The organism is Arthrobacter castelli DSM 16402 (assembly GCF_000430705.1).
Classification (GTDB): domain Bacteria; phylum Actinomycetota; class Actinomycetes; order Actinomycetales; family Micrococcaceae; genus Arthrobacter_C; species Arthrobacter_C castelli.
Genome location: NZ_AUMN01000001.1, coordinates 225,867 through 450,931, shown reverse-complemented (window position 1 = coordinate 450,931; position 225,065 = coordinate 225,867). Strand labels below are relative to the sequence as shown.

Sequence of the window (225,065 nt, the reverse complement as noted above, 5' to 3'; positions counted from 1 at the left end):
TTCGGCCACCAAGTGATCGGCCGTCAGCCCAAGTTCCTCTATCGCCTTGTTCTCCAGAGCTTCGATTCGGGCCCGCTGCTCAGCACGGACCAGCTCGTCCCGGTGCACGGAATCGGTCAGCTCGGCCAACTCGGTCACGTACTTCTCGTTCGCCGTCCGGATGGATGCCAGCTCGGAATCCCATGCCGCCCTGACGTCCTCCGCGCGGTCCCGTTCGACGCCGGCGGCGTGGACGGAGACGGACAAGTGCGACAGCACCGTATCGACACCTTTGGCCACGGCCTCAGCCTTACGTGCCTGCTCCCGGCGGATCCGCGCTCGCTCGGCGGCCTGTGCTTTCGCGCGCCGCTCGGTCTCGGCGGCCCGCTCCAGGGACATCGCCCGGTTGCCGACCGCGCTGAGTTGCTCCTCGGCCGAGCGCAATGCCAGCCGGGCTTCGGTCTCCGACTGTCGCGCCGCCGTGGCCGCCGTCGCCAGCTCGTCACGGTATTCGGTCGATGGTTCCTCGTCGGATGGAGCATCTTCAGCCGCGGCGAGCCGCTCGGTCGCGGCAGTCAGCGCCTCCTGCTCGACGACGATATTTGCCTCGGCAGCCTCCACCAGTTTGGCCAGCCGCTCGGATTCGCCAACAGCGGAGCGGAGCGTCGAGCCAAGATGTCCCAGCCGCTCGGCGACGGCGGAGAATTGCGCGTCAGACTCGTGCAGTCGCTCCAAGGCAGCGTCGGACCGGCTCTGGGCTTCCTGCCGTTTGGCTTCGGCGGCGGCGTGCCCAAACCTGGCACGTTCTGCCCGCGCGGTGGCTTCGTTCAGCTGCGCCGCCGTTTCTTCGACGGCTGCCTGGACTTCGAGCAGGCTCGGAGCGGTGGACGACCCGCCGCGCGCAGACATCGCGGTGAAGAGGTCGCCTTCGGTGGTCACGGCGGTCAGTGCAGGGTTCGCGGTGATGGCCTCGCTGGCGGTTGCCATGTCGTCGACGACGACGACGCCGGCCAGCAGCGTGCCGATGGCGCCGGAGATTTCCGGCTTAGCGGTGACGAGCCCGATGGCGGGTTTCGCACCGGCGGGGAGTCCGGCAACTCCGGCGGGATCTCCATCCGGATCTCCACCAGGATCTCCACGCGGATCTCCACCAGGATCTCCACGCAGTCGCTGGCGCTCCTTTGGTCGATCACCGGGTCGATCACCGGAGGCGACGAGCAGCTCAACCCGGCCGGCGTCGTCGTCCTTCACCTGGTTCAACGCCCGGATTGCCGCATCCGCGTCCGACACTGCCACTGCTTCGGCTGCCGGTCCAAGCGCTGCGGCAATGGCCGTCTCATACCCGGTTTCAATGGTCAGCAGGTCCGCCACCGGCCTGAGCACACCCTCCACCCCGGCATCGAGCAAAGCTTCGGAACCGTCCTTGCGCTGCAGCCCGACTTCCAGCGCCTCGCGGCGGGCGGACAGTGAATCACGGTCCCGATCGGCTTCGTGTTCCTCGGACTTGAGCGACTCGATTTCGGCCAGCACCGACTCAAGCTCTTCATTGGCCTGTTCGTATTCGGCGTCGAGCCCTTCTTCGCCTTCTTCCGCCCCGGCCACCTGGGTTTCGAGGGCGCTGAATTCCGATTGCGCCTTGGCGCGACGTTCGTCGGCGTCGGTGATCGACTGACGCAATCGGCCCAGCTCAGCCTCAGCCGATTCCACCCGCGAACGTGCGGTACCGACTTGCCCGGTGAGCTTGGCCAGCCCCTCCCGCCGGTCGGCTGCGGCCCGCATGATGTCAGTCAACCGCTTCTCTTCGGCTGCGGCAGCCTCTTCGGCTTCGGCGCGGAGCTCGACGGCGGATTCCAGGGACGCGCCCAACTCCTCGATTGTCTCTTCGAGTCCGGCCTGCTCCTGGCGCACCTCGGCGGCCTGCTGCTCCAGTTGGTCAGGGTCCCTGCCGGTGTCCGGGGCTTCCTCTGTCGAACCCAGCAGCCGCCGTCGTTCCCCGGCCAGATTGCCCAGGGACCGCAGCCGCTCCTGGGTGGATGAGAGGTGATACCAGGCGTCGCGGGCCGCGCGGAGCTTGGGCGTTGCCTCCGAGGCGAGCCGTTCCAGTTCGGTCTGCCGGTTTCGCCCGGCCTCGAGCGCCTTCTCCACCTCGGCGCGGCGTTCCTTCAACGCCGTTTCGTCGGCGACTTTCTTTTCCAGGGTGGTGGTGAGGCTGACCAAGTCGTCCGCCAGCAGACGGGCCCGGGCGTCGCGCACCTCGAACTGCACCGTCTGGGCACGCCTGGCCACCTCGGCCTGTTTGCCCAGCGGCTTGAGTTGGCGCCGGATCTCGCCGGTCAGATCGTTCAGCCGGTCCAGGTTGCCCTGCATCGCCTCCAGCTTGCGGACCGTTTTTTCCTTGCGGCGACGGTGTTTCAGGATGCCGGCGGCTTCTTCGATGAACCCGCGGCGGTCTTCGGAGGTGGCGTGCAGGACCTTGTCCAGCTGGCCCTGGCCGACGATCACGTGCATCTCCCGGCCCAGGCCGGAGTCGGAGAGCAGTTCCTGGATGTCGAGCAGGCGGCAGTTGGCGCCGTTGATCGCGTATTCGGAGCCGCCGGCGCGGAACAGAGTCCGGGAGATCGTCACTTCGGAGTATTCGATGGGCAACGCGCCGTCGGCGTTATCGATGGTCAGCGAAACCTGCGCCCTGCCCAGGGGTGCGCGGCCGGAGTTTCCGGTGGTGCCGGCGAAGATGACGTCTTCCATCTTGCCGCCGCGCAGCGTTTTGGCCCCCTGCTCGCCCATCACCCACGCGAGTGCGTCAACCACGTTGGACTTGCCGGAGCCGTTGGGCCCCACGACCGCGGTGACGCCGGGTTCGAAGTCGAACGTGGTCTTGGACGCGAACGACTTAAAGCCTCGGACGGTTAAACTCTTCAGGTGCAAGGGTGCTGGCTCTTTCGGGGGTGGCTGGTTGGCACCGATTTTACTGTGCCGGACCTGCTTTGGCCTTCATTTGGGCGGTTTGCGTTCCCATCAGGAGTAAAACTGCGGCTTCCAGGTACAAACACCGCATATTCACCCCGGTTTACTCCCCGCCCGAACATCCACGCACCGCCCCGATGCTGCCCGGCCGCGCCGGCAGGGCAGCCTGCCGCGCCGGCGTCGACGCCGTCCAGCGGAACCCCGCCATCGCGGGGACCTGAACGTTCGTTACGCCGTCAGCTCCGGCAACAGCTCCTGCAGCGGGTCCGCCTCAAAGAATGCATTCTCCATATCGACAATGAGCAGCGCCGTGGACATAGCAAGCATCCTTTCTATGATCCGGTTTCAGCATAGTTGCCACCGCTGCTAACGTGTGCATGCCAGCAGGAAATGTGAGGTATGTTCCTTCGGCGGCATATGCGGAACTCAGCTGATGGGTGCATAGTTAACTAATTGGCCTGTCTATTGCGCCCAGCAACGACAGGCTTCCCAGTCAGTAACACACTTAAGGCAACGATTTGATCGGCAACGCAACGTTTCGGCATACCAACACCGCCCTGCTGGCGGTGACAAGCGTCGAGGCGCCCGTCATAGTCCCTTCGTCGGATTTCGACCGGGACCTCGGATCAGCACTGAAACGGCTGGGCTTGTCCACCAGACTGCTGGAACGCGTCGCCGGTATCAAGGAGCGCCGATGGTGGGATCAGGGCACCACATTTGTCGACGCCGCCATGGAAGCCGGCGCCAAGGCGCTGGCCGCCGCCGGGATTGAGCCCGGCCAAATCGGAATGCTGATCAATACATCCGTCAGCCGGGAGAACCTTGAACCATCCGTGGCCGTGAAGATCCATCACGGGCTGGGATTGCCGTCGTCGGCGCTTAATTTCGATATCACTAATGCGTGCCTGGGATTCCTGAACGGAATCAATCTGGCGGCGAATATGATTGACGGCGGCCAGATTAAGTATGCGGTCATCGTCAATGGCGAAGACTCCCAGAGCACCCAGGAAGCCACGCTGCGCCGGCTGAACCACCCGGACACCACGCGCGAGGACTTCATGCGTGAGTTCGCCACGCTGACCCTCGGTTCCGGTGCCGCCGCGGCAGTGGTCGGTCCAGCTGACGCGCATACCGGTTCCCACCGCGTGGTCGGCGGCGTATCCCGCGCCGCGACCGAGCATCATGAGCTCTGCGTCGGCGGTGTCGACGGCATGTATACCGACGCCAAGGGCCTGATGGACGGCGGCCTTGAGCTCGTCGAATCCGCCTGGCATGAGGCACAGGACGACAACTGGGACTGGGCCAACATGGACCGCTACGTCACCCATCAGGTCTCCACCGCGCACACCAATGCGATTGTGGATGCGATCAATCTGGATCCGGCCAAGGTCCCGATGACCTTCCCGTTGTGGGGCAACGTGGGTCCGGCGTCGCTGCCGATGACGCTGGCGATGGAATCGCAGAACCTGAACAGCGGGGACCGGGTGCTGTGCATGGGTGTCGGTTCCGGGCTGAACACGACCATGATGGAACTCGTTTGGTAAGTGCAGTATGGCCCGGTGTTGAACTGGACTGGTCCCGCAGAATCAGTGTGCCCTCCACCGCGTCAGTGGACCCGTCCGGAACAGTCAACGACTGGCACGTCCTGGACAACGGCCCGGAACTTGCAGCCCGCGGACTCTCCCCTGTCGGCACCCTGCTGTGCGTGCACGGCAACCCCACCTGGTCGTACCTCTGGCGTGGACTCCTGCGCGCCGCAACGGACAGCCCCGAGCCGTGGCGCGTGGTGGCAGTCGACCAGCTCGACATGGGGTTCTCCGACCGCACCGGCACCTTCCGCCGCCTCGAAGACCGCATCACCGACCTGCACGACCTGACAGGCGCGCTGGAATTGAGCGGGCAGGTGATCACCGTCGGCCATGACTGGGGCGGCGTCATTTCCCTCGGCTGGGCGACCCGCCACCGCAGCCAGCTGGCCGGCGTCGTGCTGACCAATACCGCGATCCATCAGCCGCAGGGAGCCGCCATTCCCGCGCCGCTGCAGGTCGCGCTCAACCCGGCCGTACACGGATGGGGCACCAAGTCCAGCAGCGCCTTCCTGCGGGTCACCCACGCGCTCGCCCACCCCCCGCTGCCCGCGGATGTACGGTCGGCGTACATGGCCCCGTACCGCCGCGCTTCCCGCCGGGAGGGGGTGGCGAATTTCGTCGCCGACATTCCTGGCTCCCCATCGCACCCGAGTTATCCCACCCTGGAGGCTGTCGCCGAGGCAGTTCGCACCCTCGACGTGCCGGCGCTGCTGCTGTGGGGCCCGCGCGATCCGGTTTTCTCGGACCGCTACCTGCGCGATCTGATGGACCGCCTTCCGCAGGCCGATGTGCACCGTTTCGAAGGCGCCGGGCACTTGGTGATGGAAGACCGGGATACCGCCGGCACCATTCTGGATTGGCTGGCGGCAACCTACGACGACGGCGGCGACGACAGCGGAACCCGTGACGGCGGGATCCGCTCCGGTTTGGGACAAACGACCGGCGGCGCGCACGGCAAAATGTCCCAAAGCGGAGCAAAACGGTCCGCGTCGGGCACTGCCACCGATGCGACCAAAGAATTCCGCCCGCTGTGGGCCGAGCTCGACCGCCGAGCGGGAGACACCGCCACTTCCGTCGTCGACATGGTCGGAGGATCCGGCACCGCCTCGTCGCTGAGCTGGACCCAACTCGCCGAGCGTGTTCGCAACCTGTCCTCGGGTCTGGCAGCCTCGGGAGTCAAACCCGGAGACCGCGTCAGCCTGCTGGTGCCGCCCGGGTCCGACCTGACCGCCTTGATTTACGCCTGCGTCCGCATTGGCGCCATCATCGTCGTCGCCGACGCCGGGCTGGGCACCAAAGGCCTGAGCCGCGCGGTCAAGGGCGCCGGACCGAAATTCGTGATCGGCATCGAACGCGGCCTGACGGCGGCCCGGCTCTTCGGATGGCCCGGCGAACGCATCAGCGCCGCGTCCCTGGCCCCTGCCCGGCGCCGGTTGCTCGGTGTCACCCACAGCCTGGCCGAAATCGCTGCCCGCGGCGCTGCCGAACGACGGTCCGGAGGGCAGCACCCGGAGGAGCCGGGGCCCGACGACCAGGCCGCAATCCTGTTCACCTCAGGCTCGACGGGACCGGCCAAAGGCGTCGTCTACACCCACCGCCAACTGTCCGCCATGCGCGACGCCGTCGCCAACACCTACGGGCTCAGGGCGGGCACCTCACTGGTCGCGGGGTTCGCGCCATTCGCGCTGCTCGGACCGGCCCTCGGTGCCACCACCGTCACCCCGGACATGGACGTCACAGCGCCGAAAACCCTAACGGCAACTGCCCTGGCCGAGGCAGCCGCTGCGGTGAACGCCACAGCCGTCTTCGCCTCGCCGTCGGCGCTGCGCAACGTGCTGGACACAGCCGCAGCACTTGCGAACCGCGGCGCCCTCGAGCAGGTCCAGGTGCTGCTTTCTGCGGGAGCTCCCATCCCGGAGCCGCTACTCGATGAGCTGACCGGACTCTTGCCGCAGGCCTCGCTGCACACTCCCTATGGAATGACGGAGGCCCTGCCGATCACGGATATCGACCTCGAAGGCATCCGGCACGCGCGCCTGGACGCCGATTCGCAGGCCGGGGCGGGCTCAGGCGCGGGCTCGGAGGCCGGCGCGGGCTCAGGCGCGGGCTCGCAGGCCGGGGCGGGCTCAGGCGCGGGCTCGCAGGCCGGGGCGGGCTCAGGCGCGGGCTCGCAGGCCGGGGCGGGCTCAGGCGCGGGCTCGCACGCCGGCGCGGAGGGTGGCTTGCCGACCAACGCCGAAACCGACACCCGGGAACCTGGACCCGGCACCGGAGCCGGCAACGGTGTCTGTGTCGGCCGACCGGTCTCCGGCGCGCAGATTGCCATCAGCGGCCTGGACGAGGATGCCGCCGCAACCGGAGCATTGACGCGGGACCCTGCGGTGACAGGTGAAATCCTCGTCAGCGCCCCGCATGTGAAAAACCACTACGATCGCCTGTGGGCGACCGAACGCCGCAGTTCGCGCACCCGCTGCTGGCACCGCACCGGCGACGTCGGCCACCTGGACGACCAGGGCCGGTTGTGGGTCGAAGGCCGGCTGGGCCACATCATCCCCACTGCCTCTGGAGTGCTCACCCCGGTCGCCTTGGAGCAGGCGGTTGAAGCGGTCGACGACGTCGGCCGGGCTGCCGTCGTCGGCGTCGGCCCCGATGGAGCGCAAGTGCCGGTCGCCGTCGTCGAGACCCTGCCGCCTGCCGACCGTCCGTCTTTGGCGGCTCCTGCGCTGACCGCGGCTGTCCGTGCCGCGGCGGCAGCAGCGAATCCGGACGCGGGTATATCCGCCGTCCTTGTCGTCGCCGAACTGCCCACAGACATCCGCCACAACGCCAAGATCGACCGGGCCGGGCTCGCCGGCTGGGCGGCCGAGGTGCTGGCCGGCGGGAAGATGACCGCCCCATGACCGGCGCCGACCCCGACGCCACGAACCTGACCCGGGACGGCATGAACATCCTGGTGACCGGAGCGTCAGGCATGCTGGGACGCGCAGTCGCCGAAGCGCTGATCGCCCGCAGCGCGAAGCTTGGACGCCGCGACCGCGTCTACACCTTCCAGCGCGGCGCCTCATCCATCGAAGGCGCCCAGGACCGGCGTGGCTCCCTCGGCGATCCCGGCGCCGTTGAGCGCGCCGTGGACGGGATCGACGCCGTGATCCACCTGGCAGCCAAGGTGTCTTTTGCCGGCGAAGCCGAAGAATTCGACGACGTCAATATCGAGGGCACCCGCCGGCTGCTCACTGCGGCGCGGCAAGCGGGCGTGTCCGACGTCGTCTTCGTTTCCTCTCCCTCGGTTGCCCACCACGGTTGGTCAATAGTGGGTGACGGTGCCGGGCCGGCCAGTCCGGAGCACGCCCGGGGCAATTACGCCCGCACCAAGGCGGCCGCGGAACTTCTCGCGCTGGGCATGGACTCCCCCGGATTCCGGGTCGCGGCGGTCCGTCCGCACATCGTCTGGGGCCCCGGCGACACCCAGTTGGTCGAACGAGTGGTCGCACGGGCCAAGTCCGGCAGGCTGCCGCTGCTGGACAGTGGCGCCGCGCTGATCGACACCACATACGTGGACAATGCGGCCTCCGCCATTACCGCCGCGCTGAACCGGATGGACCATGCGCATGGCCGTGCCCTGGTGGTCACCAATGGCGAGCCGCGACCGGTGGGCGAGCTGATCGCGGGCATCTGCGCGGCCGGCGGGGCTCCAACGCCGACCCGGCACATTCCTGGGTGGCTGGCACGCGCAGCCGGGTCCGTCATCGAGCGTGTCTGGACTGTTGCACCGGGCGAGGATGAACCACCGATGACCCGTTTCCTGGCCGAGCAACTCTCCACCGCACACTGGTTCGACCAACGGCAGACGCGCCAGGTGCTGGACTGGACACCTGAGGTGAGTATCGACGAGGGGTTGTCGCGGCTCGCGGCGCACTACGGGGGCAGGGCGTCCGGCTGACCAGCGTGGAGCTGACCCAGCGTCCGGCTGGCCCAGACGCTCAGCTGATGAGCTCGGAGCTGTCGATGTTGAGGTGGACGACGCCGCCTTCCACCCTGTCGAGGCGGTCCGCCGCGGCGTAGCAGTCGGATCTGAACAGGCCCTTGCTGTCGATCTTAATGTAGCCGATCCGCAGCATACGTTCAGCAAATTGCTGAGGCACATCGGCACCCGTGCCCAGGGCCTCCGCAACGTCACCCACCAGGCTGTTCCCGCCGTCGGGGGCCTGGCCTTCGGACGTGACGGCCTCCGGATCGCCTTCCTTGAGATCCTCAATGGTTCCGACCTCCTGGCCGGAGCGGTCCACGACCATCATTCCTTCACGAACCTGGCTCATATCGTCCATGCTGCTCCCCTCCTGCTGACGATCCTGCGATGGCCATGCTTGTCGCGCTGCCTCCGGACTCCCGGGGCACCTTCGACGCTACTCCCGACGCTCATGGTCTGTGAAGAGTAATCAGCCACCTTATTATCCGCAAATTCCGGCGCAGGCACCGATCTCGCCTAGCATTGGAGTCATGCCCAGCCTCAAAGACAGCGTCGCCGTAATCGACGCATGGCCCGTTGACCACGCTTCCACCGCCGTCGTCGCCGACGACGGGCGCATCCTGGCCAGCCACGGCGAGACGCAACGCTCCTACCCCCTGGCATCGGTCACCAAATTGCTGTCCGCCTATGCGGCGCTGATGGCGATCGAGGAAGGCGCAGTCGACCTGGGTGACCCGGCGGGACCCGAGGGCTCCACGGTCCGCCATCTGCTCGCGCACACCTCCGGCCTGGAATTCGACCAGCACGTGCAGCGCCAGCGGCCGGGCAAACGTCGCGTCTATTCAAACGCCGGATTCGAGGTTCTCGGCGAAACCATCGCCGAAGCCACCGGGATGGAGTTCGCCGCGTACCTGCAGGAGGGTGTGCTGGCCCCGCTTGGCATGGAAGCGACGGTTCTGAAGGGATCTCCGGCCGCCGGGGCCGAGTCGACAGCCGCGGATATGGCCCGCTTCGCTGCTGAATTGCAGCGGCCCACCCTGCTGCATTCAGACACCGTGGCCGAGGCCACCGCCGTGGTCTTCGGCGGGCTCGACGGCGTGTTGCCGGGGTTCGGGCGCCAATCCCCCAATGACTGGGGGCTGGGGTTCGAGATCCGCGACGGCAAGAGCCCGCACTGGACCGGCAGCGCTAACTCCGCCCGCACCTTCGGCCACTTCGGACAATCCGGGACATTCCTCTGGGTCGACCCCGAGGCCGGGGCGGCGTGTGTGGTGTTGACGGACCGGGATTTCGCCCAATGGGCCGTCGACGCATGGCCGGCCTTCTCCGACGGGGTGCTTGAAGGACTGAAGACGCTCAGCCGGGCCTGAGAATCGCCGAAGGCGTCAGGGTCCTTACCAGCGGCCGTTGCGCGGCCGCGGCTGGCATACCGGGCAGGTGTAGGACGAACGCTTCATCAGCACGTCACGCCGGATCGTGGTGGCCAGGCCCAGGGCGGCACACCGCCGGCACGGCTCGCCCTCGCGCCCGTACACGTTCAGGGAGCGTTCGAAATACCCCGAGGCGCCGTTGACGTTCACATACAGCGCATCGAAGCTGGTGCCGCCGGCCTCCAGTGCCTGCAGCATCACCTGCTGGCAGGCTTCCACCAGCCTGGTGGTCTCATTGCGGCGGACGGTGTCGGTCGCCCGGGCGAAATGCAGCTTCGCTGCCCACAGCGCCTCGTCGACGTAGATATTGCCTACGCCGGAAATCAGGCCCTGGTCGAGCAAGGCGCGCTTGAGGCCGGTGCGGCGTTTCCTCAGCCGCCGGAAGAAGCCTTCAACGTCGAAGGCCGGGTCCAGCGGGTCACGGGCGATGTGCGCGGCTTCTTCGGGGATCAATGGCAATGGAGTTTCGGACAGTCCGCCCGGCAGGCCATCATCCGTGGGGACCAGTTCGGTCAGGAACATCCCACCGAACATCCGCTGGTCCACGAAACGCAGCTCGCCGGGCAGCGGTTCCGCAGCGGTCTCCGGGGACGAATGTGAGAGCTGGAACCTGAGGCGCAGGTGCTTCTCGTCGGGGGCATCCGAGTCCTCAATGAGCAGTTGGCCGCTCATCCCCAGGTGCGCCATCAACGCGAACCGCGGGACCGGTGGCGAGGGATCAGGTGAGGGACCTCCGACCGGGGAACCGCCGGCCGGGGAATAACCGGTCACGGAAGCGTGTCCGTCGTCGTCGACCAACGGCAGCCAGAGGAACTTCCCCCGCCGGACTGCATCGACGACGGTGGTCCCGATCAGATTGCCGCGCAAGTCTTCAGCGCCGAGCAGATGGCGGCGCACGGGGCGCTCGTGGAGGATTTCGACGTCGTCGATCCGCCGGCCGGCCACCCAGCCTGCCAGACCGCGGCGGACCACCTCGACTTCGGGCAGTTCGGGCACGTCAGTGCTGCACGGTGGTGCCGTCGGACCGGCTGCCACTGGTGGAGAGCTGCCTCCACGCCTGAGCTGCCGCTTCCTTCTCCGCTTCCTTCTTGGAGTGGCCGGTACCGGTGCCGTACTCCACGGATCCGATCAGCACCTTCGCCTGATACGTCCGGGCATGGTCCGGCCCGGAGCCTTCAACAACGTATTGCACCACTCCGAGGCCTTCGCCGGCCGCGGTTTCCTGCACGTTCGTCTTCCAGTCGGTGCCGGCACCGAGGGCGCCGGCGTCGGCGAGCAGCGGCGCAGTCAGGCGCATCACCAGCTCACTGGCGACGTCGATACCGCGGCTCACGTAGGTGGCCCCGAAGATCGCTTCCATCGTGTCGGCGAGGATGGACGATTTGTTCTTGCCGTCGGTGAGCTTCTCTCCCTGGCCCAGCAGGATATACTCGCCAAGATCCAGTTCGCGGGCAATACCGGCCAGCGCACGGGTACTGACGACGGCGGCACGCCGCTTGGCCAAGTCCCCTTCGGGCAGGTCGGGATGATCCCGGTAGAGGGAATCAGTTACTGCATAGCCGAGAATCGAGTCGCCAAGGAACTCGAGGCGTTCGTTGGTCGGCAGGCCACCGTTCTCGTACGCGTACGAACGGTGCGTGAGGGCAAGACGAAGCGTCTCGGCGTCGATATCGACGCCGAGACGCTTCAGTAATTCTTGTTCAGCAGCCAAAAGCCTGTTTAGACGTCGGCTACCTTGCGGCCCTTGTACTCAAGGAACAGCTCGGTACCCGCGGAGTCGGTGACGACCTTGGCCTGATGCGGCAGGCTGTAGGTGACGCGGCCGTTTTCAACGGTCTTCACCAGGTTCGGCACGGAGGCCTTCCACTGGGACCGGCGGGAACGGGTATTCGAGCGGGACATCTTCCGCTTGGGAACAGCCACGGCTATCTCTCTTCTCTCTCGTCCAACACATTGTCGTTGTCTGCAGTCTCTGCAGGTTCGCTGCTCAGGCCCTGCAGGGCAGCCCAGCGAGGGTCCAGAACCTCATGGTGGTGACCGGGATCATCCACGAGGTGGATTCCGCATTCGGAACACAGGCCCTCGCAGTCTTCCCGGCATACCGGCTGGAACGGCAGCGCGGTCACCACTGCGTCCCGCAACATCGGTTCCAGATCAATCGTATCGTTTTGAACCAAACGCTGCTCTTCCTCATCCTCAGCATCGACGTCTTCGTGACCTTCGTAGCTGAAGAGCTCCTGCACATCGACCTCAAGGTCGTACCCGATAGGATCCAGGCACCGGCCGCATTCGCCTGTCACATCGACGGCGACTGCCCCTGACACCAGGATTCCCTCATGTACGGCCTCGAGCCTCACCCGCATATCCATATCGGATCCGGACTGAACACCGATCAGAGGAGTACCAAGATCGCTTGGCGCGGGTACATGTTCCTCCAGCGTCCGCATACTGCCGGGACTGCGTCCCAGCTCCTTGACGCTGTGCATCAAAGGCGAATTCAGCTCACGCTGATTGGCAGTGCTAATGAGAACTCCTGTAAAACATATGACCGACGAACCAGTCTACAGTGCCGGCAGGTCCATGCCCAAACCAACACGGGCCTTTACGATACTGCGTTTTTGCGAAGGTCCCCGGAGCCTCGACGGGCTTACCTCCCATGTGCGCGCCAAGTACTGGACGTGGACTTGGATCAGCCATGCAGGTCAGGCCGGTAGATGAGCTCCTGAATGTTGCCATCGAGCGTTCGCCTGTCGATCAGCTCGAGGTCGAAGTCCGCCGCCCCCTTGAAGATTGGGTCCGCTCCACTTTGTCCGGTGATCACGGGGAATAGCGTCACCTGGACGCGGTCGACGAGTCCGGCGGCCATCAGCGCCCGGTTCATCGACAGGCTGCCGTGCGAGCGCAACGGCACCTCGGATTGCTTCTTGAGCCGGTCGACGACGTCGACGGCGTTGCCGCCCGCGACGGTCGCGTCAGGCCAATCGAGGGGCTCTTCCAAGGTGGATGAGACCACGGTTGCCGGCAGGTTTGCCCCAGTAGCCACCCCAATCGCCAGGCTCCGCGTAGGAACCGAAACCGTCGAGGCTTGAGAAGACGTCGAAGGTGTAGGTGGCAGTCATGATGCTCTCCTCGGTTGATCGAATGTGTGGATATAGACGGGACACCACGGCCAAACTCATCGCCCGGAGACAGTCACTGGGATTGTCCAACTGGAACGCCGCAATCCTTAACCACCTATTCCGATGCGGTTCCAGCGTCACAGGGCGCCGGCGGCATGTGCCGCCGGCGCCCTGATCCGGTTACTTCATTTCAGGCTCAACCGCGATCCGGGTTCTGATCCGGATTCACCTGCTGCTTTGCCTGCATCTTTGCCAGCTGCCGTGCAGCGGCATCGCGGCCGCCGAGGCCAAAGGCAAGTGCTGCGGCAATCGCGGCACCGACCACAATCGCGCCGAATGCGAGGTTGATGATCGAATCGGCGATGCCCATGTAGCTCAGGCCCATTGCAGCGAACAGTGCGATCACGGAGTACCTGACGATCTTTGAGACCGTGCCGGCACCCATGAACTTGAAGATGATCCGTGCAATCAGGAAGCCTGCGGCGATGATCACACCGCCGAACAGGACGTTGCCGGCCAGCACGAGGATCTCGTTGAGGATCTGCGTCACTTCAGCAAACTGCAGCAGTCGTGCGGCCATGATGCCGAAGAAGACCATGATCGCGGCCTTGACGATCGTGGTGATGATCGACGAAGCACTCTGTCCCTCGGGGACGATTCCCAACTTGCCGACCGCCTGGTCCGTTCCCACACCGCGAAGGGTCCCTTCCAGCAGGGTGCCAATGAACTTCGCGATGACGTAGCCAATGGCCAGCAGAATGATCGCAGCAATGATCTGCGGAATGGCGTTGAGGATCAGGTTCAACATGTGGGTGGCCGGCTGGGCAATAGCCGCGATGCCGAGCACCTGCAAAGCACTGATGCCAACGACGATGATGATGATGGCAAACACCAGGTTGCCGACCACTGAGGCAATCCTGGCGTTGGCTTGCCCGCGTTCGGCAGGATCGTCAGTCGAATCCTTGCTCTTAAACCGTTTGGTGATGGCGCTCAGATCCACCGCGTTGAGGGCGGCCTCTATCAGTTGGCGTGCGATCTTTGCGATCACATAACCAATGAAGAAGACAATTCCTGCCCCAATGATGTTGGGCAGGTAACCCATTACCGTCCCGAGCAGGTCCTGGACCGGCGCCAGAACTTCGGCCAACGCAAATACCTGCAGGATTGCCACCAAGCCAAACAGCCACACGATGAGCGCCGCTATTGTCCCGAACGACTCGCCTATTTGCTTTCCGTCCGCACCCTCGCGCTGGAGGAATTTCAACTTACCGACCAGCTTGCCGGCGGCCCACTTCACGACTTTGGCAATAAGCCAGGTGACGAGCAGGATGATCAGCGCGACGACGACCTTCTGAATCATCCCTGGCCAATCGAAACTTTCCAAGAAGTTCATTAGATATCCTTACTTGGTCATGATCTGAATCCGGCTGGCTTAGAGCCCAGTGTGAATCAGAACTTCGAACTTTTCGAATGCCCCCAGCATAAGCCAACTGTCAGTATCTTGGTATATATTCACCCGGATTTTTCCGACTCTTCGCGTTCGGAATAAACTGACGACTCCATACGGGCTTTGGCAGCCGGGGAATACAATTCGCAGAAACCGCGTGACCATGACGGTGTTTAACGCTTGTTACCGGCCGCTGGCGGGGGGCATTATGGCTAAATTACGCACCATTGATATGACGTATCCGAAGCCGACTTCGACGCCGGATGGGTCAGCGCGTGTCCTTCAGCCTCTTATAGACAGCCCGGGGAACATAGTCCGAGATGTCTCCACCCAGACCGGACACTTCTTTGAGCAGTGTCGATGACAGGTGCGTGTAGTGACTGTCGGCTGAGAGGAAAACGGTCTCCACTCCGGTCAACTGCCGGTTCATTGCGGCCATGGGAACTTCGTAGTTGTAATCGACGGCCGATCGCAGTCCCTTAACAATGACCCCGGCACCGTGGTCCCGGCAGAATTCCGCGAGCAGGCCTTCCCCCATCGGCTCCACGGTAATGCCCCGTAACAGCGTCATCGTTTCCCGGGCCATATCCATGCGCTCCTCGAGACTGAACCGCGGCTTCTTGGAAGGGTTCTTGGACACGGCCACAATAACCTCGTCGAACAGACTTGACGCACGGGCTATCACCTCGACATGGCCATTATGGAGGGGATCAAAGGAACCGGGGCAAACTGCGCGCAACATGTCTATGAATCTACACTTCTGACGCATTTGGTTTCCAGACGCACCGCTATAGATCTCAACCCGTAGACCCAGGGCGATAATGGGAATAGACTCAGAGCAAAATGTTCCGGCAGCGCAAAGAGGCCGCAATATCCTCCACGGGTATTTCCCAATTGCCGCCGCCTGCTGCAGCATTGCCGCCGCCTGCTCCGGAGGAGGAGTTTATTAACCCTCGGGTGAGCCGGCCGCGGGCCAACCTATTATGCTCGTTGCAGAGGACCAAGCACGAGCAGGACAGTAAAGAGGTTGCAATGCCCGACGAATCAGCACGCCCGTCGCCGGATACCGGCGGAGGATTGGCCCCATGGCAGCGCACGGCCGCCGGAGCGAACCTGTTGGGCGCCGACGGCCATCTTGGGGTGACGATCTTTGAGGAAATCACGGCCCTGGCGGTGAAGAACAATGCCATTAACCTCGGCCAGGGCTTCCCGGATGAAGGCGGACCTGAAGAAATCGCCCAGGCCGCGCGGCAAGCCATCACCGATGGCCACAACCAGTACGCCCCGGGCAAAGGCTTGCCACAACTGCGGGAGGCCATCGCCGAGCATCAGCAGCGCTTCTACTCATTGAACCCGGACCCGGAAACCGAAATCATCGTCTCCACCGGCGCCACCGAGGGGATCGCGGCGACGCTGCTGGCACTGACCCGCCCCGGGGACGAAGTACTGACCTTCGAGCCCTTCTACGACTCCTACGGGGCGGTCATCGGGCTCTCCGGCGCCACCCACACCACCGTGCCGCTGCACGCTCCGGACTTCGAACCGGATACCGAGGCATTGGAGGCCGCCTTCAACGCACGCACCCGAGTGGTGCTGGTCAATAATCCGCACAACCCCACGGGCACGGTATTCAGCCGCGCCACCCTGACGAAGATTGTCGAGCTGGCACGGAAGCACGACGCCGTCATCGTCACCGATGAGGTGTATGAACACCTCACCTACGGAGTGGCCCACACCCCGGTGACCACCTTGCCCGGAGCTGCGGACAGGACTATCACCATTTCATCGGCGGGCAAGACATTCTCCGTTACCGGCTGGAAAGTCGGCTGGGTCTCCGGCCCCGACGAGTTGATCGCGCAGATCCGCACCGTGAAGACCTTCATGAGCTACAGCTCCGGGACGCCCTTCCAAATGGCTGTCACCCAGGGTCTGGGCCTGGGTAACGAGTTCTACAACGGCATCGCGGACAAACTGGCACGAAAGAAGGACGTCCTCAGCGACGGGCTGCGCGAAGCCGGCTTCGAGGTCTACAGCCCCCGTGGCACCTACTTCGTCATCGCCGACGCCGCTCCCCTGCTCGGCGGCGGCCGCTTCACCGACGGAATCGATCTGGCGCGCCAGTTGCCTGAGCTGGTGGGCGTGGCAGCCATCCCGGTGCCAGCCTTCTGCCACGCCGAAGGCGCCGAGCGAACCAATTCGCTGCTCCGATTCGCATTCTGCAAAACCGACGACAAGTTGACTGAAGGCGCCCGCCGATTGGCCACGCTGCACGACATCGTCGAATAAGTAAGGGTGCTGTTGCCCTCCCCTTCGCGATCGCTATAGCGTTGATGTGATTTAGCCCACTGGCAGTGGTCGGGGCATCGAGGCGCTTCGCTCCAGCCAAGGACTGGAGAGGCAAGCATGGACATCTGGGAATACAAGGTCTGTGAGCCGCCCCCGCTTATTACGTGTGTGTAACGCTTTTCGAATCCTCGAAGTGAAACATTGACGAATCGATGGCCTCGCGATTCGCTGAATAAGCAAGTCTCAATAATTACTGAGCAGTAGCTTACTGTTCGCTGAAGAAGGGGAATGAATGAATATCTCGAAGCCTCCGGGTGCACTCTCCTTGGGTAAGAAGATCGCAGTCCTTGGGGTAACGGCGTTGATGGCTCTATCGACAGCCTCACCGGCTATGGCCGATGAGCCGGTTCCTAATTCAGGCAATCTCACCGAGGTTGCCCTCGGCACCACGACAAGCGTCACTGAGTACGATCCCAACTGCGTCGAGCAGGTTAAGGACATAGCTCAAAAACAGGGCATAGCCGACCCGAACCTGGACATATGTGAATTCACTATCACGACCACGGTTTCGGCCGGAAAGACTCCAACCCTAGCGGATATATGGTCAGACGAAGGTCTAAGCGCCACCGCCAAATCACAACTAGCGCAATCGGTGTTGGCCGGCAACAGAATCGTGACCAGGAACTGGATACAACAGGTGAACGGCGTGGCTTATCTACAGACCCACAGAGGCCGTGCCTACGCGGACGGTAATCGGGCCTGGTCCACGAACAGCTATCGCGGAGTGAGTGGCTATCACGCCTGCAACACCGATTACATTGTCGGTGGTGCCATAAATATGCAGTACTGCGGAGGCTGGTTCACCGGAAACAAGCTGGTCCAGCAACACCAGTTCACCGTCTCGGCATATTTTGAGGGATTCCCGGTCACCGTGTCACGCGCAATGACAACACACATTGGCGTTGGTGGCCGAGTCTGGAAGACTTGGAGGTACCTGTAAGTCGGCACACTCTATACGACTTCCGAGAGAGAAGGGAAAAATGAGTCAGCCCCTCATTGGTCACCCGCAACAGTACCTCAAGGATCCAAACGCGCCTATGGGAATCGTTGGTCTCATTCTGGCCTTTTTACTGCCACCGATTGGCCTTCCAGTCAGTATCGTGGCCAAACGACGGTCTACCGCAGATGGATTTGATAACCAATGGGCCACATACGGCCTTTACATCGGTATCCCGATGTTGGTCATGTGGTTCTTGGCCCCCGCTATCCCCGTAATTCCGATGAGCTGGTGAACATTAGATTAGGTAAGCGAAGGAAGTAGTGCCTGAAGGTCCTGCCGGTTCAATTCAACCGGCAGGACCTTCTCCTGACTCACGAGACTGGACCGCACAGCAAATCGCCAGACTTGTACAGCGTGCCTGGCACAACCGTCTATGGCTACCTCACCAGCAATAACCCCGGCTTAGCGCCATATCCTGTACGGCTGCTACTCAGACCCCCATTCGAGGCGAACCTCTTGCACATCGCTGTCTACGATGCACGCGAGGCAGGGATGTCGGTGCGAGAAGCGGCCACAGCTCTCCGCGTTCCCAAGTCCTCCGTCGCTCGCCATTGGCGCGAAGGGCATCGGTGCCCCGCCGTGCCGCCGGTGTGGGGCTCTCAAGCAGCCTGGCGCGAGGCTCACATGGCCGTGTGGGCTCACGATCCAGAGCAGCTGGCCGATGACTGGGTGCCTTACGAATGGGACGACGACGGTGAGTCCCGCACCGTTCGTAGACGGCCCCGTGTCAAGGCCCTCAAGACCGGGTGGCCAATCCAAGCGCCGGCGGAGTGTGCTGGCGGCATCTGTGGGCGCTGCCAGCGGTGCAGGCAGCGCAAGGAGCGAGAGCGCGACGGCGAGCAGTAACCGTGCACCAAAATGGGCCCATTGTGACCCGTTTTTCGACCAGTTCCAGTCGACGATGAGTGGACCATGAGCGATGCCGCGTCATGACAGGCGAAACCCCAATTTTCTGTGTCAGTTTCAGAAGGCGGCTGCACGGCCAACCGCATGAATTCGGGTCTTGTGCAGTCGCCTTTGGATATTTGGATGTCCAAACCCGCCTGCACAATGCTGCAATTTTTCCGGACCCGCCTGCGCAAACCTGCACCGTCAGGGGCAGGTTGCACCTGTCCGGCGCGTCTTTACAGTTGAATGTCGCCGGTGCGGGTGAGATGAGCGGCGACGTCGCGTAGTTTCATGTTGGGGTCTTGGCTGGGCTGGGATGAGGAAGGAAAACGCCTGCTCTGCGGTGATCTTGTAGCGTTCCATCAGGATACCTTTGGCCTGGCCGATGATATCGCGGCTGGCCAGGGCCTCTTCCAGTTCTTCGATCTTTCTGGCCTGGCCGCCAGTCACCTCGTCCACTTCGACCGTCCCGCAGTACTCAGCGGACATCTATGATCCATCGGCCATCACGGAGTCGGGCTGTCTTGGTGGCAGGTGGCGGTAGAGGCTGGACCGGGTGATTCCGGTCTTGTCCACGATCGCTGTGATCGAATAGCCGTTATTGCGCAGATGCTCGGCGTAAGCCAGCTTGGCCGGATCGATGACAGATGGTCTACCTACTTTCTTTCCCTGGCTGGTGGCCACCGCGCGGGCGTGGGCAGCACGCTCGATCGCGTAGGTGCGTTCCATCTGGCCGAACAGCGCCAGCATCACCAAAGCCAGTTGCGCCATCGGATCATCGGGTTTCGCGGAATCGACTTTGATGGGATCAGCGAGGTTGCGCAGACCGACGCCGCGCTCGGTCAAGTCATGGATCATGTTCAACGTATCGCGGACGGTCCGGCCGAGCCGGTCCAGGGTATGCACGACGATCACGTCACCGTCGCGGGCATAGTCCAAAGCGGCCGCCAACCCGGCCCGGTCAGTGGTGGACCCGGACTTCTTGTCCACATAAATGCGTTTCTCCGGGATGCCTTCGGCGCGCAGCGCATCAATCTGCCGCTCCAGGTCCTGCTTCGCCGTGGAAACTCTTGCGTACGCAATATCCATGACTGCACCGTACCGGAAGTTGGTTCTGTACGTGTCGGATGGCACGCCGTTGTCAATGTCCGAAGCTGTCTGCGCAAATGTCCACACCCGACTGCACACGCTTGTTTTGGGGCGTTACCGGCTCGATTTCGCCGGGTGCTTCGTGAGTACTTTCTGCCCGTCGGGGCGGAGCTCCCCGGTTGGAGAGACGTGGCGGTAGAGCGTTTGCCGCGTAACGCCGAGTTCTTTACACAGTTCGCCGATGTTGGTTTCGGATTGGCCCATGCCAGCCATGGCCAATCGAACTTTCGCGGCAGTCATTTTGAAGGGCCGCCCACCGCTTCTGCCTCGGGCGCGTGCGGCGGCGAGTCCAGCGGTGGTGCGTTCGGAAATGAGTGCTCGTTCAAACTCGGCCAGGGCGGCAAAGATACCGAACACGAGTTGGCCCGATGCCGTGGTGGTATCGATGGCGGAGCCCTCACCGGTGAGCACTTTGAGCCCGATGTTCCTGTCGGTGAGATCCTGGACGGTGTTCACCAGATGGCGCAGGTTCCGGCCCAGCCGGTCGAGTTTCCACACGACGAGTGTGTCCTCACCGGGCCGGAGTGCTTTGAGGCATGCGGTCAGGTGCGGGCGGTCGTCTTTCTTCCCGGAGGCGTGATCCTCGTACAGCCGCTCTGGATCGACGCCGGCGGCCAGCAGGGCGTCGCGTTGCAGATCGGTCGTCTGCGAACCATCGGCTTTCGAGACCCGCATGTAACCGATGAGCATGCCGCGACTCCTTGTCATTTATACGTTCGTTTACATGACAGCAGTCTCAAACGCACGGCCATCCGGTGTGAGTCGCAGCGGTAAGTGGCGACTCGCAATACAAGGTCATCAGGCACAATCCAAAAGGCCTGCTCACCAAAAACGTCACCACGACAGCAATCGATGAAGAATTGAATCGGCTCGGTCGTGAGGGCTGGGAATTGGTAAACGGCATCCCAGTGACGGGAGGCAGCTACATGACAAAGACGCTGGTGCTGCTCCTGAAGCGAAAGACCCGTGGAGAATGACGCGTGACGCGGTGGCGTAGCTCCCTCAGCCCGTAGCTGACCCACACTCAACAAACGCCGACGGTGCCGCCCGGGACGTAGGCTAAAGAAGATGCAGGATCTGGCTTCCTTCCTGGGCGTGTGCCTGGTGATCATTGTGGTTCCCGGCCCGGATTTCGCCCTGGTCGTGAGGAACACCGGACGGGGCGGCCGCCCCGCAGCCATCGCCACGGCGGCCGGTGTGATGACCGGCCTGACGATTCTGGCCTGCCTCGCGGTCGCCGGTTTGACGGCCGTGCTGCGCACATCCAGGACCGCCTACACGGTGCTCGCCGTCGCCGGCGGGATCTACCTGCTGTACCTGGGGCTCACGTCGCTGCTCGGGTGGTGGCAGATGCGTCGTGGCACGGTTCCCGCGGCGAAGCTGCAGACCCCACCGAGGCGCGGTGCCTTCTTCACCCAGGGGCTGATCTGCAACCTGTCCAATCCGAAGGTCGCCATCTTCTACGTGGCCTTGATCCCCCAGTTCCAGCTCGGACGGCTCGGCCCGTTGGAGAACAACATGGCCCTGGCCGCCATATTCGTGGCCCTCTCGGGAGCCTGGTATGTGGCACTGTGCTCGGCAGCGGGGCTGTGGGGTGCCTTCGTGCAGCGACCGCGGGTACGACAGTTCATTGCTTTGGCCAGCTCACTGGTGCTGTGTGCGCTGGGCGCCGCCGCCGTCGTCGGGCCGTTTCAGCAGTAGTCTGGAGGAATGGTTCCCAGCCGGCTGCTCCGATGGTCAGGTCTGCACGCGACAATCGATGAGGATGCACTGGTGCCCGGGGCCTACATTCTCAGCATCGGCGGGGCCCAGCAGTCGCATGTGAATCTGGCCGAACCTGCCGACGTGTTCTACGAGTATCTGCGCCGCATCGCCAATGTGGTCGACCTGGCGGCCCCGGCCGGTGCTCAAATCCGGGCGCTGCATCTGGGCGCGGGCGCGCTGACGCTGGCCCGGTATGTCGCCGCCACCCGTCCCGGCTCTGTGCAGCACGCTGTGGAGCAGGAACGGGAGCTGAGCGACTTTGTCCTCCAGCACCTGCCGCTGCCGACCGGCGCCGACGTGCACCATCACATTGGCGATGCCCGCGAGGAGCTGGAGCAGTTTGCCCCAGGGGCGTTCGACGTCGTGGTGCTGGATGTCTTTGCCGGACCTGAATCACCGCCTCATCTGACGGGCGCGGATTTCTATGCAGAGGCCGCCAAGGTGCTGGCAGCCGATGGCATTCTGGTGGTCAATGTTGGCGACGAGCCGCCGCTGTCCTTCACCCGCAGCCAGGTCCGCGCGTTGGAGCAGGTGGTGGACGACGTCGGCGCATTGGCTGACGAGCCCATGTTCAGTGGTCGCTACCCGGGCAACATCGTGCTGGTTGGTGTGAAACGCCCGTGGCCGGCCGAGTGGACGGCCCCGCTGCTGGCCGCCGGGCCGCATCCGGCCGCAGTGCGGACGGGAACGGATCTCGACCAGCTGCGCTGACCTGGCCTCCGGCGGCATGAACGGTGCCAAGCCTGGCCGGTGACGGGCCGGGTCTCGGCGGGGGTGGCAAGACGCGGGTCATTGTTCTTAGACTCAAGAATGACTGATTCCGTCTACGACTTGTACCCTCCACAGGTCCTGCGCGATTACGCGATGGTTGCCGACGGTGAACGAGGCGCGTTGATTGGTCCGCGCGGGGATGTGGCGTGGATGTGCGCTCCGCGCTGGCACGATGAGGGCGTGTTTTCCACCCTCATCGGTGGCACCGGGTTGTTCGCGGTCACTCCCACAGCGGAGCGATTCGTCTCCGGAGGCAGCTATAGCGAGGGCTCGCTGATCTGGAGCAACCGCTGGGTCACTACCGATGGCACCATCGAGTGCGACAATGCCTTGGTGCTGCCCGGCGACGAGGACAGGGCCGTGTTGGTGCGGCGCGTTCGTGCGCTGAAGAGAGACGCGCAGGTGCGGTTGCTGCTGGATGTGCGCGCCGGTTTCGGACGCCACGGGATGGCCGACCTGCACTCCGAGGACGGCGTGTGGTCAGGCAGCTCCGGCCCGCTCAATTTCCGCTTGACCGGCGCTCCGCACGCCCGACGGCAGGGCGAAGGGCATCTGGAGCAGCTGATCGAGGTCGCCGCCGACGGCTTCCACGATCTTGTGCTGGAGGTTTCCTCCCGGCAGTTACCGGCAGAGGCGCCCGGCGCTCAATATTGCTGGTCCGAGACCAAGGCGGCATGGCAGCAATCAGTGCCGAAGCTGGAGGACACGATCGCCGGACCCGATGCGCGGCAGTCCTATGCGGTGCTGCGAGGTTTGACGAGTTCGTCCGGTGCCATGGTCGCAGCCGCCACCACGTCGCTGCCGGAGCGGGCCGATGAGCGCCGCAACTACGATTACAGATACGCATGGATCCGGGACCAGTGCTATGCCGGTCAGGCGGTGGCGGCCTGTGGAAACTTTCCGCTCCTGGACGACGCTGTCCACTTCATCTCCGGACGGTTGCTGGAAGACGGGATAAACCTGCGGCCCGCCTATACGGTCACCGGCGGTGACGTCCCGGATGAAGCGAACCTGGATCTGCCCGGCTACCCGGGAGGTCGCGATGTGGTCGGCAACCGCGCCAACCGGCAATATCAGTTGGACGCGTTTGGTGAATCACTGTCGCTATTCGCCGCCGCGGCGGGGCATGACCGGATGGGACTGGAGCATTGGCAAGCAGCGGATATCTGTGTCGACGCCATCGCCAAACAATGGACGCAGCCCGATGCCGGGTTATGGGAACTCGACACCAGGCACTGGACACATTCCAAATTGATCTGCGCCGCCGGACTGCGCAGGCTTGCGGGCCACGCCTCGACGGCGACAGCCGCCCGGTGGTTGTCGCTGGCGGACCGGATCGTCGCCGAAACGTCCAGGACGTCGGTGCATCCCACCGGCTATTGGAAACGCGCGCCCGACGACGACCGTGTTGACGCGTCCCTGCTGCGTCCACCTCTGCGCGGTGCATTGGCGGCCACCGATCCACGCACCACAGCCACCATCGAGGCGGTCCGGGACTCATTGAGCAGCCAAGGCTATGTGTACCGGTTCCGCCAGGACGACCGGCCGCTTTATCAGGCAGAGGGCGCCTTCCTGCTGTGCGGGTTCGACATGGCCATGGCCGTCCACCAACAGGGCGATACCACCCAGGCGTTGCGCTGGTTTGAACGCAACAGGGCCGCCTGCGGCTCCCCCGGACTCTTCACCGAGGAATACGACATCGGGCAGCGTCAACTGCGCGGCAATTTCCCCCAGGCGTTCGTCCATGCGGCAATGCTCGAGTCGGCCGGATACCTGGCGGGCTCACCGGAGCCCGGGTGAGAAGCAGAGTCCCTATTTCACCCTATGTCGATCGACTTGTGAGAGGTTGCCGCCTCCTCGCTCACAGCCCGAGATACGTGGTGATCTGGCGACCGAGACGACCGATCTCATCTGTGGTAAGCAGTCCACGCCGTGTCAGCAGTCGACTTCTGGTCACTGGTTGGAGGGCGGTGACATCGGCGTAGGGCTCCTCGTATCGGGTTAGCCCGGCGTCAGCGGTGAGCGGCACGTGGGTCTGCTCCGGTCCTGAAGTGCCGGTCACTGGTACTACGGCGACGTGACCAAGCCGAACGTTCAGCGCGTTGACACTGAGCACGACCGCAGGGTGCATCCCGAAGTCATCGAAGTCAACGTCCCACACCTCGCCACGAAAGGGTTCAGGCAGTGGCATCGCGTCGTTCACTCGCCGACGCCGGCCGGACGCCGATGGGCAGGGGCGGCTCGCTATTGCCATAGAAATCATCGACGCTACGTGCCATACGCTCCTCGGCCGCACGCCGGTGCAGCAATTCCAGCGCTTCAAACGGAAGCATCTGGCCATTGCGCAGATGAAAGCGGATCCAGATGTGCCAGCGGTTGTGGTGTTCAAACACCCCCGAGATCTGGATACCTGGCTATCAAATGTACACCAGTCGAACACGACTGATGACGCCGATTGAGGCCCCTTTGCGGATTTCATCTAGTCTCGATGGCGACGCCGGCTTCGTCTTGCCAGGAATATGCCGCCGAAAGCGACCAGCATCACGACGGGCATTGTCCACGTTCCATCTTTCCAGGGCGAGAAACCTAATAGGCCTGACGATCTACACAGTGGCGGTTCAAGGGCCATGGACTGGACCAACGAGGGTGTTGTAGACAGGACCTATGGCTGTAAAGATCAAGCGGATATACGAGGCGTCTGCATCCTCGGATGGCCACCGGGTACTCGTGGACGGGGTGTGGCCCCGCGGGATGAAGAAGGAAGACGCCACCATTGATGACTGGCTCAAGGAGATTGCGCCCAGCAAGGAACTGCGGCAGTGGTTTGGCCATGATCCGGACAAATTCGGCGAGTTCAAGAAGGAGTACAAGAAAGAAATCCGCGGCAGCGAGCAACTGGACGAACTCCGCCGACTGGTCGAGCAGCACGGGACAGTGACGCTGCTCTACGCTGCCAAGGATGAAGAACACAACCAGGCCGTGGTGCTGCAACAGTATCTCTCCTGACCACAGCTGTCCTGACCTCCTGACCATCCGGGAGGTCTTCGACCGCAGGCACCCTTCGCATTCCCGGGGTGTTCCATGCTTTCCGGTCGGGGCTGTGACCGTATGCCCACCGGGCGTAGGGTCGATAGTAGACGAGACTTGGCCGCGCCGCGGCCGAGTGTCCTGAGCTTGAGTCGTTAGCTTCGCTCGATGAAGGAGGCCATCTGATGACTGCAGATTCCGTCAAGAACTCCGCTACCGCCACGTTGGACCCGCAACAGGCCGAAACTATAGCCGATCTGGCTGCCCAATTGCGCGTCGATTCGATTCGGTGCACCACCGCTGCCGGGTCGGGGCACGCGACGTCGTCGCTGTCGGCTGCGGATCTGATGTCGGTGCTGCTGACCAATCACCTGCGCTATGACTGGGAGCATCCCGACGCCGCCACCAATGATCACTTGGTCTTTTCCAAGGGCCACGCCTCGCCGCTGCTCTATGCCATGTACCGGGCCGTCGGGGTCATTGACGACACCGAACTGATGGACACCTACCGGCAGTTCGGCGGGCGGCTGCAGGGCCATCCCACCCCCGTGCTGCCGTGGGTCGATGTCGCCACCGGTTCGCTGGGGCAGGGTCTGCCCGACGCCGTCGGCATTGCCATGGCCGGCCGCCACCTGGACCGTCTCCCCTACCAGGTCTGGGCATTATGCGGCGATTCCGAACTGGCCGAGGGCTCCATGTGGGAGGCATTGGACAAGGCCGGCTACTATCAGCTCGGCAACCTCACCGCCATCGTCGACGTCAACCGCCTCGGCCAGGACGGCCCCACCGCGTTCGAATGGGACATGGAGCGATACGCCGCCCGGGTCGAAGCCTTCGGCGCCCGGGCCATCGTCATCGACGGCCACGACGGGGCCGCCATCGACGCGGCAATGAGCGAGGCGCGGGCGGCAACCGACACCCCCACCGTCATCCTGGCCAGGACCGTCAAGGGCAAGGGAGTGCCCGACGTCGAGGATAAGGACGGATGGCACGGCAAGCCCCTGCCCGCCCACATCGCCGACCCGGCCATTGAGAGCCTCGGCGGCCATACCGATCTCCGCGTCACCACGGCCCTGCCCGAAGCCGGCACTCCGGCGATCACCCCGGATCCGGACGCCGGCGTCAGCCTTCCAAGTTGGAAAATCGGCGAGTCAATCGCCACCCGGGCAGGTTTCGGTGCAGCATTGACCGCGCTCGCGTCACGGCCGGAAATCGTCGTGCTCGACGGCGAGGTTGGCAATTCGACCAAGGCGGCGGAATTCCAGGAGGTCTGCCCCGAACGATACTTCGAGATGTTCATCTCCGAACAGCAGATGGTCGCCTCCGCCGTCGGCATGTCGGTGCGCGGTTATATCCCCTACGCCGCGAGCTTCGCCGCGTTCCTGGTCTCGCGGGCCCATGACTTCATCCGGATGGCCGGCGTTTCGGAGGTCGACATCCGCCTGGTCGGCACCCACGCCGGCGTCGAAATCGGCCAGGACGGGCCTTCCCAGATGGCCCTCGAAGATATCGCAGCTATGCGCGCCATCCACACCTCCACCGTGCTGTACCCGGCCGACGCACCGTCGACGGCGCATCTGGTGCAGGCGATGGCCGATACCGACGGCATTTCCTATCTGCGGGCGACCCGCGGCCCCTACCCCGTGCTGTACGGGGTGGATGAACGGTTCCCCATCGGCGGTTCCAAGGTCCACGGCGCCACCGATGACGACGTCGTTGCACTGATCGGCGCCGGAGTGACTCTCCATGAGTGCCTGGACGCGGCCGCGCAGCTGGCCGACGAAGGCATCGCGGCACGAGTGATCGACCTGTATTCGGTCAAGCCGCTGGATGTGCCGACGCTGTTGGACGCCTGCCGGGCCACCGGCGGCCGACTGGTCACCGTTGAGGACCATTACCCGGCCGGAGGCCTCGGCTCGGCCGTGGCTGAAGCCCTGAGCGATCAGCAGGTGCCGCTGAAGCTGAAGCGGCTGGCAGTACAGTCGCTGCCCACCTCCGGCAGCCCCGCCGAACTGCTGGATGCAGCAGGCATTTCGGCCACTCACATCGTCGACGCCGCCAGGAGCCTCGCCGCCGACTGACCAGGGGTGCCGTCAACTGGTTTCGTGTTTTTGGCTGAGTTGTAGGGTGAGAATATGTAGTATTCGATCAGCGCTTCCATGACACGCACGCATGGAAGCCGACGGCGCGACCGAGCCTTGCCGGTCAGGGTTGCATCTTTTCGGCACTGACCATCCAGGCATATTGTTCAAGTTTCTCGATGAAGCCGTGCAGAATGTCCGCCGTCGTCGGGTCCTCGCCGTCCACCTGATCGTGAACATCGCGCATGGTGCTCACCGCCGTCTCCAGGCGCTCGGTGATCAGGTCAACCGTCGCCGACGTCGACACCTGGCCTGACGGATACAACGGCAGACGAGTGGTTTGGGCAACCGTCGCGGAGCGGCCGTCCGGCACGGCGTGCAGGGCACGCATGCGTTCGGCAATCTGGTCGACGAACTCCCTCACGTCGGCCACGATCTCGTCCAACTGCAGGTGAAGATCCCTGAAGTTGGTCCCCACGACGTTCCAGTGGGCCTGTTTGCCCTGCACATGCAGCTCCACCAGGTCCACCAGAATCATTTGCAGGTTTGAGCTCAACGTCGTCGATGCCTTCATAATTATTCTCCCTTGTCTTTCTTAGTCTTTCTTGGTCTTTCTTGATGGTTGATCTCGTCTGTTTCGTGGCAGGCGGCTGCGTGTCCGGAACCGCGGACTCAAGCCACCTGATACGGGGCCGCATCATCGGTTCGCAGCGTCAGCCCCAGCCCCGGGGCGTCAGGATCGGGGCGCACCGCTCCCCCTGTGGGCGGCAGCGTGCCGTCGAACAGCAGGTTCTCGATCCGCACGTGGTCATGGAACCACTCCAAGTGGCGCATGTTCGGGATCGCTGCCGCCGCATGGGCATGCAGATGAGGCGCGCAATGGCCGGATACCTGAAGTCCGTGGGCGGCGGCTACGGCGGCCGCCCGGAACCATTCGGTCATGCCCCCGCACCGGGTGGCGTCCACCTGGAGGCAGTCCACTGCCCCGGCCGCGCACATGGCCTCGAAATAGAACAGGTCGAATCCATACTCTCCGGCCGCGATATCGATATCCACGGCCGCGCGGACTTCGGCCAAGGCTTCCAAATGGTCGGACGAGACCGGTTCCTCGAGCCACACCACGCCCTCGCCGGCCGCCGCCCGGGCCACGCGGACGGCCTGTTTGCGGCTGTAGGCACCGTTGGCATCGACATAGAGTTCGGTCTCGTCGCCGACGATCTTCCGTGCCTGGGCGATCCGTTCCAGGTCGCGGCCCTGATCGCTGCCCCAGGACTGACCGATTTTGATCTTGACCCGTGGCATCCGCTCAGCCTCTACCCACCGGGTTAATTGGCGGCGAAGCTGGTCGTGGCTATAGCTGGTGAAGCCGCCGCTGCCATAGACAGGAACCTCTGCCCGCTGCGCACCGAACAATCGGTACAGCGGCTGGTCGAGGATCCGCGCCTTGAGATCCCACAAGGCCACGTCGACGGCGGATATCGCGTATCCGGCGATTCCCTGCCGGCCCTGATTCCGGACGGCCCTCACCATTGCCTCAAAGCTGCCGCCAACATCCATCGCGGTCCGCCCGCCGACGACGCCGGCGAGAGTGTCGCTGACGACGGCGGCGCACGCAGGCGGGCCATAGGTCCAGCCCAGACCGGTGTGCCCGGCAGCCTGGACCTGGACCAGAACCATCGTCGTTGACGACCAGGCAAGGGTCCCGTCCGCTTCCGGAGCGTCGGTCGGCACGGTGTATGCCGAGGCGTGAACACCATCGACCACCGGGTCCGATGCCGAGGAGGTCATTGCGAGTCCGAGTCCCTGTGCGGCAGGAATTCCTGGGCCTTGGTCTTCACACCTTCCTTGATGACTCCCCATCGATCCGGATCGCCCTTGATCAGCGACATGGCCGTGTCTTTGGCCTGCGCGTACGTCGCGTCCGGAGGAATCGGCGGCATATCCGGGTCGACGTAGACGTCCAGCAGGGTCGGCCGGTCCGCGTCCAACGCGTCCGCCCAGGCCTGCCCGAGGTCCTCGGGGTCATCAATGGTCTGCGCCCGCAGCCCGATACTCTCCGCGAAGGAGGCGTATGAGACCTCCGGCATGCGCTGCGACTCGATGAACTTCGGCGACCCCTCGGTGGCGCGGATTTCCCACGTGACCTGGTTGAGGTCGTTGTTGTGCAGCACGCAGATGATCAGCCGCGGGTCGGACCATTCCTCCCAGTACCGCCGGATGGTGATCAGTTCGGCCATGCCGTTCATCTGCATGGCGCCGTCTCCGACCATGGCGATCACCGGACGGTCGGGATGGGCGAATTTTCCTCCGATGGCATACGGTACGGCCGGGCCCATCGTGGCCAGGGTGCCGGAGAGGGATCCACGCATGTTTTCCGTAAACTTCAGCTGGCGCGCGTACCAGTTGGCCGACGACCCCGAATCCGCTGTCACGATGACGTCGTCGGGCATCCTCTTGGACAGTTCGGAGAAGAGCCGCAGCGGGTTGATCGGTTTGCCGCCGACGTTGGCTTCGGCTTCCATCACTTCCCACCAGCGGTCCACATTCGATTCGATCTGTTCGCGCCACTGACGGTCTTCCTTGCGCTGCAGATGCGGAATCAGCGCCTGCAGGGTGGCGGCCGCGTCACCGACCAGGTTCTCCTCGTAGGGATAGCGCATGCCGATGAACTTGCCGTCGATGTCGATGTCAATGGCGCGCGCCTGGTCGTATTCGGGCAGGAACTGCGAGTACGGGAAGCTGGAGCCGACCGTGAGCAGCGTGTCGCAGTCGCGCATCATCTCGAAGCTTGGCCGTGTGCCCAGCAGTCCGATAGCGCCTGTGACGTACGGCAGGTCATCCGACAACACGTCCTTGCCCAACAACGCCTTGGCGACGCCCGCCCCCAGCAGGTCGGCGACCTGGTCCAATTCACGGCGGGCGTCACGGGCCCCCGCACCGGCCATAATCGCCACCTTCTTGCCCTCGTTGAGGATCGCTGCAGCCCGTTCGACGGCGTCCGCATCCGGCACCGCGGTGGGCAGGTTGATCCCCAGGCTGGAAGGCACCATCTTGAATGCGTGGGTCGGCGGCGAATACTCGGCTTCCTGGATATCCAGCGGGATGATTATCGCCGTCGGCGCCCGTTCACTCAGCGCCACCCTGATGGCCCGGTCAAGGACGTTGGGCAACTGCTGCGGGCTGTTAACCATGTGGACGTACTCGCTGGCGACATCCTTGTACAGGCTGACCAGGTCGATTTCCTGCTGGTAGGAGCCGCCCATCGCGGTACGGTTGGTCTGGCCTACGATCGCCACTACCGGCTGATGATCGAGTTTCGCGTCATAGAGGCCGTTGAGCAGATGCACCGCACCCGGCCCGGAGGTGCCCATGCACACACTCACCTGGCCGGTGAATTTGGCATGTCCGACCGCTTGGAAGGCACTCATTTCCTCGTGCCTGGACTGGATGAACCGGGGAGCGTCCTCCTCTTCGGCTTCGGACCAGGTCGACACGATCCCGTTGATGCCGTCGCCGGGGTAGGCGAAGACCTTATCAATTTCCCATTCCCGCAGGCGCTTCAAAAGGTAAGCAGCGACTGTTTGATTAGCCATTTCTTGTTCCTCCTTTGAATGCTGTGTCCGCAGTGGCTACGTCTGAGCTGACTGAGCCTGAGCGGACTTGATCATCCCCTCAGCTGCGCGGGCCGCCACGGCCATGATGGTCAGGGCAGGATTGGCGCTTCCCTGGGTGGGCAGCACACTTCCGTCAGTGATGTACAGGTTCGGGACCGCAAAACTGCGGCAGTCGGCGTCGACCACACCGTGACGTTCGTCGTCGGCCATCCTGGCACCGCCGACCAGATGGGCGAACCGCTTGATCGTGATCGTCTCGGCGGCCCCCGCCGCACGGAGCATCTCTTCCATGGTGGTCTGGGCCGCGTCCAGCAGTTGACGGTCGTTGTCGCACATTGAGTAGGAGAAATTGGCGACCGGCAGGCCATGCTGGTCGGTCTGCGGATCCAGCGTGACCCGGTTGTCGGCCTGCGGCAGCAATTCGCATAAGGTTCCGAAGCTGGCCCAATGCACATAGTCGGTCATCCGGCGTCGCAGATCGGCGCCCCAGTGGCCCTGGGCCGTGAGATGTTCCGACCACGTCACCGGCAGCGGCGCGACCGTCTGCAGCGAGAAACCGCGCTTATAGGGCTTGGAAGGATCCGTTTCGTAGAAATCCTCGCAACTGACTTCCGGCGGTGGTGCCTTGTACTTCCTGATCTCCGACTCAAACCGCCCCGAGGTCTGCGCGGCTCCCTGGACCATCAGATACCGGCCCACCTGATCGAAGTTGTTGCACAGTCCATCGGGGAACAGGGCGGAGCGTGAATTGAGCAGCAGCCGGGGGGTCTCGATGGAGTATCCGGCCACCACCACCGTACCGGCCCGCTGGAAGTGTTCGACGCCGTCGCTGATGTAGTGGACGCCGGTGGCCTTTCCGGTCCTGTCATCCACCGCAATCCGGCTCACCATGGAGTCGGGGCGGATCTCAGCGCCGTGGGCCAACGCATCCGGAATATGGGTAATCAGCGGGGAGGCCTTGGCGTTGACCTTGCACCCTTGCAGACAGAAACCCCGGTAGATGCAATGCGGACGATTGCCGAACCGGCCATTCGTGGTCGCCACCGGGCCCACCTTCGCCGTCAGGCCCATCGCCTCGGCGCCGCGTTGGAAGACTTCTCCATTACCTCCCACCGGGTGCGGCCGGTGGGGGTAGGAATGCGGTTTGCCCCAGGTCCAGTGTTCGCCGGCTACGGGCAACTCCTCTTCCATGTCCTGGTAGTAAGGCTCCAGATCCTCGTAGTTGATGGGCCAGTCTGCGCCGACCCCGTCCAATGTGGCGGTCTGGAAATCGCTGGGGTGAAAGCGCGGCGCGTAACCGGCGAAATGAACCATCGACCCGCCAACGCCGCGTCCGGAATTGTTGGCGCCCAAGGGCACGGGGTCCGTCCCGGAGATCACCCGTGGGTCGGTCCAGAAGAGATCATGCGATCCCGCCTCGTCACTGACCCAATCGGTATCCGGATCCCAGAACGGCCCGGCGTCGAACCCGACGACCGAAAAACCAGCCCGGGCCAACCGCTGGATCACCGTGGCCCCGCCGGCACCGCAGCCGACGACCACGACGTCGACCTCGTCGGACTCCGCATAGCGGCGCATCTCGCGGCGCTGGCGGTGGTTGGTCCGCGTACCGTCTGTGGGCAGCAGCCAGGCCGAGTTGTTGCGGTCCCGTACCCGGCTCACTGGTGCGGCACCGGGCCTTGTTCCGGGTGCTCCTGACCGACTTCAAAGGACTCGCGCCGATTCATCCCGATGTTCTTGTACCCGCGAGGGTACGCCGGACCCGGGAAGCCGATTTCGTTCCAGGCCCACGGGTGTGAATAGAACGCGGCACACACATACCGCATCCACAAGTTCCAGACTTCGTCTGCCCGAAGACCATGCCACAGCCCGGAGGTCTTCTGGATACTGGTCAGCACCTGCGCCTGCTGGTCCAATGAGCACGTGGGAAAGTCGGTTCCGTGTGCTTCGTGCGCATCCGCATCGAGATTGCGCAGCGATTGCTGCCAGGTACGCCGGTCCGGAGGAAGATCTGCGTGGTGCCACCCGTCGGTCCTGTTGGCGGCCAATCGGGTCTCGATCATCTGCACCACCGGTATCCTGGGGTCCTCGTGCTGGCCGGTGAGCTGGTCGCACAGCGTGGCGGCGACAGCCCGCTCGCTCAAGCTGAAGAAAGAGTCCCCGTCCGGCGGCTGGAGCCGGGACTCGACAAGTTCCCGGGTGACCTGGTCCCAATGTTTGGCCTGTTCCATCACATCGAAACCGGGGAATCGAGGATACGGTATTGGACTCTTCGTCACTGTTCCCTCCGTAATATCGAGGCGAGCAGCCCCATGCCACCGACCATTGTCACCAACAACGGGGCGAACAGGGGCGGGCCCATTTCCATGTTGTAGCGAAAGTTCTTCCAACCGCCCGGCTTTCGCCGGATCCCCCTGCCGTGCAGATACAGCCCTTGCAGACCGTTTGCGACGATCAGGGTCGAAGCGATCGGCAACGCAGTCTTGGCCATCCGCTGGCTGCAATAGCCAGCGATTCCCGCCGCCGCGCCCACTGGCCCGGCGATCACCGGAAGCCACATGTTCTTGTTGCCGAAGCTGGCGCTGTCGTGTTCGAAAAAGATCTCGGCGGACGTGACCACAGCTCCGGCGGCGGTCAGCGCCGAGAGACTGCGTTCAAAGCGGCCGGCTTCAATGTTCCGGATCATACGGTCGATGCCATGCAACGGTTCCGCGGCCGGAGACGTGAACTGCGTGTGACTGGTCAGCATACTTACTAGACTAGGCACGGCCCTTGGCGAAGTGCAACGAATCCCGCCAACCCTGCACACCGGATGATGCCCGCCCGGCGTGGACGACATCCGCCCGGCCCGTGCGATGCCCGCGTGGAGATGACCTGCCGCCCCGATCATGCGTGTCGGGGCGATGATTGACCACCCGTGCAAGGCGGCGTAATCTCAGCATCAAGGACGTCAGCATGCTTATTTCCATCGGGGCGCCCCGGGAAGGAAGCACGCACGGCGGGTACTGGACCGGGCAGCTGATCGGAAGGACAGTGATTTCGGTGAAGGCGGCATGGCGGACATGGCAGAACTGGGTTGGCGTAGTCGTTGGTGTTTATACGGCACTGTGCCCGATTTGGACCCCCGCCGAATCCATCGCCAGTATGGCGTTGATCATCGGTGGATTGCTGATCGCGATCGCGGGGATTTTCGCGCTGGGAACCCCGGTGGTGCTCATGATGGACTGGTTGCAGGCCGCTATGGGCCTGGGACTGTTTATCTCCCCGTGGCTCATGGTCTTCAGCGATGAGCTGGCCGCAGCTGTCACGGCCTGGATCGTCGGCGCGATCACGCTCGTGGTTGGCCTGCATTCCACCATCACGGTGCAAAAGGACATGAACCGGCAAGCGAAAACCCGCCCACACAACTACCCGGTCACCTGATCACCGTCCCCCGCCCCGACGGCGTGGCCGAGACGCGTCGGGGCGTACTGCGGTCCCTCGGCGCGTTACGCTGGTTTCATGAGTCGCATCATCGCTGGGGCCGCGGGCGGAACAAGGTTGTATTCGGTCCCCGGTGACGGGACACGTCCGACGACGGACCGGGTCAAGGAAGCGCTCTTCTCCAAGCTGGAGTCGTACAACATCATCCACGACGCCCGGGTGCTGGATCTCTTTGCCGGTGCCGGGGCCCTGGGGATCGAAAGTGCGAGCCGGGGGGCCCACGTGGTCCATTTGGTGGAGATGAACGCCCGCGCTGCAGCGGTGTGCCGCCAGAACGCGGACCTGACGAACAAGACCTTGGACAAGACAGCAGTCAAGGTCCACCACGCCAAGGCCGAAAGCTTCCTGCAGCATGAAAGCGCCGGCAGATGGGACCTGGTCTTTATCGATCCGCCGTACGATCTCGCCCAGCGCAAACTCGCTGCAGTCCTCGAACTGCTGGTGCCGCACTTGGCCGAAGAATCGGTGGTTGTGGTGGAGCGATCCTCACGCACCGCCGAGCCGGAATGGCCCGACGGGCTGGAGTGGTTCTCCAGCAAGAAGTACGGCGAGACCCAACTTTGGTTCGCGGAGCCGTCCTACTGACCCGCTTTCCCACTGGCCCGGGTGGCCACGTCCAGGCTTCACCCCTGGCCGGGAACGCCCGGAGCATCAGCACTGCTGCCTTGGCTGGAATTACCCAGGTTGCCGGTGTCTCCAGTGCCGGAGGAGCCGTCGCCCCCGCCGGGAGGCGTTGGGCCCGGATTGGAACCGCCGGGACCGGATTCACCCCCGCCGGGCGCACTGCCGCCGCCGGAGTTGCCCGGATCACCCGAATCACCAGGACCACCGGAGTTGCCGGCATCGTCCGAATCACCGGGCGCTCCGGAGTTGCCGGTGTCATCGGAATTGCCGGGGGCGGGATTGCCAGTGTCACCCGAATTGCCGGGGGCGGGATTGCCAGGAGCACCGGAATTGCCAGGTGACTCACCGAAACCGTTGCCCTCATCGCCCGAACCGGCACCCGGGCTACCGCCGACGTCGGCGTCGTCAGTTTCTGTCTGTTGCTCGTCAGGCTCTTCCTGCTGCCGCTCCGGCGCCGAAGGGGACTCAGCGGGGCTGTCCTCGGCCTGATCGGGTCCTTCCGGCGAAGGTTCTTCGGTCTCGTCGGTGCTGGACCCTCCGTCGGCCGGGGTGCCATTGTCTTCCGGGACGGGATCGACAGGAACGGAAGTGGCCGGATCCCCCGGCTGGTCGTTGCCCTGCCGGCTGTCAATCTTGGCCTGAAGACCCGCTGCCACATCCTCGATGGAGGATTCGATCTGTTCCCGCCGCTGGTCAGGAACGGTTCCCTTGCTGTCGGCAGCTTCCAATTCCCCGCGCAATTCGCGCAGGGCCTCCAAGGCCTTGCCGTAGTCGCCGTCGGCGGCCAACTGGGTCACCGTTTGCACGCTCTGCTGAAGTTCGCCGGCGGCCGCATAATCGGAGGTGCCGCAGCTGGTGAGAAGAGCGAGGCCGACGGCGCCTGCCGCGGCGCCGCGCAACGCAGTCCGGGCGTTGTCCAACATCAAGGGTTAACACTCTCCTGCAAGTTCTCCAGATGCCTGCCGAGTTCGCCAGGCACCGGCGGGTAGTCGATCGGCGCCGGGGTGGCGCCGGAATCGAGCGACAGATACACAAGTATGCCTGCGGCGATGACCACTACGGCCAGCACCAGCACCACGATCGCCCATTGCCCGGCGCTCGGCCCCCGCCGCCGGGTGCCACGGCCACCGTCATGCCGCGCAGGAGCCTCTCGTTGCGCGCTTGTCCGCTCTCCGACTGCGGCAGCGCGGCCGGTGGGCGCTGCTTCTGCTGAAGCGTCCGCTCCGTCCCGCTGCCCCGTTGATTCACCGGCGGAGTTGCCGGAACCAGCAGCACCTACTGCCGGCATTTGCGACGTCGGCGGCCCTGATTCAGCCGAGTCGGCTGCCGCGGGATCAGCCGCAGCACCACCGGCGGCGGCAGCGGCGGACCTTTCGGAACCTCGCCGCGACGTTTCCGTCTGCCCCGTCGACGGAAGCGCCTCCGTCTCCGGGTTGAGGCTGTAAGCCGCCCCGAGGGCACCAGCGCGGGGGCCGGAGCGCAGCGCTGCGGCTATGGCGGACGCGTCCGCGCGGGCACCCGGATCACGCCGGGTCATTGCCGTGAGCACTTCGGCCCAGCCTTCGCCCAGCCAGGACGGAATCTGCGGGTCACGCTGCACCCGCGCGGCGGCCGACGCAATTGCCGGACCTGGGAATTCCACCTTCCCGGTGAGGCATTCAAGCAGCACCAGCCCGAGCGAGTAAATGTCGCTGGCCCTGGTGATGGACAGCCCCTGGGCCTGCTCCGGACTGAAATAGGTCGCTGTTCCCAAGGACTGTCCGGTGGCGGTCATCCGGGCGCTGTCCACCAACCGGGCGATGCCGAAATCAGTCAGCTTGGCGTGGCCCTTCCGCTGTGGCCCGGTCCCGTCGCCGAGGAGAATATTGGCCGGCTTCACATCGCGGTGCACGATGCCGCGTTCGTGGATATAGGCCAGGGCGTCGGCCAGCCCGGCACCCATATCGGCGGTTTCGTCCGGGCCGATGCCGTCGTCGTCGTTGCTCAGATCCGCCCGTTGCCGGGCGCGGTGCAGGTCGATCCCCTGTATCAATTCCATCACCAGGTAGGTGCGCGCTTCCAGGGAATCGGTGTCCGTCACGGCATCATAGACCATCACCAGATTGGGATGGTTCAGCCCCGCCAGCACCCGCACTTCACCGCGCTGCCGGTCCAGTTCCGTTTGGTCGGCAACGTCCGAACGGAAGAGCTTGACGGCCACAGCGCGGCCCAGCGCCTGGTCCTGTGCCTGGAAGACCGTCGACATCCCGCCCTGGCCCAGCCGCTCGCCGAGCCGGTATCGACCGCCGAGCACAACACCGCCCCCATTGGCGCCGCTTGTTCGCGGCGCTTGGTGCGCCGCGGTGCCGGTACGGGAATGGCCCGACTCGGTCCCATCGCTGTTCATGTGTCCAAGTCTAGCCAATGCCGGAGGCTGGAAAGTCACTGTCCCGCGCCCACTCCCGCGATGGTTGTCACATCAACCCCGGCGGATCGGTAGCGCTCGAGTGTTTCGGGGTCCGCGGCGTTGGTGATCAGGGACCACCCCGACGGCAGCGGAGCCCACGCCGGCATCGCACCACGGTCCAGTTTGGTCGCATCGGCGAGCACGACGACGCGCCGCGCCCGGCCTGCCACGGCCTCTTTGACCTGTGCCTCGGCCAACGTCGGCTCCCCCACGCCGTCGTGCGGGTCGAGGGCGTCCACGCCGAGGAAGGCCACGTCGACCATGTACCTGTTCAGCGACTGCTCGCTCAGCGGTCCGGTCGTCCCGTGGCTCTTCCGCGCCACCTGCCCGCCAATAACAACCACCTCCAGCTGCGGATCGGAGGCCAGCTGCACGGCGATTTCCAGCCCGCGGGTGAGCACGGTGAGGCCACTGCGGCCACCCAGGTGGCCGGCCATCTCGGCGCAGGTGGAGCCGGCGTCGATGAAAATCGTGCCATGCTCGGGCACCAGCTCTGCGGCTGCAAGTCCGATGGCCACCTTGGCCGAGGGCTCGACATGCATCCGCTCGCTGAGCTCCCGTTCGACGAACCCCAAGGCCGCGGCGCCGCCGTAGGTGCGGGTGATCTCGCCCGCTTCGTTCAGCCGGGCGAGATCCCGGCGCACGGTCGACGGCGAGACCCCCAGCCCGGCGGATAGCTCGTGCACTCCGTTCCGGCCCGACCGAACCAGGGCCAGCAGCTTGTCATGCCGTTGACGTGTCCGCCTGCGTGAATCTGCCGCCATGGTTCAGCCGGATGCCCCGGCGGCCCAGGCTGCCCGAAGACATTCCACCGATCAACCGACGATCAGGCTGGTGATGAACAGCAACGGGATGGAGCCGGCCCAGACCGCCGTCGTAATCCCGGACCAGCCCTTCAACGCTGCCGTGCCGTCCAGCCCGGTGAACCGAGTGACCACCCAGAAGTAGGAGTCATTGAAGTAGCTGAACACCATGGAACCGGCGGTGCAGGCCAGCGCCGCAATCAGCGGATCGACGCCGAGCGATGTCACCAGCGGCGCGGTCACCGACGCTGCGGTGATCATCGCGACGGTGCCGGAGCCTTGGGCAACACGCACCAAGGTGGCGATCAGGAACGGAACCAGGAACGCGGGAAGGTTGGTCGCCGCGATTGCCTCGGCCAGTGCATCGCCCACGCCCGAGTCGCGCAGCACCTGTCCCAGCGCCCCGCCGGCGCCGGTGATCAGCAGGATCAACCCGGCCGAGGCAGCGGCTTCGGCGAACCAGCCCTGCACCTTGGTGCGCGGAGTCCAGCGCGGCAGCAGCATGTAGACGGCCAGCAGAATGCCGATCACGAGGGCGATAACGGGGTTTCCGACGAACGCGAAGGGAACCGCCCAGGAGGCCGGCTCATACTCTTCGGCGCCGACAACACCTTGATTGGCCTGGTCGATGGCCGCTGTCACGGTGTTGAGGACGATCAGCAGCAGCGGAATCACCAGCGGCAGCGACCCCATCACGGCACCCACCCGGTGCGGCTTGGCACCGGCCGGAGGCGTGCCAAGCTCAGTGGACGGATCGGCAGGTTCCAGATGGCCGGCGTCGGAGTCAACCGCGCCGGGCTCAGCTGCGTCGGAGTCGACGTCGTCATCGGCAAACGTGGTGGCGGCACCACGGTGGCCGCCGCGACCCTGAGCGGTTACGGAACCATACACGTGCTCCCGGACTTCTTCGATGACCGAAGATTCCAATTTGGGACCTATCCACTTCGCATAGAAGACCACGACGGGCAGCAGTATCACGGTGAAGGCCAGCCCCACGAGGATCAGTGCCCCCAGGTCCGCCCCGAGGATGCCGGCTACGGCCAACGGTCCCGGCGTCGGCGGAACCAAGTGGTGTGTCAGCGTCATACCGCAGCCCAGCGCGAGCGCGAGCGTGACGTAACCTCCGCGCTTCACCCGGGCGATGGAGCGCGCCAGCGGGTTCATGATGACGTAGCCGGAGTCGCAGAAGACAGGAATGGACACCAGCGCCCCAACACTGCCCATGGCCCACGGCTCCCGGCCTTTGCCGAACGCCCGCAGGAACGCCAGCGCCAAGGCGTTAGCGGCGCCGGAGACTTCCAGGATCTTGCCGATGCCCACGCCCAGCCCGATCACAATGCCGATGGAGGCAAGCGTGTTGCCAAAACCAGTGGTGATGGAACTGACGATCTCCAATACCGGCTGGCCCGCGATGAGCCCGGTCACCAGGGCGGCAATAAGCAGCGAAACGAAGGCGTCCAGTCGAGTGCGCAACACGAGCACGATAATGGTGGCAATTCCCACCACCAGCGCCAATAAGAGTTGTATGTCCACAGCTGGTTCTCCTCATGCACAGGAACGAGGCCCGGATAACGCCCGGGCTGCCCCAAGCATGACCCACGTCACTGCGCGATGCAAGCATGTCGGGACGCCAAGTTGCGCAGTTGATGCAACTTACTCGCAGAACCGACCACGGGTGGCCCCGTTGCCAGGATCACAGCGTGTTGCATTAGCCGCGACACGCCGTACTGACTAGGATGGGCAGTGTTGAGCAGCGGCCAATCATCGCCTGTGTGGAGAGTTTGATGACCAACGACTTTAGTTCCTCTGATTCCCCCGCTTCGCCGACCGATCCGCCCTCAGCGCTTCCGGCAGTGCTCAGCAGCGAGGAATACGACCGGCTGGTCCGGAAACATCCGGGTCCGGAACCGCTGAGCCGCTACTACGAGTTGATCGGCCGGCAGGACGATAAGCCGCCGGGCACTTCCTTGATCGCGAAACTCCGCCGCATGGCGCCGAAACGCCGGCGATTCCGCATCAACTGACGTTCCCGTTTCGTGACTATGATAGCGATCGTGTAACGACGCGTGTCGGAACGGTTTATTGCAGTCTCATTAGCCACATAATTCTTGCATGGAGGACAGAATCGGGGGCAACAGGCCAGACTTCGGTGGCAAGGCGGAATTCGTGCCGGCCGCCGCAGTTCTCGTGGGTGTATGTGTTTTTTGGCTTGCCGGGCTTCTGGGCGGGCTAGCGGTGCTTCATTCGCCGGGCGCCAGTATGATCTCGGTGCTGGTCTGGCTGTATATCATGCTCGCCGCCGTGGCGCTGTCGGTGGTGGCGGCCGCACTGTCCATCTTCGATATCACGCGGCGCCTGAAGCGCCGCCGCCAAGGCCTGGAGTAGGAAGCGGCGCTACCGCAACCAGCAGTGGTGCCGCACGAGTTGCGGCGCCCGGTAGGTTGCACGCCCAGCAGGTTGCACCGGGTGGTTGCGCGCCGCGACGGCCATCCTCACTGGTCGACGTCGACCGGCTCCCCTGCCGGGCCGTCGGTGGCCGGGGTGTCCACGCCCGGCCCGCCGAGTGCCTCACCTTCCCAATCGAGTGCGTGCCAACCGGTCCCCGGGTCGCCTTCCAGAATCACGGCGCCGGTATTGTTCAACGGCCGCCATCCCGCATAATCGGTGGTGATGTTATCGACCCGGCCGGCGGCCCAGCTGCGGATCACCGCGCCATGGCTGACGACGACGGCGGTGCCCGCCCCTGAGCCCGCGGCCTCGGCAATGACTTCGTCATAGCGGTCGAAGACCTCGGTGCCAGTCTCGCCACCGGGCATCCTCACTTCAAGTTTGCCGGCGCCCCAAGCGAAAATGGTCTCCAGATAAGTCCGGATGGACGCCTCGTCCGAAAGCATTTCCAGCTCACCGGCACTGATTTCGCGGAGGCCGTCACGAACCTGGGTCTGCAGCCCGAACAGCTCGGCCAGCGGCGCTGCGGTCTGCTGGGTGCGCACCAAGGTCGACGCATAAATTGCCTCGATCGGCTCGCGCCCCAGCACGTCGATGAGCTTCGCCGCCTGTTCCCGCCCGAGCCCGGTCAAGTCCGCACCGGGCCTTTCGGTATCGAGGAAGCCGCCAACATTGGAACTGGTTTGTCCGTGCCGGACCAGAATCAGACGCATGCGTCCATTGTCCCGTACCGGCCGAGGTACAACCCAATCACCACTACCGCTGGTCAGTTGTCGCCGATGACCTCCACGTCCGTGGCCTTGAGGTATGGCTGGCCGGCCCAGTTCTCCAGCGCTGTCTCATTCAGGTCCTTGCCGCTCTGCTGCTCCAGCTCTTTCACGTCGAGGGAGCCCTCCACCGTTCCAGTTACTTCGACCTCCACCCCGTCCTGGGGGTCAAAACTGGTTCCTTCTTCGGCCGGATCGTTCTTATCCTCCAGGTGAATCACCAGCAGCGGCGGGATTTGGCTTTCATCCGTGCCGGCGATGGAAAACGCCTGCGGGCTGATGTCATCGTTGACATCGGCCGAGACCACGACAGTCTGGTCGACATACTGTTGCGGAGTCTGCAGGAGCTCGTCGATACTGACCTTCTGCTCCGAACCGGCGGTGTCCGCTTCCTCCTCGCCACAAGCGGTCAAACCCAGGCCGGCGGTGACGATTCCTGCGGCAACTGCGGCCCTCTTCAGCGTGCTGGTACAGCGGGAATTCTTCACGGCTCCTCCTCGGTCCGGCATCCTGCATCTATAAAGACAGTCTACTGACTAATAGTGTTAGAGTTCGAGGAGAATCACCGCCTACGGAAATTCAATCGCGGAGGTGACCACCGGCATGGGCCGACGGACGACGTCGTTATCCGCCCTGTGGGCGGCGCTGCTGCTCGCGCTGACCGGCTGCTCCGGCCTTTCCATCCCCACGGACCCGCTGGGCACCCTGGAGGAAATAACGGGCGGCACCCTGCAGGTCGGCGTTGCCGATAACGGCAAGTGGGTAAAGCTGCCTGCCAATGGCGAACCCCAAGGCATCGAACCGGACCTGGTGCGCGAATTCGCCGCCCGTCACAACGCCGAAATCGAGTGGAACCGCGGGGTCGAACATGAACTTGTCCTCGATCTCAAACATAAGGAACTGGACATGGTGATCGGCGGATTCGGCAAGAGCACACCCTGGACCAAGCACGCGGCCAAGACCCGCTCGTACGTGAAGTCCACCAACGAACACGGCCAGACGGTCAACCACGTCATGCTGACGCTCATGGGCGAAAACCGATTCCTGCTCGAGCTGGATCAGTTCCTGCTCAACCAGCGGGTAACGCCTTAACTGTCGCTGCCGCCGAACCGAAAGGATGGAACATGGCTTACTACGTCGAATACATCATTGGCCAGCCCGAGGATGACGACCACTACGAAATCCCGGTCAATGACAAAGAACCCGGATACACCATCCCCTTGAGCGAGACCGACGCAGAGGTGGTCGACGTCGAACAGCTTTCGGCCCGCAGCGGCGTCTTTGGCGCCAATCTCGCCGAGGCACAGCTTGCCGCCGAAGAGATCATCGGCCACAGCAAGTCCACCCAGGCCGCCCTGTACCAGGACGAACCGAATTCCACCGAACGGGGGGGCAGGAACGCTGCTGGCCACATACCGCCAGGGACGCGGCTGGGAGGATGCCCGAGCCTAAGGTTCATGGCCGCACGTTTCGCATGCCCTCCCCGAGGCACCAGGACGGCACGATTGTAAACGTCGCCTCAACCAGGACCACCGGGCAGGGCCCCGCACATAGCCGCCCGGGCTGGCAATGGAACGTTCCCCGATCCTGTGACCGCGGTCCAGCCAGTGACCGTGATGCGGCGCGAGCAAGAACCCCAGGATCGGCCATTGAGGTAATTCAACAGCACCCTTAGTGTTAAGGGATGAGAAGGTAACTGTCAGCAACGGAGCGAGGCAGCACAATGCGGATCGGGACGGCATCCGGAACGGCCGAACGTTTCCCTAAAACGCCCCTGCTCCATATACTTAAAGCAGGCGGTCAAACAGCCGCCCGGCAGTCTCTTAGCGGATGGAGCCAGTGATGTCTGAGTCTCTTTCTGACCACGAAAAGCGTCAGCTTGCCGAGTTGGAACAGCAACTGGAAGCGGATGACCCCCAGCTGGCTGTCTCCTTGTCGGAGGAAGGGCTGAAGCGCTCGTCCGGGCGCCACATCCTGCTCGGATTGCTCCTCGTCATTGCGGGAATTGCCGCCCTGGTGGTCTCGATTGCCACCAGTACGGCTTTCGTCGGCGTACTGGCGCTGATGGTGATCACCGGTGGGGTGAGCTGGGTCGTTTACCGGGGCTTCGGTGCCGGCGGGCGCTCGCGGGACTGGCTCAAAGCGCTACTCGGCCGGCGCGGTGGTTCCTGAATCAAGCCTCTGCCGGCAGGCGCAGACCTCAACCGGCCCGCCATCCTTTCAATTACCTCCTGCGCTTCGGCTTCGGTCTCTCCGTACTCTTCATCATTGGCCTGCCTTTCAGTCTCTTCGGCGTAAGGTCCGTCCTCAGATGCCGGGTCTTCGTCCTGCTCAGCCTGAACTTCCCCGGTCTCCGGCGTCTCGTCGCATTCGTCCGCGTCAGGCTCCACAGAGTCGTCCACGGCGTCCGGATTTTCCTTCTTATAGTCCTCATCGCACACCTCCGGCGGATTCGCAGCCGCCGTCGTCGTCATAGTCCTGCACCGCACTGATAGATGATACCTGCGTCACGTGTTATGCCGATCGTGCAAAGTGTGCGTTTTCGTCTGAGGTGTCACAATTCTGCAACGCAGCATACGGGAGTCAGACTGCCGATTTCCGGGGACAACCTTGACCAATTCCACACCGTGCGCATGGCCACGCGGGCGCCACAGTTGCCGCCGAAGGTGGCCGCTTAGGAGCCTCCGGGAACCAACTGCTGCACGCGTTTGCGTGAATGCAGTACCTTATGTACTCTATTGGCGGTCGAGCAGTGGCCCTGAAAATCTTCGCCGGGAGCTTTTTATGGTTTCGCCACTGTTTGCGGGGGCCTTTTCCGGACTCCAGACCACGATTTCCCATCGACTTTCTGTCATTGCTGTTGCCCTGCACAAGGCACCTGCACGGGGAATGACAATGCACATACGAAAACGGCGTTTCCGCGGCCCCGGGCCCGGAGGGTGCCGGAGAGCACGAAGAGGACAGACTTGCCCCAACAGCCGCGGACGCTGGCCGTTCCCCGCCGCGCCACAATGCCCGCAACCCGGCCCACCCCATAGGCACCACGGCAGTTTTCACCGTCCCACCACAGAGGCCACAAGGGGACAAAAATTGCCGGACGAAGGATCGAATAAACCGCGCCGCGCGTTTGTTCATATAAGTACCCAACGAAGAGAAATTGGAGAGTCCAGCTAAATGGCAACAGATTACGACGCCCCGCGTCAGACAGAGGAAGAGACTTCAAGCCAGTCGCTGGAGGAGCTGAAGGCCCACCGCAGCGACAAGCAGTCTTCCGCCGTCGACGTCGACGAAGCGAAGGAAGCCGAAGACTTTGAGCTTCCGGGGGCGGACCTGTCCGGCGAGGAACTGCTGGTCCGGGTTGTCCCGGCCCAGAAGGACGAATTCACCTGCATGTCCTGCTTCCTGGTCCGGCACCGCTCACAGATCGCCCGCGAGAAAAACGGCATGATGTACTGCAAGGACTGCGAAGGCTAAAAGCCCACACATACGTTGGAGGCGTCCCGCTTGGGACGCCTCCTGTCGGTTCCTGCGCTGCGCTCGTCGTTCCGACATTCAGGCGCCGGCTTCCGTTTTTCAGCGTCGGATTCCGATATGGAGAGGCGTGCAGAAGTCGCTCAGCCAATCGACATCGGAAGAGAGCGCAACGATCCGGGCGAACGAGGGGTCGACTGCTACATCTTCTTCTGCAACACGGTCGCCGAACAGTACGTATGCCCGGTCAGTGTTGCAGTGTCTGCTCACCCAGACCAGCCCGTCAAAACCCGCCATGTGGGCTACTTCCGCCCAGGCGACCGTCTCGCCGTACCTGTCCGCGCCCGTAGCTGTAAGACCCCTGGCTCTCACCCGCAAGGCCCGGAGTCCAGCTCCCATAAAAGAGGCAAGACGTAGATCGCGGCCGGCGGCCAGTCGGGCCATCACCTTGTTCTCGTAGTCGGCCCGCCGAAGTCTCCCGCCGGACTGGGGAACATCGTGGAGCAACGATTCACTCACCGCCGCCTCTTGGTTGGCGGCGGCATAGAGAACCGGAACGACGGGCCGTCCGAGAATACCAGGGTGAACCCCATCATGGCTTACGGGCCGTCGAAACGCCACGTCTATGCCGGTACCACCCCTGGAACCGCCTCGCACGTCAAAGGACTGAACCCCGGTGCCACCAGACCTGGCGCAAACCGCTACGGGGTGGGCGTTCCTGAACCGGCGCTTCCACCGGTCGAGGCGCTTTCCGACGGCGTGCCCGGGCTGCCACGGCCCGGCGACCCGGTCGGTAGGGACGTACCGGGAGCGGTTGACGACGGCGGGGCGCTTGGCACCGTTGCCGTCTCCTCCGGCGTGGGCGTCAGCGTCGGTGTTGGTTCCTCAATGGTGGGCGTAGGTGTCGGCGTCACAGTTGGCGTCGGAGTACTGGACTGTGACCCCTCCGGTTCGGGAATCGGCTCCGGGACAGGTGCCGGCGCTTCCGGAGACGAACCCGGATCCAACGGCATCTCCGGAACAGGCGGCGGAGCCTGCGATGTTTCCTCCTCCGGCGAGGGTGTTCGCTTCTTGTCCGCTTTCTTTTCGGCGCCGATTTTTGCTTTCAGATCCTGGGCCACTGCCGCAATAGCGGCTTCGATCTCCCTCACGCGGTCAGCGCCAACGGAGCCATCGTTCCTGGCGGCGGCCAGATCCCGCCGCAAGTGCTGCAGACCCGTCAGCGCCGCCTCATAGTCGCCGTCGGAGGCCAACTGGGTGACCAGCTGGACATTCGTCTGCAGCTTGGTGGCCAAAGCCATGGGATAGTCAGTGTCCGCGGCGCAGCCAGTCATCAAGCCGACTGACAGGACGCCGGTCAGTAGACCGCCGAAGAGTGTGGAACGCCGCCGGTGCACTTGCATTCCCCTGAATCCGTAGTTTGGCATGCCGTGCATCCTATTATGCAGCGCGACGGCTTCAGCTCCAAGCGCCAGGACTTGAGATAACAACGCCAGGCAACAACCTGGCGCGGAAAACCAAATCGATACGGGAGACCGAGTCGGCTCTGCGGCTCCGCACACCACGGAGTCCGTGTTTAGCCAAAATGGTCATTGTGCACAAAGGGCGCAAAGTGACCGAACTTCTTGCATGAGTGCCCCGAAAAGCACAACGGACGGGCCCCGCAATGCGGGCCCGTCCATTGACTCATCTGCGCGGGGCCAAGCCGGTCCAGCACTCGGCGGCTCCCCAATAGACGACTAGATGGTGTAGTAACCAACCACAGGCATGGCGCTCACGTTGTGCACCATTGTCCCCTGCGACGGGTTCAGCGCGCTGATCATCTTGCCGCCACCGAGATAAATCCCCACATGGCTGCCGCCGTTCTGCACGACGACGTCGCCGGGCTGCGGGTTGCTGGTGCGGTTCATGTCGTGCCACTGGTAAACACGCGGCAGATCGATGCCGTGCTGCGCGTAGACATACTGCACAAATCCGGAGCAGTCCCACCCGGAGAGCGATTCACCTCCCCAGACATAGGGAACGCCGGTGTAGGACTTGGCTGTGGCGGCGATTCCCGACGAAGAAATCCGCTGTACATCATTACCCACCGTGGTGACCCCGCGGTCGTTCGACGGCGCTTGGGCAGCGCTGCCTCCACCGCCGCCTCCGGAGACCTGGATGACGTCACCCGGGTAGATGATGGTGTTCATTCCCATGTTGTTGAGCTGGAAGATCTTCTGCAGGCTGACACCGTAGCGGCTGGCAATCCGGCCGAGGGTGTCGCCCGCCTGCACCGTGTGCGTGCTGGCCGAGCTGGAAGCCGCCGACGAGCCGGACGATGAAGAACCGGATGGCGACGAACTGCCGCTCGTGGAGTACTGAATTCGCTCACCTGGATAGATAACGCTGTCATTCCAACCCATATTGTTGAGCTGGAAGACTTTCTGCAGGCTTACGCCGTGCTGTGCAGCGATCTTGCTGAGCGTGTCACCCTGCTGCACCGTGTGGCTGGCTGCGTTGGCGCCAGCACCGGCCAGCAGCATGCCGGATGTTGCGGCGACGACGGCGGCCGGGCGTCCAACCGATCCGGCGTGTGTGGTCACAGCCTTGGACGCACTAGTCAGTGTGTAATTACCGGGGGTATCCGCGCGGTGGCGTGCGTATTTCGACACGAAAGATGCCTCTCCCAATGCCTGCGAAGTTAGCTGTCGGATTCGGATGGGAGCCACCCGGACGGCTGGCCGGGTCGTGCCCGGCTCTTGCGCGTCTTCACCCCTAGGGCTATCAAAAGCCCGCGTTCGGTTCCTCCGCCTCTGCCTTAGTAAAGTGCGAACGGACCTTGATCAGCGGCAGAGTTTGGCAATCTGTCAAGGACATCAGCGGTGTGTCGCTGATGCAGAATTGAGACTACATCACAAAATGGTTTCTTGTCACACATTTAACAGTATTCACATCGACAACTTTCAGCACATCGTTATGAGACCCGCTGCCTATCTAACCCCAAGTCCACCATGATCAGTGTATAGTGCAACATTTCTTCTGGCAGCGGGATAACGAACGAGGGGCGGTCCCGTCCCCTGCTCGGGGTTGCGGGCCGATGGCGGCTCATGCTGCCGAGCGGCGCTCCTCATACGAGGGGATAACAATTGCCTTCGCTGCGTTGTCTGCGCTTTTCAGTTGGTCGAAATAGCTGTTGCGAATCCAGCTTGGATGATCCCGGTGGGCGACACTACCGAGCGGGAAAGTGGTTCCGGTCGTTCTGGCCCCCTTCGCGGTGGCGCGGACATATGGAATGCCGTCAATCATGGTCGCTTCAAGCAATCCGGCGTGAAAGGCACGGTGGTGGGTACCGCACCCCAGTCCCAGATTTCCGGTGTCTGTGGGACCATCATGAGTGTGCCATATGATGTGGTGACATTCGCACCAATCCGGTGGACGGTTGCAGCCCGGGACTATGCAACCGCAATCCCTGACCGCCAGAGCGCGCTTCTGCGCAGGCGATGCCAGACGGACCGGAATTCCCAGATCGAGCAAAGCTCCCTTGGCATCGAGTACGACGCGTTCGAACAAGGCATCGCAGGACATCAGTGCCAAAGTGCCAGCGCTTATGGACTCGATTTGCGCGCAGTGTGAGTCGGTGGGGTCGACTGCAGTGCGTCGACCCGTTCTTCGGTCCTCTATGGTTCTGATCTGATCCATCGTAGTGACGATGCTGACCCGGTTCTGCCTTCGGGAGAGCCGCAGCTTCCCCGCCCTGCTCCCGGGCGGTTTTTCAGGCCTGGTGGGGGTTGTTTGACGCGCCAGCCGCTCCCACTCACCTGTCACGGGAGTTGCGGCCCCCTCGGCGATGGCGGGATCCCCGTCCGGGCTGCCGGCAGTCGAGCCGTCCAGGCCGAACAAGTCCGGGATCTGCGGCACGCCCTGCCCGGTATTCGTGGAGCTTCCAGCGCTGCCAGCGCCTCCCGAGCTTCCAGCGCTGCCAGCGCCTCCCGAGCTTCCAGCGCCGCCATCATTTGCTGGCATACTGCGCCTGCGTTCCGCACCACTCGCACCCTCATCCCCGCCATCGCAGCTGCCGACCGTCGGAGCGGCCTGCGGGGCGGCCGGTGCGGCGACCGGTGGTGACGCATGATTGACCGGTCCTAAGTAGGTCGCGCCGGCACGAATTAGTTCGGCGAAGGCGTCGGCCCGCCGCTGCTTCGGTAAGCGCGTGTCCCGGGCGATTGTGGAACCGTTCTCATCCTTTTGCTCCGGATAGGGCGCAGCCAACGGACTTAGAATCGCGATCAGCTCCGCACCGGCTGCTGGGTCCAACTGGTAGGTGCCATGCACCATGCCGGTAATGTCTGTCGTCATAGTGAACGACCGCCGGTTATACGCCTCGGCATCGTAGTGATCGCCGGTATCTGGTTCGAGGCGGCGAATCAGGCGGTTGGCCAGGATCTTTATCTGCTTGGGGGTCGTGATTGGTGCCTGTTCAGTCAGGAAGTCAGTGACGGTGGCGAGGTTTTCTTCGGTGGCCAGCCTGTCGGGCACCTGTTCCAGAGTCTTCACTCCGGTATCCACATGCGCGGCGCTGGTCTCACCCGCAGCCAACAGTTGCCCCATTGGTGCCAGCGGCCCACGGTCAGTTTCCGGAGTGCGGATGAGTTCACGGGTGGGTTCGCCATGAAGGGCCCGGGCTGCCGCGATGTCAGCTGTGGCACGTCCCGGGCTGGAACCGGTACCGGCCGTGAGGTGCTGTTGCAAGGTGGCCGGGATTCCTGCCACGGACGTGGCGTCGAGCTGGTCAGCCACGGCGACGGCGCGCAGCCACGCGGCTTCCAGCCGGCGACGCCCCCGTGCGAGCTGCTCCAGCATCTCCAGGGCGCCGACATCGGTTACAGCGGCCGGGTCAATATTCAGCACTTCGTCGATGGCGTCGTCCAGCGCGCCGAGAGGGGCTGCAGCGGATATCGGTGCGGGCGCAGCCTGGTCACCGAGCGCAACCTCTTCAGGCCACAGGAAGCTGTCGTCGTCGTTGCTGCTGTCCTGTACCGACATCGCCGCGCCTCCCTTCATCCTTCCAATGAGCGGTTTCCAAGGTGATGAAAACCACTTACCAAAAGAATAGGTTGCGGCACTGACAAAATAGGATTGGCCCGAAAAACCATGGGAATCCGCCCCGCCTGTTGCTGCGGTGATCGCGTGCATGCACCTTCCCTACCGCTCGCAGCGGTGCATCCGGGCCGCAGCTATGTCAGCCGCGATGTCATGAGTCCGTTTACCCCACCGTCTGTCCGGGTCAGGGGGTGGCCACGCCGCCGTTGGCGTTGAGCGTCTCCCCTGCCACGTAGCTGGATTCGGGTGAGGCGAGGAACACGTACGCTGGTGCCATTTCGGTCGGCTGCCCGGCGCGGCCCAGCGGCGTGGACTGGCCAAACTCCGGCAGGTCCTGCTGCGGTTGGCCGTCGGTGGGCTGGATCGGCGTCCAAACCGGCCCGGGAGCGACGGTGTTTACACGGATTCCCCGAGGGGCGAGTTGCTGGGCGAGGCCCTTGGAGAACGTATTGATGGCTGCCTTGGTGGTGGCGTAATCGATCCTGATGGGAGGCGGTTGATAGGCCTCGATCGATGTCGTATTGATGATCGTTGAGCCGGCCGGCAAGTGCGGCAGCGCGTCTTTGGTGATCCAGAACATGGCGTAAACGTTGGTCTTGAACATCTGATCGAATTGTTCATCACTGAGGTCTTCGAGTCGTTCGGACACGATCTGTTTGCCGGCATTGTTGACCAGAATGTCCAGCCCATCGAGCTGGTCAACTGCAGTTGCAACCAGGTCAGTGCAGTGCTGCCAATCGGTGATATCGCCCGGGACGGGCACCGCTTTGCGACCGGTTTCCTCGATCACGCTGACGACGTGCTGCACGTCGGCGTCTTCATCGGGATGGTAGGAAAGGACGACGTCGGCCCCCTCCCGTGCATAGGCGATGGCCACGGCAGCACCAATGCCCGAGTCTGCCCCGGTGACCAGGGCCCTGCGCCCCTCCAATCGACCAGTGCCACGATAGGTATGCTCGCCGCGGTCCGCCCCTGGTTCCAACTGTCGGTCCAGGCCAGGCTCGCGCTGATGCTGCTCCGGCGGGGCGATACGCGGGTAGCGTTGTGCGGGATTCTGGAAAGTGTGCTGATCGCTCATGCTCGCTCCTGCCAAAAGGATGCGGGACGGCTATTCCTCGGGCTATCAATCCATCCTCGATTCAGGATCACCGGGGAATATGTTCGATTGCACCGAGGTGCCCGCCTGCTGGTTCAGGAACGGTCGGTTACGCCGTCATGCCCCGATTGCCGGGCGCAGTGTGCGCAGCAATAGGTGTTGCCGCCGGCCTCCACCCCGTGTCCGAGTATCCTGCAGCCGCAGTGCCCGCAGGCAGGTGCCATCGCATGAATGGCGCACTCGAAACTGTCAAAAGTCCCGGACTCGGTTCCTTTGGTAACTGTGAAAGTCCGATCGTACTCATTGCCACATGTATCGCACGTTGCCATGATGTTCTCCCCTACTTTCCAATACCTTCTCCAATTACGGGGCTCACCGGTCATCGGTGCCCTCACCTTCACGGTATGACGGCACCCGAACTAATAGCAAGGGTACTTATTATTATCCCGGGGGATTCGGTCGCCTGCCGGATTGTTGTTGCCCACCAAATCGGAGACACCCTCGTCGGTGTGCTTGGTGGCCCGGAATACCCCGTGAGCGCCGGCGCCCCGGGCGTGCACCACCCGTCCGGGGATCCGTTCAGGGTCAAAGTGGGGAATTTTCTCCTCAACTAATGGTCTTGGGCGGCAATGGACCTTGTGGTTCGGTTGGATCGGAAACCTGTCGCGATTCGCTGGACGCCGGGAGCCAGGCCGTCGTGAGCAGCCTGGCTCCTGACGATGATTCCGGGAGCGCTGCGTTCAGCGCGCCGCCCCGCCGGAGGTGTCTTCGCCTTCCGGTTGCTGGGGCACTGCCTCGATCATGTCGTCCATGGTTTCAAACTGTCGTTCAGGGAGGGCGCGGAGCGCCTGAAGAGATTTCGCATCGACGTCGTGGCTCTCGGCGTAGCCGATCAGTTCTGCTTTTGAGGCAGGGAAGTCCGCCCCCTGGAGTGCTTTCTGCGCCCGAAGGTCATCACGTCTGGTCATTGGTTCTCCTCATTGGTCATTTCCCGGGGTGCTTCAAATCGCAACACTGCGGCGACGGCGTCTTCAACCTGCGTGCTGATCAGTCCGGCCTCAGCGTCAACGCCGGCGGCGGCTGCCAACAGCGAGGCTTCCTCACTGGAGGAACGGTCGTACTCCAACAACAAGGTCTCCACCGCTCCCATCCGGGCGGCCAGCGCAACAGCTTGAGCGCCTTCGGCGACTAGATTATGGGCTTTCGCCTGCTCGAAGCGTTGCCGGTGTTGTTCGGATCGTTCGGCGCTGACTTCGCCGGCTGCCTTGCGCAGCTCTCCGGCCAGCGCCTCTTCAGCGTCTTCGTCTTCGACCCCGCCGCTGTCTATCTCGACGTAGTGGTCCTGCAGGGCTTTGGGCAACTCGTCTCGCAATGCAGTGCGTCCCTGGACTTCACCAGCCAAGACCACCAGGTCTGGTTTCCAGCTCGTGGCCGCCTGGTCGAGATGCTCGGCGACTCCACGCACGTTCTGCTTAACCGCCTCATCCGCGCGGCGCTGAATCTGCTTGTGGGACAGCGCCCCTTCACGAGGTTTGTGGGCCGATTCGTCGCTCTCCGATCCCACCGATCGCTCTGAGCGCTGGTCAAGAGTGTGAGACTCTGCCACAACGAGCCGTCGCACCACGGCACCGTGCTGGTCAGCAATGGCAACCAGCAACCGCACGGATCGGGCCTGCTCACGCACATAGGCACCGAGTTCGGGCTGCGCTGACCAATGAGCAGCATCACCTGCACCCAATGCGGCGTCCCACGCGTCATTAAGCACCACACCTGTAGCATTGGCGACCAGGATCCGTCCATCAGTCTGGACCTCAGCGATGTCTTCGACCATCACGGCATCATCGAGGGACTCAAGGACAGCTTCCTCAGCACCAGCTTCAGCCAATCGTCCTCGAAGGTCGTCCCACCGAAGCCTGATCTGCTGCCCGGCGTCATCAGACGGAGACCGGCCCTCCAAATACACCGTGGCGAACGGTCCCTGTTGCTCATAGACGCCGCGGATAGCCTCTAATTTCATGGTTCTCCTTTCCACATGACGCGCTCAGCTGCCAGGTTAATTGCCGGCTCGCCGGCCCAGCTGTTCTTCCAGATCCTGAGGGTCCAGGCCGAACTTTGCCAATAGGACGGCGTCCTTATCCGTGTCCACCGTCTCCGGGAGCACGGAATCGGCAACGGCGCCTTGAGTGTCATCGGCCTTGGAGTTGAGCAAGTCGATGATCTGTGACTTCTCGATCTGCATGATCAATTCCCTTCCAACACGGTTCACGGTGAAGACACCGCCGATGCTCCTCACCCATCGCGGTTCCGTCCAGCCGCACCGGTCGAACTAGTAAGTGCGCTGACTACCTTCATCGTATAGTGAAATCTCGCGGGGAGTCCAGATTTCGACGATCGCCGGGCGATGACTGCCCAGACCCAGCGAAAGGTTTGCGTATTGGCGAAAGGAAGAAGGCATGCCTCCCACATCGGACCCGTCTGATCCAGCTTCGGGCGAGACCGAGACTGGGACGAGGTTACAAGCGGCCACGGGTGCGACTGTTGCCCTTATCGGCCGGCGTTTACTGCGGCATTTCGTGGATTCGCGATAAAGGAATCGCGATCGCCACCACCGCTATCTTCGTTCTCGGGGAGATCTTTCCAGTCAGCAGTCGCTGTTGCTCAACCGGCTGATCGAAGTTGGTACCGGCGTTGCCGTCGGGGTGGCCGTCAATATGCTGCTCGCGCCTCCGTTGCGGGACCGGCAGACATCCCGGTACATCGACAGCATCAACCGTCGGATGGGCGGCGTGCTGGCCAGTATGGCCGATGAGTTCTCGACCGCCTTGGAATACCGATCAGGCCGCAGTCTCGTTCAACGAGACCGAACCCATGAGCCGGGAGTTGGATTCAGCTTGGCAATCGGTGCGTTTCGCCCGTGAGAGCCGGCGCGCCACCCCTCGTTACCACGTGTCGACGCTGCGGAAGGCGCGACGGCAACCATCCCGGCACGAATACCAGGAGGTCTCCTATGAAACATCCTCCAACGAGTGGACGAAGGCATTTCGCATCTGCGTCACTTGACCCGAGCCCTGCACGACGTCTCCACCCCCGATACAGAGTGAGACAAACAATGCAGAGAGCGGTGGTCGACCATCGTGCACGACGCCGGGAAGGTCATCGCCATCGCCGATCCTGATGCGGAAGTCGAATCAATCTACGACGGGTTGACCACATTGGCATCGGACATGTCCGACCGGGGAGACCTGCGCCTGACCACGTGGCCGATCTATGGCCCTCTCATTGCCAGCATGCGCCATACCCACGACGGTTAGTTCCGGGAGACCATTGCGGCGAGGTTGTCCAGTGACGATTCGAGATCTTCCTGCGGAATAGCCGGGAAACCCACCTTGTGCAGGACGTCCTTATCGGTGACATGGCTCCAGTCATAGGTGACGGTCACTTCCGTGGTCGTCGATCCCTGTGACTGCAGAGACCAGATCCACTGCCAGCCCGGCGGTTCCTCGCCCGCCGGCGCGGTCATCCAGGCCAGCAACTTGTTCTCGTCGAAGCCCACCACATGGTTCTCTGTCTTGTAGGCACCGCCCATCTTCTCCCATTCCATGTTCATGGTGAAGGTCTGGCCAGTGTCGGTGATGCGGTTCGACGTTTCATCCGACTGAACCAGGCCCGATCCATCGATCCTGGCGTGCTGTTCGGGGTTGGACAACACGTTGAACACTTCATCGGAAGCGGCGTCCATCGTCCTGGTTGCACTGATCTGCTGCTCAGACATGATTGCTTCCTCCTTCTTCACATCGGCCGACTTCACGGCCATGAGACACGTACGGTCGCTTTCCACCATGTCAGCGCACGTATCACCCGGTGTATTCCTTCACCGGTACCGCCGGCTGTCCGTCATGGCGGCACGAACTCCAGACTGCTCACCGCCACGGCCGCCCCGTTTCCCCCGCCCAAACAGTCGGACGCAAGCTCTGACCCGCCGACCGGTGTGGCAAAAATACTGCTCTCCGGGACCCATCCGTGATGTTCCTCACTTCGAATCACCTGTGTGCGGAGTCAAAGTCTGGCCCCGCTTCTTTTCGTTCATGAGGAGGCTGTGATGCAGAAGATGAAGAAGGCGATGTTATTGGCACCGGCGGTGGCACTGGGGTTGACGGGGATGGGAGCCGCCCCGGCGATGGCCGACCACGCCGAAGGCACGTATTCGACAACACTGGGCGAGGTCAATAACAGTGGCGCCACCGGCCTGGCGTGGGTCGAAGTCACTGGCAGCCAGGCCACGGTCACGATCCAGACGAAGGGGCTGGCTGAGACGTTCAAGGGCGAACCGTATCCGCATGTACAGCACGTGCACATCGGGGCGCAGGGGACGTGTCCGACGATGGCAGACGATGCCAACGGTGACGGGATCGTCGACACGGTCGAGGGTCAGCCGGCCTACGGCAAGATCGGCACCACCTTGTCACTGACCGGTGACACCGGCCCGACTGCAGGTACCGACGTCGCCGTCGCCCCGTCCGGGGACGCCTACACGTATGAGCGCACCTTCGACCTGAATGGGGCCACTCAGGACGCGCTGGCGGGTGGCACCGGCGTGGTGGTCGTGCACGGGCTGGACCCGGCCAACCAGCCAGCAGCAGCGGCCGGGACCAAGAGCAACCTCGCACCCAAGCTGCCACTGGCCGCGACGGCCCCGGCGCTGTGCGGTTCGTTGGAGATGATGCCCGCCGGCGGTGCCGACACCGGCGTCACTAGCGCCGAGCAAGGCAGCGACAGCGGGACGGCCACGATCGCCCTCGGAGGCGGCCTGCTCGCCGCAGCCGGCGCGGGCTACGCCATCCGCCGCAACCGCACCAGCGCCCGGAACTAACCGGGTGCATCAAGCACCGGCGGGCGGGATCCCGCCACCCTGGACAAAAGGGTGCCCGGGCCCGCCGGTCGTTCATCAAGCCTTCTCATGCTGACCGGGACAGTGAAATGGTTCAACCGCCGCAGCGGATACGGGGCAATCAGGTCCGATCACGGCGGGGAGGACGTGTTTGCACACTACTCCGCGATCACCGGACACGGATACCGATTCCTCTACCCCGGCCAAAGAGTCCGGTTCGAGGCGATAGAAGCCGCCAAAGGCACACGTGCCATGCGGATCCAACGACTCCGCCCACAAGGAAAGGACGGATAAAACCCCTCCGCCGCACCGGAATAGCTTCATCGCTGGTCTGGACCCATCCGCAACAGGATTGGGAACGAATTACGTGTGAGTACAAGTCCGGGATGAGGTGAGCCGATGGCCGGTGTGGAGGTTTCTTAAGCGTGCCTGCCGTGGTGGTGGTCCAGTCGGCGGCGGCGGCACAGTTATGCTGAGGTGTTATGGACTTCTCTGGATACAGCCGGCCGGACCAGTCGGCTCCCGGCGGTGTGGAGGGTCGGGATCTGTCATCGACTGAACCGGGCGGTGACGAGGACCTGGCCCAACTGCTGTTCGACGTCGGGCAGGGCAACCAGGAGTCTTTTTCGCTGTTCTACGATCGCACGGTGCGCCGCGTTTTTGGGCTGGCCCACCGGATCCTGATCGATACCGAACTGAGTGAAGACGCCACTCAGGAGGTCTATCTACAGGTATGGAAGACGGCCGGCCAGTATCACCGCGCAGCCGGGTCCCCGATGGCGTGGCTGATGACCATCGCCCACCGCAGGGCCGTCGATAAGGTGCGTTCGCAGCAGCGCTCTTCCGATCGGGAAGCGCGCTATCTCGCCGCTTCAGGCGATGTCGAGCGTGACGATGTCGTGGACAGTGTGACCGGTCGGCTTGAAGCCGAGGCGGTGGTTCAGTGTCTGGACACGCTGACCGGCCGGCAGCAGGAGTCGGTGAAATTGGCCTATTACGGCGGCCTGACGTATCGCCAAGTGGCCGAAAAGCTCGGCGCCGCCGTACCGACCGTTAAATCCCGGATCCGGGATGGATTATTGCGTTTGAGGAATTGTTTGGAGGTGAGTTGAGATGAACGAAACGGGCCAGTTCGCCGAAGATGTCGGCCAGGACATTGCCGAGGGGCGGATCAATCGGTGGGCCGAACTGTATGCGCTCGATGCTGTCAGTGACGCCGAGCGTGACGTGATTGACGAGTACATCTCCACTGCCTCCGATGAGATCCGCCTCGACTTCCTGGATCGGGTGCGTCAGGCACGGGCGACGGTCACGGCTGTCTACGCCACCTATGAGGCGGAACCACCGGCCGGTTTACGCACACGCATCCTTGAGCAGGTCTCGACCGATCCGTCCGGCGGTGAGGGCTCCGGAGCTGCCGACGCTGCCTCCACCGGACCCGGCCAGGACGAGACAGACCACGGAACGGATGAACTGGCACGACGCCGGCACCGGAAGGGCAACCGGCCTTCGACCCTGCGGCGGTGGGTCATCGGTGCGGCCGCGGCCGCCGCCGTGGCGATCGGTTCAGTCACTGTCGCGCAGAATCTGGACGACCCATCGTTGCGCGAACAGGTCGTCCAGGCCGCTGACGTCCACAGCGCCACGGTCGAATTCCCGGCCGGCGGTGTCGCCCAGATCAAGCGGTCCGAGGACCTCGATGCAGCCGTGGTGACGCTGCGCGATGTGCCCGCCCCGCAGTCGGGCAAGGTGTATCAAATGTGGCGGCTGCCCGAGGACGGCTCAGCTCCCCAATCAGTCGGCACGATGACCGGCGAAAAGTCCTCCACGACGACAGTGGTGCAAGGCATAGACCCGTATTCGGCGCTGGCGATCACCGTCGAGCCTGAAGGCGGCTCGAAAACACCCACCATGCCAATCGTCGCCCAAATCCCGCTTCAGACATAGACAAACCCTCGATCTGCCGGTCCCATCAGGCAGCCGCGCCGACGAAGGACTGCCGTCGGGAAGCGGAAACTGCTCGCCGCGGCAGTGAGGATCTCGAAAGAGATAGAAGAGCATCTGCCACGGGCCCGCGCCCACCGGCTTCTGGCAGGGTCGTGACCGGTGCTGCGCAAAGTGCCGGAAGTTTTTTGGTTTTTTGACCCATCCGTGACGGGGGCCACGACGAAGCACTGGTGGCGTGCCCAAGATTTGGGTTCGTGAGTATCCCTTTATGAGGAGACTGACTATGAAACTGATGAAGAAGACAATGCTGCTGGCTCCGGCTGTTGCGCTGGGCCTGACCGCCATGGGAGCTGCCCCGGCGATGGCCGATCATGCCGAGGGCTCGTACTCGACCATGTTGAATCAGGTCAACAACAGCGGCGCCTCCGGTGAAGCCTGGGTCACTGTCGAAGGCAGCGAGGCCACGGTGACCATTGAGACGTCCGGGCTGGCCGAGACGTTCAAGGATGCCGCTTACCCGCACGTGCAGCACATCCACATCGGCGCGCAGGGCACCTGTCCGACGATGGCCGATGACGCCAACGGTGACGGTGTGATCAGCACGGTCGAGGGTAAGCCGGCCTACGGCGCGATCGGCACCACGCTGTCGGTCGGTAGCGCAGCCAAGGACGCTTCGACGGCCACGGACGTTACCGTTGCCCCCTCGGGCAGCTCCTACACCTATAAGGAGACGTTCGAGCTGAACGAGAAGACCCAGGATGCGCTGGCCAACGGCACCGCGGTGGCCGTGGTCCATGGTCTGAACCCGGCCAACCAGCCCGCCGCGGCCACGGAAACCATGAGTGGCCTGCCCGGTGCCGCGAAGCTGCCGTTGGCTGCCACGGCTCCGGCATTGTGCGGTCCGCTGCAGATGATGCCCGCCGGCGGCGCCGACACCGGCGTCACCCCAACCGAGCAGGGCGGCACCAACGAGATGGGCATGTACGCCCTCGGCGGCGGCTTGATCGCCGCAGCCGGCGCGGGCTACGCCATCCGCCGCTCCAAGGTCGCCGGCCGGTAAAGTCCGGACCCGGCAACAGATCATTGACCACAATGATCGAGCCTAAGAGCGACCGTCGCCTCCGCTTCCAAGCGGAGGCGACGGTCCTTTTATGCCTGCTGGCCGGCTGCGGACCCACCGGCCAATCAAACGGCGCCCCCGATGACGGCCCGGGCCCGGCGTCAACAGCCACGGCACCGGCCAACCAGGCGCTGGAAGCCCCAAGTGAGTCTGCCGGAGACCCGCGCGCTACGGCGATGGACGCCTCCCGACCGGTCAGCCTCACCATCGAGGCACTGGAGCGCACCTCCAAGATCATCGAAACCGGCCTGCGCGACGACCGGAGCCTTGAGGTTCCACCCGAGCACGAGGGAGCCCCGGCCAGCTGGTTCACCGGCTCCCCCACCCCAGGCCAGAGAGGCCCGGCGGTACTGCTCGGACACGTCAACTCCACCGCCGATGACAGCGGCGTCTTCTACAACCTCGACGCCCTCAACCAGGGCGATCAGATCAGCATCACCCGCACAGATGGCACCCGGGCCATTTTCGAGGTATACAAGAGCGAGCTCTACTCGAAGAAGGATTCTCCCACGAAGGCGGTGTATCAGCCCACCGATGGCGCCGAACTGCGACTGATCACCTGCGACGGATTCACCGCATCCTCCGGAGACTTCGTGAAGAATCTGGTCATCTACGCCAAGCTGGTCGACACCGCATAAACCCACCCACAAACGCCACACTGTCCAGTCCGTTGCCGGGCCGGCGTCACATACATAGCGCCAGCAACAGTGGCCCTCAACGGGTTCGTTCACCGACAGTTAGGAAACCATGAATACTTCAGCAGCCCATGCAACCGCGGGAACACCTCCCGTTCAGCAGTACAGACCGCCGCCCTGGTAATCGGCGTCGTCTTCCTCCTGGTCGGCATCGCCGGCTTCATCCCGGGATCACCAGCAACTACAGCTCCCTGCAATTCGCCGGCCACGAATCCGAAGCGTTCCTGCTGGGAATATTCCAAGTCTCAATCCTGCACAACATCGTGCACCTGCTGTTCGGCATCGCCGGTATCGCGATGGCCAAAACCGGGCCGGCATCGAGCAAATACCTGATCATCGGTGGAATCATCTACGCGATCCTGTGGATCTATGGGCTGATCGTTGCCCCGAGTCAGCCGCCAATCTGGTTCCGCTGAACACCGCCGACAACTGGCTGCACCTGGGCCTCTTCATCGCCATGGTGGCACTGGGGTTCCTGCCGGGCCGGAAGCACCCCATCTCCGCCTGACCGCTGCGCCCATACGCTGCTCCAGCAGGTCACCTGTGCAGCAGCACCGGCTGGTGTGAGGCGAATTCAATAATTCTTTGATTCATACCAATCCGGTAACGGGATCGCACCGAACCCCTGATGTCCTTCAAACACCGATAGGAAAAATTATGGAGGCAATAACAATGCGGAACTTTTTCACCAAGTCCCTGGCAGTCAGCGCGGTCACAGGCGTGGCATTGGTCGGCGGGGCCGGTATGGCCAGCGCCCATTCCGGCGACAGCGTCGAGTCCACCATGAACGAGACCACAAACCAGGTCAACGACAACCGCATCGCTGACAGCGGCAACATCTCACTGGACAACATCCTCAACGATGCAGTCGACGTCGGTGATGTCGCCAGCGGCAACAACGTGCTCAGCGGCATCGACACGTCCGTGACCGACAACCTGGACGGCATCCTCAGTGGCAACGACACTGACGTGAACGCCAACCCCGATGTCGATTCCACCGTCGACGCCGACAACTCCTCACAGAGCAGCACTGACCGCGTCGAAGACAACGAGTCCCTGCTGGGCGGACTGCTCTAAACCCCGCAAGCAGCAGCCCGGCAGGACTGCACGTGTGGCACCCGCTCCCCCAGTCTCCCGGGGCGGGTGCCACACCCATCTCCAGAGGCTATAACCAACCACCTCGAACCCACAACCACCAGGTCGGTTTCGTAGCCATGCTGGATGATGGCGATGTTGCTGGAACCTGGGTAGCTGACAGTGGCGATGCTGCTGTCTCCGGTGTGATAGAAGACCGTGTCGCCGGTGCCGGTGATCGCTTCGGCGTCGTCGAACGACTTCATCGCATCCAAGGACAGCAGCTCAATCTTCCAGGCCCCGTCGGCCATGATTTCCAGGGTCTCTGTCTCGGTCCCGTCGCCGCCGAACCCGTCATCGAACAGCAGGGTGCCCGAGTAGTTGCCGATGGTGTTCACCAGCAGGTCGGTCGCTTCGAGATTGGAGTTTGGCTTTGGCATGAGCGGCGGCTTCCTTCCGGTCTTCCTTCAACCGGGCGGCGTCAGCCTCAGACTGCTTCAGGAGCTTTGCCGAGCGCACCACAAGATCGACGACGTCGTCCTCGCTGACATCGCTGCGCCGACGGGCCGAGTGCTTGTGACAACCCAGTCACCCTGCGGGTTGGATTGCGGCCCCGGGTCAACGGTGAAATCGGCGACGCCGACGCTGCCGCCGTCTTCAGCGCAGACCGCTAACCGTCGTCCTCCGTGACCCGTGCATCGAGGATCTTCGAGACCAGCGGTGATGGCAGCGGTTTGTCGGCGGTGAAATGGATCGTGGCGCCGGAGACCTTATGCGTTTGTTTGATCTCTTCGGCCATGTCCTTGGCCAGCGTCGGGCTCATGGTGAAGAACGACAGGTGCTTCGGCTGGGCGGCGATACCCACCAAGTCCCTGTTTCGGGCGAAGATCATCGTCGTCCCGTAGGAAATGCGTTCGCGGACATCCGGGACGGTGGTCTTGACCAGCTCGCGCAACTGCTCAAGCGCATTCCGCTCCTCAGAGATCAGTCCGGCGAGATACTCGTCGACCGCGGCGGGGTCATGTGGCGTCTTTGCCATCGGCACTCCTCTGTCGTTTCAGCGCTGATCTCTGTAGCGTAGGCCCGCCCACCGTGACAGCACCAGACCACTGGCCGCTACCAGCATTACGAACCAAGCTTGTGTACGGTGGCCAAAGCGCCTTCGTGAACCGTGTCAGTGGTCACCGTTGTTCATAAGAACCTACTTTGTCTCGTTCGGATGATGCGTGTGCGCATCAATGAGGTGGACGGTCTTTCCCCCGATGTAGAACCAGATCCGGGCACCGCCTGGGAGCTCATATTGCCACCGATCGTGGGACCTGCCTTCTCGGCTCACAGTAGCCAATTCGCCTTTGAGCCGATGATTGGTTGACGACTCTTCCGAAGGATTCCTGGCAAGAAAATCCCAGGCGTCCACGATCGCATTGCGTTTGGTTGCCAAGAGATCCTGCCACCCACGCTTCGCCTGGTTGGTACCAAATCGGATGTCGAACTCTGCTTTCTTGAGCGGTCGCGGAACCCTGGCCTGTTTCGAACTCATGCAGTCCGTGGATCCAGAACCGGGTCAGCATCTTCCATCCACTCGAGCTCGTCGTCGGGCGTGTAGCCGGCACTTATTGCCTCAGCCGTTGAACGCCAGGCCCTCAAGGTGACCAGAAGCCGGTCGAAACGCGACACAGATGCGCAGGCCCGGGCAACGTCGACGATCTCTCGTGCGAAAGAGTCTCGGTCGGTCGAGCTCAGAAATTCCAACCAAGGGAACGGACCGCGCAAGCGGTCGACGAATGGCCCCGGCTCATCCGAGAGGGCAACCGCCATCAGCTGTGCTGCGAGTTCCAGCCCCTCCTGCTCGTATGCAATATCGCTCGACTTGGCCAGTGTGAGCGGTTCCCCGTCACGTCTGGTGATAGTGACAGGGCCCTCCTCGGCGGCCCTGAACACGGATGCGGAGTGGCGCGACAGTTCAGAAGAACGAACCGTCCGGGAAATTCCTGCAGTATCCATATCCCCAATTATTCTGAACATGTTCTGAATAGTCAAGGTGCCGCCCCAACAGTGCTGTGTTTGTATGGCGTCAGCACCTATGACCCTGAGTCTGTTCGGGTGAGCTCCAGCGCAGCGTATATATCTTCCTGCTCAAGATCCGGATAATCCGCCAGCACCTCGTCAATGGTCATGCCTGACGACAGGAGCTCCAATAGGGATTCAACCGTGTAGCGCATTCCCCGAACCGTAGGCTGACCGTGACAGGTGACCTGATTGGAGGTTCGAGACGTGACATGACTCTATGATGCTGGGCCAGCGTGTCTATTAAACGGGATAACGTGGGTACTACCGGAAAGACCCGACTCGTGATCAAGACCACCACGACGGGGCCCGTCAAGGGGACGCGCCCGCGGGAACGTGGACTACACTAACTAGTATACGCCGCCGCTTGGCGCGTGCAGCTGGGGTGCACGTGACGTGAACCTGCAGCTTTCTTATCTGGGGAAAGAGAGCCAACTTTATGAGTTCGACACGGAAATCCAGCGGCAAGATCCGCGCTATTCTTGCCGGCGGCCTGGTGCTGGGCGTCGGCGCAGCCATTACTCTGGCAGCTTGGAATGATTCTGAATTTGCCACCGGGGAATTCACCGCCGGTGAGTTCAATCTGCAAGGCAGCACCAACGGAACGGATTTCACGGAGCACAGCTCCGCCGGGGACGCCGCAACGCTGCCGTTCTCGGTCGACACCGCCAACCTGACGCCGGGCGACGTCGTCACTTCCCCGTTCGCGGTGCGCCTCGACAATACGACCGACTATGACGCGAACGTCGCCGTCTCGACGGCAACCACCACAGGTTCGGTCGCCGGGCTCACCTATCGGTTGGTCCAGACCTCGGAGTTCGGGTGCGCCAACCTCGACGCCGGCACAGTAATCGTGCCTGCGGGCACGCCACTGGGTACAACCCCGGCCAGTGCGTCATTCGCACTGGCTCAGTCTGCCGACGGGTCAAGCCCCGGGGCGCCTGCGAACCTTTGCTTCGAGGTAACGGCCGGTGATATCAGCCAGGGCCAGTCAGGGACGGCAACCTGGGAATTCGCGGCTGAATCAAACTGAGTGGCTCCAGTGGCCGGGTGGAATCGTGAGGGGCTGCCACTATGACGGAGACGGAAGTGCGCAGCCAGGAAACTAAGGTGCACCGGAGGACCCGCATCGGCAATCGAGCGACCGCCTTCGTCCGCAATTCGCTGCTTAATGTTGCGGCCGTGGGCGGCGCCGTCTGCATTATCGCGGTGGTGTGTGCCGTGCTGTTCAAGATCACGCTGATAATGTTCAGCACCGGTTCCATGTCCCCTGCGATCCCCGCTGGTTCACTCGCAGTGGTCCGCGAAATTCCCGCGTCGCAGATTGCAGTCGGTGACGTCGTCACTGTGGACCGTCCCAACGAGCTTCCCGTCACCCACCGGGTACAGACCATTCGCCCGGGCGAGGATGGCGCTCGAGTCATCACGATGAAGGGCGACGCGAACGAGCATCCCGACCCGCGGCCCTATGTTGTCGACACGGTACGGATCGTAATGTTCTCGGTCCCGGAACTGGGATACATCGTCGGAGCCATATCCACGCCGACGTCACTGGGGATCATCACCTTGGCCGTTGCGGCGCTCGTGACATGGGTCCTGTGGCCCCGCTCCGTGCGTCCAGGGGCCGTGGACGACGACGGCGGGGAGACCTTCGAGGACCAAGGCAACCGTGGATAGAAGATGGCGATTGCTTACTCCGGTCGCGCTGTTCTGCGCGACGCTGACGAGCCTGTCACTCGGGTCCATTCCTGCTGCTTCTGCTAACGACGATGCTCCTCAGTTGAAACTGGAGAATCATGGTGCCGGGAAAACTCATCTGCTGTCCCCGGGCCAGACGGCGGTATGGCGTGTTGATGCCCGCCTCACCGGCGGATCGGCAGCGCATCTCAGCGTACAGCTGCGCGATACCAGCTCCGGAGCGGCGGCAGGCCTGGGAAACAAACTGACCCTGCGGGTGGACGCTTGCAGCACGCAATGGTCCCGTGGCAGCTGTAGTAGCGGGAGCCACATGATCGTTCGGCCGACTCTGTTATCCCAACTGAGTGCTGAAGCCATACCCCTCGACCCGCACGCGATCACACGCCAGCCTGGCCTGCAGTTGCGGGTCCGGGCGACGTTGGATGCGCGGGCTGATCGCCAGCTTCAAGGGGAGACGGCGCACCTGGAACTGGAGCTTACCGCTTCGGGCGCTGATTCCGCCGATACCGATTCGACGTCGGGTGGTCCAAACGCTCCCGGAATACAGGCAGCACCGCCATCGAAGGACAACGAAGATTTCCTGGCCGACACCGGGGCCGGACTCGGATGGTCCTTGGCTCTGGGTATAGCCGCCGTGGGATCCGGAGCCGCGCTGGCGGCGTGGGCCTCCCGTCGCCGCTCCGACGCCGGGGTGACACATGCGGAATAAGGCCAGACGTCACACGGATGCAGCACGACGTACTATGCGCGGGACGAAGGTGCGGGCGGCATTGGCCGTGGGCCTGTTGGCGGTCGGCGGAGTCACGGCGACCAGTGCATCGTGGCAGGACCAGGAATTCGCCATGCAGCAGTTCCGCGCGGCTACGCTTCCCCCACCCGTTTTGACTCAGGAGTGTGAGTACAGTCCTGGGCTCCTCGGCATCGGATCGACCGTGGATATCTATTGGGACCTTCCCGCGGGTTACAGCCTTGACGAAGCGCAGCTGCAGGCCTCAACGGCTGGTCTCGGGTCGGTGCTGGCCCCCATCACAGGCTTCAACCTGAACGCAGCCACCGAACGCGATGGTTCCGGCTATGTGACATCAGTGCGCACGAACTTATTGGGCGGGCTGTTAGGCCTCGGCACCGAACTGAAAGTTGCCATTACGGTTAACCGGTACGGCTGGACATCCGACGCGGCTTCTATTGCCACAAACGCCGGGATCCTCGGGCTAGGGACCTGCCAAAATCTGACTTGAGACACGGCTACGGAGAGGCCGGAAAAGCCCCCTCTCGCGGAAAGGTGCACCTTTCCCCCGCACAAGGCCACCCAACCGTGCAGGTTTAGCCGGCCCAGCGGGATGAGTGTCTGTCCGGCGAAGAACAACTGGTCTTCCGGTTGCGCTCCCAAGCGGACGTTCCAATAACAACTCGCTACGGTCGGCTCCTGGAGTAATCCACGTTTGCCGTCCCTCTGGGCCTTGGCGATGGGCAAGGACCAGCAGGGCGGTAATAGTCCACACGATGACGCCGATACGGTTAGTGGTCAACGCTGGAAGCCCGAATGAGGCAGCGCAAAGCATCGCAGCCAGGAACAGGGTGAACCGCTTACGTTCGGGATTCAGAGTCAATTTCGCAAGCCGGAAGAACCCAACGAGCACTGCCGCAAGGCCGACGATGCCCAGCAGCCCGGACACCACGATGGTCTGCGCCCAACTGCTGTCATAGGCAACATCCCAGCCACCAGCACCAACACCAGTCAACGGGCTGACCCGCAACGCCTCCATGATTACGGTCATCATGGGCGAGTCCTCCACCCAACGTCCGGCCGTATAGAACCCAATGAGCGACTGGTCGTCAGGCGGGGACAGCAATCGTGTGAGGAAGTCGAGCCCCTTCCACCCTTGGAACAACCCCGTTTGCAATATCGCTCCGGTCGCAACGAGGAAGGCGAACAGTATCCCAGCCTTCCTGGAACCGGTACTGGACTTCAATAAGTACAGCAGCATGAGCGGTATGCCGATGAGTATGAACACTTTGCTGACCGTTAGCAGCCCACCGATGGTGACAAGGGTCAAGATCGGGTAGAGCTTTCTCGGTGTCCGCGTATAGAGATAGATGGCTAACAGTCCGGCGAGGGAATAAGCGAGGCCCGCCGATGAAGGCTGGTTAATGATGCCGCTCAACCGGCCCATAGCTTCGGCACGTGCCGCGACTGTTGTCATGTCCCCCTCGCGTGACCAGAAGGGGCGCAGGAACGTGGACAAGTCGTAACCGGTGTCGACGATCGCCAAGGTGGCGTTGGCCGTCATGCACCACACGTACAACTTTCCCCCGGTGCGCAGCAGCGACGCTGCGGATGAAGGGGCGATGCAGCACCAGATGGTGAGCATCACTGCCAACGGCAACAACAGGTTATCCAACCCGGCCAATAGACCGCCGCCGCCCCATCTGGCGTGCTTGGCGGGAGGGACAAGCTCACCCAGCATCGCGACGACAATAACGAGGCTCCACGGAATAAGGAACCTCATTCCACCGCCGGGGCGGATGAACGCGGCACGGAGCACCAAGGCGGCCACCGCCAACGCGTAGACCACGGCCTGTTCGGTTCAGATGCCTCCCACAATGTAAGGGCCGAACGCGGACAGCACAATAGCCACGACAACGAATCGTTCAGCAGGATGAATGCGAGTGTACAATGTCTCCCCCATTCGGGAGATTTTACAGTTCGCACTTTCCCAACGGTCCCGAACATCGATTGCGGACTCGAAACGTTATCGACTCGCAACCCAGCATGGAAGACCGCAGAGACCGGTGTAGTGCCACCGACGTCGGCTGTAAAAGCAGTTGTCCATCCGAGGCGCTATCCCCGCTCCAGGAACGCTTCCTCTTCCGGCTTGAGGTAATACTGGATGGCTCGGTCCAGAGCCTGATGCTGGTAGAGGTCCGGGTCCTCCTCAATAATGGACTGGGCCTCGGCGCGTGCCTTCTCGATGATTTCCTGGTCCTCGGCGTGCACCACGCGGAGTTTCTTTAGCGTGGAACGCCCGCCGGACTGGTTGGCGCCGAGCACATCGCCCTCCCGGCGCAGCTGCAGGTCCAACTGTGCCAGCTCGAATCCGTCGGTGGTTGAAGCGGCTGCTTCCAGCCGGGCGCGGCTGGGATGGTCTGCATCGAGGCTGCTGACCAGCAGGCAGGTTCCGGCATGCTCACCGCGCCCCACACGTCCGCGCAACTGGTGCAGCTGGGAGATGCCGAATCGGTCCGCGTCGACAATAATCATCAGGGTGGCGTTGGGAACGTCGACGCCCACCTCGATCACGGTGGTGGAGATCAGCATGTCCAGCCGTCCGTCGTTGAAGGCCGCCATAGTGTCGGCCTTCTCCTCGGGATCCAGCCGCCCGTGCAGCGTGCCAATCTTCGCCCCTTGCAGTGATGGCTCTTCAGCTGTGTAGCGGGCAAGCTGCGCAACGGAGGCAAGGGGCTTGGATGTATCGTCTTCGGCACCGCCGTTGGCGGCGCTGGCGCCGTCGCCACCGGCACTCCTCTGGCCACCCGCACCCCCGGCTCCTGCTTCGAGTGCGAGCATCTCGTCATCTTCGGGTTGATCGTCGCCGATCTTGGGGCAGACCACGTAGACCTGCCGACCGGCGTCAATCTCTTCGCGCGCCCGCGCCCAGATCCGGTCCCTCCACGCCGGTTTCTCGGCCAGCGGCACCACATGAGTCTGGATCGGTGCGCGTCCGGCGGGCAGTTCGGTCAAGCTGGAAGTGTCCAAGTCGCCGAACACCGTCATCGCGACTGTCCGCGGAATAGGTGTTGCGGTCATTACCAGCAGGTGCGGCGGCCTATGCGCCTTGGTGCGGAGCACGTCGCGTTGCTCCACGCCGAACCGGTGCTGTTCGTCGACGACGATGAGCCCAAGGTCGTAGAAGCTGACGTTTTCGGACAGCAGCGCGTGGGTGCCGATGATGATGCCGGCAGTCCCGTCAGCGGCATCCAGCAGTGCCTTTTTGCGTTCAGCTGTGGAGCGGGAGCCGGTCAGCAGCCGCACCTGGGTGCCTTCGGCATCCCCGCCGAGCATGCCGCCCTCGGCCAGGCTGCCCAGTGCCGCGGTGATGGAATAGTAGTGCTGGGCAGCGAGCACTTCAGTGGGAGCCAGCAGGACTGCCTGCCCACCGGCGTCGATCACCTGCAGCATGGCCCGCAGCGCCACGATGGTTTTGCCGGAGCCCACTTCACCCTGCAGCAGCCGGTTCATCGGGTAGTCCCGGGCCAGCTCCGAGGTCAGGTCCTGGCCGATCTGCTGCTGGCCCGTTGTCAGCGTGAAGGGAAGCTGGGCGTCGAAGCGGTCCAGCAGCCCCTCGGAACGCGGTAACCTTGCCGTGGCCTCCTGGCGGGTTATTTCGGCCCGGCGCTTGGCCAAGGTCGTCTGCAGCACCATGGCTTCCTGGAACCTGATCCGCCGCTCCGCCGGGGCGATTTCCTCCATCGTGGCCGGGCGGTGGATCTGTTCGTAGGTTCGCCGAAGCGACAGCAGCCCCTCCCGCCGCACGAAGTTGTAAGGCAAGGGATCTGGCATTTGCTCAAAGTCCACCGCGTTCAGCAGCACCTTGACCACAGTGGAGATGGCCCAGCTGGAGACCTTGTGGTTGGCCCGGTATACCGGTACGGGACGGGCCGCGAGTGTCTCGCTGTCCGTGCCGTCCTCCTCATCGAGCAGCATGTACACCGGGTTGTTCAGCGTCAGCCGGCCCCGGTAGGAGGTGACCTTGCCGGAGAACATGGCCTGTCGGCCCACCACCAACTCGGTGTGCGCCTTGTAGCCATGGAAGAACGCGATATGCATGACACCGAGGCGGCCGGAACCGTCGGTGATGGTGATCTCGGTGATCTTGCCCTTGCGACTGCGCATCGGACGCATGACGTTGCTGTTCACCCGGGCGATCAACGTCACGTTCTCATCATGCGGAACGTCGGCGATGGGCGTCAGTTCCCCGCGCTTCATGTAGGCGCGGGGGAAGTAGTCAAGCAACTGCCCGGCGGTGTGCAGGCCAAGGTTTTTGCTCAGCGGGTTGGCACTTTTGCGGCCGACCCGGCGCTCCAGCGGGTAGCTGTATTCGGACGGCACCTGTCCCGTGCCGCCTTTGGCCAGCTGATCGCCCACCATATGCTTCCTACGCCGGGGTGCCCGACAATGAGGTGACGCTGACGTTCGACGGTTCGGCCAGGGAACGAATCTGTTCCAGCACCGGCTCGGAGGCTTCGGTGTGTACGTGCAGCCGCCACCGGTAGCCCTCTTCCACCTCGGTCACGGCGCTCATAATCACCGAGTCGCCCATCTCGTCCAGCTTCGCCCGCAATCCGGCAGCATCGAGCGGTGACAGGTTCACGGTGCACATTACTTCCACCCCGTCCCCGTCGGGGAAATCGGCGTAGAGGTGGGGGTCCTGCACGTTGTAACCGGCCAGCCCATCGAGCAGGTCTTCTTGGAGGTCCTCGTGCAGTACTACGGCACGCAGGGTGTCCAGGATCAACAGCAGGCCGACCCCGCCGGCGTCGACCACCTCGGCCTCGGTCAGTGCCTGCAGCTGGGCTTCCGTGTCGACGACGGCCTTGCGTGCTGCTTCAACGACCCCGTTGAGGACATCGCTGAGGGTGGCGTTGCTTTCGTCGGCCGGACCGGCGGTGCCCGCGGCCGCCGCACTGGATTCCAGCACCGACAGCATGGTGCCGGGCACCGGATCGGACAGTGCGGACCAGGAGCGGATCTGAGCTCGGTGCAGCGCCGCGGCGAGCAGCGGTCCGGTCAGCCGCGTGGACCCGTGCAGCGGCTCAGCCATTGCGGACAGCATCACGGCGAAAAGGGTGCCGGAGTTGCCCCGGGCTTCTTCCATGGCCGCCTGGGCTGCGAGCTCGAGAACTTCGCCGACGTCCTCGGTTTCGGCCACGGCGGCGCCGTTGGAGGCCGCTCGTATGGTCAGGTAGAGGTTGGTGCCTGTGTCCCCGTCCGCGACGGGGAAGATATTGATGGCATTGAGGCGGTCGCTGTGGTTGCCCAAGCACTCTTCCGATTTGCTCAGCCACTTCCGCATGCCGGCAGCGTTGGCGGCAGTTTTAGTGTGCAAAATGATCCCATCCCGTGATCGTCAGAGGGTCGCCATTCATAGTGACTCCTGCTTCTCCAGCGTATATCGAGCCTATCCTAGTGAAGCCCTCCGACAGTTCTTTGTCCGCTCTAAACGTAACCAGCAATCCGTGGTCTTCTCCGCCTCCGAGTGCCCAGTCGCGGGCATTGGCGCCCAGCAGTTCCGCGGTTGATTGCAGCGGAGCGGCGAGGCGGTCGACGGCGGCAAGGTCGAGGTCGACGACGACGCCGCTGGCCGTGGCGACCCGGCCGGAATCGCGCACCAGCCCATCGGAGAGGTCGATCATGGAACTTGCTCCGGCCTCAGCCGCCGCCGGCCCTGCCCACAGCGGGGGCAGCGGTCGGCATTGGTTCTTCACCAGCGCCAGCTGATCCTCGTCGAGAGTGTCCATCCCGTGTCCGCTTTCCAACAGGGCGAAACCGGCAGCAGCCCGTCCGGCAGTGCCGGCAAGGGCGACGACGTCGCCCGGCATGGCTCCGGAGCGCAGCACTGGAGCACGGCCGGCGAGGTGGCCGAGCACCGTCACCGTCACCACGATCTCGCTGCCGCGGCTCAGGTCTCCCCCGGCAACGGAACACGCGCCCCCTCCCAGTTCTCTGATTGCAGTGTCCAGCCCACGGGCCATGCCTTCGACCCAGCCAACGGGCGTTTTTCCGGGCATGGTCAGACTGACCACCATGGCGGTGGCTTCGGCCCCCATGGCATTGATGTCGGACAGGTTCTGTGCCCCCGCCTTCCACCCGACGTCGAAGCCGGTGGTTTCATAGCCGTTGGCCCAGCGCAGCCGGAAATCCTGGTCCTGCACCTGGGTATCGATAGTGACAACTGTCCGGCCATCAGGGGCTGCGATCACAGCGGCGTCGTCGCCCGGGCCGAGCAACGCTGACCCCGAGGTGTCGAGGAGGGGAAAAATGCGTTGAAGGAGTTCGGTCTCGGAAATGTCTTCCACAACAGGGTCACTGTCATGAATCGCTGACTTTTCGATGATCTGCTCCCGCCTTCATTCGACTGGCCCAACCGCCGATTCTAGCGTGAACGCGTGCTATGGGCGCCAGCTGCGCCCCAGTCGTCACAAACATTAAGGGCGACGGATGCGCGCCGCGAAATGTTCAAAGGTTGTTCGGGATGACCGTGTAGGCTGAACGGCGGGCTTTTGACCTCAAGTTTCGTCGGCCCTTAAAGCGGACCGCTACGGTATCGCGGAAAGCAATCGGGCCCTTGGTATGGAAGGTGATTGAACTGCCGTTTCGGAGTTTTGCTGCCAAAGTCAGCGGCACATTGAAGGCCCGGTCACCGCAGGAAACACCCAGTCCGGAAACACCCAGGATTCTGGCGATCCACCGCTACTACTGGCCGGACACTCCCCCATACGCGTCGATACTTCGCACCATTGCATCACAGTGGACGGATGCCGGACGGCAAGTGGACGTACTGACATCGCAACCGTCATATAAGCCCGACGCAAACATCGGCAAGCGTGCCCGAAGTGAAGTCGTCGACGATGTCAAAGTTCATCGCCTTCCCTTGCCGTCGGATCGTCGTGGCAAGGTGCAGAAGCTGATCAATACGGGTCTCTTCCCGCTGCTGGTCTTCCTGCGGGTCGCGTTCGGCCGCAAATATGACGTCATCATGTGTTCGACTGCTCCGCCGGTGCTGTTGGGCTTCGCCGTCGCTGCGGCGGCCAGGATGCGGGGATCACAGTTCATTTACCACTGCATGGACCTGCATCCGGAGATCGGCGCACTGTCCGGAGAGTTCGCCAATCCCCTGATTTATCGGGCGCTGCTGCGATTGGATATCTGGACCTGCCGCCAGGCCTCGTCAGTGGTCGTACTTTCAGAAGACATGCTCAACGTTCTCGTGGAACGGGATCACGATATTGCCGACCGCGTGCAGATCATCAACAACTTCGATCTTCCTGATTATGCTGACTCGTCTGAGCTCTCCCTGGAACGTGCCGCCGGCGAAGCGGATGTCGATCGGATTCGCGTTGTATTCGCAGGCAACCTGGGGCGTTTTCAAGGTCTTCAAGACATAGTACGCGCAGCGGGGCGCCTCGACGACCGGCGGTCCGGATCGCTCGAAATCATTTTCATGGGAGATGGAATCGCGAAAGAAGAACTCATGGCATTGGCGGCGGAAGCCGAGGCCAGCCGCCCGTCCCTACGCATACGATTCCTGCCTCATGGCTCGCCCGCCCAGGCGCGAGCGCTGATGAGAACCGCTGATTATGGATTGGTGCCCCTCATTCCGGAAGTAATTCGCTACGCATATCCGAGCAAGGTTGCCACGTACCTCTCGGAGAACCTTCCAGTGATCGCAGTAGTGGAGCCAGACAGTGAACTTGCCCGGATGGTCTCCGGGGAACGGATAGGCTTTGTTGCGGCCCCCGGCGATACGGCCGGTCTGACTCAAGTACTGGACGACACCATCACCGCCAAGGATGAGCTACCGTCCATACGCGGGCAGGTGACCGCGGTCGCCAGTGGCCGGTTCAGCCGAACCGCTATTCTTGAACGTTGGGATGGTCTTTTGTCCCAAAGCCACCAGAGAACCTAGGAATTCATACATGACTCAGGATGTCATCATCATCGGAGCGCCACGTTCGGGGACCAATATGCTCCGGGATGTCCTTACATCGCTGCCGGGTTTCGCCACCTGGCCATGTGACGAGATCAATCTGGTGTGGCGTCACGGTAACAGGCGGGAAGAGTCCGATGATTTCACCGCGAGTATGGCGCGGCCGGAAGTGTGTCACTACCTGCATCGCCAATTCGCCAGGATCGGCGAAAAGTATAAAGCTGACACCGTTGTTGAGAAGACCTGCGCCAACTCTTTGCGGGTGGACTTCGTGGCACAAGCTTTCCCCAAGGCAAAGTATGTATTTATCCACCGAGATGGTGTTGACGCCGCTGCTTCCGCCGTGCGGCGCTGGAACGCCGAGTTCGACCTGAAATACACCCTGGCCAAGGCACGGTATGCGCCGCCTTCCGACCTGGCGTTCTATGCCGCCAAGATGGCACGGAAGCGGCTGGAGGTGCGCAACGATAAAGGGGCCCGGGCTCAGAACCAACAGGTCACTTCGTGGTGGGGACCGAGGCCGCACGACTTTAAGCGGCTGCAGGATGAACACACCCTGGAAGAGTTGGCCATGATCCAGTGGCAGCGCTGCGTGGACTCCTCCTTGCGCGGCCTGCAAAAACTCCCCGATGATCAGGTACTCAATGTTGAGTACGAACAGTTCGTCCAGGCTCCCACCGATGGCTTGGATCACATCCTTGACTTCCTCGACAAGCGCGACGCTTTCAGCTCAGAGGCCGTCAAGGGCGTCAACAGCAGGAGCATTGGGCAGGGGCAAAAGTCTCTCGGCGATAAAACGGCCGGGCACCTGAGGAACTTAGGCGGTAGCACGATGAAAAAGCTTGGATATGCCTGAACGAACGCCAAATGCTCGGAGTGAGTCAACCAAACGTGCATTCGACGTGACCGTCTCCTTCGTTCTCCTCGTTGTCACAGCGCCTGTTATCGCCGGTGCAGTGATCGTCGCAGCAGCGGAGACCAAACATTCCGGCCTGTTCAGCCAAAGCCGCGTGGGCCGTCACGGTGAGCTTTTCCAACTGCTCAAAATCCGTACGATGCGCAACACCCCCCTCATCACGACGACGGTCACGACGGGTGCGGACTCAAGAATCACCCGGTCCGGCGCCGTGATGCGCAAGTTGAAGATCGACGAGCTCCCTCAATTGATTAACGTCCTCCGGGGGGATATGAGTTTAGTCGGCCCCCGGCCGGATGTACCCGGCTTTGCAGATACTCTGGATGACGCGGACCGCCGGATACTGTCGGTCCGGCCTGGAATTACCGGACCGGCAACGATTGCTTTCCGCCACGAGGAACAGTTGCTCAATGTTGCTGACGACCCTGAACGCTACAACCGGGAAGTAATCTGGCCGGAGAAGGTCAGATTGAATTGCGAGTATGTGGACAATCACTCGCTGCTGTCTGATATCCGGTTCCTCAGCGAAACGTTGCGGAGCGTTTTGCACGCCGATTCCCAACCAGCCAACCACAAATAAGGACGCCTGATGCCGGCCATCGTCTATATCGCGGGCGCCGCGCGCAGCGGCTCGACTCTTCTGGGCGAAATTCTCGGTGCCCAACCGAGAGTCCTCGATGGCGGCGAGATGGCGCTCTTCTGGCGCGACGCAGCTCGCGGCAATCGCTGCGCCTGCGGTCAGCGTTTAATCGACTGCGAAGTTTGGGGCGCAGCCCTCGGACAGATTCAGGCTGAACACGGAATCACCCGTGATGAATACTCGACCTTGGCTACCACCCGTGCCCGACTATCGCGAACCACACGTCCACGACGTCTTGCGCAGATGCGCCGTGATCCTGCCAGCTGGACTGCCGACGAGCAGAGGCTGGTGTCTGCAACCTCGGCCCTGGTGAATTCGGCGCTGTCAATCACGGATTCAGAAGTCTTGATTGACACATCCAAGACATTGCCCGCACTCCTCTTTCATGATTTGGATGACAGCAATAATGTAACGACGGTCCAGCTCATTCGTGATCCCCGGGCGGTTGCAGCCTCTACCCTGCGGTCCCGGAATGTTCAACGAGGCAACGAAGAGTCGTTACCTCCAGGCGGTTCATTGTCGGCCGCAATACTCCGTTGGCTGTCAGCCAACTCGACGGCTGCCCTGGGTCGATGGCGTGCGCAGCATGGTCTGAAAATTCGATATGAGGAACTGATGCAGCGGCCAGCTACGGTCACACAGGCGCTCTGCTCAGTCTCCGGGATTGCATTCGACCCCTCCACATTCGTCGGTAATGAGCTGCGTCCCCGCGAGACCAGTCACGCTGCTGTCGGAAACCCTCGACGTGGCGGCAGCGGACCTACGAAGCTGATCGCAGATGAGCGCTGGCGCGACGAGCTGACTACGACCCAGCAGCGGCTTGTCGCGGCACCAACGTGGCTCATGAATCGGCTGCTGTCTGGCTAACTTGCGACGGGAAGTTCGCGGTCAGTTGGTGAGCTATTTCCTGCCGGCCCGGACCACTTTATCGGACGTGCGCGCCCGGGTTCTTCATCTCTCTGCTTCCGCCGGGGTCGCGCCTTGCCGCTTCCAGGAGACGGGCTATCGCGTAGACGCCCAGGATGAGTACCAAACGGGGCGCAACAGCTGAAGCAAAAGTAAACGTCCCGCCCCACGTCAGGTCTACGATACTGGCTGCCAGGGTCACGCCAGCGGTCGTCAATGCCAGGTCTGACAGTCCCTTGGTCGTGCGCGTTTGTGAGTTGACGATGAGTCTATCGACCAAAGACACCATCCAGGTAAACAGCGGGAACAAGAGTAGCAGTCCCAGGATTCCAAAACCGTATACAGCTTCCCCGTGCATCAGGGCAAGCGCTGAATATGAGTCCGAAAGATCAGGGCGAAACATCGCGCCCAATTCCGCGCCCAAACCAACCGGCTTGTCCGGCCAGATCGCCCTTGGAATCAGCACCACCGCGGACGCGTATATCGACTCTCCCCAAGTATGGTCGAGGACACCGGAAATAGACATATCGAGGAGTTGGGAAAATCTGGCCAGGGGGCTCAGCACCGATTCAAGTCCCGTCACCGAACTATCTACATTCGAGACCATAGTCGACTTAAAATCGACCCGTTTCGTGGCCATGTAAGCGATCACTGGAGCAGTCCCGATGATCAGCGCGGACTTTGCCAAGCGGCCAGACCAGCGATGCGTTGCCGCCATTGCCAAAGCCATCCCCAAGGAACCGATCGTCAACCGCCCGAATCCAGTGAAAATTATCTCTAGATAAATCAAGAAACCAGCAGCAATGACTAAATATGAGAATAGAGCATTACGATTGCAGTGCAGGGCCGATACTCCGTATAGAACAAGCCCGGAGTAAACTAATGCATCCACCATTGGGTTTTCTCCCACTGCTGTGAATGATGCCCCCACGCCAGCAGCCAGAAAAACCAGCCCCAGGACCATACCAGGCCGAGCGACACTTGGCGGTATCGTCTTGACGTCGGAGCTGTTCGAAACCCTGCGATACTGCCACACAAGATGATAAGCAAGTACCTGCATAACCAGGACGATCGTAATCGCTCGAGTCAGGTCAAGATGGTAAAACATCGCGGCTGGAGTGAGAGCTAAATAAGCTCCCGGAAAATACACGAAAAGAGCTGAGGCAAAGAACGAAATGCCCGGCGCACTAATGCGCTTCCCTCCATCTGACCAGAACCCCGAGACACTATGCGCCAGCCCGATGAGCGAGATGGCGAGCTGCGTCTGCTTGGATCCCAACACCGTTAATTCGCCGATATAGCACAGCACGAGAGCAATAAGCCAGGCGATGAGAGCGGGAGAGATCCGCCTCGGGCTTACTCGAGAACGCACTTCCGCCGCCGAGGAAGCATGTTTAACGGTCACGGATCAACTCCCAGGCTCTTCTCGGACTTCGGATGCAGCTACCTTGGGCATTTTACGAACTACATCGAAAAGAACAACGCCGACAACGATAATGCCGATACCAAAGCCGCCGGCCATCGCCACAGCTGCGCCTTCAAGACCCCAACGCTCAACGCAGTACCAAGACAAACCTGCAACGCCCGCAGTTGTTGCTATATCCACGAGGACGTATGTTTTGAACCGACGCGCGGCTTCCACTCCCTTACACAGCGCACGTTGAAAGGTCGTCACACCGGCACTGAGCATGAGCGCGATCAGCAGGCTCCTATCGGCATACTGTTCGCCGAGCACCAGTTGCAGGAAGGGCTCTCCCAGTAGGAAGGCACCAAGTATCGCCACTGCCATAACCGCCATCCCGAAGGCAGTAAGCTTGGTCAACAGACGCAGGAACGCTTTCTTCCTGCCTTCGTAATGATGAATAGAGAGCCGGTTTATTGCTGCAGTTGTCAGCGTCGACGTGATCAGCTGGACTGTCTGAGCGAGATACGCCAAGGTCGCGTAGATTCCCAAACTCGCGGGCCCGAGGACGCCTTGTACCGCATATCGCGGGATGTTTATTGCTAACGAACTCAGCCCTTGGTCCAATCCCAGTGGAACGCCCTTGCGCGCCAGCCTGACCATAGATCTCCAGTCCAGGCCACCCTCTCTACGTAGTGCCAGTCCGCCTTGTGCTGCAAGGCGCCGGGCGTTCGGGCGATCCAGGAGGAGTTGCGGTATCAGCCACCCCACCAGCAGGCCACTGGCGCCAAATACAAGATTCCCTCCGTAAGCCACCCCGATCAGGAACAATATGGGACCAGTTGCACTCCGCGCCACCAAATCACGAGCGACCAGATCCAGACGGTCGTGCTGCTGGAAGTACGCATAATACGTTTGGCTGACCGCCTCGACACACTTGGCCAGAGCTATGATGACGAGCGCGAAAAGTTCCTCACCATGAAGCCCCGCAATGGCTCCCGCAGCGACAGTGAGCAATACCGCCAACAGGTTCAGAATGTGACGCAGTGCCAAATATTCCGACAACCGCCAAAAGCGGCTTGCATCGGTAACTTGCAGGACTCGCAGGTTCAACCCGACTGTCAGGAAGACCGGGGCCGAAATAGCCAGCATGAGAGAGAACAGACCGACCTGCGCCGCACCAGCAACATGGGCAAGAATGACCAACAACAGCCACTGAGCAAGGTTATAGGTGACGGTGCCCGCAAAATTCCAGCTGAAGTTTCGCCTCAGGGAGAGGCGGCGAGGCTGGCCGGACTGGAGTTTAACCACGGTGGTTCTCCAAGACGGTGTTCAGATCCCACCATAGTTCGCCACCAGTCCATTCGGACAGGGCCACTACTTCCGGTTGCAAACGACGGACGAGCTCTGCCACTGTATCTTCACTGGGAGGATTAGGTCTTTTTGGCGGTTTGGGCAAGACCAGGCGCATGAGCCGGCGGCGGACGGCCTCCGGGAATAGCGGTCTGATCAGTCTCCGATACGGCGTGCTACGTGAAACCTTCCCCCTAAGACCGGTCGCAAGGAACTTATTATCGGCTGTGTTGAATGCCTCAGAGGCTGTTGGCAGTTTCCATTGGTCAAGACCCAATTTGCGGAACACGCCGTCGGCTCCCGCCTGGCGATCCGCCATATAATCTTCGAAACGAATGATGTGAACATTCGACCTGCCAAACGCGTCGATCCACGGCGCGACTTGGGTTGCGTAGCGGGAGTTGTCGACCAGTTCGGGGCGCTGTTCCACCTCCACGTCGATATCAGGCCCCATAGCCCCGGCCGAGAATTCATGGTGATGATGACTGATCACACGCGATATCGGCTCGCGCACTATGTACAAAATCTGTGCTGCCCCCAACAGCCGTCCCGCGGTCCGCGCCACGTCGTACATTGGCAGCATCGAGTATAAGGTGGAGACTTCACCGCTCAAGCGGCTTCCGCCCTGCTCGAACATGGAGCAATACTTCTCAACTGAGGACGCATCATCTAATTTGAGATCCACTAAACCGGAGGTCTCTTTGTCAGGGATGAAAACGCGGGGATGAGATCGCAGATCTTCGTAGAGCGTTGTCGTGCCACACTTCTGAGCACCAATTACGAGGAAATCCGGCAGTGAAGTCATGGCCTGACACTCCAACCGTGGGGCCATGCATTCGATTGTCCCGACGCCGTCTCGCTGGCCCTTCCAATAAAGTATTTGTCGTGCCGTAAAGGCCACGATGTCATAATGTGGTCACGTCTGACGCACAGCAACTGTGGATCACTATGGAGCGGTTGAACATGTGCCCCTCGCTCCGCTGAAGCACAACTGTCGTGCCCCGTTTCGAATACTGTGCGTGCCGCGATATCCGTCATGTGCTTGAACTGACCCCGCGGCCAGGCAAAGTGCCGGCATTCACCAAGGACTCCACGGATTCGATCAGCGCCCCGTGATATTTCGTCTGACGCTTGTTCCTCGGAAATGGACGACAAAGTCCTGTGGTTCAAGGTATGGTTTCCGATTTCATGGCCTCTGGATTTCATGTCCTCGAGATCGCTCCATGTCATGGGTTCCTCGCAGGTCCCTGGGGAAAAGCCAAACTCTCTCATCGCATCAGCGGTCGGTAGTTTGCTATCGATAAAACCCGGTGGCACAAAAAAGCAACCTGTTGCGCCATATTCCTCAAGGATTCTCGATGCAGCGATGTTACTCGCAAAACCATCATCGAAGCTGAACGCCACATAGGGCTTATCAATTGGCCCATTGAGGACTCTATCTATCGCATCGCTGTACGAGAGAAATGTATGGCTGTCCGATAACATCTCGACAAACGCCCGAAAAGCGTTTTCTTCGTCCTCTGGCACGTCGTGCAGGTATGGAAAGTAGACCCGGGGGCGTTCGAACGCTTCCCTGTCTCTTCCACTGACAGAGCGCCATGTGGATAAGGCATCGAGAGCCATGCTTCGAGCGCCTGCACGTACCTGGGTTTTGAGAGTCCTCACAGATTCAGATACCAATCTCTATCCGACGCATACCCAAACTCCACCAACTCTGCGCCGGCAAAGGAGTCAAAAACTTCTCCGGCTTCGCGGCTGAAGTAGTTACTCCAGTCGCCGGCGACTCCCTTGCGCATGAAACTGGATCGGTCCTCTTGCCCGGGTTTGCGCTGAGCCGCCGTGGCAAACGACCACCGTTCGGCAGCCAGGCGGGCGATATTATCGTCCGCAGATCCAGTCAGCTCGTTAGTCAGCCTCATGACGGCCGGCACTGGGTCAGCGAGCAGTTCCTCGTACGACACGTGTGCAACCCCGGGTCTCTGCCACCAATCCGAGACGTGTTGATGCCAGGCAAGCCCTTCGGACCCACGGGGAGAACGCATCTGGGTCTCGATGAATTTCGGCAGGTTCTCACGTACAGCTGTCGCATCGAAGCCCGGCCCATACATGTGTTCAAACATTTCGCGCAGATTCCGCGCGCGGCTTGGCTTACCTGGATGGTCCAAAGCGCGAACATAATAGAAATAGAGTGACAGCATGACATCGCGACCGTCGCGCCTAATGTACGCGGTGGCCGGATACTTCGCGTCATAGCGCCAGTGGGTATGTATCACCGAGGCCATCGCAATCGGAGACCGGTACTCACGCGGGTACGGAACGCCCAACGCAGTGCCGAGAAGCTGGCAGAGCCACACGGTGCCGGATTTGGGAAATCCACACCCCATGTACATACCCAAATCAGTTCCGCGACGCCGCATAATTTCTCTGGTGGAGCGCGCCGCCACGCGTCGCATCTGTTCGCTGATCTTTGCGCTTGCGTTCATGAATACCTCTAACTGAAATTCAGTGCCATAATGCGGATGCTGATGTTCCGGCCCTACCCCTCGGGAGGACCAGCCATCGTTGGCAAGTCAAGGGATTCGCCTAGTCTGTTCCATTCCCGCCAAAGTCCGTTGACATCGAGATCCGGCAGAGCCTGCTCCTGAAGCCGTTCAAGACCAACTTCATCACGGCCCCATACCGGCTCACGGCCCAACCGGCGGGCAAGCTCCCGATGCGCCGGAATATCACTCGCAATGACAATCGAAGCAGTCGCCAATGCTTCCGCCATCGAAAGGCTCAAGCTCTCGAGATGGCTTGGTATCACCACAGCCGCTGCCGAGGCACATGCAATGGACATCTCGTCCCGCGACAACCTCATTCGCGAGCAGGGAATACCGGCGGCGTTTGCGGCCGATTCAACTTCCTGCCAGCTACCGGAGCCATCGTCGGAGCCCGCAAAAACGACCTTGGCGATTGACGTCCCATTACGTTGAAGCGCTTGCACTATCCGGATGGCCTCGACCGGATTTTTGTGCCAGGTTACGGTCCCGGGAACGAGGACGGTATCAGACCAGTCGGCTTCTGCCTGCGGAGCTGACCGCGAGAGGAAGTCAACCGGGACTGTCACAGGCGACGTGACGACATTACTGGAGTACTTGGCACAAAGGGCGGACATCGACTCAGTAAGACAAACAACTTTTTTTGCCCGGCGGAGATTGATCCCTGCAATCACACGCCGAACGATATATCGAAGGCGGCGGGACATCGGGTAGTTACCCAGCAGGGTCCAGAATGTGGAAATGTCAACCACGTTCCACGCGTTCTGAGCCAGCACGATCCGGTATGGTGAGCGGTGTGGTCGCGCCGTTTCAACGAGCGCCACATCGTTATTGGCACTGGCATCGAAGCCAACGGCCGCCAAGCCAGCTTCCACGACATGCCCCCCGAGCGAACGCCGTTGCACCGTCGATTCACGATCAGTCCCATCGGTCATTTGCGAAGGCCCGCCCATTGCGCATGCCTGCGCCAAGTCGACACAATAAAGCGGACGACGCGGTTACTCGTGTCGTTGATCTCATATCCCGCCGGCATCGACAAGCCTCGGGAACCAACCTGCAATGCGAGATCGACGGCTTCAACAACATTGCCCGCCTCAAGGCCCGTCATGGTGATCGAGCCACTGTCCAGTGCTTCAGGCCGTTCTATGGAATCCCGCAAAGTGATCGCAGGAAAGCCGAGTATGGAGGACTCTTCAGAGATAGTTCCGCTGTCAGAGAGCGTGCATGCCGATTCAAGTTGCAGCTTGTTGTAATCGTGAAACCCGAAGGGTTCCAGCCACCGGATATCTGCCTCGCCAAGATCAGCGTCCAAGGCAGCAAGGCGCCGCCGTGTCCTGGGATGTGTCGAAACAATGACAGGAAAGTTCCACTGCTCGTACACAGCCTTCAGGCAGTCAACAAGCTGCCCCAATCGTTCAGGTGAGTCAACGTTCTCCTCGCGGTGGGCTGAAACGAGGAAATACTTCTGAGGTTCAAGAGCCAGCTTGCCCACCACATCCGAGGCGTCAATTTCGTTCCGGTATCGTTCCAGGACTTCCCGCATCGGAGAACCTGTCAGCAGAATCCTGCGTGGGTGGAGCCCTTCCGACAGCAGATTGCGCCGTGCATGTTCTGTATAGACCAAGTTGAAATCTGCGACGTGATCGACGAGGCGGCGGTTCGTTTCTTCTGGAACGTTCTCGTCGAAACACCGGTTTCCAGCTTCCATGTGGTAGACGGGAATACGCATCCGTTTGGCCATCACAGCTGCAATGCAGGAGTTGGTATCTCCAAGAACCAGCACGGCATCGGGTTTCTCCGAGAGAAGTACTTGTTCTGATTTGATCAGGATCTCGCCAAGGACCTGCCCCAGCGACGAGGTGTTCACGTCCAGGTAATGATCGGGGGCCCGAAGTCCAAGGTCATCGAAAAACACCTGGTTCAGTTGGCGGTCGTAGTTCTGGCCCGTATGAACCAGCACATGGTCCACCGTATCGTCGAGACGGTCTATCACCCGGGAGAGCCGGATGATCTCAGGCCTCGTACCCACGATCGTCATTACTTTAGTCACAGACCTCGGTTCCCTTCGGACTCGACGTGCTCCCGGTAGGTGTCGGGGGCAGCCGGGTCTAATAGCTGATCCGTCCAAAACATGGTGAGCAATTCATCTTCGCCCACATTGCTGATCTTGTGGGTCCACATCGTGGGCATGTCCACGAAGCCGTGTTCATCGCCAGTGATCCGAAAACGGAGAATCTCATCGTCCAGGACACGACGCAGAGCTATCTCCGCCGTGCCCTTCAGCACGAAGAACCGTTCGATCTTGTTTAGATGATAATGCTCGCCTCGAACTGCCCCTGGGACAGTTGAGGACACGAACGTTTGTCCTGTCCCACCGTGCATCCGGACCGTCTCGAACAGCTCTCCGCGTTCATCTGCGTTCACGTTGGGTCGGAACGGAAAATGCTGAGGAAACAGATATGACCGGAAAGTGTTGAATAGATCGATCGTAAAAGGGTCGGTCAAGGCTGGTATCTGACCCTGCCCGTATGCATCATCAAAGTCGATAAGGCGGATCAGGATTTCGCTGACTTGAAAAGAATCGCCCTCGGGGGTCCGCTGGTGATTCTCACGACGAAGGGACGATTCGATCAAAAGGTCAGCGGCCCGCTGTGCATGCAGTAGACGCACCTCTTTGTCCCCGGTCACTTCAGGTTTGCGTCCATGTGCAATCTCATGACAGAAGGTGGCGACGAAGGAGTTGTAGTACGGTTGGCCGTGCTCGCCGAAGAGATTCGGCAGCAGCACATTTGCTACAGAGCCGCCGGTAGTCATCAGTGCTGATTTCAGCGCCTCTCCCGCCCGTGCCTTGCCCCGGCCGTAAGGGTTATCAAGTTCGGACTGGATGGAGTTGCCATAAACAACGTGATGTCGTCCGCCGGCTTCTGTCAGCGCCTCCGCGAGGACTTCTGCAATCTGCATGTTCCCGGACTCGACCTCGTCGTCAGTTCCGGCTCTGTTGACCCCGGCCAAATGGATGACCGTATCCACTTGGCTCAGTGCAGTCGAAAGCCCGGATGGGTCGGCGAAGTCTTCGCGCCGTAGCAATACCGGCTCGATGTCGTAAAGTGCACGCAGCCTGACCGCAGTGTGCCAGCCCAGGAAGCCATGCCCGCCTGTGACCGCAACCTTCATGCTCCAGCCGCCATAAACTCGCGAATCGTCTCAGTGACTCCGTTGATGACTGCATCATCATGTGCCGATCCGCTGGGTAGTGTCAGGCCGCTTTCGAAGAGACCCTGGGCTGCTCCTGTCACATAGCGGAGGGAGTCTGCAAAAGTCGGCTGCAGGTGCATCGGCTTCCACAACGGACGACATTCGATATTGCGGCCGTTGAGGAATTCGCCGAGTTCACTCGCCGAGAAGCCGGCCACCTCACGGTCAACCACGACCGACGACAACCAGCAGTTGGCCGTCTGTTCCTGCTCAGCGCCGAAAAGACGTATCCCGGGCAGCGGGTCGAACAGAGAGTGATAGATCTCGCGGATTTCGCGGCGCCTGGCGATCATCGAGTCCAAGCGGCTCAGCTGCCCCCGGCCCAACGCCGCGAGGATATTGCTCATGCGATAGTTGTAGCCTATGTGTTTGTGTTCGTAGTGCAACACTGGCTCCCGTGCCTGAGTGCTCAGGAACCGTGCGTGATCGGCCAGCTCCTTGTCGTTACTGACAAGCATGCCGCCGCCGCTGGTGGTCATTATCTTATTGCCGTTGAATGACAGTGCTGCGACCCTGCCAAAGCTTCCCGCAGCTTGGCCCGTTTCATCTGTAGCTCCCAGAGCTTCGGCTGCGTCCTCGATCAAGGGCACGCCTGCGTCAGCGCACACCTTGGCGATAGCTGTGTTATTTGCGCATACGCCGAATATGTCGACACTCATTACGGCTGCTACATGGTGTCCCTCAGCCTGCACGTAGGAAATGGCATCCCGAAGCACCTGAGGATCCATATTTCCATCGTCAGGGCTGACATCAACGAAACAGGGCCGGGCGCCGGTATACGTCACTGCATTCGCGCTGGCCACAAAGGTCATCGTGGGTACGATCACCACGTCGCCGGGCCCAACTCCAAGGCCAAGCATGCCGAGATGCAACGCAGCGGTACCGGAGCTCAGCGCAACTGCGTGTCCAACTCCTACCCGGTCAGCAATTTCATTCTCGAATGCCGTGACGTCAGGTCCGGTGGGAGCCACCCAACCCGATCTCATTGCCTGGAGAACGTACTCCTCCTCAACCTGTCCGACGTCGGGCGGCGACATCAGCACGCGGTCGGCCATCGTGAACCTCCTTCTAGTTCAGCATGTCGCTGATCCCATTTGCCGGAAAGTGGGCTTGAGCGTGAGGACGGTGTGTCGCTTACAGCATGCACGGCCTCAGCTGTCGAGCTCATCGTCGAAGCCTGAAATTCCGCAGCAGCAATCCAGTTCGGTTTGCAGAGGAACGGCGGATTATCGCCGTTCCAGATTAGCAGAGCGCCTCGCTTTGTAGAGACTGTTTCACTATCCAGCAACGCTTATTCGCGGCTCGATACCGGCGATCTGCAGTTCGGACTGAATTTCGGGCAGAGTTAGAAGCAGGGCTTCAATCTCTGGTATATCCATACGTGAAACTGAATGGGAATCATAGTCGTCGTACATCACTTGATTGGGGTCTCCCTCGGAGAAGAAGACGTTGTAGTTCAGGTCACGAGTGTCCGCTTCGATACGGAAATAGTCGTCCATGTCCCGCGCCCGGGCAAGTTCTTCGCGGCTTGCCAACGACTCTGAAACCTTTTCAGCGTGGCGGGTGCCAATCACGTCAATTTCGGGCGATATTTGGAATAGGTTACCGACGGCCTTCGCCAGGTCGCCAATTGTGCAAGCAGGAGCCTTGCGGATAAACAGGTCTCCCTGGTTCGCGTTGCTGAACGCAAACTCGACCAGCTCCACAGAATCGGACAACGACATCATAAACCTGGTCATATCCGGGTCGGTAATAGTCAATCGCTTTCCGGACTTTATTTGATCGACAAACAGCGGAATCACCGATCCGCGGGAGTACATCACGTTCCCGTACCGGACGCAGGATACGATTGTCTCCGCTTCACGATTGTTCAAACCATGCGATTGAGCCACCTTCTCCATCATCGCCTTGCTCATGCCCATGGCGTTGACTGGGTACACGGCTTTATCGGTACTCAAGCAAACAACGGATGCAACCCCATGCGCCTCAGCGGCCCTGATCACGTTTTCGCTGCCATGGATATTGGTACGAATAGCCTCCATCGGAAAGAATTCGCAGGAGGGAACCTGCTTCAACGCCGCCGCGTGGAATACGTGATCCACGGACTTCACGGCCCGATCAACACTCTGGTATTCCCGGACGTCCCCCACGTAGAAGCGCAGTCTCGGGTCCGCAAGCTGACGGCGCATCGCATCCTGCTTAGCCTCATCCCTGCTCAGGATCCGTACTTCTTCCACATCACGGTCGAGGAGCTTCTTTGCCACGGTATGGCCAAAGGACCCTGTTCCTCCGGTGATCAGAATTTTCTTGCCTGCATAAGACGTGTTCATATTCATGACCTTCAATCTCTTGTGACAAATGGCCGACAGGTTGGAGCCATTATGATTGGCTTGGTTGCTGGAGGACCGATGGAGCGCCTTCATCCACGGCATATGCCGGAAGTTCGCCAGGTTCCAAACCTGGAACGGAAGCGTGTGAAATTTTGGGGTGCAGTGGACGTTCGTCGTGCTCGGACTGCCCAATGAGCACCTCGTGGAGCTTTTCCCCTGGCCGGAGCCCGGTGAACTCGATCGGAATGTCGCGGCCAGTCATGTTAATCATCCGCTTAGCCACGTCCAGAATCTTTATGGGCTCTCCCATATCCAAAATGAGTACTTCACCGTCCCGGCCAATACCTCCCGCCTGAACAACCAGTTGACAGGCCTCCGGGATCGTCATGAAATAGCGCGTTACGTCAGGGTGGGTGACGGTAACCGGCCCTCCTCTTTCAATTTGCCCGGCGAATAGTGGCAGCATAGAGCCGCGGCTGCCGATGACGTTCCCGAAGCGAACGGATAGAAAAGTCCCGTTTGTCCTTTCTGCGGCCCATGCTGTCAAACGCTCACCGAGCCGTTTGGTGCGACCCAATATGCTCGTCGCGTCCGCTGCCTTGTCAGTGGAAACGTTGACGAAAGTGTCCACCTGTATGTCCAACGCGGCTTCGATGACATTCAAAGTTCCCAGAACGTTCGTCTTCCAACCTTCTTCGGGATACTGCTCGAGCAATGGCAAGTGCTTCAATGCGGCCGCATGGAAAACCACTTGCGGCCGACGCTCGCAGAAAATGCCACCGACGACATCGCGATCACGGATATCTGCGAGCACAACGTCCCTGCTGTTCAATAAACCATGGCCCAGGATCGAAAGCTGCGTAGTTTGCAGCCCGGACTCATCCCTATCGAGCATAATCAGCTCTTCGGGGGAGAACTTTGCGATCTGGCGGCATAGCTCTGCACCAATCGAACCACCGGCTCCGGTAACCAGAACCCTCTTGCCCGCGAGATAGTCGGCGATCGAGGCGATGTCCGTGTCGACCGGGTGGCGGCCAATGATGTCTTCGATCCTGACATCGCGCACGTCGGTAAGCTGTCCGCCACCTTCAAGTATCTCTTCCAGGGGCGGCAGCACCAGCAATCGCAGTCCCGCACAATCCGCCCGGTCGGAAATTTCCCGGACGGTATCGGCTTCGGCCCGGGCAATACACATTATGAGTGCGCTGGCTCCGGTACGTTCGGCTATCTCCTCCAAGTCGGTCCCCTGACCGAGAACCGGCACTCCGGTCAATCGCAACTGCTGCCTGCGAAGGTCATCATCGATCAATCCAACCGGCACATACGGTGAGATCGGGTCCTTAAGCATGTTGCGGACGACATTTTCGCCCAGATGTCCGGCACCGTAGACCAAGGCACGCTGTGCATTATCGCCTGGCCGATGCTTGCGTTCGACAGCAATCCTGCGCCAGTAGCGTACGGCTCCCATCATGGCGAACGCTGCAGGGAGGGCTATGAGAATAGTGCTCCGTGGAACACCTGAGGCGGAGATGAGCAGGAGGCCGAGTACAAAAAGCACTCCCCCGACACCGACAACGACGCAGACAAGGGGCCGCGCTTCATCGAACGATCCGTACCTGTACCGTCCCCTGTACAGTGCAACGAATGAACCGCCGACACCCTGTAATACAGCCGCCATAGCGCAGTAGACAAACACCCACGACCAATTGGCCATTGCAGCGTTGAAGTCGAAACGCAGGAGCACGCCAAAGCATATTGCCAAGCCCCAGATAAGGGCGTCGATGACGAACTGACCAAATTGGCGGGGAACGGCACTCGGTTGTCCCATTTTCATCGTCCTTCACATTTAGCGTCCCGTTGGCCCCCAGTGACGTCTCGTTAGTCCCCCAATGAAATTTGTTCAGGCTTGCGCCTCTACTGAGCGGGTTTGAAACCCAGATAAGGCGGCAAGGGCCGGTTCGATCTGATGCAACATTTGATGATGTACGCTCATGTCTCTGCGGTACGGGTCCACGACGTCGTCGTCGGCAGCCGTCCCAATGACCTGGTGCCTCACGGATGTGACAGCGGGGATCAACTGCTTCCACCTGTCGTAAGCAGTTGCCGACCATTCGATGGCGGATCCTGATTCCTCGGTAATGAGTTGCACCATACGACCAAATTCCCTCAGCGTGAAGGTGCGGCGAAGATGTTTTGGAGAAATTTCCAAGACCTTCGCCCGGTGTTCCCTCGTTAGCGCCAGTACCAGGTCTTGCTCAGCAAGCACCTGTCCCGTCAGTTGCCTTGATTCGAACCCCGTATCGCTTCCACCTGCGTCTCGAACCAATTGCGCGATTTCCGCCGTCATGCTTTGGCCCACGAGCGCGTGCGTGCCGGCACTGCGCACGTCAAAACTACCGGGCGAACTTTGGTCGAGCATTGCTTGTAGGACTCGTTCCACCATGGCGGAACGGCAGACGTTCCCTGTGCATACCGTGAGAATACGAAAAGGACTCGGTGATTCCATGTCTAGAGGTGCCTCATGCCCGATAGCTCGCGTTTTCCCTTGCCTCGACGTGGTTTGGATGGTGCATCCGGCTTGTAGTCGTAGTAGCTGTAGTTGCCACGCGTGATGGGAAGCCGGTTAAGAACCAGCCCCAGCAGTCGAGCGTTCACAGCATCAATATTCTCAATTGATCGTGCAAGTTCGTCCCGATTAACCATGCCATCTGCGCTCACCACAAGAATAATTCCACTGGCGATGGATCCCAACACCGCGGGATCCGTCACTGGCAGGAGCGGCGGAGCGTCAATGATGACAACTTCATACTGCTCTTCCATTTGCTGAACGAGCTTCTCCATCACGGGCGATCCGAGAAGCTCGCTTGGGTTCGGAGCAAGCTGGCCGGCCGTCATGACGTTTAGTGCGCCACCCGGCCCCCAGCTTTGAACAGCGTCTTCAAAAGAGACCTGGTGTGACAGGACCGTCGACAGCCCGACGACATTTTCCAGCCCCAAATACTTCGCCACCCGGGGTCTGCGGAGGTCTGCATCGACCAGCAGCACTCTTGTTCCGCTTTCGGCTAGCATGATGGAAAGGTTAATGGCCGAGATGCTCTTACCTTCGCCCGGGACAGACGACGTAAAGACAACGCTCTGCGAACCGCCTTCAATGTTGGTGAAATGCAGATGGGTACGCAATTGACGGAAGCTTTCAGCCCGCGGACTGTATGGTTCCTGCTGTGTCACTAGCGGATGACGGTCCATATCGGACTCCGCAGCGAATGTCCCCAGCACGCCGGCATCGGTGACCCGCTTGATGTCCTCCTCTGACCGCAGCCGAGTATCGAGTATTTCCCGCAAAACCGCGACGCCCATGCCAATCAACAGCCCGAGAACGCCCCCCAACGCCAAATTAATGGTCGTGCGCGGCGTTACCGGTTCCGTCGGTACCGCGGCCTTCTCGAAGACGCTCAGCTGCACCAGGCCCACGTCCTCGACTCGTTCAACTGCCTGAACCAATTTCTGCGCAGTTGTCACCGATATATCGGCAGCAAGTTCGGGGTCTGGATCTGTGGCTGTGACGTTGATGAGCACGGTTTCCGACGGGGAACTGGCCGTCACGGACCCTGCCAGTTGATCTACGGATTTCTCCAAATCCAGTTCGTTCTTTACGGCCTCCAGAACAGACGGACTCGTCGCCAGCGTCACGTACGAGGAAATCCGGGAGTCCGCGAACGTGGAGCCCTGGACAGCATCTGTGGGCGACTCGGACCCGCCAACGGAGACGAAGAGCTGAGTTCTGGCCTCATATTGAGGAGTCTGCAGGAAGGTGTATACGGCTGCTATAGCCAACCCGGCAATCGCAAAGATAACGATGGAAAGCCACCGCTGGCGGAATACCTTCAGGTAGTCCTGCAACTCCATGTGATGTCACCAATTTCCTTGTAATAAACGCGTGTATGCGGGCGGGTGGCTGCTTGGCGGCCTTAGGTACTATACCTTGCCGAGTCAGCCTCCACTATTAACCAAACCTTGGCTCTGCAGGTACTGGCCCAGAGTGCCGTCATCGAGCGCCTGCGAAATGCGCTCGATGGCTTGCTCATCCTTCAGCACGATGGACTGGCCATCGTCAGAGGTGCCAGTTCCCTGAGTTGGAAGCGTGAACATCTTGACATCATCGCTCCGCACCCCACGCAGCGAGAAGGCAAGTTCTCCGACACGACCAGCGTCCAATTGTTCATCGACACTGATGTATGGCGCAAAGTTCTTTACGACGTCGCTAATACGCCCCGGATTCGTCAACGTCTTGGCGTTCAGGAACTCCGACAGTAATGCCTTGACGAAGATCTGTTGGTTGGCGACCCGCTGGTAATCACCGCTGGAGAACGCCTTACGTTCGCGAACGAACGCAAGCGCCTGTTCGCCCTCCAGTGTCATGGGGCCGGCTTCGAATGCGTACTCCCCCGTCGAGAAGCTGTAGGGGACGTTGACCGTCACGCCGCCAAGTGCCTCGGTCAGGGCCTTGAAGCCTTGGAAGTCGATGACGGCCACGTGATCGATGCGGTCGTCGAACATGCCCTCAATGGTCTGAACGGTTAACGGTATCCCGCCGAAGGACATGGCGGCATTGATCTTGTTCATACCGTGTCCGGGAATCTCGACCCAGAGGTCGCGCATGATGGACATCACATAGACGTTTTCGCGATCCGGCGGGATGTGCATCAGCATGATCGTGTCGGATCGTTCCCCGGTGGGGCTGCCGGAGGTCAGATTCCCCATGTCCGCCCGGGTGTCGCTGCCCATCAGCAGGATGTTCACCGCTTCAGGACCGGGGTTCTTATCTTCGGGTTCTTTGGTCGGCCGAGAGGACTCGTCGGGGAACGCCGTCTCGATTTTCTGGGTGCTGTTGTTGAACGTGTTGGCCAGGTTATAGATATAGGTGCCGGCCACCAGCGCTGCGATGAGAAATAGACCCAGAAAGACGAACAACACATTCCGGGTGGTATGCCGCTTACGGGGTTGTTCATCATATGAGTCTGGTTGATCGAAGACGTTGCTCACTAAGTTGACTCCCTAGAGTTCAAGGCAAGGCCCGATTCTATCGCACGATACGGTTGGAGGATGCGAAACGTTGCCCGATTCCGTCATGCCCTGATTGCCGCACTTTTGGGTGGCACGCTTGCGTTGACCGGGTGCACCCCCACCGTCCACGTCGAGCCAGCGGCCAATGCCGCCGATCCGAAGTGCGCTCAAATCATGATCGCACTGCCGGACAAGGTGGCTGGATTTGAGAAGCGGGAGACCGACAGCCAGGCGACGGCCGCGTGGGGCGATCCGTCGAAAGTGGTGCTGCGCTGTGGCGTGCCCGAACCTGGTCCGACCACCGACAGGTGTGTCGGGGTCAACGGCGTGGACTGGATAATTGAAGAGGGCAAGAAGAACTGGACTCTGACCACTTACGGCCGCAATCCGGCCACCGAGGTGCTGATCAATCCGGACAATGTCGCTTCCAGCACCGTGCTGGTGGATGTGAGCGGCGCTGTGGATCAGATTCCTCAGGATGAAAAGTGTCTCAACGCCAGGGACATCGAGCTTCCGAACGACTGAACCCCACCAGCATGTGCGTCGAGCCGGCGCGGCAACGCTGACCTACCCGCCAGCAGAGTGGCGGAACATCTCCAGGCGCAGGTTACGCGCCGTCGTCATGTGTTCTTTCGCGTGCAAACCGGCATTGTCTGTGTCCCGCGTGCGTACCGCCTCGACCAAGCCGGCGTGCTCGTCCAGCGATTCCGGCCACCTGTTCCCCACCGACAGCGTCGACGTCGGCGCGTGCACCAGGTGGGTGGAGAGGCGTTCCAGCAGGTCCTCCAGCACCGGGTTATGCGCCGCCGTCCAGATGGCAGCGTGGAACTCGAGGTTGGTGGCAATCCGGGTGGCGTCATCCGGGGCGCTTAGGGAGCGGTCCCGTTCCAGCAGGCTGTCGAGGCGGACCAGATCCATCTCGGTGCGCGCGGCCGCCGCCTGCCGGGCGGCTTCCTCTTCGAGCATGATGCGCATGTCGTACACCTGCAGGATCTGTTCCGGGTCGACGCGGCGCACCTGCAGTCCGCGCTGGCCGCGCTCGAGCAGGCCTTCGTGCTGCAGCCGGCCCAGCGCTTCCCGCACGGGGGTGCGGGAGACGCCGAACCGGCTCGCCAGCGAGGTTTCCCGCAGCGGTGTGCCCGGCGGGTGTTTGCCGTGCAGGATCTCGTCCTTGAGCCGCGTGTAGATACTCTGATGGTCCATGGCTACGCCAGCGTACCGGCGCGGCGTCCGAACACCGAACCGGCGGCGAGGCCGGAGCCGCCCGGGTAGTTGGCGCTGAACAGCCCGCCGAGCATCTCGCCGCAGACGTAGAGACCGCCGATGTGGCCGCCGTCGTCATTGAGTACCCTGCCATGAGTGTCCGACTTGATGCCGCCGAAGGTGAAGGTGATTCCGCAGGTGACGCCGTAGGCGTAGAACGGGCCGGTTTCCAGCGGTGCCGCCCAGTTGGACTTGACCGGCTCGACGTCGGCCTTGCGTCCGTCTTTGACCGTTGGGTCGAAGGTGATGGAGCGGTCGATGGAGCCGTTGTAATCGGCGACGGTCTTGGCCAGGTCTTCTGCCGGAACTTTGATCTTTGCGGCGAGCTCTTCGATAGTGTCGGCGGTTTCGACGGAGATGCCGGGCATTTCGTACTCCTCGGTGCGCAGCATCGGGCGCAGGGTGGCATCGAAGATCTGGTAGGCGGTGGATCCGGGCTGGGCGAGAATCTCCTTGCCGTATTTGGCGTAGGTGTAATTGCGGAAGTCCGCGCCTTCGTCCAGGAACCGCTTGCCCTCGTTATTGACGATGATGCCCAGCGGGTAGCTCTGCCGGGTCAGCCGGTTGGTCAGCTCGCGGTTGGACTCGTTCTGCGCGGTGAAGGCATCCCACTGCACGCTGTGGCAGGTGTTCCAGTCTCCGCCACGGCCCGCGCCGACCGCCAGGGCTGCAGAGATCAGGTCGCCGGTGTTATACGGGGTGCCGCGGACCTTGGCGTTCTCCCAGCCCTTCCCGAGGTGCTGGCGACGCCAGTCCGGGCTGGATTCGAAGCCGCCTGCGGCCAGCACCACAGATTCGCTGCGCAGTTCGGCCAGCGTTCCGTCCGGCTGCGCCACGCGCACACCGGTGACTTTGCCGCCGTCGTACACCAGCTCCTGCACCTGCTGCCCGTACCGCACCTCGTAGCCGAGCTCTGCGGCGACGCGGGTGTGATCCGCGATGAGGCCTTCTCCCCCGCCGACGTTGCCCACGTGCAGACCGCCCCAGAACAGGAAGGTTCCGTCGGGCCGTTCGTAGGCCTGGCGTTCATACATCAACCGGTACTTCAGTCCCAGGCTGTTCAGCCACCGCAGCGTCTGCTGGCTTTCGGAGACCAGCACCTCGGTCAGCGCGGAGTCGTTGCGGCCCTCGGTGACCTTCTCCAGGTCCGCGGTGTACTCGGCGGCCGGATAGGGAGGAACTTCGGTGACACTGTGACGCTTGTCCGGCTCGACGAAGTCGGCGATGTCATCCAAGCCCGCATGAGAGATCCGGGTGGCTCCGGCGGTGTAGTAGCTATTGCCGCCGGCCATATCGGCCGCACCCTTTTCCAGCAGCAACACCTTTCGTCCGCGCATCGCTGCGGCGTGTGCCGCCGTGAATCCTGCATTGCCCCCACCGACCACGATGACGTCCGCATCGAGCATATTCTGTTCCACTGGTTCTCCCTCTTCCGTTTGCTGGATACCAGTGTATACAGTCGTATGCGCATATGAAGAATGCACGTCGATCAGGAGTCCGAGATTCATTCGCCACTAGCAGCAATTCACTACCCAAGCATGGACTATCGGGGTCCTGAGCTTTCGAAATGTACCCAAATCGGAGCGAACCATGTAAACTGCATGCATGGTTGCTTTGCAGATTCGCGATGTCCCTGACGATGTACGGCAGGCACTGTCCGAGCGCGCACGCGCCCGAGGACAGTCGCTGCAAGCCTTCCTGCTGTCACTGGTGGAGGAAGAGGCACGACGCTCAGCCAACTTGCCCCTATTGGACCGCTTCGCCGGGCGTGACGACGGATCCCGGCTGTCATCCGGCGAGGCCACTGACGGACTGGACAGTGCGCGTGCCGAGCGAGATGTCCAGCTCAATGGACAACCAGCATCGCCAAGCGACGTCGCTTGATCATCGTAGATGCATCCACGCTTACCAACGCACTCACCGATGACGGTTCAGTCGGTCAGAGGGCGCGGGCCGAGCTCGCCCGCGACACACACTGGGCAGCCCCTGAGCACTTGGTGGTCGAGACGTTCTCTGCGATACGCGGCCGACACCTCGGAAACAGGATCAGCAGACAGCGCGCCTTGGATGCTCTCGACGCTCTGGCAGACTCGACAATCGACCTGCTGGCCACCACTGCCCTGCTACCCCGAATGTGGCAGCTCCGCGACAACGTTACTGGGTACGATTCCGCCTACATTGCGGCCGCCGAAACCTACGGTTGCCCTTTGGTCACAGCCGACGCCCGACTCGCCCGTTCAAGTGGCCTCCGTTGTGAAATCCGTCTGGCTGGGCCGTCCGCCTGAGCAACCGCCTCTTCGACCGGCTCACGGTGGCGGGCCAAGTGGAGCGTACTGCCCTGCGATCCATCGGCAGATCGCTTCAACGACGTAGCCTCGCTCGGCGTCGTCGAGCTCATGCCCGGCGGGAATGCCGTGCCAACGCTCCAAGCAGGTGCGGCAGCACGTTGCGGTGGCGTGCTGCGCGACGAACACGGGATGCCCCCGGTAGGGCGTCTGGCGGCCGTCGTTGCGCGGTTCAGCCGGGGCCAGCCGGCGCTCAATCAGCTCCTCGGCGTGTCGGCGCACAGTTGTGACGCCGCGCAGGTCGACGACGGCGCGGTCCCGGCCACGCAGCCGGAACTTTGCCCGGAAGCGGTGCTGCCCGATCCGTTGCAGCCTGGCATCCAACTCGTCCATCCCAGCATCGTAGTATTCCTCCCAGATGCTCGCCGACTCCTCGCTTAGCGGAGCCAGCGGTACCTGTGTTCGGGCCGGCCGGTGGAACCGTAACGGGGGCGCAGTTCCGCAAGACCGCGGGAGACCAGGTACTCCAGATAGCGCCGGGAGCTGACCCGGGATATTCCGCAGCTGGCCGAGACCTCGGAGGCGGCCATATCCGCACCGGCCTCCCTGAGGGTCTTCGACACCAGCTGGAAGGTGGGCCCGGACAAGCCCTTGGGCAACGACGACGGCGCGGGCGTCTCGACCGAGCGGCCCAGCAGGGAGTCGACTTCGGCCTGGCTGAGCGACTCCTGCTCCTGCCCCGCCGGCGACTGCGCCGCCAGCGAAGAGCGAAACCGGCGGAGCCGTTCGTATAGCTGGTCCTTGGAGAACGGCTTCACGAGGTAATCTGCGACGCCCTGCCCGAGCGCCCGTTTCACGGCCTCCTGCTCGCTGGCCGCGGTGATCATGATGACGCCGGTCTGATGGAAGCCTGCGGCCCGCAGCCGGCCCAGCACTTCGAGTCCGCTGGTGTCCGGCAGATACACGTCCAGCAGCACCAGATCGATCTCCCGCTCCCGCACGATCGGCACCACCTCTTCGCCGGTTGTGGCGGTGGCGACGGTTTCGAAGCCTTCCAGCCCGTCGACGAAGCGCCGGTGCATGGCCACGACGGCGAAGTCGTCGTCGACAATCAGGGTACGTACGCTTGTCTCTTCCATGGCCTCACCTTTCCGCTGGCAGGTTGACGATAAACTCGGCCCCGCCCAATGCGGACCTGCCCACGTGCGCAGAGCCGCCGCGGCGGGCAGCGATGCGCTGGATCAGTGCCAGCCCGATGCCGCGTTGGGGGTTGTCGGCCACGGACTTGGTGCTGAAGCCCCGGGTGAACACGCTGCCGCGCTGGTCGTCGGCGACGCCGGGGCCGGTGTCGCCGACCGTCATCGTCGAGCCGCCGCAGTCCAGCGCGAGCTTCACCAGCACCTCGCCTCCCGCTCCGGCGGCCTCGGTGGCGTTGGTGATCAGGTTTGCCAGCACCGTCAGTGTGTCATCGTCCACCGAGCTGTCTTCGACAGTGCTTTCCGGGTCAATCGTCAGCGTGACGCCCGCCTCCCGTGCCACAGCGGACTTGGCGTTGATCAGTGCGGCCAGCGAGGGGTCGGCGATGCCGGAGTCCGGGAATTGCTCCGGGTCCGACCCGGTCAGGGTGCCGATGTAGCGGCGCAATTCGTCCACTTCGCCCAGGTCCAGCAGTCCGGAGACGATATGCAGCCGGTTGGAGAATTCGTGGGTCTGCGAGCGGAGCATTTCGGCGGTGGAGCGCTGTCCGGCCAGGTCCCGCAGGGTGCTCTCCAGTTCGGTGCGATCCTGCAGGGCCAGGGTCCGTCCCACGTGCCGTCCATCCACCCAGGCGTCGCTGCGCGCCGCAAGCAGCACGCGTTCACCGGCGAGCACATACTGTTGCTCCTCCGCCGTCGGCTCAGAACTTTGCAGCAGCGCGACGACGTCGTCGTCGAGCACCTCGCTTGCCGGCCGGCCCACCACGTCCGGTCCGATACCCAGCAGGCGGGAGGCCTCGTCATTGATCAGCCCGAGCCTGCCCTGGGGGTCGACGGCGACCACCCCGTCGCGCACGCTGTGCAGCAGCGCCTCGTTGGACTGCATCAGCGAGGCGATTTCGGACGGCTCCAGCCCGAAGATCCGCCGCCGCACCATCCGGGTCACCCACGCTGCGGCCAGCACCCCGAGTACGACGGCGCCGATGGTCCACGGTGCCAGCGCGGCCACGGTGCCTTGCAGGTCGTCCTGCATCCGGCTCTCGAGGATCCCGACGGAGACCGTTCCAACGATTGTGTCGCCGTCGTACACCGGCACCTTGGCCCGCAGGGTGACCCCCACGGGCCCCTCCTGCACGCCGACGAAGGAGCCGCCCTGCCGGATGTCTTCATGATTGGAGGAAACGTGCTCGCCAATGCGGCCCGGATCCGGATGAGCGGCGCGGATACCATCCATGTCCACGACCACTACGTAATCCACCCCGGCGGCGTCGGCCACCAGCTTTGCCACCGGTGCGATGTCCCGGGGCGGATCCGCGCTCTGCAACCCGGAGACGACGACGGGAAGCGACGCCGTCTGGGTGGCGACGTCGCGCACCCTCTCAATGGTGGTTTCGCGGATCTGGTCCGCCTCGATCTTGACCACGAAGGCCAGCACCACGGAGACCAGGGCGAGCACAATGAACACCTGCAGCCCCAGCAGCTGCAGGCGCAGCGGAAACCGGTCCTTGTTCACCACACCTCCAGGTCTTCTCTTGATCATCCGAACCTTAACGTCGCGGCCGTGAACTTAAGTTTCAATACTGGGTTCTATTTTCAGAACCGGAATTTCGCCGTGTTGCGGCTCACATCTCTGTCACTGTGATTAACCAGTCAACGAGGAGATCCAACACAGAGGTTACGGAACTTGATGAGAAAACACCCAATACGGCGGACCGTCTACTCGGTGGCCGTCGTCGTGATAGCCGCGCTGGCCTTCGTCAATGCAGCTTCGGCCGGCGGTGGCGCAACTGCCAGAACAAAGCTCACCTTGATGGCGCCGGCCTCCCCCGGCGGCGGCTGGGACAGCTTTGCCCGCGAAAACCAGCAGGCGATGCGCGCCAACGGCGTTGTCAATAATGTCCAAGTGGTCAACGTCCCCGGTGCCGGCGGCACGATCGGGTTGAGCCAGTTCGTCCAGATGGAGGGCCGCAATGACATGTTGATGGTCACCGGCGGGGTGATGATCGGCGCCATCCAGCTCGCCGACTCACCCGAGACCATGGAAGACATCGTCCCGATTGCACGGGTTTCCGATGACTATGCGGCCCTGGTGGTCCCGGCGGACTCCCCCTACAAGACCCTTGAGGACTTCCTCACCGCGTGGAAAAAAGATCCCGGCGGAACCTCTATCGCCGGCGGGTCGCTGGGTTCGATCGACCACCTGATGACCGGTCTGGTGGCGAAGAAGGTGGGGATCGATCCCGAAAAGGTCAATTATGTGGCCTATTCCGGCGGCGGTGAAGCGCTGACGGCGATGATTTCGGGCACGACGACGGCCGGCATGTCCGGCTACAACGAGGTCGCCCCGCAGATTGAGGCCGGAAACCTGCGCCCGCTGGCCATCTCCGCCCCCAAGCCGCTGCCCGACATCGACGTTCCGACCTTCAAGGAACAGGGTGTCGACGCTTCGATGGCGAACTGGCGGGGCGTGGCCGCCGCACCGGGGATCACCGAGGAGGAAAAGGCGGAGTTCGTGGAGATCATGTCCGAGACCCGCAAGACCCCCGAGTGGCAGGACGCGCTGGAGCGCAACAACTGGACCGACAGCTTCATGACCGGAGATGAACTCGACAAATTCCTCGACAAGGAAATCCGGCGCACCAAATCAATTGTGGAAGATCTGGGACTATGAGCATCACTGACAAGACAGCAACCCGTCCGGACACGGGCACGGGCACGGACGGAGCAGACACCAATACTGAACCTGCCGCACCGGCACCGAAGCGGTCCTTTTGGACCGGGCGCAGCGAACTCGTTGTCGTGGCGCTGGTGTTGGCGGTGGCGATCTTCCTGACCGTGGGAACCGTCACGATGGACGTAGCCGGCGACACCGTGCCCGGCCCGAAGTTCTTCCCGACGATCATTTGCGTCATGCTCTACGCCGTCGCCGGTGTGCTGGGCTTCCAGATCCTGCGCAACCCGGCGCGGGGCAAAGAGGCAGCGGCTGACGAATCCGGGCCGGACGACACCGATGCGCTCGACCCCGATGCCGACGGCGCGACGCCCGATCCAAAGACACCGGAACCGAAGACCTACACGGACTGGAAGACCGTCGGCATCCTGGTCGGCTCCATCGTGGCCTTCATCCTGCTGCTCCCGATTGCCGGCTGGATCCTCAGCGCCGCCTTCCTGTTCTGGATGGTCTGTTTTGTGCTGGGAAGCAAGCGCCGGCTGTTCGACGCGAGCCTTGCGATCCTCTTTTCTTCGGCCATCCAGCTGGCGTTCAACGCGCTGCTCGGCCTGAACCTGCCGTCCGGCTTCCTGGAAGGTGTGCTCTAAATGGAATCCTTGAACCTGCTGTTCGACGGGTTTGCCGATGCGCTGACCCCGATCAACCTGCTGTGGGTGGTCGTCGGCGCGGTGCTGGGAACCGCCGTCGGCGTGCTGCCCGGGCTGGGTTCGGCGATGGCCGTGGCCCTGCTGCTGCCGGTGACCTTCTCGCTTGATCCGACCGCGGCCTTCATCATGTTCGCCGGGGTGTACTTCGGCGGGCTGTTCGGTGACTCCACGTCCGGCATTCTGCTCAACACCCCGGGCAATTCCTCGGCTATCGCCTCCAGCATCGAAGGCCACAAGCTGGCCAAGGACGGACGCGCTGCCAAGGCCTTGGCGACGGCGGCGATCGGCGCCTTCATCGGCGGCCTGCTCGCGACCACCGTGGTGGTGTTCTTCGCCCCGGTGCTGGCACAGATGGCCACCCTGTTCGGCCCTGCCGAATACTTCGCACTGGCCGCGTTCGCGTTCCTGGCGATCTCCGCCGTCGTCTCCGACTCCATGATCAAAGGCTTGGCGGCGCTGGGCATCGGTCTGGCACTGTCCGTTGTCGGCGTGGACGGACCGAGCGGGACTTCGCGGTTCACCCTGGGGCTGCCTCAGCTGTTCGACGGTATCTCCATCATCGTGATCACGGTGGGACTGCTGGCCCTGGGCGAAGTAATCAGCGTCGCCTCGCGCATCCACCGCGATCCGAACCACAGCCAGATCAGGCCCAGCGGCCGGCCGTGGCTGCGGCCGTCCGAGTTCAAGAAGGCGCTGCCGGCGTGGCTGCGCGGCGCCGGTTTCGGGCTGCCGTTCGGCGTCATCCCGGCCGGCGGATCCGAAGTTCCGACCTTCCTGGCCTATGGCACAGAGAAGAAGCTGGCCCAGCGCAACGGCGACACGGACTTCGGCACCACCGGCTCCATCAAGGGCCTGGCCGCTCCGGAAGCGGCGTCCAACGCGACGGCGGGAACGGCCATGGGCGCCCTGCTCGCCCTCGGACTGCCGACGTCGGCCACTGCCGCCATCATGCTCGCCGCCTTCCAGCAATACGGACTGCAGCCCGGGCCACTGTTGTTCGAGCGCGGCGCCGACCTGGTATGGCCGCTGCTGGCCTCCATGTTCATCGGCCTTGTGGTGCTGCTGGTGCTGAACCTGCAGTTCGCGGCGCTGTGGGCGAAGCTGCTGCTGATCCCACGGCATTACCTCTACGCATCCATCACGGTGCTGGCCATGCTCGGCGTCTATGCCATCAGCTCCTCGACGATCGATCTGTGGCTGCTGCTGGGCATTGGCCTGCTCGGGTTTGTGATGCGCCGGTACGCATTCCCCGTGGCGCCGGTGCTGATCGCAGTGATCCTCGGGCCGCTGGCCGAAACCGAACTGCGCCGGGCGCTGTCCGTGTCGGAAGGTGATCTGGGCGTGCTGGTAAGCAGCCCGTTCACAATCACCCTGTATATCGTGCTGGCCGCAGGTCTGATCTTCAGCGCCGTCCAGCATCTGCGGCGGCGTAAGGCAGAGGCACAGCAGCAAGATCGGGAACTGGTCGACGCGTAGTTGCATCGGCCGTAAACTGTAAACGAAGACAGGGACGGGTTCCCTGTTATGGATCACTGAGGGTCCCGCGGCCAGGAGCTGCGGGGCCCTCAGCCGCTTAAGGCCGACCCTCAATATTGAATCCGGTTCCCATACAGTGCTGGCAGTGTGTCGAGTTCATTTTCGGTCCGCTTGCCGAGAACCCGCCGCGGGTCGGAAAGCCACTCCGCGCGGAGTTGGCGGGCCTGCGGTCAGCCCGGCCCGGGGACTATCGAATCGTCTATGCAATCGTTGAGGACGAACACTGGCTGGAAGTAGTGCACATCGACCGCCGCAGTGACATTTACCGATGACGGCCGCTGCGAAGCATCTATCTGCGTATCGTCTCCGACGAAGAGCGGCCCATCGTCACGCCGAGGGTCACTGTGTCGGAAGTAACTCACGCTGATGCCTCAGAGACCAACAACCTTCATCGACACGTCCGGAAAGTCTTCGTCAAAGTGCGTCAGCTTGAACCGGTCCGCGAAGAGCGCCACCACTTCCCCGTCGCCGCGGTGAAGGGTTTCGCCGCCGCGAAAGGACAGCGGCGCAGTATTGGCGCCTTCGGCCAAGGTTCGGATCAAGGTGTAGTCAAGTGCCTCGAGTTTGACCGGAGCACCGAATTCTTCGCGCATCCGTTGTTCGGCAACTTCGAACTGAAGCGGGCCGACGGCGGCCAGCACCGGCGCTTGGTCACCGCGGCGCTCCGACCGGAACACCTGCACAACGCCTTCGTGCTCGAGCTGCCCGATGCCGCGCTGGAACTGCTTATAACGTCCGGGGTCAAGCGCACGCGCCACAGTGAAATGTTCCGGGGCGAAGTGCGGAATCCCGGCGAATTCCACCGGCTCCCCGCTGTACAAGGTGTCTCCAACTCGCAGACTTGCGGCATTGACCAGCCCCACGACGTCCCCGGGACAGGCGGTGTCCACCCCCTGGCGGGACCGGCCCACCATCCGGTGGGCGTACTTCGTGGCGAAAGGCTTCTTAGTGCGGGCGTTGGTCACCACCATGCCCCGCTCGAACATCCCTGAACAGATCCGCATGAATGCAATATGGTCCCGATGCGCAGAATTCTGGCCGGATTGGACCTTGAAAACAAACCCGGAAAAATCGCTGTCCACATCCCGTGGTTCACCGTGGACCGATGTCCGTGTCACGGCCGGAGGCGCGAGCTCGCCGATCACGTCCAACAGTTGCCGGACACCATAATTTCGTGCGGCCGCCGTGAATAGGACCGGGGTTTGTTCGGCAGCGCGGAACGCTTCCGGGCTGAATCCGCCGTTCGCCGATCCCACCAGCTCTGCCGATTCCTCGGCTGCTTCCCACAACGCGGCGGACTCATCCGGCAGCTCCGATACGCTGACGTCGCTCTCGCGGGCGGGCAGCGCTCCGCCCTCAACCGCTTCCAGTCCGATCGACTGATCATGGCGAAGATCGATCAGGCCCTCGAAGCTGTCGGCAGATCCGGCCGGCCAGGTCAGCGGCACCGGCAGCATGTCCGTGCGTCGGCCGACCTCATCGATGAGTTCCAACGCATCAAGTCCGGGCCGGTCCCACTTATTAATCACCGTCACAATGGGCAGGCCCCGCTGTTTGCACACCTGGAGGAGTTTGAGCGTCTGGGGCTCAAAACCCTTTGCGGCGTCGATGAGCATCACAGCACAGTCCACCGCGGCCAGGACGCGGTATGTGTCCTCGGAGAAATCGGCGTGGCCGGGTGTATCGACCAGGTTCAAGACGGTTCCGTGGTGTTCGAACTGCAGCGCGGCCGAACTGATGGATATCCCGCGGTCGCGCTCCACACCCATCCAGTCCGAGACAGTGCCGTGCCGGCTGGCCTTCCCATGGGTCACCCCTGCATCCTGGATCAGCCGTGCGTGTAATGCCAGGGCCTCCGTCAGCGTGGATTTGCCAGCGTCCGGGTGCGAAATCACGGCAAACGTGCGCCGGCGTCCCGCCTCGAACCGGATATCCGGGCCCGCGGCCTTCTCCGGGCTCGTCGTCGTGGCAGTCACAGGTATGCTCCATCCCTTCAAGGCAGGTCTAGCTGCCCTGACGTACGTGTAGATTTGAGTCCGGCGGCTCCATTCGGCGGATCACCAGCAGCATTCAATGCCCTTGGAAGGATAGACGCGGAAGTCTCCATCCCTCCGGAGCGGCGCCGGGCACCTATTCCACCTGATCATAGTGCCGGACAGTGCGCAACGACGCACCGGGTCAAGGCGCAGTGGAATCCAGCGTTTCGGCCGCAACGGTCTCCACCGGCAGATTCATGTCTAAACTCGAGGAAACGAACTATTCCAGGAGAGATCGATGTCAGGCATTGTCGCAATACACCACCCCTCCGATCCGGCCATGGGTCAGCGGATGCTTGCCCGGCTCGCCCATCGTGGCCCGGATGGCGAGGGACAGCGCCAGGTCGGTTCGGCGTGGCTGGGCAGCCGGAACCTGGAGATTGTCGCGCCCGGCGGCGAAGGCCAGCCGTTGTCCAACGGTTCACAGAGTGTGTGGCTGGTCGGTGATGGTGAGGTGTACAACCACGACCGGATCCGCAGTGTGCTGGGCGCCGAGCGGTTCTCCACCCGTTCCGATCTCGAAGCGGCACTGCAGCTGTTCGATGCCAGGGGCACTACCGCGTTCGAGAAGCTGTGGGGAACCTATGCGCTGATCATCGCCGCCGAGGATGGCCGGTTCGCGGTGTCCCGCGACCCGCTCGGCGTTACTCCCCTGTACTGGGCGCGGCGCGGGGAGACCGTAGTGTTCGCGTCGGAACTGAAGGCTTTCGACGCCGACTGGTCTGCCGACGTCAAGCCGTTCCCTCCCGGACAGATCTGGACGCCCGACGACGGGTTGGTTGCCCGCCCCGAGTTCCCGACCGGAGCGCCGGTGCTGCTGAAGAGCCGCGAGCCCGACGAGGAGCCGCCGCGGTGGGTGTTCGATGCCATCCGCGAAACGCTTGTGCGTGCCGTGGACAGCGCCATGGAGGCCGATGTACCGGCCGGGGTGCTGCTCTCGGGTGGGGTGGACTCCAGCGTGGTCACGGCCATCGCGGCCCGGAAGGCGGAGAAACAAGGAACCAAGCTGAAGACCTTCGCCGCCGGGCTGGAAGGCAGCGCCGACCTGGTGGCTGCCCGGTTGGTGGCCGAACACGTGGGCAGCGACCATCGCGAACTCGTCTACACCGCCGACGACGCCATCGACCTGGTTCCCGAGGTGATCGCCTCGCTGGAGTCGTTCGACCCGACGCTGGTGCACAGTGCCGTGCCCAACTACATGGTGGCCAAGCTGGCGGCGGCCGAGGTGAAGATTGTGCTGGCGGGCGAAGGGGCCGACGAACTCTTCGCGGGCTACACCCACTACGGTCAGCACGACAGCGGTGAAGCGCTGCACGAAGACCTGCTGGAGACCATCGAGGGACTGCACATCGGCGGGCTGCAGCGCGTGGACCGGGTCACAGCCGCGCACGGGCTTGAGCCGCGGCTGCCCTTCCTGGATCTGGACCTGGTCGAGCTGGCGCTGGCGCTGCCGCCGGCGTGGAAGCTCACCAGCGACGACCGCATCGCCAAGTGGCTGCTGCGCACTGCGTTCAATGGATGGCTGCCCGACGAGGTGTTGTGGCGGCCCAAGGAACAATTCGGACAGGGCACCGGCATGAACGATGTGCTCCGCGCTCACTTCGGCGGTACGGTCAGCGACGACGACTTGGCGCGGGAGCGCGATGTGCTCCAACCGCCGCTACGCACCGGCGAGGAACTGGCCTACTACCGGATGTTCGCCCGAGCGCTGCCCGGGGTGAATGCACAGGCCAACGTGGGGCGGTTCGTCGAGGCGTAATTCCGTCCCTCTTGTCCTCCACCGCCTTGCGTGACCATGGATTTGTCCACATGGCGGCAGTAGCCCGTAGAAGGTTGTTGCCGGCCCGGATAATCTCGAATGTATGTTCCACTCATCAGCCTCCGGAACCGGCGGTCATTCCACCGGAGTGACCAACGGGAGCCCTGCGACCCGGGACTCTTCCTGGGTTGACGATGTCGCGATGGTGCTGGGTGACCTGGAGCCGGCCGGCGGCGATGCGGAGTTGCTGGACCGGATCACCGCCCTGGAGAAGTTGAAGTCTGCGGCCGCGGCGGCACAGGCGCGGGCCACCGTTGTCTATGACGCGGCACGACGCCAGGCTCAAGCCGATGCCGGCGTCCGTACAGCCAAAATCGGCGAAGGCGTCGCCGGAGAGATCGGCAAGGCACGGCAGGACAGCCCCCACGCGGGCGGACAACACCTGGGCGCGGCCAAGGCATTGGTTGCAGAAATGCCGCATACCCTGGCCGCCCTCACGTCCGGAGTACTCAATGAGTGGCGGGCGACCCTCCTGGTCAAAGAGACCGCCTGCCTCGATGCCTCCGACCGAAGCCGGGTCGATGAAGCCCTTGCCGCCGATCCACGGGCGCTGGACGGCCTCGGCAACAAGAAGCTGGCCGCCATGGCGAAGAAGGAGGCCTACCGGTGTGACCCGCATTCGGTGGTGCGCCGTGCGGCCAAGGCCGCGTCGGAGCGGACAGTTACCTGCCGGCCGGCGCCGGACACGATGACCTACGTGACAGGACTCCTGCCGGTCGCCCAAGGCGTGGCCGTCCAGGCCGCACTGCAGCGGGTCGCCGACCAGTTGCGTGCAAGCGGTGACACACGTGGACGGGGCCAGATTATGGCCGACACACTGGTGGATCGTGTCACCCGTCCCGAACACCAGCAGGACGGCTTGCCCGGTGCAGCCGGCGGCGCCGGAATCGAGATCCAACTCGTCATGACTGACCGCACCCTGCTGGCCGGCGATCACGAACCGGCGCATCTGCAAGGTTATGGAACCGTTCCGGCCGGCTGGGCCCGCGACGTCCTCCTTGGACCCCGGAATGCCAACACAGACGACGCCGGAGGCACCGGTACTGACTCTGACTCTGGCACCGATACAGGCTCCGGCTCAGACCGCATCAGGCAAGGAAACGTTGCCGAAAGCGACGTATGGATCCGCCGCCTGTACACCGCTCCGGGCACAGGCCAACTGATCGGCATGGATTCAACCGCACGGACCTTCCCCAAGGGATTACGCCGAATGATCATCGCCCGCGACCAAACCTGCCGCACCCCCTACTGCGATGCGCCAATCCGCCACATTGACCACATCCTCGCCCACGGCGTCGGTGGACAATCCACCGAAAACAACGGCCAGGGATTGTGTGAACGGTGCAACCAGGCGAAAGAGGCCTCCGGATACGAATCCAGACCTATCCCCGGCACCAGACATACGGTCGAGACCGTCACGCCGACCGGCCGCATTTATCGCTCCACTGCACCACCTCTGCCTGGAACTGCCAAGCCGCGAACAGGATCCGCCGCGTCCCGAACCGGGACAGCGCGCCCACTACGGGACACGCCGCCCCGACCCGGTCCGGCCCCGCGTTCGGAGCGACGACCCGAATCGTCGACCCGAATCGTCGACCTCCGGCACCGAGGATCCGGACGACTTGGACCGGGCTTCGTAAATGCCCGTTAACTTCTACTCGATGAAGCCTTCGCTCTTCAGCCATTCCTCGGCGACGTCACGTTCGAGCTGGCCTTCGGTGTCCACCTTGCCGTTAAGCTCGGTGATGACTTCGTCGGTCAACGCTGCACTGATCGGGGCCATGATCTTCTCAATCGCCGGGTGCTGCTTCAGGACTTCCTGACGCATGGTCAGCGCACCCTGATACTCCACGAAGAAGCCCTTGTCATCCTCGAGCACCGTGAGGTTGTTGGAGACGATCCTGGCGTCGGTGGAGAAGACCTCACCGAAGTTGCAGGACTCGCCGATCTGTGTGTAAATCAGGTTCAGGTCCAGCTCGACCACCTCGGAGAATTCGAAGTTGTAGAACTTTTCCAGCCCGGGCAGCCCGTCGCTGCGGTTGATGAACTCGCTGGCGGCACAGACCGCGCCCTGGTCGGGATTGTTCCGGATGAACTCAGCCGCCTCGGTCATGTTGGTCAGGTTGTTTTCCTGGCCGAACTCTTCAGGCACGGCGATACGGTAGGTATTCTCGAACGGCGCCGGTTCCAGCCACACGACGTTGTTCTTCTTCTTGTCGGCCTTGTTCACCGCCTGATACAGGTCGTCGGGAACATTCTTGGTGGTGTTGCCGAGGATGTTGACCCAGCCGGTACCGGTGTAATCCCAATACATGTCGATCTCACCGCTCTCCAGCGCCTCACGGACGGTGGCGCTGCCGGAGATGCCCATCCGTTCGTTGACCTCCGCGCCGGCATCCTCCAATGCAAGGGCCGTGATCTGGCCGAGGATTTTGGATTCGGTGAATTCCTTCGAGCCCACGGCCAGCTCGGCGCCGGCCAGTTTCCCGCCGCCGTCTCCCCCGCCGGCGTTGCCGCCGTCGTCCGAACCGCCGCCGCAGGCGGTCAGCGTAAGTCCCAGGATGGCTGCAAAGGCGGCCATCATCTTTGTCTTTCGGTAAGTGGTGTTCACTGTTCCTCTTCTCGGTCCGGGCCCGCCGTCGTCGTCGGGCCGTTTGGTTGCCTCACAGTCCTTCAGGCCGCAGCATGTCTTCAGCCAGGCCGGCAATGTAGTCAATCAGCAATGCCAGCACCGCCGTCAGAGCAGCACCCACGATCTGCACGGTCACACGGTTGGTGGACAGCCCGGCCACAATAATTTCGCCCAGGCCGCCGGCGTTGATATACGCCGCCAGGGTCGCGGTGCCCACATTGATGATCAGCGCAGTGCGCACGCCGGCCAGGATGATCGGCACGGACAGCGGCAGCTCGATTTTGCGCAGGGCGCCCATCTTTGAATAGCCCATGCCGCGCGCCGCCTCGAGGATGGAGTCGTCGACCTGTTCCAGTCCGACCATGGTGTTCAACAGCACCGGCACGATCGCGTACAGCACCAACCCGACGATGGCGGCTTGGAACCCCAGGAATAGCCACGCCACTGCCAGCAGCACCAGGATCGCAATGGTGGGCACGGCCTGACCCAGGTTGAGCAGGGTCAACAGGTACGGACGCACCCGTCCGGTGAAGGGACGCGTCAGGATGATCCCGGCGGGAACCGCGATCAGCAGGGTGATCACGGTGGAGACGGCCGTGAGCTGGACGTGCTCCCACGTGGCGATGGCCAGCGACGAGGCGTTCAGTGAGCGCGCCTCGATGCTGTCCAGCTCCAGCGAGGAGATCCACAAGTACATCGCCAAACACACCGCCGCCAGGATCACCGGCAAGGCCAGATACCCGGTCAGGGTGCGGCGGGAGGTCCGCGCCGGCGTCGAGACGACCTGGTCCTTGTCATGCTTTCGAGCTTCAGCGGCTGAAGTCATGGCAGCCGCCCCTGTTCCGCCATTGAGTCGTCGGTCAGGCTCTCACGGGCTTTTGCGACGGCAGTGCTGCGCATGGTGCGGATGGCGTCGTTGATTTGGTCGATATCCACAACCCCCTGATATACGCCGCGGGAGTCGACCACGATAGTGATGCTGTATCGGGCTGTGATCAGTTCATTGAGCGCGTCGCTGAGGGTGGCTCGGGCCTCCACGGCGGCTTCGGGAGCCAGACCGAGTTCATCCAGCGGCCGGCCGCCGCCTCGTTGCAAATCTTCGGCGCCGACCCAGCGAAGGGGTCTGCCTTCGCCGTCGAGCACCAGCACGGCGCTCAGTTCCGTCTGCCGCAGCGCCGCCATGACTCCCTCGCGGTCGGTTCCCAACTGCACGGTGGGCAACTGCTTAAGGCCGATGTCGGCAACCCGGCTGAGGTTAAGCCGCTTCAGCGACGCTCCTTTGCCGATGAAGTCTGCGACGAAGTCATTCGCAGGGGCGGTGAGGATCTGTTCCGGGGTGTCATACTGCGCAATATGCGAGCCGTCCTGCAGAATCGCGATCCGGTCGCCCATCTTGATGGCTTCATCGATGTCGTGGGTGACGAACACGATCGTTTTGCGGACTTCGGACTGCAGGCGGAGGAATTCGTTTTGCAGCCGGTCGCGGGTGATCGGGTCAATGGCGCCGAAGGGCTCGTCCATCAGCATCACGTCCGGGTCGGCTCCCAGAGCGCGGGCGACGCCGACGCGCTGCTTCTGCCCGCCGGAGAGCTGTTTCGGGTACCGGTTGCGGAACTGCGACGGCTCCATGTTGACCATCTCGAGGAGTTCATCGACCCGCGTGGAGATGCGCTTGGAGTCCCAGCCGAGCAGCTTCGGAACCGTGCCGACGTTCTCGCCGATACTCTGGTGCGGAAACAAGCCGATCTGCTGGATGACGTAGCCGATCCGCCGTCTCAGCTGGTCCGGGTCGCTGGAGGTGACGTCTTCGCCATCGAGAATAATCCGCCCTGAGCTGGGCTCGATGATGCGGTTCATCATCTTCATCGTGGTGGTCTTGCCGCAACCAGAGGGGCCGACCAGCACGACGATGTCGCCTTCGGGAATGTCCAGGGTCAAGCTGTCGACCGCGTTCTGCTTCTGGCCGGGGAACTTCTTGGTCAGTTCCTCGAGCCGGATCATTACCCGGCCGTCATGGGACGTCGCATTGGTTGGACTGGTCATCGGATTCCTTGGGAGGTCGTGATCTTGCGCAGCAGATAGAAGGCAAGGTCGAAGAGGATGGCGAGGACGATCACGCCGAGGGTTCCAGCGAGCACCAGGTTGACGGCAACGGGGGTGCCCACTCGCGCCAGCCCCGTGAAGATGAATTCGCCGTAGCCGGGGCCGAGTACGATCGAGCCGATCGCGGCGATGCCGAGCAGCACGAGGGTGGTGACGCGCACGCCGGTGATGATGACCGGCCAGGCCAGCGGTAGCTCGATCCGCAACAGCCGTTGTCTGCGGCTCATGCCCATCCCGAGGGCCGATTCGACAATGGCCGGATCCACCTCACGCAGCCCGGTTATCGTGTTGCGCACGATGGGCAGCAGCCCGTACATCGTCAGCGCGACCAGCACGGGCTTCCAACCCAGGCCAAGTGGGCCGATCAGCAAGACGAACAGGGCGAACGAGGGAACGGTCAGGAAGGCACCACACACGGCGAGGATTGCCTCGCGGGGTTTCTCTTTGCGATAGGTTGCAATGCCCAGCAGCACGCCGATCACAGTTGCAATCAGCACTGCGGCACCGACGAGTGCGGCGTGTCCCAGCCCCAGCTCCAGCATGTCTTCGCTACGAGCCACCAGGAATTCGAAGAAATTCACGAGTCAATCCCCCTTCCCCTTCTACGTCACTATAGTTGGGCCAGCCTCCTACCCTGCCCGTTCCGGGCAGGGTAGGCCAAACTGTTATCTGCCGGCCGCTTCGGGTGTAGCGTTAACCCATAGAGAACACGCCGAACCGGGTGTTGCGTTCCGTAAGGTGCCACCTATGAAAAAGAACCTGCTGCGCTGGATGCCGGCCGTCATCGCGCCGGCCGCCGTCGTCGTCGCTGCAACCGTGCCCACGGTCGCCGGTGCCGCGCCGCAGTTGCCGGACAAGACGCCGCAGCAACTGCTCACCTTCATCGCCGAAAGTGATGACACCGCATACTCCGGCACCGTCAAACAAACCTCTGATCTCGGTCTGCCCCAACTGCCCTCCAGCGGCTCGCCGCACTCTTCGCCCGATGGCGGGACTGGCGGTGCTGCCAACACCCTCGAGATGCTCACCGGATCGCACCAGGCGCAGGTGCATGTGGGGGACGACGAGCAACTGCGCATCCAGATCATGGAACAGATGTCCCAGCGCGACATCATTGTCAACGACGACGAGGTCTGGACCTACAATTCCCGCACCAACGAGGCCACCCACCTCAAGCGGCCCGACCACGCCGCGAAGCAGAAGCAGGGGAATGCCAGCCCCCACGGCAACGCCAGTACGCCCGGCCACGCCCTGAAGCCAGGCGCCCCTGCGGACCTGGCGGAGCGGTTCCTTGCCAAGATCGGACCCTCCACCACCGTCACGGTCTCGGGGACAGCCACGATCGCCGGACGCAGTGCCTACGAACTCGAGTTGACGCCGAAGACATCCGACACGCTGATCGGCTCCGTCACCCTCGGCGTCGACTCGCAGACCGGCATGCCATTGAGCTTCGCCATCACTGCCCGGGGCGACACAGCGCCGGCCTACTCAGTCACCTTCACCGATATCGACTTCACGGCGCCGGCGGACAGCCTGTTCGAGTTCACGCCCCCGCAGAGCGCCTCCGTCACCGACGTGCCCTCCAAGGGGAAGCACCCGATGGCCAAGGAACACCAGCGTGGCCCGGGCAGCGAACCCGGCCCCGGTGGCTCTGCCGGCCAGACCGCAGAGCAGCCGACCGTGATCGGCGAAGGCTGGAACAGCATCCTCTCGCTGCCCGCCGACAGCGCCCTCGACGGAAGGCCCGACTCCAACCGGGGTGAACGGACGCTGCAGCAGTTGATGCGCCCGGTCGATGGCGGCAAGGTATTGCAAACCGAGCTGGTCTCGGTGATGCTCACCGACGACGGCCGGGTACTGATCGGTGCCGTCAGCGCCGAGTCGCTGATGGCCGCCGCGGCACGGTGACCGCGCCGGCAGCCATTGAGACCAGTGGGCTGACCAAGTCTTTCGCGCACCAGCAGGCGGTCGACGACGTCGGACTGTCAGTGCCGCGCGGTTCGGTGTTCGGCTTCCTCGGGCCCAACGGTTCGGGCAAGACGACGACCATCCGGATGCTGCTGGGACTGGCCTCGGCCACCAGCGGAACCATCCGTTTGCTCGATGGCGCGATGCCGGACGCGGCAGCGGAAGTGCTGCCCCGGGTGGGTGCCCTCGTGGAAGGCCCGGCATTCTATCCATTCCTGTCCGGGCGGGCGAACCTGCACCGCCTCGACACCGCCGACCGATATGCGCCGCGTTCCACCAGGCGGCGACGGGTCAATGAAGCGCTGGAGCGGGTGGGGCTCTCGCACGCCGCCGGGAAGCGCGCACACGCGTACTCGCTGGGCATGAAGCAGCGGCTGGGCATTGCCAATGCACTGCTGACGCCGCGGGATCTGCTGATCCTGGATGAGCCGAGCAACGGTCTGGATCCGCAAGGGACCCGGGAGGTGCGCAACCTCGTCCGTTCGTTGGCCGACGGCGGCAGCACAGTTTTCGTCTCCAGCCACCTGCTCGCCGAGGTGGAACAGATGTGCACCCACGTCGCGGTGATGAGCACCGGGCGACTGGTCGCCCAGGGCACCCTCGAGGAGCTGCGGGGCCATGACCACGTCCAGCTTCGGATCGAGACCCCGGATGTTGGCGACGCGCGCCAGGTATTGGCCTCGCTGGGGCTGCAGCCCGACCAGGGCGGCCCGATGGCTGCCGCCACGGTCACGGCGGACCTGACCGTACCCGGGCTGCACCCCGAGGCCGTCAACGCCGCGCTAGTCTCGGCCGGGGTGCGAGTGCGCGGTTTCGCCGCCGACGCCACCAGTCTGGAGGACCGCTTCGTGGCGCTGACCGGAGAGGGGTTCGACATTGACCACTGACTCCCCCGGACATGCCGGGCCAGAAAACTCCACCCGTAACGCCGGTTTCGCGCTGTTGGCGTCCGAAATCACGGTGCTGTTCCGCCGCCGTCGTACCTGGGCCATGCTGGCGGCCCTGGCGGCCGTGCCGATCCTGATCGCCGTGGCAGTCCGGATCACCGAAGGTCCATCGTCCGGCCGTGGACCGGCCTTTTTGGACAGCATCACCCAGAACGGACTCTTCGTTTCGCTCACCGCCCTGACCGTCGCCATCCCACTGTTCCTTCCGCTGACTGTGGGAGTGGTGGCCGGGGACACCATCGCCGGCGAAGCGAACCTGGGCACCCTGCGCTACCTGCTGGTCGCCCCCACCGGCCGGGTGCGGCTGCTGCTGGTCAAGTTCGCCGGAGCTGGACTGTTCTGCCTCGCCGCGACCGCCGTCGTGGTGCTCACCGGAGCGGCCATCGGGGCGATGCTGTTTCCCGTAGGGCCCGTGACGCTGCTGTCCGGCGACACCATCGGCGGCGCCGGATACGCCGTGCGACTGGTGCTGCTGGCCGGCTACGTGACGCTCTCGCTGCTGGGCCTGACCGCCATCGGACTGTTCATTTCCACCATGACCACCATGCCGGTCGGTGCGATGGCCGCCACGGTGGTCGCCGCGGTGGTGTCGCAAATCCTGGATAGCCTCCCGCAGCTCGAGTGGCTCCATCCCTGGCTGTTCAGCCACCACTGGATCGGCTTCGCCGACCTGCTGCGCCAACCCATCGCGTGGAACTCGTACGCCGATAATGCGCTGCTGCAGCTGGGCTACATCGCCGTTTTCGGAGCTCTGGCCTACGGGCGGTTCAGCACCAAGGACATTCTGAGCTGACTCGCCGGTGGAGTGTGGCCGGTCGCACCGCCGAATACCCCGCAAGGTCAAGTGTCATTGCTTGCCTATGAAATTGTCGTCGGCAGGTTGAATCACTTCGCCGGCAAACCGAGAAGGCCGGAAGTCCGCCAGCAGCTCGGATTCCGCTCCCTCAAGTTCGTCGGCTGTTAGACGTGCGAAAAGTGCTGCCAAGGTCATCCCGCTGTGCGTGATGGCGCAGTAGACTTTTCGCCACTCATCGACGTGCCCGACGATCGACATACCGTCCTCTGGAAAACTGCGGCCACTGAAGATCACTTTCTCCATCGGCACTTCTTTGCCAAAAAGCCTCTCAAGTTCTGCTTCCATCACCAAGCCCACTTCCGAGAGAAGCTTCCGTGATTCTCCCTCTTCAACCCGGACTTCGATTCCGGGCACCTGAACCCACATCCTGCCGTCGTGCCGCGGGCGGACATTGATGCGGTCGGAGATGATGACTCGGCGTAGTCCAATATTTTTCGGCTTCGTCAGGCCCAGCAGGCTGTGGGTCCGAGGCGATGGGGTCGAGAGGTCAGCGACCGGGATTTCCCAGCCGGAGGTCGCACCAAGCTCCCGTGATCCAGCTCCTGCGGCAATGACCACGCGATCAAACTGTGCCTCACGGCCGTCGGTGAATACAACAGTTGCTGATGATTCGCAACTGTCGATTCGCTCAGCTTCAGCCCGGTCTATCCCGACGCCACGCGTCTCAAGCGAGGCAATTATCTCTTCAGCGAGGATGTCGTTGTCCAGGTACCCTTCCTCAGGGAAGAATAGAGCGCCTTCGACATTATCCGGCCACTCGACCTCCGGCTCCAACGCCTTTAACTCGTCTCGACTGATCCGCTGAACTGGGTAATCGTTTTCGTCCGCCGTTTCGATGCGCTTTGCGTAGGTTTCCGCATATGAGGCCGAAAAGTCCGCAAGAATATTTCCGCTCATGTGGACCCACTCTCTGTCCGAAGGAAACCGATCCTGCAGTCGTTGATGCTCTTCGACGCCTAGTGCATTGATCCGATGGTAGGAGGCCGGTGATTTGTTGTTCGCATTGATCCACGCGAATGAGCGGTGACTTGCACCGGCGAAGGCATGCTCGCGATCCACGATCGTGACATCATGACCTCGACAGCACAATTCGTATACGGTCGTCAAGCCGAGTATGCCTGCTCCGATAACGCAGATCCTCATGAGATAGTCGCTTCCTCTTGCTGGGCAACGGTGGCGGGCCGGGCGATGAGCAGCGCAACGATGTATCCGACGAGACTCGCGACGATCCCGAATACTGCATAGGGAATTGTCGTCCCGAGCACATGGGCGATGGCGCACCCAATGAATCCGGCGGCCATCGAGGCATATGCCACAGCTACGTTGACGTTGTACCGCTTGCTCATGATGATTCCGAAAAGCAGCGGCACGGCCAGGATCGACGCCGAGTACGCATACGTTGCTACGAGCCACCCCAGGGCCTGCGGGTAGACGATAGAAAGGACGGCGGCGACGATTGTGACGCCGACCGTGCACCAGCGGGATAAGGAGATCCGGTTGCGGGTATCCGCCTCTCTATTCACAAAGGCGTTGCGGAGGTCGTTTATCAAGTTGGCGACCACCGATTGGAGGGCCGAGCCGGTCGTCGACACGATGGTTGCCATCAGGAACGCCCCATATATCGCAAGCAACCACACAGGAACTTGTGTGAGGAACCAACCTGCCGCATCTTCACGCCCTTCAACTCCGAACGACGGGTTCATCGCGTGAACGGCAACACCGATAATCAGCGCATACGTCCCGGCAATTAGAATCATGACGCAGCTGAGATAAATCCCGGTCCGGGCTTCCTTTCCGGATTTGGCAGCGAAGATTCGCTGGTAGTAGAGCTGGTTCGTCAGTGTCCCGGGCAGGATAGCGAACAGCCAGAGAAGAATGGTGGAGCCTCCGGCGAGCGTAAGCCCTTCAGGCAGGGCGAACATATCGTCCGGCACTTTGGCGACTACGTCTCCCCATCCCCCGGCGGCGTGGATCGCATATCCGGCGATGACGACAGACATACCGATCATGAATACGCCAAAGAAAAAGTCAGTCCATGCAACAGAGGTCAGGCCGCCTGGAAGGACGAAGAGCAACGTGATGATAGCCATCGCGATTATCAGCGGCGCAAACGGCACTCCTGTCACCTCGCTGAATAGGCTCGCGAATGCCACGAACTGAGTGGCCAGCCAGCCGAAAGGGACGATGATGACCGCGATCGCGACAATCGTCATCATTGTCTTGTGCTCGCCATAGAGACGGGTGAAGATCTCTGGAATAGTACTGAATTTGCGCTTCCGCAACCAGTTGGCGAAGAGAGCCAGGATGAGCATGCCGACAATGACGAATAGCTCGTACCAATACACCGAGAATCCCCATGCATAGGAGATGCCGACGTGCGCAACGAGGACACCGCCACCGACGGCCGTTGCGTACTGGGTAAATGCGATGACGTAGATCGGAAGACTGCGGCCGCCCACAATCCAATCTTCCTCGGTATTCTTCTTGCGACCGACGTAGAAGGCGATCCCCGCACCAATGCCGATCACAACGACCGATGCGATCGCAATGAGGGCAGTAAGACCGATGTTCATCGTACAGGCTCCTTTATATAGCGGTCCGGATCCATGATTCTTAGTGAGTCGCGGGAAGACCCGTTCTCCACGAAATCGGAGATGATCGATCCGATCATTGGGGAGAATTTGAAGCCTTGTCCTGACATGCCTACTGCGAGCATGATCCGGTCATCAAGCGGCGAGGGGCCTACGACGGGCGCTCCATCGGTCGTGAACCCCTCGGTCCAGGTCGAGACACGCACGGCAGTTGGGTCCAGTCCAGGCATCAGGCGCTGGACGGTCTGTTCAGTCGCGCGGACCGTTTCGGGTTCGATGAACCGTGGCAGGTCATTGACATCGCCCAGGTCCTGCCACGGCAAATGGTGCGGAAGGATCTTGACCCCTGCACCGTCAACTACGGGGAAGCAGGAGAAGCCGCCCACGTCGTTGCGTCGAATGGAGATCGGCATCGATCGCGGCTGGTGCAGGGAGACGTTCATAGCGGGGAACCACATCGCGACCAGACGTTTGGCTGCGACCATCGCCTGATCGAGTCCGCTCAGCTCGCTGGCCCATGGCCCGGTGGCGATGACGACGGAGTCGAACCCAATTGGACCATCCGCGGTATCGATCATGACGCATGAGGCGACGGAGCGAATGTTGAGGACTCTGGCGTACGACCTGTACTCGGCCCCATGACGGATGCTCTCATTGCGCGCAGCCAGCACCGCAAGTTCGGGCCGGAAAATCCCCGCGCCCGGATCGTAGACACCGACTTCGTCCTCATCGAGAGCGAACTGCGGGTACTCCTCCGCCATCTCTTTGGCGTTAATGACGCGGTGGTCCAAATCCGCCGCTTTGGCACAGTCAATGACTGCCGCGACATCAGGTTCGCTTGGAGGGCCTATCGTGACCCCGCCACACATGTCGAGCACATCCATGTGTTGACATGCTTGCAACTCATCCCATTTGTCCCTGGATTTTTTAAGCAATGGGACATATTCAGGACCCTCCTTGTAGATGGTTCGGAAGATCCGTGACTCACCGGCTGAGGCGCCCCTGTCGTTTGGCGTGTTCCACTGCTCGAACACTGTGACGTCGAGTCCCCGACTCGCGAGCTGCCATGCGGTCATAGTGCCGATAATGCCGCCGCCTACAACCGCAACGCGATTGGTTTTATGGGCTGTCAATTTGGCTTACCTCCAAGGTCATGTTGCTCGGGTGGAATATGAACTCTGCAACTTCAATGGGCTTGGCTTCGCCGATGTACACCGTTCGTACCTGCCTCACCACCGGCGTCTGGGTCGAGATCCCCAGTTCCGTGGCATCTGCTGCGTCGAGGTGCACAGCGTCAAGTACCGAAGTGACACGACGCACGTTGATATGCAACGAGTTGTAGTAGGCAACTGTTGTCAGTTCTCCAAGGTGCTCATTGAGAAGATTGGGCACCTTGGAGAGGTCAACGACGCAGCGCTCGAGGATGACCGGGGCCGAAGCGCCGTCCAACTTCATCCTGGTGAGCTCCACCACCGGAACCCCCGAAGGCAGTACCCCTTTACTGAGCGGAAAGTTTTCGGTCGAAGCCACGTGGTGTCTGACGACTCTGTGGCCGCCCTCGATCTCTGGCCCGGTAAGCGTCGGATTGAGCAGTCGAAGCGGGTTGCCGCGTAAGCCCGCTGATGCAACCAGCGACCCGTACCCTCGTCGACGGACGATGATGCCCGCCTCAACCAATCCGGACATCGCTTTCTGCACCGGATTGCGGCTCACGCCGAATCGCTGCATGAGCTCCATCTCCGTCGGTAACCTGTCGCCGACAGAGAAGCGCCCCGAATGGATTTCCGATTCGACCCACTCCCGGATTTCAGTGTGCTTTGCCCGAGCCATGGTGTGAGTCTAAACACAGCATAACGTAATGACAATAGGTATAAGGTAATTACTTTTAAAAGTAGAATGAGGCACTGTCACGGAGCTCTGGCCTACGGGCGGTTCAGCACCAAGGACATTCTGAGCTGACTCGCCGGTGTTTCCTCTGTGACAGGGGCGTTCTTCCGCGTATCATGTGTTACACACGACGACGGCTCCAGCCAGGAGAGTCCGAGCGTGTAAGCGCGGGGGGCGTGCATGAAAATGAGATCAGAAATTGTAGTACGGCGTGCCCGGAGCCGGAGCCGATGATGGCCGGGCACTTCGAGGGGATCGATTTACTCACCGCCGTTGAAGTGGCGGCTATTTTGCGGGTATCGAAGATGACCGTGTACCGGAAGATTCATTCCGGAGAACTGCCATCAGTTCATTTCGGTCGTTCGTTCCGGGTTCCGGTCACCGCTCTTGAGGCGTACTTTCCTGAAGGGCGGATTCCATCGCCGGCGGAGGGTCGGGACGCGACCAGGTCTTGACCTGTGCGCGTTCCGGCGCCGGCAGGCCGCGGACGAAATCAGTCCAGGTAGTCCCGCAGTGTTTGGGCCCGCGCTGGATGGCGGAGCTTTGCCATGGTTTGGCGCTCGATCTGGCGGATGCGTTCGCGGGAGACCCCGTATACGTCCCCGACCATGTCCAAAGTCGCCGGCTCGCCGTTGACCAGCCCGAACCGCATCGCCACTACCCCGGCTTCTCTCTCGGTCAAGGTATCCAGCAGGGCATGGAGTTGCTCCTGGAGGAATGTAAACTCGGCGGCGTCCGGAGGGGTGACAGCGTCGTTGTCTTCAATCAAGTCGCCAAAGCTGGAACTTTCGTCCTCCCCGAGCGGCGTGTCGAGTGAAACCGGCTCACGCCCGTAGCGCTGCAACTCGGCCACCTTCTCCGGAGTTACGTCCAATTCGCGGGCGAGTTCCTCAACCTCGGGTTCGCGCCCCAGGTCCTGCAGCAGTTGCCGCTGCGCGCGGACCAGCTTACTGAGGGTCTCCCCCACGTGCGCCGGGATGCGGATAGTGCGGGATTGATCGGCCAATCCACGGGTGATCGCCTGCCGGATCCACCACGTCGCATAGGTGGAGAATTTGAAGCCTTTGGCGTAGTCGAACTTCTCCACCGCCCGGATCAGGCCCATGTTGCCTTCCTGGATGATGTCCAGGAAGGGCATTCCCCGGCCGGTGTATCGTTTGGCCAACGACACCACTAAACGCAGGTTCGCCTCCAGCAGGTAGTTCTTGGCCCGCTTGCCGTCATGCACCACCCAGTCCAACTCGCGCTTGAGCTTGGGATCGATGCCACCGGCCGAAAGCTTATGAGCGGCGTAGAGGCCCGCTTCGATCCGCAGGGCAAGGTCTTTTTCTTCGGCTGCCTTGAGCAGCCCTGCCTTGCCGATCTGCCGCAGGTAGTCTTTTACGGGATCGTTGGATGCCCCGGGTGCAACCAGCTCGGCGGCCGGCAGATCGTCGTCGAGATCTGAATAAATGAACCCGGCGTGCTCTTCGTGCTGCGTTGAGTTCATTTTCCCCTGAATCCTCGCTCTTTCAAGCAATCCTCACGGGCCAGTTGACCCCTCGATTTTGACGCTACGCCCCTCGTCAATAGCTGGTCAACAAAGCCCGGTCCTGTACACCTTGGCCACTCCCGCTGATACCCCATCCGCAGCTAACTTGCAGCATGTCTGAGCCCCTCCACGCGGCTGGTCCGCAGGCTCAACACCTCTGAAGCGGTACTTCATACCGCTCGTTGCAACGAATGGGTAACCATCAAGGGTGGGCAAGACTTTCGTCAGCAGAGTTTAGCAACTAGGGCGCCCACTCGGAGCATCGGCGCGGCCGCCATTACGCAACCGACGGTGTGCGCAGATACGCTCCAGCATCCCCGGGACCTGCTGCGAGGCATCCACTTGCTGGCAGGGCTGACGGGCTTCGTGCTCATCCTGCTGTTCTGGACCAGCTCCGTCGTGGTCGAGATGTTCGGCTCAGCCGAGTCGCTTCGAGCCCGGCACCAGTGGGCTAACGAGCCGAACCTGGCCGGGCCAATACGATCCGATTCCTGCCTGAGGCTACGAAGTGGAGCCAGGCTTCGTGGATCGCGTAAGGGCCACGAGGAGCTCTTGGTAATCGGGCAGCAGGATGCTCCAACGATCATCCCAGGCCGGCCCACGTGCTGATTCTCCATTGAGATCGGCCCCCAACGCTTCAATGTATGCCTGCCATCCGGCCCCATACTCCGCAGCCGCTCTTTCTGACAATCTGAGATGTTTCAATTTCAGCAGCGCTCCACCGCTCTCCTGATGGATCGAAATTTCAACACCAGATTGCTCTTCACCGGGAAAATTCCAGGTCACCTGGAGTTCCTCCGGCGCCCTGCACTTGGTCACTTCTCCGCTCGCGATTTGTGAGGCATCTCCTTCCTCAAAATCCACGACAAAGTGACCGCCTTCGTGAAAATCACCGTCAACCGATGCGAACCAGCGGGCGAGGCGGTCCGGGTCAGTGACGGCGTTCCACAGATCCAAAGCGGTGGTGTCATAGTGCTGCTCGAGCATGAGGTGCACCCGCTTCTTCGCCGGTGTCTCACGTTGGAACCGGCCAAGGATGACATTGGCCATCTCTCCTTTGAGACTATTCACAGTTATGCTCCTTTGATATCAGGTCGATTGGACGTGGGCTGCGGTGCAGTGGAAGCAGGGCTGCGCTTGCCGCGCTGAATCTCCGTGGCCAGCGCATCCAGACGCTGCTCCCAGAACCTTCGATAGGGGTCCATCCACCGGTCCAGCTCCTTGAAGGTTTCCGGTTCAAGCCGGTAGACCCTGCTGCGGCCCTCTTGTTTCACAGACACCAGCCCGGCCGCCAGCAGTATGCGAAGGTGCTTCGAAACTCCTTCACGCGCAATGGAGAACTTCGAGGCAATGGCACCTGCGCTCATCTCCCCGCTCCGGAGGTACTCGATAATCATTCGCCGGTTGGTGTCGGCCAACGCCTCAAAGATCTCATCCACGAACAAAGCGTAACTAATTATTTACGTAACTGTCTAGCTACGGATTCCCTTTTGCCGCCGAGCCCGGCACGAAGGAGGAGCTGTGCGGCTAAGTCCCCCGTGGCTTGCGGAGTCAAACCGAGTAAAATTGCCCTGGTCAGGTGTCCTTGGACTCACAGCGATATGACGCTGGCGCCCTCCGGAGAATGGGCCTGGCATCGAAACGAGGACCACATGACGATGACCCGCCAAACAGTCGTGACGCTCGACTTTCCTTTCCAAGGCACATGGAAGGTGGAAAACAGTCCGGCCCGCCGCGTTCCGAGCCATGGCACCTATGCCTTCGGCACGTCGCACGCCATCGACTTCGTCGCCGTCGACGACGCCGGCCTGTCCGCCCCACGCAACTGGCGCACGCTGGTGGCCGCCGAACCGCCCGGGATTTTCGCCGGCTTCGGCCAACCGGTTCTGGCACCGTTATCGGGCCGGGTGGTTGCGGTCCACGATGGGGAGCCCGATCACGAGGGGCGCCGGTCGCCCGTGGCCCTCGGGCCGGAACACGCTCCAGGTGCGTCCGGGCCAGCGGGTGGACACCGGCGAGCGCGTCGGTCAATGCGGCAACTCGGGCAACAGCACCGAACCCCATGTACACGTCCAGGTCTCTGATTCAACAGACTGGAAGCGATCCCGCGGCGTCCCTCTCGCCTTCCGGGACCCTCGAGGGAAGGTCTGGGTGCCGAACGAGGGTGAGGTCGTCAACGTTTGAGGCCAATGCTCACCCCGCTCTCATGGAGGGGCCGCCGCGGGCGAGCCGGGACTATGCCGCTGTGATGAGTTCGGTGATCTCCGTGCCTGCCGTCAGCAGCGCGAGCATCCGCCGGGCGATTGCGTCCAGCCGGGTTCTCAAAGCCGCCCTTGAGGTGTCGAGGTCATCGATCCGCCGGATGGACTGGATGGCATGCTGGACGTCGGGGATCCTGTAGCCGGCGGCGCGCAGTGCGGCGGTGATCCGCGCTTCACGGATGGCCGCCGACGGATAGCGGCGGGCGTTGAGCGTGGTCACCCGCTCAGGATTCACCAACCCGGCCTGCTCCCAGAAGCGGAGGGTCGACGGGCGGACGCCGAGCGCCCCGGCGAGCTCCGTAATCGTCATCGGATCGGCCTCTACAGTGGCAGCCTGGCCGTGGGATTCCGCAGCAATCAGGTCGAGCGCGCGCAGGGCGGCAAGCGCGTCCTCGCGCTCCCGGGCCAGCGAAACATGCAGTGAATTGATCAGTGCCACCGCTTGGTCCAGCGGGAGAATACGCGCTTCAGCGAGCGTTTGCCGTGCTGGCACGGGCCCGACGGCGGCAGCCAGGTTCCGATATGCACGCAACGCGGGCAGATGCTTTGGCGAGAATTGGCGATAGCCATTCGCGGCCCGGGCTGCCGGCGGGATGACGCCGAGCCGCTCGAGGTCGCGGACCTGCTGCACGGAATAGCCCGAAGCTGCGGCCACCGTGGATGTGCTGAGCCACTGGCCCGGCACGGCCGGGCTGGCGTGAGGCATAAACCCTCCATACGCACTTGAAGCAGATACTTGAACTATGAGTATGGAACAGATTCTTGAAACAGTCAGATCTTTTAAAGAGGTCCTCGTCCTCGCACCGAGCGAGGGAAGCGGATTCCCCGAGGTCGCATGGGGCGATTTCTTCTTCAACTACGCCCCGGATGGGCAAATCCCGCGGAACATCCAGCCCTACGCCACCATCGTGACGAAGAACTATCCCGACGATGCCCAGTCCGACCTGGACCCGGACGGCCGGTGGCGGGCGAACATCCACGTCCCGAAGGCGACGTTCACGGAGCTCACCGGTGAAAGCCCCGGTACCTTCGGGCCTCGCGATTTCGCAGCGCCGGACACCTTCATGCCGCATCCTGTCTACGGAGCGCTGGGCTGGATCGCCGTCGTCGGCCCCGACGACAAGACCATGGCAACCGTCGTCGAACTGCTGCGTGGCGCTCATGACAATGCACGACGGCGCGCCATCCGCCGATCGCAGGTGGGCACGGTCGGCAACGCAACCGCATCCGACCAATGATTTCCAGGACACGAGCGGCCCCTCCCCTGAGCCATCCGTCTGGAGACATGTGAAGTGCTCATGAAGCTGCGGCCGCTCGCCGGAATGAGTCCGGGTCGCCCCATTCGTCTGGTTCGCTGAGCGGATGCTCGTCGTAAGCACTGTAGCTTGCATCTATCTCCGCGGATGCACCCATGCAACTATTGTGCGACGCTGCAACTCGCCAAGCCAGCCCCCCATAGTCGGACGGATTCTTATCCCGTCTGGCTCATTTCGCTTGCAGGTCGTCCAGCACCCGCTGCAGGCGCCGGCCCTCATGTTCCGTCAGCCGCACCCCCAGATCCCGGGCGAGGCGGACTGCTTCGGCAGCGGTGATCTCCCGATGCTCGGTCTCGCGGCCAGGCACGCGGGTGGTCACCCCGCCCTCGGTGACCGTCACATGCCCTTCGTCGGTGTGCCGCATGACCATCAGGTGCTGCGTGAAAACAGACTGGGGGCTGGTCGAAGTAATGAGATGGCCGGTGTACACGTCAATCGGATGAACAGGCAGCTCGTCCGTGAAGTGCTCGGCATTGCCCTGCCGGGTCAGGGCCCAGATGGGAGCACCCGAGTCCTGGCGCTTCTCGATCTTGAAATGTCGATCGCCCTCGCTGCGGACGGCGCCGTCTTCCAAAGGGATAGGGCCGGTGACGCTGAATCCGAAACCCGGGTCGCACATGTATCGACGTCCATCGAGGTCGACATGGACGGTCGTGTGGGTCCGGGCGCTACTTAAACCACGCACCCGTCCAAGATGGCGGCGGACGCTGAATCCAAGATATTCGAGGGCCGCCGCGAATATCTGGCCATGCTCAAAACAGTAACCGCCCCGCCCGCGATCGATCAGTTGAGCCTGGACGGTCTCCGGGCTGACTCCTGGATGGTCTCCCAGCAGCACGTCGACGTTTGCAAAAGTCAGCGTGTGGACATGGGCCCAATGGAGCCGCTCGAGGAGACCGAGACTCGGGGCGCCGGCTCAACATTGAGTGCTGCCAAATAGGCGGGGATGTCGAAGAGGTCCGTATGCCAGGAGTCACCTGTCAGCAGTTCGGATGCGCTCATGTGTTCCTTCCTGTGCCCAGCACACGTCCCAGTCAATCACTATGCAGTCGGCCGTAACCGGCCCAAGGACAAGCCCGGCGATTATGCTGCCATCAGCTTACTGAATGCGTTTCATCTGCCGCCTGTCGATAGGCTGTGCCTGAGCTGCTCGCTTCACCCGCTCGTCGGTATGGCGGTCCGGTTGAAGAGCGTTTGATGCCTGGGTCATTCCGAGGCAAGTGGGCCAGGGCGGCTGCGGAATCTCTCCCACGCCGACTGCCTCGTCATCCCAAGGGAACCGCCAATCCTGGCCCAGCTGATACCTCGGTCGCGGGCGATACTCACCCAGGCACTGAGCGCCGCTTCGACCTGCCCGCCGACGTCGGCCACCTGCGGTAAGTGGGACAGCAGCTGCTCATCGGTCATCGACTCCCGCCCGTTGCCACTTTCGAAATCCTCCGGCGCGCCCACCGAATCGTCCAGCACCCTTGCCGCACGTTCAACGCAACTGCCACAAATAGCGACGCCGGGACCCGCCACCAGCCGCGAGGTGCTGGATCGTGGCTTTGCGCAGAAGCTGCAGAACGAAGGATGCGGACCTGTCTCTTCAATCGCCATACACACTCATCTCCCTTGGTGGTCACCGATACGGAAACCAAAAGCCTTGTGTTGTAAGGCTACACCTGACAGTCTGTCAGGCATGTCCTTACATGCTGTTTCCGATGAAGGTGTCCCTGTTGAGCCGGGCCTTCTCCGCCGTCCCGCGTTCCGCCGGCTGTGGTTCTCTGGTGCCCTCGAAAGTGTTGGCGACGAGGCCAGCAGGACGTTGGTGCCGGTCATCGCGGTGTCGATGCTCGGGGCAGGGGCATTCGACGTCGGCGTAATTAATGCCTTGGGTCTCAGCGCATTCCTGATCATCGGGCTGCCGGTTGGCGTATGGGTCGACCGGATGCGTAAGCGGCGGGTGATGATAGCGGCTGACCTGTGTCGGGCGATTACGATCGCATCGCTGCCGGTGGCGTACCTTTGTGGGTTCTTGACCATGTGGCACGTATTCGCGGCTGTGACCCTCGTCAGCATCGCGGACGTCTTTTTCACCACGGCACACAGCACCTACCTCCCGTCGATCGTGACTGGAGACGAACTCGACGAGGCAAACGCCCGACTGCAATCAGCCCAGACCACGGTCACCGTTGGAACGCCCGCCCTGTCCGGGGCCCTGCTGCGCCTCGTCGCCGCACCCCTGGCACTGTTCACCGCTTCAGTGTCCTACCTCGTTTCGGCACTGCTCATCGGCCGGATCCCCCATCGTGAGCCGCCGCCGTCAAATGGAAGCCGCCAGGATTTTTGGGCGTCAGCCCGGCTGGGTATCTCATTCACAGTCCGGCATCCGCATTTGCGACCACTGTTTCTTTCGTCAATGATGACCAACACCGCGGCCATGTTCGGCAACACAGCCAGCGCAGTTTATGCCCTGTCGGTCCTCGAAATTGGCCCCGGACTGTACGCTGCCCTCGGCACCTTCTCCGCCCTGGGCGGCCTGGCCGGCTCACTGACAGCTGTGCCCGTACTGCGCCGGCTCGGTATCGGCCGAACGAAGATCTTTGCCTGCCTCATCTCACTGCCGGTCATTGGATTGCTTCCGTTGGCCCCGGTCCTGCCATTGCACCCGGCTGTATGGTTTGCCCTCTCCGGCTTCGGATGGGCCGGCTTGATCGTGATGTCCACTGTTGCCGGCTCGGGCATTACCCCACGAGTTGCCCCGTCAGCCATGCTGGGCAGCGTCACGGCCAGCAATCGCCTCTTCGTGCTCGGTATTATGCCTATCGCCAGCCTGGCCGGCGGCGCCCTGGCAGCGTGGGTCGGCGTCGTCCCCGTCCTATGGGCGTGGGCAGCCATCGCCGCCGCAGCATCGCTGCCGATCTGCTTCTCGCCGCTTCGCACCTGGAAACGCTTCCCCGATGAGCTCGACGTCAACCGGTAAGACACCCTGCTGCGCACTGCTGTTCTCCGCATAGTCAGCATGTCGTAGTGCTCGCCTGCACGCTCCGACACGACCACTATCCTGATCGTATGGCACCATTTCCGGAACACGGCTGCCCGGCAGCAGTGCCATGACCACCTCGCCCTCGGCCGGATTAGGGCGGCGGACGACGGCGATGCTGGTGCTGCTGGCATTGGCCTCGTTCGTGGTGATCCTCAATGCGGCCGCCCTGCCGATCCCGCTGCCCTCGATCATGGAGGACTTCGGCGCCACACTCGAGGAGATCACGTGGGTGCTGGGAGCATTCCTCACCGTCTTCGCCCTACTGCTGATCCCTTGTGCCCGGCTGGGAGATATTTGCGGCAGACGCCAGCTGTTCCTGACCGGCATTTCAATCATCGCGGTGGCTTCGGCCGCATCTGCGGCCGCACCGTCGATTGGGTTCCTGGTCACGGCACAAGCGGTGCTCGGTGCGGGAGCGGCGATGGTGGAGCCGGCCATCCACGCCACTATCCGCACAACCATCCCGGCTCAGTTGCAACGGCGGGCCTTCGGCATCCAGGCGGGCGGGTTCTTTGCCGGTGGAGCACTGGGGCCGCTGTTGAGCGGCGCACTGACTACAGCCTTATCGTGGGAGTTCATTTTCTGGATGGACACGCTGCTCGCTGTCGCCGTCCTCATCGGTGCCGTCCTGCTGCTTCCCGACTCCCGCGCCCTCTATCCACCACGCCGGATGGATTGGCCGGGGCTGTCATCCGGCGCCCTCGCTGTCGTCGCCTTAATGTTCGGGCTGATCGAGGGGGCAACGCGGGGATGGGGCGCACCGATGATCACGGGATCCTTCGTCGTGTCTGCTCTCGCGGCGGCCCTGTTCGCAGTCGTTGAAGCGCGTGCCGCCCAGCCGCTGGTGGATTTGGCCTTGTTCCGATATCGCCGGTTTGCCGCAGGCAATGTCGTACGCGCGGCCACCGAATTCGCAAGTATCGGCATCTTTTTCGCGCTGTCGCATTTCCTGCAGGTGCAACTCGGTTACTCGGCGCTGTCCGCCGGCGGACTGTTGATGACGGTGATCGCCGCCAGCATCATCACCGCCTCCATCGCCGAGAAACTCACCACCCGGGTCGATGTCCGGTGGCTGCTCCTGCCGGGCTTCGCTCTGGCCGCAGCCGGGACCTATTGGACGGCCCACGTCACCACGGACGTGGACTGGACGTTCTTCCTCGCGCCATTGGCACTCTTCGGCGCCGGCATCGGTCTTCTCGAATCGCCGGCAGATACGCTCACCCGGGCCGATCTTCCGGCTGCGAGTTCCGAGACAGGTTGGCGTGCCTCGTACGTCACCTACTTGCTGGGGATTGCGCTCGGTGTGGCGGTGGTGTCGGGTGTATGGCAGGACCGGATCGTCGCCAACGTTGCCGATACGCCCTTCTCCGATGGCATTCCGGGAACGCTCGGTCGTCCGGACGTGTTCGCCGACGCCGTCAATACTGCCCTGCTCAGCTGCGTCGTCGTGGCGCTCGTTGGCCTGGTAACGGCCGTTTTCGCTGGCAAACCAAAGGCTCGATCGCCCCAACCCGATACTGGCTGATAGGGGAAACCCATGAACACACTGCAAGTCGCCAATGGCACGCTGCACTATGCGGTATACGGAACCGGCCCGCCGGTGCTCCTGCTGCACGGCGGTGGACTCGATGGACGGATGTGGGATCCTCAGGTTCCGGAGCTGGCGCAAACGCATTGTGTCGTCGTACCCGACGCGCGTGGTCATGGCCATTCGTCCACGCCGTTTGCCCCGTTTCGTCACTGTGACGACGTGGCCGTACTCATCCGGCATCTCGACGCCGGCCCCGCCATCCTTATCGGCCTGTCAATGGGCGCCGGCACGGCCCTGGACACCGCCCTGGAGCACCCGGATCTGGTTCGCGGAGTGGTCGTTGTCGGTGCAGGCACGAGCGAACCCGACTTCGAAGACCCATGGGTCCTGGACCTCCTCGACACCTGGAGACGCACAGCGGCGGCCGGCGATGCCGAGGGCTGGATCGAGGCGTTCATGCTGTTCGCAGCCGGCCCGAAACGGCGGCTTGAAGACATGGACGACGACGTCGTGCGGCACCTTCGGCAGATGGTGACCCGCACCGTTGCAAACCATGTACGGCCCGACGCCGCTGCGCCTGAGGCGGTTCCGGATTCCTGGAGCCGACTGGCCGAAATTCAAGTACCCGTACTGGCACTTTCCGGCGCGCTGGACACCCCCGACAATATTCGCATGGCCGCCCGTGCCGCGGACTCGGTGACCGACGGACGCACCGCGCTCATCCGCGGCGCGGCCCACTACCCCAACCTGGAACAGCCCGCAGCGTTCAACGCTGAACTGCAAGCGTTCCTGGGTTCTATCCCCCTGAGGCCGGTTTGAGCGTCATCGGTGCTCCGAAGGAACCGCAGGTGGCGGCACATACAGGTCCGGCGGGACAGCAAATTTCCGACCGTCCTGAACAATTGCAGGAGCCGAAAAAATCCGGGTGTTGAGCTCGACCGGGAGCTGGAAATGTTCGGCATACACACCCGATTACGGCCCGGCTGTTTGCCGGGGCTTTGGCCGGTGAAAGAGCGCAATCAAACCGGCAATCAAGGCAGGAATGTAAAACCACCCCACTGAGGCTGACCCAATGACAACGAAGCCAGCGAGAAGAATGATGCAAATCAGCGAGACCGCCCTCCATGCTCGTGCCGGCCAGAGCAGCGGGATCACTGTCAATATGAGCGGTATTGCCAGTGGGACGAGTACTGTCGCCGATTGCGCCTGCAACAGGGTGCGTCCTTCCAGAGTCTGTCCAGCTTCGCTTCCGGTTGTCGCGGTCATGACGGTGGGCGACAGAAGCAGCGCCAACGTTGCAGCTGTGGCCAGAATGAACGCCACGCCCTGTGCCACGCGCGCCGGCTCCCGGCCGGAGCCATTACCCATGGACATCAGTCCACTCTGCGTTACCGGGAACGTCAAGGAATCCGGCCGAACATCTTGCGGGGAGAATGGCATGCCAGCCCGGGCGCCGTTTCATTGACGGCTGCTCGTCTGCCGGATTCGCTGCGACGACCGCGTTTTCGAACGGTCGTCTATCCGCATCAAGGGGCGCGGGGAAGGATCTAGAATACTGGCCCTGTAAGAATGGGTTATGGCCTTCGAACGTTTTCCGATTCGTCAGTTGTTTGAAGATCCAGCGAATGTGCTCGACCGGCGCAGTTGGCCGGCGACTCTGCCAGCAGTGGCTCATTTGCTTGATCACGGGCTGGACTTGTCTCCTGCGACCGTGTTCGTAGGCGAGAACGGTTCCGGAAAATCCACACTGGTAGAAGCTATCGCCCTTTCCTACGGTCTTTCGCCCGAGGGTGGGTCGACCGGGGCACAACATACGACCCGGTCTACGGAATCCGAGCTTGCGAACCACCTGCAGCTGGTTCGCAACGCCGGAACAACACGTCGAGGCTATTTTCTTCGAGCAGAAACGATGCATGGACTCTTTACCTACCTTGAACTGAATCCAAGAGCGCCTCAACACGAACAAGATCTGACATTTCACCAAATGTCCCATGGTGAATCATTTCTGGAACTGGTCATGGATCGTTTCCGTGGGCGCGGACTCTGGTTGCAAATCCTGGAAGTGGGAAGCTGGGGCATACGTCCAAAGCCGTGGGACGAGCTGGATCTTGTGGCCAACTGGCAAGCATTTCTCTCCTCACCACAACGCTACTTGAAGCACCTGTAGTCGGTTGGGCTGCCACGATAGCCCGTCGACCATTTAACATTAGTTTTCCGAATAGTTAGACTATCTAACTATGAGCGCTGAGTCCTTGGAGTTGTCCCGATTGCTCCGGCCCTTGCTGCCCCGGCTCTACCACCTGATCAGACGGCGCAGCCCCGGCTGGGATATGACGACAGCGCAATCGTCGGTGATCACCACGCTGACCGACAAAGGCGCGATGCGGATGGGCACGCTGGCCAATCTGGAAGGTGTGCGGCTGCCCACGGCCACCAGTGTGGTCAATGGGCTGATCAAGTTGGGACTGGTGGAACGCCGCGCCGATCCCGACGATCGCAGGGCCGTGGTCGTCGATCTGACTACCCAAGGCCGCGCCGAGGTCGGAGAACTCGCCGAAGACCGCAACCAGTATTTCGCCCGGCAACTGGACAGGCTCACCGGCGAGGAACGAGCCGCACTCGAGGCCGCCGTACCTGCCATGACCAGACTGCTCGACCTGACGACCGACCGAGACCGAAGAGAGGCAATAGCCAACGATGAGCGCACCTGGCACAGCGCCGCAGAAATCCGATCACCCGAAACTCACTGACGCGCTGCGCGGCCAGCCCAAGGCGGTCTGGGTGACGGCGTTCGCCGCCGTCATCGCGTTTATGGGCATCGGACTGGTGGACCCGATCCTGAACACCATCACCGAGGAACTCAACGCCACGCCGTCGCAAACCACGCTGCTCTTCGGGTCTTACCTCGGCGTGCAAGTGATCGCCATGCTGCTTACCGGAGTCGTCTCGTACCGGTTCGGGGCCAAACGGACGCTGATCACCGGGCTGGTGCTGATCGTGCTGGCGGCCGGTGCCTGCGCGCTGGTCAACAGCATTGAGGCGCTGGTGTGGCTGCGCGCGCTGTGGGGGCTGGGCAATGCGTTCTTCATCGCCACCGCCCTGTCCGTGATTGTCGGGGCGGCAGCCGGCGGCCAGCAGGGAGCCATCCTTCTCTACGAGGCAGCGCTCGGCGTCGGACTTGCCGTCGGGCCGCTGGTCGGCGCCGTACTGGGCAGCGTCTCCTGGCGCGGCCCGTTCGCCGGCACCGCGGTGCTGATGGCCCTCGGCGTGGTGCTGTGCACCACCATGCTGGCCCAGGACGGACCGAAGGCGGAACGGCAGCCGATCCGCTTGGTCGACCCATTGCTGGCCTTGCGCAACCGCGACCTGCTGCTGACCTCTCTTGGTTCCGCGTTCTACACTGCCGCCTTCTTCGCCATCATTGCCTGGGCGCCGTTTGTGCTCGGCGAGGGCGCATTCTTCATCGGCTTTGTGTTCTTCGGCTGGGGTATCTGCGTGGCGGTCTCCGGCGTCGTGCTGGCGCCCAAGGTCGCGGCGCTGCTGGGCGAGCGCGGTGGTGCGGTGGCCGCCGTCGTCATCTATGCGCTGATCCTCTTTGCCATGGCCTCGGGCAACAAGGCCGTGGTGATTGTTGGCGTCATTGTGTCCGGGGTTTTCTCCGGCATCCTCAACACCCTGTTCACCGGCAGTGCGATGAGTGCCGGGTCCGGTCCGCGGGCCGTGAACAGCGCCGGCTATAATTTCCTGCGCTGGCTGGGCGGTGCCGTCTCGGCGATTCTGGTCGGCCACGTTGCCGTCTGGTTAGGCGACGTCGCGGCCCCGTTCCGGGTGGCAGGTATCTGCTGCCTGGTGGCCGCGGCGCTGCTGCTGCTCCGCCGGCGCTCTCCGGACCCGCACACCGTGCCCGACGACGCCGCGATTGCAGGTGCCGAGTAGCAGTTACCGTTCCTAAGATTGCGGGGTGGCTGGCGGCCTACTCCACAGGGCCGACTCTGTTCGGTCCGGCGCGGCGCAGGCGGCCTTCGTTCATGGCTTGCCGCAGCGCGCCCCGGAAGCGGCCGGGTCCCCAATAGCGCGCCGCGACGATCCTTTCCAGTTCCTGTTCGCTGACCACACCGACTTCCTGCACCGCATTGACCAGCGATTCGACTTCACGTTCCAAGGTCTCAGTATCATCCGGGCGGCTGGAAACCGACTGCCACGGCGCAAACAGTCCCGCACTTCCGGGCCCGGGCCGGAACCGCGAACTGCCTTCGCCTCCAGCGCCCGCCCCGGCGCCGGCCGATGTGCCGCCGTCAGCCCGGGTTCCGTCGTCGGCCGTCCCTCCGGCGTGCCCGGCTGCTGCTGCTTCGTCAGCTTCGGCAACGGTCAACGGCTCAGCCACGTCCTCCAACTTCGCTTGCTCTGCCTTCACCCCGAAGAAGATCTCCGCCACGCCGCCAAGCGTCATCACCGCCGCGCCGATCAGGAATGCAAGGGCAACCAGCGACCGCTCCCCAGAGCCGATGAGGACGCCGAAGAGCACCGGCCCGGTGATGCCACCGGCGGCGGTACCGATGGCATAGAAGAAGGCGATCGCCAAGGCACGGGTTTCCATCGGGAAGATCTCACTGACCGTCAGGTACGCGGCGCTCGCGCCGGAGGAGGCGAGGAAGAAGACACACACCAGCACCGCCAGGAACAACCATTCGCCTCCGACGCCGGCGACAAACAGCCATGCCAGTAACACCGTGATCAGTGCCGAGCCGATATAGCAGCCGGCAATCATCGGCTTACGGCCCAAGGTGTCAAAGAGTCGGCCCAGCAGCACCGGACCGGCGAAATTGCTCAATGCCCAAATAATGAAGAACAGGGGTACGCTCGCTGACGCGACACCATAGAACCCGCTGAACAAGGTGCCAAGGTTGAACGTCACGCCGTTATAGATGAATGCCTGGCCCACGAAGAGGGCAAAACACAGCACCGACCGCTTGGGATAGCGCTTGAAGGCGACCATGGCGATCTCGCGGAACGAAATCGTCCTGCGCTGCCGTACCGTCAGGGAATCCTCCGGCTCTTCAAGCCGCTGTCCAGTGTCCTCCTGGACGTCCTGCTCGATATCGCCGACAATCCGCTCGGCCTCATCCTCATAGCCGTGGATGAACAACCAGCGGGGGCTCTCCGGAATGTTCTTGCGGACAAACAGCACCACAAACGCCAGCACCACGCCAAAACCGAAGGCAAGCCTCCAGCCCAGGTCCTTGGGGAAGATGTCTGTGTCCAGGAAGAACAACGCGCTGGCCGCGCCGCCCGCAGCGCCCAACCAGTACGAGCCATTAATGATCAGGTCGATGCGTCCGCGCAGTCGCGCCGGTATCAGCTCGTCGATGGCCGAGTTGATCGCCGCATATTCGCCGCCGATCCCCGCTCCCGTGACGAAGCGGGCGATGTAGAAGTACCACGGCGAAAAGGCAAAGGCGGTAGCCGCCGCGGCCACGACATAGACCAGCAGCGTGATCATGAACAGCTTCTTGCGGCCGAATCTGTCGGTCAGTTGACCGAAGAACAAGGCGCCCAGACACGCACCGAGCACATAGATACTTGCGGCGATGCCCACTTGGCCGGCAGTGAGGTTGATCCCGCTGCCATTCTCGGTCAACCGTGCGGCGACGGCGCCGACCATTGTCACTTCCAAGCCGTCCAGGATCCACACACTGCCCAGGCCAATGACTACCAGCCAGTGGAACCTGGACCAAGGAAGCCGGTCCAACCTGCTGGGAACCTGGGTGGTGATCTTGCCCAGTTCGACGGTGCCGCTCATGAGATGCCACTCCCCTCTTCGCTGTTCCGGGCCAACGGCCCCCTCGGCGGAACATGATCCGGTTCAGTCCTTCCGGCCCCGCAATCTGCGCCACAGCCGCAATGGAAGCAGCCCGATAAGCGGGGCCCGGCGCCCCAGGTCGTCGGAGTCTTTCCGATTGAGCCCGCGGGCGAAGCGCTCAGCTTCGGCGGCCGTGGGATACGTCTTCTGTCCCCCGCCTTGGCCGCATCCGCGTTCGCATTCCCACGACATGACGGTCCCCTGCGCCGTGAAGTGGAGTCGGTGGCCAAGGACGCGGCAGGCAAACATGCAGGCAGGCTAGCACGGTGCATCATGTGGAACTCTTCCGGTAGCCGGGCGCCTGCAGAACGAACCCGCTGTTCGGCACCGCGGGAATCCGGTCGAGGCTGAACGTCAGGTCTTGTGCCGGAACGGTGAAGTCCGTTGTCGAGAGCAGCTGCGTTGCTTTCTTGATGAGTTCGACGGTGATGCGTTCGCCGGGACAGCGGTGCGATTCATCGACAATCCCCGCCCCCTGCGGTACCAAGGTGTATGGATTGTTGTCCCAGTCGTGGAACCGTTCGGGGCTGAAGGTCTCCGGGTTCTCCCGGATTCCACTGTGGTGGTTGGTGCCGTACAGATCGAGCAATACCCAGGTTCCGGCCTCGAACCGGCTGCCGCCGAAGCTGAATCCTTCCGTGGCTGTGCCGCCGACAGCTGGAAAGTATGGGAAGTAGCGGCGCACCTCCTGGGCGAAGGGCTCAAGGTTGACCTGCTCTCCGGATGCGAATCGTTCCTTCCATCCGGCATGCTGTTCGAGCGCGACGGCGGCGAAGACAATAAAACGTGCCACGGCAACAATCGGGCGGAGCACATTGAGCAATTCCACGGTGGCAGCGTCAGCCGACAGCAGTCCGCCGTCCTCGTCCCGGTAATCGGCAATGGTTGCCAGCGCGCTGCCCTCGGGTGGCCGCACTGTTCCGTCCCGGACGCCGTCAACGACTGACCGGGCCCACTTTTCCGTGCCGCGGCGCTTCAGCAACGCGTACCAATTCGCAGGACCGAAGGAGCCGGCCTGGTCGATCATCATCGAGAACTCCCGGGCCCGTTCGGTGACCTCGGGCTCCTGCAGCGGAATGCCCGCCCATTCGCAAGCCGTTTTGGTCAGCACCTTCCGGATCTGGTGGTGCAGCACGATGCGGCCAAACTGCCGCCACAAGCCCTCGTAGCTGTGCCAGGTCTGCTCAAAAATCTCCACCAGCCAGTCCAGTGAATCAACGGTCATCAGCGACATGAACATGGCTTTTCGATGCCGGTGAGCCTCGCCGTCGAGCGTCTGCACACTGCCTCGATCCTGCAACAGCCGGACGGTATTAGGTGGAAGCGCGCCGGCCCGGGTGAAGCGGTTGCCGTCGTAGAAGAGTCGTGCCGCCTCAGCACCGCGCATGCAAATCACCGGCCGTCCGGCAATCCGGGTGCGGAAAGCATCAGTGCCCAGCCGGTCGCAGCGGGAACTGATAAACGCATACCCGTCACGCAGAAATCCCACAGTACTGTCTGGAATGCTTAACGCCGGCACGCTCATGACAGATGCTCCAATCAGTGCGACTGCATGCAGTAAGCCTACTGTCTAATATCCGCCGGCGACAACAGGTCGGGGCCCGAGGGAGCAGGGATCACCCGCGTTGGCCAATGGATCGTCAGACCTCAGTCGACGACCTCGAACTGGACGGAGGTGCCGGGCGCGTTGGTTATTCTGCGATCGCAGGTCAACACGGTTGCCCCTAAAGCTTCCGCCAGAGCCACGTAATGAGCGTCGTAGGCGCTGAGATTATGCCGCAATTGCCACATCCGGGCAATCAGCGGCTCAGCCGGGTAACGGGAGACCGGCAGGTAGACAATATCCCGTACAGCCTCCGCCGCGCGGGTTCACCACGCGCGCACAACGCCCGCAACGTTTGCACACCCTCGATCGAACTCAGATAGGGAGTCGCCAACTGATCGGCTTCGGTGACACGCTGCGCCACCAACCTTCCCCTTTCCGTCCCCAGCAAATATTCAACAATCACCGAGGCATCCAGCACTAGCACGCCCGGTCGCGCTCTTCCCGAATAATCTCACTGACCGAACTTTCGAGTTCGACGGGCTCACGGGAGTTAATGCGGGTGGTCAACTCTTCGATACTGGGTGTTGCGGTGAGCGTATTGAGTTGGGCGAGAAGGTACTCGGACAGGCTCTGCCCGGCGGCAGCGGCGCGCACCTTGAGGACTTCATGGGTTTGCTCGGGAACGTTGCGCACTTAAAGGTGGACCATGCGTCTATTATCTGCCCATGCAGACTGCATGTAAACACCGGGAGGTTGGCCGCCGGACACCTAGTAAGTATGCTTTTCAATTAGGGTATGCTTGCCCGAAACCCACGCTTGAGCGAGGAGGCGGGATATGGATTTGAACATCTCCGGACGGCGGGCTCTGGTGACAGGGGCCGACTCCGGCATCGGACTGGCAACGGCACGCCGGCTGCTGGCCGAGGGCGCCACTGTGGTGATGACCGACGTCGGGCAGGAACGCCTTGATACCGCAGCCATCCAACTGGACGCCCCCGAAGGGAAGCTGCACGCGTTCGCGGCAGACATCACCAGCACGGAATCAGTGCAGGCGCTGGCCGAACATGTCCTCGCGGCGGTGGGCGGCATCGACATCCTCGTGCAGTCGGCAGGCATCCACGGTCCGGCAGGCTTGTTCCATGACATCTCCGAGGCCGATTGGCAACACACCTTGGACGTGAACCTGATGGGCCAGGTCCGGGTGCTGCAGGCGTTCCTGCCACAGCTGCGCGATGGCGGCTGGGGCCGGATCGTGTTTGTCTCCTCCGAGGACGCCGTCCAGCCCTACGATGACGAACTCCCCTACTGCGCCGCAAAGGCAGGAGTACTTTCGCTGGCCAAGGGGCTCTCGCGGAGCTACGCCGCGGAGGGGCTGCTGGTCAACACCGTCTCCCCCGCCTTCATCGCCACCCCGATGACCGACGACATGATGGACCGGCGGGCTCAACAATTGGGAACGGACCGTGACGGCGCGATCGCGTCCTTCCTGCCCGAGGAGCGCCCGTTCATCGAGCTCGGACGCCGCGGAACGGCCGACGAGGCGGCGGCGGTGATCGCGTTCCTCTGCTCGGACCTGGCCAGCTACGTCAATGGCGCTAATTACCGGGTCGACGGCGGCTCAGTCGCCACGATTTAGGAAGGACACCCATGATTCCCGAATTCGACTACCTGATCATTGGCGGTGGAATGGCTGCCGATGCCTCCGCGAAGGGCATCCGGGAGGTGGACAGCATCGGCACTATTGGAATTGCCGGCGACGACGTCGACCCGCCGTACACCCGTCCGGCGCTGACCAAGAAGCTCTGGACCGACCCGGAGTTCACCGCCGAGGACAACTGGCTGCACACCGCCTCCGAAACCGACGCGGAGGTGATGACCGAAACGGTGATCAGCGCCGTTAATCCCCATGAGCACACCGCAACGATGGACGACGGCGGCAGCATCCGCTATGGCAAACTGCTGCTGGCCACCGGTGGTCACCCCAAGAGACTCGACGTGCCGGCCGGTCCACGGTCGATCTACTTCCGCAGCTTCGCTGATTACCGCGCTCTCCGCCGGCTCAGCGGCAAAGACCGGAACATCGCCGTCGTCGGCGGCAGCTACATCGGCACCGAACTGGCCGCCGCGCTGGTGCAGAACGGCACCCGGCCGAGCCTGATTTATCCCGACAAGGTGCTCACCGGCTCAATGTTCCCGGCCGATCTGGCCGCCCGATTCGAGCGAACGTACGCTGAACACGGGGTGGAACTCTTCCCCGGCACGACGGTGACCTCCGGCAGGACCACGAGTGACGGCGTCGTACTCTCCCTTGATGACGGCAGCGAGCGATCCTTCGACGCCATGGTCAGCGGACTCGGCATCAGCCCCTGCATGGAGGTGGCCGAACAGGCCGGGCTGCAGGTCGACGACGGGATTGTGGTGGACGAGGGGTTGCGCACCAGCGTCCCGGATATCTATGCCGCCGGCGATGTGGCGAACTATCCCGACCGGATTCTGGGACGGCGGCGGATCGAGCACGTGGACAATGCCACGCTGATGGGCAGCGCGGCCGGTCGGGCCATGGCTGGCAGCAACGAGATCTACGATCATACGCCGTACTACTACTCCAACGTTTTCGACATGGCCTACCAGGCCGTCGGCACGGTCGATGCCTCACTGGAGATGGTCGAGGACTGGGCCGAGCCGCAGCGCAAGGGCGTGGTCTACTACCTCGACGGAGGCAATGTTGTTGCCGGCGTGTTGCTGTGGAATGTACCGGACCGGCTGGCCGAGGCGCGGAAGGTACTGGCCGACAACCAGCCGAAGGATGCGTCGGCGCTGCGCGGGGCGATCGGGATGTAGCAGTTACTCCCCGGAGTCCGTCTGGTGCCCGTCGGGGCTGTTGTCCTGGTTGGCCTTGGCCCCCTCGGCCTCTTCGATCCTGCGATACTGACGATTCCGCGCCAACAAAATCACCGAGGCCAGCAGTGCAGCCAGCACGGAGGCGACAAGGATACCCACCTTGGCATGAGCCGTCTCGATGCTGGCGGGGCCAAAGCTCAGCTCGGCAACCAGCAGCGAGACGGTGAAACCGATCCCGGCCAGGAGCGACACGCCCAGCACGTCAATCCATTTGAACGACGAATCGAGTTCGGCCCGGGTGCCCTTGGTCACGAGCCATGTAGTACCCAGGATCCCGATTGCTTTGCCGACCACGAGTCCCAGAATCACCCCGGCGCCGACCGGATCGGATACGGCGGAGACGAACCCGTTCCACCCGCCAATGGCCACGCCGGCGGAGAAAAACGCAAACACAGGCACCGCGAATCCGGCCGAGAGCGGGCGGAACCGGTGCTCGAAGATCTCCGACAGGCCCGGCCCTGCCCCGGGTCCGCCGCTTGCCTGGCTGCGAATCACCGGCACGGCGAAGCCAAGCAGCACACCGGCAACCGTGGCGTGAATACCGGAGGCGTGGATCAGGGCCCAGACCAGCACCCCGATCGGGAGCAGAATAAACCATGCTGCGGAGGCCTTGAGGCCAAAGAATCGGCGGAACCGCTGGGCCAGGAAGGTGTACACAGCCAGGGGCAACAGCGCCAGCGCCAGCGGCAGCAGCTGGACATTGTCGGTGTAGAAGAACGCGATGATGGAGATAGCCAACAAGTCATCCACGACCGCCAGCGTCAGCAGGAAGATCCGCAGGGCGCTGGGCAGATGCGATCCGATCACAGCCAACACGGCAACGGCAAACGCAATATCCGTGGCCGTGGGAATCGCCCAGCCGGACAAGGTCTCGGGAGTGGACAGGTTGATCAGCACGTAGATCACCGCAGGCACCACCACCCCGCCGGCCGCAGCCGCCACCGGGACGACGGCCTTCTTCAAGTCCCGTAGGTCCCCGGCGACGAACTCCTTCTTCAGCTCGAGGCCGACCAGGAAAAAGAAGATGGCCAGCAATCCGTCAGCGGCCCAGGCACCGAGGCTCAACTCGAGATGCCACGGCTCATATCCAATGGTGAAATCCCGCAAGGCGAAGTAGCTGTCAGCGGCCGGCGAATTGGCCCACACCACCGCGACGACGGCGGCGACGACCAGCAGTAAGCCGCCGACGGTCTCCTTCCTCAGGATCCGGCCGATACGCAGCGACTCAGCGGAACTGCGGCGGGCAGGTACGGACGGCGGGCTGTGTTCGGGCGAATGTTCAGCCATATAAGAGTGCTCCCGGGAAGGCTCGACGTTTGTACTCGCCGACCAGACTTCCCGGCTCACCAGAACCCACCCTACATTGCCGGACTTTTTGTGACCTAAGAGGAGTCTCGACCGTCCCCGCGCCCTACGTGCTTGCGCAACGCTGCGCTATTGCTTCCGGGGTGTTCGAGCCCGTAGTACGCGTACAGCTCGGATTCCTGCTGCGCGCTCAGATGTCCTTCGGCTTCGATCCGCGGGGCGCCCAGGACCATGTCCTTGCCGTAGGCGACGGCCACTTCGCCACCGTGCACCACCGCGCCCTTCACGGGAACGAAGGACTCAGAGGAGCCGAACAGGCCGGTTGCGGCAGTGACCCACTCCGGTTCGTTCGTCTGGTCGTCCAGATAGATCTGCCCGACCTTTCCGATCCTGGCGCCCTCACGGTCGACGATGTTGCCATTCTTTTCCAGAATGTCTTGAAGTGCCTGCATATTCACCATGAGGTTCTCCTGTGGTTCTCGCCGGGGCGGTGCATGCCTCCTCCACCTTACGGGGCAGGCCGGCCGTGCAGTAAGCTCGTGATTGATGCCACATCGCGTTACGCTGTGCGTGTGGACCTTCCAGTAATGCCCCCGGTGAGGCCAATGCTCGCCAAGCCGGTGAAGACAATCCCGGCCGGTCAAATCTACGAGCCCAAGTGGGACGGCTTCCGCGCCATCATCTTCCGCGATGGCGAAGAGGTGGAGATCGGCAGTCGAAACGGCAAGCCAATGACCCGCTACTTTCCCGAAGTTGTCACCGCTTTGAAGGCGAACCTGCCCGACCGGTGCGTACTGGATGGCGAGATCGTCGTCGTCGACCCCACCGGCAGCGGGCTGAACTTCGAGGTGCTGCAGCAGCGCATCCATCCGGCCGACAGCAGAGTGAAACTGCTGAGCAGCCAAACCCCCGCCAGTTTTGTGGCCTTCGACCTGCTGGCCCTCGACGACGAGGACCTGACAGCGCAGCCCATGGACCGCCGTCGTGCCCGCCTCGAGGACGCCCTCGCCGATGCCAGACCCCCTGTCTACATCACACCCGCCACCGACGATGTCGACACCGCCGCAGACTGGTTCAACCGCTGGGAAGGCGCGGGCCTGGACGGGATCATTGCCAAACCGCGCGAGTTGACATACCAACAGGACAGGCGGGTGATGCACAAGGTCAAGCATGAGCGCACGGCCGACTGCGTGGTCGCCGGTTACCGGTTGCACAAGGGTAGCGACGACGCGATTGGCTCGCTGCTGCTGGGCCTGTATGACGACGACGGTGAACTCTCGTCCGTGGGTGTGATCGGGGCACTGTCCATGGCCAAGCGGCGGGAGCTCTATGACGACTTTCAACCGCTGGTCACCAGTATCGAAGACCATCCGTGGAATTGGACCGAAGACATCAGCGCCGAAACCACCGCTTCTGGAGCCCGTTCGCCCCGGAAATCCGAAGGCAGCCGCTGGAACGCAGGCAAGGACCTGAGTTTCGTGCCACTGCGCCCCGAACGAGTGGTTGAGGTGCGGTACGACTACATGGAGGGCGACAGGTTCCGGCACACCGCTCAACTGGTGCGCTGGCGGCCCGACCGGGAACCTGAATCATGCACCTACAAGCAGCTCGAACAGCCCGTCGCGTTCGACCTGAACGAAGTACTGCCGCGCCGCTAGCGCCGCTCAGGTCCACTCTTCATCCTCGCTCAGGGCACACGCCCCCACCGGGAGAAAGCTGACCTTGGCAGGGTGGCTCAACCATAACGGTAAGGTTACTGTTTAATCATGGCTATCCACGAAGGCAGATACAAGGCATCCGAATCGGCTTCGAGCAAACATCCGGGCGACTGGGGGCGCGCGATGGCGCGGGCAATGGCCGGACTGGCAAGCCAGGCTGCGAAAGTCGACGGCGGGGCCGGACATGAGGATCTCTATGGCGAAGACCTGCATTTGGTCATCGTTGAAACCGACGACGGCGTACAGATCACCCTGTCCTGGGATCCGGAAGAGGAGTAGATGGAGCGACGCGCTGTTGGAATCGTCACTGACCCCGACCTGCCAAACGAGATAGCCGAGAGCATCGCCGGGGACTTGAAACAGGTGCTGACCGATTCAGTCTCCGACCAGATCGACTGGGACATCCAGGTTCAATGCGTGCCGTTGCCGCTCGATGAATACGGCGGAATTATCGTGTGGCGCAACAGCGATCGGATCAAACGGAAGAACGGCTGGGACATGATGGTGGCGATCACGGAGCTGCCGCTGCGCCGCGATAAACACCTGGTCATTTCCGAAGCCAGCCTCAGTCATCAGGCAGCCGTCATATCGCTTCCGGCCCTGGGGGCCCTCCGGCCGCGCCGTCACGTCGCGAACGCGATCATCAGGGTGCTGCGGGAGATGGTCGACGACGACCTGCAGCCCGACCGCAAGGTCTCCCGGCGGGCCAGCCCACGGTGGACCAAGCCGCTGGTCCAGTCCCCGGTGCGGCAGGCGACGATCTCCGGCCCCGGTGGCAGGACCTCCCATTTGGCTCTCCGGGGGCTGCGCGGACGGCTGCGTCTACTCTCCGGAATGGTCCGCATCAACCGGCCCTGGCTGCTGGTGCCCAGCTTGTCCAGCGCCGTGGCGGCGGCTGCCGCAGTCGCCGCATTCGGCATCTTCTATTCGACCATTTGGATCATGGCAGATTCGCTCAGCCCACTGCGGCTTCTGCTGATCAGTGCCATCACCATCGGTGCAATGGTGCTCTGGCTGATTCACTACAACAATCTTTGGGAAAAGCCAAAGGTCCATCGCGTCTCCAAAGACGCTTTCTTATACAACTCGGCCACCGTGGCCACCTTGCTCGCCGGGGTGACCTGCATGTATGTCCTGCTGTTCGTGGGGGCTTTCCTGGGGTCCTTTATTGTCATTCCCGCCGAATTTATGCAGACCCAACTCGAGCACCCTGTAACGTGGGCGGCGTACGCTCAGTTGTCGTGGCTGGCCACCTCGATGGGAACTGTGGCCGGAGCCCTTGGATCCAGCTTCGAGACAGATCAGGCGATTCGGGCAGCGACCTACGGGAGGCGTGAGCAGGAACGGCACGCCAAGATTGCCGACGACGAAGCGGACGACGAGGCAGAAGCCGGCGACGCGGACGAGGCGGGCCGCTCCAACCATGGCGGGGAGCAGAACTAAACTCCCCCGACGCCCATGGGCGACCTGCAGCGCCCTCCTTTTCACCACACCGGTCTACGATCTGTAGTATGGACTCCACGGTCAAGACGCGGCCCAATCTATCGCTTTTAGTACAAGCGGTTGGTGCTTGGGACCGCACCTACGGCAACCCCGCCGGACCCTCTGCGTCGCCCTATGCGCACCGCATATTCATGACGTGGACTGAACGGGGCATCAATGAGCACCACAGGTACCGGCGTGGCCGGCACCTCCACTTTGGAGCGCTTGCAGACCATGCTCCTCGGCACCGATGACGTGGAGAATTTCCTGGAAGAACTGACGCATCTGGCGTCCAGGAAGCTCGCGGGTCCTGACGATGAAGTCCTCTGCGGCGTCACTCTATTCAGGCACAAACATGCCGCCACCGTGGCCAGCAGCAGCGAACGCGCCCGTGCCATGGACCAGTTGCAGTATGAATTCGCCGACGGCCCCTGCTTGAACGCCGCGCGGAACGTGGCGGCGGAAGTGGTCGCTTCTATCAATCACGGTGAAGAACCCAGGACGCACTTCGACCCCTGACCGGCTCTGTGCGTCCGCCCAAGGAGTAATTGCGCCCCTTCCAGGTGCAAACAGGCCATATCGGGGCGTGGTTACTCCTCGCCCGAACGCGTGAGGCAGGAACCCGGCATCAGCACGCGATGGCGGGTACCGGCCACTGTCACAGAACCCGGGATCAGCTGTCGATACCTAAAGGAACTTATCGGGTGTCAGCGGCAGATCCCGGACCCGGATTCCGGTGGCGTTGTAGGTGGCGTTGGCGACGGCGGCAGCCGCCCCGACAATGCCGATTTCGCCGATCCCCCGCGCCCCCAGCGGCCCGGCGAGCGGATCCACTTCGTCGAGCCAGACGGCGTCGACGTCGGCAATGTCGGCGTTGGCGGGTACGTGGTACTCGGCGAAATCATGGTTGACGAAGCTTCCGAAGCGGGCATCCATCACGCTCTGTTCGTGCAGTGCCATCCCGATACCCATGGACATCCCTCCGATGAACTGCGAGCGGGCCGTGCCGGCGTTGATGATCCGACCGGCGGAGAACACCCCGAGCATCCGAGGCACCCGGACCTCGCCGGTGTCCACGTTGACGCACACTTCGGCGAATTGGGCACCGAAGGAGTGCATCGCGTACTCCTTCTGCGCCGAATCCCGAGGCGCCGCCGTCTGCACCTCAGCGCCGGGATCCGGTTCGACGCCGAACTTGGCGAGGAATTCGTCGGCGGCGGCGATGATTGCCGCGCCCCAGCTGGCAGTTCCGGACGAGCCGCCGGCTACCGAGGCGACCGGCAGCGCGGTATCGCCGATTTCCAGCCGAATCCGATGCGCGGAAACGCCCAGGGCATCGGCTGCGATCTGCGTCAGCGCCGTCCAGGCGCCGGTGCCCAGGTCCGCGGCGCCGATGTGCACCGCGTAGGTCCCGTCCGCGCTGTAGCTGACTTTAGCCTCTGAGAACTGGCGAAGAAACGGGTAGGTGGAGGCGGCCACGCCGAGGCCAACCCGCCATCGTCCTTGAACCCGCTGGCCCGGCCGCGCATTCCTCCGATCCCAGCCAAACCGCTTGGCTCCTTCGGCCAGGCAGTCCAGCAACCGCCGGGATGAGTAGGGTTTGCCGGTCTCCGGGTCGGACTCCGGCTCGTTGCGCACTCGCAACTCGATCGGGTCCAGTGCGCAGGCTTCGGCGATTTCGTCCATCGCCACTTCGGGGCCGAACATGCCCGGACACTTTCCGGGCGCGCGCATCCAGGACGGCACCGGAATATCGAGCCGCGCCAGCCGCTGGGTCACCTGGCGGTTGGGCGTGGCATACATCATCCGGGCCGGCTGGCCGCTTTCTTCGGTGAACTCTTTGATCTTGGAGGTCTGCTCCACCGCGTCCATCGCTACGGCGGAAAGCCGGCCGTCGTCGTCGGCCCCCAGCCGCACCTGCTGGATGGTGGGCGTGCGGTAACCGGCAACCGTGAACATCTGCTGCCGGGTCAACGCCAGTTTCACAGGCCTGCCGCCGCTGCGCTGTGCGGCCAAAGCGGTGAGCACCACGTTGGCATGCGGCAATCCCTTGGAGCCGAATCCGCCCCCGATATGCGGTGCGATGACGTGCACCTGGTCCGGCTGAAGGCCGAACACCGGGGCAATGGTCTGACGCACGGGGTGAGGACCCTGGGTGGAGTCGTAGAGGGTCAGCCCGCGCTCGTCCCACAGCGCGATGGTGGTGTGCGGCTCCATGGGATTGTTGTGCTCCGCAGGAGTGGTGTACGTCGCCTCGACCGTGTGCGCCGCTGCCCTGAGCGCGGTGTCCACGTCGCCGTCGAACGTGTCAGCCGTCGCGGCGTTGGGTTCAGTCAGCTGCGGATGATCGGCACGGAAGTCGGCATCGTGTTCTTCGGCTTCATAGTCGACGACGACGGCCGCGGCCGCCTGCCTTGCAACCTCCGGCGATTCGGCCAGCACCGCGCCGATGAACTGGCCACGGAAGCCGACCTCGTGGCCCTGCAACACCGCGAGCTCGGCGTCATCCGTGTTCGCCAGCCGCGGGGCATTTTCATGAGTGAGGACGGCGACGACGCCGGGCAAGGCTTCGGCTGCGCTGGTGTCGATGGAGACGATGCAGCCCAGCGCGATGGTGGACTGCACCGGGTGCAGGTGGAGCGGGTCCTGCACCGGTTGTTCGTAGGCGTAGGGAGCCAGGCCGCGGACTTTCGCCGGGCCGTCCTGGCGCACCATGGGCCGGCCGATTTCGGTTGATTCCAGGATTTCACTCATGCCACAGCCTCCGGTTCCACACCGGTCAGGTCCGCCAGCACGGCGACCATGGTGTTGCGGACCATCGGTATCTTGAACCCGTTGTCGCCCAGCGGATCGGCCTGTTCCAATTCTGCCTCGGCGGCCCGCCGGAAACTCTCCACCGACGGCGCGGCTCCGCTCAGTGTCTCTTCGGCCCGCGAAGCGCGCCACGGTTTGTGGGCCACGCCCCCGAGGGCGATGCGCGCATCGGTGATGCACGGTTCACCCTCGGCGGCGTCGACCTTGACCACGGCGGCGACCGATACCAGCGCGAATGCGTACGAAGCCCGGTCCCGCACCTTGCGGTACGCCTGCCGCCGAGGCGTCGATGCCGGAAGGTCGACGGCGGTGATCAGCTCGCCGTGTTCGAGCACCGTGTCGCGCTGCGGCTCGGATCCGGGCAGCCGGTGGAACTCCGCCAGCGGGATGCGGCGCTCCCCGGCTGCGCCCAGCACCACCACGGTGGCGTCGAGGGCCGCCATGGCTACAGCCATATCCGACGGGTGCACCGCGACGCAGCCGTCCGAAGCACCGAGAATGGCGTGGTACCTGGTGTAACCTTCCAGCGCCGCGCACCCGGACCCCGGCTCGCGCTTGTTGCACGCCATCGTGACGTCCTGGAAATACACGCACCTGGTTCGCTGCAGCAGGTTCCCGCCGGTGGTGGCCATATTCCGCAACTGCCCGGACGCGCCGGCCAGTAAGGCTTCGGCCAGCACCGGGTAGCGACGGCGGATCAACGGATGCGCCGCCAGGTCGCTGTTGCGGACCGTGGCACCGATCCGCAGGCCGCCGTCGTCGAGCTCCGTCACCTCATCCAGCGGCAGCCGGCTGATGTCGACCAGCAGCTCGGGATCCGCTACACCGAGTTTCATATGGTCAACCAGGTTGGTGCCGCCGCCGAGGAACTGCGCCTGAGGGTGACCGGTCACGGTGGCGACCGCGCTGTCCGCGTCGTCGGCGCGCTGGTAATCGAACGGGATCATCGTCCCTCCTCTCCCGACACGGAGACCTGGTACGAGGTCGGGGCATCGTCCTCACGCAGCACCGGCTCGTTGCGTTGCCGTTCGGCGCGGGCCTGCCTGATCTGTTCAGCCTCGGGGTCGGCGGCCTGCCGGATGGCCGCGACGATGTTGACATAGGCTCCGCAGCGGCACAGGTTCCCGCTCATCCGCTCGCGGATTTCTTCGTCGGTCAGTTCCACCGGATCGTTCAGGTTCGCACTGACATGGCTGGGGCTGCCGCGCTCGGCTTCTTCCATCATTCCGACTGCCGAGCAGATCTGGCCCGGGGTGCAGTAGCCGCACTGGAAGCCGTCGCGGTCCAGGAATGCCTGCTGCACGGGATGAAGTTCGTCGTCGGAGCCCAGCCCGGCCGCCGTGGTGACGTCGGCGCCGTCGTACGCCACCGCCAGCACCAGGCACGAAGTGACCCGGCGCCCATTGAGCAGCACCGTGCACGCCCCGCATTGACCGTGATCGCAGCCCTTCTTCGGTGAGGTCACATCCAGCCGGTCACGGAGGGCATCGAGCAGCGTGGTGCGGGTATCGACGGTGACCGGCCGCCGGTTGCCGTCCACATACAAGGTAATGTTCTGGTCCATGGAGCTTGACCTCCAGCGGTTCCTGTTTGGCCGGACGCACCCGGGCGCGCATGCATCGCCCGGACCGCCCTCATGGCAAGGGGGCTTAGCACGTAATCTATCCCAGCACCGCGGGGCGTACAACCACCGCCCGGAATTGGGCCACCCGAGCGTTATCCTCGGTTGTACTGCCAACCAATCATAAGAGCCGCCGCAAACCTTGCTTCGTCACACCAGATCCGCCGCGCGTTCCCGTGCAGGATCAGCGGGTTGCGGCAGGATCAGCGGGTTCCGGAACCGGCGCGCACCTGCGAGTGTTCGGCTTCGATCGGGTCGCCCATGGTGCCTTCACTGTCATCGCTCGTCCCGTCGCCGATCCCGTCACCGGTCCGATCGCCGATCCTGCGGCCGTCGTCCAGCCCTGAGCGCTGCCCCGCCGGCTGCCTGCCGTCGTCGTCCGCCGACTCCCCCGGCGCGGTCTTTGCGTCCCGGTCAATGGTGGTTGCCAGCGGAACTTCCTTGATGAAGGACAGCAGCACAATCGCGACGAGGGCAAGCGGCGCCATGTAGAGGAACAGTGGCGTCAGCGCCTCGTTATAGGACTGAATGATTGGCTCTTGGACCGCCGCAGGGAGGTTGTGGACGGCAGCGGGTGTCAGATTGTCCGCCCCGCCGGCCGAGTTAGCGGCACCGCCCGGCAGCTTTTCGCTGATCAGCGTGGTCAGGCGGGATGTAAAGAGGCTGCCGACGACGGCGGAGCCCAGCGATGCGCCGATCTGCCGGAAGTAGTTGTTCGACGCGGTGGCCGTTCCCACCTGGGAGTTCGGGAAGGTGTTCTGCACGATCAGCACCAGCACCTGCATGCTCAGGCCCAGCCCGATGCCGAGTATTCCGATAAACGCACAGAGCACCCACAGCGGGGTCTCAACGTCCAGCGTGGAGAGCAGGGTCAGCGCGATGCCGATAATTGCCGCACCGGTGATGGGCATCCACTTGTAGCGTCCGGTCTTGCTGATCACGAAACCGGAGCTGACCGATGTGCCCAGCAGCATCGCCATCATCGGGACCATCACGAATCCGGCCTGGGTGGCGCTCAGCCCGGTCGCCATCTGGATATAGGTGGGCATGTAGCCGAGGACACCGAACATGGCGACGCCGATCAGCAGGCCGGCACCGGTGGTGAGGTTGAAGTTCAACTTCCGGAACAAGTGCAGGGAAATGATCGGTTCGGCGGCGCGGCGTTCGATCATCACGAACACGATCGCCCCCAGCACCGTCGTGGCGAAGAGACCCAGGATAATGGGCGACGTCCACGCGTATTCGACTCCGCCCCAGGACGCGGCGAGCACCAGCGACGCGGTGGTGATGGCCAACACGCCCATCCCGGCAAAATCGACGCGCGGCCTGCGGTTGCTGCCTTGGGGCAGGTGCAGGAAGAAGACGGCGGCCAGCAGGGCCAGCGCGCCAAGGGGCAGGTTGATCCAGAACGTCCAGCGCCAGCCAATGCTTTCGGTGAACCAGCCGCCCAGCAGCGGACCGGCCACGGAGGAAACGGCGAAGACGCCGCCCATGATGCCCATGTACTTGCCGCGCTCACGGGCGGGAACGACGTCGGCGATGATGGCCTGGGAGAGGATGATCAACCCGCCGCCACCGAGGCCCTGGATGAGCCTGGCGACGATCATCCACGTCATGTTCGCGGCGAGCCCGCCCACGATGGACCCGGACATGAACAGCAGGATGGCCATGATCAGCAGGCTCTTGCGGCCGATCAGGTCCCCCATCTTGCCGTAGACCGGCATCATGATGGTCGAGGCCAGGATGTAGGCGGTCATGATCCACAACATCTGGTCCACGCCGTTGAGCTCGCCCACCATCGTGGGCAAGGCGGTGCTCAGGACTGTCTGGCTGAGCGATGCCAGCAGCATGGACAGCATCAGCCCGATAAAGAGCAGTATCAGCGCCGGCTTCTCCCTGGCTGTCGATTCGGCCGCTTGCGGTGCGGGACTCCGGGTCATAGGGCCTTCCTTAGGATTCTGCGAAAGAGTGTGGTGGCACTGTCCAGTGCCTCGAATTGTTCGTCGCGCCCGACCGGCGGACTGCCGCGCTGCATCGCGAACCGCATGGCGGCGCTGGCCATCATCACCAGCACACGCGCCGCCTCACTGCACGGCACATCAGACAGTTCGGCCCGCCACTGCCCGGTCTCTTCCAGCCGCTCTTCGACCAATTCAGCGACCAGGTCTTCGACCTTGGAGATATAGGAGAGCCGGCGCTGGACCAGTTCGGGATACCGTTCCAGGACTTCGAAGCGCCGGCTGGTGGCATTGTCGCCGCCGAAGGTGGACTGGCCGACGGTCATTAGCAGGGTCGACACACGGCTCAGCAGATCCCCGGTCAAGGCGAATCCGTCGCGCACTTCCTCGTCGATCTTCGGTTCCTGTAGACCGAGGATCGCGTCTTCCTTGCCACTGAAGTAGTTGAAGAAGGTCCGGGACGAGATGTTGGCCTGTTCCGCGATCGCCTCGACGGTCACTGCCTGCAGTCCCCTATCGAGGGTCAGGTCCGCGGCCACCTGATGGATGGTCGTCCACGTCTCGGCGCGCTTACGCTCGCGTAAAGGGAGGGAGGCGGTGTCGGTAGTTAGTTCGGGCACGCAACTATTCTGCCAAATTTCTGCACGAGTGCAAAGTTGCAGGAGTGCAATGTCGGCAAAATCACGTGTGGGTTCGGGTGCCCGGCCGGGCCTGCGGGGCTGCGGGGCTGCCACCCGTCCGGGCCTCCGGAGCTCCGGGGCCGCCCCGTCCGGACCTGGGACCACGGGGCTGCCACCCGTCCGGGCCCGGTACCCACGCACGACGACGGCGTCGCCCCTGCCCGCCGAAGTAGCCCCTGCGCCTCGAGGTAGCCCGTTGCAACCCGCTGACTCGCGGGTAACTACCTACGTCGGCGGGGTGCGGCCGGTCCCGGATCGGTTCGGGACCGCCGGGGGACTCCGCTACCGCAGGCCGGTGCGGCGGGTCAGGGCGAGGTGGATCAACTCGTCGATCAGTTCCGTGTAGCCGACCCCGGATTTCGCCCACATCTGCGGGTACATCGAGTTCGGAGTGAACCCGGGCATGGTGTTGATCTCGTTAATCACCACGTTGCCGTCGCCGGTGTAGAAGAAGTCCACCCGGGAGAGGCCCTCCGCCTCGACTGCGTCGAACGCCTGCACGGCCTGGGAGCGGATCTGTTCGGTGATGTCGCCGGGCAAATCGGCAGGACACGACAGCTGCGCTGCGGTGTCGTCCACGTACTTCGCCTCGAAGTCGTAGAACTCGTGCTCACCGTCGCGGGCGACGACGATCTCGCCCGGCATGCTGGCCCTGGATTCGCCCCCGTCACGGCCGCCCAGCACGGCGCACTCGATTTCCCGGCCTGTGACGGCTCCTTCGATCAGCACTTTGGGGTCGTGTTCCCGGGCCGCCTCGACCGCGGCAGCCAGCCCGCCGGCGTCGGACACTTTGCTGATGCCTACCGATGATCCGGCGCGCGCGGGCTTGACGAACACCGGAAATCCCAGCGACGCGGCCCGTTCCAGCGAGGCGTCCCGGCTCCGGCTCCATTGCCTGTCCGTGATGACTTCGTACGGCCCGACGCTCAGGCCGGCGGACGCGAAAATCACCTTCATGAAGTGCTTGTCCATGGACACGGCCGAAGCCAGCACTCCGGCGCCGACGTACCGGATGTCGGCCAGTTCGAACAGCCCCTGGATAGTGCCATCCTCGCCGAAGGGCCCATGCAGCAGAGGAAGCACGACGTCGATCTCCCCCAGGTGCCGCGGCATCTGTTCCGGCGCGACGGCGACGAGGCTGCGGTCGTCGAGGCTGTGTCCGACGGTCAGCGATTCGACCGACGCGGTCACTTCGGGCAGCGTCTGCGAGGTCAGCGACCACTGGGCGGGGTCGTCGGCGACCAGCGACCATTGGCCGTTCTTGGCGATGCCGATCGGGACGACGTCGTACTTATCCCTGTCGATGTATTCCAGCACGCCGGCGGCGGTGACGCAGCTGACGGCGTGCTCGGAGGACCGGCCGCCGAAGAGGATCGCGACCCGCGGTTTATGCCCGTTTTCAGCGGCGCTCATCGCACGCTCTCATGCTTCAGCTCCCGGGCCAGCAACAGCGGGCCCAGCTCGTCGACGGAGATCTTGCGCTGCAGCACCGCACACAGGGCTTCAGTGATGGGCATTTCGATCCCGCGCTGCCGGGCGGCGTCAAGCACCGGCTGGGCGGATTTGATTCCCTCGGCAGTCTGCGTCATTTCCTCGGCGACTTCCTCCAGCGTCAGTCCCTTACCGAGCAGCCGTCCGGCGGTGTGGTTGCGCGACAGCGGCGACGAGCAGGTGGCCACCAGGTCGCCCAGTCCGGCCAGTCCGGACATGGTTTCGGCGTGCCCGCCCAGTGCGATGGCCAGCCGGGTGGTCTCGGCCAGGCCGCGGGTGATCACTGAGGCCTTGGTGTTGTCGCCCATCTGCTTGCCTTCGCAGACTCCGACAGCCAGCGCGATAATGTTCTTCACGATCCCGCCGATTTCGACGCCGACCACGTCGGTGTTCGTGTAGGGCCGGAAATACGTCGTGGTGCATAGTTCCGCGGCCCAGCTGGCGACGTCGTGGTCGACACAGGCCACCACCGAAGCGGTCGGTTCCTCGCGGGCGATTTCCTTGGCCAGGTTCGGGCCGGAAATGACAGCGATCCGTTCACTTTCGAGCCCGAGCACCGACTGGATCACCTGGCTCATCCGGGCATCGGTGCCGACTTCCAGCCCCTTCATCAGGGAGACGACGACGGCGGTGCTGCTCAGGTGCGGAGCCCAGTCGGGCAGCTGGCTGCGCAGCGATTGCGCCGGCACGGCCAGAACCACCAGATCAGCGCCGGTGAGCACGGCGCCAACGTCGGTGGACGCGGTGATGTTTGCCGGCAGGTCGATACCAGGCAGGTATTGGGAATTGGTCCGCTGCTCATTGATCTCGGCCACGATTTCTTCGCGCCGACCCCAGATGCGGATCTGCCGATCAACCGGTGCTCCGGAGTCGGCGACCACCTTGGCGAATGTGGTGCCCCACGAACCTGCGCCGATCACGGCAATCGTTGGTGGTGCAGCCTTCATGCAGTGCTCCCTGGTTCCTGTCCTTCGCGTTTCGTCGCCGGGTCCACGCTACCTTGACCGGCGTCTTCGGCGCTGGACGTTTCCGCTTCGCGGCTGATGACCCGCCCATAGGCCGTCTGGTTCTTCGCCTTAGGATCCCACCGTTCCGGCGGTGCGGATTCGCCGCGCAGGTCTTCAAGCAACGCGGTGACGGCGTCCAGGATGACGTCGGTGGCTTGGTCCAGCGTGGCCTTGTCCAAGGGCCTGTCCGCGAAAGCCGATAAGTCCACCGGCTTCCCGGCCACCACCCTGACGGTCTTGCGGGGAAATGGGTGGATCCGTTTGGCGTAGCGGGGGAACAACTCCTGCGCACCCCAGTGGACCACCGGAACCACTGGAGCACCGGTCTCCAAGGCCAGCCGGGCAGCTCCGGTGCGTCCCTTCATCGGCCAGTAATCCGGATCCCGGGTCAGCGAGCCTTCCGGGTAAATGATGATGCCGCCGCCGTCGTCGAGCACCTCGCGGGCGACCGCCAGCGATCCCTGCGCCGCGCTGCCGCCGCGTTCGACCGGAACCTGCCTGGATTCCCGCAGCGCGGCTCCGAACACCGGGACCTTAAACAACGAGGCCTTGGTCAGGAAGTGCGGCATCACGCCGTGGTTGTAGAGGAAGTGTCCGACGACGACCGGATCAATCTCGGTCACGTGGTTGGGACACACGATGAAACCCGAGTCGGGCAGGTTCTCAGCGCCGGACCACTTCTTCGCCAGCAGCAGGTTCATCAGCGGCCGCAGCACAAACGCCAGCACCCGGAAGGTATTGCGGATCTTGGGTGTCATTCAGGTCCGGCCCTCAGCGGCTGGTCATGTCGAAGTCCGCTCCCAAAGCCTCAAGCTTCTGGGTGAAGCGTTCATACCCCCGGTTGATGACGTCGATGCCTGTAACGGTTGAGGTGCCGGTAGCAGCCAGAGCCGCAATCAGATGGCTGAACCCCCCGCGCAGGTCCGGAATGTCAATGTCTGAGCCTGACAGTTGCGCCGGCCCGGAAATGACAGCCGAGTGCAGGAAATTCCGCTGCCCGAAGCGGCACTGGCCCGAGCCGAGGCATTCGCGGTGCACCTGGATGTTCGCGCCCATCCGCACCAGTGCGTCGGTAAAGCCGAATCGATTTTCGTATACCGTCTCGTGCACGATCGACACGCCCTGGGCCTGGGTCAGCGCCACCACCAACGGCTGCTGCCAGTCAGTCATGAAGCCGGGGTGGACGTCGGTCTCCAGCACCAGCGGGGAGAGCTTGCCGCCCGGGTGATAGAACCGGATACCGTCGTCGCTGATATCGAACGCGCCACCGACCTTCTTGTAGGTATTCAGGAAGGTCATCATGTCTGTCTGCTTGGCGCCCTGGACATAGATATCCCCGCGGGTGACCAGCGCGGCCGATGCCCAGGAGGCAGCCTCGATACGGTCCGGCAGCGCACGATGGGTGTAGCCGGACAGCTCGCTGACCCCCTCAATCCGGATGGTGCGGTCGGTCTGCACCGTGATCAGCGCACCCATCTTCTGCAGCACGGCGATCAGGTCGATGATTTCCGGCTCCGTCGCCGCCCCGCGCAATTCGGTATTGCCCTCGGCGCGGACGGCGGTGAGCAGCACCTGCTCGGTGGCGCCGACCGAAGGGTACGGCAGCGAGAGCTTGGCTCCCTTGAGGCCCTTGGGCGCGGAGATATGGATTCCGGTCTGCTTCTTTTCGACGACGGCGCCGAACTGGCGCAGCACATCCAGATGGTAGTCAATGGGCCGATCGCCGATTTTGCAACCGCCCAGGTCAGGGATAAACGCCTCGCCGATGCTGTGGATCAGCGGGCCGCAGAAGAGAATCGGGATCCGGGAATCGCCGGCGTGGGCATCAATGTCGACCGTACTGGCCGTCTTCGCGTTCACCGGGTCCAGCCGAAGGTCGCCGGTCTCCGGCTCCTTCGCCACGTCCACGCCGTGAAGCTTCAACAGGTTCGTGACGACGTCGACGTCTTTAATCTCAGGGACGCTGCGAAGGTATGACGGCTCGGACCCGAGCAACGCCGCGACCATGGCTTTTGGAACCAGATTCTTGGCTCCTCGAACTTCAATGCGGCCGGCCAGCGGTACTCCGCCTCGAACGGTCAATACACTACTCATGGATACCCTTAACTCTGACGAAAACACCTCTGGCAACTACAAAGGCTTTACTAAGTGTAAGAGTTGGGCACATCAGAGATGAAATATAGCCGCCCGTGTCCCCGGCCAATTTGGCCTGATCCGCTTTCGGCCGCTCCGCAAGGCAGCGGGCCCGTGCGATGAAATTGTGCCGGCGTTGTGACGGGCGGGGCGGATGTGATGGATGGTGCGGACCATCGTCGTAAAGTACTCGACAGTAACAAAACGGTGTGGGTAATGTCTCAGACAAGGGTGAAGCAGCCGCCTGCCCGTGTACTACCGCCCGGAGTGTTTCGTGGAACATAAGCTTCGCGTACTCGTACGTTTCAACACCGATCTCAATTGCGCTGCGATTGAAGTCCGTGGGTGCCTCACTCGTCCGGGTTGTTCGGCGCTGTTGCCGGTCATCCGCCGCGCCCGGTCACTCTCCGGTGGAATGCGCGTGGTGGTGAACCTGCGCAAGGCCCGGCATATTGACGATTCCGCCCTGGAGCGGCTGCGGTTCCTGTGCGCCGAAGAGCCGCACCGTCCCGAAGACGCCGCCCAGATCGAGACACCAGCCGTGTTGCCGGAATGTCCGGCGGTCCGGGTGCTGCATAATTCCGACGCCGCCCGCCTCGCGTTCTTCCAGCGGAGCCCGTCAGCCCTCGGCGGCGAACCGGCGCCCCATGGCGCACCGATCCCGGACGGAACCGCCGAACAGCCGCACCCGCTGGAAGCGGCCGGGGCAGCTCCCGTGAAGCTCCTTCCATGACCCGCCGCGACCATGGCCTCTGAAGACGACGTACGCCGCATCTGCCTCGCACTGCCGGGAGTGACGGAGCGCCCCAGCTGGGGCCAGCCGGCATGGTTTGCCCGAACGTTGATGGCGCGTATTTGGGAACCGGGGGTGCTCACCGTGAAGACCGACGAACGTGAGTCCCTCGCCGCCACGGCACCTGAAATCTACTATTGGACGCCGCACCACGAACGATCCGGACAACTCGTGCTGGTCCGGCTCGATTCGGTACCCGACGATGAGCTGGGCGAGCTGCTCGAAGAGTCGCACCGCATCGCCGGCGGGGTCTCCGAGCGGCGGGTCTCCGAGCGGCGCGGAGCGCCTTAGTCGACCACCGGGGTCGGCGATTCTCACGCGGCTCTCATGATCGTTTCACCGTCCACTCATGCAAACGGCCTAGCGTGGCACCATGATGCGGCCATTGGTGCCATGATCTTCCGGTCAACTCCTGCGGTCGGCGCGTGAACAGAAGGGTGTGGGACTATGCGTATTTCAGTGATCGGCTGCGGGTACTTGGGCGCAGTTCATTCGGCATGCATGGCAAGCCTCGGGCATGATGTTGTCGGCATCGATGTGGACCGCGACAAGGTGGAGGCGCTGAGCAACGCCTTGCCACCATTCTTTGAACCCCGGTTACCCGAGCTGCTGGAAACTCAGACAGCTGCGGGCCGGCTGACCTACTCCACCGACATCAGCGCAACTGCGGCAGCGAGGGTTCATTTCATCGCTGTCGGCACGCCGCAACAATTCAACCAGCACGCGGCCGACCTGAGCTATGTCCATCAGGCCGTTGATGCCCTGGTCCCCTATTTGGCCCCCGGTGATCTCGTGGTGGGAAAATCCACCGTTCCGGTGGGTACTGCCCGGCAGATCGCTGCAACGATATCCCGCCGCTGTCCGGAAGCGACACTCGTCTGGAACCCGGAATTCCTGCGCGAAGGCTTCGCGGTCCAGGACACTCTCATCCCGAACAGGCTGGTCTACGGCTTGCCCGACGACGACCGGGTCGGCTGGAGCGACCAGGCCGGCCACGCAGCCCGGGCCGGCCAAACAGCCCAGGCCGGCACATCGGCCAACGGCACACGCGAAAATGCCCAAAGCATGCTGGACGCGGTGTATCAGCATGCCCTCGCGAACGGCTGCCCCCGGCTGGTGATGGATTACGAGACTGCCGAGCTCGTCAAGGTCTCCGCGAACGCCTTCCTGGCCACCAAGATCTCCTTCATCAACGCGATGTCCGAAGTCTGCGAAGCGGCCGGTGCCGACGTCTCCATGCTCTCCGACGCCATCGGATACGACGACCGTATCGGGCGCAAATTCCTCAATGCCGGGCTGGGCTTCGGCGGCGGGTGCCTGCCAAAGGACATTCGTGCCTTCATGGCACGTGCCGACGAACTCGGCGCCGAACAAGCATTGACCTTCCTGCGTGAGGTCGATTCGATCAACATGCGCCGCCGCGCCCGCATGGTGGACCTGACCCGCCAGGCCTGCGGCGGATCTCTGCTGGGGAAGCGGGTTGCGGTACTCGGGCTGGCATTCAAGCCTGATTCCGACGACGTCCGGGATTCGCCCGCGCTCAACGTTGCCGCCCAATTGCAGCTGCAGGGAGCCGCGGTGACCGCTACCGATCCGGAAGCGACAGCCAACGCGGCACAGCGGTTCCCGGAACTGAACTACGCCGAAACCACTGCCGAGGCAGTCGAGGACGCCGACGTCGTGCTGGTGCTGACCGAGTGGCAGCAGTACCGTTCACTCGACCCTGCCTGGCTGTCCGGCCAGGTCGCCCGCACCGAGGTCGTCGATGGCCGCAATTGCCTCGACGGTGAAGCGTGGCGTGCGGCGGGTTGGACGTATCGCGCACTCGGCCGTCCCGAGCTGCCTGCCGCCGTACCGGCGCCGGCTTAAGACGGAAACCTGCCGCGGAACCAGTCTTCGGCAAGCCGACGATACGGAGGCCGGAACGAGTACACGCACGCCAGCCTCAGTGCCGTTGCCATCGAATAGGCTTGGGTTCGCTCCGGCTCCACGCCCAACTGATCAGCTGTGCGGCGCACCTCTGCTTTCGCCGCAGCAGCCGCGGCGGGATGGAGCAGGCCTTGGTAGCAGCGGAATTCCAGGTGCACGGCCAGATTCGCCAGGTCCAGCGCCGGCTCGGCCGGCGCGAGGGTGTCACAGTCGATCAGCCCCAGCGAGCGCTGCTTCGGGTCGAACAGGATCTGCTGGTCGTGCAGGTCCCGATGGGCCAGTACGGGCTTCTGGGCCTCGCCGGCGAGCAGCGCCTGTTGCACACGGTCGGCAGCGTCCCCCAGCTGCCGCTCCCCCACGGCCAGTGTCCCGAACCCGCGGGCATGTGCCGCCCACTTTTCCACGGTGCGGCATTCGTCGTCGGCGCTGTAGGAAGGGATTGCGCCAGCGACGGGACGGGCAAACCGAGGCCAGTGACGGCGGAAAAATCGCCAGGCCTGCATCCAGCGTGCGGCTGCCCCGCCGTCGTCATCCGGCCCTTGGCTTGCTGCCCCGACCTCTCGCCCCAGCAAATGCAGGCCCCTGCCGGGCACAGTGGACAGCGTAATGCTTCCGGCACCTTCGGCAAGAACTTGGGGAACGACGACGCCGGATCCGGCTGCGAGCGCCGAGGCATCCTTGTGTGCCCGGGCAGCGGCAGCGGATTTGCCGGTGCGCAGTACTTTTATGAAGGACTGTGGCGCCTCAGGATCCGTACTGCGGATCACTGCCCGGCGGCCGTACCTGTGCACCAGCAGGTCGCCGGCGCGGGCGGCCTCTGCCAGGGTTTCCAGTTTCGGGTCTTCGCAGTATGCGCCCGCCTGTACGGTCCCGTCTGCGTGCACTCGCCCTGCCCGGATGCGGCCGGTGTTGCGCTCCGTTGCTTCAAACGTGAGCTCACCGTCATTTGCCGGCCACGCCCTCTTCACCGCAACCGGCACACCGATGGCACCGGCGACAGCATCATCGAGGGATTCCAAGACCGCCGATCCCGTGGCCCGCGAAACCCCGGCCAGGGACAACCGGTTCACCGCAGCACCTCCTCCGCCAGCGTGAGCCGGGACGCCATCTCAGCTTCCCAGCCCTTCCTGCACTGGCGGAACGGTTCGTTCAGGCGTCCGAGCAGGTGAAAGGCGGTCCACGCGTCGATATCGGCGTCGTTCACGGTGCCGCCGCCGGAACGGTATCCCTCGAGCAGGCCGGGCAACAGCCGCGTTGCGCGTCCCTGCGTGGACGGAGCATCAGCAACAAGTTCGACGGCGGCGAAGCTGCCCAGGTCGGCCGCTGCCGGAGCCCGCGAGGCACGGTCGAAGTCGACCAGGCGCACCTGGCCGCCGTCGACCAGCACTTGGTCTGCGGAGAAGTCCCCGTGGGTCAGCACCTGTTGGCCGGTCCTGGCCAGCCGTATCGCGAGTTTGCTGCGCAAGCGGTCCAGCCTGGCGCCGAGCTCCGGGGCCAGCCGTGAAAGGTCCCTGATCATCAACGCGAGTCTCCCCGGGCCGTCGGGCTCATACCCATGGCGGCTGTCGGCGTCACCGGGCAGGGGTTCTTCGGGACGTGGGTGGGCGTGGAGTTTGGCGAGTGCCCTGCCCGCCGCCCGGCTCAGCTCGGCCGTCGAGGGCCCAGGCCGGTGCCTTGCTATTGATGCGAGGTCGGTCGACCCGAACCAGGGGTAGTAGCGCAGCCGCGGCCAGTCCGGAAGACCGTCCGGCAACGCTGCCGGGGTGTATTCCTCCACAACCGGCACTCCGGCAGCGGCGAGTCTGCCCAGCAACGGTGCGGTGGTGTCCACTGTCGCGGACCCGGCCTTGCACACCACAGTCCCGGCATCCGTCTGCAGGGAGAACACCACCCGCCTGAACGGGTTGTAATTGAGCACATTCCTCGCCAGGTCCGGTTCCCCGACGGCCGATCCGGCGAACGGAGCCAGGACCTTGTGCAGCTTCTTGTCCAGCCGAAGCGGCCCGCTGACCACCATCTGGCCGGTCGGGCCCGGCACGGGGATCAGTGCCGCCCCGGTGTTTGCCGAGGACCACTGCCTGCTTCGACGCAGCAGGTTTTCGGCCTTGATGGCAGCATCACGATGGTATGCCGCAATCCAGCCGGGCGTGCCGCCGTCGTCGGGTTGAAGACGTGCGACGGCGGAGACCCCGGGTTTGTGCCGCAGATGATCAGCCCTCACGTGCCGCCCCAAGGCGGTGCTGAGAGCGGAAGGGTCAAAAAGCAAGTCCAAGGCGGGCAAATCCGGATCTATTGGGCGAACCGGTGGCTCCCAGGTCCCCGAGGCGGCCGGGTCGTTCCTGTCGACAGTCATGCCCGCACCCCTGCCTGCGCTCCTGCCTGTACTCCTGCGCTTCCCCCGGCGGGCGCCCGTTCCGGACGCGGCGGCACCGCCGGCCGCCGCTGCGGTCCCGATAATGAGTGCCGGGCGTTGGCCGCCCGGTGCTGCTCCACCCACGAGGCGAACAACGGCTGCCGCATGAGTTCGGCGGGCGTGCCTTCCAGCAGCACCTTGCCCTCCTGCAGCCACACCACGCGGTCGCTGGCCATCGCCACCGAGGCTTCGTGGGTGATGAACACCGTGGTGCGTCCCGCACTCAACGCATCCAGCCCCGCAAGCACCTCCGACCGGGACGCATGATCCAGCCCGGTGGTTACTTCATCGGCAATCACCACCGGTGAGTTACGCAGCACGGCACGGGCAATGGTGATGCGCTGCCGTTGTCCGCCGGACAACGTGCCGCCTCGTTCTCCGATCACCGTCGAATATCCGTCGGCAAATGCGGAAATGAAGCCGTGGGCATTGGCCAGCCGGGCGGCCTGTTCGACTTCGGCGTCCGTTGCGTCCAGTTTCCCGTACCGGATGTTTTCCATGATAGTGCCGCTGAACAGTACCGCGTCCTGGAGCACCAGGCTCATGGCCGAACGAACCGATGCCACCGTTGCGTCCCGCACGTCCGTGCCATCAATGGTCACGGCTCCCGCCACCGGGTCCATCATGCGCACCAGCAGGGAGACCAGGGTGGATTTGCCGGATCCTGAGGGGCCGACGATGGCGGTTTTACTTCCCTGGCGGATGGTCAGGTCCAGATCCCGCAGCACCGGTGCAGCATCACCGTAGCCGGCGGTCACTGCCCGGAATCCGAGCTCTCCGGATACCTTGCCCAAGGGTTCGGCCCCGGGGGCATCGGTAATATCGATGCGCTCTTCGAGCAACTCCGCAACACGCTCTCCCGAAGCCGCGGCCCGGGCGATGCGCCCGGTGTATTTGGCCAGGTCCCGCAACGGCTTCATCGCCGTCTTCAAGTACGTCAGGAACAGCACCAGGTCCCCCGGCGTCATCGCCCCCTCGACGACGCGCCAGCCTCCACCGGCCAGCACCAGGGCGGTGGCCGCACCCACGATGACGTCAGTGCGCCGCTCCAGCGCGGCGGCGAGGCGTCGGGCCTGCACCCCCTCCTTAAGGGTTTGCGCATTGCTGCTGCCGAAACGTTCGGCCAGCGTGCTTTCGAGCCCGTAGGTCTGCACCACGCGGATGGCGCCGAGGCTTTCGGCGGCAGTGTTGGCCAGCGAGCCCTCCCCCTTGCGGGTGCGCCGGGCCGCCGTCGTGATTTTGCCGGTGCTCCCCCTCGAGAGCAACACAAAACCGGCGGCGCCAAGAACCACCACCAGTGCCAGCAACGGGTCCAGCCAGAACATCACCCCTCCCATCGCCACCAGCGTGATGCAGTTCGCGAGCAGGGGCAGCCCGGCGGTGACTGCCACTTCCTGCAGCCTGCCGACGTCGGAAACCAGCCGCTGGACCATGTCGCCGCTGCGTGACGAGGAGTGGTAGCCGGCCGACAGGGACTGCACGTGGTTGAATACGCGGGCCCGCAGAGCCGTGGCGACCCGGGAACCGGCCAGGGCGAACGCCACAGTGGCCAGGAAATTGCTCAGCGCACGCATGCCGGTGAACAGCACGACGGCGGCCCCGGCGGCCAGCAGCAGCGCCGGCGTCGCTGCCGGTCCGGTACCGGCCAGGTCCGCACCCAGGCTGCGGGTGATGGCGTCGACGACGAATTTCACCGGCCAGGGTTCCAGCACCCTGAACACCACTTCGAACAGCAATGCGGTCACCCCGCCGGCCATCAGCCATTTGTGGCCGCGCAGGTGGGGGCGGACCATGGCCAGCGTGCACCGCAGCGGCCGCTCCTTCAGCACGGTCACAGTGCCACCCCCTCGATGATGCCGGCCAGGACTTCGTCCCAGCCATAGCGGTCGACCGCCAGCTTCCGGGCGGCGTCGGACATGGCTGCCCGGCCCTGAGGCGCTGCCGCAAGTTCGTCGATGGCGGCCGCCAGCTCATCGGGCCGGGACGGTTCCACCAACAGACCGGTAATGCCGTGCTCGATGATGTCCGGCACCTGGCCGAGCCGTGACGCCACCACCGGCAGGCCGGCTGCCAGGTATTCGTACATCTTCAGGGGCGAAAAGTACTGCTCCGATGCCTGCCCGGTCGCGGGGTAAGGAGCTGCCGCCACCGCACACCCGGCCAACGCGGCGGGGATGTCCTCCGGTGGCACGGCGCCGGTGAAGTTCACGTCGACATCCAGGCTCGCCGCCAGCGCCCGGAGTTCCGGGCCTTGGGGACCATCGCCAACAATCTTCAGCGCCCAGTCACCGGAGGCAGCCGCTTTGGCTTCGATCAGCGTCCGCACCCCGTGCCAGGGCTTCAGGGTTCCAACAAATACGACGACGGGACGGCCCTCCGCTTCAGCGGTGGGCTGGATACGGGCGCAGTTGACCCCGTTCGGTGCCACCACCACCCGGTCGTGGGCCCCGGCGTCGATCCGTTCGGCGACCCAATCGGCCACGGGCGCGGAAACACAGGCGATCCGGACCGCGGCGGCACCCTGGCGGCGCAGGCACACCAGCGCGGCGTCCTCGTCCTGCAGTTCCCGGTGGGTGCGCTGCTCGTCAATTAAGGGAGCGTTGACCTCCAGGAGTCCTGGAACGTCCAGTGCGGTGGTGATGCGCTCCAGCGCGTCACTGAACAATGAGTACCGCTCATACACGGCATCGGCACCATCCTTGATGGCCTGCGCCGCAAGGGTGTCCGCGGCCTTCGCCTGCGCCCGCTCGCGGTCCGGTCCCGTGCTCTTGGGCAGGCGGTGCTCCACGACCCTCATATCCCCCATGTCCGGCGGGACGGTGGATCCGGCACGGGTGCAGTAGATCGCCACCTCGGCACCTAACGTGCGCCAGCTACGGATGATTTCCTGGATGTGGACCGAGGCACCTTTGGTGCCAAAAACCGGCACACCGGGGTCTATGCACACATAAGCAAGCCGGATCATGAAGCCACCCCGGCCAGCCCTGCCTTTTTGCCGGGCTCCGCCTCCGGCGTCATCCCATTCCCGGAAGCGAGGCTCCGCAGCCGGGATGCCTGGCTCCTTGAATCGAAGCATCGTTCTATCAGCTCCCGCGCCGCCGTCGTCGTTGCCTGGCGGTCAAAGGACTCGGAAGCACAGAAGGAAACAGCGTCCACGATATCGGCGCTCACGCCCGAGCGGATCAGCACGCCCGTCAGGCGCCCATATCGGTCTGCCATCACCTCCGGGATGCCGGTCACATCACTGGCAATGCACGGCACGCCAACGGCCATGGCTTCCAGCAGCACGGTGGGAAGCCCGTCAACATTGCCGTCCTGGCCGGTGACGCACGGAGCGACAAACACGTCGGCCCAACGCAACAGGTCACTGACTTCCTGCTGCGTCCGGGGCCCCGGCAAGGATACTGATTCCGTCAGTCCCAAGTCGTGGATCTGCTTCTCCAGCTGATCGTACTGCGGGCCGCCCCCGGCAATTCTCAGCTCCAGCGCCAACCCGCCACGGACCAGTGTGGCCGCGGCGTCGAGGAGCAGATCGAACCCCTTCTTCTCCACCAGCCGGCCCACGGCGGCAATCCGGAAAGGTGAATGCGGCGGGACGGGGGCCTCGTAGCGAAAGCGTTCGAGCTCCAGCCCGTTGTACACACGGTGAATGGTTGCCTCGCAGCCGGGACACAGCTTCCTGAGGTAATCCAGGTTGTAATCGCTCACGGTAATCACATGATCGGCTTCGGTCATCAGCGAGATCAGCGTTGCCTGGTCCACATCCTGATGAAAAATGTCCTTGGCATGAGCCGTAAATGAAAAGGGTATGCCGGTCAGCCCCGAAGCAATCCGCGCTGTGCGGGCAGCGATGGAACCGAAGTGCGCATGGATATGTGTAATGCCCTGCCGGACAAACCGGACCGCAAGCTCCACGCCTTGATGGACATCGGCCGGATCGGTGTCCACCAGCTCAGGCAGCAGTTGAGCGAACCGTTGCTCGAAGCCGGGAAGAGCCGCGCAGGCCGCCATGATGATCTCCCAGCCCTCGCTGAGCTTTGCGGGCTTCGCCACGTAGTTGACCGGCGCCTGCACGCGGGCAAGTTCCGGATGGAACCGCGGGTCGACCGTCGGCCGGAGGGAGAAGATTTCCAGCCGTTCCCCCGCAGCCTCCCGGGCCAGGATCTCAGTGACGATGAACGTCTCGGAAAAGCGCGGATAGATCTTCAACACGTACGCAACGCGGGAACCGGCAACCCCGCGATCGGCGGTGAAGGAATCATTAGACGGCTTCATTGCGCTCCCAATCTGCCGGTATACCAACTTCGGTGGAGCCGGCCCCACCAAGGCCGCGGCCAGATGGCCAACGGCGCTCAGCCCGGAAAGGTCGACGTCAGAACGAACAACAGGGGTGTCCAGGGCTGTACTGAGCCAGGCGCCCATTGCCGCAGGGGTGAATTCTTCCGGGTGGCAGACATCCGCCAGATGGCATCTGGCCAGGGACTCAGCCCGTATGATCTGTTCGCGCCGGGGGGGTGATCCGCGGAACCAGCAGTGCCGGAGTGCTGGTGCTCATGATCTCGCAGACTGAGTTATAGCCGCCCATCGAGACGATCGCCGAGGCGCCCCTGATTTCGGCCAAGGCATCCCTGACGCTGCCCAGCACCCGAGTGCCGGCCACAGCCGCCCGTTCCACCTGTGCCCGGTCGTCTTTGGGCATCTGGGGACCGGTGATGATCAGGTGCTCGTATCCGTCAGGCACCACGGTCCGCGCAGCGGTCAGCATGATGTCGAGTCCGTCGGACCCTCCACCGGCCGTGGTGAGCAGGTACGGACGGCTCGCTCCGCCGGTGCGGCGTGCAGCGTGGCGGCCGGCGGCCAGGTACCCGGTGTAGCGGACCATGTCGGCCATCTCCTGGGGGATTTCGCCCGACACCAATGGGTCGTGGATGCCCGGGTCGCCGTACACCCAGCACTCATCGAAGCACCGGCGCACGTTGTTGACACCCAGGTTCCGCCACTCCCGTTTCGCCACGGAGGGGCTGTCGAGGACTTCCCTCAGCCCAAGCACCACCCGGCAATGGGGATTGGTTTTCCTCAGTGCCATCAATGCCTGGTTCAACTCCCCATCGACGCCGAAGGGATGACGGTCAACGATCATCAGGTGCGGGCGGAATTCCTGCAGGACTGCGTCCATCATGTGCGAGCGAAGACCGGTCAGCTTCTCCTGACCAATGGCAAGATTGCGCGGCACATAACCATCGGCGCCCTTGCTGACCCCCGGCAGCACAACCCAGTCCCAACCGTCCGGGCGCTCAAAGCGGGTGGCATGGGATTCACCGGTGACTAGCAGGCCAGTCACGGCCCGGCCGGTAAGTTGCGGTATTGATGCGGCCATCGCGTGCGCAATGGCCAGATTCCGCCGTGAATGGCCGAGCCCTTGCGAGTCGTGGGAGTAGAGAACAACCCGAAGGTCCTCCTGCGTCGTCCAGCCCATAATCGCCCGCCTGTTCCTTCGTAGGGTCCCGCGTAACCATTCGTTCAACTACGATTCACTCAACCAGCCGCTCATGAGCCGGATGTGAGCGATCCATGAGAGGTCTCTCATCTGCCCGGCTCCCAAGGAGTTTCAGTTGCGGGATCCGCTGTCGGGGCAATCATGCGAGGTCGTTGTCCGGCCTGAGAAGAGGAGAATCATCTTCTGAGCACAGCTGCAACTGACGGTCTGCTGATTCGGGTGGGCGGGCAATCGCGAAACGAGGTCATCCAATCACTGCGCGATGTGGGGGTCCAACTCAATGGCTATGCAGAGACGCTGCTTGCCAACGGCCCGGGATACCGCGTGTATTTCTTGCACGAAGGTAACCGCCTGATCTTACTGCTGACAGGAGGAGACAAATCGACCCAAGAGGCAGACATCGGGGCCGGCCACACCATCGCCGACAACTGGCGCCGCACACAAGGAACACACGAATGAGTACCAACACCGAAACCTTCGCCCCATTCGATGCCGCGAACTACCTGAACACCGTCGAAGACGTCGCCGCCTATCTGGAGGCAGTCATCGACGAAAGCGACGATGATCCCACGGTCATCGCCCGAGCGCTTGGATCTATCGCACGGTCGCGCAACTTCAGCCAAATCGCCCGACAAGCAGGGATGAGCCGCGAAGGCCTTTACAAGGCACTGTCCGCGGAAGGCAATCCGAGCCTCGCCACCGTCATCAAGGTGTCCCACGCCCTCGGACTCCGACTGCACTTCGAGGCCATCGCCTGATATGACGACAGGTCTCGTAAGTCCAGGACCTGGATTAGTCGGCGTCCCGTAGGCGGATGGTCTTTTGGGACGGCCCTGGACCTTCTATGCGGGACACCCCTTGCGGACTTTGTCAGCGCGCAGAGGGTGGGGTCGGTATAGGCTACGACATATGGGGCCTACTTCAACGTGGCGGGCTCTCTTCGGTCACTTTCTTTTGGCCGCAATGCTGATGAGTATAACGGCGTGCGGGGGCGATAGCGCGCAGTCTGTTGATTGCAATGCGCGCATGCGCTTTCAGGGTGTGACGTACGAGATGCATGGCGCAGTGATGGCCACGCCCCCAGGGCCGACGTCGCCTGTTGGCGAAGCGGACATTCTGGGTTGCACCGACGATGGCTGGAAGGTCGTAGGTCAGACCACGGCCCTGAAAATCCAAGGCGTCGACGTCAAGACAGCAATCGCACTCACAGGTAACTATGCCGATGTCTACGTCGCCAAGGGTACAAGTCCAGATGATTGGCCTGACACTATTCGCCGTAAATAGTTCTTAGCCAGCAGGTGAAAATCAGTGAGAAACATATGCATCGCTGAAGAACCATCGGGATCCGCTACGGGACAAAGCTTCCTCCCGGGTGGTACGGACAAGTTGAAATCATGCGGATCATGAGCCGGTGTGGCGTAATGGATGTCGGTGCAAACCCTCGCGCAGCCGTGCCCGTTCAGGCGAAGCCCACCGGCTGTCGCTGGAACAGCCACGTGAGGTCTGCTGAGCCATCCTCAGTCCAGTGGTCGATGACCGCGTAGCGCATTTTGCCGCGCGGCACCTTGAACGACTTACGGAATGTCGCCCCGGAGTCGGATTCCGCCGTGATCTCGTGGATGCCGGGGTGCAGCGTCAGCGGGAAGCTCATCCAGTTGTGCTGGTCCTCGACATGGAAAACGCTGTCGACCACTGTCACACCATCGATCGTTATCGTTATGCGGACCTCCTCATCGTTGAACGACTGGTTGCTGACATAGAGGAGCAGGTCCGCCTCCGCCGCGCCGACGAGCCTTACTGACGAGTCGGGGGCGGTACCTTCTGGATGCGGAGAGGGGTCCACGCCCTGCCCGCCACCGCAACTAACGAGAGCCCACAAGGCGAGGATGAGGACGAGGGCGAATAAGCGACGCACAATCACACTGGATGAGCCTGGCATATGCTCATCTTTCCCTACTCGGTCCTAATACATAAGGGGGTAAACACAGCTCAGTGGAGGATCGTCCAGTGGTGTCAGGATTTCTCCTCGCTTGCCGGGTGTACGAGAAGTAGTCTTCGATTATGGGGAATACGGATGAAAGTGCTCATGGTGCACCGGCAACAGTGGACGACATAGCTCACCGGAGCCGGAGAGAAACACCTTATGCGTCGGCATTATTCAAAGGCGTCTTCATTGGGTCTCTCTTCGGTGCCGTCCTGATGCCGCTTTCGATGATTGGTCCTTCTCCGAGCCCAGCTTGGCAACCGGACTTCGGCACCTACATCGTGGCGGTGATATTCGGATCCTTCATCGGTGGGGTTGTTGCCGGTTTCTCTGCTGCATGTGCTTTGGGGCTCCATGTACTGATCGGGCGAATATCGCCCCTGCTGCGGGCACCGTCCGCAGCCCTTGGGGCTATCGTCGGTGTGTTCCTTCCAGCATGCTTGGTCTTAGGCCCCCGGACGGCCCTGACCCTGTTGGACGCCTGGCCCTGGTGGGTGAGCGCGTTAGCTGCAAGCATCCTGGCCGTGAGATTGACCAAACGATTCAGAACGTGACCAGCTATCGCCTTGGCCATGCGTCATTTGTGGATCCCCTAGCGGAAACTTTTCACGCGAAATGAGATTCTGCGCTTTGAGCGGTCTGGGTGGACGCTGGTTCCTGCTTACTGACTCCCGCTTCGGCGTAGCCAGCGGGATCCGCTGCCTTCGTTCGCCGCTTCGTCGTCGGGGTTGAGGATGGAGCAGGTCCGCATGGACAGGCATCCGATACATTCGTCGAGCGATTTACGCAGGTTCTGCACGGCGGCCGGCTGCTGCCAACATGGACTCGTCCATGTCCGCCAGCACAACGTCCAGACCAGAAGCCTCGAGGGCTGAGGCATAAATCCCGGTCCCTCCGACAGCATCCAGGACGACCCCTTGAAACTGCTCAGCGTAGAGCGTACGCAAGGATGACCAACCCGACTGGCCCATATCCCGCTGGTCGTCGTGCGCGGCGATCTCCTCATCTGTGATCGAGTGGCCACGACTTACGGGTTTGCTCATTTCAGCCGCTCCTTTCTTCAACGAGGACAACCGGCCGAAGGTAAAGATCAACTGCGCATCGTTCGTTACGAACTCTACAACCGCGCTTAGAAATGTCATCCGACGGATCAGGATGGCTTTACGGGTTGGTTTCGTTGCGGCTCTGGGCGGGTAATTCAGGCGTGGTTGATGCTCTGCCTTGTTTCCATGTGTTTACTGCCATCCATGCGCTGATAGCCGTTGCCACGACAACTCCTGAAATCAGGATCAGAGTCTGCGCATCTGAGATAGAAGCCAGTGCTATCGCTGCGATATTGAGTGCCACGGCGGTGGGGAGAATGGCAATACCCAGCCATTTCTGACCTGTCGACCATAACGGCGAGTTCGCCACCAAGATTATGGAAGCCAGCCATAGCGGCACCACGAATAGAAGCATAGCAAGGGCTACGGACAGTTGTTCCCAGAATGCTGGTACGACGGGATTAGCGGAGGAGGCGGCAGAGGCGGCTTCGCTCTTCGCTGCAGTGGAGAATAGCGCTCCGGCCAACAGTACGGCGAGATATAGTCCGATCCCCACCAGGCCCAGAAGCCCGACGGTACGAGGAACCCAAGTCCGACTTAGCAGCGGAGCAGGAGTTGGACCGGCCACAGACGGCTGTTCATCCGGAAGACTTTCAGGCTCTCTGTCGCCATTAGTGCCGGATAGTGACGCCGCTGCTACGTCTTCGGGAGGGCCGAGCTCGAAGAGTATTTCGTTGACGTCGGATTCGGTGTGCGGGACAGGTCGACCGTCCAGTGCTGATTGGATGTGTTCACGAACTCCTCCGAGCACTTCTGATCGCAGCTCCGGTTCGGCATTTTGCAGCATGCGGCCGAGGTCATTGAGGTACGTGTCGACCAACATGGTGGCAGCATCGGTGGTGTCCATTAGCTCTCTCCATTGCTGAGTGGATCCTGGGCGGGGGTAACACGGAATTCGTTCACTAAAGATTCGGCTCCGGGCTCCGCGCTGCGGCCGTGGGAAGCTGACAGGGCTGAGTCGACGGCATTGCGGAAAGCCGTCCATGTCTCGTTGAATGCCTCGAACGATTTGTCTCCTTCGGCCGTGAGGGAGTAATAGCGGCGAGGCGGTCCGGACGTTGATTCCTGCCACTTTGTTACTACGAGGCCGGCCTTACGCAATCGCGAAAGAAGTGGATAAAGAGTGCCCTCTCCGCTCATCAGAATCCCTCCGCTGGTAAGTGTTCGAGCAATGTCCAAGCCATAGTGCGGGCCCGAACGGAGCAGGGCCAGAACGCAGTATTCCAAGGTGCCGCGCCGGAGATGCGACAGAATGCGTTCATCTACAGGTACCATGCACCACAAGGTAGCATGTTAAACTCAGTAGCGGAATCCCTCTATGGCGGCCCAACATCCTGATTTGCCACTGACCGTTGCCCATAGCGATGGATTAGTAAGAACTATCCCTTCGTCCCGTGGGTCGCTGGTCCCGTGATCATGCGTAGGACGATGAGTAATGCTCCGAGGCAGCCAAATGCGTATCCGGCGTAGGAGAACGCGTGGAACTCCGGAAAGATACTTACAGATATACGCGGAGCAGTATCGCCAGCGTAATACTGGCACGTTACATCCAGCGGCAGGAGGGAAATGCGGCCTTCAGGCGGATGCCCTGCAGATATTATCGCCTCACCAGGCGCCCGATCCGTTACTTCAGTAATGCAGTAAATGTCCGGGCCGTGGTAGCGAGCGGGTGCGACTTTAGCCAGGGGAACGAGCATCAAGATAGCCGACAGCAAAAAGCATGCCAACGCTAGTCTCAACACCACCCGAACTTGCCATTCATCCTTGAATTTCAACCAGTTCTACGAACGAATGGGAATGTCGACGGACGAGACCGCAAAACCCTGTGTGGATGGCTCCACACTGACGGAAGTTCGCTACCGCTCCCCGTGAGCGATCAGTGACTCGGTGTCCCATAAGACCAACCGTCACCGGTCACACCTGCCGCTGACCTGCAACGATGGAATGACCGCAGGCTGCGTGTCCGGTTAGGGAGGCCGGTGAGCAGACCAATCACGGGCCCCTATGTGGCACGCACAACGCGACACACAGAGATGACCATGGCACCACATCGGTACACCACCGACCCGACAGACGACAGAATGCATCTGCATTAGCCGCGGGTACCGCCGGTCCCGGGATGAGTCAGGTACGAGCCGGAAGTGTCTTCGGCTTGAACGAGGCCCGTGTCGCCTCGAAGTTGCTGATCGCCTGCTCGTCGCGCAGGGTGAGGCTGATGTCGTCCAGTCCCTCCATCAGGCGCCACCGGGTGTAGTCGTCGATCTCGAACGGCGCCACGATGGATCCGCAGGTGACCAACCGGGATTCCAGGTCGACCGTCACATCGGTTCCCGGTGCTTCCTCCAGCACCTTCCAGATCAGTTCGATGTCGTCCTGCTGCACCTGCGCGGTGACCAGTCCCTGCTTCCCGGAGTTGCCGCGGAAGATGTCGCCGAAGCGGGAGGCCAGCACCGCCTTGAAGCCGAAGTCCTTCAGCGCCCAGACCGCGTGTTCACGTGAGGATCCGGTGCCGAAGTCAGGACCGGCCACCAGCACGGAGCCCTGATTGAACGGCTCCTTGTTCAGGATGAATTCGGGATCCTTGCGCCAGCTGGCGAACAGTGCATCCTCAAACCCGGTACGGGTGATCCGCTTGAGGTAGACGGCCGGAATGATCTGGTCGGTATCCACATTCGACTGGCGCAGCGGAACGCCGATACCGGTGTGGGTGTTGATTTTCTCGATCATGACTGGCTCACTTTCTCTGCTGCACCGGCTGCTGAGTCGTCGGTCACGGCGTCGGAAGCTCCACCGCTGCCGGGAACCGGCCCGCCGTCGTCGTCCATCAAGTCTGCGGGCGAGCTGAGGGTGCCGCGCACCGCCGTCGCCGCGGCCACCACGGGAGAGACCAGGTGGGTGCGTCCGCCCTTGCCCTGGCGGCCTTCAAAGTTGCGGTTCGACGTCGATGCGCACCGCTCCCCCGGCTGCAGCTGGTCCGGGTTCATGCCCAGGCACATCGAACAGCCGGCGAAACGCCATTCGGCGCCGAAGTCCTTGAACACCTGGTCCAGTCCCTCGGCCTCGGCATCCAGCCGGACGCGGGCGGAGCCGGGCACCACCATCATGCGCACGTCCGGATCCTTGGTGCGGCCGCGGATGACGTCGGCGGCCAGGCGGAGGTCCTCGACGCGGCTGTTGGTGCACGAGCCCAGGAAGACCGTGTCGACCCGGATGTCCTTCATGCGGGTGCCGGCCTCGAGGTCCATGTAGGTCAGGGCGCGTTCGCAGGAGGCCTTGTCGTTCTCGTCGCCGAAATCGTCCGGGGACGGGACCGAGCCGGACAGCGAGACGCCCTGCCCCGGGTTGGTGCCCCAGGTGACGAACGGTTCGAGCTCATTGGCGTCGAGGAAGATTTCGGCGTCGAACACGGCGTCGTCATCGGTGCCCAGCGACTTCCAATAGTCGACGGCGGCAGCCCAATCCTCACCTTCGGGGGCGTGCGGGCGGTCCTTCAGGTATTCGAAAGTGGTCTCGTCCGGGGCGATCATGCCGGCGCGGGCACCGGCTTCGATGGACATGTTGCAGATGGTCATCCGCGCTTCCATCGACAGCGACCGGATGGCCGAACCGCGGTACTCGAGCACGTACCCCTGTCCGCCGCCGGTGCCGATCTTGGCGATCACCGCCAGGATGATGTCCTTGCTGGACACGCCGGGCTTGAGATCACCCTCGACCGTGATCGCCATCGTCTTGAACGGCTTCAGCGGAAGCGTCTGGGTGGCCATCACGTGCTCCACCTCGGAGGTGCCGATACCGAACGCCAGGGCACCGAACGCGCCATGGGTGGAGGTGTGCGAGTCGCCGCAGACCACCGTCATGCCGGGCTGGGTCAGGCCGAGCTGCGGGCCGATAATGTGGACGATCCCCTGCTGGGCATCGCCCAGCGAGTGGATGCGGACGCCGAACTCCTCGGCGTTGTTGCGCAGCGTGTTAATCTGCGTCCGGCTGGTCTGATCGGCAATCGGCTTGTCGATGTCCAGCGTGGGGGTGTTGTGGTCTTCGGTGGCAATGGTCAGGTCCTTGCGCCGCAGGTCCCGCCCGGCCAGCCGCAGCCCCTCGAAGGCCTGCGGCGAGGTCACTTCGTGGAGCAGGTGAAGGTCGATGTAGAGCAGATCGGGCTTGCCATCTTCACCGCGGGTGACCAGATGGTCGGCCCACACCTTTTCCGGAAGCGTCTTGGCTTCAACTACCGGTTCCATGGTCTCTTTCCCTTCACCTTGAATGTGCTCAATGTAACTGAACAACAAAACCCCGGCCGTCCGCCACTGAGTGGACTTGCATCTCAAATATTGAGACGGCAGTATCATTCTATGGACAATTCTAGTGGAGTCGGCGTCATCGATAAAGCAACTATGGTGCTCGACGCTCTGGAGTCCGGCCCGGCGTCGTTAACCCAGTTGGTGACGAGCACCGGTCTTGCCCGCCCGACAGTGCACCGGCTCGCACTGGCGCTGGTGCACCACCGGATGGTCAGCCGCGACATCCAGGGCCGGTTCATCCTGGGCAACCGGCTGGGTGAGCTGGCGTCGGCGGCCGGAGAAGACCGCCTCACGGCGGCGTCGGGGCCGGTGCTGCTGCAGTTGCGCGATGCGACCGGCGAGAGCGCCCAGATCTTCCGCCGCCAGGGTGACTCGCGGATCTGTGTGGCCACCGCCGAACGTCCCTCCGGACTCCGCGACACGATTCCGGTGGGCACCCAACTGTCCATGAAGGGCGGGTCCGCCGCCCAGGTGCTGCTGGCCTGGGAGGATCACGACCGGCTGCTCGAAGGCCTCACCAATGCCCGTTTCACTCCCACAGTGCTGGCGGGAGTACGACGGCGGGGATGGGCACAGAGCCTCGGCGAACGGGAGCCGGGTGTCGCTTCCGTATCGGCCCCGGTGCGCGGCCCGTCGGGACGGGTGATCGCCGCGGTTTCAATTTCCGGTCCGATGGAACGGCTCACCCGGCAGCCCGGCCGGCTGTATGCCGACGTCGTCTGCAACTCCGCGCGGATCCTCAGCGAAGCGCTGCGGAAGGTGACAGATTAGGCCCGGGGGCGCCGCACAACCCACGAGCTGCATCGACAGGACACCACCCGGAGAAGCTAGGGTGCATTCATGAGCACTTATGCGGTCTTCCTGCGGGGAATCAACGTTGGCGGAGCCAAAATCAAGATGGTCGACCTGCGCGAGGCCGTCGAGACCCTGCCGCTGGAGAACGTCTCCACTGTGCTCGCCACCGGAAATATCGTCTGCGACTCCGACGCGGACATGGCCGAGGTGAAGACCCTGGTGGAAGGGTGCCTGCGGATGCACTTTGGCTACGAGGCCTGGGTCGTAGTGCTGACCTTGGAGCGGGTGAATGAGTTTATCGCCGCTTCCCCCTACCCTGCCGATTCGAAGGAGTTCCACTCTTACGTCACCCTTTCCTCTGATCCGGCGGTGCTCGACGAGCTGTACCGGCTGGCCGGCGGGGAGCAGAATCAGAACCAGACGCGGCTGGGGCCCGAAGCCATCGCCTGGCAGGTGCGTGTGGGGGAAACCCTGGATTCACCAATCAATAAACTATCCAACAAACCCAAATTCAAAAAAGCAACCACCACCCGGAATCTGAGGACGCTGCACAAGGTGGCCGACGCGGGATCAGCCTAAGGCGCCAGGATACGGCGAGCCGGACGCTGCTCATCGGCCGCAGCGGTCGACGCGCTCCCACGGCCACTCGGCGGCAAGCCAGGCCTCGAGCGCGTCGGCCAGCGGGATGTCGAGCTCGGCCCGATCGGCCCGCACCCACGACTGGACCTCCACGTCATGGTCTGCCGAGGCCGCCGGATACAAATAGACACAGCCGATGACGTCGCCGTCGGCCGGGTTCAGAACGGTGAAGGTGAACCCCGTACCGGCTGCGAAGTCCGCGGCATGGCGGCGCAGGTCGGCAAGGTTGGCCTCGAGCGTCATCCCGCCCAGCGGCGGCCAGTTGCCGTCCGGGTAGCCCGGAGTCGTCCGGATGTGCTCAATGCTCGAACTCCAGGCCGCGTGGTCGGCCTCGTTGTGCTGTGGCCCCAGCGGCTCAAGGCGGAACCGATCGGTGACCAACGACGTCGGCGGCTCAAACCCGGCCGGCACAAACGCTTCTGAAGTCATGTTGGGAGAGTAGCAGACGCCGCCCGCACATTCAGGACGCCGTGGCCCGCGCCAACGCGTCGTTGAAGCTCCTCAGTGCCTCCGCCTCCGCCTGGACAGGACCCATGACGTGCACCTCGGCCACCTTCCTCACGGCAGCGAGCAGCCGTCGTCGGGCCTGCTTGGCCCTGCGGCGGGCAGTGAGCCGGGCCAGCACCGCGGCGATCAGCGCCAGCAGGATACCCAGCACGATTCCGCCGAGCAGCAGCAGGGTCGGCAGCGGGAACCCTTCGACCGCGGGCGGCTCCGCCACCGTCAACTGGAGGTATCCCATCACCGCGAGACATCCGAGCCAGCCGGCCCCGACGACGGCGGCAGCCAGTCCGAGCCACTGGAGCAGCCCGACTAACGGCCACCACCAGGACCCCTTGCCGGCCCGGAGGTCGGTGCCGGCCACTGCCTGGTCCAGGGCGTCGGGAAGGTGCTCCCGCGATTCCGCCGCCGCCCGGCGGATGGAGGCACGCCACGGCTCTGCCGCGCCGCTGCCGACAGCGTCTGCATAGTCGCGGACCGCCGAATCAGCCTGCGCACGCTGCGCGGCTCCCTGCTCAGGCAAGGAACTGCGGTTCACCTCGGGGACGACGTCGTCGCGGCCCAGGTTGAGCCGGCGCAGTGGATCGGGGCGGAACCTGCCCAGCCAGCGAGTGACCGGCCATCCGGTTCTGGCACGGGCACGACGGCGATAGGAACCGGCGACGGCGTCGACCACCGATTCCACGCGGGCGGCCTTCGCGAGGCCGTCCACGAGCTGTTGCCGCTCGCGCTTGCCTGCTTCGGCCGTGCCGGTGGTGCCGTTGCCGGCAGCGGGATGCTCCGGGCCGGTGCTGTCGGTGGTGCTGCCAGCGGTGCTGTCGGCGGAAGCGGCGGAAAGAGTTCCGGCGGCACGTTCGACGTCGGCGGCGAGGCGTTGTGCGGCCGCCTCCCGACGTGCGGTGACCTGCTGGATCGTCTCCCGCAGTCCGTCGATGCCGGTGCCGGTGACCGCTGAGACCAGATGGACTTCCGCACCCGTGAGCCCGTCCTGTGCGAGCAGTCCGCGCAGCGAGCCGACCACCTGGTCCACCTCCTCGCCGTGCAGCCGGTCCACTTGATTGAGCACCACAAGCGTGACGGCGCCGTGCGACGCCAGCGGCCGGAGGAAGCCGTAATGCACGGCGGCGTCAGCGTACTTTTGCGGGTCCATCACCCAGACCAGCACATCCACCTGTCCGGCCATCTTCTCGACGATTTGGCGGTGTTCGGCCGCGGTCGAATCGAAATCGGGCAGGTCGAGCAGGATCAAGTGCCCGGGTGCGTTGGTGTCGGGCCGGCGTGGCCGTCCTCCGGTCGCGCCCGGCTTTGCACGCCGGTTTCGCGCCGGCTTTGGGGCTCGCTGCACGACCGCCGGCTTTGCACGCCGCTCCCCCGCCGTACCCGGCTCGCCCCGCTCTCCCGGCCCGCCGTCGTCGTCCATCCAGTGCCGTTGACTGACATTGAGCCAGTCCAGCAGCGGCTCACTCCCCTCACTGCCCCACACCGCCGCGAGCGGTTCAGCGGTGGTGGGCCGGCGGGCGGCGACTGTGGCGGCACCGGTGCCCGTGACGGCGTTGAACAGCGACGATTTCCCGCTGCCGGTCGCTCCGAAAAAGCCCACCACGGTGTGGTTGGCGGACAACGACCTCCGCGACGCGGCCCGGTCGAGCACATCACCAACCTCGGCCAATGCCGCGTCGGGCAGCCGTCCTTCGGCGAGTTCGCGGGCTTCGTTGAGCGCGGACAATCGCTCGTTCAGACTGGACTGTTCGGCCTTGCTGCGATGCCGGCTCATGCCTCCGCCCCCAGTTTCTGCAGCACCTTGGCCTGGCGGTCCAAGTCGCGGGCCGCGCCGTCCGGCAGCTCCGGCAACCGGTCCAGGAAGCGGCGGGACTCGGCGGCGAGCACATTCTCACAGCGCTCCTTGAGGTTCCGGCGCGCATTCTGAGCCAGCCTCCGCACTGCATCCTCGCCAAATATTGCTTCGAGCAGCTTCTGCCCGACGACGGCGGACCCACCAGCGATGCCGACCTCAAGGCCGGTCAGGCCGGCTGTGGAGGCAAAGACGACAACCATCAGCACCACGCCCAGCCCGTTCACCCCGAAGGACATCATCCGTGCCTTGAACCGCTTGTCCTGGCCCTCGTCACGGATCAGCTCCATCAGGTCCCCCTGCCAGGCGCGGATCTCCGCCGCGACCTTTTCCGACAAGCCTGCACCGGGCCGGGAGAGGTCCTCCGCTCCGATCAGGTGACGTCCCGCAGGGTCATTGCGCCACCGCTGGTGCGCATCTTCGGCCGCCTTGGCCGCCTCGTCGACGATTACCGCCTGCACGCCCGTTTCGATGGCCGTCTCCACGCGGACCGCCGGTGCCGGCCGGCCGGTGAGGAACGCCCCGACCCGGTCCCGGAACCGGCCGATATTGGTCTCCACGCTGCGGAAAAAATCGCCGGTGCCCACAAAGTCCTGCCAGCGGGCGAGCACCTCGCCGCGCAGCAGGGTGCCGTCCCTGGTGGCATCCAGCACCCTCGATGTGGCCGCGTCGTAGGCCTCCCGGACATCGGCGGCCAGCCGCTCGCCGGCGTCGTACTGTGCCCGCTGCGCCTCGGCAATGCCGGCGACCCGTCCGCCCAGGGAGCGCACCGCGCCGTGCAGCGTGCGGCGGGCGATCCCGGCGCGGGATGTGGCGTCGGCGGCCAGCCCCTGCAGCCATTCGCGCACCGGCAGGATGGCGGCATCCGGCAGCATCCCCCGTTCGTCCAGGCTCGACTCACCAACCAGGAACACGTCTGCACCACTCAGCCCCTGGGCATTCAACAGCGACCGAAGGTCGGTCTCCACCTCATCCTCCACCCCGGACGGCACCCGGTCCAGCACGACCGCGACGGTGATGTCCCGCCCGGCCGCGTCAAGCAGCAGCTTCCACGGCACGGCGTCGGCATAGCGGTTGGCAGTGGTGACGAACAGCCACAGGTCGGCGGCCGCCAGCAGCTGTCCGGCCAGCCGGCGATTTTCGTCGGCGATCGAGTCGATATCGGGGGCGTCGAGGATGGCCACGCCGGGCGGGACGGTATCTTCGCCCAGCATCACCAGAGAGGTGATGGCCCCGTCGTGGAGGCCACCGCCCGCCTCAGCTGCCTTGCCGCCGTCGTCGATGCCGCTGCTGCCGCCAGCCTCGGCTGCCCTGCCGCCGTCGCCGATGCCGCCGAGTGCCGGGGTGATGCGGCTGAGATTGGGCAGGATCCGCTGCCCTGAAAACCAGCCGCGGTCATCGGGATGGTGCACCAGGATCGGCTGCCGTGTGGTGGGTCGAATGGCGCCGGTGCGGGTTACGGGTCTGCCCACCAGCGCGTTGACCAGCGTGGATTTGCCGGCCCCTGTGGAACCGCCGACGACGGCGAGCAGCGGTGCGTCAAGGCTTCGGTAGCGGGGAAGCACATAGTCATCCAGCTGGGCGACGGCGTCCCGGACATCGTCACGGGATGCCTGTGCGCCGGGCAGCTCCAACGGCAGCTTCGTCTCCTCGAGCAGCTGCCGCGCAGCGCCCAGCGTGGCCAAGGGCCCGTCGTCGTCCGGTGGCACGGTCGCCGTTGAAGAATTCACCCTGCCCATGATGCCAGCCCGGACCGGACATATCCCCTATTCCACCCGGCCTGTTCCACACTGGACCCTTCATGCCTATGCTGGGCACATGATTGAGTTACCCAGAAAGTACACGGAATTTATGGACACTCTTGACCCGGCGGAGCGCGAAGCATTCTTCCCGGTCTTCGAGCAGTCGGCGGCGCAGGGCGACTTCGGGGTGCTGATCCGGGGAGTGCCGTCCGAGCATCAGGCGCTGGTCTCGGAGTCGGTTCCCTTCGGCGAGGTCCATGTAGAAGGGGCCTGAGGGGGGAAAGGAAAAACCTCCGACCCTGATGGACCGGAGGTTCTTGCTCGTGACCCCAGCGGGATTCGAACCCGCGTTACCGCCGTGAGAGGGCGGCGTACTAGGCCGCTATACGATGGGGCCGTACTGAGCTTTGCTCAACAAGCTAAACGAGTATTACACACAGCCTGTTGCCCACGCCAATCGAGTGGCGCATGCCATTTCCGACCGTTCCAGACCGAAAATGAAGCGCTGGGGTACCAGGACTCGAACCTAGAATGTTGGTACCAGAAACCAGTGTGTTGCCGATTACACCATACCCCAATGACACGTGGATCCGTCCCGGCAGGCAATTTCTGCCGCTCCGCACCCTCAAGCGCCGACACCCAACATTACCCGATGAGTTGCACGGGTTCAAAACGAGGGATCGCCGGTTCCCGGAACCGACGCGTAAGCCCGGCATGGGCGGGATCGGGGCCTTGCCGGCGTCGGGGCCCCAGCCAGGTTGCGGTTTGCTGGCCGGGGCTTTGCGTGTTCGGCCCGGGAGTACAAAACCGCCAAAACCGGGCATTAGTGCATCGAAACGCCGAGTTATACTCCCCGGCCGAACCGATCCACGGCCCGAAAGACGGACAGACCCCGGGGCACGGCACACTGGGCACCTCATCCGCAATCCGGGCGCCAGCCGGGCACGCAATCCGGGCGCCACCCGGCTCACCAGACCCCTACCCCAACCCGAGCAGCGGCAGCAATTCATCCAGCGACCCGACGGTCACGCCGTCGTACTCCCTATCCTTCGGCCCCGGCGTCCCATACGCTTCGGGCCGCTTCAGCCACACCCCCGCCAGCCCGGCGGCTTCGGCGCCTTCGGCATCGACCACCAGGTTGTCGCCCACGTACATGGTCCGTTCCGGGGCGGTGCCCAGCTGACGGGCACCTTCGTGGAAAATCCGCGGGTCCGGTTTGGGACACCCCACCGCGTCGGTCCCTACCAGCACCTCGACCCGCCTCAGCCCGGCCTTGTCCAGCTTGATCCGCTGGTACTCCTCCACGTTATTGCTCACGGCGCCGTAGCCAATGCCGGCGTCCTCCAGTGCGTCCAGTGCCCGTGCGACGTCATCGAACGGCGCGAAATGGACCGGCAACGTCCGCTCGTACGCCTTGTTCCACGCCATCATCGATTCGTAGTCGAGCAACGTGCCATGGACCCATTCCTGGGCGTGCTGGATGCGCTCCAGCCGCTGCTCCACGAAACTCAATTCACCGGAGAGGAATCGATCATAGTGGCCCAGCGGATCCTTGGAGTACAGCCGGGTGTACTCCGCCCATTCATGCTCGGCCAACCCCGGCGCGTGCTCGGCGCTGACATGGCGCAGTGTCTTGTCCATTGCCGTTTCCAGGTCGACCAGGGTGTCGTCGATGTCGAAGAGCACCCCGTCGACACGGCCGGCCGGCGAGGGATTTTCCGATGTGGACATTTAGGACGCCGACGCGTTGCGGAACGCCCGGATCCGGTTGAGCGAGGATTCCTTGCCCAGGATCACCATGGATTCGAACAACGGCGGCGAGATGCGCTGCCCGGATACTGCGGTGCGGACCGGTCCGAAGGCCTTGCGCGGCTTCAGCCCGAGCTCGTCGACCAGCGCCCGGCGGAGCGCCTCCTGCACGGTTTCGGCGGTCCACAGCTGTACCGGCTCCAGCACGGCGATGGCCGCGTCGAGCGCCTCGGTGAGATTCTCCGGCATACCCTTCAGCGCGTCGTCGGCAACCACAATGTCCTCGTCTTCGGCGAAGAGGAAACTGAGCATATGGGGCGCCTCCCCCAGCAGGGCAATCCGCTCCTGGATCAGCGGCGCCGCTTCGGTGAGGATCTCTTCCTGGCGCGGGCTGAGCGCTTCGCCCAGGATGCCGGCGTCCTGCAGGTACGGGATCAGACGGTGACGGAAGTCGGCACCGTCAAGCATCCGCACATGGGTTCCGTTGATCGCCTCAGCCTTCTTGATATCGAACCGGGCCGGATTGCCCAGCACATCGTGGACGTCGAACTTTTCGATCAGTTGCTCAACGGTGAAGATATCCTCGTCGGCCGAGAGGGACCAGCCCAGCAACGACAGGTAGTTCAGCAGCCCTTCAGGGATAAATCCGCGTTCGCGGTGCAGGAAGATGTTGGATTCGGGGTCCCGCTTGGACAGCTTCTTGTTGCCCGCCCCCATCACGTAGGGCAGGTGGCCGAACTGCGGAATGTATTGTGCGACGCCGACGTCGAGCAGGGCCCGGTAGAGCGCGATCTGGCGCGGCGTGGAGGAGAGCAGGTCTTCGCCCCGCAGCACGTGGGTGACCCGCATCAGGGCATCGTCGACCGGGTTGACCAGCGTGTAGAGCGGCTTGCCGTTGGCGCGGACGACGGCGAAGTCGGGCACCGTGCCGGCCTTGAAGGTGATGTCGCCACGGACGGCGTCGGTGAAGGAAACGTCGTCGTCGGGCATCCGCAGCCGCAGCACGGCCTCGCGGCCCTCGGCCCGGAAGCCGGCGATCTGTTCGTGAGTCAGGTCGCGGTCATAGTTGTCGTAGCCGAGCTTGACGTCGCGGCCGGCAGCCCGGTGACGCTCTTCGACCTCCTCCGGCGTGGAATACGACTCATAGATGTGCCCGGCGGCCTTGAGCTTGCCGATCACCTCCTGGTAGATGTCCGCGCGCTCGGACTGTCGATAGGGTTCGTCCGGACCGCCGACCTCAACGCCCTCGTCCCAGTCGATGCCCAGCCACTTCAGCCCGTCCAGCATCTGGTGGTAGCTTTCCTCGCTGTCGCGGGCAGCGTCGGTGTCCTCGACACGGAAGATGAAGGTGCCACCGGTGTGTCGGGCATAGGCCCAGTTGAACAGCGCCGTGCGGATCAGCCCGACGTGCGGAGTGCCCGTGGGAGAGGGGCAAAACCGCACCCGGACAGGGGTGTCGTCGGTGACGGTGGGCGTGACGGCGGAGGCGGAGTCAGATTCAGTCATGATCTTCCCAGTCTAATCCAGCGACACCAATCGAGCGGTCAGAAGCTCCACACCAATGGCACCAGCAGCACCACGGTGGCGCCCACCAGTACGGTGAGCGGCCCGCCGAGCCTGACGTAGTCAGTGAGCCGGTACCCACCGGGGCCCATCACCATCAAATTGGTCTGGTAGCCGATTGGTGTCATGAAGCTGGCGGACGCAGCGAACATAATGGCCATCACGAATGGCATGAAGGACACATCGAGCTGTGCGGCAACCGAAACGCTGATCGGGAACATCAGCACGGCCGCGGCATTGTTCGTGATCAGCTCCGTGAAGACCACGGTGAGGGCATAGACGAGCAGCAGGCCGATCCAAGGTGCCAGATCCTCGCTGAACAATAGCCATTGGGCGATCTGCTCGGCCGCCCCGGTCTTGGTCATCGCCGCGCCCAGCGAGAACGACGACGCGATGACAATCAGCACTGACAGGTCGATGGAACGGCGGGCCTTGGAGTACGGCATGCAACGAAGGATCAACATCGCCCCCGCGGCCAGGAAGGCTGCCTGCATGATGCTGAGCAGGCCGACGGCGCTGGTGACCACCATGGCGGCCAGGATGCCAAGCGCCCACGGCGCACGCTTGAAGTTTGGCGGAGTCGAATCCTGCAGGGCGCTGACCAGCAGGAAGTCGCGGCGGTAGCGGTATTGATCCACAAAATCCTGGCCCGTCTCCAACAGCAGCGTGTCCCCCACCTGCAATTCGATATCGCCAACCTTGCCCGGCAGCCGTTCGCCGTTCCGCGAAATCGACAGGATCACCGCTTGGTACCGGGAACGGAATCGCGACTCGCGGACGCTCTGGTTCAGACCGGCGAAGTCGGGCCCGATCACAGCTTCGACCAATTCACGTTTGTGGTGATCGATCTGCAGCTTATGGACATCCCCTTCAGCCGGGATCAACCCGCGAATCCGGCGGATCTCCCGGGCACATTCCGGGGCGCCGATGAACATCAACGTGTCCCCTGCCTGCAGTTGGGTCTCGGGAGGAACCGCCGCCATCAGCTGGCCGTCACGTTCGATGTCAGTCAGGTAGCCATGCTGCAGACTGCGCAGACCCGCCGACGAGATAGTCTGCCGTACGAGGGGGCCACGGGGGTCGACACCGACCTCCACCGAGTACTCCCGCGCGGAACCCAGCTGCTCCAGAACGCCTTCCCGGTCGGGCAGCAGCTTATCGGCGAAGAAGTACAGGTATGCCCCGCCTACCAGCACCAACGGCACGCCGATCCAGGCGAGCTCGAACATCTCAAGCGAGACATCCTTGCGGCTCTGCAGCAGCCCGTCCACCACCAGGTTGGTGCTGGTGCCGATCAATGTACAGGTACCACCAACGACCGCGGCGTAACTGAGCGGCAACAGCAATTTCGACGGCGGCAGTCCCAACTTGCCGGCCCATTCCTGGATAGCGGGAATGAACATGGCCACGACTGTCGTGTTGTTCATGAAAGCGCTCAGCCCGGACGTCGGAGCCAGCAACCTCAGCTGTGCCTGCTTGATGTTCTTCGGCTCCCCAAGCAGGCGATTGGCAATCCACTGCACGGCGCCGGTTTCCTTCAGACCGGTGGCGACGACGTACAGCACTGCGATCGTCATGACACCGGTGTTTGCGAAGCCGGCAAGCGCTTCCTGAGGTGTGAGGATGCCGGTGACCATCAAGGTCACCATCGCAGTGACAAGAATGACGTCAGCGGCGAGCCGGGTGAACGCCAGCCCGGCGAGGACGGCGAGGACGACGCCCATCGTAAAGTATGCAGAAATGTCCATCTGGTTCCGGCTACCTCATTGTCTCAATACGACCGGCCATGCACGAACAGTAGCGCCGGCGCCGTCGTCGTACTTCATCTGCATCACCGATCTGTCCGGCGGCGCTGCCGAGCTGCAGGGCCTTCAGCGGCGGATTACAGGGTTGGACAAGGCGCCGATGCCTTCAATCTCCACCTCGTAGCGCTGGCCATCGGTGATCAAACCTACACCCGATGGCGTGCCGGTGAGGATCACATCACCGGGCAGCAGCGTGAAGGCCTGCGATACCAGGGACACCAGGTCCTTGACATCCCAGATCATCTGGCTGGTGTTGCCGTCCTGTTTGAGTTCGTCGTCCAGGTAGCCCCTGACCGTCAGATCCTCGGTATCGAGTTCCGTTTCGATCCACGGGCCGAGCGGGCAGGACGTGTCGAAGCCCTTGGCGCGGGCCCACTGGTTGTCCGTGCGCTGCACGTCGCGGGCGGTGAGGTCGTTGGCGCAGGTGTAACCGAAAACCACCTCGTTGACGCGATCCGCGGGCACATCCTTGCAGATCCGGCCGATCACCACTGCAAGTTCGGCCTCGTAGGAGACTTCCTCGGTAAAGGTGGGCATGGTCACAGGATCGCCGGGGCCGACGACGGCCGTGTTTGGTTTGAAAAACATCAGCGGGGCCGGCGGCACCTCATTGCCCAGCTCCTTGGCGTGTTCCGCGTAGTTACGGCCTATTCCGACGACCTTGCTGCGGGGGATGATCGGGGCGAGAAGGCGGATGTCGTCGACCTTGTGGCGCTTCTCGGTCACTTCCACCTTGCCGAAGAACGGATCGCCATTGACCACGGCGACTTCCTCGCTGCCGGGCTCCCCTTCCACCACGCCGTACATCGGGGCGTCGTCAACTACAAATCGGGCTATACGCATGCACACCACCCTACCGGTTCCGTCGTTTTCGCCCGTGCACGTTTGGTTCAGGGATGTGATGTTCGCCCAGGCAGGGCAATCCCGGATCCGGGGCGACGAAAGCGCCGTTTTCGGCATTTCCTCCTGCCTGACCGCACACCTGCTTCTTCTCCACACGACAAAGATTCTCTCGTTCGGTCCACATAGCAGCCATCTCCGGTTCGTTTTCACGCCATCACGCAACAGACTCGCCGTATGTACCTCCCCGAAGACGTCCTCAGAGCCAAACACGGAACCACTACCCGCCAGGAAATCCTCATCTACAGCAGTGGGCGATTAATCACCGATAGTGTCCGCAACGGGGCCATCATTCGCTTGCGTCGGGGAATCTACGGTCTCCCCGACCTGCCTGAAGCCAACTCCGTCGCCCTGCAAACATCCGGCGTCTTGTCTCACGATGACGCGGCACGGTATTGGAAGTTTGAGGTGGCATCCCTCCCCGAGGCGGTTCACGTCACCGTACCGGCCAATTCCAATGCAAAGCCCAGGCCAGGTATTCGCCTTCACCGCCGGTCCTTACACGGTGAAGCCATGCTCAGCCTTGTCCCAGGGCTGCGCGTTACGACTCCATTGAGAACTGTCCTGGACTGCGCCAGCACGATGTCGTTCCCGGATGGTCTTGCCGTAGCGGACTCAGCGTTGCGCAGCGGATGGGTACGCCAGCGGGATCTGCAGACTGGAGCACATGCGTTTAGCGGCTACGGAGCAAGCAACGTCCGCCGAGTGGCAAAGCACGCCAACAGACATGCGGCCAACGCCCTCGAATCGGCGCTTCGCGCCATCTGCATTGAGAACCGGCTCGGCGATTTCGTCCCGCAGGTTCAGGTCAAGGACGGGCATGTGAATTATCGGCTTGATTTGGCCGATCAGGAGCGCATGATCGACCTCGAGTCGGATGGATACGCGTATCACAGTCATCGCAAGGCACTGCACGACGATCACACTCGGGATTGCGAGTTGATCCGCCGTGGCTGGGTCGTGCTCCGGTTCAGCTGGGAGCACGTCATGCTCCAGCCCCGCTGGGTGGCCGCAGTAATCCGCGAAACGCTGCAGCGGCGCCGCGTTCGGCCAGGCAGGAAGAAACGGTGAATTGAGCCCCTTCGGCCGTTGGACTCCAGTGTAGTCCTGCTTGGACGAACACCTGCCCCGCCCCGACAGGCTCAGTTCAGCTTTTCGGCCGAGACAATACTGCTGCCACCGATCACGAGGGTCCGTTCGTCCGACGTTTCGAATTCGGCGAATAATGCGTAAGCGCCTATGCCGGTGAACTGTTCCTGAATGAGTCCGGTGCAATGCACGGTTTCATGCTGGCCGTTGGCCAGCTCAAGATAGTACGTGTTTCGCCCCTTGCGGCCCATGCGATCCCTCCTCAACATCTTGATATGCGGTCACTCTCGAGATCAACTTCCGACGGCGCGCATGCTGCCATGGGCCCACCGGCCTCAGCTAACCCATTGTCGCGGCCGGACGCCAGCGTTTACCGGGCCGCCAAGCCTATCGGCTCAAACCTCGAACCACTCCAGGCCCGGACGCAGGCCCGCGGAACGCGCCACCCGGGGAACTACGCCCGCCAGGCTAAGCGAGCCGCGTCAGCCAGCCGTGCGGGTCCTCGGCCTTGCCGGTCTGAATCCCCAGCAGCTGCTCGCGCAGCGACATGGTGACTTCCCCGGGCTTTGCGTCGGGCGAACCGATATCGCCGTTTTCGGTCTTCAGCTCCCCGATCGGCGTGATCACCGCAGCGGTGCCGCAGGCAAAGACTTCGGTGATTTCGCCCGACTTCACGCCATCTTCCCACTCGTCGATGGTGATCTTGCGCTCCTGCACGTCCAGTCCCCGGTCCTTGCCGAGCTGGATCACCGAGGAGCGGGTGACGCCTTCGAGGATGGTGCCGCTCAGCGCGGGAGTCACCAGACGACCGTCCTTGAAGACGAAGAAGACGTTCATCCCGCCGAGTTCCTCCACGGCGTCGTCGTTGAACGGGTCCAGGAAGAGCACCTGCTTGCAGCCGTGCTCTTCGGCTTCCATCTGGGGCGCAAGCGAAGCTGCATAGTTGCCGCCGCATTTGGCGTTGCCCGTTCCGCCGCGTCCGGCGCGGGCGTAGTTTCGGGAGAGCCAGATGGAGACCGGCTTCAGCTCGCCGCCGAAGTAGTTGCCGGCCGGCGAAGCGATCACCCGGTAAGAGACTTCCCGCGACGGTCGGACGCCGAGGAAGGCTTCCGTGGCGAACATATAGGGACGCAGGTAGAGGCTGTCGCCCTCACCCGTGGGGATCCAGTCCTTGTCCACCTCAACCAGCTGGCGCAGCGACTCGAGGAAGGTCTCTTCCGGCAGCTGCGGCAGGGCCAGGCGGCGGGCGGAGCGGTTCATCCGGGTGGCGTTGGACTCTGCGCGGAAGGTCCACACCGACCCGTCGTCGTGCTTGTAGGCCTTCATACCCTCGAAGATTTCCTGCCCGTAGTGCAGCACACTGGCGGCAGGGTCCAACGGGATCGGCCCGTACGGTTCGATCCGCGCGTCGTGCCAGGAACCGTGTCCATCAGGTCCGGCGGTGTAATCCACGACGGCGGTGTGGTCCGTGAAGTGATTTCCGAAACCGGGATCTGCGAGCACCTCGGCGCGCTGTTCTTCGGTCTTGCGGTTGCTGGACAACTGCCGGCTGAACTCCAGGCCGGTAGCGGTTTCGGTCATTATTCCTCCACGTACTTCAACACGTCTTCGTGCAATGGTTTCGACTCTGCCACAAGACTAGTACCTCTTGGGCTGTCGCGCAGGTGCGCGACGGCGGCTACGGCGTCCGGGGCCAAGTCCCGGCTACCGGCAGCAGGCCCGCGGGGACCACAGCGGCTACAGGGCGTCGATGATCGCGTCCCCCACCACCGACGTCGGCCTCGGTCCGCTGCCCCGCGAGGCAATGTCCGCCTCGACAGCCTGCTGTACCCGCGAGGCGGCCTCACGGTGGCCCAGATGATCCAGCAGCAGGGCAGCCGACAGGATGGCCGCCGTCGGATCCGCCTGCTGCCGCCCGGCAATATCCGGGGCCGAGCCGTGTACGGGCTCAAACATCGACGGCGCCGTCCGGTCCATGTTGATGTTCCCGGATGCTGCCAGCCCGATTCCGCCGGTCACGGCCGCGGCGAGATCGGTAATGATGTCGCCGAACAGGTTGTCCGTGACGATGACGTCGAACCGCGCCGGGTCGGTGGCCAGGAAGATCATTGCCGCGTCGACGTGCTGGTAGTCGTGCTCCACCTGCGGGAATTCCGCGGCGACCTTCTCGACTGTCCGCTTCCACAAGTGGCCGGCATGGACCAGCACATTGTGCTTGTGCACGAGCGTTAGCTTCTGCCGGGGCCGTTCGCTGGCACGGCGGAAGGCGTCACGGACCACGCGCTCCACACCATGGGCGGTGTTGACGGACACCTCCGTGGCGATTTCATGCTCGGTTCCCACGCGCAGCGCACCGCCGTTGCCGACGTACGGCCCCTCGGTGCCCTCGCGCACCACAATGAAGTCGATCGCGCCGGGATCGGCCAGTGGGCCGGGCACGCCGGAGAAGAGCTTCGATGGGCGGAGATTGACGTAGTGGTCGAGGCTGAAGCGGAGCTTGAGCAGCATCTCGCGTTCGATCAACCCGGACGGGACTGCGGTGTCGCCCGGGGCCGCGCCGACCGCGCCAAACAGGATGGCGTCATGGGCGCGAATTTGCTCCAGCGTCTCGTCGGGCAGGCTCTTCCCCGTCGCTTTCCAATGCTCGGCGCCCAGCGGGTACTCGGTCAGCTTCAATTCCGCGCCCTCGTCCGATGCCACCTTCCGCAGCACCTTTACTGCTTCGGCGACCACCTCCGGTCCGATGCCGTCGCCGGGTATGACTGCCAGATTCATCGTCTCGCTCATGGTTCCACTGTATTCCGACAGATCACATGGCGGGCAACATGTCTCACCTTTTGGACGGGGCGGGCGGGAGCGGGGATGAAGACGACGACGGCGGGCAGCGGCAAACTCATCCCGCGGCATGACGCCCCGCGCCACCGATACAGTGCATAATCATGGGCGTGCATCAAAAGATCTACCGCTGGATTCAGCAGAACCCCCGCAAGGTCGACCTGCTGGTCATGCTGCTCTGGCTGGCCGTCTTCGCGCTGCCGACCGCGTCCCAACCGGTGCTGATGCTCGTTTCGGCCGCGATGATTATCCCCATCGCGTTCCGCCGCAGCCACCCTGTTCCGGCCACCGCCGTGCTCGTGATCGTCTACCTCGGCGTCTGGTTGTTCCAGATGGAGCCCGTGCCGGCGCTGCTGAGCGCGCCGTTCATGATTCACGCCCTGGCCGCCTACGGTCCCCGATGGTCGGGCTTTGCCGGACTTGGGGCCGGAACGCTCGGCGCGCTCCTCTATGCGGTCCGTCCCGGCTTCGTCGGCGCAGGCTCCACCTCACCGCAGAGGATGGTTCCTTCGGACATACCGCTCACGGTCACCATCACGATGTTCATCATGATCGAGTTGATAGTGGTACTCGCCTGGACCTTCGGGGACCTCGCCCGCACCCGCAGGCTGCGCGTGCAGGCCCTCGAGGACCGCGCATACCGGCTCGAGATCGAACAACAACAGGAGCGCGATCTGGCGGCCGCGGACGAACGCAGCCACATCGCCCGCGAGATGCACGACATCGTGGCCCACTCACTGTCGGTCATCATTACCCAGGCCGACGGCGGCCGGTATGCCTCGGCCGCGGATCCCGCCGTCGCCGCCCGGACGCTGGAGACGGTCGCGGACACCGGCCGCACGTCGCTGCGGGAAATGCGGCGGCTGCTCGGTGTGCTCCGCAGCGGGGAGGAAACCTCGACCCGCCCGCTGCCGGCCCTTGCCGACGTCGACGATCTCGTGGCGACCCTGCGGGGAACCGGGCTGCAGGTCGACTGCACCCAATCCGGGGAACCACAGCGTACGCTGCCCACGGGGGCCGAATTGACCGCCTACCGCGTCGTGCAGGAGTCGCTGACCAATGTGCTCAAACATGCAGGCCCGCAGGCCAAGGCTTCAGTGGAACTGCGTTGGAACGGCCGCGGCCTGTCCATTGACGTGTTCGACGACGGCAGAGGGGCAGCTGCCGATCGGAACCGGGACGGGCCCGGCCAAGGAATCCGCGGCATGACTGAACGCGTCAAGCTATACGATGGAACGTTGACGGCGCAGCCAAAGACCGGCGGCGGCTTCAGTGTTTCAGCGATGATCCCCTACACCGGGAACTGACCATAAGCACCGGACCTGACGATAAGGACTCTATGACCGAGGACAATTCCGCCCCGATCCGGGTGGCACTGGTTGACGACCAGCAGTTGGTGCGCGGCGGCTTCGGCATGCTCATCAACTCGCAACCCGACTTGGAAGTCGTGGTCGAAGCCGGCAGCGGTTCCGAGGCCGTGACACGGCTCGCCGCCACCCGTGCCGACGTCGTACTGATGGACGTGCGGATGCCCGGGATGGACGGGATCGAGACAACCCGGCAACTGCTGCGCCGTGCCGCCGGGGCCGGCAGCACGGCTGGGCCTGCCCCGGACGCGATGCGGATCGTGGTGTTGACCACCTTCGACCTGGATGAGTACGCGCTGTCGGCAATTCAGGCCGGTGCGAGCGGGTTCCTGCTCAAGGACGCGCCGCCCGAAGAACTGCTGGAGGCAATCCGCACCGTGCATCGTGGCGATGCCGTGATCGCACCGTCGACCACCAGGCGGCTGCTCAACCACGTGGCGCCGCTGCTGAACCAGCCAGGCCCCGAGCAAGACCAACATCAGGCGGCCGTGGACACTTTGACCACGCGCGAACGCGAGGTATTCGTGCTGATGGCCCAGGGACTGTCGAATCCGGAAATCGCCGGACAGCTGTACCTGTCGGAGGCGACGGTGAAGACGCATGTCGGGCACATTCTGGCAAAGCTGCAGGCACGGGATCGGGTGCAGGCGGTCGTGATGGCGTACGAGACCGGCCTGGTCCGGACCGGCTGAGGCGTGTCTCCTCCCCTGGTATGACCCCACGGCCCGCACCGGCCGGCGAAGGTCAGCCCCCAGCCTGATTCGCCGGCGGCGCGACGGCAATAGATTGGGAAGGTATCCCAACGATTCCAGGAGGAAATCCGACGTGCCCAACCCACCAGTCTCAGCCGACGCGGCGGCATCGAGCATGCACCCGTCAAACCCGCAGTCGCCCCCGCCGACACCGTCCGCCGACAAGCAGCAAACCAGTACGACGGCGAGCGCAGCCCGAGGCCTGTCCAAGACCTACGGCAAGGGCGACACCAAAGTTCACGCCCTGCACGACGTCGACGTCACTTTTGACCGCGGCAAGTTCACCGCCATCATGGGCCCATCCGGATCGGGTAAATCCACCCTGATGCACTGCCTCGCCGGCCTCGACAGTGCAACCTCCGGCCAGATCTGGCTGGGCGACACCGAGATCACCGGCCTGAACGACAAGCAGTTAACCAGGCTGCGCCGCGATCGTGTCGGATTCGTGTTCCAGGCCTTCAACCTGGTGCCCACGCTGACCGCCGAGCAGAACATGACCCTTCCAATCTCCCTGGCCAACGGAACCGTTGACACACAGTGGTTCAATCACGTCACGCAGACGCTCGGGCTCGAGGACCGGTTGGCCCACCGTCCGCACGAACTCTCCGGCGGGCAGCAGCAGCGTGTCGCCGTCGCCCGCGCCCTGCTGACCCGGCCGGACGTGATCTTCGGCGACGAACCCACCGGCAACCTGGACTCGAAGGTCGGCGCCGAAGTGCTGTCCATGCTCCGTCGCAGCTCGGCGGAGATGGGACAGTCCATCATCATGGTCACCCACGATCCGATCGCCGCTTCCTATGCCGACCGTGTGGTGCTGATGAACGACGGGGCGCTGGTCGGCGAACTCAACGAGCCCGGCAGCGAGGACATCCTGGCCGCCCTGGCAAAGTTGGGAGGCTGAACGTGCTGCAGGTAGCCCTGTCCCAGGTAAGAATGCACGCCCGCCGGTTCATCGCCGTCGGGCTTGCCGTGATGCTTGCCGTCGGATTCCTGACCGCCACCCTGACGGTCAATGCGACGACGACGGCGTCCTTGAAACAAAGCCTCGGTGAATCGTACGCCGCCGCGGATGTGGTCATTACCCCGGAGAACTTCGATGCCAGCATCACCGACCAGGACCTCAACGCCGTCTCAGAGTTGGACCAAGTGGATGCCAGCTACGGTCAACTGCGGGCCGTCACCGAATTCGAAACGGGATCGGAGACCGGCAATGCGGCACTGACCAGTGTCGCTCCGAAGGCCTTGGAGACGACAAATGTCGTCTCCGGCCAGCTGCCGGAGACGACCGGGCAAGTCAGTGTTGACCAGGCAACGGCCGACGAATTCAATCTCGCAGTCGGCGACCAGGTGACGCTGCAGCCGGCGGGAGCGCAGGCTGGCAAGGGCGACGGCGGCACCGAGGTGACGATCGCCGGGATCGTCGAATCAACCAACAACCCGCTCGCCGCCGCACAACCCCAATTCCAGGCCACCGGCGAGCAGCTCAAACAGCTTGGCGAGGCGGTCCAGCCAACGATGCAGGCCATCCAGCTCTCGCTGGCCCCCGGGGCAACTCCGGACGCGGCTGTGGCCGCCGTTGAGGACAAGTTGTCCGGCGAACCCGTCGTCGTGCGCACCGCCGAAGAACAGGTGGTTGCCGACGTCGCCGAACTGACCGGAGGCACCGACCAGTTCACCGTCGTGCTGCTGGCGTTTGCCATCATCGCGGTGTTGGTCTCCGGGCTGGTCATCGCCAACACCTTCTCGGTACTGCTGGCCCAACGTACGCGGGAGCTGGCGCTGATGAGATGTGTTGGCGCCGGGCGGGCCCAGATCCGCCGGTCGGTGCTCATCGAAGCGTTCGTCGTGGCGCTCGTTTCCTCCGCACTCGGCGTGCTGCTGGCCGTCGGCGTGATGTTCGGACTGGTCAGCTGGGCACAGACATTACCGGGCAGCGGGTTCGCCACCTTGGCGGTGCCGCCCTCGGCCGTGATCACCGGCATGGTGGTTGGAATCCTGATCACCCTGATCGCTGCGCTCGCCCCGGCAAGGTCGGCCACCGCCGTCGCGCCGCTGGCCGCGCTGCGACCGGTCGAGGACCTCTCCGTCGGCAGCAAACGCGGGAAGGTACGGCTGGGGATCGGACTGTTCCTGCTGGTCTCCGGCGCCGTGCTGCTGATTTCCGGGGCATATTTGTCCCAGTTACTCATTGCCGTGCCCGGCGGGGCACTGACCTTCCTCGGGTTCCTGCTGTGTTCATCATTCTTCGTGCCCAAGGTGGTGTCCGCCTTCGGCCGGCTCGCCGCCCCGTTGGGTGTGCCGGGCAAGCTGGCTGCAGTGAATTCGGTGCGCAATCCGGGAAGGACATCGACGACGTCGGCGGCTCTGTTGATCGGCGTGACGCTGGTGACAATGATGATGGCGGGCGCGGAAACGGCCAAGCACACCTTCGACGCCAAACTCGACGAACGCTTTCCGGTGGATATGAGCATCACCGGCCCCTCCGGCCAGGACCAGCCGCTCAATGCGGCTGCCGTAACAGCCGCCGAACGAGTCGACGGAGTGGAGCAGGCCGTTCTCCTGCCGGTGGCGGGAACCATCCAGGATGGGGCTGACGACGCAGCCGCCACTGAGAAGCAGGACACCGGGGTTTCGTCCGGAGGCTCGGTCGGCGGACCGGAACAGGCGCAGCTGCCGGGCAACCCGGTCTATGCCATCGATCCAGCCGATGCCCGCGCCGTGCTGAACGACGAGGACGTCGAAGTGGCGGATTCGACGATTATCATGCCGAACGGGACGAACGAGGAAACTGTCACCATCGTCGGCGAGGACGGCGAGGTCACCTTGGATGTCGTCACCAGCGACACCGAAAGAATGGTCCCGGTGGTCAGCACGACCGTCCTCGAAACCGTGGGCGGCCCCATGGCAACGCCGGGTTCGGGTGCCGGTTCGGGTACAGGCGCCGGTGCGGGTTCAGGCTCCGGTGCCGGTGCGGGTGCGGGCTCGAGCGCGGGTTCAGGCGCCGGCGCCGGTTCCGCCTGGATGCCCCAGGTCTGGCTCTCCGTGGAGTCGGGAATGACATCGGGCGAGCTGGTGGACCTGCGATCTGCCGTGGCCGACGCCGTGGGCGTTGACGATTTCCAGGTGTCCGGAGCCGTAGTCCAGCGTGCGATGTTCAACCAGATCATCGACGTCATGCTGCTCGTGGTCACCGCCCTGCTGGGGGTAGCGGTGCTGATTGCCCTGATCGGGGTGGCCAACACGCTGTCGTTGTCGGTACTGGAGCGGACCCGGGAGTCGTCGCTGCTGCGTGCGCTGGGGCTGACCCGGGGCCAACTGCGGATGATGCTCGCGGTCGAGGCAGTGCTGATTGCCGGAGTGGCGGCACTGATCGGTATCGGGCTTGGCACCGCGTTTGGGTGGCTCGGTGCGCAGTCCGCGCTCGGACTGTTCGCCACGGTCACGCCGCAGCTGCCGTGGCTTCAGGTCGCCGGTGTGCTGGCCGTCGCCATCGCCGCCGGCCTGCTGGCCTCCGTGGTTCCGGCACGCCGCGCCGCACGGCTCTCCCCGGTGGAAGGCCTGGCCATGGAATAGAGGGGCCGGCAAGACCCGATCGGAGCTTCCGGTGAGCGTTCCGCTCCGCTTTGGGACAAAGTGACACCGGCGCCGCCGGTCAAATGTCCCAAAGCGGAGCGAAGTCGGAAGATTCCGTAGAAATCCGGACTCCAGTCCCGGAAATGCTGCGGGTGGGACTCTCCATCCTGCGCGCCGTGGATGTAACGTCCCATTTCGGAGCGGGGCGATCCGTGACGCCGGTGTCCTATCGCCCGACCCGGGCTTCGTCAGGATCGGCCACGGGCTGTCTGCGCAGGCTGCAGCACCGAACCGCGCGGATTACGCCCCCGGCTCCTCGTAACGGGGGAACACCGGCGTTGGTTTCGGCAGGTCCGTCCCCGGCACGATCCGGGTTCCGAGCGCCGCGAAGTCACGGGCGCCGCCGTCGTCACCGCCATCAGCGTCGTCACCGGCACCGCCATCGTCCTGTCCCAACAGGGTGAGCAGCTTTGCCCCGGAGTCCGGCATCACCGGTTGCACCAAAATACTGGCCACGCGAAGCACTTCCAGCGTCGAGTAGAGCACCGCATTCATCCGCTCCGGATCGGTCTTCCGCAGCACCCACGGCTGCTGGGCGGAGAAGTACCGGTTGGTTTCGCCAATGACCGTCCAGATGGATTCGAGGGCCCGGTGGAAGTCCTGGACCTCAAAGTCGCTCCGGCATTTGGCCAGCAGTGCCTGGGATTTGGCCAGCAGTTCCTCGTCCGCGTCATCCAGCGAGGAGGGTTCGGGGACCTTGCCGTCGCAGTTCTTGGCCACCATTGACAAGGAGCGCTGGGCCAGGTTTCCCAGATCGTTGGCCAGGTCCGCGTTCATCCGGCCGACGATGCCGTCGTGGCTGTAGGAGCCATCCTGGCCAAAGGGCACCTCGCGGAGCAGGAAGAACCGGAATTGGTCCAGACCGTATGTGTTGACCAGCGCGACCGGATCCACCACGTTGCCCACGGACTTGGACATCTTCTCGCCTTTGTTGAACAGGAACCCGTGTGCGTACACCCGCTTGGGCAAGGGCAGCGACGCCGACATCAGGAACGCCGGCCAGTACACGGCGTGGAACCGGGCGATGTCCTTGCCGATCACGTGCAGGTCGGCGGGCCAATAGGTCTTGTACGACTCGGACTCCGTCTCCGGGAACCCGGCACCGGTGAGGTAGTTGGTCAGTGCGTCCACCCACACGTACATCACATGATCGGGATGGCCGGGAACCGGGACGCCCCAATCGAAGGTGGTGCGGCTAATGGATAGATCCCGCAGCTCTCCGCGGACGAAGCTGGCCACCTCGTTGCGGCGCTGCGCCGGGCCGATGAACTCCGGGTTCTCCTCGTAGTGGGCCAGCAGCCGGTCGCGGTAGGCCGACAGCCGGAAGAAGAACGTTTCCTCCTCGGTCCAGTCCACAGGTGTTCCGGTCTCCCTGGAATACCGGATACCATCGTCGGCGACTTCGGTTTCTTCTTCTGCGTAGTACGCCTCGTCGCGGACGGAGTACCAGCCCGTATAGGTGTCCAGGTAGATGTCTCCGGCTTCATCCATCCGTTTCCAGATGGCCTGGGCGGCCTCGATATGGTCCTCGTCCGTGGTGCGAATGAAGCGGTCCAGCGAAATGTTCAGCGCCGGCTGCAGGTCCTTGAAATACTCCGTGTTCCGATCGGTCAGAACCCGGACATCCATGTCTTCCTTGTCCGCGGTCTGCTGCATCTTCTGGCCGTGCTCATCGGTGCCGGTCAGGAACCTGACGTCGTAGCCGTCGAGCCGCTTGAAGCGGGCCATGGCGTCGGTGGCTATCACCTCGTAGGCGTGGCCGATATGCGGCAGCCCGTTGGGATAGGAGATGGCCGTGGTGATGTAGTACGGGGTTTTCTCGGAAGCGTTCACCCTTAGAAATTACCTGCTTTCGATCTCGATTGTCGCGTCCTGACGTGTGTGCTGTTCGCACCGGGAGTAACTTGGGCCGAAATCGGCCCCTTTGTACCTGAAAGGCCACCGTTTACTCCCCGGCCGAACGTGAACCCGTGGCCACATGGGAAGGACTCTGCGCGAAAGGCGGCCTTAAGATTCGTGAGGGACGAGCGAATTTCGTTGCCGCCGTGCGCAGAGGCCGGGTCTGTGCCCGGTCTCGGTGCGGCGCTTCGCGCCTTACTCGACCACCGGGGGGCGCGGTCTCGGTGCGGCGCTTCGCGCCTTACTCGACCACCGGCGCCTTACTCGACCACCGGGGCCCTACTCGGTGAGGTCGACTTCACGGACGGCGGTGGCACCGATTTCGGTCTTGATCCGTTCCAGCACGTCCTGGCTGACGGCGCTGTCGACGGTGAGCAGGCACATCACCTGGCCGCCGTCGTCGTTCCTGGAGACCTGCATGCTGGCAATGTTCGTGTTGTTCTCGCCCAGCAGCCGGCCAAGGATGCCGATGATGCCGGGACGGTCCTGGTAGGCAATCACCAGCACGTGCTCGCTGATCGGGATTTCCACGTCGTAGCCGTTGACGCCGACGATCTTTTCCACCTGCTTGGGCCCGGTCAGGGTGCCAGCCACGGAGATCTGCGATCCGTCGGACAACGCGCCGCGGATGGTCAGCACGTTGCGGTATTCAGGTGAGTCCGCCGTGGTGACCAGGTGGGTGGCGATGCCGCGCTGTTCGGCCAGCAGCGGGGCGTTGACGTAGGAAACCTGCTCGGAAACGACGTCAGTGAACACGCCCTTAAGCGCGGCCAGTTCCAGGGACTTGACGTCGTGCTCGACAATCTCGCCGGCGACCTGCACATCGATCTGGGTCACCGAGTCGTGGGTCAGCGCGGTGAAGATCCGGCCCAGCTTCTCGATCAGCGGAATGCCCGGGCGCACGTCGGAGGCGATCACTCCCCCGGCGACATTGACGGCGTCGGGCACCAGTTCGCCCGCCAGCGCCAGGCGCACGGATTTGGCCACCGAGACGCCTGCTTTCTCCTGCGCTTCCGCGGTGGACGCGCCCAGATGCGGCGTGACCACCACATTGTCGTGCTCGAAGAACGGCAAGTCGGTGCTGGGTTCATTGACGAACACGTCGATGGCGGCGCCGGCGATCTTCTGTTCTTTCAGCGCCTGGTGCAGCGCTTCCTCGTCCACCAGCCCGCCACGGGCAACATTGACGACGTAGGCGCTTTCCTTCATCTGTTCAAACGCTCCGGCGCCGATCATGCCCACCGTCTCCGGGGTCTTGGGCATATGAATGGAGATGAAGTCGCTCTGCTGAAGCAGCTCGTCGAGGGTGACAAGCTGGACGCCGAGCTGCGCGGCGCGGGCGGAGGTGACGTACGGGTCGTAGGCCAGGATGGTGGTCTCGAAGGCCTGCAGCCGGGCCGCGATCAGCGCGCCGATCCGTCCCAGGCCAATGATGCCGATCTTCTTCTCATACAGTTCGATGCCGGTGTACTTGGACCGCTTCCACTCGCCGTGCTTCAGCGCGGTGCTGGCCTGCGGAATGTTCCGGGCCAGCGACAGAATGTGTCCCACAGTCAGTTCGGCGGCGGAGGTGATGTTCGACGTCGGGGCGTTGACCACCATGACGCCGGCACGGGTCGCGGCCTTCAGGTCGACGTTGTCGAGGCCGACGCCGGCACGGGCGATCACCTTCAGGTTAGGCGCGGCGGCGATCGCCTCGGCATCGAGTTTGGTGGCCGAGCGGACCAACACCGCATCGGCTTCGGCGATGGAGCTGAGCAACGTGGAACGGTCCGAGCCGTCCGTCTGGCGTATCTCGAAGTCCGGGCCGAGCGCCTCGACGGTGGCCGGCGAGAGTTCTTCGGCGATCAGGACGACGGGACGGCTGGCGTTCGATGCTGGCACAGATTTTCCTTGCGTGGTCGGTCGGATGGGGCTATTGGAGCTGGTCGTGGCAGGGCAAACGGTCGTGGCCTCGCCGAACGGGCAGTACCTGCCGCAATCACGCTTTCAAGCGGGTACTTACTGCCCATTCGGCGAGCGCGGGCGGCCGCAGTCCACGAAAGACGCCGCCGGCCGCGCGCATCACGCCACTTTACCGCGCGACCGAGCCCTCGGTGTAGTCGTCTTCGGTCTGGATCCAGGAGAACAACTGACGCAGCTTCCGGCCGGTCGATTCGATCGGGTGGCCCTCGCCCCGCTGGCGCAGCCGGGCGAATTCCGGAGCCCCGGCGTCCTGGTCGTCGATGAAACGCTTGGCGAAGGAGCCGTCCTGGATGTCGGCCAGCACCGCAGCCATGTTCTGCTTCACCGATTCGTCGATCACCCGCGGCCCGGAGACGTAGTCGCCGTATTCGGCCGTGTCGGATACGCTCCAGCGCTGCTTGTTGATGCCGCCTTCGACCATCAGGTCGACGATCAGCTTCAGCTCGTGCAGCACCTCGAAGTAGGCGATCTCCGGCTGGTAGCCGGCCTCGGTCAACGTCTCGAACCCGTACTGCACCAGCTGGGAGGTGCCGCCGCACAGCACCGCCTGCTCGCCGAAGAGGTCCGTCTCGGTCTCCTCGGTGAAGGTGGTCTTGATGACGCCGGCACGGGATCCGCCGATGCCCTTGGCATAGGACAGCGCCAGGTCCCAGGCCTTGCCCGAAGGGTCCTGCTCGACCGCGATCAGGTCCGGAACACCACGTCCGGCTTCGAACTCGCGGCGCACAATGTGCCCGGGCCCCTTCGGCGCGACCAGTGCGACGTCGACGTCGGCCGGCGGCTGGATGAACCCGAACCGGATGTTGAAGCCGTGCGCGAAGAAGAGGGCGTCGCCGCCAGTGATGTTGGGTTCGATGTGCTCTGCGTAGACCGTGCGCTGATCCTGGTCCGGGGTGAGGATCATGATCAGGTCGGCTTCTTCGACCGCCTCGGAAACGGAGACGACGCGCAGCCCCTCTGCCTCGGCCTTCGCCCGCGAGTTGGAACCCTCGCGCAGACCGACGCGGACGTCCACACCTGAATCCCGCAGGCTGAGGGCGTGGGCGTGGCCCTGGCTGCCGTAGCCGATGACCGCGACGTGGCGGTCCTGGATGATCGAGAGGTCGGCGTCGTCGTCGTACAAAATGTCAGCCACTGATGTGTCTCCTCGTGTTCTGCTCCGGCGTTCTGCCGGTGCTCTTCAGGCTAGTAGGTTTTTAGTTGTTCCGATGCGCTGTTCAGGCCGGGTCATGCTCAGGTCATGCTGAGCGTAAGGCCCGGTCGCTCATCGACTTCGCGCCCCTGCTGATGGCAAGGGTTCCCGACTGCACGATCTCACGGATCCCGAAAGGTTCCAGCACGGCAAGCAGTGCGTTGAGTTTCTCGGGAACGCCAGTGGCTTCGACGATCAACGAGTCGGTGGACACATCGATCACCGAGGCACGGAACAATTCTGCAGCCTGGGTGACCTGCAGTCTGCTCGTGGCGTCGGCGCGCACCTTGACCATGATGTGGTCGCGCTGCACGGAGGCGTCGGAGGCAAGCTCAACAATTTTGATCACGTTGATGAGTTTGTTGAGTTGTTTGGTGACCTGCTCCAGCAGGTCACCTTCGGCGTCGACGACCACCGTGATGCGGGACATGCCCTCGATCTCGGTGGGGCCGACGGCCAGGGAGTGGATATTGAAGGCGCGCCGGGCGAACAACCCGGCCACCCGTGTGAGGACACCCGGTTTGTCTTCGACCAGCACGGACAAGGTGTGGCGGCTCATGTCTACTGCTCCTCTTCCCACTAGTCTTCCTCTTCCCATTGAGGGGTCATATTCCGGGCGATTTGGATCAGGTCGTTGCTGACGCCGGCCGGGACCATTGGCCACACCATGGCGTTGGGGCTGACCACGAAATCGACGACGACGGGACGGTCGTTGATCTCCAACGCCTGCTTGATGGTGTCCTCAATGTCCTCATCCCGCTCGCACCGCAGGCCGGCGCACCCGTAGGCTTCGGCCAGCTTCACGAAGTCCGGGATCCGCCGGGTGTTGTGGCCGGTGTCCAGGTCGGTGTTCGAGTAGCGGCCATCGTAAAAGAGGGTCTGCCACTGGCGCACCATGCCCAGTGAGGAGTTGTTGATCACGGCGACCTTGACCGGGATGTTGTTGATCGCGCAAGTGGCCAGTTCCTGGTTGGTCATCTGGAAGCAGCCGTCGCCGTCGATGGCCCACACGGTGCGATCGGGGCTTCCGACCTTCGCGCCCATCGCCGCCGGGACAGAGTAGCCCATGGTGCCCAGTCCGGCCGAGTTCAGCCACGCATGCGGGCGTTCGTACTTGATGAATTGAGCCGACCACATCTGGTGCTGGCCGACGCCGGCCACGTAGACACCTTCGGGACCGGTCTGCGCCCCGATCTGCTTGATCACATTCTGCGGGGCGGACAGGCCGTCGTCGGGCTCGGTCCAGCCCAGCGGGTACGTATCGCGCAGCCGATTCAGCTGTGACCACCATGGCTCCAGCGCGGGCCGTCCGGTCTTGCCGAACTCCTCTTCGGCGGCCTTGGACAGGTCCGGAAGGATTTCGGCCAATGAGCCGACGATCGGCACATCAGCGGTCCGGTTCTTGGAAATCTCGGCCGGGTCGATGTCGGCATGAATCACTGACGCGTGCGGGGCGAAGGACGAGAGCACACCGGTGACACGGTCGTCGAACCGGGCGCCGAGCACAATCAGCAGGTCTGCCTGCTGCAGGGATGTGACGGCGGAGACCGAGCCGTGCATTCCCGGCATCCCGACATGTTGTTCATGCGAGTCCGGGAAGGCCCCGCGGGCGGTCAGGGTGGTGACCACTGGCGCCCCGGTCGTTTCGGCCAATTCGGCCAGTTCGTCACAAGCGTGGGCCTTAATAACGCCGCCGCCGACGTAGAGCACCGGCCGCTGCGCCGACGCGATCAGCCGGGCCGCCTCCCGCACCTGCTTGGGGTGGCCCTTCACGGTGGGCCGGTAGCCGGGCAGGTCGATCTTCGGCGGCCAGGAGAACGTCATCGGCCCGGCCTGCGCGTCCTTGGCGACGTCGACCAGCACCGGGCCAGGCCGGCCGGTGGATGCCAGATGGAAGGCCTCGGCCATCACCCGCGGGATCTGTTCGGGATCGGTCACCAGGTAGGAGTGCTTGGTCACCGGCATGGTCACGCCCACAATGTCAGCTTCCTGGAAGGCGTCCGTGCCAATCACAGAGCTCGCCACCTGGCCGGTGATGGCCACCATCGGCACCGAGTCCATGTGCGCATCCGCAATAGCCGTCACCAGGTTGGTGGCGCCTGGTCCGGAGGTGACAATGGCGACACCGGTCCGGCCCGTGACCATCGCGTAGCCCTGCGCGGCGTGTCCTGCACCCTGTTCATGGCGGACCAGCACGTGGTTGATCCGCTCCGAGTCCATCAACGGGTCATACGTGGGCAGGATCGCCCCACCCGGCAGCCCGAAGACATCGTCGACACCGAGTTCCTCCAGTGAGCGGACGATGGCTTGTGAGCCAGTCATTTCCACCGGTCCAATGGTGTGGTTGGGCCCGGGTACAGGAGAGACGGAGTGAGCTGCGCTGGCAAGGCGGGTGCCTGCCCGCTTGGTTCCGGACGCGGACGGCACCGGGGATTTTGCGGCCATCAGCGCGGGGCTGGCTGGCGTTCCTTTACTCATCTGGCTCTTCCTTTGCGGAATCGATACCGGCCCTGCCGTCTCTTGTGAAGCCGGCGGACCATGTGCGGACTTGGATACAAAAAAACCCCTCGGCCAGCGGACGGCGTCGGGGTAAGCGCGTAACGTAGTTACCAAGTGTGTGAGGACTGGGCCTACATCACGCGCTTGGTAAGAAGTACTACGGAAACGAACTGCATACCAGTAGTTTTCCGCTCCCCGGCCCGGCTGTCAACCGTCGGACACCGTTGTCCGTAATGTTCGCGAAACCTGTTGTGACAATTATGCGTCAGGCGGCATCAGTGGCACCAGCGCCAACACTGCCGCCTAACGCACGACGGCGGCCGGTTCAGCCGCAGTAGGCACCCTCGGATGCCGAGTGCACCAGCTTGGAGTACTTGGCCAGCACACCCTTGTCGTAGGAGTGGGGCACCGGCTCCCATCCGACGCGGCGGGAAGCCAATTCACCCTCGTCGACCAGCAGGTCGATATCCCGGTTGGCGATATCGACCCGGATCCTGTCGCCGTCGCGGACGTACGCGACCGGGCCGCCGTCGACCGCTTCCGGCGCCACGTGCCCGATGCACAGGCCGGTGGTTCCGCCGGAGAAGCGCCCATCGGTGAGCAGCAGCACGTCCTTGCCCAGCCCGGCGCCCTTGATGGCTCCGGTGATGGCGAGCATCTCGCGCATGCCGGGACCGCCCTTGGGGCCTTCATAGCGGATCACGATGACGTCACCCGGGTTGATGTCGCCTGCTTCAAGCGCCTGCATGGCGGGCTGTTCACGTTCGAACACCCTCGCCGGCCCCTCAAAGACCTCGGCATCAAATCCGGCGGTCTTGACCACTGCCCCTTCCGGAGCCAGCGACCCGTGGAGCACGGCCACGCCGCCATTGTGGTGGATGGGGTTGTTCATCGACCGCAGGATCCTGCCGTCCAGGTCCGGCGGATGGATGGACTCCAGGTTTTCGGCCAGCGTCTTGCCGGTGACGGTCAGCACGTCGCCGTGCAGCAGCCCCGCGTCGAGCAGCGCGCGCATGATCACCGGCACTCCCCCGACCTGGTCGACGTCGGTCATCACATACTGCCCGAACGGCTTCAGGTCGCCCAGGTGGGGAACCTTGTCCCCGATCCGGTTGAAGTCTTCCAGCTTGAGGTCGACCTCGGCCTCGCGGGCGATGGCGAGCAGGTGCAGCACGGCGTTGGTGGAGCCGCCGAATGCCATCACTACGGCGATCGCGTTCTCGAACGCCTTGCGGGTCATGATGTCCCGGGCGGTGATGCCCTGGCGGAGCATTTCGACGACGGCCTCGCCGGACTTGCGGGCGAACATGTCGCGGCGGCGGTCGGCCGACGGCGGTGCCGCCGATCCGGGCAGCGACATTCCCAGCGCCTCGCCGACGCAGGCCATGGTGTTGGCGGTGTACATCCCGCCGCAGGCACCTTCGCCCGGGCAGATGGCTTTTTCGATGGAGTCCAGGTCGGTCCGGCTCATCTTGCCGCGGGCACAGGCACCGACGGCCTCGAAGGCGTCGATCAGCGTGACCTGCTTTTCGGAGCCGTCTTCAAGCTTGGCCCATCCGGGCATGATCGATCCGGCGTAGAGGAAGACGCTGGCCAGGTCGAGCCGGGCCGCGGCCATCAGCATGCCGGGCAGCGACTTGTCGCAGCCGGCCAGCAACACCGAACCATCGATCCGTTCGGCCTCCATCACCGTTTCCACCGAGTCTGTAATGACTTCGCGGGAGACCAGGGAGAAGTGCATCCCTTCATGGCCCATGGAAATGCCGTCGGAGACCGAGATGGTGCCGAATTGCATGGGGAATCCGCCGCCGGAGTGGACGCCTTCCTTGGCGCCCTGAGCCAGCCGGTCGAGGGACAGGTTGCAGGGGGTGATTTCGTTCCAGGAACTCGCCACCCCGATCTGCGGCTTGGCGAAGTCCTCATCCCCCATTCCCACAGCTCGCAGCATGCCGCGTGCGGGCGCGCGCTCCATACCGTCTGTTACTTGCCGGCTCCGAGGTTTGATGTCCACGCTCATGGCAACAGCCTACGCCGCCGCGCTCAGCGGCTTCGAATCAGCGCCTGAATGTTGCGCGCAGGTGACACTGCACCGCCGAATGTGGATCTCATCGATCTGTCATCCGGGGCATCGGCCTGGTTCGCAGGCTTAAACGTCGTTGAGCATCCACCGGTGACCGAAGGGGTCGCGGAAGACGGCGATCCGTCCGTGCGGCGTGTCCTCAGGGCCGCGGTCGAGGTTGGTGCCGGCTTCGGCAACGCGGGCGGCAACCCCGTCGACGTACCAGTCGATCGCGGCGCGGCAGTCGCCGACGCAGATATAAGGGGTTATGTGGCTCATCGTTCTTCCGTCTCCTCGGTCATTGCTAGCGGGGTCTGGAACGACCAGAGGTGCCCCTCGAGGTCGTGCGCGCTGTACTCGCGATAGCCGTAGGGCTGATCGACCGGCGGATAAACCACCTCGGCCCCGGCGTCGCGCGCCCGGGCGTGATGCCCGTCGACGTCGTCCACGTGCACGGCGAGCGAGGCTGTGACCAGTCCGTCGGTGGCCAGCGGCGACACCAGCCGGTGTTCCGGCGCTTCGCGGTGCAGCCAGATGACGCCGTCGCCAGCGTGAATCTCACCATGTATGGCATGGTCGCCCTCGAAAGCCAGCGGTCCGGGCGCCAGGCCGAACACGTCGATCAGCCAGGCGTGCGCGGCCGCGATGTCGCGATAGACCAGCAGGGTGATCCGGCGGGTGGGCATGCGCTCGTCGGAGTGCAGACCCGCGAGCAGGTCGAGCAGCGCCTCGTCGCCGGGCGGACTGCCGGCGAGCAGCCGGTCTTCCAGCGCCCGCACCCGTTCGCGAGTGCGGGCCAATTCGGCCAGACGATCATCGAGATCCGCCAAGTGCTGCCGTGTCAGGGTTGGCAGATCATCAGCGTCCGGGTCGATCCCGGCCAGAGGCGTGGCGAGCTCGCGCAGCAGCCGCACCCGATAGAGCCGGGCGAGCGTACCGGCGTCGTAGCGCCGGCGGCCCCCGTGGTCACGCTCCGGTGTCACCAGGCCGAGCTCTTCGTAGTAGCGCAGCGTCCGTTCCGTGAGGCCGCTGCGGCGGGCGACATCGCCGATTCCGAGGTCCATGACTAAGATGCTAGGACCTCACGTCACGTTAGGAGCAACAATATCCTGCGACGCCCGGAAGATGCGCAGGCACCCACCTCCCCGGCCGACCAGTCAGCTCTCAACCATTTCGACGTCGTCGGCCACGTTCTGCGCCACTCGCTTGAGCAACCCGAGCACCTGTTGGATGGTGGTCCGCTCGGCGATGTCGGGGCGGGCCAACGCGACGATACTGCGGCTGGCGCTGACGCCCTCGAGCGGGCGCAGCACATAGCCGCGGCCGCCGCTGCCGAGCGCGGTGTAGCGGGGCAGGAACGCCAGGCCGTGGCCGGCACTGACCAGCGCCTCCATCACCCTCAGGTCCGGGTAGCGCTGGGATCGGGTGACCCGGCGGCCGGTCCTGGCCTCAACCTGGGCCAGGATAGAGTCAAAGGGGAAACCTTCGGGCACCCCGATCCAGGTGTAGTCGACCACGTCCTCGGGGGTGAGCCCGGCCTTGCCGGCCAGCGGGTGGGTGGTCGGCATCGCGACATCCAGCGGTTCTTTCAATAAGGGCACCACGACGACGCCGGGCTGGGAGAAGACGTCGGCGCCGGGGCTGCCGTGCGCGACGACGAAGTCGTAGTCGGCCGTCAACGGAACGAATCCCGAAACCATCGGGTCCTCGTGGAAAGCGTCGAACTGCAACCCGGGGATTTCCTTGATCCGGTGCAACAGGCCGGGCAGGAACATCTCGGCGGAACTGGGAAAGAAGGCAGCCCGGATCTGCGTCTGCCAACCTTTTCGGTAGAAGTCCACCGTCGCCTGGGCCCGTTCCATCGCCGTGGATACCTCGGCGCCGGCAGCAGCCATCGCGAGCCCGGCCTCGGTGAGCTTCACCCCTCGACCCTCCCGGCGGACCAACACCACTGATACTTCGTCCTGCAGCACTTTAAGCTGTTGCGAGACGGCCGAGGGAGTGATATTCATCGCCTCTGCAGTGGCGCCCACAGATCCTCGGTCCGCCAGTTCCCTGAGAATACGCAGGCGACGGAGATCCATGAAGCAATTCTACACTGTCAGATAAGTTTTGTGAGCTTGTCCTAAATGAACGCTCCCGGGAGCATGAGACACATGACTGCTGCACTGTTGATTCCGTTGTTTGCCATTGTCCTGACCGCTGTCGCCGTGTATCGCATCTTCGCCTTCCTGCGTAAGGATGGCCGGCCGCAACCTGCCCCTGTATACAGCAACAGCCGCGAGGCAACGCCCGCGACCTCGATCTCCGCCGAGACCCTGGTGCCGCGCTTCTAGCACCATCGAGCCCGGTACCGCCGATATCGGCGGCCCCGGGCACCTGCCGGCCGGTCTTCGCGGGTAACACCGCGCGGGACCGGCTTTCGTTTTAATAGACTGGTGCGATGAGCCATGCAGAAGAAGCTGTCGACGCCGCCGGACACCCCAATGTGCGCAAGGTCGTGGCCGCTCTGGAAGCGGCCGGCCACCCCACCACTGTCACCGTGCTGCCGGAACGGGCCCACACCGCCGCATTGGCGGCCGAGGCACAAGGCGTCGAGGTCGGAGCCATTGCCAATTCCCTGGTCTTCACCCTCGATGGCGAACCGGTGTTGATCATGACCTCCGGCGTGCACCGTGTGGATACCGCACTGGTGGGCCGCGAACTGGGAGGTAGGCTTAAGCAGGCAAGCGCGGATGTGGTCCGCGCCTCAACCGGACAACCAATAGGAGGCGTCGCTCCGCTGGGACACCCTTCGCCGGTGCGTACCTTTGTCGACCGGGCCCTTGAGCAATACCCCCGGATATGGGCGGCCGCAGGTCATCCCAACACCGTCTTCGACACCAACTATCAGCAATTGCTTCGGCTCACCGGTGGCCGGGCGATCGAGGTTTGCTAACTCATGACATCCAGCGACGGCTTCAAGGATGCCCTGCGCGTGGTCTTTGACAGCCAGATCCTCAACTACGGGGACTACAACCTGGTCTATGCCGCCAACGAGAGGAACGGTGGGCATGGGAAGGAATCCCAGGGCGGCCATCCCCCGAAATACTACGTGGTGGGCTACCGGTGGCAACCGGCCGAGATCGTCGTCGCACCATTCAACGCCGGGACGCTGACCGCGGGCGGGAATCCCACCGAAATCAACATGACCAACCTGTCGCACGCCTTCGAGCTGCCCAACGGAGACTACGAAGTCGGTACAAGCACCGGCAAGACCTTCCGGTTCGGCGTGTCGCCTCTAGGTGAGATGCCCTGCGACGAGGAAGAACGCACCGTGGACCAACGCGACGACCACAAAGATTTCACCGCATTTATGTCAGCCTTCGTCGACATGTCCTAGCAGCCACCGCACTGGCGGCGCCGCTGTCCCATGGCAAGCCGGCCCATTGCCACGCACCGCGGCCGGTGATAGTAATCAAGGTACTGGCCAAAGTGGGAGTTTGTGCCGTGCCATCGTTACGGAGGGAGCCAGCGTGGAAGGCAGCCGAGCAGCAATGGGACTCGTGGTGATGGGACCCTCCGGAACCGGCAAGACCACTGTGGCCGAACTCCTGGGGGAACAACTGGGCTGGACCACGGCCGAGGCGGATGATTTCCACCCACCGGCCAACATTGAAAAGATGACAGGCGGCCAGCCCCTCACGGACGAGGACCGCTGGCCGTGGCTGGCGGCCATCCGGGATTGGCTGACACTGCAACAGGAGCAAGGCGCAGACGCTATTGTCACCTGCTCGGCACTGAAGCGGGCCTACCGGGACCTGCTGCGTCAAAGCACAGCTGACGTGGTCTTCATCCAGCTGACCGGGCCCATCGATCTGATCGCCGGCCGGATGGAGAGCCGCCGCGGTCACTTCATGCCCAAAACCCTGCTCCAATCCCAATTCGCCACCTTGGAGGAACTCGAATCCGACGAGGCCGGCGTCGAAGCGGACGTTACCAATACACCTGACGTGATTGTCGACCAGGTCCTCCACGACCTGAAGCTCAGCGGCGAATCGGCCCCCACCGGTCCATAGACCCTGCTGCGGGCCCCAATGGGGCGAACCAGTGGAACAGAACGGGCAAAGGAGCCTCGCATGGATGTAGAGAACTGGACCCAGCCGATGGGCACGGCGCCCCTGCTGTTGATCGCCGCCGGAGCCGTGGCGCTGCTGCTCTTTTTGATCATGAAGGTGCGAATGCACGCCTTCGTTGCCCTGGTCCTCGTCAGCCTGCTGACCGCCTTTGTCACCGGTATACCCGCCGGCAGCATCACCGACGTGCTGCTCGATGGCTTTGCCGGCACGATCGCCAGTGTGGCGCTGCTGGTCGGCCTCGGCGTGATGCTTGGCCGGCTGGTCGAAGTCAGCGGCGGTGCGCAGTCGCTGGCCGACAGCCTGATGCGGCTGTTCGGAGAGAGACGAGCGCCGCTGGCACTCGGCGTCGCCTCATTGATTTTCGGCTTCCCGGTGTTCTTCGATGCCGGCCTGGTGGTCATGCTGCCCATCGTCTTCGCGGTGGCCCGGAAGCTGGGTGGAGGCCTGCTGCGCTATGGCCTGCCCACTGCCGGCGCCTTCTCCGTGATGCACGTCTTCGTTCCACCTCACCCCGGCCCGGTTGCGGCCGCAGGGCTGCTGGACGCCAATGTGGGGCTGTTGCTGCTGGTCGGCCTCGTCGTCGCCATCCCCACGTGGATCCTTGCCGGCTACCTCTACGGGCTCTGGGCCGGCCGGCGGATCAACGTCGCCATTCCGGATTACATCAGCGGCGGCAGCGAGCAGCGGCTCGATAAGGAACCGCCGAAAGCAAGCACGGTGGTCCTGATGCTGCTGCTGCCGATCGTGCTGATCGCTATGAACACGGTGCTCGACACCCTGGACACGGCCGGCGTGGTCAACGGCGACGCCATCTGGGTCGGGGTCCTGCAGACGCTGGGCGCCACCCCCATCGCGCTGCTGATCGCAGTGCTCGTGGCCAGCCTTGTGCTCGGTATCCGCCGTGGCCGCAGCAAGGAATCGCTCGAGGACCTGCTGGATAAGTCGCTTGGTCCTATCTGCTCGATCATCCTGATCACCGGCGCCGGCGGAATGTTCGGCGGGGTGCTGGTCGCCAGCGGCGTCGGCGAGGCTCTGGCCGGCTCGCTGGAGAATATCGGACTTCCGGTGATTCTGGCCGGCTTTGTCGTCTCCACCCTGATCCGTGTCGCGCAGGGCTCTGCCACTGTGGCACTGACCATTTCAGCCACCCTCATGCAGCCGCTGCTCTCCGCGGGCGACTACTCCCAGCTGCAGGTCATCGCCGTCGTACTGGCGCTCAGCGCAGGCTCCGTGATGCTCAGCCACGTCAACGACTCGGGGTTCTGGCTGGTAGGCAAGTTCTTCGACATGGACGTGAAGACGACGCTGAAAACCTGGACCGTAATGGAGACGCTGATCGGCCTGATCGCCTTCGCCCTTGCCTGGATCGTCTATGGGCTGGCCTCGTTTGGCTAGCCGACGTCGGAGCCTGGCCGGCGATGCTTAACGGCCGGCTCTGGTCTAGCGGCCGTCAGCGGCGAAGGGACCCGAACGTACCAGGTTCTCCGGGCTGCCGCCGGAGGCGATAGCCGCCAGCTGCGACTGGAGCAGCCGGACGACGCGGGGAAAGAAGGCAGAGCTGTTGCCGGCATTATGCGGGGTGATCAGCGCCCCTTCGGCCTTCCACAGCGGGTGGTCCTCCGGAACCGGCTCCGGGTCGAAGACATCGATCGCGGCGCGGATCCGACCCGATACGACTTCGGCCGTGAGGGCATCCGAATCGACAACTGCGCCTCGGGCAACGTTAACCACCAGTGCCCCGTCCGGCATCGCGGCGAGCACACCGGCATTGACCAAGTGGTGCGTGGCCTCCGACAAGGGGGTGATTACCACGATCACGTCTGTGTGGCGCGCCAGCGCAACCAGTTCGTCGGTCCCGTGAACATGTCCGGCGGCGTCATCCCTGGCCGTGCTGCCGACCCGGGTGAGTTCCACTCCGAAGGGCTCCAGACGGGCGGCGATACCAGCGCCGATACCACCGACACCGACCAGCAGCACCTTGCGGTCTGCCAGCGACGTCCAGCGCTGCGGGTTCCAGCGCGCCGCCACCTGGTCCCGCGCCGCCACATCGATGCCGCGCAGCGAGGCAAGCATCAGTGCCACCGCCATTTCCGCCGTCGAATCCGCGTGCACCCCGGCGGCGCTGACCACGGCGACGTCCTCTCCAACGGCTTCGGGAATTCCGTCGTACCCGGTTGTCTGCGTTTGGACCATCTTCAGGTGTGGCACCCGGCTCAGCTGGTCTAAAAGCTTCGGGCCCATGTACGGCAGGATCACCGCGTCGACCTCCCCCAGCTCGACGCCGTCGGGCTCGCTCTGAAGGTCCCAGATTCCGCCGCGCATTCCTTCCGGAAGCGGCTGCACGGCGTCGAGCAAACGCTGGTCCGGGAACGTGATTGTCTGAATCGAAGAAGCATTGGAGGCCATAACAGCCACTCTAGCGGCTCAATACCTGCCACATTGGACGCAGGATGCACACAAACTCTGGACATGGGCGGTGCTTGGCCGTAGGTTCAAATTCAGGGCGTATGTGCCCGCACCCAAACGGAGGGCTGAGTCATGGAGTTGATTATCTGGGTACTCGTGATCATCGTGGTGATCGCGATCGTGGTGTGGATGCTGCGACGCAATTCCGGTCCCACAGCAGGTGGAGACACCGCCAGTGGAGATACCGCAAGTGGGGCCAGCGCAGATGAAAGCACGGCAGGCGGAGGCGCTGCCGGCGGAGGCACCGGCGGTGGAGAGACACCGGGTCGGCGTCACCCCGGTAACCAGCCAGGCTCCGGGGCCAACGACCCCGTGATGGAGGCCGGGCCCCCGGCGAGCAACACCCCTGCAGCCGGCAGCGCGGGAAGTGGCGCTACCGGATCGGTCACGGACCGCGACAGCTCCGGTGACACCAACGCCGCGGGTCCTGACGACGAACGGTGGCGGAGCGGCGGATCCGACATTACCGACCAGCCCACCGCGCCCGACCGCGGCAGCGAACACACCACCACCGCCGGATCCGTGAACGGCAGCGGCTCCGACGATTCCCGCCCGAAGGACTCCGCTGGCACCGGCATCTCCGGTGACACAACCGCCTCTGGGGATTCCGCTGGAACCGGCGACACGGACACCTCCAGTGACCAGCCGCCTCCCCACGGCCAGAGTGCCGAGCACCACGCATTGGGACGCCACAATGTCGGCGCGCCCGAGCCCGAGGACGGAGGTCACCACAGCCTGGGTTCGCATAATCTCGGCGAACCGCACAGTGAGGAAGGGCATCACAGCCTGGGTTCGCATAATCTCGGCGATCCGGACAGTACGCACAGCAATCACAGCCTCGGCTCCCATAACCTCGGTGACGGCGACCCCGGGGATGAATCCGCTGAAGACCACCCACCCAGCGGCCGGCACCGCGACGATAGTGACCCGGACGGCGGTCCGGACGGCGACGATAGTGACCCGGACGGCCACGCCGGACGCTGAGGGCGGACGCTGACGGAAGCGAGGCATACGGATGCGGCGACGACAGGCTTGGCTGGCAGCTGTCACGCTGTCCGCCGTCGTCGTCTCCGGCTGTTCCCCCGGGTCCGGCGAAAACGCAGCCCCGGGCACCGGCGAACCTGCCCCTGATGTGTCCGCGCCGGCCAGCGGATCGTCGTCGTCAGCGCAGCACCGCCACACTGAGTCGTCAGGTCCGCTGGGCGGCGAGCTGGCCGTCACCGGAACTGCCGCCGATTCGCTGACCTCGCCGTGGTCCATGGCGCTGCTGCCGGACGGGTCTGTGCTGGTCTCCGAACGTGACAGTGCGGCCATCAAGCGGATCGACGACGGCGAGGTCACGATGGTGGGCACCGTCGAGCACGTGGTGCCGGGCGGAGAAGGTGGCCTGCTGGGGATCGCCGTCGCGCCCACCTTCGCCCGGGACCGATATCTGTACGCGTACTACACCAGCGCCTCCGACAACCGGATAGTGCGGATGGAATACGACGGCGGCCAGGATCCCGGCCTCGGCACCCAGGAGGTGCTGCTGGAGGGCATTCCCAAGGCAACGATCCATAACGGCGGGCGGATCAAGTTCGGACCCGACGGGATGCTCTACGCATCGACTGGTGACGCGACGCAGGAAGATCAGGCGCAGAACCGGCAATCATTGTCCGGGAAGATTCTGCGGATCACGCCCGATGGCGATCCGGCCCCCGGGAACCCGTTCGGGGACAATCCGGTGTACAGCTTGGGGCACCGGAACGTGCAAGGGCTCGCCTGGGATTCCGAGGGGCGGTTGTGGGCGAGCGAGTTTGGCCCCACTGAGGACGATGAACTGAACCTGATCCGGCCCGGCGGAAACTACGGCTGGCCGGAGGTAACGGGCGCGCCAGGCGTCGACGGATTCATCGATGCCCAAGTGGTATGGCCTTCCACCGCTACGGCCTCCCCCAGCGGCATGGCCATCGTGAACGACGTCGCCTATATAGGAGCGCTGAGAGGCCAACGGCTGTGGGAAGTTCCGCTGCTCGATGGGCGGGCGGGCCAACCGGTCAGCCATTTCCAGGACGACTACGGCCGCCTTCGCGACGTCATTACCGGCCCGGACGGGGCGCTGTGGGTCGCCACCAATGGCGGCCCCGAAGAGCGAATCATCGTCGTTGAGGGACGTTGATCACACCTGACGGCACCGCGTCCGCACCGATTTTCCCCAGGCGGAAGAATCCTGCTAGTCTTACATGTCGTTGCCGCAATTCGCTCAGGTGCCCATCACCGGCGGAACGCGGAGTGGGAATGCGCCTCTAGCTCAATGGCAGAGCAATTGACTCTTAATCAATGGGTTCCGGGTTCGAGTCCCGGGGGGCGCACCAGGGAAGCCCGTCCGACCGGTAGGTTGGGCGGGTTTTTTCGTTTCGACCGGGCGTTCGGGGGTTAGCAGCACGAATGTGTGCGTGGGATCGGCATGTCATCGTCGTGGTTGCACTCCGCCCAAACACGGCCTTCGCCGTTCCGCCAGGGAGTAAAAAAGCGGCGAAACGCCCCATTAGTGCATCGGGAGGGGCACTTTTACTCCCGGCCGAACATCCCGATGGCCAAGGCTAAATGAGGCATTCGATCGCCACCGGGCAACGGCCGCCGGACGTTCAGCCTGCCTGGGTGCCGTCGGTTCCGTTTCGCTTCTCGCCAAAGGTGCCGTCGTCCTGTTCGGCAGGTTCATCCGGCTCCGCCGGCGGCAATTCCTCGGCCAGCTTCTGTTTCGCGCTGTCGTCCAGCTCGGGCGGAGTACCTGCGGCCGGTGCCGCAGGTTTGACGGCCTCCTCCACACCCTTGCCCGAGTCGACGTCCCAGCGCGCATCCGCCAGGGACTTGATCACTGACTGAAGCCGGTTTCGCAGGTCGTCGGAAGAGAGCTGCCCGCCCGGCACCAGTGACGTTTCAAGCTCCTGTGCGGAAGCGAGCACTGAGCGTCCATGATCGGTGATGGATACCTGGTGGCTTCGCCGGTCCTGGGAGCTTCGTGAGCGCTCAATGTGGCCATAGGTTTCCAGACGCGAGAGGGTTTTACCCATGGTTTGGGCCTGCACATGCACGATCTGGGCCAGTTGAGCCTGAGTCATCGTGCCGTGCCCGGCAAGCACTTCCAGAGCTATTACCCCCGCGTGGGTGACCCCAATGCTTGCCAGTTGCTCATTCCACGCGTGCTCGACCAGCCGCGCTGCTGTTGAGAGAAGGCGGCCGGTCGGCCACAATTCCATATCTGGCATACTTGCCACTATAACCTGACATATGGGCGAAATTGGCTAGAACTGCTAAGTAACCTTACATATTTTCCAATTTTTATTGTAGCAACACCCGCCCCACCGGTCACCAGGAAGGATCCATGAGCAACCGACTTTCAACAGGGGACACCGCCCCGGACTTCACGCTCGACGACGCCACGGGTGGGACGGTTTCACTCGCCGATTACCGCGGCGGCAATGTGGTGGTGTACTTCTACCCCGCCGCGGCCACACCGGGGTGCACCACAGAGGCCTGCGATTTCCGTGACAACCTCAATTCCCTCAAGTCGGCCGGATATACCGTTTTGGGCATCTCCCCGGACCCGGCCAAGAAGATCGCCAAGTTCACCGAAGATCAGTCGCTGAACTTCCCGCTGCTCTCGGATGAGGACCATTCCGTCGCGGAGGCATGGGGCGCCTGGGGGGAGAAGAACAACTATGGCAAGGTCACCCAGGGCCTGATCCGGTCCACCGTCGTGGTCGACGCCGAGGGCAAAGTGGCACTGGCACAATACAACGTCCGCGCCAAGGGCCATGTGAACAAGCTGCGGCGGGACCTGGGCCTCGACTGATCCCCTGTGCCGGCCGGGAACTGCCGCACCAGGGCGACGACGGCGGTCCGGGCCGGCCGCAGCAGGCCGACGACGGCAGCGGGTAGACTTATGCTCGTCCGCGGTGTGTGGCACGGTCCGCGCCGCAGGACTGCAGAGCGCGAGTGGTGAAATTGGTATACACGCCAGATTTAGGTTCTGGTGTCTTCGGACGTGCGGGTTCAAGTCCCGCCTCGCGCACTCCCCCTTTCACCTAAACTGAGCAAAATAGTTTCCAAGCCGAACGGGGTGGTGGCGCGGTGCGACGTACCGGATGCGGTCGCGCGCCGACAGCAGTGACTGCCATTGTGACGGCGGCCGCAACGGCGTTGACTCTCGCAGCGTGCACCCCCGATACTCCCCCACCGCAGGTCCAGGAGCAGACCTCCTCAGCGGCCGCCGTCGAGCCCGGCACCGAACCGAAGGTGGACACCACGTTTACTTTCGCCACCGCTGCGGATCCGGCCGGGCTGGATCCCGCCATCGAGGTCGATAACGCCTCCTACCGGGTCACCCGGCAGATTCTGGAAACGCTTGTCACCGTCGACCCGGTGACCGGTGAACCCGTGCCGCAGCTGGCTACGGACTGGTCCAGAAGTGATGGCGGACGCAGCTACACCTTCGAACTGCGCGACGGCGTCACTTTCCATGACGGCGCCGAGTTCGACGCCGAGGCCGTCTGCTTCAATTTCGAACGCTGGTTCACGCTGCCGGGCTCCGTCCGGGACGAACGGTCCAGCCTGCAGTTCCAGACAGTGTTCAAGGCGTTTGCCAATGCGCCCGACCTATCCGCATACCAGGACTGCGTGGTTCAGGGGGAGCACAAATTCACCCTGGAACTCAACGAGCGCTACACCGGACTGCTGCCGGCGCTGACCATGCCGGCGTTCGGAATTTCCTCTCCCGCCGCGTTGAAGGCCGGCCACGCAGACGTGTTGAACCACCAGCGCGACGGCCACCGGCTGTCAGCGTACGGGCTGCACCCGGTGGGCACCGGACCGTACACCTTCGAATCATGGTCCGGCGACGACGTCGTGCTGAAGTCCTACAAGGACTATTGGGGCGACCGGGGGCAGATCCGCAAGATCATCTTCACCACCATGTCCGACGCCGCGCTGCGGCAGGAGGCACTCAAGGACGGCCGGATCGACGGGTACGACCTGGTCACTGCCGATACCTTCGAGCCACTGGCCAAGGCCGGAATGAAGGTGCTGTTGAGGGACCCGTTCTCGGTGCTGTACATGGGCATCAACCAGGATTTCGGGGCCCTCGACGATCCGAAAGTACGCCAAGCGCTCGCCCATGCAATCGACAAGCAGCAGCTCGTGGATACCCTCTTCATCGACGGCACCGAACCGGCAGGCAGTTTCCTGCCGCAGCTGTTCGATATCACGGCGCCTCAGGCGGCCCAGTACGAGCACGATCCCGAAAAGGCCCGGAAGCTGTTGGAGGAGTCCAGCTACGACGGCGGCGAGATCCCCTTCTACTATCCGCTCGACGTCAGCCGCGCGTACCTGCCGCGGCCCGAACGGGTGTATGCCCTGCTCAGCCGCCAACTGACCGCCGCCGGATTCAATCTCAAGCCCGTCCCGATCGAGTGGTCTGACGGTTACCTGCAGAAGGTGCAGTCGAACAGCCCACACGGGCTGCATTTACTCGGCTGGAGCGGCAGTTACCAGGATCCTGACAATTTTGTCGGGCCGCTGTTCGGCAGCGAGTCCGAGGAGTTCGGCTTCACCAACGAGCACCTGTTCAGCATGATCGACAGGGCTCGTACTTTGCCGGCCGGCGAACAACGGACAAAGGTTTACCAGAACATCGAAACGGAGATCAGCGCGCAGGTCCCGGCGGTTCCGCTGGCCTTCCCGATTTCGGCGCTGGCCCTCTCGCCCAGGGTCGAGAGCTACCCCGTCAGCCCGGTGCTCGACGAGGTCTTCAATGAGATCGTCCTGACTGAGTAGAGTGCAGACCGGACCGGGGCGGGATTTAGGGTTCCGCCGCACCGCGCGGTACGCTCATAAGGGCCAGCCGCGTTGCTAATGGAGAAGAATTTGACTGCCAGAACCCATTCCGTAAACCCTGCCGGCACTGCCGACGTCGTCCTCATTGGCGGAGGCACCATGAGTGCCACGCTGGGTTCAATTATCCGCCAGCTCGAGCCGGAGTGGGACATCAGGCTCTTCGAACGACTGGACCGCGCCGGGATGGAAAGTTCCGATCCCTGGAACAACGCGGGAACCGGCCACTCCGCCTTGTGCGAGCTGAACTACACCCCCGCCGGCCCCGACGGTTCCGTGGACCCGGCCAAGGCGGTCGGCATCAATGAACAGTTCCAGGTCTCGCGCCAGTTCTGGTCTCATATGGTGGCCAATGGGCACATCGGGTCCCCCAAAAAGTTCATCAACCCGCTGCCCCACATGAGTTTCGTGTGGGGCGACGACGGCGCCGAGTACCTGCGCCGCCGCTACGAGGCGCTGAAGCCGCAGCCGCTGTTCGAGGGCATCGAACACACCGAGGATCCCGCCACGGTCTCCGACTGGGCACCGCTGCTGATGTCGGGCCGGGACAGCTCACAGCGCGTCGCGGCCTCCCGCGTGCCGGGCGGCACCGACATTGACTTCGGGGCACTGACCCGCGAGCTGATCGGCTATCTGGAGAAGAACGACGTCGGCCTGAACTTCGGCACTGATGTCACCGACGTGGAACGCGGCAGCGACGGCCGGTGGGAAGTCTCGGTCGAGGACCGCGCCACCGGGGAGAAATATACGGTGCGCGCCCGGTTCGTCTTCATCGGTGCCGGAGGCGGCGCATTGCACCTGCTGCAGCGCACCGGCATCGAAGAAGGCAAGGGCTTCGGGGGCTTCCCTGTCGCCGGTCAATTCATGCGCTGCACCAACAGCGACATCGTCGACCAGCACCTGGCAAAGGTCTACGGTCAGGCATCCGTCGGCGCCCCACCGATGTCGGTGCCGCACCTGGATACTCGCTACGTCAATGGAAAGCGTTCACTGCTCTTCGGCCCGTACGCCGGTTTCTCCACCAAGTTCCTCAAGCGGGGCTCGTTGATGGACCTGCCAATGTCGCTGCGCCCGTCCAACATGATCCCGATGCTGGCGGCCGGCAAGGACAACCTGGGACTGACCAAGTACCTGATCAGCGAGGTGCTCAAGAGCCGCGCGTCGAAGGACGAGAGCCTGCGCGATTTCTACCCGGAAGCCAAGTCCGGCGACTGGGAACTGATCACCGCCGGCCAGCGCGTCCAGGTGATCAAGAAGGACCCCAGGAAGGGCGGCGTGCTGCAATTCGGCACCGAGATGATCACCGCCGCCGATGGCTCTATCGGCGCGTTGCTGGGAGCCTCCCCCGGCGCTTCCACCGCAGCGCCGATCATGTTCGGCATGCTCAAGCGGTGCTTCCCGGCACAGTTCGAGTCCTGGGAACCGAAGCTGAAGGACATGATTCCCGGCTACGGCATCCGGCTGAATGAGAATCCGGAGTTGGCCCGGGAGATCATGGCCGAGACGGCCAAAACCCTGCAACTGTAGTGTTCCGCGCCGCCAAGCAGCTAATGGCGGCTTAAGATTACCTGGACTTCCTCGTTGCTGGTCTGGCCAAAGTCGCGGTAGGCGGATCCCACCGAACCCAGCGCGTCCGTGACGAAGATGCCAACGACGTCGTCCGCCAGTTCCTCCAGCTCGATACAGGTCTGCCGGGCCCCGACCGGAACCGCGGCGACCAGGCGGTGAGGCTTGAACCGGCGGGCAGCGGTCAAGGCCGCCTTCATGGTGGACCCGGTGGCCAGCCCGTCGTCGATGATGATCACGGTGCGTCCGTCCACCCGCACCGGCGGTCTGCCCTGCCGGTACAGTTCATTGCGGCGCTCCAGTTCGTCCCGTTCCCCGGCGGCAACTGTGTCGAACTCGCCGCCAGGATCACCGGCGCCGGGCAACTGCTGCAACACCGTCTCATTGCGCACCGTTTCAACGGAACCGGCCAGCATGGCCAGCGCGCCCATGGCCAATTCCGGATGCGCCGGCACGCCGACCTTGCGCACCACCAGGACATCGAGTTCGGCGTTCAGCAGCTCGGCCGCCTCGGCCGCCACCGGCAATCCGCCCCGAGGCAAGGCCAGGACCAGCGGGCGGTCGTTGGATTCGTCCGACGTGCCGGACAACACATTCTTCAGCTCCGCGGCCAGCTCAATGCCGGCCTGCTTCCGGTCGTGGAAACGCGGCATCACGCACCTCCTTGGTGCAGGTGGTCACATCTTCACCGTACCCGGTCGTAAGGGGACTTTGTATAGTGGACGAAGGATTGATTGCCCATGGAGGTCGGCTGGGAGCACGCATGTGGATCGGATGGATTGAGCTGGACGTGCTGCTGGGCGACGTCCACTCCCTGAAGGGCAAACGGTCGGTGATACGTCCGATCATCAGTGACGTGCGCCGGAAGTATTCGGTATCGGTGGCTGAAGTTGATGCCCAGGATCTGTACCGCCGGTCCGTGGTCGGTGCCGGTCTGGTGGCAGCGAGCCGTGCCCACGCCGTTGAGGTGCTCGACGCCGTCGAACAATTTGTTGCCTACCGGCCGGAGCTGGAGCTGCTCACGGCACGGAGACGAATTATCGCCAGCGATGACGCGTAGCGGGAACATTGCCGGACGATGGCGGGAACAAACAACGGCAGGGTACTGTTGGATTAGATGCAAACGCATACACTTTCCCGGTGGCACGGCCGGGCATTGAAAGGACTTCCATGCAGATCGGCGTATTTTCAGTTTCCGATATCACCCGGGATCCCACCACCGGGAAGACCCCTACCGAGCAGGAGCGGATTAAGTCCGCCGTCGCCATCGCCAGGAAGGTCGAAGAGATCGGCATGGACGTCTATGCCACCGGCGAGCACCACAATCCGCCGTTCTTCGCCAGCTCCCCGACCACCCTGCTGGGCTACATCGCGGCGCAGACCGAGCGGATCATCCTCTCCACCGCCACCACGCTGATCACCACCAACGACCCGGTGAAGATCGCCGAGGACTACGCCATGCTCCAGCACCTCGCCGACGGTCGGGTGGATCTGGTGATGGGCCGCGGCAACACTCCCCCGGTCTATCCCTGGTTCGGCAAGGACATCCAGAAGGGCATTGAGCTGGCCGTGGAGAACTACCACCTGCTGCGGCGGCTGTGGGACGAGGACGTGGTGAACTGGCAGGGCAAGCACCGCACACCACTGCAGGGCTTCATGTCCACGCCGCGGCCCCTCGACGATGTGCCGCCGTTCGTCTGGCACGGCTCCATCCGCAGCCCGCAGATCGCCGAGCAGGCCGCGTATTACGGCGACGGGTTCTTCGCCAACAACATTTTCTGGCCGAAGGAACACTACATGCAGCTCATCCGCCTCTACCGCGAGCGCTACGAACACTACGGCCACGGCGCGGCGGACCAGGCCATCGTGGGGCTGGGCGGTCAGTTCTTCATGCGGAAGAATTCCCAGGACGCCGTCCGGGAGTTCCGTCCGTACTTCGACAACGCACCGGTCTACGGCGGCGGACCTTCCATGGAGGACTTCACCGCGCAAACCCCGCTGACGGTCGGCAGCCCCCAGGAGGTCATCGAGAAGACGCTGACCTTCCGGGAGTACTTCGGCGATTATCAGCGCCAGCTCTTCCTGGTCGACCACGCCGGGTTGCCGTTGAAGACTGTGCTGGAGCAGCTGGACCTGTTCGGCGAAGAAGTGCTGCCGACGCTCCGGAAGGAATTCGCAGACCGGAAGCCGGCTCATGTGCCCGACGCACCCACCTTTGAAACCAGAAAGGCCGAACGTGCCAACCAGCAGCAAGTCACCAGCTAAAGCCAACGACGACGGAACGCGCCAGGATGCTCCGGCCGGGGATACTGCCCGGTCGGAGGCCCCATCAACCGACCATCTGCGCGCCGCCACCGACGCGTGGGAGTCGCTCTTCCGTGCCCAGGTGTCGGTGATGCGGCTGCTGCAGGCCGACTCCGCGTTCAAAAACCTGGCCATGCGGGAATATGACGTGCTGTTCAACCTTTCACGCTGCCCGACCGGATGGCTGCGCCTGAACGACTTGAACTCCAAGTTGCTGATGAGCCAGCCGAGCCTGAGCCGGATGGTCGAACGGCTCGAAGCCAAGGCCCTGGTGGAGCGCAAGCAGGCACCCGAGGATCATCGAGGCGTGCTCCTCGGGTTGACCGAAGCAGGCGCCGCGCTGCAGAAGAGCATCGGCCGCGAACATGTACGTGCCATCGGGCGGATCGTGGGCGGCGCCTTGAGCCAGGATGAACTGGCGCAACTCGAGGCGTTGACGATGAAACTTCGGGCCAGCATCGGCGACTAACCCCGGTCCCGACCCCGAGGTAACTGCCTTCCCGTGACGCCGAGGTAGCTGCTTTCCCGTGAGTCAGCGGGTTGCAACCCGCTACCTCACGGCTCAGGCGCTACCTCGGCGTTGGGGCGCCACCTCACGGCTCAGGCGCTACCTCGGTGTCGGGGTGTTACCTCGGCGACCCGGTTCCCCCCACCGTCGTGCCTAACGCAACCGGACCAGTTCCCCGCCGTCGTCGGATGGCAGCTGGTCCACGGTGGCGTTGACGCGCATCTGCTTCAAGGTCAGCCCGCCGCCGACGGTGGACAGGAACGCCGTGTCGGCGCCGTCGCGGCCGGTGCTGATCCGCACCATCGACTCGCGCGGAGCCATACCCGTCGCATCGATGGCCTGCCAGGTTCCATCCACGTACGCCTCCACCACGGCGTGGAAGTCCATCGGACTCAGTCCGGGCGCGTAGACCGCCGCCAGCCGTGCCGGGATGTCGCGGGCCCGCAGCACCGAAATCACCACATGCGCGTAGTCGCGGCAGACACCCCGGCGCTGCAGGTACGTTTCCACCGCCCCGTCCGTCGGCCGTGAGGAACCCGCCACATAGCTGAATTCCTCGTGCACCCACCGCCGCAAGGCGAGGACCAGGTCCGCCCCGGACAGTCCCTTGAACTGCGCGTAGGCGAACGGCAGCAGCTTGTCGGATTCGCAGTACCGGCTGGGCCGTACATAGCGGATCCGGTCCATCTCAGCGTCGGGGCCGGGCTCCGCGCTTCCGACCACCCGTGCGGTGTAATCGACGGTGACCGACGCCGGTTGGTCCAGCTTGAGGGTATGCATCCTGCCCCCATGCACATCCGCCAGCTCGCTCATTTCGGCCGGTTCGTCGTCGACCCTGACATCCATGGTCTCGTCAATTCGCTGGTAACCGCCCAGGCGCGCCACCGCGACGGCCATGGCGATCGACGTGTGCTTCGAAGTGGTGAAGGACAGGTGGGCGGAGACGTTGCGTTCCATCGGCAGGCTCCTTGATGCTGACTGACGCACACAGGAATCAGTATGCGGCGGACGTTAATGCGCCCTCCGTCCAGCGTATCGGCCTATGCTGGAGACGAGCTCATCAGGAGAATCGATGCACACGTTCACCCCCGAAGGCATTCCGGATCTGACCGGAAAGCGCGCCATTGTCACAGGCGCCAACAGCGGCCTGGGCCTGCAGACCTCGCTGGCGCTGGCTGCCAAAGGCGCATCGGTGATGCTGGCCTGCAGGAATCCCGAGCGCGGGCAGCGGGCGCTCGAGCACGTGGCCGAGGCGACAGGTTCGGCGGTGTGCACCACCGGCCAACTGGACTTGGCCAGCTTGCAGTCCGTGCGCAGCTTCGCCGGAGCCTGGCACGGGCCGCTCGACATCCTGGTTAATAACGCCGGGGTGATGGCCACCAACCTGAGACGCACCGAGGACGGATTTGAGCAACAGCTCGGCATCAACCATCTGGGACATTTCGCGCTCGGCGGCCTGCTGCTGGCACAGCTGCGCGAATCGGCGGACGCCAGGGTGGTGACCGTCTCCAGCCTCGCCCACCGACGCGGTTCGATCGACTTCGACGACATGAACAGCGCCCGGCGTTACCGGCGGTGGGGCGCCTACGGCCAGAGCAAGATCGCGAATCTCTATTACACCGTGGAGTTGAACCGGCGGCTCGCGGCCAACGGGGACACTGTCACCGTCGCGGCGGCCCACCCGGGTCTGTCCCGCACCGGCCTGTTCACCGGCGGCGGGAGGATCACTGCAGAGATGATGGCATCCCTGGTCCAGCTCATTGGCCAGCCGGTATCGGCCGGAGCGTTGCCTATCCTGTATGCGGCCGCGTCCCCTCACGTCCACGGCGGGGATTTTTACGGGCCCGACGGCGCAGGCGGGTTGCGCGGGCGTGTCACCTTGTCCGCACCGGTACAGCAGGTACTCGACGAAGAAACCGGCCGCCGGCTGTGGGAGCACAGCGAAGAGATGACGGGCGTGCAATACGACGGGCTATCCGCACTGTCCGACGGCGGGTGACCCGCGCGGTCGACTACATCGTCGGGGCCACCGCCGCTACCGCCGGTTTGCCGCGCTGCCGGGTGGCCACGTCGCTGTGAGAGCCGGACCCGCCGGTTTGGAACGCCCTTCGAACAGGGATTAACACTAACGTGGTCCTCCACCCCGCGACACGCCGCATTCCACACACGACACGCCGGACCAGCCCGTCCTTGGTGTTATCCCCTGTTCCGTCCGTTGGTCAGCCCGAACTCGCTATGGCGGGGCCCTCGCCGGGAAAAGGGACACCCTGCCGGGCAAAGTGGCCAGTCCCCGCAGGTGCGGCGGTCGGGCCGGTTCCTGCACGTGAAGCGGACGGCCGGCCCCGCCGGCGGGTCACCGCACGTGCGGCTAACCCAGCCGGTGCATGGTGGCGACCGAGGCGACGGCCGCTTCCGCCGCGGCGTCGAGTTCGGCGTCGGTGATGGACGCGGTGAAGCTGAAGCGCACGGCGGTTTGTGCCACCTCCGCGTCGATGCCCAGGGCCGTCAGCACAGGCGATGGCTCATCCGATCCCGCCGCACACGCTGACCCGCTGGAGGAAACGTAGCCGAGCCGTTCCAGTTCCAGCAGCACCGATTCGCCGCTGGTGCCGGGAAAGCAGAACGATGCGATGGATGACAGCCGCCGGGTGGGATGGCCGGTGAGGATGGCGCCGTCGACGCCGTCCAGCACCCTGGCAATGAACCGGTCCCGCAGCTCCGCCACCGGCTGTGCAACCTGTGGCCGCTGCTGCTCGGCCAGGGTCAACGCGCTCGCCATCGCCACCGCGCCGGCAACGTTTTCGGTACCGGAGCGCCGGCCGCGCTGCTGTCCGCCGCCGTGGACCAGCGGCTCGGTGCGCAGCCTCCCCCGCAGATACAACGCGCCGCAGCCCTTGGGAGCCCCAAGTTTGTGCCCGGCCAGGCTCAGGGCGTCCACCCCCAGCGCCTTCACGTTGACCGTTTCCCACCCGGCAGCCTGCACCGCATCGGTATGAAACGGAACGCCATGCTCTTTAGCCAACGCAGCCAGCTCGGCGATCGGCTGGACCGTCCCGACCTCGTTGTTCGCATACATCACCGTGCACAGCGCCGCCCCCTCGCCCAGAGCATCGGCGAACTTTCCAGTATCGACCAGCCCGCCGCCGTCGACCGGAACCCGGGTGATCCGGAAGCCGTGGTGGCGGGCCAGGTAGTCGCAGGATTCGTCCACGGCCGGATGTTCGATGGCGGTGGTGACGATGTGCTTCGGGCCGTCGCTGGCCAGGGCGATGCCCTTGATGGCCTGGTTGTCGGCCTCGGTGCCGCCGGAGGTGAAGACAACCTCGCCGGGCCGGCACCCGAGCACCTTGGCCACGTCCTTCCGGGCCGCGTCCAGTCCGGCGGCGGCGGCCTCCCCCACCGTGTGGTGGCTCGACGGGTTGCCGAATTGGCCGGTCAGGTACGGCCACATCGCCTCCAGCACCTCCCGGCGGACCGGTGTTGTGGCGGCAGCGTCAAGATACAGCATGATGTCCTACAGTTCGACGTCGATGTCCAGGCCAAGGTCCAGGGAGCGGACGCTGTGGGTCAGGGCGCCGACCGAGACGACATCGACGCCGGTGCGCGCTATGGCCCCGACGGTCTCCAGGTTGACGGATCCGCTGGCCTCCACGACCGCCCGGCCCGCCACCAGCTGCACGCCTTCGACGAGTTCATCGGTGGTGAAGTTGTCCAGCATGATGACGTCGACGCCGGCTGCGGCCACCGCTTCGATCTGGTCCAGCCGGTCGACCTCCACCTCGAAGCAGACGGTGTGCGGCAACTTGGCCTTGGCCTGGCGCAGCGCCGTGGTCAGGTCGCCGGATCCGTTCCGGGTCAGCACCGCAAGATGATTGTCTTTGGCCATCACCGCATCCGAGAGTCCGAAGCGGTGGTTGTGTCCGCCGCCGCAGCGCACCGCGTACCGTTCCACGGCCCGCAGCCCGGGCGTGGTTTTGCGGGTGTCGGCGATCCTCGCATTGGCGCCGGCGGCCGCCACATACCCGGCAGTGGTGGTGGCGATCCCGCTCATCCGCTGCAGCAGGTTCAACCCCACCCGCTCGGCGGTCAGCACGGAACGGGCGGGCCCGGAGACCGTGGCCAACTGCGTTCCGGCGCCGAAGCGCCCGCCGTCCGCCACGTGGAACCGGACGGTGATGGCCGGATCCGTCAGCCGCATGGCGGCGGCAAACACTGCGCTGCCGGCGAGCACACCGGCCTCCCTGGCGGACAGCCCGGCCGTAGCACGCACGCCGTCGGGGACCAGCGCCGTGGTGGTGATGTCACCCCAGGGCGCGTCTTCGGCGAGCGCCGCCTCCACCACGGTGTTCAGTGTCCGCTCGTCAAGGGGCAGGATGCCGGCCGGGTCCACCGGGTCCACCGCCAGGACGCTTCCTGCCCCTGCGCCATCAGCGGCCGGTTCCGCCAGCGGAGAGGCTGCGGTCGTTTGCTCTGCCAAAGTTCCTCCTGGAATATCTCCGGTCATGCTGCCGGACGGGGGTGCGTCATCGTGCCGCAAATGTGAGATGGCGGACGCGTCCCGGTTTCGGGTAGTCGGACCGATAGTGCGCACCCACCGAATCCGCCCGTTGCCGGGCGGCGGCGACCAGCAGCCGCGCCGCCAGCAGCAGGTTGGCGTCTTCCCTGTCCTGCGGGCCTGCCGGGGAACGGTGCCACTGCGCCAACTGTTTGGCCGCTACGGCGAGGGAACCGTCGTCGCGCG

At 63.4% G+C, this 225,065-nt stretch carries 224 protein-coding genes, 4 tRNA genes, 4 pseudogenes and 1 riboswitch (2 of these 233 cut by a window edge); of the genes and pseudogenes, 95 read left to right on the top strand and 137 right to left on the bottom strand.

Annotation, left to right across the window (positions count from 1 at the left end):
• On the bottom strand, positions 1 to 2,904 hold the 5' portion of the coding sequence (locus tag H535_RS0102340) for an AAA family ATPase (protein ID WP_026818265.1). Its footprint begins 912 nt before the window's first position; 2,904 of the gene's 3,816 nt are visible here — the first part of the coding sequence; the start codon lies at positions 2,902 to 2,904; the stop codon falls past the left edge of the window.
• Between the two features lie 557 nt (positions 2,905 to 3,461).
• Between H535_RS0102340 and H535_RS0102330 the strand changes: the two genes are divergently transcribed.
• From H535_RS0102330 to H535_RS0102320, 3 genes are read left to right on the top strand one after another with little or no spacing between them, the layout of a single operon-like run.
• Positions 3,462 to 4,487 (top strand): 3-oxoacyl-ACP synthase III, encoded by a 1,026-nt coding sequence (locus H535_RS0102330; protein WP_026818264.1) that lies wholly within the window; start codon positions 3,462 to 3,464, stop codon positions 4,485 to 4,487.
• Positions 4,481 to 7,432 (top strand): alpha/beta fold hydrolase, encoded by a 2,952-nt coding sequence (locus tag H535_RS0102325; protein ID WP_026818263.1) that lies wholly within the window; start codon positions 4,481 to 4,483, stop codon positions 7,430 to 7,432. Before H535_RS0102330 ends, H535_RS0102325 begins: the two co-directional genes overlap by 7 nt.
• A 41-nt stretch (positions 7,433 to 7,473) precedes the next feature.
• Positions 7,474 to 8,472, top strand: a complete 999-nt coding sequence (locus H535_RS0102320) for an NAD-dependent epimerase/dehydratase family protein (protein ID WP_026818262.1) — start codon at positions 7,474 to 7,476, stop codon at positions 8,470 to 8,472.
• A gap of 40 nt (positions 8,473 to 8,512) precedes the next feature.
• Here the strand turns inward: H535_RS0102320 and H535_RS0102315 are convergent, their stop codons facing one another.
• The gene (locus H535_RS0102315) at positions 8,513 to 8,857 is read right to left on the bottom strand and encodes a hypothetical protein (RefSeq protein WP_026818261.1); all 345 of its coding nucleotides are present in this window, start codon (positions 8,855 to 8,857) and stop codon (positions 8,513 to 8,515) included.
• A 172-nt stretch (positions 8,858 to 9,029) separates the two neighbouring features.
• On the opposite strand from H535_RS0102315, the gene H535_RS0102310 reads away from it, so the two are divergent.
• Entirely contained in the window at positions 9,030 to 9,869 is an 840-nt protein-coding gene (locus tag H535_RS0102310) for a serine hydrolase domain-containing protein (RefSeq protein WP_026818260.1), read from the top strand.
• Positions 9,870 to 9,893: 24 nt separating this feature from the next.
• On the opposite strand, the gene mutM is transcribed toward H535_RS0102310, so the two are convergent.
• The 7 genes from mutM to coaD all read right to left on the bottom strand — a co-directional run bounded on the left by mutM (position 9,894) and on the right by coaD (position 15,237).
• Complete coding sequence (gene mutM / locus H535_RS0102305; RefSeq protein ID WP_026818259.1) at positions 9,894 to 10,925, bottom strand: bifunctional DNA-formamidopyrimidine glycosylase/DNA-(apurinic or apyrimidinic site) lyase; 1,032 nt, start codon at positions 10,923 to 10,925, stop codon at positions 9,894 to 9,896.
• Between the two features lies 1 nt (position 10,926).
• The gene (rnc, locus tag H535_RS0102300; RefSeq protein WP_026818258.1) at positions 10,927 to 11,640 is read right to left on the bottom strand and encodes a ribonuclease III; all 714 of its coding nucleotides are present in this window, start codon (positions 11,638 to 11,640) and stop codon (positions 10,927 to 10,929) included.
• 8 nt (positions 11,641 to 11,648) lie between these two features.
• The gene (gene rpmF, locus H535_RS0102295) at positions 11,649 to 11,852 is read right to left on the bottom strand and encodes a 50S ribosomal protein L32 (RefSeq protein ID WP_026818257.1); all 204 of its coding nucleotides are present in this window, start codon (positions 11,850 to 11,852) and stop codon (positions 11,649 to 11,651) included.
• 2 nt (positions 11,853 to 11,854) lie between these two features.
• Entirely contained in the window at positions 11,855 to 12,418 is a 564-nt protein-coding gene (locus H535_RS0102290; RefSeq protein ID WP_026818256.1) for a YceD family protein, read from the bottom strand.
• Positions 12,419 to 12,618: 200 nt separating this feature from the next.
• On the bottom strand, positions 12,619 to 12,972 hold the full coding sequence (locus tag H535_RS23040; protein WP_245580121.1) for a dihydrofolate reductase family protein: 354 nt from the start codon (positions 12,970 to 12,972) through the stop codon (positions 12,619 to 12,621).
• 272 nt (positions 12,973 to 13,244) lie between these two features.
• Complete coding sequence (locus H535_RS23035) at positions 13,245 to 14,441, bottom strand: mechanosensitive ion channel (RefSeq protein WP_035767971.1); 1,197 nt, start codon at positions 14,439 to 14,441, stop codon at positions 13,245 to 13,247.
• 322 nt (positions 14,442 to 14,763) lie between these two features.
• A complete protein-coding gene (coaD, locus tag H535_RS0102275) occupies positions 14,764 to 15,237 on the bottom strand; it encodes a pantetheine-phosphate adenylyltransferase (RefSeq protein ID WP_026818255.1) in 474 nt (157 codons plus the stop codon).
• Between the two features lie 290 nt (positions 15,238 to 15,527).
• Here coaD and H535_RS0102270 point away from each other — a divergent pair, with 290 nt between their 5' ends.
• Positions 15,528 to 16,781, top strand: a complete 1,254-nt coding sequence (locus H535_RS0102270; RefSeq protein ID WP_051298362.1) for an aminotransferase class I/II-fold pyridoxal phosphate-dependent enzyme — start codon at positions 15,528 to 15,530, stop codon at positions 16,779 to 16,781.
• 292 nt (positions 16,782 to 17,073) lie between these two features.
• A complete protein-coding gene (locus H535_RS0102265) occupies positions 17,074 to 17,781 on the top strand; it encodes an MDR/zinc-dependent alcohol dehydrogenase-like family protein (protein ID WP_035767968.1) in 708 nt (235 codons plus the stop codon).
• 1,152 nt (positions 17,782 to 18,933) lie between these two features.
• On the opposite strand, the gene H535_RS28210 is transcribed toward H535_RS0102265, so the two are convergent.
• The 3 genes from H535_RS28210 to H535_RS0102240 form a co-directional block, all read right to left on the bottom strand.
• A complete protein-coding gene (locus tag H535_RS28210) occupies positions 18,934 to 19,218 on the bottom strand; it encodes an ANTAR domain-containing protein (RefSeq protein WP_245580119.1) in 285 nt (94 codons plus the stop codon).
• Positions 19,219 to 19,818, bottom strand: a complete 600-nt coding sequence (locus H535_RS0102245) for a recombinase family protein (protein WP_026818250.1) — start codon at positions 19,816 to 19,818, stop codon at positions 19,219 to 19,221.
• Positions 19,819 to 19,932: 114 nt separating this feature from the next.
• On the bottom strand, positions 19,933 to 20,568 hold the full coding sequence (locus tag H535_RS0102240; RefSeq protein WP_026818249.1) for a recombinase family protein: 636 nt from the start codon (positions 20,566 to 20,568) through the stop codon (positions 19,933 to 19,935).
• Positions 20,569 to 20,675: 107 nt separating this feature from the next.
• Between H535_RS0102240 and H535_RS30320 the strand changes: the two genes are divergently transcribed.
• The 4 genes from H535_RS30320 (at position 20,676) to H535_RS0102225 (ending at position 24,213) form a co-directional block, all read left to right on the top strand.
• On the top strand, positions 20,676 to 20,855 hold the full coding sequence (locus tag H535_RS30320) for a DUF4177 domain-containing protein (protein WP_081416383.1): 180 nt from the start codon (positions 20,676 to 20,678) through the stop codon (positions 20,853 to 20,855).
• A 91-nt stretch (positions 20,856 to 20,946) separates the two neighbouring features.
• Positions 20,947 to 21,579: a LysE family translocator gene (locus H535_RS0102235; protein ID WP_026818248.1), complete on the top strand. Its 633-nt coding sequence runs from the start codon at positions 20,947 to 20,949 to the stop codon at positions 21,577 to 21,579.
• Positions 21,580 to 21,588: 9 nt separating this feature from the next.
• On the top strand, positions 21,589 to 22,353 hold the full coding sequence (locus H535_RS0102230) for a spermidine synthase (protein ID WP_026818247.1): 765 nt from the start codon (positions 21,589 to 21,591) through the stop codon (positions 22,351 to 22,353).
• 99 nt (positions 22,354 to 22,452) lie between these two features.
• On the top strand, positions 22,453 to 24,213 hold the full coding sequence (locus tag H535_RS0102225) for a glycoside hydrolase family 15 protein (protein ID WP_026818246.1): 1,761 nt from the start codon (positions 22,453 to 22,455) through the stop codon (positions 24,211 to 24,213).
• Between the two features lie 61 nt (positions 24,214 to 24,274).
• On the opposite strand, the gene H535_RS0102220 is transcribed toward H535_RS0102225, so the two are convergent.
• Positions 24,275 to 24,604, bottom strand: coding sequence for a type II toxin-antitoxin system PemK/MazF family toxin (locus H535_RS0102220; RefSeq protein WP_026818245.1), 330 nt, complete (start codon positions 24,602 to 24,604; stop codon positions 24,275 to 24,277).
• On the bottom strand, positions 24,591 to 24,806 hold the full coding sequence (locus H535_RS0102215; RefSeq protein WP_026818244.1) for a hypothetical protein: 216 nt from the start codon (positions 24,804 to 24,806) through the stop codon (positions 24,591 to 24,593). Before H535_RS0102215 ends, H535_RS0102220 begins: the two co-directional genes overlap by 14 nt.
• A gap of 271 nt (positions 24,807 to 25,077) precedes the next feature.
• Here H535_RS0102215 and H535_RS0102210 point away from each other — a divergent pair, with 271 nt between their 5' ends.
• Complete coding sequence (locus tag H535_RS0102210; protein ID WP_026818243.1) at positions 25,078 to 25,419, top strand: DUF488 domain-containing protein; 342 nt, start codon at positions 25,078 to 25,080, stop codon at positions 25,417 to 25,419.
• A gap of 206 nt (positions 25,420 to 25,625) precedes the next feature.
• Positions 25,626 to 27,521, top strand: a complete 1,896-nt coding sequence (locus H535_RS0102205) for a transketolase (RefSeq protein WP_051298361.1) — start codon at positions 25,626 to 25,628, stop codon at positions 27,519 to 27,521.
• 124 nt (positions 27,522 to 27,645) lie between these two features.
• On the opposite strand, the gene H535_RS0102200 is transcribed toward H535_RS0102205, so the two are convergent.
• From H535_RS0102200 to H535_RS0102175, 6 genes are all read right to left on the bottom strand, one after another.
• The gene (locus H535_RS0102200) at positions 27,646 to 28,095 is read right to left on the bottom strand and encodes a Dps family protein (protein ID WP_026818241.1); all 450 of its coding nucleotides are present in this window, start codon (positions 28,093 to 28,095) and stop codon (positions 27,646 to 27,648) included.
• A 98-nt stretch (positions 28,096 to 28,193) separates the two neighbouring features.
• Positions 28,194 to 29,309: an enolase C-terminal domain-like protein gene (locus tag H535_RS0102195; RefSeq protein ID WP_026818240.1), complete on the bottom strand. Its 1,116-nt coding sequence runs from the start codon at positions 29,307 to 29,309 to the stop codon at positions 28,194 to 28,196.
• Positions 29,306 to 31,114, bottom strand: coding sequence for a thiamine pyrophosphate-requiring protein (locus H535_RS0102190; protein WP_026818239.1), 1,809 nt, complete (start codon positions 31,112 to 31,114; stop codon positions 29,306 to 29,308). Before H535_RS0102190 ends, H535_RS0102195 begins: the two co-directional genes overlap by 4 nt.
• 36 nt (positions 31,115 to 31,150) lie before the next feature.
• Positions 31,151 to 32,797: a GMC family oxidoreductase gene (locus tag H535_RS0102185; RefSeq protein ID WP_026818238.1), complete on the bottom strand. Its 1,647-nt coding sequence runs from the start codon at positions 32,795 to 32,797 to the stop codon at positions 31,151 to 31,153.
• Complete coding sequence (locus tag H535_RS23020; RefSeq protein WP_035767962.1) at positions 32,794 to 33,414, bottom strand: gluconate 2-dehydrogenase subunit 3 family protein; 621 nt, start codon at positions 33,412 to 33,414, stop codon at positions 32,794 to 32,796. The genes H535_RS0102185 and H535_RS23020 overlap by 4 nt, the downstream gene beginning before the upstream one ends.
• A complete protein-coding gene (locus tag H535_RS0102175) occupies positions 33,411 to 33,884 on the bottom strand; it encodes a hypothetical protein (RefSeq protein WP_211236500.1) in 474 nt (157 codons plus the stop codon). Before H535_RS0102175 ends, H535_RS23020 begins: the two co-directional genes overlap by 4 nt.
• Positions 33,885 to 34,090: 206 nt before the next feature.
• Between H535_RS0102175 and H535_RS23015 the strand changes: the two genes are divergently transcribed.
• Both H535_RS23015 and rsmD read left to right on the top strand, forming a co-directional pair.
• Complete coding sequence (locus tag H535_RS23015) at positions 34,091 to 34,558, top strand: SPW repeat protein (RefSeq protein ID WP_051298359.1); 468 nt, start codon at positions 34,091 to 34,093, stop codon at positions 34,556 to 34,558.
• 78 nt (positions 34,559 to 34,636) lie between these two features.
• Positions 34,637 to 35,203 carry a 16S rRNA (guanine(966)-N(2))-methyltransferase RsmD gene (rsmD, locus tag H535_RS0102165; protein ID WP_026818236.1) on the top strand — a complete coding sequence of 189 codons (567 nt, stop codon included), beginning with the start codon at positions 34,637 to 34,639 and terminating at the stop codon, positions 35,201 to 35,203.
• 38 nt (positions 35,204 to 35,241) lie between these two features.
• Here the strand turns inward: rsmD and H535_RS27540 are convergent, their stop codons facing one another.
• The 4 genes from H535_RS27540 to H535_RS0102145 are packed head-to-tail and all read right to left on the bottom strand — an operon-like array spanning position 35,242 to position 40,024.
• Positions 35,242 to 36,168, bottom strand: coding sequence for a hypothetical protein (locus tag H535_RS27540; protein WP_155838488.1), 927 nt, complete (start codon positions 36,166 to 36,168; stop codon positions 35,242 to 35,244).
• Positions 36,165 to 37,628 (bottom strand): serine/threonine-protein kinase, encoded by a 1,464-nt coding sequence (locus H535_RS0102155; protein WP_051298356.1) that lies wholly within the window; start codon positions 37,626 to 37,628, stop codon positions 36,165 to 36,167. Before H535_RS0102155 ends, H535_RS27540 begins: the two co-directional genes overlap by 4 nt.
• A 35-nt stretch (positions 37,629 to 37,663) precedes the next feature.
• A complete protein-coding gene (locus H535_RS0102150) occupies positions 37,664 to 38,452 on the bottom strand; it encodes a DeoR/GlpR family DNA-binding transcription regulator (protein ID WP_026818234.1) in 789 nt (262 codons plus the stop codon).
• 51 nt (positions 38,453 to 38,503) lie between these two features.
• On the bottom strand, positions 38,504 to 40,024 hold the full coding sequence (locus H535_RS0102145) for a GntP family permease (RefSeq protein ID WP_026818233.1): 1,521 nt from the start codon (positions 40,022 to 40,024) through the stop codon (positions 38,504 to 38,506).
• Positions 40,025 to 40,275: 251 nt separating this feature from the next.
• Here H535_RS0102145 and H535_RS0102140 point away from each other — a divergent pair, with 251 nt between their 5' ends.
• Both H535_RS0102140 and H535_RS23005 read left to right on the top strand, forming a co-directional pair.
• Positions 40,276 to 40,515, top strand: a complete 240-nt coding sequence (locus H535_RS0102140) for a hypothetical protein (protein ID WP_026818232.1) — start codon at positions 40,276 to 40,278, stop codon at positions 40,513 to 40,515.
• Between the two features lie 88 nt (positions 40,516 to 40,603).
• A complete protein-coding gene (locus tag H535_RS23005; RefSeq protein WP_051298354.1) occupies positions 40,604 to 40,876 on the top strand; it encodes a hypothetical protein in 273 nt (90 codons plus the stop codon).
• Between the two features lie 107 nt (positions 40,877 to 40,983).
• On the opposite strand, the gene H535_RS0102130 is transcribed toward H535_RS23005, so the two are convergent.
• Together H535_RS0102130 and H535_RS0102125 are read right to left on the bottom strand one after the other, a co-directional pair.
• Complete coding sequence (locus tag H535_RS0102130) at positions 40,984 to 41,652, bottom strand: histidine phosphatase family protein (protein ID WP_026818231.1); 669 nt, start codon at positions 41,650 to 41,652, stop codon at positions 40,984 to 40,986.
• A gap of 53 nt (positions 41,653 to 41,705) precedes the next feature.
• Positions 41,706 to 42,194: a hypothetical protein gene (locus tag H535_RS0102125; protein WP_026818230.1), complete on the bottom strand. Its 489-nt coding sequence runs from the start codon at positions 42,192 to 42,194 to the stop codon at positions 41,706 to 41,708.
• A gap of 103 nt (positions 42,195 to 42,297) precedes the next feature.
• On the opposite strand from H535_RS0102125, the gene H535_RS0102120 reads away from it, so the two are divergent.
• The 4 genes from H535_RS0102120 to H535_RS0102105 all read left to right on the top strand — a co-directional run bounded on the left by H535_RS0102120 (position 42,298) and on the right by H535_RS0102105 (position 45,180).
• Positions 42,298 to 42,798, top strand: a complete 501-nt coding sequence (locus tag H535_RS0102120) for a transporter substrate-binding domain-containing protein (protein ID WP_245580116.1) — start codon at positions 42,298 to 42,300, stop codon at positions 42,796 to 42,798.
• 32 nt (positions 42,799 to 42,830) lie between these two features.
• Positions 42,831 to 43,217, top strand: coding sequence for a hypothetical protein (locus H535_RS23000; RefSeq protein ID WP_051298352.1), 387 nt, complete (start codon positions 42,831 to 42,833; stop codon positions 43,215 to 43,217).
• A gap of 331 nt (positions 43,218 to 43,548) precedes the next feature.
• The gene (locus H535_RS22995; RefSeq protein ID WP_051298349.1) at positions 43,549 to 43,878 is read left to right on the top strand and encodes a DUF3040 domain-containing protein; all 330 of its coding nucleotides are present in this window, start codon (positions 43,549 to 43,551) and stop codon (positions 43,876 to 43,878) included.
• Between the two features lie 1,002 nt (positions 43,879 to 44,880).
• Positions 44,881 to 45,180 carry a DUF4193 domain-containing protein gene (locus tag H535_RS0102105; protein ID WP_026818228.1) on the top strand — a complete coding sequence of 100 codons (300 nt, stop codon included), beginning with the start codon at positions 44,881 to 44,883 and terminating at the stop codon, positions 45,178 to 45,180.
• Positions 45,181 to 45,279: 99 nt separating this feature from the next.
• Here the strand turns inward: H535_RS0102105 and H535_RS22990 are convergent, their stop codons facing one another.
• The 9 genes and pseudogenes from H535_RS22990 to H535_RS0102065 form a co-directional block, all read right to left on the bottom strand.
• Positions 45,280 to 45,798 (bottom strand): RES family NAD+ phosphorylase, encoded by a 519-nt coding sequence (locus H535_RS22990; RefSeq protein WP_245580133.1) that lies wholly within the window; start codon positions 45,796 to 45,798, stop codon positions 45,280 to 45,282.
• Between the two features lie 80 nt (positions 45,799 to 45,878).
• Entirely contained in the window at positions 45,879 to 46,604 is a 726-nt protein-coding gene (locus H535_RS0102095) for a hypothetical protein (RefSeq protein WP_026818227.1), read from the bottom strand.
• A gap of 312 nt (positions 46,605 to 46,916) precedes the next feature.
• Positions 46,917 to 47,762 carry a C40 family peptidase gene (locus tag H535_RS0102090; protein WP_051298345.1) on the bottom strand — a complete coding sequence of 282 codons (846 nt, stop codon included), beginning with the start codon at positions 47,760 to 47,762 and terminating at the stop codon, positions 46,917 to 46,919.
• A 77-nt stretch (positions 47,763 to 47,839) separates the two neighbouring features.
• Positions 47,840 to 48,021, bottom strand: a riboswitch (cyclic di-AMP (ydaO/yuaA leader).
• Positions 48,022 to 48,264: 243 nt separating this feature from the next.
• Entirely contained in the window at positions 48,265 to 50,202 is a 1,938-nt protein-coding gene (locus H535_RS0102085) for an HNH endonuclease signature motif containing protein (RefSeq protein WP_026818225.1), read from the bottom strand.
• A gap of 241 nt (positions 50,203 to 50,443) precedes the next feature.
• Entirely contained in the window at positions 50,444 to 51,337 is an 894-nt protein-coding gene (locus tag H535_RS0102080) for an SDR family oxidoreductase (protein ID WP_026818224.1), read from the bottom strand.
• Positions 51,338 to 51,878: 541 nt separating this feature from the next.
• Positions 51,879 to 51,960, bottom strand: a pseudogene (locus tag H535_RS29800) (catalase); the annotation flags it as partial.
• A 135-nt stretch (positions 51,961 to 52,095) separates the two neighbouring features.
• Positions 52,096 to 52,323, bottom strand: a complete 228-nt coding sequence (locus H535_RS22985) for a DUF2795 domain-containing protein (RefSeq protein WP_035767957.1) — start codon at positions 52,321 to 52,323, stop codon at positions 52,096 to 52,098.
• Positions 52,320 to 53,372, bottom strand: coding sequence for a baeRF2 domain-containing protein (locus tag H535_RS22980; protein WP_035767954.1), 1,053 nt, complete (start codon positions 53,370 to 53,372; stop codon positions 52,320 to 52,322). Before H535_RS22980 ends, H535_RS22985 begins: the two co-directional genes overlap by 4 nt.
• Positions 53,373 to 53,408: 36 nt before the next feature.
• Positions 53,409 to 53,594, bottom strand: a complete 186-nt coding sequence (locus H535_RS0102065; RefSeq protein WP_026818223.1) for a hypothetical protein — start codon at positions 53,592 to 53,594, stop codon at positions 53,409 to 53,411.
• Between the two features lie 415 nt (positions 53,595 to 54,009).
• Between H535_RS0102065 and H535_RS27535 the strand changes: the two genes are divergently transcribed.
• Both H535_RS27535 and H535_RS28845 read left to right on the top strand, forming a co-directional pair.
• Positions 54,010 to 54,273 (top strand): aromatic acid exporter family protein, encoded by a 264-nt coding sequence (locus H535_RS27535; RefSeq protein WP_026818222.1) that lies wholly within the window; start codon positions 54,010 to 54,012, stop codon positions 54,271 to 54,273.
• 216 nt (positions 54,274 to 54,489) lie between these two features.
• Positions 54,490 to 54,666, top strand: a complete 177-nt coding sequence (locus tag H535_RS28845) for a hypothetical protein (protein ID WP_155838484.1) — start codon at positions 54,490 to 54,492, stop codon at positions 54,664 to 54,666.
• Here the strand turns inward: H535_RS28845 and H535_RS0102050 are convergent.
• The gene (locus H535_RS0102050) at positions 54,663 to 55,127 is read right to left on the bottom strand and encodes an SRPBCC family protein (RefSeq protein WP_026818221.1); all 465 of its coding nucleotides are present in this window, start codon (positions 55,125 to 55,127) and stop codon (positions 54,663 to 54,665) included. The two genes, H535_RS28845 and H535_RS0102050, sit on opposite strands and share 4 nt — an antisense overlap.
• A gap of 327 nt (positions 55,128 to 55,454) precedes the next feature.
• Between H535_RS0102050 and H535_RS0102045 the strand changes: the two genes are divergently transcribed.
• The 8 genes and pseudogenes from H535_RS0102045 (at position 55,455) to H535_RS0102010 (ending at position 61,082) form a co-directional block, all read left to right on the top strand.
• The gene (locus H535_RS0102045; RefSeq protein ID WP_245580115.1) at positions 55,455 to 56,225 is read left to right on the top strand and encodes a hypothetical protein; all 771 of its coding nucleotides are present in this window, start codon (positions 55,455 to 55,457) and stop codon (positions 56,223 to 56,225) included.
• An 87-nt stretch (positions 56,226 to 56,312) separates the two neighbouring features.
• Positions 56,313 to 56,537, top strand: coding sequence for a cold-shock protein (locus tag H535_RS0102040; RefSeq protein ID WP_026818219.1), 225 nt, complete (start codon positions 56,313 to 56,315; stop codon positions 56,535 to 56,537).
• 188 nt (positions 56,538 to 56,725) lie between these two features.
• The gene (gene sigK / locus H535_RS0102035) at positions 56,726 to 57,355 is read left to right on the top strand and encodes an ECF RNA polymerase sigma factor SigK (protein WP_081416378.1); all 630 of its coding nucleotides are present in this window, start codon (positions 56,726 to 56,728) and stop codon (positions 57,353 to 57,355) included.
• Position 57,356: 1 nt separating this feature from the next.
• On the top strand, positions 57,357 to 58,190 hold the full coding sequence (locus tag H535_RS0102030; protein WP_026818217.1) for an anti-sigma factor: 834 nt from the start codon (positions 57,357 to 57,359) through the stop codon (positions 58,188 to 58,190).
• 283 nt (positions 58,191 to 58,473) lie between these two features.
• Positions 58,474 to 59,250, top strand: coding sequence for a hypothetical protein (locus tag H535_RS0102025; protein ID WP_245580113.1), 777 nt, complete (start codon positions 58,474 to 58,476; stop codon positions 59,248 to 59,250).
• 32 nt (positions 59,251 to 59,282) lie between these two features.
• Positions 59,283 to 59,948 carry a sortase domain-containing protein gene (locus tag H535_RS0102020; RefSeq protein ID WP_035767951.1) on the top strand — a complete coding sequence of 222 codons (666 nt, stop codon included), beginning with the start codon at positions 59,283 to 59,285 and terminating at the stop codon, positions 59,946 to 59,948.
• Positions 59,949 to 60,122: 174 nt separating this feature from the next.
• Positions 60,123 to 60,513: pseudogene (locus H535_RS22970) on the top strand (DUF4383 domain-containing protein).
• Between the two features lie 149 nt (positions 60,514 to 60,662).
• The gene (locus tag H535_RS0102010) at positions 60,663 to 61,082 is read left to right on the top strand and encodes a hypothetical protein (protein ID WP_155838482.1); all 420 of its coding nucleotides are present in this window, start codon (positions 60,663 to 60,665) and stop codon (positions 61,080 to 61,082) included.
• On the opposite strand, the gene H535_RS22965 is transcribed toward H535_RS0102010, so the two are convergent.
• The 5 genes and pseudogenes from H535_RS22965 to H535_RS28185 form a co-directional block, all read right to left on the bottom strand.
• Entirely contained in the window at positions 61,079 to 61,519 is a 441-nt protein-coding gene (locus H535_RS22965; protein WP_051298343.1) for a hypothetical protein, read from the bottom strand. The two genes, H535_RS0102010 and H535_RS22965, sit on opposite strands and share 4 nt — an antisense overlap.
• A gap of 230 nt (positions 61,520 to 61,749) precedes the next feature.
• Positions 61,750 to 62,118, bottom strand: a complete 369-nt coding sequence (locus H535_RS0102000) for an iron chaperone (RefSeq protein ID WP_026818213.1) — start codon at positions 62,116 to 62,118, stop codon at positions 61,750 to 61,752.
• A gap of 162 nt (positions 62,119 to 62,280) precedes the next feature.
• Positions 62,281 to 62,619 (bottom strand): hypothetical protein, encoded by a 339-nt coding sequence (locus tag H535_RS0101995; protein ID WP_026818212.1) that lies wholly within the window; start codon positions 62,617 to 62,619, stop codon positions 62,281 to 62,283.
• Positions 62,616 to 63,083 carry a hypothetical protein gene (locus H535_RS0101990; RefSeq protein ID WP_026818211.1) on the bottom strand — a complete coding sequence of 156 codons (468 nt, stop codon included), beginning with the start codon at positions 63,081 to 63,083 and terminating at the stop codon, positions 62,616 to 62,618. Before H535_RS0101990 ends, H535_RS0101995 begins: the two co-directional genes overlap by 4 nt.
• A gap of 77 nt (positions 63,084 to 63,160) precedes the next feature.
• Positions 63,161 to 63,331 (bottom strand): annotated as a pseudogene (locus H535_RS28185) (DUF433 domain-containing protein); the annotation flags it as partial.
• Positions 63,332 to 63,585: 254 nt separating this feature from the next.
• Between H535_RS28185 and H535_RS0101980 the strand changes: the two are divergent.
• The 4 genes from H535_RS0101980 (at position 63,586) to H535_RS0101965 (ending at position 66,082) form a co-directional block, all read left to right on the top strand.
• Complete coding sequence (locus tag H535_RS0101980; RefSeq protein ID WP_026818210.1) at positions 63,586 to 64,179, top strand: SipW-dependent-type signal peptide-containing protein; 594 nt, start codon at positions 63,586 to 63,588, stop codon at positions 64,177 to 64,179.
• A 41-nt stretch (positions 64,180 to 64,220) separates the two neighbouring features.
• A complete protein-coding gene (locus H535_RS0101975) occupies positions 64,221 to 64,823 on the top strand; it encodes a signal peptidase I (RefSeq protein WP_051298341.1) in 603 nt (200 codons plus the stop codon).
• Positions 64,824 to 64,926: 103 nt separating this feature from the next.
• Positions 64,927 to 65,553: a hypothetical protein gene (locus H535_RS22955; RefSeq protein WP_155838480.1), complete on the top strand. Its 627-nt coding sequence runs from the start codon at positions 64,927 to 64,929 to the stop codon at positions 65,551 to 65,553.
• A 34-nt stretch (positions 65,554 to 65,587) separates the two neighbouring features.
• Complete coding sequence (locus H535_RS0101965; protein ID WP_026818207.1) at positions 65,588 to 66,082, top strand: SipW-dependent-type signal peptide-containing protein; 495 nt, start codon at positions 65,588 to 65,590, stop codon at positions 66,080 to 66,082.
• Here H535_RS0101965 and H535_RS0101960 read toward each other — a convergent pair.
• The 4 genes from H535_RS0101960 to thiL form a co-directional block, all read right to left on the bottom strand.
• Positions 66,056 to 67,402: a hypothetical protein gene (locus H535_RS0101960; protein ID WP_162144845.1), complete on the bottom strand. Its 1,347-nt coding sequence runs from the start codon at positions 67,400 to 67,402 to the stop codon at positions 66,056 to 66,058. The two genes, H535_RS0101965 and H535_RS0101960, sit on opposite strands and share 27 nt — an antisense overlap.
• 284 nt (positions 67,403 to 67,686) lie before the next feature.
• The gene (locus H535_RS0101955; RefSeq protein WP_026818205.1) at positions 67,687 to 69,954 is read right to left on the bottom strand and encodes an ATP-dependent DNA helicase RecG; all 2,268 of its coding nucleotides are present in this window, start codon (positions 69,952 to 69,954) and stop codon (positions 67,687 to 67,689) included.
• 46 nt (positions 69,955 to 70,000) lie between these two features.
• On the bottom strand, positions 70,001 to 70,918 hold the full coding sequence (locus H535_RS22950; protein ID WP_035768110.1) for a DAK2 domain-containing protein: 918 nt from the start codon (positions 70,916 to 70,918) through the stop codon (positions 70,001 to 70,003).
• Between the two features lie 22 nt (positions 70,919 to 70,940).
• Positions 70,941 to 71,921 carry a thiamine-phosphate kinase gene (gene thiL, locus H535_RS0101945; protein ID WP_245580112.1) on the bottom strand — a complete coding sequence of 327 codons (981 nt, stop codon included), beginning with the start codon at positions 71,919 to 71,921 and terminating at the stop codon, positions 70,941 to 70,943.
• 281 nt (positions 71,922 to 72,202) lie between these two features.
• On the opposite strand from thiL, the gene H535_RS22945 reads away from it, so the two are divergent.
• The 4 genes from H535_RS22945 to H535_RS0101925 are packed head-to-tail and all read left to right on the top strand — an operon-like array spanning position 72,203 to position 75,975.
• Complete coding sequence (locus tag H535_RS22945) at positions 72,203 to 73,531, top strand: glycosyltransferase family 4 protein (protein WP_051298339.1); 1,329 nt, start codon at positions 72,203 to 72,205, stop codon at positions 73,529 to 73,531.
• Between the two features lie 10 nt (positions 73,532 to 73,541).
• On the top strand, positions 73,542 to 74,408 hold the full coding sequence (locus H535_RS0101935; RefSeq protein ID WP_035767945.1) for a sulfotransferase family protein: 867 nt from the start codon (positions 73,542 to 73,544) through the stop codon (positions 74,406 to 74,408).
• Positions 74,401 to 75,048 (top strand): sugar transferase, encoded by a 648-nt coding sequence (locus tag H535_RS22940; RefSeq protein ID WP_051298338.1) that lies wholly within the window; start codon positions 74,401 to 74,403, stop codon positions 75,046 to 75,048. The genes H535_RS0101935 and H535_RS22940 overlap by 8 nt, the downstream gene beginning before the upstream one ends.
• A 9-nt stretch (positions 75,049 to 75,057) precedes the next feature.
• Positions 75,058 to 75,975 carry a sulfotransferase domain-containing protein gene (locus H535_RS0101925; protein ID WP_026818202.1) on the top strand — a complete coding sequence of 306 codons (918 nt, stop codon included), beginning with the start codon at positions 75,058 to 75,060 and terminating at the stop codon, positions 75,973 to 75,975.
• A 58-nt stretch (positions 75,976 to 76,033) separates the two neighbouring features.
• Here the strand turns inward: H535_RS0101925 and H535_RS0101920 are convergent, their stop codons facing one another.
• From H535_RS0101920 to H535_RS0101860, 14 genes are all read right to left on the bottom strand, one after another.
• The gene (locus H535_RS0101920) at positions 76,034 to 77,419 is read right to left on the bottom strand and encodes a hypothetical protein (RefSeq protein WP_155838470.1); all 1,386 of its coding nucleotides are present in this window, start codon (positions 77,417 to 77,419) and stop codon (positions 76,034 to 76,036) included.
• A gap of 3 nt (positions 77,420 to 77,422) precedes the next feature.
• Positions 77,423 to 78,727: a lipopolysaccharide biosynthesis protein gene (locus H535_RS0101915; RefSeq protein ID WP_026818200.1), complete on the bottom strand. Its 1,305-nt coding sequence runs from the start codon at positions 78,725 to 78,727 to the stop codon at positions 77,423 to 77,425.
• Positions 78,720 to 79,574 carry a sulfotransferase gene (locus tag H535_RS0101910; RefSeq protein ID WP_026818199.1) on the bottom strand — a complete coding sequence of 285 codons (855 nt, stop codon included), beginning with the start codon at positions 79,572 to 79,574 and terminating at the stop codon, positions 78,720 to 78,722. Before H535_RS0101910 ends, H535_RS0101915 begins: the two co-directional genes overlap by 8 nt.
• Positions 79,571 to 80,254, bottom strand: coding sequence for a polysaccharide deacetylase family protein (locus tag H535_RS30315; protein WP_425387251.1), 684 nt, complete (start codon positions 80,252 to 80,254; stop codon positions 79,571 to 79,573). Before H535_RS30315 ends, H535_RS0101910 begins: the two co-directional genes overlap by 4 nt.
• 176 nt (positions 80,255 to 80,430) lie before the next feature.
• The gene (locus H535_RS0101905) at positions 80,431 to 81,252 is read right to left on the bottom strand and encodes a sulfotransferase domain-containing protein (protein ID WP_081416371.1); all 822 of its coding nucleotides are present in this window, start codon (positions 81,250 to 81,252) and stop codon (positions 80,431 to 80,433) included.
• Positions 81,253 to 81,305: 53 nt separating this feature from the next.
• The gene (locus tag H535_RS0101900; protein WP_162144844.1) at positions 81,306 to 82,184 is read right to left on the bottom strand and encodes a glycosyltransferase; all 879 of its coding nucleotides are present in this window, start codon (positions 82,182 to 82,184) and stop codon (positions 81,306 to 81,308) included.
• 56 nt (positions 82,185 to 82,240) lie between these two features.
• Entirely contained in the window at positions 82,241 to 83,359 is a 1,119-nt protein-coding gene (wecB, locus tag H535_RS0101895) for a non-hydrolyzing UDP-N-acetylglucosamine 2-epimerase (protein WP_026818196.1), read from the bottom strand.
• The gene (locus H535_RS0101890) at positions 83,356 to 84,483 is read right to left on the bottom strand and encodes a polysaccharide biosynthesis C-terminal domain-containing protein (protein WP_026818195.1); all 1,128 of its coding nucleotides are present in this window, start codon (positions 84,481 to 84,483) and stop codon (positions 83,356 to 83,358) included. The genes wecB and H535_RS0101890 overlap by 4 nt, the downstream gene beginning before the upstream one ends.
• The gene (locus tag H535_RS0101885) at positions 84,480 to 85,619 is read right to left on the bottom strand and encodes an aminotransferase class I/II-fold pyridoxal phosphate-dependent enzyme (protein ID WP_026818194.1); all 1,140 of its coding nucleotides are present in this window, start codon (positions 85,617 to 85,619) and stop codon (positions 84,480 to 84,482) included. The genes H535_RS0101890 and H535_RS0101885 overlap by 4 nt, the downstream gene beginning before the upstream one ends.
• Before the next feature lie 222 nt (positions 85,620 to 85,841).
• Positions 85,842 to 86,900 (bottom strand): SDR family NAD(P)-dependent oxidoreductase, encoded by a 1,059-nt coding sequence (locus H535_RS0101880; protein ID WP_281171207.1) that lies wholly within the window; start codon positions 86,898 to 86,900, stop codon positions 85,842 to 85,844.
• Positions 86,901 to 86,943: 43 nt separating this feature from the next.
• Positions 86,944 to 88,722: a polysaccharide biosynthesis protein gene (locus H535_RS22935; RefSeq protein WP_051298336.1), complete on the bottom strand. Its 1,779-nt coding sequence runs from the start codon at positions 88,720 to 88,722 to the stop codon at positions 86,944 to 86,946.
• Between the two features lie 72 nt (positions 88,723 to 88,794).
• The gene (locus H535_RS22930) at positions 88,795 to 89,400 is read right to left on the bottom strand and encodes an arsenate reductase/protein-tyrosine-phosphatase family protein (protein WP_081416368.1); all 606 of its coding nucleotides are present in this window, start codon (positions 89,398 to 89,400) and stop codon (positions 88,795 to 88,797) included.
• Positions 89,401 to 89,402: 2 nt separating this feature from the next.
• The gene (locus tag H535_RS22925) at positions 89,403 to 90,800 is read right to left on the bottom strand and encodes a tyrosine-protein kinase domain-containing protein (RefSeq protein WP_051298332.1); all 1,398 of its coding nucleotides are present in this window, start codon (positions 90,798 to 90,800) and stop codon (positions 89,403 to 89,405) included.
• 84 nt (positions 90,801 to 90,884) lie between these two features.
• Entirely contained in the window at positions 90,885 to 91,937 is a 1,053-nt protein-coding gene (locus tag H535_RS0101860; protein ID WP_026818192.1) for an LCP family protein, read from the bottom strand.
• Between the two features lie 60 nt (positions 91,938 to 91,997).
• On the opposite strand from H535_RS0101860, the gene H535_RS0101855 reads away from it, so the two are divergent.
• Complete coding sequence (locus tag H535_RS0101855) at positions 91,998 to 92,483, top strand: DUF3515 domain-containing protein (protein ID WP_026818191.1); 486 nt, start codon at positions 91,998 to 92,000, stop codon at positions 92,481 to 92,483.
• Between the two features lie 42 nt (positions 92,484 to 92,525).
• Here the strand turns inward: H535_RS0101855 and H535_RS0101850 are convergent, their stop codons facing one another.
• The gene (locus H535_RS0101850) at positions 92,526 to 93,161 is read right to left on the bottom strand and encodes a GntR family transcriptional regulator (RefSeq protein ID WP_026818190.1); all 636 of its coding nucleotides are present in this window, start codon (positions 93,159 to 93,161) and stop codon (positions 92,526 to 92,528) included.
• A gap of 2 nt (positions 93,162 to 93,163) precedes the next feature.
• Positions 93,164 to 94,639, bottom strand: coding sequence for an FAD-dependent tricarballylate dehydrogenase TcuA (gene tcuA, locus H535_RS0101845; RefSeq protein ID WP_026818189.1), 1,476 nt, complete (start codon positions 94,637 to 94,639; stop codon positions 93,164 to 93,166).
• Between the two features lie 187 nt (positions 94,640 to 94,826).
• On the opposite strand from tcuA, the gene H535_RS0101840 reads away from it, so the two are divergent.
• Positions 94,827 to 95,105, top strand: a complete 279-nt coding sequence (locus H535_RS0101840) for a FitA-like ribbon-helix-helix domain-containing protein (protein ID WP_026818188.1) — start codon at positions 94,827 to 94,829, stop codon at positions 95,103 to 95,105.
• On the top strand, positions 95,102 to 95,506 hold the full coding sequence (locus tag H535_RS30310) for a type II toxin-antitoxin system VapC family toxin (protein WP_026818187.1): 405 nt from the start codon (positions 95,102 to 95,104) through the stop codon (positions 95,504 to 95,506). Before H535_RS0101840 ends, H535_RS30310 begins: the two co-directional genes overlap by 4 nt.
• 21 nt (positions 95,507 to 95,527) lie before the next feature.
• Here the strand turns inward: H535_RS30310 and H535_RS0101830 are convergent, their stop codons facing one another.
• From H535_RS0101830 to H535_RS0101820, 3 genes are read right to left on the bottom strand one after another with little or no spacing between them, the layout of a single operon-like run.
• Positions 95,528 to 95,899: a DUF4186 domain-containing protein gene (locus H535_RS0101830; RefSeq protein ID WP_026818186.1), complete on the bottom strand. Its 372-nt coding sequence runs from the start codon at positions 95,897 to 95,899 to the stop codon at positions 95,528 to 95,530.
• A 44-nt stretch (positions 95,900 to 95,943) separates the two neighbouring features.
• Entirely contained in the window at positions 95,944 to 96,645 is a 702-nt protein-coding gene (locus H535_RS0101825; RefSeq protein ID WP_026818185.1) for a response regulator, read from the bottom strand.
• 4 nt (positions 96,646 to 96,649) lie between these two features.
• A complete protein-coding gene (locus H535_RS0101820) occupies positions 96,650 to 98,215 on the bottom strand; it encodes a sensor histidine kinase (protein WP_211236499.1) in 1,566 nt (521 codons plus the stop codon).
• 174 nt (positions 98,216 to 98,389) lie between these two features.
• Between H535_RS0101820 and H535_RS0101815 the strand changes: the two genes are divergently transcribed.
• From H535_RS0101815 to H535_RS0101800, 4 genes are all read left to right on the top strand, one after another.
• Entirely contained in the window at positions 98,390 to 99,373 is a 984-nt protein-coding gene (locus H535_RS0101815; protein ID WP_026818183.1) for a Bug family tripartite tricarboxylate transporter substrate binding protein, read from the top strand.
• A complete protein-coding gene (locus H535_RS22920) occupies positions 99,370 to 100,020 on the top strand; it encodes a tripartite tricarboxylate transporter TctB family protein (protein ID WP_051298329.1) in 651 nt (216 codons plus the stop codon). The genes H535_RS0101815 and H535_RS22920 overlap by 4 nt, the downstream gene beginning before the upstream one ends.
• Positions 100,021 to 101,556 (top strand): tripartite tricarboxylate transporter permease, encoded by a 1,536-nt coding sequence (locus H535_RS0101805; RefSeq protein WP_026818182.1) that lies wholly within the window; start codon positions 100,021 to 100,023, stop codon positions 101,554 to 101,556.
• Between the two features lie 116 nt (positions 101,557 to 101,672).
• Entirely contained in the window at positions 101,673 to 101,888 is a 216-nt protein-coding gene (locus H535_RS0101800; RefSeq protein ID WP_026818181.1) for a type II toxin-antitoxin system RelE family toxin, read from the top strand.
• Positions 101,889 to 101,987: 99 nt separating this feature from the next.
• Here H535_RS0101800 and H535_RS0101795 read toward each other — a convergent pair whose 3' ends face one another.
• Positions 101,988 to 103,592, bottom strand: coding sequence for a peptide chain release factor 3 (locus tag H535_RS0101795; protein WP_026818180.1), 1,605 nt, complete (start codon positions 103,590 to 103,592; stop codon positions 101,988 to 101,990).
• A 298-nt stretch (positions 103,593 to 103,890) separates the two neighbouring features.
• On the opposite strand from H535_RS0101795, the gene asnB reads away from it, so the two are divergent.
• Positions 103,891 to 105,411 carry an asparagine synthase (glutamine-hydrolyzing) gene (gene asnB, locus H535_RS0101790; protein ID WP_026818179.1) on the top strand — a complete coding sequence of 507 codons (1,521 nt, stop codon included), beginning with the start codon at positions 103,891 to 103,893 and terminating at the stop codon, positions 105,409 to 105,411.
• A 103-nt stretch (positions 105,412 to 105,514) separates the two neighbouring features.
• Entirely contained in the window at positions 105,515 to 107,122 is a 1,608-nt protein-coding gene (locus tag H535_RS22915; RefSeq protein ID WP_245580109.1) for an HNH endonuclease, read from the top strand.
• Positions 107,123 to 107,125: 3 nt separating this feature from the next.
• Here H535_RS22915 and H535_RS0101780 read toward each other — a convergent pair whose 3' ends face one another.
• Genes H535_RS0101780 through H535_RS0101765 form a run of 4 tightly spaced genes read right to left on the bottom strand, consistent with a single transcriptional unit; the run spans position 107,126 to position 110,787 of the window.
• The gene (locus H535_RS0101780; RefSeq protein ID WP_155838468.1) at positions 107,126 to 108,082 is read right to left on the bottom strand and encodes an ABC transporter substrate-binding protein; all 957 of its coding nucleotides are present in this window, start codon (positions 108,080 to 108,082) and stop codon (positions 107,126 to 107,128) included.
• A 52-nt stretch (positions 108,083 to 108,134) separates the two neighbouring features.
• Positions 108,135 to 108,929, bottom strand: a complete 795-nt coding sequence (locus tag H535_RS0101775) for an ABC transporter permease (RefSeq protein ID WP_026818177.1) — start codon at positions 108,927 to 108,929, stop codon at positions 108,135 to 108,137.
• Positions 108,926 to 110,146 (bottom strand): ABC transporter ATP-binding protein, encoded by a 1,221-nt coding sequence (locus H535_RS22910; protein WP_035767937.1) that lies wholly within the window; start codon positions 110,144 to 110,146, stop codon positions 108,926 to 108,928. Before H535_RS22910 ends, H535_RS0101775 begins: the two co-directional genes overlap by 4 nt.
• Positions 110,143 to 110,787, bottom strand: coding sequence for an ABC transporter permease (locus H535_RS0101765; RefSeq protein WP_026818176.1), 645 nt, complete (start codon positions 110,785 to 110,787; stop codon positions 110,143 to 110,145). Before H535_RS0101765 ends, H535_RS22910 begins: the two co-directional genes overlap by 4 nt.
• 166 nt (positions 110,788 to 110,953) lie before the next feature.
• Here H535_RS0101765 and H535_RS0101760 point away from each other — a divergent pair, with 166 nt between their 5' ends.
• Genes H535_RS0101760 through H535_RS0101750 form a run of 3 tightly spaced genes read left to right on the top strand, consistent with a single transcriptional unit; the run spans position 110,954 to position 113,914 of the window.
• The gene (locus H535_RS0101760; RefSeq protein ID WP_026818175.1) at positions 110,954 to 112,114 is read left to right on the top strand and encodes a LolA family protein; all 1,161 of its coding nucleotides are present in this window, start codon (positions 110,954 to 110,956) and stop codon (positions 112,112 to 112,114) included.
• A complete protein-coding gene (locus H535_RS0101755; RefSeq protein WP_026818174.1) occupies positions 112,111 to 113,061 on the top strand; it encodes an ABC transporter ATP-binding protein in 951 nt (316 codons plus the stop codon). The genes H535_RS0101760 and H535_RS0101755 overlap by 4 nt, the downstream gene beginning before the upstream one ends.
• Complete coding sequence (locus H535_RS0101750) at positions 113,051 to 113,914, top strand: ABC transporter permease (protein ID WP_026818173.1); 864 nt, start codon at positions 113,051 to 113,053, stop codon at positions 113,912 to 113,914. The genes H535_RS0101755 and H535_RS0101750 overlap by 11 nt, the downstream gene beginning before the upstream one ends.
• Before the next feature lie 54 nt (positions 113,915 to 113,968).
• On the opposite strand, the gene H535_RS0101745 is transcribed toward H535_RS0101750, so the two are convergent.
• Genes H535_RS0101745 through H535_RS27530 form a run of 4 tightly spaced genes read right to left on the bottom strand, consistent with a single transcriptional unit; the run spans position 113,969 to position 118,398 of the window.
• The gene (locus tag H535_RS0101745) at positions 113,969 to 115,120 is read right to left on the bottom strand and encodes an NAD(P)/FAD-dependent oxidoreductase (protein ID WP_026818172.1); all 1,152 of its coding nucleotides are present in this window, start codon (positions 115,118 to 115,120) and stop codon (positions 113,969 to 113,971) included.
• Complete coding sequence (locus H535_RS22905) at positions 115,117 to 116,550, bottom strand: sodium:solute symporter family protein (protein ID WP_035767934.1); 1,434 nt, start codon at positions 116,548 to 116,550, stop codon at positions 115,117 to 115,119. The genes H535_RS0101745 and H535_RS22905 overlap by 4 nt, the downstream gene beginning before the upstream one ends.
• Entirely contained in the window at positions 116,547 to 117,701 is a 1,155-nt protein-coding gene (gene solA, locus H535_RS0101735) for an N-methyl-L-tryptophan oxidase (RefSeq protein WP_026818171.1), read from the bottom strand. Before solA ends, H535_RS22905 begins: the two co-directional genes overlap by 4 nt.
• Positions 117,688 to 118,398 (bottom strand): GntR family transcriptional regulator, encoded by a 711-nt coding sequence (locus tag H535_RS27530; RefSeq protein ID WP_051298324.1) that lies wholly within the window; start codon positions 118,396 to 118,398, stop codon positions 117,688 to 117,690. Before H535_RS27530 ends, solA begins: the two co-directional genes overlap by 14 nt.
• Positions 118,399 to 118,688: 290 nt before the next feature.
• Between H535_RS27530 and H535_RS0101725 the strand changes: the two genes are divergently transcribed.
• Positions 118,689 to 118,910: a helix-turn-helix domain-containing protein gene (locus H535_RS0101725; RefSeq protein WP_155838500.1), complete on the top strand. Its 222-nt coding sequence runs from the start codon at positions 118,689 to 118,691 to the stop codon at positions 118,908 to 118,910.
• A 38-nt stretch (positions 118,911 to 118,948) separates the two neighbouring features.
• Here the strand turns inward: H535_RS0101725 and H535_RS22895 are convergent.
• The 3 genes and pseudogenes from H535_RS22895 to H535_RS22885 all read right to left on the bottom strand — a co-directional run.
• A pseudogene (locus H535_RS22895) lies at positions 118,949 to 119,974 on the bottom strand (RNA polymerase sigma factor); the annotation flags it as partial.
• Between the two features lie 513 nt (positions 119,975 to 120,487).
• Positions 120,488 to 121,036, bottom strand: coding sequence for an SRPBCC domain-containing protein (locus tag H535_RS27525; RefSeq protein ID WP_051298322.1), 549 nt, complete (start codon positions 121,034 to 121,036; stop codon positions 120,488 to 120,490).
• A 23-nt stretch (positions 121,037 to 121,059) separates the two neighbouring features.
• Positions 121,060 to 121,425, bottom strand: coding sequence for an ArsR/SmtB family transcription factor (locus tag H535_RS22885; protein ID WP_051298387.1), 366 nt, complete (start codon positions 121,423 to 121,425; stop codon positions 121,060 to 121,062).
• A 219-nt stretch (positions 121,426 to 121,644) separates the two neighbouring features.
• Here H535_RS22885 and H535_RS22880 point away from each other — a divergent pair, with 219 nt between their 5' ends.
• Together H535_RS22880 and H535_RS29790 are read left to right on the top strand one after the other, a co-directional pair.
• Entirely contained in the window at positions 121,645 to 122,070 is a 426-nt protein-coding gene (locus H535_RS22880; RefSeq protein WP_245580135.1) for a hypothetical protein, read from the top strand.
• Positions 121,991 to 122,170 carry a M23 family metallopeptidase gene (locus H535_RS29790; protein ID WP_245580131.1) on the top strand — a complete coding sequence of 60 codons (180 nt, stop codon included), beginning with the start codon at positions 121,991 to 121,993 and terminating at the stop codon, positions 122,168 to 122,170. Before H535_RS22880 ends, H535_RS29790 begins: the two co-directional genes overlap by 80 nt.
• Before the next feature lie 51 nt (positions 122,171 to 122,221).
• Here H535_RS29790 and H535_RS0101700 read toward each other — a convergent pair whose 3' ends face one another.
• The gene (locus H535_RS0101700; protein ID WP_051298319.1) at positions 122,222 to 122,953 is read right to left on the bottom strand and encodes a MerR family transcriptional regulator; all 732 of its coding nucleotides are present in this window, start codon (positions 122,951 to 122,953) and stop codon (positions 122,222 to 122,224) included.
• A 37-nt stretch (positions 122,954 to 122,990) separates the two neighbouring features.
• Here H535_RS0101700 and H535_RS0101695 point away from each other — a divergent pair, with 37 nt between their 5' ends.
• Positions 122,991 to 123,485 (top strand): DUF6194 family protein, encoded by a 495-nt coding sequence (locus H535_RS0101695; RefSeq protein WP_211236497.1) that lies wholly within the window; start codon positions 122,991 to 122,993, stop codon positions 123,483 to 123,485.
• 247 nt (positions 123,486 to 123,732) lie between these two features.
• Here the strand turns inward: H535_RS0101695 and H535_RS27520 are convergent, their stop codons facing one another.
• From H535_RS27520 to H535_RS0101685, 3 genes are all read right to left on the bottom strand, one after another.
• Positions 123,733 to 124,422 (bottom strand): arylamine N-acetyltransferase family protein, encoded by a 690-nt coding sequence (locus H535_RS27520; RefSeq protein ID WP_081416366.1) that lies wholly within the window; start codon positions 124,420 to 124,422, stop codon positions 123,733 to 123,735.
• Positions 124,419 to 124,565 carry a hypothetical protein gene (locus H535_RS28835; RefSeq protein WP_155838464.1) on the bottom strand — a complete coding sequence of 49 codons (147 nt, stop codon included), beginning with the start codon at positions 124,563 to 124,565 and terminating at the stop codon, positions 124,419 to 124,421. Before H535_RS28835 ends, H535_RS27520 begins: the two co-directional genes overlap by 4 nt.
• Positions 124,566 to 124,769: 204 nt before the next feature.
• Entirely contained in the window at positions 124,770 to 125,162 is a 393-nt protein-coding gene (locus H535_RS0101685; protein WP_035767932.1) for a ClpX C4-type zinc finger protein, read from the bottom strand.
• Positions 125,163 to 125,244: 82 nt separating this feature from the next.
• Between H535_RS0101685 and H535_RS0101680 the strand changes: the two genes are divergently transcribed.
• The 3 genes from H535_RS0101680 (at position 125,245) to H535_RS0101670 (ending at position 128,941) form a co-directional block, all read left to right on the top strand.
• On the top strand, positions 125,245 to 126,528 hold the full coding sequence (locus H535_RS0101680; protein WP_026818166.1) for an MFS transporter: 1,284 nt from the start codon (positions 125,245 to 125,247) through the stop codon (positions 126,526 to 126,528).
• A gap of 130 nt (positions 126,529 to 126,658) precedes the next feature.
• Positions 126,659 to 128,116, top strand: coding sequence for an MFS transporter (locus H535_RS0101675; protein ID WP_081416365.1), 1,458 nt, complete (start codon positions 126,659 to 126,661; stop codon positions 128,114 to 128,116).
• Positions 128,117 to 128,128: 12 nt separating this feature from the next.
• On the top strand, positions 128,129 to 128,941 hold the full coding sequence (locus H535_RS0101670; protein WP_026818164.1) for an alpha/beta fold hydrolase: 813 nt from the start codon (positions 128,129 to 128,131) through the stop codon (positions 128,939 to 128,941).
• Positions 128,942 to 129,094: 153 nt separating this feature from the next.
• On the opposite strand, the gene H535_RS0101665 is transcribed toward H535_RS0101670, so the two are convergent.
• Positions 129,095 to 129,496: a hypothetical protein gene (locus H535_RS0101665; protein ID WP_035767926.1), complete on the bottom strand. Its 402-nt coding sequence runs from the start codon at positions 129,494 to 129,496 to the stop codon at positions 129,095 to 129,097.
• 202 nt (positions 129,497 to 129,698) lie between these two features.
• On the opposite strand from H535_RS0101665, the gene H535_RS0101660 reads away from it, so the two are divergent.
• The 3 genes from H535_RS0101660 to H535_RS0101650 all read left to right on the top strand — a co-directional run bounded on the left by H535_RS0101660 (position 129,699) and on the right by H535_RS0101650 (position 132,058).
• Entirely contained in the window at positions 129,699 to 130,289 is a 591-nt protein-coding gene (locus H535_RS0101660) for an AAA family ATPase (protein ID WP_026818162.1), read from the top strand.
• Between the two features lie 70 nt (positions 130,290 to 130,359).
• Entirely contained in the window at positions 130,360 to 130,872 is a 513-nt protein-coding gene (locus H535_RS22870) for a MarR family winged helix-turn-helix transcriptional regulator (protein WP_081416364.1), read from the top strand.
• Positions 130,820 to 132,058, top strand: a complete 1,239-nt coding sequence (locus H535_RS0101650) for an MFS transporter (protein WP_026818161.1) — start codon at positions 130,820 to 130,822, stop codon at positions 132,056 to 132,058. The genes H535_RS22870 and H535_RS0101650 overlap by 53 nt, the downstream gene beginning before the upstream one ends.
• Before the next feature lie 37 nt (positions 132,059 to 132,095).
• Here H535_RS0101650 and H535_RS0101645 read toward each other — a convergent pair whose 3' ends face one another.
• From H535_RS0101645 to H535_RS22865, 5 genes are all read right to left on the bottom strand, one after another.
• Positions 132,096 to 133,922 carry an MFS transporter gene (locus tag H535_RS0101645; protein ID WP_026818160.1) on the bottom strand — a complete coding sequence of 609 codons (1,827 nt, stop codon included), beginning with the start codon at positions 133,920 to 133,922 and terminating at the stop codon, positions 132,096 to 132,098.
• Positions 133,923 to 133,985: 63 nt separating this feature from the next.
• On the bottom strand, positions 133,986 to 134,231 hold the full coding sequence (locus H535_RS0101640) for a hypothetical protein (protein WP_026818159.1): 246 nt from the start codon (positions 134,229 to 134,231) through the stop codon (positions 133,986 to 133,988).
• A gap of 22 nt (positions 134,232 to 134,253) precedes the next feature.
• On the bottom strand, positions 134,254 to 135,471 hold the full coding sequence (locus H535_RS0101635; RefSeq protein ID WP_245580108.1) for a cytochrome P450: 1,218 nt from the start codon (positions 135,469 to 135,471) through the stop codon (positions 134,254 to 134,256).
• A 158-nt stretch (positions 135,472 to 135,629) separates the two neighbouring features.
• Complete coding sequence (locus tag H535_RS28830) at positions 135,630 to 135,773, bottom strand: type II toxin-antitoxin system VapC family toxin (RefSeq protein WP_155838462.1); 144 nt, start codon at positions 135,771 to 135,773, stop codon at positions 135,630 to 135,632.
• A gap of 232 nt (positions 135,774 to 136,005) precedes the next feature.
• Positions 136,006 to 136,221: a FitA-like ribbon-helix-helix domain-containing protein gene (locus tag H535_RS22865; RefSeq protein ID WP_051298314.1), complete on the bottom strand. Its 216-nt coding sequence runs from the start codon at positions 136,219 to 136,221 to the stop codon at positions 136,006 to 136,008.
• A 142-nt stretch (positions 136,222 to 136,363) separates the two neighbouring features.
• On the opposite strand from H535_RS22865, the gene H535_RS0101620 reads away from it, so the two are divergent.
• Positions 136,364 to 137,164 (top strand): SDR family NAD(P)-dependent oxidoreductase, encoded by an 801-nt coding sequence (locus H535_RS0101620; RefSeq protein ID WP_026818157.1) that lies wholly within the window; start codon positions 136,364 to 136,366, stop codon positions 137,162 to 137,164.
• Between the two features lie 11 nt (positions 137,165 to 137,175).
• A complete protein-coding gene (locus tag H535_RS0101615; protein ID WP_035767924.1) occupies positions 137,176 to 138,369 on the top strand; it encodes an NAD(P)/FAD-dependent oxidoreductase in 1,194 nt (397 codons plus the stop codon).
• A 3-nt stretch (positions 138,370 to 138,372) separates the two neighbouring features.
• On the opposite strand, the gene nhaA is transcribed toward H535_RS0101615, so the two are convergent.
• A complete protein-coding gene (gene nhaA, locus H535_RS0101610) occupies positions 138,373 to 139,716 on the bottom strand; it encodes a Na+/H+ antiporter NhaA (RefSeq protein WP_026818155.1) in 1,344 nt (447 codons plus the stop codon).
• A 95-nt stretch (positions 139,717 to 139,811) separates the two neighbouring features.
• On the bottom strand, positions 139,812 to 140,195 hold the full coding sequence (locus H535_RS22860; RefSeq protein WP_051298312.1) for a PRC-barrel domain-containing protein: 384 nt from the start codon (positions 140,193 to 140,195) through the stop codon (positions 139,812 to 139,814).
• Between the two features lie 111 nt (positions 140,196 to 140,306).
• Here H535_RS22860 and H535_RS0101600 point away from each other — a divergent pair, with 111 nt between their 5' ends.
• The 4 genes from H535_RS0101600 (at position 140,307) to H535_RS0101585 (ending at position 143,453) form a co-directional block, all read left to right on the top strand.
• Positions 140,307 to 141,392 carry an ATP-dependent DNA ligase gene (locus tag H535_RS0101600; RefSeq protein WP_026818154.1) on the top strand — a complete coding sequence of 362 codons (1,086 nt, stop codon included), beginning with the start codon at positions 140,307 to 140,309 and terminating at the stop codon, positions 141,390 to 141,392.
• A 108-nt stretch (positions 141,393 to 141,500) separates the two neighbouring features.
• Positions 141,501 to 141,731 carry a hypothetical protein gene (locus tag H535_RS0101595; protein ID WP_026818153.1) on the top strand — a complete coding sequence of 77 codons (231 nt, stop codon included), beginning with the start codon at positions 141,501 to 141,503 and terminating at the stop codon, positions 141,729 to 141,731.
• Positions 141,732 to 142,895 carry a hypothetical protein gene (locus H535_RS0101590; protein ID WP_026818152.1) on the top strand — a complete coding sequence of 388 codons (1,164 nt, stop codon included), beginning with the start codon at positions 141,732 to 141,734 and terminating at the stop codon, positions 142,893 to 142,895.
• Between the two features lie 216 nt (positions 142,896 to 143,111).
• Entirely contained in the window at positions 143,112 to 143,453 is a 342-nt protein-coding gene (locus H535_RS0101585) for a hypothetical protein (RefSeq protein ID WP_026818151.1), read from the top strand.
• Between the two features lie 168 nt (positions 143,454 to 143,621).
• Here the strand turns inward: H535_RS0101585 and H535_RS0101580 are convergent, their stop codons facing one another.
• From H535_RS0101580 to murA, 9 genes are all read right to left on the bottom strand, one after another.
• A complete protein-coding gene (locus H535_RS0101580) occupies positions 143,622 to 145,688 on the bottom strand; it encodes a xanthine dehydrogenase family protein molybdopterin-binding subunit (RefSeq protein ID WP_026818150.1) in 2,067 nt (688 codons plus the stop codon).
• Positions 145,685 to 146,695 carry an FAD binding domain-containing protein gene (locus tag H535_RS0101575; RefSeq protein ID WP_026818149.1) on the bottom strand — a complete coding sequence of 337 codons (1,011 nt, stop codon included), beginning with the start codon at positions 146,693 to 146,695 and terminating at the stop codon, positions 145,685 to 145,687. Before H535_RS0101575 ends, H535_RS0101580 begins: the two co-directional genes overlap by 4 nt.
• Positions 146,692 to 147,312: a 2Fe-2S iron-sulfur cluster-binding protein gene (locus tag H535_RS22855; RefSeq protein ID WP_081416363.1), complete on the bottom strand. Its 621-nt coding sequence runs from the start codon at positions 147,310 to 147,312 to the stop codon at positions 146,692 to 146,694. The genes H535_RS0101575 and H535_RS22855 overlap by 4 nt, the downstream gene beginning before the upstream one ends.
• 260 nt (positions 147,313 to 147,572) lie before the next feature.
• Positions 147,573 to 149,309 (bottom strand): MDR family MFS transporter, encoded by a 1,737-nt coding sequence (locus H535_RS22850; RefSeq protein ID WP_081416362.1) that lies wholly within the window; start codon positions 149,307 to 149,309, stop codon positions 147,573 to 147,575.
• On the bottom strand, positions 149,306 to 149,947 hold the full coding sequence (locus H535_RS22845; RefSeq protein ID WP_162144843.1) for a TetR/AcrR family transcriptional regulator: 642 nt from the start codon (positions 149,945 to 149,947) through the stop codon (positions 149,306 to 149,308). The genes H535_RS22850 and H535_RS22845 overlap by 4 nt, the downstream gene beginning before the upstream one ends.
• A gap of 342 nt (positions 149,948 to 150,289) precedes the next feature.
• Positions 150,290 to 151,420: a D-alanine--D-alanine ligase family protein gene (locus H535_RS0101555; protein WP_026818148.1), complete on the bottom strand. Its 1,131-nt coding sequence runs from the start codon at positions 151,418 to 151,420 to the stop codon at positions 150,290 to 150,292.
• Positions 151,417 to 152,445, bottom strand: coding sequence for an NAD(P)H-dependent glycerol-3-phosphate dehydrogenase (locus H535_RS0101550; protein ID WP_026818147.1), 1,029 nt, complete (start codon positions 152,443 to 152,445; stop codon positions 151,417 to 151,419). Before H535_RS0101550 ends, H535_RS0101555 begins: the two co-directional genes overlap by 4 nt.
• The gene (locus tag H535_RS22840; protein WP_051298309.1) at positions 152,442 to 153,263 is read right to left on the bottom strand and encodes a lysophospholipid acyltransferase family protein; all 822 of its coding nucleotides are present in this window, start codon (positions 153,261 to 153,263) and stop codon (positions 152,442 to 152,444) included. Before H535_RS22840 ends, H535_RS0101550 begins: the two co-directional genes overlap by 4 nt.
• A gap of 13 nt (positions 153,264 to 153,276) precedes the next feature.
• Positions 153,277 to 154,599, bottom strand: coding sequence for a UDP-N-acetylglucosamine 1-carboxyvinyltransferase (gene murA / locus H535_RS0101540; RefSeq protein WP_026818146.1), 1,323 nt, complete (start codon positions 154,597 to 154,599; stop codon positions 153,277 to 153,279).
• Positions 154,600 to 154,912: 313 nt separating this feature from the next.
• Here murA and H535_RS0101535 point away from each other — a divergent pair, with 313 nt between their 5' ends.
• From H535_RS0101535 to H535_RS0101525, 3 genes are all read left to right on the top strand, one after another.
• Positions 154,913 to 155,371 carry a hypothetical protein gene (locus H535_RS0101535; RefSeq protein WP_155838461.1) on the top strand — a complete coding sequence of 153 codons (459 nt, stop codon included), beginning with the start codon at positions 154,913 to 154,915 and terminating at the stop codon, positions 155,369 to 155,371.
• Between the two features lie 12 nt (positions 155,372 to 155,383).
• Positions 155,384 to 155,722, top strand: coding sequence for an MmcQ/YjbR family DNA-binding protein (locus H535_RS0101530; RefSeq protein WP_026818144.1), 339 nt, complete (start codon positions 155,384 to 155,386; stop codon positions 155,720 to 155,722).
• A 156-nt stretch (positions 155,723 to 155,878) separates the two neighbouring features.
• Complete coding sequence (locus H535_RS0101525; RefSeq protein WP_026818143.1) at positions 155,879 to 157,300, top strand: UDP-glucose dehydrogenase family protein; 1,422 nt, start codon at positions 155,879 to 155,881, stop codon at positions 157,298 to 157,300.
• Here the strand turns inward: H535_RS0101525 and H535_RS0101520 are convergent.
• The 6 genes from H535_RS0101520 to H535_RS22825 all read right to left on the bottom strand — a co-directional run bounded on the left by H535_RS0101520 (position 157,297) and on the right by H535_RS22825 (position 165,249).
• Complete coding sequence (locus H535_RS0101520; RefSeq protein WP_026818142.1) at positions 157,297 to 158,430, bottom strand: phosphotransferase; 1,134 nt, start codon at positions 158,428 to 158,430, stop codon at positions 157,297 to 157,299. The two genes, H535_RS0101525 and H535_RS0101520, sit on opposite strands and share 4 nt — an antisense overlap.
• Positions 158,427 to 159,713 (bottom strand): aminoglycoside phosphotransferase family protein, encoded by a 1,287-nt coding sequence (locus H535_RS0101515; protein ID WP_026818141.1) that lies wholly within the window; start codon positions 159,711 to 159,713, stop codon positions 158,427 to 158,429. Before H535_RS0101515 ends, H535_RS0101520 begins: the two co-directional genes overlap by 4 nt.
• Positions 159,710 to 161,608: an ABC transporter ATP-binding protein gene (locus tag H535_RS22835; RefSeq protein ID WP_245580106.1), complete on the bottom strand. Its 1,899-nt coding sequence runs from the start codon at positions 161,606 to 161,608 to the stop codon at positions 159,710 to 159,712. The genes H535_RS0101515 and H535_RS22835 overlap by 4 nt, the downstream gene beginning before the upstream one ends.
• Positions 161,605 to 162,738: a glycosyltransferase family 4 protein gene (locus H535_RS0101505; RefSeq protein ID WP_245580104.1), complete on the bottom strand. Its 1,134-nt coding sequence runs from the start codon at positions 162,736 to 162,738 to the stop codon at positions 161,605 to 161,607. Before H535_RS0101505 ends, H535_RS22835 begins: the two co-directional genes overlap by 4 nt.
• Positions 162,735 to 164,048 (bottom strand): glycosyltransferase family 4 protein, encoded by a 1,314-nt coding sequence (locus tag H535_RS22830; protein WP_081416395.1) that lies wholly within the window; start codon positions 164,046 to 164,048, stop codon positions 162,735 to 162,737. Before H535_RS22830 ends, H535_RS0101505 begins: the two co-directional genes overlap by 4 nt.
• A gap of 208 nt (positions 164,049 to 164,256) precedes the next feature.
• The gene (locus H535_RS22825; protein ID WP_051298308.1) at positions 164,257 to 165,249 is read right to left on the bottom strand and encodes a glycosyltransferase family protein; all 993 of its coding nucleotides are present in this window, start codon (positions 165,247 to 165,249) and stop codon (positions 164,257 to 164,259) included.
• 240 nt (positions 165,250 to 165,489) lie between these two features.
• Here H535_RS22825 and H535_RS22820 point away from each other — a divergent pair, with 240 nt between their 5' ends.
• Together H535_RS22820 and H535_RS0101485 are read left to right on the top strand one after the other, a co-directional pair.
• Positions 165,490 to 165,729, top strand: a complete 240-nt coding sequence (locus H535_RS22820) for a type II toxin-antitoxin system RelE/ParE family toxin (protein WP_051298305.1) — start codon at positions 165,490 to 165,492, stop codon at positions 165,727 to 165,729.
• Positions 165,726 to 166,028, top strand: a complete 303-nt coding sequence (locus tag H535_RS0101485; protein WP_026818139.1) for an addiction module antidote protein — start codon at positions 165,726 to 165,728, stop codon at positions 166,026 to 166,028. The genes H535_RS22820 and H535_RS0101485 overlap by 4 nt, the downstream gene beginning before the upstream one ends.
• Before the next feature lie 701 nt (positions 166,029 to 166,729).
• Here the strand turns inward: H535_RS0101485 and H535_RS0101475 are convergent.
• The 6 genes from H535_RS0101475 to leuC form a co-directional block, all read right to left on the bottom strand.
• Entirely contained in the window at positions 166,730 to 167,209 is a 480-nt protein-coding gene (locus tag H535_RS0101475) for a hypothetical protein (protein ID WP_026818137.1), read from the bottom strand.
• 827 nt (positions 167,210 to 168,036) lie between these two features.
• Positions 168,037 to 168,297 (bottom strand): class I SAM-dependent methyltransferase, encoded by a 261-nt coding sequence (locus H535_RS0101470; protein ID WP_155838459.1) that lies wholly within the window; start codon positions 168,295 to 168,297, stop codon positions 168,037 to 168,039.
• 118 nt (positions 168,298 to 168,415) lie between these two features.
• Positions 168,416 to 169,204: a DUF1700 domain-containing protein gene (locus tag H535_RS0101465; protein WP_026818135.1), complete on the bottom strand. Its 789-nt coding sequence runs from the start codon at positions 169,202 to 169,204 to the stop codon at positions 168,416 to 168,418.
• The gene (locus tag H535_RS28170) at positions 169,204 to 169,632 is read right to left on the bottom strand and encodes a PadR family transcriptional regulator (RefSeq protein WP_081416360.1); all 429 of its coding nucleotides are present in this window, start codon (positions 169,630 to 169,632) and stop codon (positions 169,204 to 169,206) included. Before H535_RS28170 ends, H535_RS0101465 begins: the two co-directional genes overlap by 1 nt.
• A gap of 849 nt (positions 169,633 to 170,481) precedes the next feature.
• Positions 170,482 to 171,081, bottom strand: a complete 600-nt coding sequence (leuD, locus tag H535_RS0101460; RefSeq protein WP_026818134.1) for a 3-isopropylmalate dehydratase small subunit — start codon at positions 171,079 to 171,081, stop codon at positions 170,482 to 170,484.
• On the bottom strand, positions 171,081 to 172,595 hold the full coding sequence (gene leuC, locus H535_RS22815) for a 3-isopropylmalate dehydratase large subunit (protein ID WP_035768068.1): 1,515 nt from the start codon (positions 172,593 to 172,595) through the stop codon (positions 171,081 to 171,083). The genes leuD and leuC overlap by 1 nt, the downstream gene beginning before the upstream one ends.
• 111 nt (positions 172,596 to 172,706) lie before the next feature.
• On the opposite strand from leuC, the gene H535_RS0101450 reads away from it, so the two are divergent.
• Together H535_RS0101450 and H535_RS0101445 are read left to right on the top strand one after the other, a co-directional pair.
• Positions 172,707 to 173,426, top strand: coding sequence for an IclR family transcriptional regulator (locus H535_RS0101450; RefSeq protein WP_026818133.1), 720 nt, complete (start codon positions 172,707 to 172,709; stop codon positions 173,424 to 173,426).
• Between the two features lie 69 nt (positions 173,427 to 173,495).
• Positions 173,496 to 174,029 carry a DUF1697 domain-containing protein gene (locus H535_RS0101445; RefSeq protein ID WP_026818132.1) on the top strand — a complete coding sequence of 178 codons (534 nt, stop codon included), beginning with the start codon at positions 173,496 to 173,498 and terminating at the stop codon, positions 174,027 to 174,029.
• A 30-nt stretch (positions 174,030 to 174,059) separates the two neighbouring features.
• On the opposite strand, the gene H535_RS0101440 is transcribed toward H535_RS0101445, so the two are convergent.
• Genes H535_RS0101440 through H535_RS0101430 form a run of 3 tightly spaced genes read right to left on the bottom strand, consistent with a single transcriptional unit; the run spans position 174,060 to position 178,181 of the window.
• Positions 174,060 to 174,518 carry a GNAT family N-acetyltransferase gene (locus H535_RS0101440; RefSeq protein ID WP_026818131.1) on the bottom strand — a complete coding sequence of 153 codons (459 nt, stop codon included), beginning with the start codon at positions 174,516 to 174,518 and terminating at the stop codon, positions 174,060 to 174,062.
• 31 nt (positions 174,519 to 174,549) lie between these two features.
• Positions 174,550 to 176,364 (bottom strand): GTPase family protein, encoded by a 1,815-nt coding sequence (locus tag H535_RS0101435; RefSeq protein ID WP_026818130.1) that lies wholly within the window; start codon positions 176,362 to 176,364, stop codon positions 174,550 to 174,552.
• Positions 176,361 to 178,181, bottom strand: coding sequence for a dynamin family protein (locus H535_RS0101430; protein ID WP_051298303.1), 1,821 nt, complete (start codon positions 178,179 to 178,181; stop codon positions 176,361 to 176,363). The genes H535_RS0101435 and H535_RS0101430 overlap by 4 nt, the downstream gene beginning before the upstream one ends.
• A gap of 79 nt (positions 178,182 to 178,260) precedes the next feature.
• Here H535_RS0101430 and H535_RS22810 point away from each other — a divergent pair, with 79 nt between their 5' ends.
• Positions 178,261 to 178,458: a hypothetical protein gene (locus tag H535_RS22810; RefSeq protein ID WP_035767915.1), complete on the top strand. Its 198-nt coding sequence runs from the start codon at positions 178,261 to 178,263 to the stop codon at positions 178,456 to 178,458.
• Between the two features lie 50 nt (positions 178,459 to 178,508).
• On the opposite strand, the gene H535_RS0101420 is transcribed toward H535_RS22810, so the two are convergent.
• The 6 genes from H535_RS0101420 to H535_RS0101395 form a co-directional block, all read right to left on the bottom strand.
• Positions 178,509 to 178,581, bottom strand: a tRNA-Glu gene (locus H535_RS0101420).
• A gap of 108 nt (positions 178,582 to 178,689) precedes the next feature.
• Positions 178,690 to 178,761 (bottom strand) — tRNA-Gln (locus H535_RS0101415).
• 401 nt (positions 178,762 to 179,162) lie between these two features.
• On the bottom strand, positions 179,163 to 179,915 hold the full coding sequence (locus H535_RS22805; protein ID WP_035767913.1) for an HAD family hydrolase: 753 nt from the start codon (positions 179,913 to 179,915) through the stop codon (positions 179,163 to 179,165).
• On the bottom strand, positions 179,916 to 181,439 hold the full coding sequence (gene gltX / locus H535_RS0101405) for a glutamate--tRNA ligase (protein WP_026818128.1): 1,524 nt from the start codon (positions 181,437 to 181,439) through the stop codon (positions 179,916 to 179,918).
• Between the two features lie 38 nt (positions 181,440 to 181,477).
• Positions 181,478 to 183,244, bottom strand: a complete 1,767-nt coding sequence (locus H535_RS0101400) for an SLC13 family permease (RefSeq protein ID WP_026818127.1) — start codon at positions 183,242 to 183,244, stop codon at positions 181,478 to 181,480.
• 123 nt (positions 183,245 to 183,367) lie between these two features.
• The gene (locus tag H535_RS0101395; protein WP_026818126.1) at positions 183,368 to 184,144 is read right to left on the bottom strand and encodes a fumarylacetoacetate hydrolase family protein; all 777 of its coding nucleotides are present in this window, start codon (positions 184,142 to 184,144) and stop codon (positions 183,368 to 183,370) included.
• Positions 184,145 to 184,906: 762 nt separating this feature from the next.
• Here H535_RS0101395 and H535_RS29530 point away from each other — a divergent pair.
• On the top strand, positions 184,907 to 185,272 hold the full coding sequence (locus H535_RS29530) for an endonuclease domain-containing protein (protein ID WP_211236496.1): 366 nt from the start codon (positions 184,907 to 184,909) through the stop codon (positions 185,270 to 185,272).
• A 71-nt stretch (positions 185,273 to 185,343) separates the two neighbouring features.
• Here H535_RS29530 and H535_RS0101385 read toward each other — a convergent pair whose 3' ends face one another.
• From H535_RS0101385 to H535_RS0101375, 3 genes are all read right to left on the bottom strand, one after another.
• Positions 185,344 to 185,541, bottom strand: a complete 198-nt coding sequence (locus tag H535_RS0101385) for a hypothetical protein (protein ID WP_026818125.1) — start codon at positions 185,539 to 185,541, stop codon at positions 185,344 to 185,346.
• A gap of 217 nt (positions 185,542 to 185,758) precedes the next feature.
• Positions 185,759 to 186,871 carry a branched-chain amino acid aminotransferase gene (locus H535_RS0101380; RefSeq protein ID WP_026818124.1) on the bottom strand — a complete coding sequence of 371 codons (1,113 nt, stop codon included), beginning with the start codon at positions 186,869 to 186,871 and terminating at the stop codon, positions 185,759 to 185,761.
• A 156-nt stretch (positions 186,872 to 187,027) separates the two neighbouring features.
• Positions 187,028 to 188,077, bottom strand: coding sequence for a 3-isopropylmalate dehydrogenase (locus H535_RS0101375; RefSeq protein ID WP_026818123.1), 1,050 nt, complete (start codon positions 188,075 to 188,077; stop codon positions 187,028 to 187,030).
• Between the two features lie 152 nt (positions 188,078 to 188,229).
• Between H535_RS0101375 and H535_RS0101370 the strand changes: the two genes are divergently transcribed.
• The 4 genes from H535_RS0101370 to H535_RS0101355 all read left to right on the top strand — a co-directional run bounded on the left by H535_RS0101370 (position 188,230) and on the right by H535_RS0101355 (position 193,817).
• Positions 188,230 to 189,432, top strand: a complete 1,203-nt coding sequence (locus tag H535_RS0101370) for a sensor histidine kinase (protein WP_026818122.1) — start codon at positions 188,230 to 188,232, stop codon at positions 189,430 to 189,432.
• A 32-nt stretch (positions 189,433 to 189,464) separates the two neighbouring features.
• Positions 189,465 to 190,184: a response regulator gene (locus H535_RS0101365; protein ID WP_026818121.1), complete on the top strand. Its 720-nt coding sequence runs from the start codon at positions 189,465 to 189,467 to the stop codon at positions 190,182 to 190,184.
• Positions 190,185 to 190,359: 175 nt separating this feature from the next.
• Entirely contained in the window at positions 190,360 to 191,145 is a 786-nt protein-coding gene (locus H535_RS22795; RefSeq protein ID WP_051298385.1) for an ABC transporter ATP-binding protein, read from the top strand.
• 2 nt (positions 191,146 to 191,147) lie between these two features.
• A complete protein-coding gene (locus H535_RS0101355; RefSeq protein ID WP_026818120.1) occupies positions 191,148 to 193,817 on the top strand; it encodes an ABC transporter permease in 2,670 nt (889 codons plus the stop codon).
• Positions 193,818 to 194,117: 300 nt separating this feature from the next.
• On the opposite strand, the gene metG is transcribed toward H535_RS0101355, so the two are convergent.
• From metG to H535_RS0101310, 9 genes are all read right to left on the bottom strand, one after another.
• Positions 194,118 to 195,710 (bottom strand): methionine--tRNA ligase, encoded by a 1,593-nt coding sequence (gene metG / locus H535_RS0101350; RefSeq protein ID WP_026818119.1) that lies wholly within the window; start codon positions 195,708 to 195,710, stop codon positions 194,118 to 194,120.
• A 345-nt stretch (positions 195,711 to 196,055) separates the two neighbouring features.
• Positions 196,056 to 197,660 carry a phosphoglycerate dehydrogenase gene (gene serA, locus H535_RS0101345; RefSeq protein WP_026818118.1) on the bottom strand — a complete coding sequence of 535 codons (1,605 nt, stop codon included), beginning with the start codon at positions 197,658 to 197,660 and terminating at the stop codon, positions 196,056 to 196,058.
• A 190-nt stretch (positions 197,661 to 197,850) separates the two neighbouring features.
• Positions 197,851 to 198,876: a ketol-acid reductoisomerase gene (ilvC, locus tag H535_RS0101340; RefSeq protein WP_026818117.1), complete on the bottom strand. Its 1,026-nt coding sequence runs from the start codon at positions 198,874 to 198,876 to the stop codon at positions 197,851 to 197,853.
• A 103-nt stretch (positions 198,877 to 198,979) separates the two neighbouring features.
• Complete coding sequence (ilvN, locus tag H535_RS0101335) at positions 198,980 to 199,492, bottom strand: acetolactate synthase small subunit (RefSeq protein ID WP_026818116.1); 513 nt, start codon at positions 199,490 to 199,492, stop codon at positions 198,980 to 198,982.
• Between the two features lie 20 nt (positions 199,493 to 199,512).
• A complete protein-coding gene (locus tag H535_RS0101330) occupies positions 199,513 to 201,411 on the bottom strand; it encodes an acetolactate synthase large subunit (protein WP_026818115.1) in 1,899 nt (632 codons plus the stop codon).
• 346 nt (positions 201,412 to 201,757) lie between these two features.
• Positions 201,758 to 203,449: a dihydroxy-acid dehydratase gene (gene ilvD / locus H535_RS0101325; protein ID WP_026818114.1), complete on the bottom strand. Its 1,692-nt coding sequence runs from the start codon at positions 203,447 to 203,449 to the stop codon at positions 201,758 to 201,760.
• 129 nt (positions 203,450 to 203,578) lie between these two features.
• Positions 203,579 to 203,770: a VOC family protein gene (locus H535_RS0101320; RefSeq protein ID WP_026818113.1), complete on the bottom strand. Its 192-nt coding sequence runs from the start codon at positions 203,768 to 203,770 to the stop codon at positions 203,579 to 203,581.
• A complete protein-coding gene (locus H535_RS27510) occupies positions 203,767 to 204,555 on the bottom strand; it encodes a MerR family transcriptional regulator (RefSeq protein ID WP_051298300.1) in 789 nt (262 codons plus the stop codon). The genes H535_RS0101320 and H535_RS27510 overlap by 4 nt, the downstream gene beginning before the upstream one ends.
• 93 nt (positions 204,556 to 204,648) lie before the next feature.
• Positions 204,649 to 205,575: a LysR family transcriptional regulator gene (locus tag H535_RS0101310; RefSeq protein WP_026818112.1), complete on the bottom strand. Its 927-nt coding sequence runs from the start codon at positions 205,573 to 205,575 to the stop codon at positions 204,649 to 204,651.
• Between the two features lie 72 nt (positions 205,576 to 205,647).
• Here H535_RS0101310 and H535_RS0101305 point away from each other — a divergent pair, with 72 nt between their 5' ends.
• The 5 genes from H535_RS0101305 (at position 205,648) to H535_RS0101285 (ending at position 209,004) form a co-directional block, all read left to right on the top strand.
• The gene (locus tag H535_RS0101305; protein WP_026818111.1) at positions 205,648 to 205,827 is read left to right on the top strand and encodes a hypothetical protein; all 180 of its coding nucleotides are present in this window, start codon (positions 205,648 to 205,650) and stop codon (positions 205,825 to 205,827) included.
• A 107-nt stretch (positions 205,828 to 205,934) separates the two neighbouring features.
• A complete protein-coding gene (locus H535_RS0101300; RefSeq protein ID WP_051298298.1) occupies positions 205,935 to 206,429 on the top strand; it encodes a YbaK/EbsC family protein in 495 nt (164 codons plus the stop codon).
• Between the two features lie 3 nt (positions 206,430 to 206,432).
• Complete coding sequence (locus H535_RS22785; RefSeq protein WP_035767912.1) at positions 206,433 to 206,873, top strand: hypothetical protein; 441 nt, start codon at positions 206,433 to 206,435, stop codon at positions 206,871 to 206,873.
• A 133-nt stretch (positions 206,874 to 207,006) separates the two neighbouring features.
• The gene (locus H535_RS0101290) at positions 207,007 to 207,549 is read left to right on the top strand and encodes a gluconokinase (RefSeq protein WP_342667707.1); all 543 of its coding nucleotides are present in this window, start codon (positions 207,007 to 207,009) and stop codon (positions 207,547 to 207,549) included.
• Between the two features lie 60 nt (positions 207,550 to 207,609).
• A complete protein-coding gene (locus H535_RS0101285) occupies positions 207,610 to 209,004 on the top strand; it encodes a GntP family permease (RefSeq protein ID WP_026818108.1) in 1,395 nt (464 codons plus the stop codon).
• 45 nt (positions 209,005 to 209,049) lie between these two features.
• Here H535_RS0101285 and H535_RS0101280 read toward each other — a convergent pair whose 3' ends face one another.
• Complete coding sequence (locus H535_RS0101280) at positions 209,050 to 210,015, bottom strand: 2-hydroxyacid dehydrogenase (protein WP_026818107.1); 966 nt, start codon at positions 210,013 to 210,015, stop codon at positions 209,050 to 209,052.
• A 132-nt stretch (positions 210,016 to 210,147) separates the two neighbouring features.
• On the opposite strand from H535_RS0101280, the gene H535_RS0101275 reads away from it, so the two are divergent.
• The 3 genes from H535_RS0101275 (at position 210,148) to H535_RS0101265 (ending at position 212,429) form a co-directional block, all read left to right on the top strand.
• Entirely contained in the window at positions 210,148 to 211,059 is a 912-nt protein-coding gene (locus H535_RS0101275) for a hypothetical protein (RefSeq protein ID WP_026818106.1), read from the top strand.
• 31 nt (positions 211,060 to 211,090) lie between these two features.
• Positions 211,091 to 212,233 (top strand): PQQ-dependent sugar dehydrogenase, encoded by a 1,143-nt coding sequence (locus tag H535_RS0101270; protein ID WP_035767911.1) that lies wholly within the window; start codon positions 211,091 to 211,093, stop codon positions 212,231 to 212,233.
• Between the two features lie 121 nt (positions 212,234 to 212,354).
• Positions 212,355 to 212,429 (top strand) — tRNA-Lys (locus H535_RS0101265).
• 273 nt (positions 212,430 to 212,702) lie between these two features.
• On the opposite strand, the gene H535_RS30245 is transcribed toward H535_RS0101265, so the two are convergent.
• Positions 212,703 to 213,323 carry a MarR family transcriptional regulator gene (locus H535_RS30245; RefSeq protein ID WP_081416359.1) on the bottom strand — a complete coding sequence of 207 codons (621 nt, stop codon included), beginning with the start codon at positions 213,321 to 213,323 and terminating at the stop codon, positions 212,703 to 212,705.
• Between the two features lie 116 nt (positions 213,324 to 213,439).
• On the opposite strand from H535_RS30245, the gene bcp reads away from it, so the two are divergent.
• From bcp to H535_RS0101240, 4 genes are all read left to right on the top strand, one after another.
• Positions 213,440 to 213,910 (top strand): thioredoxin-dependent thiol peroxidase, encoded by a 471-nt coding sequence (gene bcp / locus H535_RS0101255; RefSeq protein WP_026818104.1) that lies wholly within the window; start codon positions 213,440 to 213,442, stop codon positions 213,908 to 213,910.
• A gap of 137 nt (positions 213,911 to 214,047) precedes the next feature.
• A tRNA-Leu gene (locus H535_RS0101250) sits at positions 214,048 to 214,129 on the top strand.
• 107 nt (positions 214,130 to 214,236) lie between these two features.
• Entirely contained in the window at positions 214,237 to 215,889 is a 1,653-nt protein-coding gene (locus tag H535_RS0101245) for an ABC transporter substrate-binding protein (protein WP_245580102.1), read from the top strand.
• A gap of 90 nt (positions 215,890 to 215,979) precedes the next feature.
• Positions 215,980 to 217,473 (top strand): malate:quinone oxidoreductase, encoded by a 1,494-nt coding sequence (locus H535_RS0101240; RefSeq protein ID WP_026818102.1) that lies wholly within the window; start codon positions 215,980 to 215,982, stop codon positions 217,471 to 217,473.
• 20 nt (positions 217,474 to 217,493) lie between these two features.
• Here H535_RS0101240 and H535_RS0101235 read toward each other — a convergent pair whose 3' ends face one another.
• Positions 217,494 to 218,165, bottom strand: a complete 672-nt coding sequence (locus H535_RS0101235; RefSeq protein WP_026818101.1) for a phosphoribosyltransferase — start codon at positions 218,163 to 218,165, stop codon at positions 217,494 to 217,496.
• 110 nt (positions 218,166 to 218,275) lie between these two features.
• On the opposite strand from H535_RS0101235, the gene H535_RS0101230 reads away from it, so the two are divergent.
• The 3 genes from H535_RS0101230 to H535_RS0101220 all read left to right on the top strand — a co-directional run bounded on the left by H535_RS0101230 (position 218,276) and on the right by H535_RS0101220 (position 220,285).
• Positions 218,276 to 218,572 carry a DUF503 domain-containing protein gene (locus H535_RS0101230; protein ID WP_026818100.1) on the top strand — a complete coding sequence of 99 codons (297 nt, stop codon included), beginning with the start codon at positions 218,276 to 218,278 and terminating at the stop codon, positions 218,570 to 218,572.
• Positions 218,573 to 218,682: 110 nt separating this feature from the next.
• On the top strand, positions 218,683 to 219,777 hold the full coding sequence (locus tag H535_RS0101225) for an LLM class flavin-dependent oxidoreductase (RefSeq protein ID WP_026818099.1): 1,095 nt from the start codon (positions 218,683 to 218,685) through the stop codon (positions 219,775 to 219,777).
• Between the two features lie 76 nt (positions 219,778 to 219,853).
• Positions 219,854 to 220,285, top strand: a complete 432-nt coding sequence (locus H535_RS0101220) for a MarR family winged helix-turn-helix transcriptional regulator (RefSeq protein ID WP_026818098.1) — start codon at positions 219,854 to 219,856, stop codon at positions 220,283 to 220,285.
• 192 nt (positions 220,286 to 220,477) lie between these two features.
• Here H535_RS0101220 and H535_RS0101215 read toward each other — a convergent pair whose 3' ends face one another.
• Positions 220,478 to 221,281 (bottom strand): transglutaminase-like domain-containing protein, encoded by an 804-nt coding sequence (locus tag H535_RS0101215; RefSeq protein ID WP_026818097.1) that lies wholly within the window; start codon positions 221,279 to 221,281, stop codon positions 220,478 to 220,480.
• A gap of 115 nt (positions 221,282 to 221,396) precedes the next feature.
• On the opposite strand from H535_RS0101215, the gene H535_RS0101210 reads away from it, so the two are divergent.
• Positions 221,397 to 222,323: an oxidoreductase gene (locus tag H535_RS0101210; RefSeq protein ID WP_026818096.1), complete on the top strand. Its 927-nt coding sequence runs from the start codon at positions 221,397 to 221,399 to the stop codon at positions 222,321 to 222,323.
• A 369-nt stretch (positions 222,324 to 222,692) separates the two neighbouring features.
• On the opposite strand, the gene H535_RS0101205 is transcribed toward H535_RS0101210, so the two are convergent.
• From H535_RS0101205 to nadB, 3 genes are all read right to left on the bottom strand, one after another.
• Positions 222,693 to 223,832, bottom strand: coding sequence for a cysteine desulfurase family protein (locus H535_RS0101205; RefSeq protein WP_026818095.1), 1,140 nt, complete (start codon positions 223,830 to 223,832; stop codon positions 222,693 to 222,695).
• A 6-nt stretch (positions 223,833 to 223,838) separates the two neighbouring features.
• Positions 223,839 to 224,723, bottom strand: coding sequence for a carboxylating nicotinate-nucleotide diphosphorylase (gene nadC / locus H535_RS0101200; protein WP_425387250.1), 885 nt, complete (start codon positions 224,721 to 224,723; stop codon positions 223,839 to 223,841).
• Positions 224,724 to 224,847: 124 nt separating this feature from the next.
• A protein-coding gene (gene nadB / locus H535_RS22775; protein WP_051298294.1) for an L-aspartate oxidase crosses the window boundary here: on the bottom strand, positions 224,848 to 225,065 show its end. It continues 1,330 nt past the right edge of the window; 218 of the gene's 1,548 nt are visible here — the last part of the coding sequence; the start codon falls outside the window, past its right edge; the stop codon is at positions 224,848 to 224,850.

What these genes read in the sequence shown, in the direction of transcription:
- H535_RS0102230 (WP_026818247.1), top strand. Translation starts at nt 21,589, where the DNA reads ATGGTTCCCAGCCGGCTGCTCCGATGGTCAGGTCTGCACGCGACAATC.
- H535_RS0102065 (WP_026818223.1), bottom strand. Translation starts at nt 53,594, where the DNA reads ATGCAGATCGAGAAGTCACAGATCATCGACTTGCTCAACTCCAAGGCC.
- H535_RS27525 (WP_051298322.1), bottom strand. Translation starts at nt 121,036, where the DNA reads ATGGCCAATGTCATCCTTGGCCGGTTCCAACGTGAGACACCGGCGAAG.
- H535_RS22870 (WP_081416364.1), top strand. Translation starts at nt 130,360, where the DNA reads ATGAGCGCTGAGTCCTTGGAGTTGTCCCGATTGCTCCGGCCCTTGCTG.
- H535_RS0101975 (WP_051298341.1), top strand. Translation starts at nt 64,221, where the DNA reads ATGACGGAGACGGAAGTGCGCAGCCAGGAAACTAAGGTGCACCGGAGG.
- H535_RS22810 (WP_035767915.1), top strand. Translation starts at nt 178,261, where the DNA reads ATGATTGAGTTACCCAGAAAGTACACGGAATTTATGGACACTCTTGAC.
- H535_RS0101680 (WP_026818166.1), top strand. Translation starts at nt 125,245, where the DNA reads ATGTCCTTACATGCTGTTTCCGATGAAGGTGTCCCTGTTGAGCCGGGC.
- H535_RS0101435 (WP_026818130.1), bottom strand. Translation starts at nt 176,364, where the DNA reads ATGAGCCGGCATCGCAGCAAGGCCGAACAGTCCAGTCTGAACGAGCGA.
- H535_RS22850 (WP_081416362.1), bottom strand. Translation starts at nt 149,309, where the DNA reads ATGACCCGGAGTCCCGCACCGCAAGCGGCCGAATCGACAGCCAGGGAG.
- H535_RS0102045 (WP_245580115.1), top strand. Translation starts at nt 55,455, where the DNA reads ATGCAGAAGATGAAGAAGGCGATGTTATTGGCACCGGCGGTGGCACTG.
- H535_RS0101305 (WP_026818111.1), top strand. Translation starts at nt 205,648, where the DNA reads ATGACTGCTGCACTGTTGATTCCGTTGTTTGCCATTGTCCTGACCGCT.
- H535_RS22785 (WP_035767912.1), top strand. Translation starts at nt 206,433, where the DNA reads ATGACATCCAGCGACGGCTTCAAGGATGCCCTGCGCGTGGTCTTTGAC.
- H535_RS22915 (WP_245580109.1), top strand. Translation starts at nt 105,515, where the DNA reads ATGTTCCACTCATCAGCCTCCGGAACCGGCGGTCATTCCACCGGAGTG.
- H535_RS0101840 (WP_026818188.1), top strand. Translation starts at nt 94,827, where the DNA reads ATGGTTGCTTTGCAGATTCGCGATGTCCCTGACGATGTACGGCAGGCA.
- H535_RS0101595 (WP_026818153.1), top strand. Translation starts at nt 141,501, where the DNA reads ATGGCTATCCACGAAGGCAGATACAAGGCATCCGAATCGGCTTCGAGC.
- H535_RS0102320 (WP_026818262.1), top strand. Translation starts at nt 7,474, where the DNA reads ATGAACATCCTGGTGACCGGAGCGTCAGGCATGCTGGGACGCGCAGTC.
- H535_RS0102175 (WP_211236500.1), bottom strand. Translation starts at nt 33,884, where the DNA reads ATGCTGACCAGTCACACGCAGTTCACGTCTCCGGCCGCGGAACCGTTG.
- H535_RS0101525 (WP_026818143.1), top strand. Translation starts at nt 155,879, where the DNA reads ATGCGTATTTCAGTGATCGGCTGCGGGTACTTGGGCGCAGTTCATTCG.
- H535_RS0101370 (WP_026818122.1), top strand. Translation starts at nt 188,230, where the DNA reads ATGGGCGTGCATCAAAAGATCTACCGCTGGATTCAGCAGAACCCCCGC.
- H535_RS0101235 (WP_026818101.1), bottom strand. Translation starts at nt 218,165, where the DNA reads ATGCCGCGTTTCCACGACCGGAAGCAGGCCGGCATTGAGCTGGCCGCG.
- H535_RS0102000 (WP_026818213.1), bottom strand. Translation starts at nt 62,118, where the DNA reads ATGGCAAAGACGCCACATGACCCCGCCGCGGTCGACGAGTATCTCGCC.
- H535_RS27530 (WP_051298324.1), bottom strand. Translation starts at nt 118,398, where the DNA reads ATGGCTCGGGCAAAGCACACTGAAATCCGGGAGTGGGTCGAATCGGAA.
- rsmD (WP_026818236.1), top strand. Translation starts at nt 34,637, where the DNA reads ATGAGTCGCATCATCGCTGGGGCCGCGGGCGGAACAAGGTTGTATTCG.
- H535_RS0101465 (WP_026818135.1), bottom strand. Translation starts at nt 169,204, where the DNA reads ATGGACACCACCGATGCTGCCACCATGTTGGTCGACACGTACCTCAAT.
- H535_RS0102080 (WP_026818224.1), bottom strand. Translation starts at nt 51,337, where the DNA reads ATGAGCGATCAGCACACTTTCCAGAATCCCGCACAACGCTACCCGCGT.
- H535_RS0101580 (WP_026818150.1), bottom strand. Translation starts at nt 145,688, where the DNA reads ATGAGTGAAATCCTGGAATCAACCGAAATCGGCCGGCCCATGGTGCGC.
- H535_RS0102225 (WP_026818246.1), top strand. Translation starts at nt 22,453, where the DNA reads ATGACTGATTCCGTCTACGACTTGTACCCTCCACAGGTCCTGCGCGAT.
- H535_RS0101365 (WP_026818121.1), top strand. Translation starts at nt 189,465, where the DNA reads ATGACCGAGGACAATTCCGCCCCGATCCGGGTGGCACTGGTTGACGAC.
- H535_RS0101585 (WP_026818151.1), top strand. Translation starts at nt 143,112, where the DNA reads ATGAGCACCACAGGTACCGGCGTGGCCGGCACCTCCACTTTGGAGCGC.
- H535_RS0101485 (WP_026818139.1), top strand. Translation starts at nt 165,726, where the DNA reads ATGAGTACCAACACCGAAACCTTCGCCCCATTCGATGCCGCGAACTAC.
- H535_RS0102155 (WP_051298356.1), bottom strand. Translation starts at nt 37,628, where the DNA reads ATGAACAGCGATGGGACCGAGTCGGGCCATTCCCGTACCGGCACCGCG.
- H535_RS0101700 (WP_051298319.1), bottom strand. Translation starts at nt 122,953, where the DNA reads ATGCCTCACGCCAGCCCGGCCGTGCCGGGCCAGTGGCTCAGCACATCC.
- H535_RS0101550 (WP_026818147.1), bottom strand. Translation starts at nt 152,445, where the DNA reads ATGAAGGCTGCACCACCAACGATTGCCGTGATCGGCGCAGGTTCGTGG.
- H535_RS0102025 (WP_245580113.1), top strand. Translation starts at nt 58,474, where the DNA reads ATGAAACTGATGAAGAAGACAATGCTGCTGGCTCCGGCTGTTGCGCTG.
- H535_RS22830 (WP_081416395.1), bottom strand. Translation starts at nt 164,048, where the DNA reads ATGAAGCCGTCTAATGATTCCTTCACCGCCGATCGCGGGGTTGCCGGT.
- H535_RS22940 (WP_051298338.1), top strand. Translation starts at nt 74,401, where the DNA reads ATGCCTGAACGAACGCCAAATGCTCGGAGTGAGTCAACCAAACGTGCA.
- sigK (WP_081416378.1), top strand. Translation starts at nt 56,726, where the DNA reads ATGGACTTCTCTGGATACAGCCGGCCGGACCAGTCGGCTCCCGGCGGT.
- H535_RS0101880 (WP_281171207.1), bottom strand. Translation starts at nt 86,900, where the DNA reads ATGAATATGAACACGTCTTATGCAGGCAAGAAAATTCTGATCACCGGA.
- H535_RS0101695 (WP_211236497.1), top strand. Translation starts at nt 122,991, where the DNA reads ATGAGTATGGAACAGATTCTTGAAACAGTCAGATCTTTTAAAGAGGTC.
- H535_RS0101225 (WP_026818099.1), top strand. Translation starts at nt 218,683, where the DNA reads ATGCAGATCGGCGTATTTTCAGTTTCCGATATCACCCGGGATCCCACC.
- H535_RS0101995 (WP_026818212.1), bottom strand. Translation starts at nt 62,619, where the DNA reads ATGAGTTCGAAACAGGCCAGGGTTCCGCGACCGCTCAAGAAAGCAGAG.
- H535_RS22805 (WP_035767913.1), bottom strand. Translation starts at nt 179,915, where the DNA reads ATGTCCACATCGGAAAATCCCTCGCCGGCCGGCCGTGTCGACGGGGTG.
- H535_RS0101380 (WP_026818124.1), bottom strand. Translation starts at nt 186,871, where the DNA reads ATGACCGAAACCGCTACCGGCCTGGAGTTCAGCCGGCAGTTGTCCAGC.
- H535_RS0101935 (WP_035767945.1), top strand. Translation starts at nt 73,542, where the DNA reads ATGACTCAGGATGTCATCATCATCGGAGCGCCACGTTCGGGGACCAAT.
- H535_RS22950 (WP_035768110.1), bottom strand. Translation starts at nt 70,918, where the DNA reads ATGCGGAAGTGGCTGAGCAAATCGGAAGAGTGCTTGGGCAACCACAGC.
- H535_RS0102245 (WP_026818250.1), bottom strand. Translation starts at nt 19,818, where the DNA reads ATGGATATTGCGTACGCAAGAGTTTCCACGGCGAAGCAGGACCTGGAG.
- H535_RS0101775 (WP_026818177.1), bottom strand. Translation starts at nt 108,929, where the DNA reads ATGACTTCAGCCGCTGAAGCTCGAAAGCATGACAAGGACCAGGTCGTC.
- H535_RS28830 (WP_155838462.1), bottom strand. Translation starts at nt 135,773, where the DNA reads ATGTGGCAATTGCGGCATAATCTCAGCGCCTACGACGCTCATTACGTG.
- nhaA (WP_026818155.1), bottom strand. Translation starts at nt 139,716, where the DNA reads ATGGCTGAACATTCGCCCGAACACAGCCCGCCGTCCGTACCTGCCCGC.
- H535_RS0101575 (WP_026818149.1), bottom strand. Translation starts at nt 146,695, where the DNA reads ATGATCCCGTTCGATTACCAGCGCGCCGACGACGCGGACAGCGCGGTC.
- H535_RS0101450 (WP_026818133.1), top strand. Translation starts at nt 172,707, where the DNA reads ATGGACAATTCTAGTGGAGTCGGCGTCATCGATAAAGCAACTATGGTG.
- H535_RS0101280 (WP_026818107.1), bottom strand. Translation starts at nt 210,015, where the DNA reads ATGGCCTCCAATGCTTCTTCGATTCAGACAATCACGTTCCCGGACCAG.
- H535_RS0101430 (WP_051298303.1), bottom strand. Translation starts at nt 178,181, where the DNA reads ATGGGCAGGGTGAATTCTTCAACGGCGACCGTGCCACCGGACGACGAC.
- H535_RS0102315 (WP_026818261.1), bottom strand. Translation starts at nt 8,857, where the DNA reads ATGGACGATATGAGCCAGGTTCGTGAAGGAATGATGGTCGTGGACCGC.
- H535_RS0101330 (WP_026818115.1), bottom strand. Translation starts at nt 201,411, where the DNA reads ATGAGTAAAGGAACGCCAGCCAGCCCCGCGCTGATGGCCGCAAAATCC.
- H535_RS0102310 (WP_026818260.1), top strand. Translation starts at nt 9,030, where the DNA reads ATGCCCAGCCTCAAAGACAGCGTCGCCGTAATCGACGCATGGCCCGTT.
- H535_RS0102220 (WP_026818245.1), bottom strand. Translation starts at nt 24,604, where the DNA reads ATGCCACTGCCTGAACCCTTTCGTGGCGAGGTGTGGGACGTTGACTTC.
- H535_RS0101910 (WP_026818199.1), bottom strand. Translation starts at nt 79,574, where the DNA reads ATGACTTCACTGCCGGATTTCCTCGTAATTGGTGCTCAGAAGTGTGGC.
- H535_RS22935 (WP_051298336.1), bottom strand. Translation starts at nt 88,722, where the DNA reads ATGGGACAACCGAGTGCCGTTCCCCGCCAATTTGGTCAGTTCGTCATC.
- H535_RS23035 (WP_035767971.1), bottom strand. Translation starts at nt 14,441, where the DNA reads ATGAACTTCTTGGAAAGTTTCGATTGGCCAGGGATGATTCAGAAGGTC.
- H535_RS0102240 (WP_026818249.1), bottom strand. Translation starts at nt 20,568, where the DNA reads ATGCTCATCGGTTACATGCGGGTCTCGAAAGCCGATGGTTCGCAGACG.
- H535_RS0102150 (WP_026818234.1), bottom strand. Translation starts at nt 38,452, where the DNA reads ATGGCGGCAGATTCACGCAGGCGGACACGTCAACGGCATGACAAGCTG.
- H535_RS0101675 (WP_081416365.1), top strand. Translation starts at nt 126,659, where the DNA reads ATGACCACCTCGCCCTCGGCCGGATTAGGGCGGCGGACGACGGCGATG.
- H535_RS22980 (WP_035767954.1), bottom strand. Translation starts at nt 53,372, where the DNA reads ATGAAATTAGAGGCTATCCGCGGCGTCTATGAGCAACAGGGACCGTTC.
- H535_RS0101615 (WP_035767924.1), top strand. Translation starts at nt 137,176, where the DNA reads ATGATTCCCGAATTCGACTACCTGATCATTGGCGGTGGAATGGCTGCC.
- murA (WP_026818146.1), bottom strand. Translation starts at nt 154,599, where the DNA reads ATGAGTAGTGTATTGACCGTTCGAGGCGGAGTACCGCTGGCCGGCCGC.
- H535_RS22985 (WP_035767957.1), bottom strand. Translation starts at nt 52,323, where the DNA reads ATGACCAGACGTGATGACCTTCGGGCGCAGAAAGCACTCCAGGGGGCG.
- H535_RS0102140 (WP_026818232.1), top strand. Translation starts at nt 40,276, where the DNA reads ATGACCAACGACTTTAGTTCCTCTGATTCCCCCGCTTCGCCGACCGAT.
- H535_RS22795 (WP_051298385.1), top strand. Translation starts at nt 190,360, where the DNA reads ATGCACCCGTCAAACCCGCAGTCGCCCCCGCCGACACCGTCCGCCGAC.
- H535_RS0101745 (WP_026818172.1), bottom strand. Translation starts at nt 115,120, where the DNA reads ATGAGGATCTGCGTTATCGGAGCAGGCATACTCGGCTTGACGACCGTA.
- H535_RS22840 (WP_051298309.1), bottom strand. Translation starts at nt 153,263, where the DNA reads ATGACACCCAAGATCCGCAATACCTTCCGGGTGCTGGCGTTTGTGCTG.
- H535_RS0102085 (WP_026818225.1), bottom strand. Translation starts at nt 50,202, where the DNA reads ATGTCGGTACAGGACAGCAGCAACGACGACGACAGCTTCCTGTGGCCT.
- H535_RS22905 (WP_035767934.1), bottom strand. Translation starts at nt 116,550, where the DNA reads ATGAACATCGGTCTTACTGCCCTCATTGCGATCGCATCGGTCGTTGTG.
- bcp (WP_026818104.1), top strand. Translation starts at nt 213,440, where the DNA reads ATGAGCAACCGACTTTCAACAGGGGACACCGCCCCGGACTTCACGCTC.
- H535_RS0102195 (WP_026818240.1), bottom strand. Translation starts at nt 29,309, where the DNA reads ATGACCTCCTCGGCATCGGACCCGGTGGTCGATGGTGTTCACGCCTCG.
- H535_RS0101620 (WP_026818157.1), top strand. Translation starts at nt 136,364, where the DNA reads ATGGATTTGAACATCTCCGGACGGCGGGCTCTGGTGACAGGGGCCGAC.
- H535_RS0101395 (WP_026818126.1), bottom strand. Translation starts at nt 184,144, where the DNA reads ATGCGTATAGCCCGATTTGTAGTTGACGACGCCCCGATGTACGGCGTG.
- H535_RS28835 (WP_155838464.1), bottom strand. Translation starts at nt 124,565, where the DNA reads ATGAGCGCATCCGAACTGCTGACAGGTGACTCCTGGCATACGGACCTC.
- H535_RS23005 (WP_051298354.1), top strand. Translation starts at nt 40,604, where the DNA reads ATGGAGGACAGAATCGGGGGCAACAGGCCAGACTTCGGTGGCAAGGCG.
- H535_RS0101925 (WP_026818202.1), top strand. Translation starts at nt 75,058, where the DNA reads ATGCCGGCCATCGTCTATATCGCGGGCGCCGCGCGCAGCGGCTCGACT.
- H535_RS22995 (WP_051298349.1), top strand. Translation starts at nt 43,549, where the DNA reads ATGTCTGAGTCTCTTTCTGACCACGAAAAGCGTCAGCTTGCCGAGTTG.
- H535_RS0101855 (WP_026818191.1), top strand. Translation starts at nt 91,998, where the DNA reads ATGCGAAACGTTGCCCGATTCCGTCATGCCCTGATTGCCGCACTTTTG.
- H535_RS0101215 (WP_026818097.1), bottom strand. Translation starts at nt 221,281, where the DNA reads ATGGAACGCAACGTCTCCGCCCACCTGTCCTTCACCACTTCGAAGCAC.
- H535_RS0101375 (WP_026818123.1), bottom strand. Translation starts at nt 188,077, where the DNA reads ATGAGCGAGACGATGAATCTGGCAGTCATACCCGGCGACGGCATCGGA.
- H535_RS0102105 (WP_026818228.1), top strand. Translation starts at nt 44,881, where the DNA reads ATGGCAACAGATTACGACGCCCCGCGTCAGACAGAGGAAGAGACTTCA.
- H535_RS0101475 (WP_026818137.1), bottom strand. Translation starts at nt 167,209, where the DNA reads ATGCCAGGCTCATCCAGTGTGATTGTGCGTCGCTTATTCGCCCTCGTC.
- H535_RS0102130 (WP_026818231.1), bottom strand. Translation starts at nt 41,652, where the DNA reads ATGCGTCTGATTCTGGTCCGGCACGGACAAACCAGTTCCAATGTTGGC.
- H535_RS22920 (WP_051298329.1), top strand. Translation starts at nt 99,370, where the DNA reads ATGAGCATCACTGACAAGACAGCAACCCGTCCGGACACGGGCACGGGC.
- H535_RS0101805 (WP_026818182.1), top strand. Translation starts at nt 100,021, where the DNA reads ATGGAATCCTTGAACCTGCTGTTCGACGGGTTTGCCGATGCGCTGACC.
- H535_RS0102265 (WP_035767968.1), top strand. Translation starts at nt 17,074, where the DNA reads ATGAATATCTCGAAGCCTCCGGGTGCACTCTCCTTGGGTAAGAAGATC.
- H535_RS0102010 (WP_155838482.1), top strand. Translation starts at nt 60,663, where the DNA reads ATGGAGGCAATAACAATGCGGAACTTTTTCACCAAGTCCCTGGCAGTC.
- asnB (WP_026818179.1), top strand. Translation starts at nt 103,891, where the DNA reads ATGTCAGGCATTGTCGCAATACACCACCCCTCCGATCCGGCCATGGGT.
- H535_RS23015 (WP_051298359.1), top strand. Translation starts at nt 34,091, where the DNA reads ATGCTTATTTCCATCGGGGCGCCCCGGGAAGGAAGCACGCACGGCGGG.
- H535_RS0101275 (WP_026818106.1), top strand. Translation starts at nt 210,148, where the DNA reads ATGGAGTTGATTATCTGGGTACTCGTGATCATCGTGGTGATCGCGATC.
- H535_RS22880 (WP_245580135.1), top strand. Translation starts at nt 121,645, where the DNA reads ATGACCCGCCAAACAGTCGTGACGCTCGACTTTCCTTTCCAAGGCACA.
- H535_RS0101440 (WP_026818131.1), bottom strand. Translation starts at nt 174,518, where the DNA reads ATGACTTCAGAAGCGTTTGTGCCGGCCGGGTTTGAGCCGCCGACGTCG.
- H535_RS0101310 (WP_026818112.1), bottom strand. Translation starts at nt 205,575, where the DNA reads ATGGATCTCCGTCGCCTGCGTATTCTCAGGGAACTGGCGGACCGAGGA.
- gltX (WP_026818128.1), bottom strand. Translation starts at nt 181,439, where the DNA reads ATGACTGAATCTGACTCCGCCTCCGCCGTCACGCCCACCGTCACCGAC.
- H535_RS22930 (WP_081416368.1), bottom strand. Translation starts at nt 89,400, where the DNA reads ATGGAATCACCGAGTCCTTTTCGTATTCTCACGGTATGCACAGGGAAC.
- H535_RS0101965 (WP_026818207.1), top strand. Translation starts at nt 65,588, where the DNA reads ATGCGCGGGACGAAGGTGCGGGCGGCATTGGCCGTGGGCCTGTTGGCG.
- H535_RS22860 (WP_051298312.1), bottom strand. Translation starts at nt 140,195, where the DNA reads ATGGTGAATATGCAGGCACTTCAAGACATTCTGGAAAAGAATGGCAAC.
- H535_RS0101470 (WP_155838459.1), bottom strand. Translation starts at nt 168,297, where the DNA reads ATGAGCAAACCCGTAAGTCGTGGCCACTCGATCACAGATGAGGAGATC.
- H535_RS22855 (WP_081416363.1), bottom strand. Translation starts at nt 147,312, where the DNA reads ATGGACCAGAACATTACCTTGTATGTGGACGGCAACCGGCGGCCGGTC.
- H535_RS0101815 (WP_026818183.1), top strand. Translation starts at nt 98,390, where the DNA reads ATGAGAAAACACCCAATACGGCGGACCGTCTACTCGGTGGCCGTCGTC.
- H535_RS22825 (WP_051298308.1), bottom strand. Translation starts at nt 165,249, where the DNA reads ATGGGCTGGACGACGCAGGAGGACCTTCGGGTTGTTCTCTACTCCCAC.
- H535_RS0101890 (WP_026818195.1), bottom strand. Translation starts at nt 84,483, where the DNA reads ATGAAGGTTGCGGTCACAGGCGGGCATGGCTTCCTGGGCTGGCACACT.
- H535_RS0102050 (WP_026818221.1), bottom strand. Translation starts at nt 55,127, where the DNA reads ATGTCTGAGCAGCAGATCAGTGCAACCAGGACGATGGACGCCGCTTCC.
- H535_RS0102200 (WP_026818241.1), bottom strand. Translation starts at nt 28,095, where the DNA reads ATGAAGGCATCGACGACGTTGAGCTCAAACCTGCAAATGATTCTGGTG.
- H535_RS28210 (WP_245580119.1), bottom strand. Translation starts at nt 19,218, where the DNA reads ATGTCCGCTGAGTACTGCGGGACGGTCGAAGTGGACGAGGTGACTGGC.
- H535_RS0102210 (WP_026818243.1), top strand. Translation starts at nt 25,078, where the DNA reads ATGGCTGTAAAGATCAAGCGGATATACGAGGCGTCTGCATCCTCGGAT.
- H535_RS0101905 (WP_081416371.1), bottom strand. Translation starts at nt 81,252, where the DNA reads ATGAACGCAAGCGCAAAGATCAGCGAACAGATGCGACGCGTGGCGGCG.
- H535_RS0101590 (WP_026818152.1), top strand. Translation starts at nt 141,732, where the DNA reads ATGGAGCGACGCGCTGTTGGAATCGTCACTGACCCCGACCTGCCAAAC.
- H535_RS0101530 (WP_026818144.1), top strand. Translation starts at nt 155,384, where the DNA reads ATGGCCTCTGAAGACGACGTACGCCGCATCTGCCTCGCACTGCCGGGA.
- H535_RS0101505 (WP_245580104.1), bottom strand. Translation starts at nt 162,738, where the DNA reads ATGATCCGGCTTGCTTATGTGTGCATAGACCCCGGTGTGCCGGTTTTT.
- H535_RS0101285 (WP_026818108.1), top strand. Translation starts at nt 207,610, where the DNA reads ATGGATGTAGAGAACTGGACCCAGCCGATGGGCACGGCGCCCCTGCTG.
- H535_RS0101645 (WP_026818160.1), bottom strand. Translation starts at nt 133,922, where the DNA reads ATGAGCGGCACCGTCGAACTGGGCAAGATCACCACCCAGGTTCCCAGC.
- H535_RS0101660 (WP_026818162.1), top strand. Translation starts at nt 129,699, where the DNA reads ATGGCCTTCGAACGTTTTCCGATTCGTCAGTTGTTTGAAGATCCAGCG.
- H535_RS0101760 (WP_026818175.1), top strand. Translation starts at nt 110,954, where the DNA reads ATGAAAAAGAACCTGCTGCGCTGGATGCCGGCCGTCATCGCGCCGGCC.
- H535_RS0101385 (WP_026818125.1), bottom strand. Translation starts at nt 185,541, where the DNA reads ATGGGCCGCAAGGGGCGAAACACGTACTATCTTGAGCTGGCCAACGGC.
- H535_RS0101555 (WP_026818148.1), bottom strand. Translation starts at nt 151,420, where the DNA reads ATGAGCGCCGCTGAAAACGGGCATAAACCGCGGGTCGCGATCCTCTTC.
- H535_RS0102030 (WP_026818217.1), top strand. Translation starts at nt 57,357, where the DNA reads ATGAACGAAACGGGCCAGTTCGCCGAAGATGTCGGCCAGGACATTGCC.
- H535_RS22910 (WP_035767937.1), bottom strand. Translation starts at nt 110,146, where the DNA reads ATGACCAGTCCAACCAATGCGACGTCCCATGACGGCCGGGTAATGATC.
- H535_RS0101650 (WP_026818161.1), top strand. Translation starts at nt 130,820, where the DNA reads ATGAGCGCACCTGGCACAGCGCCGCAGAAATCCGATCACCCGAAACTC.
- H535_RS0101980 (WP_026818210.1), top strand. Translation starts at nt 63,586, where the DNA reads ATGAGTTCGACACGGAAATCCAGCGGCAAGATCCGCGCTATTCTTGCC.
- H535_RS0101990 (WP_026818211.1), bottom strand. Translation starts at nt 63,083, where the DNA reads ATGGATACTGCAGGAATTTCCCGGACGGTTCGTTCTTCTGAACTGTCG.
- H535_RS0101515 (WP_026818141.1), bottom strand. Translation starts at nt 159,713, where the DNA reads ATGACTGTCGACAGGAACGACCCGGCCGCCTCGGGGACCTGGGAGCCA.
- H535_RS0102040 (WP_026818219.1), top strand. Translation starts at nt 56,313, where the DNA reads ATGCTGACCGGGACAGTGAAATGGTTCAACCGCCGCAGCGGATACGGG.
- leuC (WP_035768068.1), bottom strand. Translation starts at nt 172,595, where the DNA reads ATGGAACCGGTAGTTGAAGCCAAGACGCTTCCGGAAAAGGTGTGGGCC.
- H535_RS0102095 (WP_026818227.1), bottom strand. Translation starts at nt 46,604, where the DNA reads ATGCCAAACTACGGATTCAGGGGAATGCAAGTGCACCGGCGGCGTTCC.
- coaD (WP_026818255.1), bottom strand. Translation starts at nt 15,237, where the DNA reads ATGTTGCGCGCAGTTTGCCCCGGTTCCTTTGATCCCCTCCATAATGGC.
- H535_RS0101670 (WP_026818164.1), top strand. Translation starts at nt 128,129, where the DNA reads ATGAACACACTGCAAGTCGCCAATGGCACGCTGCACTATGCGGTATAC.
- H535_RS0101400 (WP_026818127.1), bottom strand. Translation starts at nt 183,244, where the DNA reads ATGGACATTTCTGCATACTTTACGATGGGCGTCGTCCTCGCCGTCCTC.
- H535_RS0101270 (WP_035767911.1), top strand. Translation starts at nt 211,091, where the DNA reads ATGCGGCGACGACAGGCTTGGCTGGCAGCTGTCACGCTGTCCGCCGTC.
- H535_RS0102205 (WP_051298361.1), top strand. Translation starts at nt 25,626, where the DNA reads ATGACTGCAGATTCCGTCAAGAACTCCGCTACCGCCACGTTGGACCCG.
- H535_RS0101825 (WP_026818185.1), bottom strand. Translation starts at nt 96,645, where the DNA reads ATGGAAGAGACAAGCGTACGTACCCTGATTGTCGACGACGACTTCGCC.
- H535_RS0101685 (WP_035767932.1), bottom strand. Translation starts at nt 125,162, where the DNA reads ATGGCGATTGAAGAGACAGGTCCGCATCCTTCGTTCTGCAGCTTCTGC.
- H535_RS30245 (WP_081416359.1), bottom strand. Translation starts at nt 213,323, where the DNA reads ATGCCAGATATGGAATTGTGGCCGACCGGCCGCCTTCTCTCAACAGCA.
- H535_RS0101665 (WP_035767926.1), bottom strand. Translation starts at nt 129,496, where the DNA reads ATGTCCATGGGTAATGGCTCCGGCCGGGAGCCGGCGCGCGTGGCACAG.
- H535_RS0101830 (WP_026818186.1), bottom strand. Translation starts at nt 95,899, where the DNA reads ATGGACGAGTTGGATGCCAGGCTGCAACGGATCGGGCAGCACCGCTTC.
- H535_RS0102020 (WP_035767951.1), top strand. Translation starts at nt 59,283, where the DNA reads ATGATCGAGCCTAAGAGCGACCGTCGCCTCCGCTTCCAAGCGGAGGCG.
- H535_RS0101640 (WP_026818159.1), bottom strand. Translation starts at nt 134,231, where the DNA reads ATGTTTGCCTGCCGCGTCCTTGGCCACCGACTCCACTTCACGGCGCAG.
- H535_RS27510 (WP_051298300.1), bottom strand. Translation starts at nt 204,555, where the DNA reads ATGGACCTCGGAATCGGCGATGTCGCCCGCCGCAGCGGCCTCACGGAA.
- H535_RS28170 (WP_081416360.1), bottom strand. Translation starts at nt 169,632, where the DNA reads ATGGTACCTGTAGATGAACGCATTCTGTCGCATCTCCGGCGCGGCACC.
- H535_RS0101230 (WP_026818100.1), top strand. Translation starts at nt 218,276, where the DNA reads ATGTGGATCGGATGGATTGAGCTGGACGTGCTGCTGGGCGACGTCCAC.
- ilvD (WP_026818114.1), bottom strand. Translation starts at nt 203,449, where the DNA reads ATGAGCGTGGACATCAAACCTCGGAGCCGGCAAGTAACAGACGGTATG.
- H535_RS0102235 (WP_026818248.1), top strand. Translation starts at nt 20,947, where the DNA reads ATGCAGGATCTGGCTTCCTTCCTGGGCGTGTGCCTGGTGATCATTGTG.
- H535_RS0102190 (WP_026818239.1), bottom strand. Translation starts at nt 31,114, where the DNA reads ATGGCTAATCAAACAGTCGCTGCTTACCTTTTGAAGCGCCTGCGGGAA.
- H535_RS0101210 (WP_026818096.1), top strand. Translation starts at nt 221,397, where the DNA reads ATGCACACGTTCACCCCCGAAGGCATTCCGGATCTGACCGGAAAGCGC.
- H535_RS22965 (WP_051298343.1), bottom strand. Translation starts at nt 61,519, where the DNA reads ATGCCAAAGCCAAACTCCAATCTCGAAGCGACCGACCTGCTGGTGAAC.
- H535_RS30315 (WP_425387251.1), bottom strand. Translation starts at nt 80,254, where the DNA reads ATGTTATCGGACAGCCATACATTTCTCTCGTACAGCGATGCGATAGAT.
- H535_RS0101205 (WP_026818095.1), bottom strand. Translation starts at nt 223,832, where the DNA reads ATGCTGTATCTTGACGCTGCCGCCACAACACCGGTCCGCCGGGAGGTG.
- H535_RS0101320 (WP_026818113.1), bottom strand. Translation starts at nt 203,770, where the DNA reads ATGAGCCACATAACCCCTTATATCTGCGTCGGCGACTGCCGCGCCGCG.
- H535_RS0101445 (WP_026818132.1), top strand. Translation starts at nt 173,496, where the DNA reads ATGAGCACTTATGCGGTCTTCCTGCGGGGAATCAACGTTGGCGGAGCC.
- H535_RS22925 (WP_051298332.1), bottom strand. Translation starts at nt 90,800, where the DNA reads ATGGAGTTGCAGGACTACCTGAAGGTATTCCGCCAGCGGTGGCTTTCC.
- H535_RS0102270 (WP_051298362.1), top strand. Translation starts at nt 15,528, where the DNA reads ATGCCCGACGAATCAGCACGCCCGTCGCCGGATACCGGCGGAGGATTG.
- H535_RS23000 (WP_051298352.1), top strand. Translation starts at nt 42,831, where the DNA reads ATGGCTTACTACGTCGAATACATCATTGGCCAGCCCGAGGATGACGAC.
- H535_RS0101725 (WP_155838500.1), top strand. Translation starts at nt 118,689, where the DNA reads ATGGCCGGGCACTTCGAGGGGATCGATTTACTCACCGCCGTTGAAGTG.
- H535_RS0101850 (WP_026818190.1), bottom strand. Translation starts at nt 93,161, where the DNA reads ATGGACCATCAGAGTATCTACACGCGGCTCAAGGACGAGATCCTGCAC.
- H535_RS0101300 (WP_051298298.1), top strand. Translation starts at nt 205,935, where the DNA reads ATGAGCCATGCAGAAGAAGCTGTCGACGCCGCCGGACACCCCAATGTG.
- ilvN (WP_026818116.1), bottom strand. Translation starts at nt 199,492, where the DNA reads ATGAGCCGCCACACCTTGTCCGTGCTGGTCGAAGACAAACCGGGTGTC.
- H535_RS0101885 (WP_026818194.1), bottom strand. Translation starts at nt 85,619, where the DNA reads ATGGCCGACCGCGTGCTGATGTCGCCGCCCGACGTCGGACAGGTTGAG.